The following is a 230,686-nucleotide window of genomic DNA, read 5'->3' on the forward strand; positions in this document are numbered from 1 at the left end:
AACACCGACCTGAAAGACCAAGTCGATTATGGATTCACAGCCGAAGTATCCGGTCGGCGTACTTCGCGAGCATCCCCCAATCAGTCCCCTCTCCCTCTGGGAGAGGGCTAGGGTGAGGGTTCTTAGGGGCCGACCGAGGTATCAGACGTCAAACACCGACCTGAAAGACCAAGTCGATTATGGATTCACAGCCGAAGTATCCGGTCGGCGTACTTCGCGAACATCCCCCAATCAGTCCCCTCTCCCTCTGGGAGAGGGCTAGGGTGAGGGGCTGTTGATTTGATCAGGCGTAGTAGTCGACAGCGCTGCTGCCAATTACGCTGGTGGTTTGCGCAGCGGCTTCAGCAATGGCGGCAGGCGCCAGTTCTTCATCCGCCGAGTCGAGGCGACCACCGGCAGCGCTGGTGCGACCGCCCTGGCCCTGCTGTGCCTGTTCCTGACCTTGCTGGCCCTGCCAGCCACGGCTCTGGTCGGAGACATTGACGTCGACCTGGCCCATGCCCTGTTGGTTGAACATCTCGCGCAGTCGATGCATCTGCCCATCCAGCGCTTCACGCACGCTTGGATGTGCGCTCATGAACGTGACCTGGGTCTGTTGATCCGGAACCATGTTCACGCGGATATCCAGACGCCCCAGCTCGGCCGGCTGCAACTGAATGTCCGCCGCCTTGAGATTGGCGCTCGACAAATACATGACGCGGTTGACCACTTCTTCGGTCCAGCCGCTCTGATGCATGGCGATCGGCTGGTTCACCGGCACGGCATTGGCTGTCTTCGGCGTCGCGGCCTGTGTCAGCGCCGCCAGGCGGTTGGCGAAGTCATCGACACGGGTATCGCTGGTCGCGGTTTTGAGGTCTTTGAGGCCGTCATCGATCAAGCCGCTGAACGCTTTGTCGCCGCCCTGACTGGTGCTGTCCTTGTCGGCCTGCACGTCGAGCATGCTGGCCATGCCGGCAGCAAAATTCTGCGCCGCCGTCAGTTCACCGTCGGCCTGCGCCTGGGCAGGCGTGGCTTTCGGTTGTGCCTGGCTGGCAGCGGAAATGTGCCCGCCCTGCTCCATCGCCATGCGCACGGCCGGCATCGAGTCGAGGGGATCGGCCGACGGGTCGAAATCGCTGTCGACTGCCGGCGCCGGATCTTTGACCAAGCCGGGCAATGCGGCGAGCGCTGGGGTTTCGACTTCAGGCTGGGCGCTGGCGACAACCGCCGGCGCCTGCACCACGGGCGCCGCGACCACTGGCTGCACAGCGGCGACCAAAGCCGGATCGAGCGTCGGGTCAACCGGCGCGGCATCAACCACTGGAGGCTGAGAAGTGTCCGTGCTGTCGTCGCTGCTGGCGGTGGAGTCATCGCTCGCCGCGGTTTTATCGGCAGGCAAGTCGTTGCCGCTATCGGCAACCGCCGGTTGCGCAGCGGCAGACGGATCCTTGCCGATATCCTTTTTGCCGCCGTTGTCAGCGACCTTGTCGCGCGGCGACTTGGGCGAATTGTCAGTGGCTGCAACAGGCTTGCTCGACCCCTGATCGGCGAACACTTTCGCGAAGCTTGAGGCTTTATCCCCGGTATCTACGGCCATGGCCGACGATTTGGCCGAGGCGGCTTGCGCCTTGGCCTGAGCGGCGTTTTGAAGAAGAATGTTGGGGGTCGCAGGCATGAAACGGTCTCCGCTGCACTGGGATCGTAGGTACAGTTAAGGAGATAGCTGCAAGTGCCGGGCCAGTTTTATCCGGCGCTTGAGAAAAGCGCCGGACGGCCGGATTCAGTGCGTGTGCGCGTGGTGTTTTTCGTTTTCGTAAACCGGACGAACATGCTCGAACTCGCCACCGATGTCAGCGACCAGCTGGGCAATTTCCGTCGGACTTCTATCCTTGGACTCGACTTCCAGCTCATGACAAAGCTCAGCCAGCCGAGTTGCGCCCATGTTACTGGCGCTGCCTTTAAAACTATGGGCAACGTCAGACAACAGGCTTGCATCGAGTGTTTTCTGAAGTTCGCCCAAGCGCGCTTCAGAATCCGTCAGGAAGGTATCCAGCAATTCCGGATAGCTATCCTCCATAACATCGCGCAAGGCATCGAGCACTTCGCGATCTACGTGTTTGTCAGTCACTTGTTCACTCCTTGATCAAGAATTGCGCGGATTATGCCTCAACCTCCCAGGAAAACTCCACGCGAGCACTACGACCTTCGTCCGACCAACTGGCGTTGCGCCCCAATTGCCGGACCAGACTGACGCCACGTCCCGACAAACGGACTCCGTCCAGCGGTCGCTCCATGACTCGTGCCACATCAAATCCCTTGCCGCTGTCTTCAACCCGAATCACCAGACAACCGCCCTCGCCTAGTGGCTGTACCTGCAAATGCACGCGCACAAAACCGTCCTGCAATGCCTCCAGCCGATCGTTGCGCTGTTGATAGTAGCGAGCGAAACCCGCCGCATCGCGCTTGAGACTGGAGTCCAGCCCCAGCACGCCGTGCTCGAGCGCATTGGAGTACAACTCGGCGAGCACGCTGTACAAAGCACCACTCTGCGCCCGCAACCCATGCACCTCAAGCAGCAGCTGCAACAGGTATGGCAATGGATTGAAACGCTTGAGCGTTGCGCCACGGAATTCGAAGCTCACCGACCAGTCGAGCGGGCACGACTGGCCGCTGTCGGAATACACGGGTGCCGATGGCTTGACCTGCGCCGGCTCCAGCAGGCTGACCTCGACCATGCTGACGTCATCGCGCGCCTCGCCACGAAAATCGCGCAACGCCTGCTCGATGTCCTCGAACAAGCGGTCCGGCTCGCGATTGGCGGCGAACACCTGCTGCAAACGTTCGACACCGAACAGTTGATCATTGGCATCGCTGGTGTCGATCACACCGTCGGACAACAGGAATACCCGATCACCGGCAGCCATCGGATGCACTTCCGTGCAGTCGTCGAACGCCTGTGGGCTGAGCACCCCCAGCGGCAGGTGACGCGCGGCCAATGGCACGCGCTCGCCCGTGGCAATTCGATGCAGATAGCCGTCGGGCATGCCGCCATTCCACACTTCGACCGAACGGCGCTGAAAACTCAGACACAACAACGTGGCGCAGCAGAACATATCCACCGGCAGGATGCGTTTGAGCTTGGCATTCATCTCGCGCAGGGTTTCCGCCAGACCATAACCCTTGGCGGTCATGCCATAGAACACCTCGGCCAAGGGCATCGCCCCGACCGCTGCCGGCAGGCCATGACCGGTGAAATCCCCCAGCAACACATGCATGTCGCCAGCCGGCGTGTACGCCGCCAGCAGCAGGTCACCGTTGAACAACGCATAGGGCGATTGCAGGTAACGGATATTCGCTGCGCTCAGGCAACCGGAGTGCGCCACCTTGTCGAACACCGCTTTGGCCACGCGTTGTTCGTTGAGCAAGTAATCATGGTGTTTGGCGATCAGGTCGCGCTGTTGCAGCACGGTCGCCTGCAAGCGGCGCAAGCGATCCATCGCCTTGATTTTGGCGGCGAGGATCACCTGGTTGTAGGGCTTCGCCAGAAAGTCGTCACCACCCGCCTCCAGACAACGCGCCAGCGCTTCGCTTTCGGTCAGCGAGGTGAGGAAGATGATCGGCACCAAGGTTTCCCCGGCCAACGCCTTGATCTGCCGCGCCGCTTCGAAGCCGTCCATCACCGGCATCATCGCGTCCATCAGCACCATGTGTGGTGACTGTCGACGGAAGATGTCCACCGCTTCGGCGCCATTGGCCGCCGTCAGGACTTCGTGGCCCTGGCGACGGACGATGGTCGACAGTAGCATACGGTCGGCGGCACTGTCTTCGGCGATCAGGACGGTCAGCGGCTCTTGCACCTGCATGGCCGTCAAGTGATGTCGAAGAGCTTGTCGAAATTGGAGATGGCGAGGATCTTGCGCACGTCGGAGTTGCTGTTGACCACCCGCACATCCGAATCGTCGCCACCGGCGTGATCACGCAGCAAGAGCAGCATGCCCAGTGCGGAGCTATCGAGATAGGTGGCCTCTTTCAGATCGACCACGATGGATTCGGGCTTCTTGGCAAGATGCTCGTAGGACTCACGAAATTCCTGATGGCGACCGAAATCGAACCGCCCCCTGACCGAGATCGTCAGTTTTTGACCATCTTTAGAGACTTCTGTAACGACTGACATTGACTGGCTTCCTTGTCATTGACGAACCTGTACAAGGTTTAGCACCTGCACAGGGTTGCGGCAAGGCGCATCACAGAACCAAATGTGGGAGCGAGCTTGCTCGCGAAGGCGTCGTATCAGTCAACACTTCAGTCAACTGAAAGATTGCTTTCGCGAGCAGGCTCGCTCCCACAGGGTCTCGCGGCGTGGGTTAGAAGGGATTCTGTCGCGGCAAACGCTGCGACAACTCATCAAGCAATTTCTGCTCGCGCTTGTCTTCAAGGCGTTGCGCCTCTTCGCGATAACGCTGCACCAGTTTGCGCAGGCCTTCGACCTTGGCAAACGCCTGTTGCCATTCCTCACGCGCCTTGTCGAGCTTGTTCTGATGCCAGACCAGACTCTGGCGCTGCTGGTCTACAGCGGTGTCGAGCTGCGCCAGAAAGCCCTGAAAACCAAGCAGCCATTGCCCGCTCACGCCCGTACTGCCGCGCACGATCCACTGCTCGGAATAATCCAGACGGAAGGCATTGAGGTCGGCGAGTTTGCTTTCAGCGACTTTCACCTGGCCCTGAAAGTAACCCAGGCGTTGCACGGCGGTTTTCTCGGCCTGTTCGGCCATGTCCACCACGGGTGCCAGACGCGCAGCTCGACTGACGGCGGCCATGAGCGGTTAGCCGCCCGCCGCTGGCGCGAACAGGGTTTCGAGGTAAGCCTGACTTTCGCCCATGTTGATTTTGTCGTTGAGGCCCTGACGCTGGTAGCGCACCAACTGCGGTTGCAGGGAGATCGCCAGGTCGGTTTCGCGGTCGCCACCGGCAACGTAGGCGCCGACGCTGATCAGATCGCGGCTCTGCTGATAGCGCGACCACAGCTGCTTGAAATACTGCGCGCGCTGCATGTGCTCCGGCGAAACCACGGCTGGCATCACCCGGCTGATCGACGCTTCGATGTCGATGGCCGGATAGTGCCCCTCTTCGGCCAAGCGCCGGGACAGCACGATGTGGCCGTCGAGCACGCCTCGCGCCGAGTCGGCAATCGGGTCCTGCTGGTCATCGCCTTCGGACAACACGGTATAGAACGCGGTAATCGAACCCCCGCCCTTCTCCGCGTTACCCGCGCGCTCCACCAGTTTCGGCAACTTGGCGAACACCGATGGCGGATAACCCTTGGTCGCTGGCGGCTCGCCGATGGCCAAAGCGATTTCCCGCTGGGCCTGAGCAAAACGGGTCAGCGAATCCATCAGCAGCAGGACGTTTTTGCCCTTGTCGCGGAAATACTCGGCAATCCGCGTGCAATACATCGCTGCGCGCAGGCGCATCAACGGCGCATCGTCTGCTGGCGAGGCGACGACCACGGAGCGCTTGAGGCCTTCTTCACCGAGGCTGTGCTCGATGAATTCCTTAACTTCGCGACCGCGCTCACCGATCAGGCCAACGACGATAATGTCGGCCTCGGTGAAGCGGGTCATCATGCCCAGCAACACCGATTTACCAACACCGGTACCGGCGAACAGGCCCAGACGCTGGCCACGGCCAACCGTCAGCAAACCGTTGATGCAGCGGATGCCGACGTCCAGCGGCACGCTGATCGGGTCACGGTTGAGCGGGTTGATCGTCGGGCCGTCCATCGGCACCCAGTCTTCGGCTTTCATGCCGCCCTTGCCGTCCAGCGCACGACCGGCGCCGTCGAGCACGCGACCGAGCATGCTCATGCCCATCGGCAAGCGCCCGGTATCAGCCAGTGGCACCACGCGGGCGCCCGGGGCGATGCCGGCGACACTGCCGACCGGCATCAAAAAGACTTTGCTGCCGGAAAAACCCATGACTTCCGCTTCCACCTGCGAGGGGTGATAGCTGTCGTCATTGATTACCAGGCAACGCGTGCCCATGGCGGCGCGCAGGCCTTCGGCTTCGAGGGTGAGGCCGACCATGCGCAGCAGGCGACCTTCAAGAATCGGCGCACCGGCAATCTCGGTGGCCTCAGCGTAAGTGCTCAGGCGCTTGGCGAAACTGGTGCGTTCAAGGCGCATCGGGTTCGTCCGCGAGCGGCTCTTCAGGCGTGGCCGCCGGTTTTACGTCTTCTGCAATGTCCAGGCTCAGATCCGCTTCAGCCGGGTGCAAAGCCTGTTCGTGCAACTGATCGAACAGTTTGGCCATGACCTGAGTGACGCGGGTTTCGATGCTGGCATCGATGCGGCTGTGCTCGGTTTCAACCCGGCAGCCGCCCGGCAGCAGTGACTCATCTTCGACGATGCGCCAGGTTTCCTCATGACGTTCGCGCAGGGCCTTGGCCTGCTCGAAGTCCTGCGGATTGACGTACAGGCGCACATTGTCGACGCCCAGCGGCAACAGTTTGAGCGCATCGCGCATGACGTGTTCGATCTGACTCGAATCGATGGCCAGCTCGCGCTTGATCACCTGTTTGGTGATGTGTTGCACGAGGTCGACCAACGACTTTTCGATTTGCGTGTCTTGCTCGGCGATGGGCTCAAACAGGTTCGCCATCAACTGCTCAAGGCTGGCGAGTTTGGCGCTCAAAGCCACTTCGGCCTCCTGACGGACCTTGAGGGTCGCGCTGTGGAAGCCTTCCTTTTCGCCGATGCCGAAGCCCTCGTTGTAAGCCTCCTGACGGATGCTTTCGAGTTCTTCCAGGGTCAGTGGCTGGACTTCTTCCAGCGGCACTTCTTCCATTTCCGGCGGTTCGGGCTCCGGTTCAGGCTCGGGTTCCGGTTTCGGCGGGTCGAAGCTGGGCATGGCCCAGGATTCGAAACCGCGAACATCGCGGGCACGGATCAGATCCGTCACATCGTCGTCGTGCTTGTCCATGGGCTTAGATCATTTCCTCACCACCTTTGCCACCGAGTACGATCTCGCCGGCTTCGGCCATACGACGGGCAATGGTGAGGATTTCTTTCTGCGCCGTTTCGACGTCGCTGACACGCACCGGGCCTTTGGCCTCGAGGTCGTCGCGCAACAGTTCGGCAGCACGTTTGGACATGTTCTTGAAGATCTTTTCTTTGACGCCTTCGTCCGAGCCCTTGAGGGCCAGCACCAGCACGTCGGAGGAGACTTCGCGCAGCAACGCCTGAATACCACGGTCGTCGACATCGGCGAGGTTGTTGAACACGAACATGAGGTCTTCGATCTGACCGGACAGGTCTTCGTCGACTTCGCGGATCGAGTCCATGAGCTGGCCTTCGATCGAGCTGTCGAGGAAGTTCATGATGTCCGCCGCACGCTTGATGCCACCCAGGGTGGTGCGCGAGGCATTCGAGTTGCCGGAGAACTGCTTCTCGAGAATCTGGTTGAGTTCTTTCAGTGCCGCTGGCTGCACGGTGTTCAACGACGACACGCGCAGGATGATGTCCAGACGCACCTTGTGGTCGAAGTTACCCAGCACTTCACCGGCCTGATCGGGGTCGAGGTAGGCCACCACGATCGCTTGAATCTGCGGGTGTTCGTAGCGGATCACGTCGGCAACGGCGCGCGGCTCCATCCATTTCAGGCTGTCGAGGCCACTGGTGTTGCCACCGAGCAGGATGCGGTCGATCAGGCCGTTGGCCTTGTCTTCACCCAGGGCCTGGGTGAGCATTTTGCGCACGTAGTCGTCGGAACCGACGCCGAGGCTGGTCTGGTCGCCGACGATGTCGACGAACTCGCTCATGACCTGCTCGACCTGTTCGCGATGGACGTTGCCCATCTGCGCCATGGCCACGCCGACGCGCTGAACCTCTTTAGGGCCCATGTGGCGCAGCACTTGCGCGGCATCGGTCGAACCCAGGGACAGCAGCAGAATCGCGGCTTTGTCGACCTTGTTCAGTTTGACGGTTGCGGCTCGGTTATCACTCATCTGCGTTAATCCACTCTTTCACGACCTGAGCCACGCGACCCGGGTCCTCGGCCACCAGACTCTTGATTGCATTCAGTTGCGCGTCATAACCCTCACTTGGGCTCGGCAACAGAATGCTCTGCGGACCACCGAGGCTCACGCGGTCATTGGAAAGTTCGCCGTCCAGGCCGCCCATCCCGCCGAGTTCCACGTCGCTGCCAAGACCGGCCAGCTCCTTGCCTTTGCCGCCGCCGGTGATGTTGTTGAGCACCGGACGCAGCACACCAAACACCAGCACCAGGATGAACAACACCCCCAGCACTTGTTTGACGATGTCCCAGAACCATGGCTGGGAGTAGAACGGAATATCGGCAATCACTTCGCCGCGCTCGGCGGAGAACGGCATGTTGATCACGCTGACGCTGTCGCCACGGCTGGCGTCGAAACCGACGGCGTCCTGGACCAGACGGGTGAAGCGCGCCAATTCGTCGGCGCTCCACGGCGCGCGGGTGGTTTCACCGTTGGCCGCGTTGACCTTGACCTGATCGTCAACCACCACCGACACCGACAGACGATTCAGGCGACCCTGCTGCTGTTTGGTGTGGCTGATGGAACGGTCGAGCTCGAAGTTCTTGGTCGATTGTTGACGCTTGTCGGCCGGGTACGGCGCGAGCATTGGCTGGCCGGTGGCCGGGTCCATGATCTGCTGACCGTTGGCGTCAACCAATGGCTGACCTGGCTGCACCATCGCGGCTGGCGCTGCGGCACCACCGGTGGTTTGCGGCGCCGAGGCAGGCGCTGGCGGCTGGTTGCTCAGGGCACCCGGCACGCCTTGCGGGCCATTGCTGGCAGTGCGTTGTTCGTTGACCGACTGCTCGCTGCGCAACGCCGGTTGATCCGGGTTGAACTGCTCGGCAGTCGACTCGACGGCGTTGAAATCGATATCGGCCGAGACTTCCGCCTTGTAGCGATCGTTGCCCAGTACCGGTTGCAGAATGTTGTGCACGCGCTGGGTGAGCATGCTTTCCATGCGACGGCTGTAATCGAACTGCTTGCCGGCCATGGTCATTTCGGAGTTTTCCGCCTGATCAGAGAGCAAGGTGCCTTTCTGGTCGACGACGGTGATCTGCGATTTGCTCAGCTCGGGAACGGAAGTCGCGACCAGATTGATGATCGCAATCACCTGACCCGGTTCCAGCGAACGACCGGAGTACAGTTCAACCAGAACCGAAGCACTTGGCTTGCGTTCGTCACGCACGAACACCGAACTCTTCGGAATCGCCAGGTGCACGCGGGCACCCTTGACGTTGTTCAGGCTGGAAATGGTCCGCGCCAGTTCACCTTCGAGGCCGCGACGATAGCGCGTGGCTTCCATGAACTGGCTGGTGCCCAGACCCTGTTCCTTGTCGAGGATTTCGAAACCGATATTGCCGTCGCTGGGAGTGACACCAGCAGCAGCGAGTTTCATCCGCGCACGGGACAAGTCATCGGCCTTGACCAGCAAGGCACCGGAGTTCGGTTCGACGTTGTAAGGAATGTCGGCGGCGGCCAGGGTTTCCATGACCTGCTTGGCGTCCATGCCGGCAAGGCTGCCGTACAACGGACGGTAATCCGGCTGCTGCGACCACAGCACCACGGCAAAGCCAATCGCCACGCTCGCAGCCAGGCCGACCAACAGGCCCACCTGACGCAGCATGGTCATCTCGGAGAGGTTTTCCAGGAAGGACAGGCCGAACAGCGGCGGTTTGCCGTCTATCGGGGTGGCCTTGGCCGGAACGTTATCGGCGACTGCTTCTGCCATGACTCAATCTCGTCCTTAAACCGGCATCTGCATGATGTCTTGATAAGCCTGAACCAGCTTGTTGCGCACCTGGGTCAGAGCCTGGAACGACACGCTGGCTTTTTGCGAAGCGATCATCACGTCCGTCAGGTCGACGCCGCTCTTGCCCACTTCAAAGGCATTGGCCAACTGAGTCGACGCGGTCTGGGTATCGCTGACCTTATTGATCGCCTGACCGAGCATGTCGGAAAAGCTGCTGCCCGCCAGTTCAGGGACAGCGGTCGTCGATTTCGGCGCAGACATGGCATCCAGCTTCATGGCCTTCATGTCTGTCATCAACCGATTAAATTCAATACCTTGGCTCATGGTCTACTCTCTTGGGCGGCCCGCAATTTTTTGACACTCACTCGGCGGGTACACAGGTATTAGCAACAAGGGTGCCAGCTCATGGGCACCCCTTCAGAAAAGCGTTTTCAACTTCTTGCGCCACCGCTCAGGTGGCGAACAGATAGCCTTCGACGTCCATCCCCGCATCACGCATTTGCGCCAGTTTGTAGCGCAGGGTGCGCGGGCTGATACCGAGCTTTTCCGCCGCCTCTTTGCGTCGGCCACGCTCGGTGCGCAGGGTATCGATAATCATCTGAAACTCCCGGCGGCGCAGGTCATCGCCGAGCGCACCGGCCGAATCCACTTCGATTTCCACCTCACGAATCACCACCGGCGCAGGCGCTGCAATCGGCAAAGTGGCGAACGTTACGGCACCGGCCAGACAGAAATCCTGCGGTTGAATCAACCCGCCCTGCTGCAAAATCAGCGCGCGCTGAATCGCGTTATCCAGTTCACGTACGTTGCCCGGCCATGGGTAAGCGGTCAGGCACGCTTGCGCTTCGGGCGAGAGTTTCGCCGCCGCGTGCTTCATTTTATTGACGTGTTTGGCCAGCAACCTTTCGGCCAGCGGCAAGATATCGGCAGTGCGCTCGCGAAGTGGACGCCACGCCAGAGGAAAAACCGACAAACGGTAAAAAAGGTCTTCACGGAAACGCCCCGCCGCCACTTCGCCGGCGAGATCGCGGTTGGTGGTGGCGACCACGCGAATGTCGAGGGCGATCGGCTTGCGTGCACCGACGCGCTCGACCTCGCGTTCTTGCAACACGCGCAGCAGCTTGGCTTGCAGGCCGAGGGGCATTTCGGAAATTTCGTCGAGCAGCAGGGTGCCGCCGTCGGCCTGTTCGAACTTGCCTGCCTGCGCGGCGATAGCGCCGGTAAAGGAACCCTTCTCGTGCCCGAACAACGTCGCTTCGAGCATGTTGTCCGGGATCGCCGCACAGTTGATCGCAATGAACGGTTGATTGGCGCGATGGGATTGCTGGTGAATGTAGCGCGCCAGCACTTCTTTACCGGTACCGGATTCGCCCGAAATCAACACGGTGGAATCGCTGCGCGCTACACGCGCCGCCAGCTCCAGCAATTGTGCGCTGGCCGGCTCGACGGCGATCGGCCCCTCGGCCTCGCCGACACTGAGACTGCCCAGCGCATGCCGCGCGACCAGATCCAGCAGCGCCTTGGGTTCGAACGGTTTGACCAGATAGTCCGCAGCGCCCTGGCGCATCGCATCGACCGCGCGCTCGACGGCGCCATGCGCGGTCATTAGCAACACCGGCAATTGCGGCTGGCGAGCACGCAACAGCGAAAGCAATTGATGGCCATCCATGCCGGGCATGTTGACGTCACTGACCACCAGACTGAACGCCTCTCGTGCCACCGCCGTCAGCGCTTCCTCGGCGCAACCGACTGCCAGGTAATCGTGCCCGGCCAACAGCAACGTATCGGCCAGCGCCTCGCGCAACGAGCGGTCATCCTCGACCAGCAAAACCTTGATGCCCATGTCTTTCACTCAGCTCCCTGTACAGCGGAAAACAGCGGCAGGATCACCTGCGCGCACGTGCCGCGCCCTACCCGCGAACGCAGCAGCAATTCTCCCTGATGTGCCCGGGCCACAGCCTTGACCACGGTCAGGCCGAGGCCGGTACCGGTGACTTTGGTGGTAAAAAACGGCTCACCCAGACGCGCCAGAACGGCAGGTTCAATTCCGCCACCACTGTCGCTGACGCTGATGCGCAACGTGTTGTCGCGGGTGTAGCAATGCACCTTCAGGCGCACATCACCGGCGCTGGCCTGAATGGCGTTTTCGATCAGGTTCAACAGCGCGCCGACCAGGGTGTCGCGGTTGCACAGCAACTCCCCGACATGGCTGTCGCACTGCCAGCGGATTGGCAGGTCCTGCACATGAGTCAACGCCGCCGCTTGTAGCGCCTGCATCAAGGCATTGGGCGTCAGGCGATCGGTCAGCGGCAATTCACCGCGAGCGAACACCAGCATGTCGCGGACCTGATGCTCGAGTTCGTGCAGACGCTCTTTAAGGCGGCCGGCGAAACGCTGCTGGGTGGCGACCGGCAATTCCTGCTCAGTCAAATGACTGGCGTAAAGCAAAGCGGCGGACAGCGGCGTGCGGATCTGATGGGCCAGCGAGGCGACCATGCGCCCCAGCGAGGACAAACGCTCGTGGCGCGCCAATTGATCTTGCAGGTGACGGGTTTCTGTCAGGTCGTTGAGCAGCACCAATTGCCCCGGCTCAGCATCCAGCGAGCGGGTGGCAATCGACAGGCGTCGACCGTTTTTCAGGGAAATTTCATGACCGTCGTCTTCACGCGGGGCGAAGCAGCGCGCGATTACCTGACGCCACAACTCGCCTTCAAGCGGCAGGCCAAGCAGTTCGATGGCCGCCGGATTGGCCTCGCGCACCCTGCCGTGACCGTCAATCACGATGACGCCACCGGGCAACAGATCAAGGAGGTTTTGCAGGCGGTTGGCCAAGCGTTCTTTTTCTGCCAGCTCTTGCATGCGCTGGGCGCTGACCACCGCCAGTTCACCCTTGAGCTCGGTCACCCGCGCTTCAAGCATGCTGTAGGAGTCAGTCAGTTGGCTGGACATCTGGCTGAACAGCTCGAAAGCCTGCTCAAGGCCCTGTCGGCTTGCCTGCTCTACGGAGGACGGCTGCCCCTCGGGACTGGAGGCAGAAGACATCTGGGCTTGGGGCATTGTGCTTTCTCGCTTGGCTGACCGTCAGTTAAACGGAACGTTGCGAGGGCTGTAGCAATACCCGTGCCTAAAAAAAAACGCTTATAAATGAAGCGGTTGAAAAACAGGCGTCAATCATCCGCCTGTTCATCACCATCGCGGCGGCTCATGCCGTACTTGCGCATCTTCTCGACCAGGGTGGTACGACGGATACGCAGGCGTTCAGCGGCACGCGCAACGATACCGTTGGCGTCGTCCAGCGCTTGCTGGATCAGGCCCTGTTCCAGACCACCGAGGTAGTCTTTCAGGTCCAGACCTTCTGGCGGCAGCATGGCATTGGCGGAGAAGTCCGGGGTATGGCCGTTGATCGCCACGCGCTCTTCGAGATCGCTGCGCAGGCTGTCGACCATTTGCTCGTCTTCGTCGTCGACGTAGCGGAATTTCTTCGGCAACTCGACCACGCCGATCACCCCGTACGGGTGCATGATCGCCATGCGCTCCACCAGGTTGGCCAGCTCACGGACGTTGCCCGGCCAGCCGTGACGGCACAGCGACATGATCGCCGCCGAGTTGAAGCGAATCGAGCCACGCTTTTCGTGCTCCATGCGCGAAATCAGCTCGTTCATCAGCAATGGGATGTCTTCGACGCGCTCACGCAGCGGCGCCATCTCGATCGGGAACACGTTCAGGCGATAGTAAAGGTCTTCGCGGAAGGTGCCGATCTCGATCATGCTTTCGAGATTCTTGTGGGTCGCGGCGATGATGCGCACGTCGACGCTCTGAGTCTTGTTGCTGCCCACGCGCTCGAAGGTGCGTTCCTGCAAAACGCGCAGCAGCTTGACCTGCATCGGCAGCGGCATGTCACCGATTTCGTCGAGGAACAGCGTACCGCCATTGGCCAGTTCAAAGCGGCCGGCACGGCTGGTGATGGCGCCGGTGAAGGCGCCCTTCTCGTGGCCGAACAGTTCGCTTTCGAGCAGCTCTGCCGGGATCGCCCCGCAGTTGACCGGCACGAATGGCGCATCGCGGCGCTTGGAGTGGTAATGCAGGTTACGCGCAACCACTTCCTTGCCGGTGCCGGACTCGCCGAGGATCAGCACGCTGGCGTCGGTGTCGGCCACTTGTTGCATCATCTGACGCACGTGCTGAATCGCGCGGCTGGTGCCGACGAGGCTGCGGAACAGATTGGGTTCGCGATGACGACCGCGCTCGCGGGCCTGGTCATACATCTCGCGATAGACCTGGGCACGGTGCAGGGAGTCGAGCAGTTTGCTGTAGCTGGGCGGCATTTCCAAAGTCGAAAGCACGCGGCGACGCTGGTCTTCAGGCAAGTCGACGGAAGAATTATCGCCCATCAGCAAAACCGGAAGGAACTCATCCCAGGTTGAGAGTGTCTTTAGCAAGCCCAAAAGCGCACCAGGAGCATTGACGGTCCCGATCAGTACGCAAATGACTTCACGACTAGACGACAAAGAGCCGACTGCCTGCTGCCAGTCATGGCTGCCGCAGGGTAAATTTTCTTCGCCGAGAAAATTTAGAATCACCGCCAGGTCGCGGCGGCGAACGCTATCGTCATCGATCAGCAGAATTTTGGTTTCACGCCACATGCAATAGCAACTTCCCTAGTCAACTCAATGCCCAAAATAAGGGGCAAGCGAGACGCTTGCAGGACACCATGTGCCTGTAGACGCCTGAAATCTGAAAACAGCCACTAGTTAAGTCAAAAAACCGTGCACAGTCAAATTTATGGCGCACATGTCTGGATTAACTGGGGGTTAATTAACCAAACAGATGGTAAACCTTTGCCGCCTTTTGCGCTTGGGTGATCTGCGACATCTCGTTGGCTATCGCCTGCCGCTCACCCATCGCCACCTCAAGAAGCTCTTTGTAGACGTGCAGCAGCTCCTCGAGATTGTTGCGCAACGCGTCCTCATCCAGCGCCGCTTCAGCCATGACGTCTTCCATGCAGGAACGGCAAGCCAGATCCAGCTCGCCAATGGCTTCCCAGTTGCGTTCGGACAAGGCTGTGACCAATGCTTCCCGGGTATCGGCGATTCGCTGCAATACAAGACTCATGACGATCTCCTTAAAACTGGGGGCCTGGTGGAGCGATGCCGTCCCAGCCTTCCTTTACGGTGCGCAGCAGACCGGCCACTTCGTCGAGGATCTTCGGATCACTCTTGATGTTGGCTTCGGCCAGTCGCTTCATCATGTAGATGTAGAGCTGGTTGAGTTCAGCCACTGAATCGGCGCTGTTTTCCAGATCCAGACCTTCACACAAGCCGCCAATGATGCCAACAGCTTTGCTGATAGCCGTGCACTTGGCAGCAATATCCTTGCGCTCAATGGCGCCCTTGGCCTCGGCGATACGCCCCAGACCACCTTCCATCAACATTTGCACCAGACGGTGCGGGCTCGCTTCGGACGTCTGAGCGTGTGCGCCGACTTTCTGGTATTGCCGAAGGGCTAACATCGGATTCATGTTCTACCTCATTGCCACATTGACTCGTATAACCAGTGTATCGCCAACGAATCAGAGAACTTTAGATCAAAAAGACAAAAACCCGGCACACGCCGATAAAGCGTAGCCGGGTTTTTGTCGTGCCTGCCTGTTACTTCGCGGACTGCTGAGCGTTCAGCGAGCTGAAGAACGACGTGATGTTGCTCGCCGTCGCCTTCATCTGGCCTACCAGCAAGTCCATGGCGTTGTACTTGGCAGTCAACGTCTTGGTCAGGTTCTCGACACGCAGGTCCAGCGCCGCCTGCTGGTCGGTCAGGTTTCTGGTGTTTTTAGTGAGAATGGCCATGCGCTGATCAAGCAAACCAGGGCTGCTCAGATTACCCGCCGGAGGCTTGAGATACGGATCAACCGCCTTGTTCATACGCGCCAGCAGACCATTGGTGTCGTTGGTGCCAGTGAACAACTGCTGAACCTGGCCAGTCATGCCTGGCTGCGCCATGGTTTTGGTGAAAGCAGCGGTATCGAACGTCAGGTTACCGGTGTTACGGTCGGTCATCACACCCAACTGCGACAACATCGCCAACGGACCACCAGCCCCTTCCGCCGTCAATTGACCACGAATATCGGCAATCAGCGTGCGCGGCATCGCGTCGCCAGTGAAAGCCGCCTGCACAGTCAGCTTGCCATCGGCATCCGGCGTCGCCTTGGACAGCGTATCGATGGTGGTCTTCAACGTGTTGTAAGCGTCGACGAACGATTGAATCGATGTCTGCAGACCTTTGGTGTTGGCGTCCACGCTGACAACAGTCGGCGTCGCAACGCCACCCACGACAGGGCTGACCGTCGTCAGGTTCAGGGTCAAGCCACTGATTGCACCGGTCACCGTGTTGCTTTTGCTGGTGACTGCAAGACCGTCGATGGTCAGCTTGGCGTTCATCGCGACGCCGTTCACGGCGCCTGAAGCGCCTGCAGCCGGGTTATTGCCCATCGGCTGGGTGCCATCGATTTCCAGACCGGCAATACCGCTGACTTTGAGGTCGGAGCCTTCACCGGTCTTGCTCGAACTGATCACCAGGCGCGAAGCGCCCGAGGCGTCGGTCACAATGTTGGCGGAGATACCGTTCGCACCCTGAGCCTTGTTGATGGCGTCGCGGGTGGTCTGCAAAGTGGAATTGGCAGGAATGTCGACATTGTAATCAGTGCCATTCTGACTGATTTTCAGGGTACCACTCGGAATGGCACTGGCGGTACCGCCGGCGAAAGAGGCGCTGGCGACTTTCGAACCAGTGGCCAATTGACTGACAACGACGTTGTAACTGCCCGTCACTGCGGTGCTGTCGGACGTCGCGCTCAGATTCGTATTGCTCGAAGTCGCGTTGAAACCAGCAAAGGCAGGATTGGTCTTGCTGCCCAGATTGGTCATCGCCGTCTGGAACGCGGTCAATGCACTCTTGAGCGAACCGACGCCGGAAATCTTCAGCGTGTTGGCTTTGGTCGCGGTGTCGATCTGTGTCTGCTTCGGCGCCTTGTCAGCGTTGACCAGCGCAGTGACGATCGCACCGATGTCCAGGCCGGAACCCAGTCCGGAACCCGGTAGAATTGGACTTGCCATGTGCATCTCCCTTCAGATTGTTGCCATTCTTTTGACCGTTACAGGCGTCCTGAGAACAGACAAACATTATTCATGCCAGCTATCAGACTTTGGCGTCGAACAACACGTGGCTTGCATTGGCCAGGCTGTCTGCCAGCTTGAGAGCTTCTGCGGAGGGAATCTGTCGAACGACCTCACCCGTCTCGCTTGCGATCACCTTGACGATGACCTTCCCGGAATGCTCGTCGATCGAGAACTCCAGATTGCGCTTGATCGATTGAACAAACTTCTCGATCTCCTGCACCGCCAGCTTCAACTTGGCGTCGTCCGAATCCTGACTCTTGGCAGCGACCGGCGCTTCAGCCTTGACAACTTTAGGCGTCTCTGACGGTTTGTCAGCGACCGGCGTGACTGGCTTGGGAGCCGGATAAGACTGGTTAAGCTTGACGCTCATGTCCATGCTCATCACCTCCTAACGTAAAAAGGCGAGAGAGCGCGACCAGCGCACCCTCCCGCCCAAACTTGTTCCGAAATTACTGAAGCAGCTTCAGTACAGCGGAAGGCAGTTGGTTGGCTTGAGCCAGAACGGAGGTCGAAGCCTGCTGCAGAGTTTGCTGCTTGGTCAGGTTAGCAGTTTCTGCGGCGAAGTCGGTGTCTTGTACACGACCCTGTGCAGCGGTGGTGTTCTCAACGATGTTCTGCAGGTTGGAGATGGTGCTGGTCAGACGGTTTTGCGAAGCACCCAGGCTCGAACGAGTGCTGTTGATCGTTGCAATTGCAGCGTCGATCGCGGTGATTGCGTTGTCGATGTTGGCAGCAGCGCCCGATACGCTTGCACCGGTCAGAACTACAGTACCGCTACCTACGGACAGGCTGACGGCGTCGAACTTGGAGCTCAGTACCAGGTCGATGTGGTTAGCCGAACCGGTGTTTGCGCCCACTTGCAGGGTCACAGTACCAGCCGAACCGTCCAGCAGGTTTTTGCCGTTCAGGTTGGTCGAAGCAGAGATACGGGTCAGTTCGTCCGACATCTGGGCGAATTCGTCGTTCGTTGCTTTCTGGTCGATGCTGCCGTTGGTACCGGTACGGGCTTTAACAGCCAGTTCACGCATACGCTGCAGAATGTCGGTCGAAGCTTGCAGAGCGCCTTCAGCGGTCTGAGCAACGGAGATACCGTCGTTGGCGTTCTGGATCGCCTGGTTGCCACCACGGATCTGGGAAGTCATACGGGTAGCGATCTGCAGGCCAGCGGCGTCGTCTTTAGCGCTGTTGATTTTCAGGCCGGAAGACAGGCGCTGCATCGAAGTCGACAGAGCGTCGGAAGCGCGGTTCAGGTTTTTCTGAACGTTCAACGACGTGGTGTTGGTGTTTACTGTTAAAGCCATGACGAATTCCTCGTTGGTTGGGTACTGCGGCTTCCGGCCCTGGCAACCGCCGGGTATGGCCTAGAGAACCTTCGTAATAGTTATCGTCGGGTTTGCAGGTTGCTTGAGGGCTTTTTGAAAAAAATTTGCCATCACCCTGCCACTCCCAAAAAAACAAGGGCTTAGCGCGCCCCCACCCACGAAAAAATGACGCCATAAAACTGCCCGCAGCATCAACCCCTGTGCCAGAGCCGTCGGTCCCCCTTCAGCGCTGCGCACTTTCCAGCAATTCAATCAGTTCATACTCGATGAAATCGGCAAGCCCCAACCAATCCTGGCGTTCCTGACACGCCAAAATGTCGGTCAGGACCTGTGTCCACGACTGCTGAACATCCGCACGGGCGAGCGAAACCAAGCGCTGCGCGTCGTCGAATACCTCGACCATGATCAGCGCCGCTTCAACATCACGCCCCAAACGAAACAAGCCGGCGCATTGCCGACATGCGCTGACGCACGTCATTTGCGCACTCATTGCACAAACTCCGGATTGAACTGCGCGCCCACGATCATCGCCCCTGCCCGACTGCTGTTGAAGAAGCTGACCTCTGGGTGCCGCGCGATATAACGCTCCAGCACGCACAGGTAGCCACGAAAATTCAGCTGCGTCCTGACCCGTTCGCCATTGCCGTCATGGACCCAGTGCCGCGCCTGCTCGAGGGCCGGGCCCAGGTCGCCATCGTCCCATCCGGCATGTGTCTTGTTCATCGGGAAGGCAAAGTCGGCGCCGAACAGGGTGATGCGCGTGCCGCCCATTTTCACCGCCAGGTCCACCGCGGGGTGGATCACGCTGCCGCCGGCATGCAATTCGGCCCGAGGGTGCTGATCACGCAACGTGGCGTAGATCGGGCTGGCGGTATAGGCGCCATAGCGCTTGCCCCTCCAGGCCTTCAACACCTGCGGCGAGCTCATCGGCAGGTACACCAGCGGGATGCCGTCGGAGGCCTCGAAAGGCAGATGCCGAAAGCTGATCAACTGATCGATCGTCACCACCAGATCGGGAATGATCCCGTGCTGACGCAACGGCCGATAAGCCGTGTCGACGCAAATGAACAGCGGCCGCTCGGCCTGAGCGCGCACCGCCGCCAGCCGTTCAAAATGGCTTTCCAGGCTCGGTCCGGTGCCGATCACATAGATTTCGCGGCCGCTGCAGGTGCCAAACAGTTGCGCCACGTCATCATCGGCCAGCAGCACCTCCAGGCTATCGCGCAGGCGCTGCTGAATCACTGGCGATTGCGGATCGAACTCGCGATTGTTGAAACTCAGGTGGACCTCGTTGACCAGCCGATCACGAATCTTCGCGCTGAAGTCATCGGCCAGGAGCATTTCGGCGGGCAGCGCAAAAAACGGCGTGTAGATATCCGCATGATCGCCGGCATACATCAGTTCCACTCTGGGGTCTTCAAGCCATTGCCGCTGATCGAGCAATTGCAGAACCAATGCAAACAAGGCGCCGTTGAGGATGTGCACGTACAACCGCTCAAGATCGGCCCGCTCAAGCAACACCGACGGCAAGTCCCCAAGGCCGGTGCCGTAGACGTGCAACCGGGGCTTTTGCGGCAGGCTGGCCGCCTGGACGCGGGCCTCGTGGATACGGTCGTGGCGACTGGTCAGTTGAATCCCGTCCACGCTCAGCGTAGAGCCCAGGCCTTGCACCAGTTCGGCTTGAATGGCCGAACTGTCTTCAGCCACCAATCGTGCAAACAGCGCCGGCCAGCGTTGCTGGATCACCAGGGCGTTGGCTTGGAAAAACTCGCTCATGTCGCCTCACACTCCCTTTCAGGCAAAAAAAATAGCGCTCAAAGGTTAACCTTTGAGCGCTATTTTTGTATCTATAGCTTTTTAAACGGGCTCAAGGACGATAAATAATCGCCGAGCCCCACGACAGACCGACACCGAAACCGCTCAGGGCAATACGCTGCCAGTCGGAATCGAGCACGTGTTTTTCCAGCAGCAACGGAATGCTCGACGACACCGTGTTGCCAGTCTCGACCATGTCCTTGATGAACTTCTCCGGCTCGCCTTCGAAACGTCGCGCCACGGCATCGACAATTGCCGCGCTGCCCTGGTGAATGCAGAACGCGTCAATGTCGTCAGCCTTGAGGCCCGAATCATCGAGCAACTCATGCAGGTGCGCCGGCACTTTCAGCAATGCAAAGTTGAACACCTGACGACCGTTCATGAAGAACACGCCGTCGGTGACTTTCAGGTGCGGAGCGCCGGAGCCGTCAGTGCCGAACTTGGCCTTGCCCAGCGCCCAGCTCGGATCTTCACCCATCCAGGTTGCCGTGGCGGCATCACCGAACAGCATGGTGGTGTTGCGGTCTTCCGGGTCGACGATTTTCGAATACGGGTCAGCGGTGATCAGCAGGCCGTTCTTCAGGCCGGCGGCTTCCATGAAACCCTTGATCGCATAGATGCCGTAGACATAACCGGAGCAGCCCAGGGAAATGTCGAACGCCGCCACATTGGTCGGCAAACCGAGTTTGTCCTGCACGATCGCGGCGGTGTGCGGCAGGCCTTCTTCGTCACCGTTCTGGGTGACGACGATCAGCGCATCAATCGATTCACGCTTCAGGTCCGGGTTACTGGCAAACAGCGCATTGGCCGCTTCCACGCACAGATCGGAAGTTTCTTGTTCAGCGTCTTTGCGCGGCAGGAACGCCGAGCCGATCTTGCCAAGGATGAACTCTTCATCCTTCTCGAATTTTGCACCTTGTGCGTAATTGTCCACGCCGGCTACAGGAACGTAGCTCGCAATGCTTTTTATGCCAATCATTACGGCTTCCCAATAAAAAACAGCCCAAGACCACCGCTCGCAAGGATTTCGAGGGGCGCCGACAAACAGAAAACGGCCGCCACAACGGGCAGCCACGGGGAGCGCAAAGGGCTATCACTGGAATCGAAAACGAGCCAGGCGCCATCTCCCCGATCAATACAATACAGTGAAGATGCGCGTTATGACTCGCAGGTCACGCTATTTTGCCGAATCGGTGCAGATCGGTTTATTCGACCAGTGACCAGTCCAGCGGCGTGCCGCGCTTGATCGGTGCGCGGGCGCGGCGGCCGAGAACCGCGTCGGTGTGCTTGGGCGGCAGACCGAGGCCGGGACGGATAGCGCGCAGATTGTCCCGGGAAAAGGCCTCACCGGCGGCCATGTCGGCGGTGACGTACAGCGAGCGGCGATAGACCAGCGACTTGCGTTCGGCCTCTGTCACGCCGTAATGCACCTGGCCCATGGCTTGCCAGGCGCGTTCGGTTTCCACCACCAGGCTGGCCATTTCCGCCGGCTCCAGAGAGAAACTGGCATCGACGCCACCTGCTGAACGGTCGAGGGTGAAGTGCTTTTCCACCACCGTCGCACCGAGCGCCACGGCGGCCACCGACACGCCTACACCCATCGAATGATCCGACAGCCCCACTTCGCAGCCGAACAATTCGCGCAGATGGGGGATGGTGCTCACGTTGCTGTTGAGCGGCGTGGCCGGGTACGTGCTGGTGCACTTGAGCAGCACCAGATCCTTGCAACCGGCTTCGCGCGCGGCACGCACGGCCTCATCCAGTTCGGCAATGCTGGCCATGCCGGTGGAAATGATCAGTGGTTTGCCAGTCGCCGCCACACGGCGGATCAACGGCAAATCGGTGTTTTCGAAACTGGCGATCTTGTACGCCGGCACGTCGAGACTTTCGAGAAAGTCCACCGCGGAGTCATCGAACGGCGTCGAGAAGGCGAGCATGCCCAGTTCCTTGGCCCTGGCGAAAATCGGCGCGTGCCATTCCCATGGCGTGTGGGCCTTCTCGTACAGATCGTACAGCGACGTACCGGCCCACAGACTGCCCGGATCCTTGATGAAGAATTCGCCTTCAGCCAGATCCAGGGTCATGGTTTCGGCGGTATAGGTTTGCAGCTTCAGCGCATGCGCCCCGGCCTTGGCCGCTGCCTCGACAATTTGCAGGGCGAGGTCCAGTGACTGGTTATGGTTGCCACTCATCTCGGCGATGATGAAGGGTGGCGCGTCGGCGCCGATCAAGCGGTTGCCGATCTTGAAACTAGTCATGCGGATGATCCTTCAAAACACGGGTGAACGCACAGGCACTCTGAGTGAACCCGGCGTCACGAAACACATTCAATGAGGGACGGTTGTCCGGCAACACCTGAGCGGTGATGACCTGCAGTTGCGGCCAGTGCGCGGCAACCAATGCCTCGCCACGGGCCAACAGCGCCCGGCCCCACCCCAGGCCCATCCGCCGTTCGAGCAAGTAGATCGAGACTTCGGCTGCAAACCCGCGCAGGTCATAACGCACAACGCCAACCGCGCCGTCGTCCGCCTCGGCGATAAGCAGCAGGCGCTGTGGATTGCGCAAGCTCGCCGTCAGCCAGTTCAGGTGCTGCGACCAATCGATCACGCCGGTGTCCAGCGACCAGCGCCGTACCGTTTCGGCATTGCGTCCATCGAACAGCAACTGCGCATCGTCCAGGGTCGCTGCGCGCACCTTCAGCACGGCACCGGCCAGTGCCGCCGCGACACGCTCGGCACCGCGTCCATCGACCAGTTGTCGCGAGCGTTCGGCCAGGCTCTGGCGTAAATAATGATTGCCGGTGACAAAGCCGATGGCGTCGCGCAACTGCTCGACACTGACCTGCTCGCGGGCGCCCATGAACACATGCGCGCCGGCTGCCGCCATGACTTCGCCGTTGGCCTGCTGGTTGTTCGACACAGCAATACAGATCGTCGGCAGCCCCATCGCCGCACGCTCCCAACTGGTGCCGCCCCCGGCGCCGATAAACAGATCAGCCTCAGTCATGCGCTGGTAGAAGTCGCTGACAAAACTGTGCAGACGCCAGTGCGGCCGTGTCTCGGCCAGCGCTTGCATCTGCGCCCAGGCCGGATTGTCGGCACCAGCGACGAAGTCCACCTGCAACCCGGTAAAATCGGCCAGCGCGAGCATCGCGTGATGGGTTTGCCGCGCGGCATCGAAACCGCCGAAGTTGACCAATACCCGTTGGGCCCGGTGTTTGATCGCGATGGCCGGGCAACTGAATTCTTCACGCAACATGGCATAGCGTGGGCCGAGCAAAGTGCGGCACCCGTCAGGCAACAGCGGCTGATAATGTTCGTGCAGGCCCGAGAGATTCTGATTGAGCAACAGATCGACGCTGTAGCGTCGCGTGGCAAGATCATCCACTGCCGCAATCCGTGGCGCCCACTGTCGAGCAGCCGTTTGCCAGTGGTGATCGAGGCCGTAGTGGTCGACGATAATCCAGTCAAACTCAGCCTGACCTTCAAGCTGCATGCCCAACGCGTCAATGTCGGCCTGCCACGGCAGCATCGATTCGATGGCTTGCTGCGGGTCTTCAGCGGCATAGCGCTCGGGCAGCGCAAACGTCTCGAAGCCCTCGGCGCGCAAGGCATCCAGGCGATGCCCCGGCAAGCAGCGGCAAGCAAACGCGACGTGGCTGCCCTGCCCGCGCAACACGCGCGCCAGCGTCAGACAGCGGGCAATGTGGCCACTGCCGATGGTGGGCGAAGCGTCGGCACGAATCAAAACTCTCATTGCAACTCTCCACCGGCCTTGAGCGCGGCGTAAAGGTATTCGGCGCGTTTCCAGTCTTCAAGAGTGTCGATGTCCTGCACCAGATGACGGGGCAGAATCACCGGCAGGCTGGCGGGCGAATAGAGCACTTCGCCACGCAACCACGCCTCACTGCGCCCCCAGTAAAACTGGCCGGCGTCCTGAAAGGCTTCGGGCAGGTCCTGGGAGCGGGTCTGGCGAAATTCGGGATACAAAGCGCTCAAGGCGCCCTGTCCATCCAGCGTCAGTGCTCGCTGCACCGGAAAACCAAAACCGCACACGGAGAACGCGAAGGACTTGTCCGGGCGTTGCTCGAGCAACTCGATACCCTGGCGCAGATAACGTGCCTGCAACAGCGGCGCCGTGGCATACACGCAACAGGCGTAATCGAAGGTCGGCAGTTGCTGCAAGGCGTGCACGATCACCGCCGCGGTGCCGGTGAAGTCATCGGCCAGCGCCGCCGGACGCATGAAGGGCACCTGCGCACCGTGCGCTCGCGCCACGTCGGCAATCTCGGCATCGTCGGTGCTGACCACAACCTGATCGAACAACCCGCAATCGATCGCGGTGCGGATCGAACGGACAATCATCGGCACACCGTCGAATGGCAAGAGATTCTTGCGCGCAATGCGTTTGCTGCCACCACGGGCCGGGATAATTGCGACGTTGCTCAAGGGCGTTTTTCCAGCAGAAACCAGGTGATATCGTCCACAGGAAACTGCGGATCGCGGTGATAGACAAAACCATAATCCAGCAGTTGCAGATCGGCATAACGATCGAGCATTTCGCCGGCGAAATCACGCTTGAACAGCTTGCCGCTGTTGCCACGATAAGACACTTCCACCGGCGCCGGATTGTAATACTCGGCGATCAGGATGTAGCGCTGGCTCAACTCATACAACTGCGCATAAGCCGTCGGCAACAGCTCCGGGGCCAGGTGGATCAGCACGCCTTTGCTCAACGTCAGGTCGTAGCGGCGTTCACGCGGAAAATCGAACAGCGAGCCCTGCCAGATGCGGGCAATGCCCAACGTCCGTGCCTGCGCACAGGCGTTGTCGTTGATCTCGACACCGAACAGCTCGCAGCGTGGCAGCAGTTGATGCAACGCCTGCAAATTGTTGCCGGCGCTGGTGCCCAGCTCTAGCAGACTGTCGATACCTGCGGTGCGGCTCAGCGCTTTGGCAAACAAAGCCAGGTTCGCCGCCACCAGCGGTTGCCCGACATTGCGCTCGACGTACCGGTTACCGAAGTCGCCCTGCCAGAACTGTTCCTGCTCACTCAAAGAACGCATTGCAGATACTCATCCGGTGCCACCGCGGCAGTTATTCGGTCAGCCGACGCAATTGCTCGACCACGTAATCCTGTTGTTCATCGCTCAACAGCGGAAACAGCGGCAGGCTGATCGCCTCGGCGTAATACCGCTCGGCTTCGGGGAAATCGCCCTCGGCGAAACCCAGGTCGCGGTAGTAGGGCTGCAAGTGCACAGGAATGTAATGCAGATTCACGCCAATACCGGCACTGCGCAAGCCCTCAAACACCTGACGGTGGCTGAGGCTGATGCGATCGGTCTGCAAACGGATCACATACAGATGCCAAGCCGACTCTGCCTCAGGCTGAAGGCTGGGCAACGTCACCGGCAAATACGCCAGCAGGCGATCGTAACGCGCCGCCAGTTCGCGACGACGGGCGATGAAGTCGTCGAGTTTGCCCAGTTGCGACAAACCCAGCGCAGCCTGCAGATCGGTGATCCGATAATTGAAGCCCAGCTCGATCTGCTCGTAGTACCACGGGCCGTGGCTCGGCTCGCTCATCTGCTGCGGATCGCGGGTCATGCCGTGGCAGCGCAGGCGTTGCAGGCGCCCGGCCAGCTCCGGGCGGTTGGTCAAGACCATACCGCCCTCGGCGCTGGTGATGATCTTCACCGGGTGGAAACTGAACACCGTCATCGCCGCGAATTGGCCACAGCCGACCGGACGCCCGGCATAGGACGCACCGACCGCGTGCGACGCATCTTCGATCACCGTGAAGTTGTAGCGCTCGGCCAGCTCGGCAATCCTGCGCATGTCGCAGCTTTGCCCGGAGAACGCCACCGCCACCAGCACTTTCGGCAAGGTGCCGTCCTGCTCGGCCTGCTCGAGTTTCGCGGCGAGGGCGAAGGCATCGAGGTTCCAGGTCAGCGGATCGATGTCGACGAAATCAACCTCGGCAGCGCAATAACGTCCACAGTTGGCCGAGGCGAGAAAGGTGTTGGGCGTCGTCCACAACCGATCACCCGGCCCCAGGCCTGCCGCCAGGCAAGCAATGTGCAGCGCCGCCGTGGCGTTGCACACCGCGACGGCGAAGTCGGCCTGGCAACGCTCGGCCATCGCCTGCTCGAAACGCTCGATGCTCGGCCCCTGGGTCAGCCAGTCCGACTGCAGCACTTGGACGACGGCATCGATGTCTGCCTGATCGACGCTTTGCCGACCGTAGGGAATCATACCGAGAGCTTCGCGTGCAGGTCGGCGATCTGCCCGACCGAGAGGAAATGCGGATTGGTGTCGGAGCGGTATTCGAAATCTTCGCTCACCGCACGCCCCCGCTCGCCGAGTTTGTCGACGGCAAAATCGACGTCGACACTGGTGAAGCGAATCGATGGCTGGATGGTGTAGTGATCCGCAAACTCGAGGGTCATCCGCGCATCGTCCAGCGGCACCATCAACTCATGGAGCTTTTCACCGGGTCGAATGCCGACGTTCTTGTGCGGCAGATGTTCAGCCATGCCGCGCGCCAGATCGACGATGCGGATCGACGGAATCTTCGGCACGAACACTTCACCGCCGTGCATGCGCGCAAAGCTGTCGAGCACGAACTGCACGCCGTGGTCGAGGGTGATCCAGAACCGCGTCATGCGCTCGTCGGTGATCGGCAACTCCTGCGCGCCGTCGGCGATCAGCTTGTTGAAGAACGGCACTACCGAACCGCGCGAACCCGCTACATTGCCGTAGCGCACCACGGCAAACCGGGTTGGCTGCTCGCCGGCAATGTTGTTGGCGGCGACGAACAACTTGTCCGAGAGCAACTTGGTCGCGCCGTACAGGTTGATCGGGCTGGCTGCCTTGTCGGTGGACAACGCGACGACTTTTTTCACGCCATTGTCGATGGCGGCGGCGATGATGTTCTCCGCGCCATTGACGTTGGTGCGAATGCATTCGGTCGGGTTGTATTCCGCCGCCGGCACTTGCTTTAGTGCGGCGGCATGCACGACGTAGTCGATGCCGCGCATGGCCTGACGCAGGCGATCGGCGTCGCGCACGTCACCGATGAAGTAACGCATGCATGGCGCGTTGAACGTCTGCTGCATTTCATACTGCTTCAGTTCATCACGGGAAAACACCACCACGCGCTTGGGCTGGTATTGCTCCAGCAGGCGGGCGATGAATTTGCGCCCGAACGAGCCGGTGCCGCCGGAGATGAAAATCGATTTACCGTTGAACATGTCTGAATTCCTGTGTCCTGTTCGCCAGGCTTAGCCGAGCAATTGCGCCCAATTGATCGGGGCACTTTCACCCAGGGTAAAACCTTTGCCGGTCAGCGCCAGGTTGGCGTTGTACGCCGGATCCTGGGCGAAGGCCGCGCTCCACTTCTCACGCAATGCCGCCAATGCTTCAGGGGCTTGCGGCAACTCGCCGGTGTGCAAGACCTGAACCAGCGGCGTCCACACGGTGAGGTAGCCGGCCTGCCCGGCCTTGAGACACAGATCGACATCGCTGAAGCCGGCGGCGAAGGTCACGTCGTCCAGGCCACCCAACGCCTCGAACAAGTCCTTGCGCACCATCAGGCAGGCCTTCGACACCGCCGAATAGTTCTGCTCGACCGCCAGGCGCTGCATGTAACCCTCGTTAGCGTGTTTCTCGCCGATGAAGGCCGAAGCCACCCCGTCGTTCAACCCGAGAATCAAACCTGCCTGGGAGATTTTGCCATCGCGGTCCACCAGTTTGGCACCGACGATGCCGACTTCAGGACGCTGGGCGTGATTGAGCAACGACTCGATCCAGTTCGGGTTGACCACTTCACTGTCGGTGGCCAGCAGCACCAGATATTCGCCCTGCGCCTGCTCGCTGGCCGCGTTGCACAGTGCCACTTGATCGAGCGGGCGATCAGCATGCAGTACCCGCACTTTGCCGTTGTGCAGCGTTGCCAACCAGTCGTTGACCTCGGCCGACGAGTTCGGGTTGACCGCAATCAACAGCTCATAGCGGGTGTAACGGGTTCTGAGCAGCACGCCATCCAGGCAGCGTTTCAAGGCTGCAAGATCGTCGCCAGCGGCGACAATCACCGAGACCAGCGGCCGCTCGGCATGACGATAGTCAATCTGCCAGGTGCCTGGCTGCGTCGAAGTGACCTGAGCCTTGTAACCACGATTGCCCAAGTGGCGCAGCAGCGCCTGACGTTCGTGAGGGTTTTCTTCCAGCACCGGCGCCCGGGTGATCAGCAAGGGCTCATCGAGATGGGCCAGACCGTCGAGGCCACCCTCCTCGATGATGCGCAGCAGCACATCCAGCTCCAGCGCCTTGCTGAAATCGGCCTGATAACCGCCGAGCCCTGTCAGCACTTCGCGACGAATCAACCAGTGCCGAGCCATCAGTGACGGAACGCTTTGCAGCAGGTCCAGGTTGAAGCCCGGGCGGAACATATCCACCAGCGCCCCGTTTTCCTGGCGCTGGATTTCATCGGTGGCAACCGCCCGCACACCTGGCGCAGCCATCAGTTCCAGGCCGGCACGCAACAGGCCGGCAGCTGTGAATTCTTCACCCGCCTCAACCAGCAGCAGCCAGTCGCAGGTCGATTGATTAACGCTCTGGTTAAGCTTGTCGACGAAGTTGCCTTGGGTCACTCGCACAAAGTGCAGGGTATTTTGTGCCGTGGTTGCAGCCGGCGGCTCACCCGTGGTGAAAACCACGACCTTGAAGGCTTTGCTGTGGCCTTCGAGCAAGCTGTCCAGAGAGATTTGCAACTTGTCGATGTCGTTGTCCAGATCGAGCAGGAAGATGCCGAACTGCGGACCACCGGCATTCTCTGCCAGGTGACGGGCAATCGCCGCGGCCTGCTCGGTATCCGGCGCACGCGCGGCGAGCCACTCGAGCAGGCGGCCGGTGAGCATTTTGGCGAATGTCGGCTGATGCCCTTCGAGCAACACCGCGTCCAGACGCGCGACCCAATCGCGCAGCACTGGCGCGTCGTCTTCCTCGTCCAGCGGTTGCAATTGCACGAGCAGTTGCTTGATCACCGCGCGATTGAACACGTTGGCGTCGTGCGCCTGCCACAAGCGGTCGAGCACGCTTTCCGGGGTGTCATTGTTGCGTGCCAGCATCAGGCTCTGCTGGCGAGCCCAAATACCTTCCAGCTCTTTGAGCTGAACGCGTCCGGCCGGCATCGCGTGCAACAGAAACTCGAATTGCGTCAGTTGGTCGAAAAACACCTGGTTATAGAAAGGCATTTCCACGTATTGCTTCGGCCCGAACCGACGCTGCGGGCCGGTCTCGATATCGATCCAGGTCGACTCGAAGATCAACTCGGCGGTGAGTGCCCGGTAGGTCCGCAGGCTTTCGGCCAGCGTGGCAAAACTCTTCAGCGCAAACTGTTTGCCCTGCTCTGGATCCTGATGCTGGAGCTGGGTCGGCAACGACGCGAGGAACTCGGCAAACGCTTCGCGCCCGGCCACGTTCTTGCCATCCATATAGGCCAGCGTGTGATAGATCTCGGTGTTGTGATCGGACTGCTCGTAGTTGATTTCGCGCACGACATAAGGGATCGGCAGAATCCGCACCTTGCCGCGGGCCAGCATGTAAAAGGTGTGACCGACTTCCTGCCACTGGAAGATCGTGTCTTGCGGCATGGCCGCGTACCAGTCGCGCAAGATCGCCGTACGCTGCACGGCATAGAACGGCGGCAGGTACTGCTGCATGTAATCGAGCAAGCGCTCCTCGGCCTGATCGGCCGAGTAGTCTTCGCAGACTTTCTTGTCACGGCGGTAGTAATTGACGCTGTTGGCCAATGCCAGATACATCAGGCTGTAGCCATGGCACAGGCTGTAATCAGGGTTGGCATCCATGAATGCCACGGCTTCGTACAGGGCGTCATGCACCAGGAAGTCATCGTCGGCGGCAAACACCATGTAAGGCGTTTGCAACTGCTCGACACCGTAAGCCAGCTTGGCGCGAATACCCCAGTAGCCGAACTGCGGCAAGTGCTGATAATCCACGCGGGTGAATTCCTCAGGGATGCCCTTCAGCGCCACCGCCGATGAATCGAGCACCAGAATTCTGCACGGCAGGCTGCTGTAGAAGCGAATGGCTCTACGCAGAAACGCCGGGCGTTCGTGAGAGATCAGCACAACGGTCAACTGATCGTTGAGTGCCAGATCGGTTCCTGAAATGTTCTTGCCTTGCATATATTCCCCACAAACGGCGCGTCGCCGAAAACCCATCGTTGTTTGTCGATTAACGCACGCGACGCAGATAACCATCCGGCGCGACAGTGATCAGCAATTTGCTGTGGATCGACTGATCGATCTCGAAATCGCCGTTCTCTTCCAGGTAAGCCCACACCGCGGTTTTCGGGTTGTCACCCTTGCCCCACGGACGATCCGGGAAGGCATCGGCCGGCATGTCTTCAACAACGGTGTCCATGACCACGCAATAGCTGCCCACCGACACCAGTGGTGCGTACAGGCGCAGCTCTTCAAGGACGTGCTCGTGGGTGTGGTTGGAGTCCAGCACCACCAGCACTTTTTTGCCCTGCACACGCTCGCGCACTTGATCGACGATGCTGCTATCGATGCTCGAACCCTGGATCATGCTGATGCGTTTGAACATCGGGTGCGCTTCGATGGCTTCGCGGTTGTGCTCGCGGATATCGATGTCGATGCCCAGTACTTCGCCGTGGCCGATCAGTTCCAGGATCGAGGCGTAAAACACCAGCGAACCGCCGTGGGCGATGCCCGTCTCGACGATCACGTCCGGACGCAGGTTCCAGATGATTTCCTGCATCGCGACCATGTCCTGCGGGAACTGAATGATCGGCCGGCCCATCCAGCTGAAGTTGTAGGTGTACTTGTGCTTGGCCGTGGTGCCGACCCAGTCCAGCGACTCGGTTTGCAGGGCCTTGTCGTTCTGCAGGCCTTCGATGTTGGCTTTTACTTCTTCGCGAAACTGTTCATGCGGATTCATTGCAACTCTCCAAAAATTCGGGAAACGGCTTACCTGAACACTCTGGCGTCCGGGTAAGGCACTGCGTTGGTCTTGATGATCCTGGCGGGATTGCCCGCCACGACCGAAAAATCCGGCACATCTTTGGTCACGACCGCACCGGCACCGATGGTCACCCAGCGGCCAATACGCAGGCGCGGCAGGATCGTGGCGTTGGTGCCGATAAAGGTCCCGTCACCGATTTCCACGCAGCCGGCGATACACACGCCCGGCGCCATGAACACCGAGTGGCCGATCTGCCCTTCATGCCCCACGACACTGCCGGCGCTGATGCTGGTGTTGTCGCCCAGGGTCACCTCGGCCTGCATCAGCACGCCTTCCTGCAGATAACTGCCCTGCCCCATCCGAATCATGCTCAGGTCGATACCCGGATGAACGAACTGGCCGAGGCGCGCACCGGCGTCCACCAGCTGACAGGTGGTTTCGTAGCGTAACCGGGTACTGCCGGTGATCAGATTGACGAAGCGCACGTCCTCGCCATTGAGTTCGCCGACTAGCTCGCAACCACCGAGCACCGGCACCCCGTAAAACAGCGTGCCGTGCTTGCGCGGATCGTTGTCGAGGAAGGCGAATTCGACGTTCGGCGTGCTGCGCTTGACGGCGTGCAGCATGCGCACCGCTTCCGGGTTGGCGGCCCCCAGCAGATACATCTTCACGATGCGTGCCTGTGAGCCAGCAGCTCCAGCACCACTTGCACCACACGCTGCTGATCGGCGTCGGTCATGTCGTGATAGCTCGGCAGGTTGAAGGCACGCTCGGGCAAGGCAAACGCCAGCGGCGTGTCGACCGCGTATTCGCTGAACATCGGCAGCGACGACAACGGCCAGAAAAACACCCGGGCGTCGATGTCGGCAGCCTGGAAGGCAGCAATCATTTGCTCGCGGTGGATGCCGGTGTCGGCATCGAACACCACGGTCGGCATCCAGTAGCCATTGCGCGCATGGCCCGGCTCGGGATTGAGCGATACACCCGGTACGCCTTCGAGCGCTCGCGCGTAGTGGGCAAAAATCGCCCGCTTGCGCTCGATCAACTCGTCGATTCGCTCGACCTGGGCGCAGCCGACGGCGGCCTGCAGGTTGCTCATCTTGTATTTGAAACCGACAAACTCCGGCCAGAACTGTTTGGTGCAACCCGCCACACGACCATGGTTGGACAGGGTCAGGACACGCTCATACAAGGCCTTGTCGGAAGTGACGAACATGCCGCCCTCACCGGTGGTCATAGTCTTGGTGCCATGAAACGAAAAAGCACCGAAAGCCCCCAGCGAGCCGGCCGCCTGGCCGCGCCATTGCGAGCCGATGGCTTCCGCCGCGTCTTCGATCACCGGGATGCCGAATTCGCGACCGATGGCGAGCAGTGCGTCCATGTCGCACAGGTTGCCGTACAAATGCACGGCGAGAATCGCCTTGGTGCGCGGGCTGATCGCCTTTCTGACTTGTTGCGGATCCAGGCACCAGCTATCCGCCAGAACATCGACAAATACCGGCGTGGCGCCCAGGTAAGTGATCGGTGCCGCCGACGCGATCCAGTTGGTGTTGGCCAGGATCACTTCATCGCCAGCACCCACGCCCAGGGCGGCCATGCCCATGTGCAGCGCACCGGTGCAGCTGGAGGTGGCGATGGCGTAGGTGGCGCCCAGATGCTCGGCAAAACCGTGCTCGAAACGTGTCAGGTATTCGTAGCAACGCGCGCCCCAGCCGTTCTGCACGGCGTCCAGGGCGTATTGCGCTTCGAGTTCGCCAACGCTGGGTTTGGTGTAATGAATTCTGCTCATTGAATGATCAACTCCGGAACGGCGACGACAAAGCGTGCGCCCCATGCCTTGGCCGCAGACAGTTGCTGCGTCACTTCGCTCAACAGGTTCCACGGCAACACCAGAATGTAGTCCGGCTGCTCCTGGGCAATCCGCGCAGGTGCAACAATCGGAATGCGGCTGCCCGGCAAGTACTTGCCCTGCTTGTGTGGGTTGGCATCGGCCACCCAGGCCAACAGATCCGCTTTGACCCCGGCATAGTTGAGCAAGGTGTTGCCCTTGGCCGCCGCGCCATAACCGACCACGCGTTTGCCGTCAGCCTTGGCCTGTAACAAAAAGCGCAGCAGCTCATGCTTGATGCGTTCAGCGGCGGGCGCGAGGGTCGTGTAGTACTCGGCGGTTTTCACCCCGGCATCGAGTTCGGCCTGCAACTGTTGCTGCACCGCTGGCTGCACCGGGCGACGCTCGCCGTCCTTGCGCTGCACGAACACCCGCAATGACCCGCCGTGGGTGCTCAACTGACTGACGTCGAACACTTCCAGGCCATTGCGTTCGCACAGGGCCTGCACGGCCGTCAGCGACAGGTAGGAATAATGTTCGTGATACAGCGTGTCGAACTGCGCGCCGGCCATCAGCGTCAGCAGTTGCGGGAATTCGAAGGTGGCCACACCGGTTGGCTTGAGCAACGTCGCGAAGCCACCGAGAAAATCATTGATATCCGGCACATGCGCGAGCACGTTGTTGGCGGCCATCAAATCAGCGCCCCAGCCTTCGCTTTGCAACTGCGCGGCGGTGTCGCGACCGAAGAACAACTCACGAATCTGCAGACCTTTCGCGCGCGCCGCTTGTGCGGTGCTGCGCGTCGGCTCGACGCCCAGACACGGAATACCGCGACCGGCCACGTACTGCAGCAGGTAACCGTCGTTGGCGGCGATTTCCACCACGCGGCTGTCGGCAGTCAGGCCAAAGCGCTCGACCATCTCGGCGACATAGCGCTCGGCATGGGCCAGCCAGGTGCTGGAGAACGAACTGAAGTAGGCGTACTCGGCATCGAACAAACTGTCGGCGCTGGTGTAATCCTCGGTCTGGACCAGCCAGCATTGCTGACACACAGCGACCTTCAATGGCACCCATTGCTCGGCCTGTTCCAGGCGCTCGGCATGCACGTAGGCGTTGGACGGTGGCGAGGTGCCGAGGTCGATCAGCGGCAGGCTCAGCGGTGCGGCGCACCCACGGCAGTTCATAGACGCACTCCAGCAAAGTGTTGATCGAGCGCGGGATGGCTGGAATCACGCGCTGACAAATTATTGACAGGCAACGGCCAGGCAATCGCCAGCCGTGGATCGTTCACCGACAGACCGCCCTCGTGCTCCGGCGTGTAATCGGCGCTGTGCAGGTAGAGCAATTCGGCGTCTTCGCTGAGCGTCTGGAAACCGTGGGCGAAACCGGCCGGGATCAACAGGCTGCGGCCATCACCGGCCTTCAGATGCTCGGCGTGCCAGTGCAGAAACGTCGCGGAGTCGGGACGCAGATCCACCGCCACGTCCCACACTTCACCGCGCAGGCAGGTGATCAGTTTGGCTTCCGGGGCGTTGGCATTCTGATAATGCAGACCGCGCACGCTGCCCTTTTCGCGGGTGCAGGAATGGTTGATCTGGCGGATATGAAATTCACGACCGAACGCACTCAGGCTGCCTTCGCAGAACAACCGGGCGAAGTGCCCGCGCTGATCTTCGAAGCGTTTGTGCTGGACGCTGAACAGGCCGGCCAGCGGCAACGCCTTCAGGGAAAACTCGCTCACAGCGCGCCTCGGTACAGGTTCAATTGGCCGAGGGTGACGTTACGCATGTCATCGCCGTTCTGCCATGCCAGATGCCAGTCGAGTGTCTGCGTCAGACATTCCTGCAAGGTCCAGCGCGGTTGCCAGCCGAGTACCTGGCGTGCGCGGCTGCTGTCCAGACGCAGCAGGCCGGCCTCGTGCAATTCGCTTTTTTCGATGCGCAGACCGCGCGCCTGCGGCCAGCGGCTGGCGAGCAATTCGACCACTTCGCCGACGCTGCACATGTCCGCTTCGCCCGGGCCGAAATTCCAGGCACCGGCGTACTCCGGGCCCTCTTCGTAGAGGCCGGCGGCCAGTTGCAGATAACCGGCCAGCGGTTCCAGCGCGTGCTGCCATGGGCGCACGGCTTGCGGATAGCGCAGGGTCACCGGCTCGTCGGCGGTCCAGGCTTTGAGTACGTCGGGAATCAGTCGCTCAGGGGCAAAATCGCCGCCGCCCAAGACGTTGCCGGCACGCGCGGTGGCCAGGGCCAGACCGTGTTCGGCGTACTTGTCGGCCGGGAAGAACGACGCGGCATACGACTGCGCGAGCAACTCACAGCAAGCCTTGCTGCTGCTGTAAGGATCGTGGCCGCCGAGCGCTTCGTCTTCGCGGTAGGGCCACAGCCATTCCTTGTTGGCGTAAACCTTGTCGGTGGTCACCAGCACGCAGGCGCGCACGCAACCGACCTGACGAATCGCTTCGAGCAGGTTCAACGTGCCCATGACGTTGCTGGAGTAAGTACCCAGCGGATCGCGATAGCCTTCGCGCACCAACGGCTGTGCAGCCAGATGCAGAACGATCTCAGGCTCGGTGTCGGCGATGATTTCCAGCAGCGCGCCGAGATCACGCAGATCACCGCGCTGATCATTGATGCCTTCGTGCACACGTGCCAGTTCGAACAGGCTCGGCTCGGTCGACGGATCCAGGGAAAAGCCGCTGACTTGCGCGCCGAGGCTTTGCAGCCACAGGGTCAGCCAACTGCCTTTGAAACCGGTGTGACCGGTGACGAGAACGCGTTTGCCGCGCCAGAAATCCGCACTCAGTCCCATTGCTTCCATGGGGCCTCCCCGCTCTGCCACAGGGCTTCCAGATGGTTCTTGTCGCGCAGGGTGTCCATGGGCTGCCAGAAACCTTCGTGCTGAAACGCCATCAACTCGCCGCGCGCGGCCAGGCCGTCCAGTGGGCCGGACTCCCACGACGTCGAATCGCCTTCGATCAGCGGCAGGACCTTGGGCGACAGCACGAAAAAGCCGCCGTTGATCCAGCCACCGTCGCCGCGTGGTTTCTCGGTGAAACCCAGCACCCGGTCGCCTTCGCGATCCAGCGCGCCGTAGCGGCCCGGCGGCTGTACGGCGGTGACGGTGGCCAGTTTGCCGTGGGTCAGGTGGAAATCGACCAACGCGCTGATGTTCAAATCGGAAACGCCGTCGCCATAGGTGAAGCAGAACGCTTCCTCATTTTTCAGATAGTGCGCGGCTCGCCCCAGGCGGCCACCGGTCATGGTCTCTTCACCGGTATCGATCAGCGTCACGCGCCATGGCTCGCTGTAATTCTGGTGAACGTCCATGCGGTTTTCACGCATGTCGAAGGTCACATCGGAGGTGTGCAGGAAATAGTTGGCGAAGAAGTCCTTGATCGCGTACCCCTTGTAGCCCAGGCAAATCACGAAGTCGTGAATCCCGTGGGCGGAGTACTGCTTCATGATGTGCCAGAGAATTGGCTTGCCGCCAATCTCGATCATCGGCTTGGGCTTGAGGTGCGACTCTTCACTGATGCGCGTGCCCAGACCACCCGCCAAAATAACTGCCTTCATCCTCTCCCCTCTCGTTCGTCACAGGGCTGCGCGTCGCTTTCTTGAGCGTTGCGGCCTTCTGGCTAAACCTTTCTGCCGTTTCGGGCGCGGGGGCAATGACCGCGAGCGCTCGTTTTATGGCGATTTGAGGGGGACTTGCAGGAAACGCGCCAGCTCGACGGGGCGACGCCAGATGTGTCATTCACCATGAACAAAAGGGATGAGTCCTTTGCGGACCCATCCCTTCGTATACGTCACAACAGGCTGAGGGGATCAGCCAAACAGGGCAAACGCATCGCCGCTTGCAGGCAAGTCGTAAACCTGGCCATCGGCGGTCTGGATGTGCTCGAGGGTATTGTTGCCGGCATACCAGCCCGCCAGCTTCACGCCGTTGTCCGGTACGCCGTTGCCGCCGTCATTGGCGCTGTGCAGATAGGCATCGCTGCCGACCCGGGTAACGTTCAACTGGCTGGCATTGGCAATCAGGTTCAGCACCAGCGTATCGTTGAGGCTGGCGCCAGTGTCGACGATGGTGACCAGACCCGAGGCATTCACCACGTAAGTGTCATCACCCTCGCCACCATCGGCAACACCACCGGATGCCTGCTGGCCAACCAGGTTGAGAATCAACCGGTCATCCCCCTCGCCACCGAACAACGAATAAGTACTGCCCTTGCCGGTCAGGACGTCGTTGCCGATGCCGCCGTCGGCGATACCATTGACCACGCTCAGGGTGTCATTGCCCTCCTCACCCAACGCCCGGGTACCCTGATCGTTTTCGGCGCTGACAATGACATCGTCGCCCGCCCCGCCATACAACTGATCGGCCTGCGCCTCATCGGCCACACCTTCGAGACTGAACGGCCCGATGTCGGATACCAGACCACCGTAGATGAAGTCGTTACCCGCACCGCCGACAATCAGGTCGCTGCCCCGTCCACCCTGCAGAGAGTTGTCCATCTCGTTACCGGTCAGGCTGTCGTTGAATTGACTGCCCATCACCCCTTCGATGCCGCTCAGGCGATCATCCTGTGCATCGCCTCCCAGGTTGATGCCGGTCTGCAGATTGACGTCGACGGCCGAGGCACTGGTGAGATACCACACGCTATCAATGCCATCGCCGCCATCGATTGCATCACCGCCACCACCACCGATGAACGTTTCATCGCTGGCAGAACCAATGAAGCTATCAGAGTACTGGCTGCCCTCGATCAGTTCGATCCCGGAATATTCAGGAACCGGATTCAAAGGCTGGCAGGCTGCACCGCTCAGGTCGATCGTCATCGGCATGAAGGCGTATTTGAAACTGAGCAGGTCCTGTCCCTGTCCGCCCTCCAGACCGAAAAACCAAGGCATGCCGCTCGCGTAAAAGGTATCGCCGAAATCACTGCCACGAATGATCTCGATGTTCTGGAAGGTGTCACCGTCAGCGATCCCGGAGAATTCGCCGGTTGCCCAGTTCAATGTCATGGCGACCGTGCTGTCGCCGTAGCTGAGCACATCAATACCGTCGCCACCGTCGAAAGAATCGCCGCGAGCACCGCCAAACAGCACGTCGTTGCCACTGCCGCCGACGATAGTGTTCCAGGTGTCGTTGCCGTAGCCGGTGAAGTCGCCAGTCCCGGTATACGTCAGGTTTTCAACGAACCGGTCCAGGTGCATCACCGACAGATTAGTGAACACCTGATCGGTGCCGCCCCTGTAATCCTCGATTTCTTCAATGACCACACCGGTGCTGTCGATGGTGTAGACGTCGTCACCCATGCCGCCGGCAAACGTCACACCGCCAATGCTCGCGGTAAAGTGATCGGCATTGTGGGTGCCGATGACTTTTTCGACATTGCGCAACGTGTCGCCCACTGCGTTGACACCATCACCGATCGCGATGCTCACCGCACCCGCGGTCTGCAGATAGCTCACTGTGTCCCAGCCATCGGAACCGTCAATGATCATCGACCCTTCGGAGCGATAAATCAGATCATCGAATTTTGAACCTTCAATGGCTTCGATACCGGTAAAGGTGTCCCCGTAGGCACTGGTCAACCCGTCAACGTTGCTCCAGTCCGAGACTCTCACGCCCTCGAGGCTGTCACTGTAGCTGACGGTATCGAAACCCTCGCCGCCCACGAAATGATCCGCGCCGTCGGTGCCCCGCATCCAGTCGTCGCCGGCGCCACCGATGATCTCGTTGTCAGTGCCACTGCCCTCCAGCATTAACCCGGCGCCATCGGTCCCCCTCCGGCAATCCACGTCACTCGCTCCATTCACTGCTGACATTTGCTATTTCCTTGCATTGTTGTTGAACCGGTACCGGCGCGTCAGGCGATCACCCGTCATCGCAGCGAACACCAAAGACTTGCGAATATGTTGATATCGACAGCAAATGATCGAAGCTTGAGGTCCTGCAAAAAATTGTATCGAGATTGATGCAATACGATTTTCGCAGGCAAAAAAACAGGCGACTCGAAAGTCGCCTGTTTTTTTTGGGGAGGTGCTGCGCGAAGCGGTCAGTCCGCCAGCCAGCCATTTTCCCAGTAGCGCAGGTTATCGCCACGCAGCACGTAATCGCGCAGCACCACCTCACGCAACTCGTCGCCCATGCGGTAGCTGGCATCAGGATCGGCCAGGTGCATGCGAATCGCCTGCAACCACTCATCGGTGGTGTTGGTCTTGACCCGCGTACACGGCAGGTAGCCGCGATAGGCTTCGGTGTCAGTGCAGATCACCGGGTAGCCGCAAGCGCCATACTCGAGCAGCCGCAGGTTGCTCTTGCAGTCATTGAAGATGTGGAACTCCAGCGGTGCGAGGGCCAGATCGAGGTTGAGGCTGGCCAGTTTCGCCGGATACACGTCGAGCGGGATCACACCGTGGAACTCATGCATGTACGGACGCAAGTCATCCGGGCACATGCCGAAAAACACCCAGTCGACTTCATTGGCCAGTTCGCGAACCACCTCGGCGATCACCGCCAGGTCGCCGTGGTGGCTGGTGCCACCGCCCCAACCGACCCGTGGTTTCTTCGACGTGCGCCGCTGGCTGCGCAGGTGGCTCCAGAGGTTTTTCGCGAGCATGTTCGGCACCACACGAATGTCGTGGTGCATGTCCGACAACGCATTGGCCAAGGGTTGAGTCGACACGACCACCCGATCACAGAGGCCGATCGCTCGACGCACCATGCGTTCCATGTCCTGCTTGCTCGGCATGTTGCGGATGTGGGCATTGCGATGAGGAACGTCGATGACATAGTCATCCAGTTCAAAAATACGCCGGGCGCTGAAGTACTTCTTCAGCGGCGGAATTTCATCGATGGCGTGCTCCGAGTAGCGGCCCTGCAGCACGATCACGTCGGGGGCCTGACGCTCGATTTCGACGATCGACGGCAAGCCGTAGCAGATGCGCCCCTCGACCCGGTTGGCCGCCTCCAGTTCGATCATCGGCTGGCTCATGCGGTAATGGCCGATGGCAGAAGCGTTGATCGGCACCACCAGCACGTTGGGCAGACTCGACCTGGAAAACGCATTCCAGCCGCTCAGCAGGCCCGGTTCGAGGCTAAAGTTGCTGGCCCCGATACCTTGCAGCGCAAGGTTGACGTTGTAGGCCGGATCGCGCGCAATCTGCGGCAGCCAGCGCTGGTAAAACGCATCCTGCTCGCGCTCGTGCTGTTGCTGCTCTTCGCTCGTTGCCACGGCGACCGGGCGCGTGCCCACCGCCAGCCGGGCATGCGGATTCCACACCACCAGATACCCCTCGCGACCGACCCGCAGGCACAGATCGACGACGTTGTACGCGACCTTCAAGTGCTGCTCGTCGAGCCCCGCGACCTCCTCGAAGACCGACTTGCGAACCATCAGGCAGTCACCGCCGACAGCGCTCAGATCCTGCACCGCCTGCAGCCGGAACATATAGCCCTCCGATTGCATCGGTTGACCAAAGAACGGCAACCCGGCCGGCCCCTGCAAACCGAGAATCAGGCCGGCATGCAACACCCCGCCGTCCGGGTCGTACAACTTGGCGCCGACCACCCCGACTTCGGGGCGCTGCGCATGATTGAGCAATTCGTCGAGCCAGTCGGCTTGCGTGATCACCGCAAAGGCATTGAGCAGCAAGACGTATTCGCCACGCGCCTGACTCACGGCAAAGTTGTGAATGGCGGCGGGATTGTGCTTTTGCGGGTAGCGCAACACACGAATCAGGTCACTGCCCAACTGTTCCATGCCGTCGAGCCAGGTCCGTGCCTCGGCGCTTTCGCTGCCACTGTCGACCAAGAGAATTTCGTACTCGGTGTAAGCGGTCTTTTCCAGCAGCGTTTCGACACACCGCTGCAAGGCTGCCGTCTGATCCTGAGCGACGATGATCACCGACACCAACGGGCGTCGGGCATGGCGATAGTCGACCCGATTGAGCAGCTCACTGCCCTCGCGTCGCGTCTCGTAGGCAATCCCCAAGCGCTGCAGATGCGCATCGAGCACCCGCGGATTCTGTGCCAGAACACCCGGGTCGGTGAGCCATTGGGACAGATCGAATTTCGATTCAAGCAACACTTCGGCGATGTGCCCGATCACTTGAGTGCCATCGCTCTCGACCATGCGCCAGAGCAGGTCGTGAGGCGCCAGTTGTGCAAAGTCAGGCGTCAGGCCGCCCAGTGCCAGCGCCCGCTCGCGCTTGAACGCCAGCGCCCGCCCGACGTAGGGATAGCTGCGCATGAGGTCGAGGTTGAAATCCGGCTTGAACGCAGGCTCTGCCGACTCACCACTGCGCAGACTGCCTTCGTCGCTGTACAGGCAAGTGAACGACCGCGAATGCGCGATACGGTCCGCCATGATCAGCAACGCCGTGGCCACCGGCCGATCACCGGGTTGCAGCAGGTAGAACCAGTCGGCGCCGTCCAGTTGCGGCAGCAAGGTGTTGAGCTGCGCAAGGCCGTCGTCTTGCAGCGGTAGGCGAAACACGCGTCCATCCAGCTCCGCTTCGGCACAGGAGGTGGACAGGACCAGCACCAGTTCCGCCGGGTAATCCTGATTGGCGAGGGCCTCCAGCGTGCGCTCGACACCATCGCGACTGCCTTTGCCATCGATGATGATCGGCACGATCCGCGGCTGGTGCGACCAACTGGCGATGGTTTCCGGCAGCAACTTGCGCTGGCCTTCGGTCAGCACCCGGCACTCCAGCCATTGCGCGTAGAGTTCGCCGAAACTCAGGCTGTCGACGCCGACGCCACACTCCTGACGGCTCTGCCGGGAACCGAGGGTACGGCTCAGCGGCAGCTCTTCCCAAACCCTTGGCGACTCATCCGCCTTTACCAACGGGATATAGCGTACCCAGCCTGGCGCAGGCGCCGACTCACCGCTGCGGACTTTGAGCATTTGCGAAAGCCATTCGCGCTCGACGGCCATCGCGTCCTTCATCGGTTGCTGCGCACTCAGCCGCTCCGGATAAAGACGCTCGGCGCTCAGCACGTTGTTGGACACCGCCAGGTTGCCGCGTCGCAGCAGGCAGACATACAAGGCGAAATCCAGGCTCGCGACGAAGCCGCCGCCCTCCTCGGTCAATGCCGGGAGCAGCTCGGCGACGTCCGCGCGGCGAAACAACGCGTTGCTGAAACCGCCGAGAACGTTGACCGGGAATTTTTCAAAGATCGCCAGTAAATCGTCGCCCTTGAACAGGCCACTGACCGGCGACAGCGAGGTGTTTTCCAGACGCGCAGGCAGGATGATGTCGTTCGCGTCCCAGAGCAGTCGCTGCGCCAGCACCAGGCTGACTTCTGCACGACGCATCTCGTGCGCCTGCTGCTCGATACAGGCGGAATAGAGCAAATCATCGTCACACAGAAACTTGATGAACTCGCCCTGCGCCTGATCCAGGCAGGCTTTCAGATTGCCGACCAGGCCCAACGTGCGCGGGTTACGCACATAGCGCACGGCAACGCCGGTTTGCGCGCTGACATTCGAGACAGTGTTTTCGATCTCGACGCCACGACTGTCATCGCAAACGATGATCTCCAGATGGCCATAGCCCTGGCCGACAGCGCTACGCAAGGCTCGCTCGAAAAAGCGTGGATTGAAGGCGGGAATGACAAGGCTAACGAGAGGGAGTGAATTCACGGCGGGCTCACAGGCGGTACGAGCCCGCTCGGTAAAGCGAGCCCTGGAAACCGCTAAAAAACATTACTTGAAGGATGGAGCAAACGGGCGCTCACGCGCCCGTTAACCGTCAGATCTTGTTGAACAGACCCAACTGGCTGATCTTGCTGAACGCCAACTGCGCGGCTTGCAACATGGTCTGCTGCAGGGTCAGGCGGGTCATGACTTCTGCCGGATCGGAATCGCGGATCGAACCTTGCGTCGTGGTGTTCGCGGTGCTCAGGCTCAGGTTAGTCGCGGTTTGCATTTCCAGCGCTTGGCCACGGGCACCAATGGTGGTGACAGAAGCGCCAATCTGGTTGGTAGCAGCGTCGATGTTGCCGAGACCCGACTCCATGACACCCTGAAACTTCTGCTTGGCAACATCATCACCGTCGATCGGCGTATTCAATGCCGTAATCATCTGGCCCAGCGTGTCGAGCACGTTCTGGGTCTGGTGATTGTTCGGCTGAATCGAGAACTGATCGCCAGCGGCCGGCGTGTTGCCCAGCGCGAAAGTCACGCCCGCAGCGGTCGCGTTGCCGCCAGCCACGGTGCCGGACGACACGGGTTTGCTGTCCGCAGTGACTGGCGCCGCATACAGATCGAACGCCGTGGCGCTGGTGAACTTGAGCACCGCGCCGCCTTGCGGGAAGGCGTTTGTATAGGCCGACTGGTCGGTGATGGTCGAACCGGTAATCACCGCAGTAGACGGGTTACCCGGGCTGCGCGCGGTGGTGAACGAGTCAGGCTGGGTCGACAGCTGGAAGCTGTGCCCGGCAATGACCGCGTCCGGGTTGGTGTCCCCGGCTTTCAGGTTGATGTTCAGCTTCAGGTCGACGCCACGGAAACTGACTGACTGGTTGGTGCCGGTGGTGTTGACGATCGCGCCGTTCTGGCTGGCTTCAGCCGTCACGTCGTTACCCAGCGCATCGGTGATTTGCAGTTGGGTGCTGCTGACGAAGCTGACGGTGTACGGCTGACCACCGGAGAACTTGGAGTTGTAGGTGGCAACATTGCCAACGGTACCGCTGGACAGCACGACACGGCCGTCATCCACTGCAGGAGCCGTCATGTTGGTGCTGGTGCGACCGGTGTTGATGGTCTGCTGAAAGGCATCCCAACCGGTGGTGTTGGTGCCGACCGTCATACCGTCGCCGATGCCCAGGTTGATCGTGGTCTGGTCACCGTTGTAGGTGTAAGTGCCGTCGGCATTCTGCGAGTACGGCGCGGTATCGGTCTTCGAACCGGAGAACATGTAGTTGCCGTTGGCATCCTTGGAGTTCATCAGGCCCAGCACTTGTTGCTGGATCTGACTCAGTTCCGAAGCGTAAGCCTGGCGATCCTTGTCGGTGCGCGTGCCGGTGTTGGCGGCCAGGGCGAGTTCCTTGGCACGCGCCAGTGCGGTGGTGATGGAATCCAGCGTGGACTCCTGCACATTCAACGAATTTGTGGTGGTGTCGACGTTGGTCTTGTACTGATCCAGCATCGCGGCCTGCTGGCCCAGTTGCAGCAAACGACCGGCGCCGATCGGATCATCGGACGCATTGGTGATGCGCTGCAGGCTGCTCGCCTCGCTGGCGGTGGCGACCGCCTTGTTGAAGTTACGCTGATAGTCCGACGCTTGCGTGCCGTAATACTGGGCGGTGGAAATGCGCATGAATTACGACTCCTTAAAGGCTGTTGATCAGCGTGGCGAAAGTTTCCTGCGCAGCTTTGATGATCTGCGAAGACGCTGTGTAGTACTGCTGATATTTGACCAGGTTACCGGTTTCCTCATCCAGGTTGACCCCGGACAGCGAATCGCGCGCGCCTTTGGCGTTATCCAGGATCGCCGAAGTCGCGGCGCTGTCGGACTTGCCTTGGGCGGTCTTGGTACCGACGTTGGTCACCAGCTTGTTGTAGGCGTCAGTCAGGCTGATACCTTTGCTGGCCGAACCGGTGTCGACGGTTTGCGCGGTTTGCAGGGCGACCAGCGATTGCGCGTTGCGGTTGTCCGAAGACGCCGCACCGGTCAGGTTCATGGTGAAGGTTTCGCCTGGCTTCGGCGTGCCGCCAATGGTGGTCTGCACGGAGAAGGTTTTCTGTACGTTCGGCGTAACGCTGGTGTCCAGCACCGGGTTGCCGCTGGCATCGACGATGCCGACCTTCAGGTCCAGCGTGTTCGATTGACCGGGAACGACTGTGCCGCTGCTGATCACGCCGCCCTTGGCATCCACAAAGGAGTAAGACTGGCTGCCGCCGCTGACCGCACCAAACACCAGTTTGACCGGCGTCGAGTTCTTCAGCGCCGCCTGCATGTCAGCCTGGGCCGTCGGGTTGTAGATATCGATCTTGCTGCTGAGTGTCGGCTGAGTGTAAGTGCCCAGACCGGCAGCGCTGGCGACACCGGTCAACGGACCGGCCGCAGCGATTTTCTTCGGATCGGTGAGTACCGTCTGAATGCTCGCCGCCGCATTGCGGGTCGGGGTGATTTTGAAGCTGTCACCGGCGCTCAACGCACCACCCTTCAGCGCAAGGGTGAAGCCGTCGATCACTGGCGGCGGATTGGTGGTGGTGCTGAAGGCGCCCAGGTCGGTGCCGTCGGAACGCTTGACGGTGTAGTCAGTGGCGCTGGTGAACGTCACTTGATAATCGCTGGTGGTCAGCTTGCCGGTGTCCTTGATGGTGACATCGAGGTTACCCGAACCGGTGCTGTTGCCCGACTGCGCGATGCTGCGCGAGCTGATCAGCGCGGCACTGTTGATGTTGTTGAAAATCGCCGCGCCGAAGTCACCGTTTTTGTCGATGCCCTGCGCTTGCTGGCTGTTGACCTGATCAGCGATCACCAGCGCCACTCGGCCCAGCTCGTTGAGTGACGGGTCAAGGACCTCTTTGCGATAGGTCAGCAGGCCGCCGATTTCACCGCCGGTCATCGCCGAGGTGATGTCGATGGTGCTCGAACCGCGATCCATCTGGATGGCCATGCGCGACGGATCGTCTTTGCTCGCGACCATGCTCAGTGTGTTGGTGGTGTTGCCGATTACCAGCGGCTGACCGCTGCCGATGTAGACGTCGAAACTGGTGCCACGCTCGACGACCTGCGCGCCGGTCAGTTCGGACAGCTGGCGTACGGCTTCGTTACGGCTGTCGAGCAGATCGTTTGGCGCACCGCCACTGGTGGAGATTTCGCCGATCTTCTGGTTCAAATTGGCAATCGAGGTGGCCAGCTTGTTCACCTGGGACGTCATGTCGCCCAGGCTGCCGTTGATCGTGGTGTTCTGGTCGTTGAGCTGTTTGGCGATGGTGTTGAAACGACTGGTCAGCGCCTGTGCGCCGGTCAGCACCGATTGACGGGAGGTGTCATCGGTCGCCGAGGTCGAAACGCCCTGCATGGTGGTGAAGAATTTCTGCAGCACGCCGGTCAGGCCGGTGTTGGTGTCCGACAGCATGGAGTCCAGCGGCGTGGCCTGCGCCAGGTAAGCAGCCGATTCGCTGTCGAGCGAAGTAGCGGTGTGCAGCTGGCTTTCCAGGTACGAGTTGTACACCCGGCGCACGTCAGCCAGGGTGGTGCCCGTACCGATGAAAACGGTACCGAATTGCTGCGAGGATTTGGTGCCCTGCACGGTTTGCTGGCGCGAATAACCGGCGGTGTCGACGTTGGCAATGTTGTTGCCTGTCGTAGCCAAAGAGGACTGACTGGCCGACAGTCCCGACATCCCGATATTGAGCAAACTCATGGTTCAGACCTTATACCTTGTGCCTTATAAAGGCGTGGTGGATACACCCGCCGCAGCGTAGTTTTGGAAACTGTTCATCTGCTTGGCTATCTGCGAAATCTTTGTCGCGTAGTTCGGGTCGGTGGCGTAACCGGCCTTTTGCAACTCGCGTACAAACTGTTCTGGGTTATCGGCAGACTTCACGACATCTTGATAGCGATTATTGGTCTGCAGCAAAGTCACCAGATCGTGGAAGCTGTCCTTGTACGAGGCATAGGAACGGAACTCGGCCGTCTCCTTGACCATTGCGCCATCGCGGAACTCACTGGTGATCGCCCGGGCCGAATCGCCCTTCCAGTTGCTGCTCGCCTTGATGCCGAACAGGTTGTGGCTGCTACTACCATCCTGGGCGCGCATGACCGATTTGCCCCAACCGGTTTCCAGCGCAGCCTGTGCCACCAGATAACGCGGATCGACGCCGATGCGGTCGGCCGCTTCCTTGGCCATCGGCAGCATGGTGTTGACGAATTCGTCGGCGGAGCTGAACGCTTTTTTCGCTGGCGCCAACGGAATCTGCGCCATCGCACGACCATAAATCTGCATCTGCCCGCCGGAGGTTTTTTCGTTCTCGGCACGGGCCAGCCAATCGCCGTTGTACAGCGGGCCGGCACCGGTGGTGGCGGCTGTCGTGGCGCGTTGCGGCAATGGATTAGCGGCCGCCGGCGTCGCCGAAGGCACCAGACCTGCGAGCAAACGATCGGCCAGTTTCGGCGGCAAGGCCAGTCGACGCTGGTTGATCAGCGCCATGTCGTTGCGGTGGGAAATATCGGTGTTCGGTGCATTCACCGAACGCGAGGCCCACAGCGGACGCTCACCATTGAGTCGCGACAACGGGCCATTGGTGGCGACGGTGCCGGCGGCAATCGGCGTCACCACGGCAGCGGCCTTGGCCTTGGCTTCTTCCTGCTTGGCGGCGGAGGCGGCCGCAGCCTCGCCCGGCGCCATCGGTTTGTTCTTCGACATCTGCCGCATCAGCACGTCGGCGAGGCCAATACCACCACCCTCACGGGACATGGAAACGGCCAATTGCTGATCGTACATTTCCTGATACTGCTTGGCCGCCGGCGTGTTGAGCGGGTTGTCCTGCCCCAGCGTTTCGGTGGCCGAGCGCATCGACTTGAGCATTTCGCCGAGGAACAGCGATTCGAATTCCTGCGCCACTTTGCGCATGTTCGCATCGCTGTTCTTGTCACCGACCTTGAGCTGGTTCAGGCGATTGAGGTCCGAGTAAGAACCCGAATCGCTGCTGTTGACCAGACCGCTCTTGCGCATATCCATGGTGGTCGGCCTCAGATCACGATCAGGTCGGCTTGCAACGCGCCGGCCTGCTTCAGAGCTTCAAGGATGGCCATCAAGTCACCCGGTGCCGCGCCGACCTGGTTCACCGCCCGCACGATCTCGTCGAGGGTGGTGCCCGGGCCGAATTTGAACATCGGCTTGGCTTCCTGCTCGGCGTTCACCCGCGAGCGCGGCACGACTGCCGTCTGGCCGTTGGACAACGGGCCCGGCTGGCTGACAATCGGGTCTTCGGTGATGGTCACGGTCAGGCTGCCGTGGGTCACGGCGGCTGGCGACACTTTCACGTTCTGGCCGATGACGATGGTGCCGGTACGCGAGTTGATGATGACTTTCGCCACCGCCTGACCCGGATCGACTTCGAGGTTTTCCAGGATCGACAAGTAGTCGACGCGCTGGCTCGGATCGAGCGGCGCGGTGACGCGGATCGAACCACCGTCGATGGCCTGCGCGACACCAGGGCCGAGCATGTCGTTGATCTTGTCGACGATACGTTTGGCGGTGGTGAAGTCGGAACGGTTGAGGTTCAGCGTCAGGCTATTGCCCTGGTTGAAACCGCTCGGCACCGAACGCTCCACCGAAGCACCGCCCGGAATGCGACCGGCCGACGGAACGTTGACGGTGATCTTCGAACCGTCGCGACCTTCAGCATCGAAACCGCCGACCACGAGGTTGCCCTGAGCGACCGCGTAGACGTTGCCGTCGATACCCTTGAGCGGGGTCAGCAACAGGGTGCCGCCACGCAGGCTCTTGGAGTTACCGATCGAGGACACCGTGATATCGACCTGCTGACCCGGCTTGGCGAACGCCGGCAAGTCGGCACTGATCGACACCGCCGCGACGTTCTTCAACTGCACGTTGCCCGATCCCGGCGGCACCTTGATGCCGAACTGCGAGAGCATGTTGTTGAAGGTCTGCAGGGTGAACGGGGTTTGCGTCGTCTGGTCACCGGTGCCGTTAAGCCCGACCACCAGGCCGTAACCGATCAACTGGTTGGAACGCACGCCAGAGATACTGGCGATGTCTTTCAACCGTTCGGCTTGTGCATTGAAGGCCGCCGACATCAACAGCGCGGCCACCATAAGGCTTTTCAGATTCAACGTAGCCACCTAGAAAGGGAACAGCGGGCTGAGGAAGAAACGGTCGAACCAGCCTGGCTGACTCGTATCGGCAAACGCGCCGGTACCCGAGTAGGTGATGCGCGCATCGGCGACCCGAGTCGACGACACAGTGTTGTCCGTGGCGATGTCATCGGCGCGCACCAGGCCGGCAATGCGCACCAGTTCGTCACCGGTATTGAGCGTCAGCCACTTCTCGCCGCGCACGGCGATGATGCCGTTGGGCAGCACGTCAGCGACGGTCACGGTGATCGAGCCGGTCAGGCTGTTGCTCTGCCCCGACTTGGCGTCACCTTTGGTCGAGCGGTCGGCGCTGTAGCCGGCGTTCAGGCTCAGGTCGTTGCCCCCGATCGGATTGTTGGTGGTCAGACTGGAGCCGAACAACGAGGTCAGACCGACCTTGTTATCGCTGTTCTTGTCCATCTGCGAGTTGGCGTTCTTGCTCGCCTGCGTGCGCTCGTTCAGGGTGATGGTGATGATGTCACCGACCCGGAACGCCTTGCGGTCGCTGTACAGGTTCTGCTCGAAACCGGCCTGATAGATCGAGCCATTGTTGGCCGCAGCCGGCAACGGCGTGCGCGGCAACACCGGGGCGTAGTAAGGGTCATTGGGCTTGGGCGTCGGGGCGACGCAGCCCGCGAGCGAGACGACCCCACTCAATGCCAGAACAGATACAAAGCGATTCATGACCCTACCTCACGGTGTTGCAGGCGACCTCATGGCCGCCTCATAGACTTGATTACAGATTCTGCGTTACGAACGAGAGCATCTGGTCGGCGGTGGAGATCACCTTGGAGTTCATCTCGTAAGCGCGCTGAGTGGTGATCATGTTGACCATCTCTTCCACGGTGCTGACGTTGGAGGTTTCCAGGGTGTTCTGCAGGGTGGTACCGAAACCGGCCAGACCTGGAGTGCCGACTTGCGGCGCGCCGGAAGCGGCAGTTTCCAGGAACAGGTTGTTACCCACTGCCTGCAGACCGGCCGGGTTGATGAAGTCGGCGGTTTGCAGGTTGCCGATCACCTGCGACGCGGCGTTGCCGGCGACGGTGATGGACACGGTGCCGTCACGGCCGACGGTGAAGGTCTGGGCATCGTTCGGAATGACGATGGCCGGCTCCAGAGCGAAACCGCTGGCGTTAACGATCTGGCCATTGGAATCGAGGTGGAAGGTACCGTCACGGGTGTAGGACGTGGTGCCGTCCGGCTGCAGAATCTGGAAGAAACCGCGACCGTCGATGGCCATGTCCAGCGGCTGCTCGGTGGTTTGCAGGCTGCCGGCGGTGAAGTTTTTCTGCGTGCCGACGATGCGCACACCGGTACCCAGTTGCAGACCCGACGGCAGTTCGCTGTCCTGGGTCGATTGGGCGCCTGGCTGGCGTTTGATCTGATACAGCAGGTCCTGGAACTCGGCGCGGTCACGTTTGAAACCCGTGGTCGACACGTTCGCCAGGTTGTTGGAAATGGTGGTCAGGTTGGTGTCCTGGGCGGACAGACCGGTTTTGGCAACCCATAGAGCCGGAAGCATTCGATTCTCCTCGTGCGCCTGTTTTACGGCGCGACGTTCTGATAATTAGCTGATCTGCAAGACCCGAGCCATGGCCTGGTCGTCGTCTTTGGCGGTGTTCATCATCTTGACGTGCAACTCGAACTGCTTGGCCAGCGCCAGCACCGAGGTCATCTCTTCGACGGCGTTGACGTTGCTCGACTCAAGGAAGCCCGACACCAGTTTGACGTTGGCATCGGCCGGCGCCGGTTGGCCGTCCTTGGTGTAAATCGAGCCATCGAGACCCTTGTTCATGTTCTTGATGTCCGGGTTGACCAGCTTGATGCGGTCGACTTCGGCCATGACGCGCGGGCCTTCACCCATCGCGCGAATACTGATGGTGCCGTCTTCACCGACTTCGATCTGCTGCTCGGGCGGCACGGCGATCGGACCGCCATTGCCCATGACCGGCATGCCGTTGCCGGCCCGCAGCACGCCGAGGGCGTCGACGTTGAGGCTACCGGTGCGCACGTAGCTTTCGCCGCCATTAGGGTTTTGCACGGCGATGAAACCGTTGCCGGTCACCGCAACGTCGAGGTCACGACCGGTCTGCACCAGCGAGCCCGGGGTGAAATCCGTGGCTGGCCGTTCGCTCATGGCAAACGCACGCGCCGGAAAGCTGTCACCGAACACCGGCATCGAACGCGCCTGCTCCAGGTCGCGCTGAAAACCGTTGGTGGAGATGTTCGCGAGGTTGTTGGCATGCGCCTTTTGCGCCAGTGCATTCTGGCTGGCGCCGGTCATTGCCACATAAAGGTACTTGTCCACACTCTTTCCTCTGCATGCCGGACGTTTGCCGCCCACTGCTGTACTGCTGAGCCATAAGCAATTTGCAGACCAACTTTTTTCTGGCGGGCAAAGACCCGGTAAACAAAGGACTTGAGGGATGGCGAGGGGAAATTTGAAATGTATCGAAGTCGAAAAACCGGCGGTGTTATGCCGGTAGGTGGCAATGTCTGGCGCTGGTGTTGCCTGGACTATCGCTTTCGCGAGCAGGCTCGCTCCCACAGGGGTATGCATTTCAAATGTGGGAGCGAGCCTGCTCGCGAAGAGGCCATCACTACCCACACATGTTTGGGTTACGACTCGGTTTTACCGACTTCATATTCACGCAATTTATTGGCAATCGTGGTGTGCGAAACCCCCAACCGCTTGCCCAATTGCCGACTGCTCGGATGCTCGGAATACAGCCGCTCCAGCACCGCTTTCTCAAAGCGCCCGACGATCTCGTCCAATCCACCTTCCAGCGAGAAATCGCCAAGCGGCTGACGCACGCCATAATCCGGCAAACGAATATGCTCGGCTTTCACCGTGCCGCCATCGCACAGCGAAACCGCCTGGAACAGCACGTTCTCCAGTTGTCGCACGTTGCCAGGCCAGTGGTAATGGCTGAGTCGGTCCATCGCCGCCGGCGCCAGTTTCGGCAGCGGGCAACCGATCTGCCGACTGGCCTGATCGAGGAAGTGCTCGACCAGCGGCGTCAATCCATCAAGGCATTCGCGCAGCGGCGGAATGTGCAACGAAAGCACATTCAAGCGGTGATACAGGTCCTGGCGAAACTCACCGCGTGCGCACAACTCCGACAAGTCGACCTGCGTCGCGCAGATCACCCGCACATCCAGATAAACCTCTTCATCACTGCCGACCCGACGGAAGCAGCCGTCCTGTAAAAAGCGCAGCAGCTTCACTTGAAGGCGCGGGCTCATCTCGCCGACACCGTCAAGAAACAGCGTGCCACCCGCGGTCAATTCCAGCAGTCCGAGTTTGCCTTCGGCGCGAGCACCTTCGAAGGCTCCCGGGCCGTAGCCGAACAGCTCGGTCTCGGCCATCGACTCCGGCAGTCCGGCGCAGTTGAGCGCCATCAACGGCGACTGCCCGCGCGGACTGGCGAGGTGACAGGCGCGCGCGAGCAACTCCTTGCCGGTGCCGGTTTCGCCCTCAATCAATAGCGGCGCATCCAGCGGCGCCATACGCCGTGCTTCACGCACCACGGCGGCCATTACTTTCGAGCTCTGGAAGATGCTGTCGAAGCCGCGCAGCTCCTGTTTGCGCACGTTATAGATGCGCTCGCCAACACGGTCTGCGCGATGCAGCGTCAGCACCGCACCAGCCATCGCTTCGCTGTCGTCGTGCTCCGATTGCAGCGGCGCGATGTCAGCCAGAAAGACGTCGCCCTTGACCTTGACCCGCATGCCGTTGATTCGCGATTTGTTGGCGCGCACCAGTTCCGGCAAGTCGAAATCCTCGGCGTAGCGCGACAGCGGAATGCCCGGCACTTCATCGACCCGCACGCCGAGCAACTGCGCCGCCGCCCGGTTCGCCGCAACGATCGAGCCGCCCATGTCGATCGACAGCACCGGAAACTCCAGTGCGCCGAGCAGCGCATTCAACTCCATGTGCCGACGCTCGCTCGGCATCAGCCCTACCCGTTTGACGCCGAACACCCCGGCAATCGCCTCGAACTTTGGGCGCAACGCCTGGAACTGAATGTTGATCAGGTTCGGACAGTGCAGATAGATCGCGTTGCCATGCTCACCGCCAACCTCACCGCGCGCGACGTTGATGCCGTACGCCACCAGCAGGTTGAGAATGTCGCGCAGGATGCCGATGCGGTTCTGGCAGTGGACTTTGATGCGCATATATAAGGCCCGACAAGATTGGGAGTTGAATACCGACCCTGTGGGAGCGAGCTTGCTCGCGAAGGCGTCAGCACATCCAGCATTGATGTGTCAGACCCAGCGCTTTCGCGAGCAAGCTCGCTCCCACAGGTATTGCGGTGCGCCCGGAGCCATTTTTCTGCCGAGGCACGCAGATTGTTGTCAAGATTATGTGACAGCCACCGGCCTTTTCAAACCCGCGAATCACCGTAAATGCGATATATCCGCCAAAGCGTAACGATTTTTTTACGATTTCCGGCGAATTTTCCTACACGCATCGCGATCAACCTGCTGCAAACCCCATCACTCTCAGGTAATTCTGAGTCCATTGCAGGACATAACAAGAACGAATTCCCCTAGCAGGAGAGCAGCATGAAGCAGACGCAATACGTGGCCCGCGAGCCCGATGCGCAAGGTTTTATCGACTACCCCGCCGAAGAACATGCGGTGTGGAACACGCTGATCACTCGCCAGTTGAAAGTGATCGAAGGGCGTGCGTGCCAGGAATACCTGGACGGTATCGAAAAACTCGGTCTGCCCCACGACCGCATTCCGCAACTCGGCGAGATCAACAAGGTGCTCGGCGAGACCACCGGTTGGCAGGTTGCCCGCGTGCCGGCACTGATCCCCTTCCAGACTTTTTTTGAATTGCTGGCCAGCAAGCAGTTTCCAGTCGCAACCTTTATCCGTACCCGCGAAGAACTGGACTACCTGCAAGAGCCGGACATTTTCCACGAGATCTTTGGTCACTGCCCGCTGCTGACCAACCCGTATTTCGCCGAATTCACCCACACCTACGGCAAACTCGGTTTGCAGGCCACCAAGGAAGAACGCGTTTATCTAGCCCGTCTGTACTGGATGACCATCGAGTTCGGCCTGGTCGACACCCCGCAAGGCAAACGCATCTACGGCGGCGGCATTCTGTCCTCACCAAAAGAAACCGTTTACTCGCTGTCGGACGAGCCGGAGCATCAGGCCTTCGATCCGCTCGAAGCCATGCGCACGCCGTATCGCATCGACATCCTGCAACCGCTGTACTTTGTCCTGCCGAACCTCAAGCGTCTGTTCGACGTGGCCCATGAAGACATCATGGCCATGGTTCGCCAAGGCATGCAGCTGGGTCTGCACGCGCCGAAATTTCCGCCGAAACCAAAAGCCGCGTGAACCGCGATTTTTGCTGACAATTGAGCCTGTCAGTCGCCGCCACTTTGGTTTAGCGTGACGGCATTGACGGCCGAAAAGCTTTAATAAAAAAAACACACTCGATTTCAGGAATACACCATGTCCACTTTGAACCAAGCCCACTGCGAAGCCTGCCACGCCGATGCGCCACAAGTCAGCGACGAAGAACTGCCGATCCTGATCAAGCAGATCCCTGACTGGAACATCGAGGTGCGCGACAGCATCATGCAACTGGAGAAGGTCTTCCTGTTCAAGAACTTCAAACACGCGCTGGCATTCACCAACGCCGTCGGCGAAATCTCCGAGGCCGAAGGTCACCACCCGGGCCTGCTGACCGAGTGGGGCAAAGTCACCGTGACCTGGTGGAGCCACTCGATCAAAGGCCTGCACCGCAACGACTTCATCATGGCCGCGCGCACTGACGAAGTGGCCAAGACTGCAGAAGGACGCAAGTAATGCACTTCGACGCCATCGGCCGGGTACCCGGCGACCCGATCCTCGGCTTGATGGAGGCGTATGCGCAGGACACCAACCCGCGCAAATTCGACCTGGGCGTTGGCGTCTACAAGGACGCCCAGGGCCTGACGCCGATCCCGGAAGCGGTAAAAATCGCCGAAGCGCGACTGGTCGAAAGCCAGGACACCAAGACCTACATCGGTGGTCACGGCAATCCGTTGTTCGGCAAAGTCATCAACGAGTTGGTGCTCGGCGCCGACTCGCCGCTGATCGCCGAACAGCGTGCCGGCGCCACCCAGACCCCGGGCGGCACCGGTGCGCTGCGTCTGGCCGCTGACTTCATCGCGCAGTGCCTGCCGGGCAAGGGCGTATGGCTGAGCAACCCGACCTGGCCGATTCACGAAACCATTTTCGCCGCGGCCGGGGTCAAGGTCAGTCACTACCCGTACGTCGGTAGCGACAACCGCCTCGACGTCGACGCCATGCTCGCCGTACTCAACCAAGTGCCGAACGGTGATGTGGTGCTGCTGCACGCGTGCTGCCACAACCCGACCGGTTTTGACTTGAGCCATGACGACTGGCAGCGCGTACTCGACGTGGTGCGCAGGCGCAATCTGCTGCCACTGATCGACTTTGCCTACCAGGGCTTTGGCGACGGTCTGGAACAGGATGCGTGGTCGACGCGTTTGTTCGCGGCGCAAGTGCCTGAACTGCTGATCACCAGTTCCTGCTCGAAGAACTTCGGCCTCTATCGCGATCGCACCGGTGCGCTGATCGTCTGCGCGAAAAGCGCCGACAAGCTCATCGACATCCGCAGCCAACTGGCCAACATCGCCCGCAACCTGTGGTCGACGCCGCCGGATCACGGCGCTGCGGTGGTCGCGACGATCCTCGCCGATCCAGAGCTGAAAGCGCGCTGGGCTGATGAAGTGGAAGCCATGCGTCTGCGCATTGCGCAACTGCGCAGCGGTCTGGTTGAAGCGCTGGAGCCGCACGGTCTGCGCGAGCGTTTTGCACACATCGGCGTGCAACGCGGGATGTTCTCTTACACCGGCCTGTCGCCGGAGCAAGTGAAGCAACTGCGCGAGCATCACAGCGTGTACATGGTCAGCTCGGGCCGGGCGAACGTCGCCGGCATCGACGCCACGCGCCTTGCCCTGCTGGCCGAGGCCATCGCCAGCGTCTGCAAATAGTTACTGCAACACAAAACCCTGTGGGAGCGAGCCTGCTCGCGAAAGCGGCGTGTCATTCAACGAAAATGTTGCCTGACACACTGCCTTCGCGAGCAGGCTCGCTCCCACATTTGTTTTGTGGTGACCTTCGGGTTTTGCGCCCCCTGCGGCCATCTGTCGCATTAATTTGAATTAAAAGTCTGATTGTCATTTTTCCTGCTGTATCCTGCGCAGGCTTTCAAGAAGCGCGGATCGACCAGATCTATCAACAGACTTAGCGAGGAGCGCAACCATGCACGAGATTCCTAATCTCCCCTTCCCAAGCCTGCACGTACCTGAGCAGACGACCACGCAACAAGCCGGCGCGGGGCAGCCCGAACCGCAAGAAGCCGTTGAGAGCCGCCCGGCCGACAACGAAGAGTAATACCCGTCGTACAGACCGTGTGGAAAGCGCTAACATGCGCTTTCCACACTGCCTGAACCCCGAGCCCGCCATGACCGACGAATTCTCCGAAAGCCAAGCCGCCGTCCTGATCGGCGCGACCGAGAAAATGATCGCGATCTGGAACCGTCTCTCGCCCGAGAAACAAGCCGCCCTGCTCGCCCGATTCGGCACAGAGGAAAACGCCCTCGCCGCGCTGGTCACCACGCAGCTGGTTGCCCCGGACAAACCTTGAACCCGCCGCCGAGCAAATAGTTTTACTTTTCCCGCCCCAGATCCGTCCGCGCCGGTATCATAAGCAGCCTATCTAATCTGCCGCTCCGTGGATCGTTACCCATGTCGTCCTCTATGCCAGAACCCCAGCGCCCCCTGGCGGTTACGCTGCAAGTCGTTTCCATCGTCCTCTTCACCTTTATCGGTTACCTGAACATCGGCATTCCGCTCGCGGTGTTGCCGGGCTACGTCCACAGCGACCTGGGCTTTGGCACGGTGATCGCCGGCCTGGTGATTAGCATGCAATACCTCGCCACCCTGCTCAGCCGCCCGTATGCCGGCAAGATCATCGATAATCAGGGCAGTAAACGTGCGGTGATGATTGGCCTGGCCGGGTGCGGCTTGAGCGGTGTGTTCATGCTGATTTCGGCGTGGACACCGAACCTGCCGATGTTCAGTTTGATCAGTCTGTTGATCGGTCGTCTGGTCTTGGGCAGCGCTGAAAGTCTGGTCGGCTCCGGCTCGATCGGCTGGGGCATCGGCCGGGTCGGCGCAGCCAACACCGCCAAGGTGATTTCCTGGAACGGCATCGCCAGTTATGGCGCCCTGGCGGTCGGTGCACCGTTGGGCGTGTGGCTGGTCGGCCAGTTGGGGTTGTGGAGCATGGGCGTCAGCATCATCCTGCTCGCCGCGCTGGGCCTGCTGCTGGCCTGGCCAAAAACGCCGGCACCGATTGTCGCCGGCGAACGCCTGCCATTCATGCACGTGCTCGGCAAAGTGTTTCCCCACGGTTGCGGTCTGGCGCTGGGCTCAATCGGCTTCGGCACCATCGCCACCTTCATCACCCTGTATTACGCGACCCAGCATTGGGACAACGCCGTGCTGTGCCTGAGCCTGTTCGGCGCCAGCTTCATCGGCGCGCGACTGCTGTTCGGCAACCTGATCAACCGCCTCGGCGGCTTTCGCGTGGCGATTGTCTGTCTGTCGGTGGAAACCCTTGGCCTGCTGCTGTTGTGGCTCGCACCGGACGCGCATTGGGCGCTGGCCGGTGCGGCGTTGAGCGGGTTTGGTTTCTCGCTGGTATTCCCGGCGCTGGGCGTGGAAGCGGTGAATCTGGTGCCCGCCTCAAGCCGTGGCGCAGCCGTTGGCGCTTACTCGCTGTTCATCGATTTGTCGCTGGGGATCACCGGGCCATTGGCCGGTGCGATTGCGGCGGGATTCGGTTTTGCCTCGATTTTCCTGTTTGCCGCCCTCGCCGCGCTGAGTGGATTGGCGCTGAGCGTGTATCTCTACAAACATACGGCGAAGTACCGCGAAGACTAGAAATCCACCTTGCCACGCCCGGCCTTGATGCTGCCGCGCTTGGTTTTCGATTCGAGTCGGCGCTTCTTTGAGCCGAGGGTCGGTTTGGTCGGACGGCGTTTCTTTTCGACTTTGGTCGCGCTGAGAATCAGCTCGACCAGACGCTCCAGCGCATCGGCGCGGTTGGCTTCCTGCGTGCGGTACTGCTGGGCCTTGATGATCAACACGCCGTCGCTGGTGATGCGACTGTCGCGCAGCGCCAGCAGCCGCTCCTTGTAGAACTCGGGCAAGGACGAAGCCGGAATGTCGAAGCGCAGGTGCATGGCGCTGGAGACTTTGTTGACGTTCTGCCCACCGGCGCCTTGCGCGCGGATGGCGGTCAGTTCGATCTCGGCATCCGGCAGATGCACGTTGTTGGAAATCACCAGCATGGAAAAGCGTCCGTAATCAGAACGCGCAGGATACCCCGAAACAGCGCCCAAACCTGCTGAAGATCCACTGATGACCTTCGCCTGTTCGCGATGCGTTCGATGCGATCGACATCGATTTGCCAGAAGTCGATCAGCCGCCCGACTGCGCAACTTCTTGCGCACCTGTCGTCGAAAAAACGCCCGCCAATCGCCTGCAGCCCACGTTACACGGGCCCTGTAGCCGAGTGCGCAAGAAGTTGCGCAGCACTGCGCAACTTCTTGCGCACTTTGAGGCGGTTTCCGCAGTAAAAATCGATTTATCCCGCAGTCATCCGGCGCAACCCCTTGCTGCGTAATGGCCATATAGTGGCTGGCACGGATTTTGATATCAAATCGGCACTAACGCCTGCTGAACGCAGGCAGGAAATACAGGATTGCTCGCCGAGCCAGCCATCCTCGGTCAAAGGAATGACGCAATGAAAGACGCAATTCGCTTGGGCGACTCCACCACTCACGGTGGCAAAGTCCTCGAAGCCTTCTCCCGCACCGACCTCAACGGCAAGCCGATTGCCGGGGTCGGTCACAAGGTCAGCTGCCCGTTGTGCAAAGGGGTTTTCCCGATTGCCGAGGGCAGCAGCACTTACACCGTCGATGGCACACCCATCGCACTGGACGGCATGAAAACCGCCTGCGGCGCCGCGCTGATCGCCAGTGGCCCGAAAGGCGCTGTCGTCAGCTAATTCCGTTTTTTCACTTTGATGCGTACCTCTGAGAGGCGGCTTTTTCTCGCCCGCTCATTGAGGTCTTCAATTTTTGCCCGCAAAGCCCGGACCTTGTCGCCGGGTGAGATGCCGTGATGACCACTGAAACTGCTGTCGCAAAACGTGAGCCCCAAGCCGCCATCGTTCCACTCAATGCCATCGACGTTCAGGACGTCGCCAGCAGTGCGGCGGCTTTCGATGCCTGGCTGCAATCCGCCACCGATGGCGTGGTCACGCTTGATCGAATCAAGAACTACGCCGGTTTCTTGCCGGTGGTCGGCAACATCATGGCTTTGGTCGATGCGCTGAGTGACATCGTCACCCTGTCGGATGCCAAGCAACGCGACTTGCTCACGTGGGCCAGCCTTGGCATCAACCTGATCGGCGTCTTGCCGTTGCCGCCGTCGATGGCTGCGGCGCGCATGACCCTGCGGCCAACGCTGTTTCTGGTGCGTCAGGAGATGAGGGCCAGCGGCAAGTTGTTGCTCAGCACTTCCGTGATCGAGGTGCTGGTCGGTCACCTGAACGCCTCGATCATCGGCACCCTCGATGACTTTGTTGAGCAAGCCAAAGGCAAGTTGCCGGGCATTTTGGCGGACGCTGGCAAGCTCGGCGAACAAATCATCAACGAGATTGCCACCGGTATCGAAACAACGGCCCTTGGCCGGCTGGATGCCAAGGGTGATCTGGAGGAAGCCAGCGCAAGAGCCAGCGTCGGGCGCGGCCAACTGCTCAACGACCCCCTCGCGACGGCCGACAACTTTTTAGCGGCTGCCAACAGCGCCTTGAAAGCGGCAGGCAAAGGGATGGTCAACAGCGTCGCGCAGAACCTGCTGCCGAACGAGCTCCAGAAACAGATCACCACCGAGACCGGCAAACTGCGCGCGATGGGCCCGGAACTGCGCACGCAGTTGAGCAAGCTCGACGATAAAAATGTGCAGAACTCCATCGGCTGGCTGCTGCAGATCCTCTCCAGCGCCGTGACCCTGTGGCGCAAGCGCAATGCCCATGGGCAGAACGCCGCGGTTCATACCGAGAAGACCGGCAAGGCCACCCACACGGCTGCAGAAGGCGAGTTGGGCGCTAACAACAAGCAAGTCCCAGCGAAAAGCGCGCCCAATCCGGAGAAAGGTCCCTGTAAATGCGCCACTGAATTCAGCATCAACTTTGCCCTGGGTTCGGAAAGCCTCAGCCATACCGATTTCAGCCTGCCCGGCCCCTTCCCGATCGAATGGAAGCGCACCTACAACTCACGCCTCGACGCCTACGATCAGAGCGAACTCGGCGCGCGCTGGATCAACGAATTCACCACGCGCTTTGACTGCGTGGACGATGGCCTGACGTTCTACAGCGCCGACGGCCGCGACCACAGCTATCCGTTGCCTAAAGTCGGACTGTTCCACTACGACGCCATCGAAAACATCACTCTGGTCCGCAACAGCGAAGATCAGTTGTTGCTGTGCCGTGGTTTCGAGCGCAAGGAAACCTACGTCCGCCGTGGCCAGCGCTTTGTGCTGAGCAACATTTCGCTGCGCAACGGCGCCGGAGTGATGCTGCATTACGAGCATCGTCACGGCGAACACTCGGTGCTCTCCGACCTGATCACCTATCAGGAAAACGACTACACCAAAGTGCACCTGCACCTCGGCACGATGATCGACGATCACGGCCGGTTTATCGGCCTCTGGCAGATCGTTGACGGCGAACCGCTGCGCCAGCTCTGCGCCTACCAGTACGACGCCTATGGCGACCTGATTCAGGCGCAGGACGAGAACGGCGCCGTCTGGTCGTATCAGTTCGAGCATCACCTGATTACCCGCTACACCGACCGCACCGGGCGCGGCATGAACCTGCAGTGGGACGGTTCAAGCGCCAAGGCCAAAGCCGTGCGCGAATGGGCCGACGACGGCAGTTTCGACACACGTCTGGAATGGGACGAAAACATTCGTCTGACCTACGTCACTGACGCGCTCGGCAACGAAACCTGGCACTACTACGACATCCTTGGCTACACCTACCGCATTCGCTACGCGGACGAGCGTTCGGAATGGTTCTTCCGCGACGAGGCGAAGAATATCGTGCGCCGTGTGAATGCCGACGGCAGCACCGATCGCTACAGCTACGATGAACGCAGCAACCTGCTCGAACACATCCGCGCCGATCACACGGTGATGCATTACGCCTACGATGATCAGGACCTGCTGATCAAGATCAGCGATGCCGAGGGCGGGCAGTGGCAGCGCGCCTATGACGACCAAGGCAACCTGGTCGAAGCGCTCGATCCGCTCGGCAACAAAACCGAATACGCCTACAACAAATCCGGCCAGCCCACCGCGATCAAGGACGCCAGCGGCAACGAAAAGACGTTGGACTACAACGACGCCGGGCAACTGGTGGAGTACGTCGATTGCTCGGGCAAGACCAGCGCCTGGGACTACAACGAACTGGGGCAAATGATCTGCTTCACCGACGCCGCCGGGAACGCCACCGAATACGAATACAAGGCCGGCCAATTGGTGTTGATCAAGCACCCGGACAAGACCGAAGAGCGCTTTGAGCGAGACGCCGAAGGTCGGCTGCTGGCGCACGTCGACGCTCTCGATCGTTGCACCACGTGGAGCTACAGCGCTGCCGGTTTGATCGCTGAACGTGTCGATGCCGCCGAACAAACCTTGCGCTATCGCTGGGACCGTCTCGGACGGTTAACGGCGCTGGAAAACGAAAACGAACAACGTGCGCACTTCCACTACGATCCGGTCGGACGCCTGCTCGAAGAGCGCGGTTTCGATGGGCGCAGCACGCGTTATCAGTACGACCCGCTCACCGGACGCCTCGCCCAATCGATCAATGGCCAACGCGTCATCTCGTTGAGCTTCGACCCGATGGGCCGTTTGACCGAACGTCGCGCCACCTTGGGCGACCAATCGCAAAGCGAGACTTTCGCTTACGATGGCAACGGCAACCTGGTGCTGGCCGACAACGCCGACAGCCGCCTGCAATGGTTCCACGACCCGGCCGGCAATCTGCTGCGCGAGCACCAGCATTACCTCGGCCTGGAAAAGCCCACCGTCGCGATCTGGCAGCACGAGTACGACGTGCTCAACCAACGAGTCGCCAGCGTGCGCCCCGACGGCCACCGCGTCAGCTGGCTGACTTACGGCAGCGGTCACCTGCTCGGCTTGCGCCTCGATGAACACGAACTGATCGGCTACGAACGCGACGACCTGCACCGCGAAGTCGCCCGCCATCAAGGCAACCACCTGCTGCAAACCCAAAGCTGGGACCCGGCCGGCCGTTTGCAGGAACAGTTGCTCGGCCGCAGCGACGACAAATCCACACTGCTCAAACGCGAGTACAGCTACGACGCCGCCGGCCAACTGACCGACATCAACGACAGCCGTCGCGGCCCGCTTGCCTATCGCTACGATCCCGTCGGCCGACTGCTCAGCGCTACCACACGTCAAGGCGTGGAAACCTTCGCCTTCGACCCGGCCGGCAACCTGCTCGACGACAAGGCGACTGAAATTCGCCGCCCACTGGACCTGACCCCTCCGCGCAGCAAACTGGTCGACAACCTGCTGCGCGAATACGCCGGCACGCATTACGACTACGACGAACGCGGCAACCAGATCCAGCGCTGGCACAACGGCCAACGCAGCGACCTACAGTGGGATTTGTTTGATCGACTGGTGCATTTCGAAGACCCGCGCCTGTCCGTCGAATTCGCCTACGACGCACTGGGACGCCGCCTGCACAAAAACTCCCGCGCGCACTACAAACAGCGTCCAGAAGCAGGCTCTCTCTGGAACAGAAACGAGCACGCGCGCAAACAGCGCGAACTCGGCTGCGGCTTCACCTTGTACGGCTGGGATGGCGACAACCTCGCCTGGGAAAGCAGTCCGGCACAGAGCGATGGCGAGCCCGGCCGCACGGTGCACTACGTCTTCGAACCGGGCACTTTTGTCCCTGTGGCACAGGCTATACGGCATGCGCCAATCGATCTGATTGGGCTGCCGGATTACAGCGGTGAATACAGCCTTGATGAAGATCCAGTGTGGAATCACAAGGCAACGGCATTACCGTTTGATGCGTTGGCCTGGTATCAGTGTGATCACCTCGGCACGCCGCAGGAATTGACGGATTCCCAAGGCAACATGGCCTGGACCGCGCAATACAAGGCGTGGGGACAGGTGACGGAGCAGCGCTCGGATTGGGCGCGGCAGCATGGCGTGATGAACCCGATACGGTTCCAGGGGCAGTATCACGATCATGAGACGGGGCTGCATTACAATCGGTATCGGTACTATGATCCGGGGGTTGGGCGGTTTGTTAGTAAGGATCCGATTAGCTACGCGGGGGGACTGAATCTTTATGCTTATGCGCCTAACCCAACAGGCTGGATCGATCCGCTCGGGTTAACTCCATCGTGCTCTCGACGTGTTCAGTTACCAGGAGACCAAACATTTCCTTCAAAGAGAGCGGCACGAAGGGCTGCGATGCGTTCGAAAAATATTCCTACGTCTCAAAGTTATAACTCTAGAACTATCAAGGATCCAGAGGACACTCGTAAAGGTATTCACCCGAGTGAGCGATATAAAGTTGAAGCCCTCACCTCTGGCGGTCGGAAAGCTGGTGGTGAAACACCGATAGGTTCCGTAAAACTACACGACGCAGGGCACGAATTTGAGGATAATGACACTTATGAACTCCCCCATTACCATGGTGTTAAAGGAGAGCATTATTCATATGAGAATCAAAAGTCAAAAGGGTGCCCAAAATGAAAGCTTTAGTTGATACCGGGTCAGTTCTTGCTACTAAAGCTGCTGATTTTCACTTTGATAACTCATGCGACTCATTATGGTATCTGGCTACAGGCTATGATTACGGATCGATCTTTGATTATTTGGCTCCAATTTTCTTTCGATATAATATATATACCGTGCTTGCTGCCGAACTCGATTCAAGTAGCAGTATTGCGAAGAAACTAGGCCTACATAAAAGAGCATTTGGAAAGCTTGGTTTGGCCGCGACGAACAAAAGAAGACATCTCGAATTAAACTTAGACATTGAGGGGAGGCATAATTTCTGCGACCTCTCAACTGTTTCCAGTAGCGAAGAAATAAAAACAATTTTTACTGCTATATACAAAGGATGGAGTGCGTTAATATTTTTGTCAGAGATGGAGCTGGATGAAAATGATAAAAAAGAGGTCCTCAGTGTAATTGCTGAGATTTATGGAGCTTCAGGTACAGACTTCTCTCAAGCTTCCTCATTAAAGTTATTTCATAAAGTGATAGCAGTACTATGTTCGAAAAAATGCATTGTTGTCATGCTAGGTGAAGATCACTCTGACACTCGAGCAATAGTAATCTCTGGCCCTGCCGAACAGATAGTAGAATTTTCAGAGCTTGCGAATAATTTTGCTGAAGCCGACTCCGATCCTACTCCAACACCGTTAACTCGTGAATTTACACTTAAAACTCCTTTTGTGAGAAGGCGTATGTTTTAGATATAAATAAAATCGTAAAAAATTGCATTACTCTCTTCGCGCTCCAATGGTTAATTTGACTATTGTGTACAAGCACAAAGAATCTCTCGTAAAAAGAACAAGTTATTGAAGATTAATTAAACGACGTCTGTCCCTGGTAGAATCGACAACCTTTCATCTGATCATGATCCGGGGTGCCGCCCACCTAAAACCAAGTGTGGCCGATCACAGATAAGAAGTAAGCCAATCACGTATTCAATCCTCGCCACCTATAGGTAGATATGACACTGTCTATGGAACAAGAGTGAGACAGGGAAAAATATAAACTTTAAATCTCTGAAGTGCAAGGATGCAAAATGATTACGTCTGCTGAAGAATTTGTCGCGCTGCGCGATAGTGAAATAAAAGTCGATTATGATCGAGCAGCAATGGAAGAGGCTCCTCTTTCAGTGTGGCGCGAAGTAATTGAAAGATTTCCTGAGTATAGAAGATGGGTGGCTCACAATAAAACAGTACCACTGGAAATTCTTGAAGAGCTATGTGCGTTCGATGCCAGTATCCGACGTTTCGTTGCATCCAAGCGAAAATTATCATTTGCATTGTTCGAGCGACTTTCCCTGGACCCGTGCTCCGTGGTGAGAGGTGCAATAGCTGCAAATAGAAAAACACCTATCGAAATTCTTGAAAAGCTGCTCAATGATGAAAGCGAGAACGTTGCAAGAGTGGCGGAGTGTAATTACAAAGAAAGAAAGCCTTGATTGTGCGAACTTGAAGTAGATCTTGCGGAGCATATAGGGGGTGGATCATATGGTCAAAAAACCAACATACACCGTCTACCCCTAACAAGATCGGCACCCTAACATCTGTTCTTGATCCGCGAGCCGTTCATCTTGAACCAAGTAAAGTGCCTCAGGGTTGATAATCCGCCTGAACTAACACAATATTAGATTACAAAAAGTCCTGACCCATATATGGTTTCTACTGATTTTCATCAGCTTGTTGAGTTGTTCATAGAGGGGTCGGGTAATCTTCAGCCAAGTATTTTTGGGTTGAACAGCTTTTCCGAGTCGGATTTCATAAGCGCCGGTTTTGAATTGATCGGCGATCCGAATGGTTTTCATTCTTTCGAAAAAGCATACGACGTTCCTTATTTTCGTAGAAAAATAACGGTAGTGTTCAAGCAGTATTTTTTTGCGCGTGAGAGTTTGGGGGGAGGTCTTGGTATTGCAGGTGGGGTAAGGCTGACATCGCTTTTGAGAAAACAGCCATTTGCTACATCAATGGGGCATGTCGATACGAATCGTATGGTGTTCTTTTTCTTCGAGGATAAAAGTGATGGGGCACTGATTTTCGATGAAAAAATCGTCATAAGGTTTGACCAGTGGTCCAAGCGCAATTCTTATATGGTTTCAACAGTAGAGTGTGATTTTGATAATGTGCAGTTCAATGAAATAGCAAAGAAAGCAGTTCGCGAAACGTTTGAACCGTCCACTCACGATTCGATGATCAGAGATGCAAAGCAACGAGGCTGCTCACGTGCGTTTAATCGTTTGATTGAAAAACTTTAGGTCGACATGCACATGCGGTAAACCAATAGAGACTCCAGGCCGGGCAGCGCTTGGGGTTGAGGATTGGAGACACCTCTCAGAATCGTGGCATCACAGTACCACCAGAAGTCGACAAACGATTCAGCGCAATGAAAAAATACTGCTATTGCAGGAGAGTGAAATGACTGACCTACATATTAAGGTTGATATATTTTTATCGGAAGATAAACGGTACATCTTCACACGTTGCTGCTTTATTTTTGAGTCGATAACCATTGGCGACTTCGAACAAGTCATCTTAGGGAAAAATCTGATTGGAGCTCTCGAAGATCTAATTTTTCGACTTGAAGAACACACCTCAATTGATTGCGAGCCAGACAAACTGGAGCAAACACTTTCGTCACTTATCAACAGTGATATTAGACACTCCTGCTTGCCTCTCGGAATTGAAGCGTTCGATGGCGACATGGGTGCGTTTTTTAGTGTAGCAGGTGATAGTTATATAGCTTTGAAGCCTTGGGGAAGAAACAATATTTTTAATGAAAAGATGAGCGCCAGCCATTATCTTGACATCATAACATTGAGCAAAAAAATATTAGCAAGCAGAATACACGACCTTCAAACCGACATTAACGAACCATTCGAATAATATAGAACTGTAGAGCCCCACAATTAAATCATGAAAAACCTAAAAAAATTCACTGCTTATGGATCTTCTATCGGAAAACGCAAAAGCATCAAACTGGATGAAATTTCAATTCTCGCAGATCCTGCAACGATAAAAAGCTTAGGATTATTTTTGATCAATGCTGCGTACGAAATGGAGACCAACGAGTTAGAGCACATGCATCTACAAGACATGCTCGGAAATTTTTCGCACAAAAGACATGTTGACGTCATTGTAATCAATCAAAAATCTGTCAAGTCCTTGAAAAAATGAACGCCGATTACTCAGCCTCTGTTATTTGTTATCGGGCAAAATTCGATGATTTCAAAAAAACCTCTAGCAGTCGCATTAGGAATCTCCCTGCGGAAATTAATGACGATTTCGCAGTGCTAGCCTCTGTTGGTAAAAACGGCTCCATCGGGTTCGACAAATCTAAGGAGGGCGCTGCTGCGATTAAATCCCTAATTAGCAATTGCTACTACATCGACATAAATGGAGAGCTTCAGCCACCGTCAAGCAAAGAACTTCACTACATGCCACTTTTTATGTTTAGAGACAAAGATGGGTGGTTCGAGCGCGCAGTGAATGCGCATAGACGATACGAAGTTGACGTCAAAAAACATGAAATAGTATCAAGGCATCGAAGCGTGGAAAAACCGACGCCTCCCGCCTTAACTATTTTCTTGCAGAGCGATAATTTCTCCATAAACCAAGAGACATATAAACTTTTCAAAAACTCCTGCCAATATGTCGCGATCGCTAAAATTTCAGGCGAGTATAGACATGGTGCTTTTGATGTCTTCTCCAGCGATTTAAATTATTTTTTCGACGAATTTTTCAGTATTACTGGCGAGTCAGCGGACTTGATTATGGTCGATAATCCAACTGAACTCCCAATATACTAGTTTACAAAAAAGCCATTACCCAAAATTGCTCCAGAAAGCGGGATCAACAGGCGCACAGAAATACCTTTGCTGCTCCCGCCAATCAAAAAAACATCAATATACCGTTGATTTAAAAAATGAAGAACTTGTAATGAAAGAGTTAAGAAATACACTGTATGGGATAAGGGGCAAGGGCGCGCGCAAGCGGATAATGAAGCTCGCAACTGAATATGACCGACTGGCAATGGGGCATGATACATTCCCTCAAATATGTTTTGACCTGATTATAGAAATACTATCGACCGAAGAGCTTTTCAATAAACCGGGAATGGATGTATTTCTGATGAATATTTCAACGGATACAGAAAGGCTGTCGAAGGAGCGAAAGCAAAAATTGCTGGAGACCATACGAGATAATTACCCAAAATATACTAACTTGGAATTTTGTTGGGTTATGGGAGATATGCTCGCACGTTATTTTGACCGCGCATCTGTAATTAATGTGTTTGATACAACATTTAAAAAATCAACGCATGAGGGGAAGGAAGGCATTGCTCTGGGTTTGGATATAATTGCCAGGCACTCAAAGCGAGATTCGGTCGTCATGAAGAAAATTGAAAAAATCTTAAAACTCTAATTGATATTTTATATGCTGTAGGCGAGGCTCAAGCTAAATCCGGGAAATAGTTATCATGAAAAAGCCCATTAAAATAGGGGCATCTTTCAGAGATAAAGTATCCTGGTACGGCTGGATGTTGACAAACGATTCAGTGCAATGAAAAAAGACCGTTAATGCAGAACGCTGCCTACGCCTGGACGCTCCCAATGCACCCGTTGATCGAACTTCCCGAGACTCTCCACCCACTGTTCCTGGCTGCCGGTTGGCCTGTCACCCATATCGAGCCATTGCCGGATTTCGTCCCGCGCGAGCATCCAGCCGCTGCTCTGCTCGAACAACTGGCCGGCCTGACCGTCGGCACCTGCGGCACAGGCGAAGACTGCGCTACCAGCGATGTAGTGTTTGGCAAGTTTGAGCACATGCATGGAGATGAAGACTTCTTGGCTTGGCAGCAACGCTTGGGCAGCACCTTGGTGAACATCGCCGAAATTCATCATGGCCACGCTGCACTGTTGATGGACGAAAAAGGTCGCTGCTACGCCATGAGTTTCATTCATGACGGGTTCTGGCTGCAGGGCAGAACTTTTGTCGAAGCGATGGAAAAGCTAGTGTTTGGGCGCAAGTGCGGTGAGCAAGTGGCGCTGGCCACACCGGGCGCCGTACCAGTTGTTTAAATCCCTCTGCTTTTAGCAACGGTCTAAAAACGTTTGCTATTTAACATGCCTATTATTCAGTTACTGAAGCCTCACTCCACCTTAAGATAGCTGCTCGCGCGCGCGCCTCTGGACTCTGCACCGAACTCCATCCCTATTTCGAGTATCATCTCCACCTTTGCCCTCAAGACCTCAATGCAGGAAGCATAACCATGACCAACAAAGCAGTTATCGTATTCAGCGGCGGGCAGGACTCCACCACGTGTTTGATCCACGCCCTGACCCACTACGATGAAGTCCACTGCATCACGTTCGACTATGGTCAGCGTCATCACGCGGAAATTGAAGTGGCGCAGCAGCTGTCGAAAAAGCTCGGTGTCACCGTGCATAAAACGCTGGATGTGTCCTTGCTCAATGAACTGGCCATCAGCAGCCTGACCCGCGATAACATTCCGGTGCCGACCGTGAACAGCTCCGGCGAGAGCCTGCCAAGCACCTTCGTTCCGGGGCGGAACATTCTGTTTCTGACCCTGGCTTCTATCTATGCCTATCAAGTCCAGGCCAAAACGGTCATTACCGGTGTCTGTGAAACCGACTTCTCGGGCTATCCCGATTGCCGGGACGAGTTCGTCAAGGCCTTGAATAAAGCCCTTGAATTAGGCATGGATTATAAACTGCAACTGGATACGCCATTGATGTGGCTGAACAAGGCAGAAACCTGGGCCTTGGCTGATTACCACCATCAACTGGATCTGGTTCGCGAAGAAACACTGACTTGCTACAACGGCATCAAGGGCACTGGATGTTCCGATTGCGACGCCTGTAATCTTCGCGCCAAAGGCTTGAATGAGTTCCTGAACAATAAAGTGCAGGTCACTCAACGCTTGAAAGAGAAACTTGGCTTAAAGTAATACTGCAACAACAAGCGCTCACTCAAGCATGCTGAGTGAGCGCCCTTCTCTGCTTACTGCGTCTGCGCACCCGTCAGGTATTTCTTGAACAAAGACCGTGCCCCGTAGGCCGGCAAGATATTAAAGAAGGCAAAACCTACCTTGATTGCGATCTGAACGTAGATCATGCCCAGTATCGCGCTGTTTTCCATCGTCCCGTAAAAGGCGATGTAGCAGAATAGAAAGCTGTCGATGATCACAGCAAACAATGTGCTTAAAAATACTCGCAAAAACAGAAATCTGGAATTTGTGAGTTCTTTAATCTTGCACAACAGGTACGAATTTATATTCTCGGAAACCAGAAACGATACAGAAGACGCTACAAGGACTGCGGACAACTGACTGATAACATCGTTATAAGCGCCATCGAGTTTCCAACCCGGCAGGCCCGGAAGATGGGTAGTGATGGCCAGCAGAATGATAATTGCGGCGTTGCTGATGAACGCGAACAGAATCGCTTTTCGCGCGAGCCTCAGGCCAAACGTTTCGTTGAGCAAGTCAACGATCAGAAACGTCAGCGGATAGAGGAAGGTGCCCGGCGTCACGACAATATCGAAATACTCCAGATAGATCGGTTTTGTCGCAGCAATACTGGTGAAGATGTAAAGCGTGAACAGCATCAGGTTCAGGATGATGTAGATCATCCAGGAACTCTCATGCCGGTCATTGATTTCGTAAGCGGTGAGTGCGCCGCCCTGGGAGTAAAACTTCTTGTAGAGGTTTTTCACTTCGATTTTATTCAGATTATCCATAATCTCACTATTCAACACTTCACTTAGCTTTATTTTAATTATTTTGCCTGTCGCGATGACCATGATGACGGCCAAGCTTTTTCCATTTTCAAAACCCAGCAACTTGTACTTGCTGTTTTCCAACTCAACACTGCAATCCATTAAATCGTTCCTCGATTACATCTCCGATCACGCATACACGATCCGTATCAAAGCTGCCTTCATGGCTTATAGATAACTTCGTTGTGATTTTGTCATACACCAGCTTTTCCCTGTCGCTGGTCGATGCTCCTTTCTGCACGATTAATAGATCGCCGGGTTCATTCAGGCCGCTGATTTCGTTTTCCAAAAGCACGCCAATCAGGTTAAAGGACGCGCCAAAGTAGTAAGTCAATGGATAGATAGTGGCTAACTCGCCAATTCTTTTATCCAGACTTTGCAGCAGCATACTTTCTTTAATCACCGGAACAGCGGCCGGATTCATATTCCCCTGTGGCGAAATACTGCTTTCGATGATTTCCTTTTCTTCAAAATCAATCGTCTCTATTTCTTCGTAAGACACGCCGAAGAAATCAGAAATCTTGCGCACAGTGGACTGCTGGACATTGACCACCTTGCCTTCAAGGATGTTGTAGATGGTCGTTCGGGTCAAACCACTGGAGTTGCACAGGGACAGCTGAGTTTCCCCGCGACTCTTGATCAGGTATTTGATGTTGTTTTTCAGATTCTCCGATCTTTCTCTTCTGTGTATCACATGCTTACCATCCGTTGTTAACTGCAATCAATGTGACGCCCCGAATGATCATTCCGGACATACACAAGTGAGGTAGGAAATTGCAGTTTTATCCCTGTCAGTGCCGCGCGAGATCATAGCACTCTCCCTCCTTGGATTCGGTATAAAAAGTCAGCCTTCCCAGGCTGCCTCCCGCCCACTTGCAAGATCCTTTCAGCCTCTGTACTGACTCGTCAGTTCCTGCTGCCTTTCACCCGGAGCCTGAAAATCGGCACCGGGCAACGCCTGTTTTACACCCGCAGCGACTACAAAAAGAATCATTTTCTTTGAAGAATGTTCATTTTTCTGATTAATTCTGTGGCGTTCCTCAGTGAAAAATTTATGATGCGTCAATCCCGCGTCCCATTCTCGAGAATGAAAGGACGAAAAAACGGGAGGCCTGTACAGGGTTTAGTTTTGCGCGCACAGCGGTCAAAACACGGATTCGCCTGTACAGATCTGGCAAGCACGGACGTGCGCCTATCACGCAAAACCAGGGAAGGAATCAAGCAATGGCAGTCATTACTGAACCGCTCAAGCACCAGGCTGACTTGTTGCGTCGTGGCCTCGCGGGCCTTCGCGCAGAAGATGCCGAACTGGCAGCCATTCTCGAGGCTGAAGTCACGCGTCAACAGCAGACCCTTTCGTTGATCTCATCGTCCTGCGCAGTGCAGCCTCGAACGTTGGTGGCATCCGCTTCGGTGCTGGTCAACGTGACGGCTGAAGGCATGCCGGGCAAGCGCCACAGCGCGGGGTGCGAGAACGTCGAGCTGGTTGAGTCACTGGCCATCCGCAGGGCTCGGCAACTGTTCGCGGCTCAATACGCCAACGTGCAGCCCCACTCGGCGTCGAACGCTGTTTACCAAGTGCTCACCGCTTTGCTAGAGCCGGGCGATACCTTGCTGGGCATGGCAGTGGAACACGGTGGTCATCTGACGCATGGCAGCCTCGCTGCGTTTTCGGGCGCCTACTACAAGGCGATCCAGTACGGCACGACAGCGGACGGCTTGATCGATTACGACAAGGTACGCCTGCTCGCACTCGCCCATCGCCCACGCGTCATCCTCTGCGGCGCCACCGCCTATTCGCGCGTGGTGGACTTCCAGCGGTTTCGCGAAATTGCCGATGAAGCCGGGGCTATTCTGCTCGCCGACATTTCGCATATCGCCGGGCTGGTCGCCACCGGACGACACCCAAGTCCGATCGATGCCGCCCACGTCACCGTCACGTGCACGCACAAGCAACTGGCCGGTCCTCGCGGCGGGCTGATTCTCAGCGGTGCTGATGCGAACACCAAGATTCCCGGTTTGCGGACCACCTTCAGTCGCCTGCTTGAGCAAGCCGTTTATCCGCGAATGCAGGGTGCGCCCGCCGCCAATATGATCGCGGCGAAGGCTGCCGCGCTGGGTTACGCAATGTCCGCAGCATTCGATGCCTGCATGGCGCAGATCCGCAGTACGGCGGATGAAATGGCCAAAGCGTTTCAGGCCAAGGATTATGAAGTGGTCGGCGACTGCAGTGAGAACCATACGGTGCTGGTTCGCTTGCGTGGCGGTATTACCGGCGCCATCGCAGAGGCGGCGCTGGGGCACTGCGGGATCATTGTCAGCAAACATCGCGTACCCGACGATCCCCGCTCGGCACTGGTTACCAGCGGACTGCGTATTGGCACGGGCGCTCTGGCGCAACGCCGGGTCGATGTCCACGGCAGCCGCCAGATCGTCGATTTGATCGTGCGGATTCTGAATACCGTGGCGCCGCTCGGCGAACAGGATTACACCCTGGAGCCCCTGCTCCTTGCGCAGTTTCGCTCAGAGGTCGAAACCCTGTGCAGGGACTATCCTTTCACCGACTATCAATAGCGCCCCAACATTTGCGGCCATAAAAAAACCCGGCACTCAGGCCGGGTTTTGTGTTTCTGCATCAGCGCTTACTTGGCAGCACCTGCCGCGTGCACGGCCTGCTGCGCACCGCGCTTGTTCTTGATCACGTAGCAGACCCACATGAACACGACCCACACCGGAATCGCATACACCGAGATCTGAATGCCCGGGATCAACAGCATCACGCCAAGGATGAACGCAACGAACGCCAGGCAGATGTAGTTGCCGTATGGGTACCACAGCGCCTTGAATAGCGGCGTCTGCTGAGTCTTGTTCATGTGCTGACGGAACTTGAAGTGCGAGAAGCTGATCATCGCCCAGTTAATCACCAGCGTTGCAACCACCAGCGACATCAGCAGTTCTAGCGCGTGTTGCGGGATCAGGTAGTTGAGCAGCACAGCGACCAGCGTCACCGCCGCCGAAGCCAGAATCGAACGCACCGGTACACCGCGCTTGTCGATCTTCGCCAGACCTTTCGGCGCATCACCCTGCTCGGCCATGCCCAGCAGCATGCGGCTGTTGCAGTAGGTGCCGCTGTTGTACACCGACAACGCGGCGGTCAGGACTACAAAGTTGAGGATGTGCGCGGCGGTGTTGCTGCCGAGCATCGAGAACACTTGCACGAACGGGCTGCCGCTGTACGAATCGCCGGACGCGTTGAGGGTTGCCAGCAGGCTGTCCCACGGGGTCAGCGACAGCAGAATCACCAGTGCACCGATGTAGAAAATCAGGATCCGGTAGATCACCTGGTTGATCGCTTTCGGGATCACGGTCTTCGGCTTGTCGGCTTCAGCAGCGGTGAAACCGAGCATTTCCAGACCGCCGAAGGAGAACATGATGATCGCCATGGCCATCACCAGACCGCTCACCCCGTTCGGGAAGAAACCACCGTGCGACCACAGGTTTGTCACCGAAGCCTGCGGGCCACCATTGCCGCTGACCAGCAGGTAGCTGCCCAGCGCAATCATGCCGACAATCGCCACGACCTTGATGATCGCGAACCAGAACTCGGCTTCTCCGAAGACTTTGACGTTGGCCAGGTTGATCGCGTTGATCAACACGAAGAAGGCTGCCGCAGAAACCCAGGTCGGAATGTCCGGGGCCCAGTAGTGGATGTATTTGCCGACCGCGGTCAGCTCCGACATGCCCACCAGAATGTACAGAATCCAGCAGTTCCAGCCCGACAGGAAACCGGCAAAGCCGCCCCAGTATTTGTGCGCGAAATGGCTGAAGGAACCGGCCACCGGCTCTTCGACGATCATCTCGCCGAGCTGGCGCATGATCATGAAGGCGATGAAGCCGCAGATGGCGTAGCCGAGGATCATCGACGGGCCGGCGGATTTCAGTACCCCGGCCGAGCCGAGGAACAATCCGGTACCGATCGCGCCACCGAGGGCGATCAGTTGAATATGGCGATTTTTCAGGCCGCGTTTCAGCTCGCCTGATTGCGAGGGTTGTCCACTCATGAAAAAGGTCTCACGCAAGGTTTGATGATGTTCAGTAGACGTTGCTGCAAGGTTGCGATTTCAGGCAGCCCCGATCAAACCCCAGCGCAGGCACCAGGAGTTCAGCTTATTTACAACGGTCATGCGTCACCTGTTTGTTTTTATCTGTGACGAAATCGAACCCGAAACGCTTGTGGCGCCACGGAGTGAACAAGGCGGATAGCCTTGAGATTTGCGCGATCACGCAGAGGGTCACAGTTAAAACGCGGCGCATTGTACACCGCTAACCCCCTGCTGCCAGACCCCGCTGGATCAGCGTGATGGTTGCCGGGATTGCGTGTGTCCGCCTCGAGACACTCGAGCGGCTGCAAAAATTGAGTCAGGCCTTTGCAGGCCATCGGCGTGGACGAGGAAAAAACCGTCCCACGGAGAGAGGTGGAGATCAGTCACGGCGTTCATTGCGCCTCCTTCTTGTTATGCACCTGCACGACAGGCATGGGGCGCATCTCACCCTGCAAACGGCGCTGAAACAAGCGCGCCAGAGCCTTTTGCAGCCCGCGGTGGTGCAGGCTTCGGCAGCTTTTCCTTACAGCGCTCACGGACGCCGGGGTTCACTCGGTTTCAGCGGCTTTTTCGTAAATATTTCTTTACGAGGCGTAACGCAGAGTTTCCATTTCAGAAAATTCTGTCAGACGTCTGCAAATTGACGGTAGCTGGCTTGCTAAGCAAAACGCCGACTTAGTTTTTTGTTTTTAAATGAGAAAAACTCAACGAAAAAACAGAATAAAAAGTCTATTTAAAAATTAAATGAATAATTTTTTGCATTACAAAAGTCCCTGAACTAGGTTCTTCACGTCTTGCCGGCCACCTCGACCGGCCAGTCACAACCGTGAAAGTCATCTAGGAGATCGACCATGCAAGCACTGGAAAAAGACTTGGATACCGAACTGCAACTGGACGAATGGTTTGAAGCACCGACCCACGAGGCGGCTGTGGAAATGATGCAAGCCGACGCGGTGGTTCCGTTCGGCACGGCGATGTGGCCTCTGTAAGACATCCCCGGGCAGGCACGATCCGGCCGGTCGTGCCTGCCGCTTTCTTCACGGTCAGTCAGGGAGGACTCATGGATAAGCCCCGCGCGATCTCGCATTTCCTTTACTACCTCGAACATCACCCTGCCCTTGCCGGCCTCGACTCGGCGAAGGTATTGCTCGGCCACACGGCTGATTATCAAGCGCTGACCGGCGCCATCGCCGAACAGGCTGGCGATCATCCACGTTTCCAGTTCAGCGCCCGACGACTGGACCTGGAAAGCACCGCAACGCTGACTTCGGCAATCATCGACAGCGATCTATACATTTTCTTCTACGACTCTTCCACCCTGCCCAACCCGCGCCCCGACGGCCCGGAGTTCGTCCGCGCGTTGCAAGGCGTGATGGCGGAAAACTGGAAGAAGTCGCTGCTGTTCAAGGATTACGGCGATTATTTCTACGACACCTTCAGCGTTACCCCGCAGCGCATCGCCGGGCTCAACAGTCACCTGATCCAGCGCATGTCCCAAGCGACCACGTTGAGTTTCAAGGATGACGACGGCTCATGGTTTGAAACGCCGCTGAGCAGCATCAAGAAGTGGACCGACATCAACGGCGTCGGCAACTTCGACCTGGCGCCCGGCGAAATCGCCACGCACAGCGAAAGCATCAACGGCCATGTGAAGTTCAAGGGCACGTTCCTCAGCACCATCCCGTTTGCGCGCAAGTACGGTGTGCTGGAGTCGCCGCTGGAACTGTGGATCGAGAACTCGACCATCAGCCGCATCGCCACTGACGTGCCGGGGCTGGAGCATGATTTCAACAAGTATCTGGATGCGAATCCGTCGAACCGACGCATTGAGGAGCTGGGGATTGGTACTAACGAAGGCGTGAAGGATTTGTATGCGCGCAATGCCGGATTTGAGGAGCGGCATTGTGGGTTGCATCTGGGATTGGGCGGTGGCGCCAAGGGCAGTCATCACCTCGATCTGATCTTTTCGGGCGGGGTGTTGGCGCTGGATGACAAGCCAGTGTTTGACGGACGCTTTGTGTTCTAGCCCAAGATTTCTTTATTGACGCTACCGGCCCTTTCGCGAGCAAGCTCGCTCCCACAGGGGATTTGTGTACGACACAGCTCCAATGTGGGAGCGAGCTTGCTCGCGAAGAGGCCCGGTCAGGCGCTATATACCTTTCATCGGACAAAAAAAAACGCCAACCCTGAGGTTGGCGTTTTTGCTTGAGCTTCAAGCTTGCCGCTAGAAGCTCACAACTGCCTTATTCCGGCTTCTTGCGACCAAACCCCGGACGCTGACCGGAACCGGCCGGTGCGCCGCGGCGCTTGCCCGACGGCTTGTCACCGTCAACCAGCTTGATTCCCGGACGCTTTGGCGCAGGCTTGGCCGGGCGCTTGTTGGTGGTGTCCGCAGGACGATCCGCCACAGGCGTGCCACGACCGGCAGGCGCACCACGCTCGCCACGCTCGCCACGCTCAGTGCGACCGTTGGCCGGACGCGGAGTGCGCTCGCCGTCACGGGCGACTGGCTTGCGACCTGGACGCTCACCTTCGATCTGCGGCTCGCGGCTTGGACGTGGACCGGTCGGCGCACCAGCGGCTGGACGCAGCGTGCGCACGCGCTCGGTCTTGCCCATCGGGCGCGACGATTTGCGCTGCATGCGCTCAAGCTTGTCTTTGCTCTTGGCGTTCAGTTGCGGCATCGCCACCGGCGTCAGGCCGACTTCAGCACTGAGGATGTCGACTTCGTACTGGCTCATTTCGCGCCAGCGGCCCATCGGCAGGTCGGAGTTGAGGAACACCGGACCGAAACGCACGCGCTTCAGACGGCTGACCACCAGACCTTGCGATTCCCACAGACGACGAACTTCACGGTTACGACCTTCCATCACCACGCAGTGGTACCAGTGGTTGAAGCCTTCGCCGCCCGGTGCCTGCTTGATGTCGGTGAACTTGGCCGGGCCGTCTTCCAGCACCACGCCAGCCTTCAGGCGTTCGATCATTTCGTCATCGACTTCACCGCGTACACGCACGGCGTACTCACGGTCCATCTCGTAGGACGGGTGCATCAGGCGGTTGGCCAGTTCACCGTCGGTGGTGAACATCAGCAAACCGGTGGTGTTGATGTCGAGACGACCGATGTTGATCCAGCGACCTTCTTTCGGACGCGGCAGCTTGTCGAACACGGTCGGACGGCCTTCCGGGTCGTCACGGGTGCAGATCTCGCCATCGGGTTTGTTGTACATGATCACGCGGCGTACCGATTCGGCCGCTTCTTCGCGCTTGATCACCTTGCCATCAATGGTGATGGCGTCGTGCATGTCGACGCGCAGACCGAGGGTGGCGTCTTTGCCATTGACCTTGATCCGGCCCTGGCTGATCCAGGATTCCACGTCACGGCGCGAGCCGACGCCGATACGGGCGAGGACTTTCTGCAGCTTTTCGCCTGCTGGGCCGATTTCCTGGTCGTCTTTCTGAATGATGTCGCTCATCTGGGCACCTCCCGGTGTGGTCTGTTCAGGCGCTCTGAATTGGGCGCCTGAAGCATTGAAATCTGGGTTCTCGGCCGAAGGGATCGGCGAAGGGTCGCGAATCATACGCGGATGTGCGCCGTCGCGCATCAGAGACTAGCTGATCGATTGGCAGTTATTTCTTTTTCCGCCGACCGGCGCCACCGAGTTTGATCAGGCGCAGCGCGGCTTCGGCCAGCACAGTGCGCTTGTCGTCCTTGTCGAGTTTCTTCCAGGCTTTGATTTCGCGCTTGCTGCGGCCACAGCCGAGGCAGATGTCGTCGGTGAACTTGCAGAGGCTGATGCACGGGTCTTTGGTGGAACTCATCACTCACTCCGAATATGCACCGTTTCCTGTGGGAGCGAGCCTGCTCGCGAAAGGGCCCTGTCAGTCGACATCATCGTTGTCTGACACACCGCATTCGCGAGCAGGCTCGCTCCCACAGTTGTTCGTAATCAGTCTTCGAATTCGCGGCGTTCGGCTTCGATGGCTTCGGCCAGGGCACGGGCTTCGGCTTCTTCTTCGCTTAGCTCGGGTTCGGGCGCGTGTTGTTCGAGGGCAGCGACGGCGGCCAACAGCTTCTCGCGGGCTTCGGCGACGCCAAGAATGTCCTCTTCCGGTTCGGCTTCTGGCTCGGCTTCAAGTTCAACTTCGATGGTTGGCTCGGCGATCTGCGGCTCAGGCTCAGACTCAGTCTCGGTTTCTGCATCAACCGTCGGCACTTCACCGTCCGCCGCATCGCGCAGCAAGTCGTCGAAGTCGGTCTTGATCCCCTCTTCCATGCTGTCCAGTTCCAACAGCAAGGTGTGGAAACTGGTTTCTTCCTTCTCTTCTTCCGGCTCGGCGCTGGCGTCGGCCAACTCCTGCAAGCCTTGCGGCACCGGCGCGTCGTCGAAATCGAGCACCGGGTCGGTCTCCATCTCGCGCAGTTCGGCCAATGGCGGCAGGTCTTCGAGGTTCTTCAGGTTGAAGTGATCGAGAAACATCTTGGTGGTGGCAAACATCGCCGGTTTGCCCGGCACGTCGCGGTAGCCAACGACGCGGATCCACTCACGTTCCAGCAAGGTTTTGACGATGTTGCTGTTCACCGCGACGCCACGCACGTCTTCGATCTCGCCACGGGTGATCGGCTGGCGGTAGGCGATCAACGCGATGGTTTCCAGCAAGGCACGGGAATAGCGTTGCGGGCGTTCTTCCCAGAGTCGGCCAACCCACGGTGAAAACTTCTCGCGGATCTGCAAGCGATAACCCGACGAGACTTCCTTGAGCTCAAAGGCGCGGCCCTCGCAGGACTTGCCCAGCAGGGTCAGGGCTTTTTTGAAGACCGCAGGCTCCGGCCGTTCGCCTTCTTCAAACAGTTCGAACAGGCGTTCAAGGGATTGCGGCTTTCCCGAAGCCAACAGAAAGGCTTCAAGCAGGGGCGCCAGCTCGCGGGGTTCAGTCAGGTTCATGTTTCGACTCGTTATTCGGCTCGGGCTCGCACGTGGATCGCGGCGAACGGCTCATTCTGCACCAGCTCGACCAAGGATTCCTTGACCAGTTCAAGGATCGCCATAAAGGTCACCACCACACCCAGCCTGCCCTCTTCGGCAGTGAACAGCTCGACGAACGGCACAAAACCGCCGCCCTTGAGCCGTTCCAGCACATCGCTCATGCGCTCGCGGGTGGATAGCGCCTCGCGGCTGACCTGGTGGCTTTCAAACATATCGCCACGGCGCAGCACTTCGGCCATGCACATCAAAATCTCTTCCAGCGCGACATCCGGCAACAGCTTGCGCGCCCGGGCTTCCGGGGCATCGAGCTTGGGCACGATGACGTCGCGGCCAACGCGGCTCAAGCCGTCGATGCCTTCGGCGGCAGCCTTGAAGCGCTCGTACTCCTGCAAGCGGCGGATCAGTTCGGCGCGTGGGTCATCTTCTTCGTCTTCGACGGTTTCCGCACGCGGCAGGAGCATGCGCGACTTGATCTCGGCGAGCATCGCGGCCATCACCAGATACTCGGCAGCGAGTTCCAGGCGCACCGACTGCATCAACTCGACGTAACCCATGTACTGACGGGTGATTTCCGCCACCGGGATGTCGAGGATGTTGATGTTCTGTTTGCGGATCAGGTACAACAGCAGGTCGAGCGGGCCTTCGAAGGCTTCAAGAAAGACTTCCAGCGCATCCGGCGGGATGTACAGGTCGAGCGGCATTTCCATGACCGCCTGGCCATAGACCATGGCAAACGGCAACTCTTGCTGAGCGCCGGCCTGGGGATCGGCAACGGTTTCCACTGCGGACATTCAGGCCTCGACCATGAACGGCGTCGGATCGCCGCAACCGACGCGGACCACTTCCGGGTCATCGCCTGTCAGGTCGATCACGGTAGAGGCTTTGATGCCGCCAAAACCGCCGTCGATGATCAAGTCCACCTGGTGTTCGAGCAATTGACGCATTTCGTACGGATCACTCAACGGATCTTCTTCGCCGGGCATGATCAGCGTCACGCTCATCAGCGGCTCGCCGAGTTCGGCCAGCAGCGCCAACGCAATCGGATGGCTCGGGACGCGCAGGCCGATGGTGCGTTTTTTCGGATGCAGCAACAGGCGCGGCACTTCGCGGGTGGCGTTGAGAATGAAGGTGTACGGCCCCGGTAGATGCGCCTTGAGAATACGGAAGGTGCCGGTGTCGATCTTGGCGTAGTTGCCCAGTTGCGACAGGTCGCTGCAGATCAGCGCGAAGTTGTGCTTTTCATCGAGCTGACGCAGACGGCGCACGCGCTCGATCGCGGTCTTGTCGCCGATCTGGCAGCCGATGGCGTAGGAAGAGTCCGTGGGATAAACCACCACCCCGCCCTTGCGGATGATCTCGACCGCCTGTTTTATCAGGCGCGCTTGTGGGTTTTCCGGATGTATCTGGAAAAATTGACTCACATTTTCTACCTGTTCAGACGGCGGCAATATCTGTGTCATGTTTGAACCGACACCACAGGGGTGGAAGGTCCTCGGGAACCGGCCGGTACTGGCCGATCTCGGACCAGCCGCCAGGGCCATGGAAGTCACTGCCGGCGCTGACCAGCAGACCGAACTCACGGGCAAGGATTGCCAGGCTGCCGACCTGTTCCGCAGGCTGATGGCCATTGACCACCTCGATCGCATGCCCGCCTGCTTGAATATAGTCGGCAATCAGCTTTCGGCGCTTGCTGCGGGTGAAATCGTAGTGCCACGGATGCGCCAGGCTGACCCAGGCATTGGCGGCGCGCAGGGTGCCGACGGTGTCTTCCAGCGTCGGCCAGTGCAATTTGACGTCACCGAGCTTGCCGGCGCCGAGCCACTTGCGAAAGGCCTCGGCGCGATCCTTTACAAAACCTTCACGCACCATCCAGTCGGCGAAATGCGGACGGGCCGGGGCGTTGCCGCTGTCGCCCAGCTCCTGCTGGATTTTGCGCGCGCCGTCGAGGGCACCGGGCATGCCTTTAAGGGCGAGCTTGCGGCTTATTTCTTCCGACCGCAGCCAGCGGCCATCGTGCAATTTGGCGATGGCTTCGACCAACGGCGCGGCATTGACGTCGAAACCGTAGCCCAGCACATGAATGGTCGCGCCGCCCCAGGTGCAGGACAATTCGACGCCGTTGACCAGTTGCAGGCCCAATTCATTGGCGGCCGTACGCGCTTCGGCGAGGCCTTCAAGGGTGTCGTGGTCGGTCAACGCCAGGACTCGCACGCCGTTTTCGAACGCACGCGCAACCAGAACCGCTGGCGCCAGAGCGCCATCGGAGGCCGTGCTATGGCAGTGCAAATCTACATTCACGGAGAGTTGTAACCTCAAATCAGCTGGCGCTATCGCGCGCCCATATGTTTGTTATTATGCCGCCACATCCAGCTTCTGGCTCTCACTGTGAAACAATTCATCGATTTCATCCCGCTTCTGCTGTTTTTCATCGTTTACAAACTTGATCCACGGGTCGTCGACATCGCTGGCCATGAAGTGACTGTAGGCGGTATTTACAGCGCCACGGCGATGCTGATCATCAGTTCCCTGGTGGTGTACGGCGCGTTGTTCATCAAACAGCGCAAGCTGGAAAAGAGCCAATGGCTGACCCTGATTGCCTGCCTGGTGTTCGGTAGCCTGACGCTGGCCTTCCACAGCGAAACCTTCCTCAAGTGGAAAGCGCCGGTGGTCAACTGGCTGTTCGCCCTCGCGTTCATCGGCAGCCACTTCATCGGTGACCGCCTGCTGATCAAACGCATCATGGGCCACGCGCTGACCCTGCCGGATCCGGTCTGGACCCGCCTGAACATCGCCTGGATCGTTTTTTTCCTGTTCTGCGGCGCCGCGAACCTGTTCGTCGCCTTCACCTTCCAAAGCTACTGGGTGGACTTCAAGGTGTTCGGCAGCCTGGGCATGACCGTATTGTTCCTGGTCGCACAGGGCATTTACCTGTCGCGCCACCTGCACGATGCCGATACCCCAACAACACCAAAAACCGAGGACTGACATGCTCTACGCAATCATTGCCACCGACGTCGCCAACTCGCTGGAAGCACGCCTGGCCGCACGCCCTGCGCATCTGGAACGCCTGCAAGCGCTCAAGGGCGAAGGCCGCATCGTATTGGCCGGCCCGCACCCGGCTGTCGACAGCAATGATCCGGGCGCAGCGGGTTTCACCGGCAGCCTGATCGTCGCCGAGTTCGATTCGCTGAGCGCCGCGCAAGCGTGGGCTGATGCTGATCCGTACATCGCTGCTGGCGTGTATGCCAACGTCGTCGTGAAGCCGTTCAAGCAAGTCCTGCCGTAACCCTTTCCCCACGCGATGAACCTTCTCGGTTCATCGCGTTCTCAATCGCTCATTATTCTCGTTTGCCTGCCGACAACCTGCCCAATATCCATTTGGAAGCAGGTGTCGCGATGCGCAAGGGTCCGTTGTGTCTGATGTTGGTCACGTTGTCGATCATGGCGCCCGCCCATGGTGAGGAAACCACCGAAGGCGGCAACTCCACGCCATTGTCGTTAAGTGCCGGCAGCCAGATCACCGAGTTGCAACAGCGCCTCAAGGCCAGTGAGCAGCAGCGGGAAGAACTGAACAAACAACTGCAAAATGCCGACAACGCGCGCGAAAGCGCTCAGCTCGCCCGCTTGCGCCAAGAGAACCAGCGCCTCAAGCTGCAACTCAAGGAAGCCCAGGCCAGCCCGCTGCCGCGTCTGTTGACCGATCAGCAGCAGTGGTTCGTTACGGGGGCGGGAGTAGCGCTATTGGCGCTGCTCTGCGGTATCTTTGCCAGTGGAGCAAGCCGAAAACGTCGGCAATGGCTAAATTGAGTGAGTCATGAGCGAGCTGTTACTGATTGATGATGACCAGGAGTTGTGCGAACTCCTGAGTAGCTGGCTGAGCCAGGAAGGCTTCCAGGTGCGCGCCTGCCACGATGGCCAGAGCGCCCGCAAGGCACTGGCCGAATCGGCCCCGGCGGCGGTGGTGCTGGACGTGATGCTGCCCGACGGCAGCGGTCTGGAACTGCTCAAGCAATTGCGCAACGATCACGCCGATCTGCCAGTGCTGATGCTCTCGGCCCGCGGCGAACCGCTGGACCGTATCCTCGGCCTGGAACTGGGCGCCGACGATTACCTGGCCAAACCGTGCGACCCGCGTGAACTGACCGCCCGCCTGCGCGCGGTATTACGCCGCAGTCACCCGGCTGCGGTGTCGACACAGGTTGAACTGGGCGATCTCAGCTTCAGCCCGGTGCGTGGCGTGGTCAGCATCGATGAGAAAGAACTGACCCTCACCGTTTCCGAAAGCCGTCTGCTCGAAGCCCTGCTCAAGCAGCCCGGCGAGCCGCTGGACAAACAGGAACTGGCGCAGATCGCCCTCGGCCGCAAGCTGACGCTGTATGACCGCAGCCTCGACATGCACGTCAGCAACCTGCGCAAGAAAATCGGCCCGCACCCCGACGGCCGCCCGCGCATCGTCGCCCTGCGCAGCCGCGGTTACTACTACAGCCTGTAAAGCGCTTATTCCTGTGGCGAGGGAGCAAGCTCCCTCGCCACAATTGTTTTGTCAGGCTGATGACGAAGCGTCTTTACCCAAGCTTTACGCAGTGCTGACCGCCGCTGACCTTGATCTCCGTAATCTGAACTCATCCGGAACGTACCGGGAACGAGACAAGGAGATACACCATGCGCAAGACTCTTATCGCTCTGATGTTCGCTGCCGCTCTGCCAACCGTCGCCATGGCCATGCCGCAAGATGGCGGCCCGATGGGTGGCCCGCTCGACGGCCCACGCCACGGCGGTCAGATGTACGGCATGCACGGCAAAGGCCCGTACAGCCAACTCGACCTGTCCCGCGAACAGCGTGAGCAGATCCGCAAGATCATGGGCGAGCAGATGCATGAGCGTAAGCAAGTGGTCGACAAGTACCTGGAAAAACTCTCGCCAGCTGACCAGAAAGCCCTGAAAGACGAAATGGCCGCCAACCACAAGAAAGCCGAGTCCGATGTGCGTGCGGTGCTGAAACCGGATCAACAGAAGAAATTCGACGAGATCCAGAAGAAACAGGCCGAGCGTCGCGCCGAATGGGCCGAGTTCAAGGCGTGGAAAGCGCAACAGCCGCAAAAGGCGCAATAATGATCTGACTTCAGGCCCGACGGCTCACCCCGTCGGGTTTCTTGCTTTCGATCAAATGTGGGAGCGAGCCTGCTCGCGAAAGCAGCGTGTCAGTGAGCTCATTTGTGTCTGATACACCGCTTTCGCGAGCAGGCTCGCTCCCACATTTTAGATTTGTGTTTGATTGAGGATTTTCTGTGCGTTCATTGTTCTGGCGTATTCTCGCGAGCTTCTGGCTGGCCATCGCTCTGGTGGCTGGCCTGTCCATTCTGCTCGGGCACATGCTCAATCAGGACGCGTGGATCCTCAGCCGCCATCCGGGCCTCAACACCCTCGCCAGCGAATGGACGCAATCCTACGAAGCCCAGGGCGAAGAAGCCGCTCAGGACATCCTCGAACAGCGCAAACGCCAATATCACATCGACGTTCAGGTGCTGAACGAATCCGGCGACCCGGTGGTGCGCGGCACCTTCCCGCGTCGCGCCGCTGCCTTCGAAGCGCGGCAAAACAACGATGACCGGCGCCTGCCATGGCGGCGCCTGACCGACGAATTCACCAGTGAGAAAACCGGCGACACTTACCTGTTCATCTACCGTATCCCGCACCCGGAACTCGACGCCTGGCATCGCGAAAGCCTGCTCTGGCCGTTGAGTGCGCTGGGCATCGCGCTGGTGGTATTGACCCTGTTCAGCCTGCTGGTGACCTTCTCCATCACCCGCCCGCTCAGCCGTTTGCGCGGCGCGGTGCATGATCTGGGGCAGACGACCTATCAGCAGAACAGCCTGGCGAAACTGGCCAACCGCCGCGATGAATTCGGCGTGCTGGCCACCGATTTCAACCGCATGGGCGCACGCCTGCAAAGCCTGATCGGCAGCCAGCGTCAGTTGCTCCGCGACGTGTCTCACGAATTGCGTTCACCGTTGGCGCGGTTGCGCATTGCCTTGGCATTGGCAGAACGGGCCAACCCTGAAGAACGCGAAAAACTCTGGCCACGGCTGACCCGCGAATGCGATCGGCTGGAAGCGTTGATCAGTGAAATTCTGGTGTTGGCGCGGGTCGATGCCGACAACGCCAGTGCTGAAGAGGTGGATCTGAATGCCTTGCTCGGCACGTTGCAGAAGGATGCGAAGCTTGGATCGCCCGAGCAAGTTGTGCATCTTGATGTCGAGCCGCAACTGAATCTGAAGGGCTGGCCGACCATGATCGAGCGCGCCGTCGACAACCTGCTGCGCAATGCCCAGCGTTTCAACCCGCAAGGTCAGGCCATTGAAATGCAGGCTTCGCGTCAGGGCGAGAAAATTGTCGTGAGTGTGCGCGATCATGGGCCGGGGGTGCAGGCTGAGTATTTGAGTCAGTTGGGCGAACCGTTTTATCGGGCGCCGGGGCAGACGGCGGCGGGACATGGCTTGGGGCTGGCGATTGCGCGAAGGGCGGCGGAGCGCCATGGCGGGAGTTTGACGCTGGCCAATCATCCGCAGGGTGGGTTTATTGCCAGTCTGGAGTTGCCGTTGGTGCCGGGAGCGGTGGTGCAACCCTGAGAGCCGCCCTCACCCCAGCCCTCTCCCGGAGGGAGAGGGGGCCGACCGCGATGTCTTGCGTCAGACATCGACCTGAAAAACCGAGTCGATTATGGACTCTGAACCCGTAATCAACTCTGTATTCGACTTAACCCGAAATCGATTATGGATTCTGAACACCGTAATCAACCCTGCATTCGACTTAAACCGAAATCGATTATGGATTCTGAACACCGCAATCAACCCTGCATTCGACTTAACCCGAAATCGATTATGGATTCAGCGCAGATCGCTCACGTCGGCGTACCTCTACAGCATCCCCCAATCAGTCCCCTCTCCCTCTGGGAGAGGGCTAGGGTGAGGGGCTTTTGATCTTCAGCCCTTACCCGGCCAGGCGCTGACAAACTCGGCCAGATCAACCTTCTCCGCCACACGCGGCTCTTTCTGCGGCGTCCCGAGGTAGAGAAACGCAATCACCTCTTCACCTTCCGCCAGCCCCAAGCCTTGCGCCACATGCCTGGAATAAGCCAGATCACCGGTGCGCCACACCGCACCAATCCCCTGCGCATACGCCGCCAGCAAAATCCCGTGCGCCGCACAGCCAGCCGCCAACAATTGCTCGGCTTTCGGATACTTGACGTGCTCTTGCAATTTGGCGATGACCACGACCACCAGCGGCGCTCGCAGCGGGCCGTTGCGCGCCTTGTCGATCATTGCTTCGGTGACTTCGCCTGCCTGCTGCTGCGCCGCTTGGGCCAGCAACTCGCCCATTTGCTCGCGCGCCGCGCCTTCGACGGTCAGGAAACGATACGGCTGCAAATGCCCGTGATCCGGCGCGCGCATCGCTGCGCCAAACAGAGCTTCGCGCTGCTCGGCAGTGGGGGCCGGTTCGACCAGTCGTGGAACGGAAACACGGTTGAGCAACGCGTCGAGAGCCTGCATCGGCCACCTCCTGAAAAATATGTGCGGCTATTCTAGCTTTATCTGCCAACAGGATGCCGGTTTACATGCCCTGCCCCACGGGTAGAATGGCGCCCTTCCCACATCAGCCCGAGCGGACTTCATGGCGTTGCCGACCTTACGGATCATTGGTTTCATCATCGGCATCTTCCTGATCACCCTGGCCGTGGCCATGGTCGTGCCCATGGCCACCCTGGTGATTTTCGAACGCACCGGCGATCTGCCGTCGTTCCTCTGGGCGAGCATGATCACCTTCGTCGCCGGCCTCGCGCTGGTGATTCCCGGTCGTCCGGAGCACATTCACCTGCGCCCGCGTGACATGTATCTGCTGACCGTCAGCAGTTGGCTGGTGGTGTGCATTTTCGCCGCGCTGCCGTTTCTGCTGACCCAGCACATCAGCTACACCGATTCGTTTTTCGAAAGCATGTCCGGCATCACCGCGACCGGCTCGACCGTGCTCAACGGTCTGGACACGATGTCACCGGGCATTCTGATGTGGCGCTCGTTGTTGCACTGGATCGGCGGCATCGGCTTTATCGGCATGGCAGTGGCGATTCTGCCGCTGCTGCGCATTGGTGGCATGCGCCTGTTCCAGACCGAATCCTCGGACCGTTCGGAAAAGGTCATGCCGCGCTCGCACATGGTGGCGCGGCTGATCGTTGCCGCGTATGTCGGCATCACCATCCTCGGCAGCCTGGCGTTCTGGTGGGCCGGGATGAGCCCGTTCGACGCGATCAACCATGCGATGTCGGCGATTTCCACCGGCGGGTTCTCGACCTCCGACCAATCCTTGGCCAAGTGGACGCAACCGGCGGTGCACTGGGTGGCGGTGGTCATCATGATTCTCGGCAGCCTGCCGTTCACCCTGTACGTGGCGACGCTGCGCGGCAACCGCAAGGCGCTGATCAAGGATCAACAGGTGCAGGGTTTGCTCGGCATGTTGCTGGTGACCTGGCTGGTGCTCGGCACCTGGTACTGGTGGACGACCAACCTGCATTGGCTGGATGCGCTACGCCACGTGGCGCTGAACGTGACCTCGGTGGTCACCACCACCGGTTTCGCCTTGGGCGACTACAGCCTGTGGGGCAACTTCTCGCTGATGCTGTTCTTCTATCTGGGGTTTGTCGGCGGTTGTTCCGGGTCGACGGCGGGCGGGATCAAGATCTTCCGTTTCCAGGTCGCCTACATCCTGCTCAAGGCCAACCTTAATCAGCTGATTCACCCGCGCGCGGTGATCAAGCAGAAGTACAACGGTCACCGTCTCGACGAAGAGATCGTCCGTTCGATTCTGACTTTTTCGTTCTTCTTTGCCATCACCATCTGCGTGATTGCCCTGCTGCTGTCGCTGCTTGGCGTCGACTGGATGACCGCGCTGACCGGCGCCGCCAGCACCGTGTCCGGCGTCGGCCCGGGGCTGGGCGAAACCATCGGCCCGGCAGGCAACTTCGCCACCCTGCCGGATGCCGCCAAATGGATTCTGTCGTTCGGCATGCTGCTCGGCCGACTGGAGATCATTACGGTGTTTGTGCTGTGTATTCCGGCCTTCTGGCGTCACTGATCGCACTCGGCGCCTGCAACAGCCGCGCCCGGTAATCGCCGGGCGTGGTGTCGAACCAGCGGCGGAACGCGCGAAAGAAGTTGCTCGGGTCGGCGAAACCCAACAGGTAAGCGATTTCCAGCAAGGTCATGCTCGGTTGCGCCAGATACTGTTCGGCCAGTTCGCGGCGAGTGTCATCGAGCAACTGCTGAAAACTCGTACCCTCCTCCTGCAAGCGGCGCTGCAAGGTACGCTGCGATAAATGCAGGGTCTGCGCCACGGTATCGCGTTTCGGCTCCCCTTGCGGCAGCAACCGGCACAACACCTGTCGCGCCTTGTGGGTCACGCGACTCTCCGAGAACCGCGCCAGATACTCCCCGGCAAAGCGGTCGTGCAGCAGCGCCATCGCTTCATTGGCGGTGGGCAGCGGCGCTTCCATGTCGGCGCGTTCGAAGATCAGCGCGTCGTACGGCGCGTTGAACACCAACGGTGCGTGAAAGGCTTGTTTATATGGTTCCAGATCGGCAGGTTGGGCGCCCTGCACCAGCACTTTGACCGGATGCAGCGTGCGTCCGGTCAACCAGCCGCACAGGCCCAGCGCACAGGCCAGTGAGGCTTCGGCGCTTTGCCGGGTCGGCGGCAAGTGATCGCCGTGCACCGTCAGAATCAGCGCGTAACCTTCTTCCAGCAGACGAAAGCTCAGGTCGGCACTTTCGGCGATGATCCGCTGATAGCGCACCAGCCGTTGAAAGCCTTCGGCCAGCGTATTGCTCGACATCAGCGCATAACCGGCGACATGAAACGACGCCGGTCGCACCACTTTGCCCATGTTCAGGCCGATCGCCGGGTTGCCGGACAGCTCGACCGCCCGTTGCCAGAGTCGGGTCATGGAATCTTGCGGGAAACGCGCATCCGGATCATCCAGAGCCGTGTAATCGAGCCCCAGTTGCTTGAACAGAACCCGGCAATCCAGGCCGTCCATCTCCAATGCTTTGACAATCCCCATCGCCCAGCTTGCAGAAGTCGTTCGTTCGCTCATGGCGTTATTCTTTTACATGAGGGGCCGCATGCTACGGCCTGATTTGCGAAGGATACTAAAGTGGCGCCGATTGTCACTGGCCCACGCCAATGATCACTCTAGACTCAAATAAGCTACCCGCAGAACAACTCGTCGCCAGAACAATAACCACAGAGAACGCGGTCGTGGAAAACATCAAGCATTTCAACAGCTTCGCTGAGTTCTATCCGTATTACCTCAGCGAACACAGCAACAGTACCTGTCGTCGCCTGCATTTCATCGGCACGACCCTGGTGATTTTTATTCTCGCGATGACCATCGCCAAGGGCGCCTGGCTGCTGTTATTGGCCTTGCCGCTGGCCGGTTACAGCTTTGCCTGGGTCGGGCACTTCTTTTTTGAAAAGAACCGACCGGCGACTTTCCAGCATCCGCTTTACAGCCTGTTTGGCGACTTCGTCATGTACCGCGACATGATTCTGGGTCGCGTGGCGTTCTGAACACTCACTAGAGGATGGCCGATGAACGCCAATGCCCGCTTCACACACATGCAGGACGGTACGCAGGAGGACTGGGCGATCATTGCTGCGGACTTCAGCGCCTACGCCAAGCAGTTGCCGTCACGGATCCTGACCCACCTGAAACTGCTCGAAGGCGATTTCGGCGGCTTTCCTGTGGATCGCCTGACCCATTCACTACAAACCGCGACCCGCGCCTTTCGTGATGGCCGCGACGAGGAATACGTGGTCTGCGCGTTGTTACATGACATCGGCGACACCTTGGGTTCCTACAACCACCCGGACATTGCCGCGGCAATTCTCAAGCCGTTCGTCAGTGCCGAGAACCTGTGGATGGTCGAGAAGCACGGGGTGTTTCAGGGCTATTACTTTTTCCATCATCTGGGCATGGATCGGCATCTGCGCGAGCAGTTCGCCGGTCATCCGCAGTATCAAGCGACTGCCGAGTTCTGTGCCAAATACGATGCGGCGGCGTTTGATCCTGACTATGACACGCTGCCTTTGAGTTTCTTTGAGCCGATGATGGAAAGACTGTTTGCGCAGCCGAAGAACTCGATCTACAAAGCGGCAATGGAAGAACACACCACGGCCTGAGAACACCACAGCCCATTGTGGGAGCGAGCTTGCTCGCGAATGCGGATTATCAGGCAATACTGCTTTGTCTGATGTACTGCATTCGCGAGCAAGCTCGCTCCCACAAGGGATTTGTGTTGTTCAGGCAAGTTCGGCGACTTTGGCAGCCCTGAGCTCCGCCTCACGTGCCTGCGCATCCGCCAGCCGATACAGCTCGATCGTGCCATCCCAATGCTCGATCAACGCCGTGCACGACTCCACCCAATCGCCGCAATTGAGGTAATCCACCTCGCCCACCTTGCGGATCTCGGCATGGTGAATGTGACCGCAAACGACGCCATGCAACTCACGCTTCACGCATTCATGGGCAATGGCTTCTTCAAAGTCGCTGATGAAACTCACCGCCGTCTTCACCTTGTGTTTCAAGTACGCCGACAGCGACCAGTAACCGTAGCCATAGCGCGCACGCCAATGGTTGAGCCAGCGATTGAGCGTCAGGGTGAATTCGTAGGCGGAGTCGCCAAGGAACGCCAGCCAGCGGTGGTAACGGGTGATCACATCGAACTGATCGCCGTGAATCACCAGCAGATGGCGGCCATCGGCCGTGACGTGCACCGCCTCATCGACCAACTGAATGTTGCCCAGAATCAGCTTCGAATAACGCCGCAGGAACTCATCGTGATTGCCGGTGACGTAAATCACTTCGGTGCCGCGCTTGCTCATGGTCAGCAAACGACGAATCACGTTGGTGTGCGCTTGCGGCCAGTACATGCCGCCGCGCAGTTTCCAGCCGTCGATGATGTCGCCGACCAGGTAAATCTTGTCGGCGTGATAGCCCTTGAGGAACGTCGACAAATGCTCGGCCTGGCAATCCCTTGTGCCCAGGTGCACGTCGGAAATCCACAAGGTACGCACGCGTTGTTTGCGGCTGGGTTTGGCGAGCTCGGCGCTGGTCATGGGCAACCCTCTGCGATGTTTTCGCCAGAGTGCGCCTGCGCGGTTAATCGACCATGACAAGTGTGCGTCAGTCCTGTGACAACGCATCCGGTGTGCGCCGGTGTAGACTGGCGATTACTTCGGAGACGACCTGCCATGCGACCGATCCTTACCCTGCGTCAGTACACCCGCGATTTGATCGTGCACAGCCATGAGCACGCGCAATTGGTGTTTGGCTTGTCCGGCGCGCTGGATTTCGAGGTCGAAGGCTGTGGCAGTCAGGTGCGCCAGCAGAGTTTCGTGGTGATTCCGTCCGGCGCGCATCATGCCTGCGGCAGTCCCGACGGCAGCCGCTGTCTGGTGCTCGATATTCCTGAAGGGCAATGGGTCGCAGATTCACTCGGTGAACATGCCGAGGCCAGTCGCCGCTTGCTTGATCAGCCCGCACGCCTTTCGCTGGACTCTGGGCAAAGCCAGCTGGTCAGCTGGCTGGCGAACAGTCCGGTCAGCGATCCGTTGATCGCTCAGCAAGGCGCAGTGCTGCTGCTGGCCAGCCTCAATCTTGCGCAACCGGCCGAACTCGCCACGCGGCGCCTGCCTTATGCCGCACTGGATGCGCACATCGAGCAAAACGCCGCTTACCCGTTGCAAGTCGCCGATCTGGCGCGAGTCGCCGGTTTATCCAGCGCGCGCCTGCATGCACGGTTCATGGCCGAATGCGGGCAGACGCCGATGGACTACATTCGCAGCCGACGCCTGCATCTGGCGGTGCAACTGCTGCGCGACACCGCGTTGCCGATAGGTGAAATCGCCAATCGCGTCGGTTACAGCTCGCAGAGTGCCTTTTCCGCCGCGGTCCTACGTGAGTTCGGCTCATCACCCGGCCAGCTTCGGCGCGATTCCTACGACAAAAGACGATAGTCTGCCGACAGACTTGCGGGCCGATACGCGGTTCAATGGACCGGTGAATTGAACCTGAAAAAAGGATTGCAATGACTCCGCGTACCGCCCTCGGCGCTCTGCATATTGGCGCTTTGATGTTTGGCCTGACCGGTGTGTTCGGCAAGCTCGCCGCCGCGTCCCCCGCCGTGATCGTCTTCGGTCGCGCGGCTTTTGCCGTGCTCGCCCTGGCGTTTTTTGCACGTTTCGCCAGCCAGCACGGCTGGCAGAAACTTCAAGCCGTGGATTGGCGCCGCCTCGCCCTCAGCGGTGTGTTGCTGGCCGGGCACTGGGTGAGTTTCTTCGTTTCGGTGAAGGTTGCCGGCGTGGCAATCGCAACGTTGGGTTTTGCCAGTTTCCCGGCGTTTACGGTGATCCTTGAAGGGCTGATCTTTCGCGAGCGCATCCGCGCCAACGAGATCATCCTCGTCGTGTTGGTCACGGTCGGTCTGGTGCTGGTGACGCCGGCCTTCGATCTGGCCAGCGGCGCAACCACCGGCCTGCTCTGGGCGGTGTTGTCGGGTCTGCTGTTTTCGTTGCTGTCGCTGACCAATCGCGCCAGCTCCGGGCGGATTCCGGCGGTGCAGGCAGCGTTGTGTCAAAACGTGGTGGTGGCGTTGTGTCTGCTGCCGGTCGCGGCGCCACAACTCAGCGAGGTCCGCGCCTTGGACTGGCTGTGGATCGGCTTGCTCGGGGTGTTCTGCACTGGCGTGGCTCACAGTTTGTTCGTCGCCAGTCTGGCGGTGATCAAGGCACGCACGGCGGCGGTGGTGTTTGCCATGGAGCCGGTTTACGGCATCACCATCGCCTGGCTGCTGTTCAACGAAAACCCGACGCTACGGATGTTGATGGGCGGCGCATTGATCATCATCGCCATCGTCGTGTCCGCGCGGATGTCTGGCAGCGCCGACAAGAAAACCGTTGCCGCCGAAGCCGCGTCTCACTGAGTGCGGTCGTTGTGCCCGAGGTCGCGGTCAGGATCGATCTGATCGCGAACGCGCTGCTTCAGCACCTTGGCCTCGGGAAAACCACCGTCGGCCTTGCGCTCCCAGATCTGCACACCGGCGCAGGTGATGTGAAACACCCCACCGGTGCCCGGCACCAACGAGACTTTGCCGAGGTCGTCGCCGAAGGTGCTGAGCAGTTCCTGTGCCAGCCACGCCGCGCGCAACAGCCACTGGCATTGGGTGCAATAAGTGATGACAACTTCTGCTTTTGCGACAGTCATGTTCGCTGAAACTCCTGAGACAGAGGGCGCCGCTATAATAGCCGGCTTTATCGCTTGCCCCGAGACTCACAATGCGCCGTCTGCTGTTTTGCCTGCTGCTAGGTTTTCTTCCTCTGTTTGTCCACGCCAGTGAGGCGACACGACCGAAAGTCGGTCTGGTGCTGTCCGGCGGCGCCGCGCGTGGGCTGGCGCACATCGGCGTGCTCAAGGCGCTGGAAGAGCAAGGCATCAAGATCGATGCGATCGCCGGCACCAGCATGGGCGCGGTGGTCGGTGGCCTGTACGCCTCGGGTTACAAGATCGATGAGCTGGAAAAACTCGCGCTGAGCATCGACTGGCAAGCCGCGCTGTCCGACGCGCCACCGCGTGAAGACGTGCCGTTTCGGCGCAAGCAGGATGACCGCGACTTCCTGGTCAAACAGAAACTCAGCTTTCGCGACGACGGCAGTCTCGGCCTGCCACTGGGCGTCATTCAGGGGCAGAACCTCGCGTTGTTGCTGGAAAGTCTGCTGGCGCATACCAGTGATACCCGGGATTTCGACAAGTTGCCGATCCCCTTCCGCGCCGTCGCGACCGACATCGCCAACGGCGAAAAAGTGGTGTTCCGCAAAGGCCACCTGCCCCAGGTGATTCGCGCCAGCATGTCGATCCCGGCGGTGTTCGCCCCGGTCGAACTCGACGGCCGACTGCTGGTGGACGGCGGCATGACCGACAACATTCCGCTCGATGTGGCGCGGGAAATGGGCGTCGACGTGGCCATCGTCGTCGATATCGGCACACCGCTGCGCAATCGCAAACAACTGACCACCGTGGTCGACGTGCTGAACCAGTCGATCACCCTGATGACCCGCAGCAACTCCGAAGAACAGCTGGCCGCGCTGAAACCCTCCGATGTGCTGATCCAGCCCGCGCTCGCAGCGTTCGGTGTCACAGATTTCGGCAAGGCGCAGGAAATGATCGACGCCGGTTACCGCGCGACCCGAATCCTCGACGCGCGCCTGGCCACACTCAAACCCGCCGAATCCCGCGACGCCGAACTCGATGCTGCGCGCTCACCGGGGCAGCGCACGCCGATCATCACCGCGATCCGCGTCGAGAACGACTCGAAAGTCGATGATGATGTGATTCGCTATTACATCCGCCAGCACATCGGCGAGCCGCTGGACCTGGCGCGATTGCACTCGGACATGGGCACTTTGTACGGGCTCGATTACTTCGAGCAGGTGCAATACCGCGTGGTGCACAAGGGCGAGGATCACACGTTGGTGATCAGCGCCCGGGGTAAACGTAGCGGCACCGATTACCTGCGGGTCGGCTTGAACCTGTCAGATGACATGCGCGGCGACAGCGCTTTCAACCTCGGCGCCAGTTACCGCATCAACGGCATCAACCGCCTCGGCGCAGAATGGCTGACCCGCGCACAGATTGGCGACAAACAAGAGTTGTACACCGAGTTCTATCAACCGCTGGACGTTGGTTCGCGCTACTTCGTCGCGCCGTATGCATCGTTCGAAGCGCAGAACGTCGACTCGGTGCTCGACAACGATCCGATCGCGCAGTATCGCGTCGAGCGCTACGGTTTCGGTCTCAACTTCGGTCGCCAGATCGGCAACAACGGCGAAGTGCGTTTCGGTGTGGGTGAGGCGTGGGGCAAGGCCGATGTGCGCATTGGCGATCAGGATCTGCCGAGTGAAAACTTCAACGAAGGTTTCTATGCGCTGAAGTATTCGTATGACTCACTGGACAACGTGTACTTCCCTCACGAAGGCAAGGACATCAGTCTGACATTGATGCAATTCGAACCAAGCCTGGGATCGGACACGCGCTACCGGCAGTGGGAATTCAAACTCGACAAAGCCATGAGCCGTGGCCCGGATACGCTGATTCTCGGTGGTCGCTATGGGCGCACGCTCGACGATGCCAACGTGGTCACTTCGAGCTTCCTGCTTGGTGGTGCGCGACAGTTGTCGGGTTTCCGTGAGGATGCCATTTCCGGGCAAAACGTCAGCCTGATGCGTGCGGTGTATTACCGCCGACTGACACCGCGCTCGTACCTGCCGCTGGACTTCCCGTTGTATGCCGGCGCCTCCCTGGAGCGTGGACGGGCGTGGAACAACGACAATGAATTCGACAGCGGCTATATCAACGCGGCCAGCGTGTTTATTGGTTTCGACACGCCGCTGGGGCCGCTGAATTTCAGTTACGGGTTGAATGATGCGAATGAGCAGGCAGTGTATTTGAACCTTGGACAGACCTTCTGATCAGGTCGCCTGACAATCCGCCTTCGCGAGCAGGCTCGCTCCCACAGGGGAACGCATTCCAATTGTAGGAGCGAGCCTGCTCGCGAAGGCGGTATCAGCTCAACCGCAAATCGGATCGGAGGCTTCAGCGAATTCCCGCCAGCAACGTACGCGCCGTTTGCTTCAAAGGTTCATCGCCCTCTTTGAGCAATTCATTGAGCAACGCAATCGCGCTGTCGATGTCACCGTCGTCAATGCACGTCTGAGCCTGTTCGAGCTTTCCGGAATTTTCGTCGTGTACTGGCTCTGGTGTCTGCAAATCCAAAGGTTGCAGCGCCAGTGACGGTTCGGGATCAGCAAATTCATTGAGAAAATCTTCATCCAGTGGCCCTGCTTCCACCTCAGGGATCCACTCAAGTTCAGCGTCGTCGCTGGCTGTTTCCGGCAATTCAAAGTCCTGCGGCAAGACCTGCAAACCGGAACCGAGCGCGGAAGTCTCTGCTGGCGGCTCGGCAGGGGCCGAACGACTGTCTTCCAGATCCCAACTGGAATCCATCGACAACTCGCCCAGGTTCAACTCGAAATCATCTTCAGGGGCCGGTTGTGCAGCGACAACGGGGGCCGCCGCGATGATCGGCGCCACCGCGGCCAACGCTGCGGCCCCGGACAGTTTCGGATGTCGGGCGCGAACCTCCCGCAACGTCTGGGCATCGACGCCCTGTTCGCGCAAATGACTTTCCTGTAGATCGTAGGCGGCGTTATCGCCCTGGCGCCCCAGCACCTCCAGCAATTGCACACCCAGGTCGACGCGCTCCGGTTCCTTGTGCAAGGCATCGCGCAGCAAGCCGACCGCCTCACCAAGCCGTCCGTAAGCCAGATAGATGCCCACCGCTTCAAGCACGTCGCCCGCCGCCGGCTCTTCACGGTGCTCGGCTGAGGCGTGAGCCCTGACAGGCTCGCTGCTTTCGGCCGCATCGACATCGGGATCATTGCGCAGTGGCATCAGCGGCAACGGCTCGTCACTCGGTGTCTGTTGTTGCCGTCGACGGTAAATAAACAGCCCGCCCAATGCGCCCAACACTAACAACAGAGCGCCGAGCACTGGCCAGTTCAAACCCTCTTCCGCGGGCTCTACCGCCGCAGCGACCGGGGCCAGGGTCGGGGCCACTACGGGCGGTGGCGTTGGTTTTTGCAGTTCTGCCAAGCGCGTTTGCAAATCACTGACCTGCTTTTTGCCGTCGGCTATCTGCACATCCTGTGATTGCAGTTTGCTGTTCAGTTCATCGACGGTTTTTTGCAATTGCTGATTCAGCGATACGCTGGCGGCCAATTGCTCGGCCACGGCATCAGCGGCGGCGCTTGTTGCAGGCGCGGGTGCGGATGCAGGTGCGGTCTCGCGTTTGCCTTGGGCAGCCTGCGCTGGCGCGGTTACAGGTTCGACCGTGGGGAATGCAGAGGATTGCGGGCGGGGATCCGGCTCGTCAGTGGCCGGCACGATTCCGGGCGAACCGGGCGGATCGATCAGTACGGTGTACTCGCGCAACAACCGGCCATTGGGCTGATTGAGTTGTACGAGGAAATTCAGAAACGGCTCATTGACCGGTTTATTGGAGGTCACCCGGATCATTTGGCGATTGCCATGCACGATGGGCGTGAACTTCAGGTCATTGAGGAAAAACACCCGCTCGACCCCGGCCTGACCGAACTCATCTGCCGTCGCCAGGCTGACCGAGAGTTCGTTCTGCGTGAGCGCGCCGACATCCACTAAAGCGATGTCGGCCTTGAGCGGCTGATTGAGGGCTGAATGAACAGTGATGTCACCCAGCCCCAGGGCCATCGACCCGGTCGAGTAACTGAATACGCCAGCGACCAACAGCCATTTGGCGCCACCGCGCAGTACCACGTGCCAACTTGCGAGCATGAGCATCCCTTAAATAAGCAAAACCGACTTCTATGCGTTCGCACATCCGGTACGAACACGATATTGCCCAGTAGTTCTTATAGTCTGCTCCGCGCGATCCCTCAAAAAACCGGTGCGCGATAATGCCTCAAGATTTTTCCAGGTTGGCCAGAATGTGCCCGTGAACGCGCATGCACACCTTCAAATCCGCCTCGTCGACGCCCTCGAACAATTCGTGGCGCAGTTGTGTGGCAATGGTTTCGATTTGTTCGATCAACGGCAGGGCCGGCGCGCAGAGCACGATCTTTTTCGCCCGGCGGTCTTCCATCACGGACTGGCGTTGCACCAGGCCCTGGCTTTCCAGACTATCGAGCAAACGGGCAAGGGTCGGGCCTTCGACGCCGACGCTCTGCGCCAGCTCCCGCTGGGTCGGCGCCTCTTCGAAGCGCGCCAGATGCAGCAGCACCAGCCAGCGCGCCTGGGACAAACCCAGGCCGGCCAGCCGGCGGTCCAGTTCAGCACGCCAGCCACGGGACATCTGGGCCAGTTGCATGCCAAAGCGGTGTTGATCGGTTAACGGCATAAAACACTCACGGTTAGACTGAAAAATAAAGAATTTCTAATTATTAGCCAGCTAAGCATGAGCTGCAGTTATAGGCAAGTGGCGGTCTGTACTGAATCGTTACATCTTGAGGCCCCTCACCCTGGCCCTCTCCCAGAGGGAGAGGGGACTGAATGGGGGATGCTTAAGATATTCTGCGACTTGGGAGGGCTTTGCTGAATCCAGAATTGGACGGCCCTCACCCTGGCCCTTTCCCAGAGGGAGAGGGGACTGAATGGGGGATGCTTCAGGATTACGCCGACCTGATCCTGCTTTACCGAATCCATAATCGACTGGTTCTTTCAGGTCGATGTCAAACCTCAGACGCCTCGGTCGGCCCCCTCTCCCTCTGGGAGAGGGCTGGGGTGAGGGTACTCAGGCGAATTACATCTCGAATTCCGACTGCAACGCAGCCCGCACGCAATACAGCACGCCTTCCGGGACCCGACCTGCAAACAACTCGGCGATTTCGGCGACCGACGGCAACTCACCTTCGCCATCCAGGAACGCGTCCTGCACTTCGCCCATCAGCTCTTCAGGCAAGTCCAGCGCCTGCTCGAGGGACAATTGCTGCTTGCCGATGGCCTCGGCGAGCATGGTGTAGACGTTTTTTTCCGAGCACTGCAACTGACCGGCGATCTGCAACGGCGTCATCCCGGCGCGGGCCAATGTGATCAGCTCGTGGCGCAAATCGGCCACCGCTTTCGGTGCCTCGACTTCGCCGCCCAGCACTTCGAGGAACGCCTCGCCATAACGTTCCAGCTTGCGTGCACCGACGCCGCTGACCCGGGCCATTTCCGCCAGCGAAGTCGGTTGACTGCGCAGCATCTCCAGCAGCGTCGAGTCGGGGAAGATGACGTAAGGCGGCACACCGTGTTCTTCGGCGAGTTTGCGCCGCAGGGCGCGCAAGGCTTCCCACTGTTCGCGCTCTTCGCCGCGCACCAATTGGCTGGCCGGGCTCTTGCTGTTGGTCTTGGCGGCGACTTGCGGTTTCAGGTCGCGGCGCAGCTCCAGGCTCACCTCGCCCTTGAGCAGTGGTCGGCAACTGTCGTTCAGCCGCAGGCCGCCGTAACCTTCATGATCGACATCGGCCAAGCCCCGCGCGACCAACTGACGGAACAACGAACGCCATTCGCTTTCGCTCAGTGCTTTGCCCACGCCATACACCGACAAATGCTGATGGCCGAAGCTGCGGACTTTTTCGTTGTCCTTGCCCAGCAACACATCGACCAGATGGCCAACGCCATACCGCTGGCCGGTGCGGAAAATCGCCGACAACGCCTGACGCGCCGGCTCGGTGGCGTCCCAGGTCTGCACGCCATCGACACAGTTGTCGCAATGGCCGCATGGCTCGGGCATGTCTTCGTCGAAATACGCCAGCAAGGTCTGGCGACGGCAGCGGGTTTCTTCGCACAGCGACAGCATGGCGTCGAGCTTGTGCTGCTCCAGACGCTTGTGCCGCTCGTCGCCTTCGGAGTTCTGCAGCATCTGCTTGAGCATCACCACGTCTTGCAGACCGTAGGCCATCCACGCATCCGCCGGCAGGCCGTCACGGCCACCGCGACCGGTTTCCTGGTAATACGCTTCAAGGGATTTCGGCAGATCGAGATGTGCGACAAAGCGTACGTTGGGCTTGTCGATGCCCATGCCGAACGCCACGGTGGCAACCATGATCAGGCCTTCCTCATTGAGGAAGCGCTTCTGGTTGAAGGCACGCAGATCGTTGGGCAGACCGGCGTGATACGGCAGCGCCGGGAAGCCTTGCTCGCTCAGGAACGCTGCGACTTCCTCGACTTTCTTGCGTGACAGGCAATAAACGATGCCGGCATCGCTGCGCCGCTCGGCGAGGAACGCCAGCAACTGCTTGCGCGGCTGCTCTTTGGGCACGATGCGGTAGAAGATATTCGGGCGGTCGAAGCTCGACAGGAAGCGCTCGGCATTTTGCAGGTGCAGGCGCGTGACGATCTCTTCGCGGGTCCGTTTGTCGGCAGTCGCCGTCAGGGCGATACGCGGCACGTCGGGAAACATCTCGGCCAACTGGCCCAGTTGCAGGTATTCCGGACGGAAGTCGTGGCCCCATTGCGATACGCAATGCGCCTCGTCGATGGCGAACAACGCGATGTTCAGCCCTTGCAGGAACGACAGCATGCGCGGCTGCACCAAGCGCTCGGGCGCCAGATACAACATCTTCACTTCGCCACGCTTGATTCGCGTCGCGAGGTCGCGCTGTTGTTCGGCGCTGAGCGTGGAGTTCAACGCAGCGGCGGCGACACCCAGCTCTTCGAGGGTGGCAACCTGGTCGTCCATCAACGCGATCAACGGCGACACCACCACCGCCAGGCCATCGCGCAACAGTGCCGGCACCTGGAAGCACAGGGACTTACCGCCACCGGTAGGCATCAGCACCAGCGCATCACCGCCACTGGCCACGCGCTCAATGATTGCACCCTGACGGCCACGGAAACTGTCGTAGCCGAAGATGTCCTTGAGGACGCGTTGAGCCTGTTCGAGCATAAAAACTCCAGAAATCACAAAAACATCCCTGCAAGGCTGGTTCATGACGGGCAAAGCTGCACCGCAGAATCGTAAGAACGCATTGCATGACAGGCGCAATGCGCGCAGGGAGCGCAAAACGCGGCAGTATACCCGAGCCCTCCCCTGCACAGGGTGCCGCTGATAAGACACAGCTTCACATCGACCCCTGTGGGAGCGAGCCTGCTCGCGAATGCGGTGGGTCAGTCACTATAAAGGCGCCTGACACAGCGCTTTCGCGAGCAGGCTCGCTCCCACAGGGTTTGGATGCCGTCCGTTATTGCGGCAAATCTGCCATGCGGCTGGCTTGAGCGCGCAAGAAGGCCTAGAATTCCCGCATTGTTTATTCCCCAAGGTAGCCCCGTAATGTCCTTCGCTGAGCAATTGACCCGCCTGCAAGTCTTCCTCGACGCCGACGAACTGCATGACGAGGCGCTGGATTACGTGGCCGCTCACGGCTACCTCACCGCCCTGTCGATCTGCTCGGACGTCGTGCCGGATCGTGAGTGGATCGACGCCCTGTTCGCCGAAGAGCCGCACTACAGCGGTGAAGCCCAACGCGAAGAGATCGAAGCCACTTTGATCGGCCTCAAGGCGCACATCGCCCGTCAACTGGCCTCGGATGAAGAATTCGAACTGCCATGCGAACTGGATCTGGGCGACGAGCCGGACGATTCCGAACTGCGCGGCTGGTGCATCGGTTTCATGGAAGGCGTGTTCCTGCGTGAAGCCGCCTGGTTCGAAACCGCCGAAGAAGAAGTCAGCGAAATGTTGCTGCCGATCATGGTCGGTTCGGGCCTGTTCGACGAGCAGCCGGAATTCGAAGACATCGCCAAGGACGCCAACCTGATGGACGACATGATCGTGCAGATCCCGGAAGCCCTGACCGCGCTGTACTTGCTGTGCCAGGCGCCAGACGAAAAACCGGCGATCCTCAAGCCACGTCACCACTAAGATCCGGCCTATGGACAACCCCATAGGCAACCGCCCCCTGATGTTGCGCTACTTCTTGCTGGCCGTCGGCTGGCTCAGCGTGGCATTGGGGGTGATCGGGATTTTCCTGCCCGTTTTGCCCACCACCCCATTTCTCCTGCTCGCAGCGGCGTGTTTCGCCCGCAGCTCTCCGCGCTTTTACAAATGGCTGGTCGAACATCCCCGGCTCGGGCCATGGATCCGCGATTACCTCGATGGCAACGGCATACCGCTCAAGGGCAAGGTCTACGCGATCGGGCTGATGTGGGCGAGCATTCTGTTCTCGTGTTATCTGGTGCCGCTGCCGTGGGCACGGGGGTTCATGCTGACCAGTGCGGTGCTGGTGACGGTTTATATTTTGCGGCAGAAGACTTTGCGCAAATCCTGAGCCTCTTTGCCTTTAAACAATATTGTTTAAAAGACACCTCCAGACACGCCTTTCAGGCTACAAATTCTTGCGCCTTTGCCTACAGCTAAGCCAGAATCCGCCGGCTTGTGCGCCTTGGGGTCGGGTTCTATTGTGGTGCGGTCGCTGAAGAGTCAGCGATCGGGTTTAGCGACCCAAATCTGTAATAGGTGCATCAGCGCTCCATGCTTTGTGGCAGATTCAATGTCTGCAACTTCGCTATGGTGGCTGTATGCGGGAGACCCTCGGGTCTGCCGGGTGCCTATAACCGGTTCGCTAACCTGCGTACAGCCGCCACCTTCCTGTTTAGCGACAGTTCTGGGCGGCTCCACTCTTATAGGAGCTTCACCATGATCAAACCAACACCCAACCCGCCCGAAACCGATCTCGCCTCACCCTACGAATCCCTCGATTCAAAAAAACTCAACGACGCCGCCGAACGCGCCCTCGACCACTATCTCTGCCCACCCGGCTCCACCCCACCACCGCGAAAAACCCGCCGGATGTACGCCGTCACCGCAGACTTCAAAAACGAAGAACTGCTGGCCGATGCCAGCGAGACACTCGCCTCAGCCAGAACCATCGCCCATGACTTCGCCCACCTCATACCCGCGTCGCAGCGCAGGACGTTGTTGGGGATCGCGCAACTGATCATGCTCGGGGAGCTGGCGGTGAATCGGGTGATGGATAATCTGGAGTTGCCGGGTTGATGCAGGCGTGATCAACCGCTGAGTTATTCGGCGTCAGATCTGGCGCTTTCGCGAGCAGGCTCGCTCCCACAGTTAACCGCACTCCAATGTGGGAGCGAGCCTGCTCGCGAAGGGGCCAGAATGAGCAACGCCATACCATCAGACAGAAAAAACCCGCCGCCCCATAACCGGGACGGCGGGTTTTGTCGTTTCAGGCGTCGCTTACACCGTATCCACCTTCAACGAATGATCATTCAACATCCCGCTGATGATCGTCGCCGTGTCATGCCCACCGGCAACCACCCCGCCCGCCCCCGGTGTCACACCGTAGTGGCTAGCCAGGTTGACGCCGGCCAGATCAATCGTCTGGTTCGGCGTGGCGCCGGCCATGGCGCTGACATCGATGCTGGTGAGCACCGAGGCGCCGCTGCCGCTGACGGTGAAGTGCAGGTAGTCATCCAGCGACGCTGTCGTGCCGTTTTCGCCTTGCAGCAGTTGCGACAGGTCGAGCTTGTCGGTGCCGGGGGTGAAGTCGGTGATCAGGTCATGGCCGCTATTGCCCTTGAGCCACTGGAAGGTGTCGGCCCCTGCGCCACCGGTCATGGTGTTGTTGCCCATGCCGCCGATCAGCAGATCGTCACCGCCGCCACCGTTGAGGATGTCGTTGCCCAGACCGCCGTTGATCACGTTGTTATTGTTGTCGCCGGTCAGGGTGTCGTTGAAGTTCGAGCCGATGAGGTTTTCGATGCCGGTCAGGGTATCGGTGCCGGCGCCAAGGGTGTTTTGCGCACCGAGCAGGCCGAGGTTGACGGTTACACCGGCGGTAGCGTGGGCGTAGCTGGCGGTGTCGATACCGGTGCCGCCGTCGAGCAGGTCATTGCCCGGTCCGCTGTAGAGCAAATCATTGCCGGCGCCACCGTGCAGTTCGTTGTTGCCTGAGCCTGCGGTGAGCACGTCGTTGCCGTCGCCACCATTGAGGATGTTGTCGCCGGTGCCGGCCACCAGAATGTCGTCGCCCGAGGTGCCGGTGAGAGTGTGGCCGTCCTGATAGCTGATGGTCACGTTGGCCGTGTCGCTGCCGCCGTGGTTGTCGTTGGCGGTGTAGGTGCCGTGGAAGTCCGGGGTGACGTCGTGGGCCCCGGCGTAGTTGACCGTCATGGTCAGTTGATAGTTTTCTGCGGCGTTGGTGTTGCTGCCGCTGGTGTTGGTGATGTTGGTCACGTGGATCTGGTAGGTGCCGTCGGCGCTGGCGGTGATGGTGCCGCCGTCGGCAATGGTCACGAACGCGCCGCCATTGAGCGAGTACTCCAGGGTGACGTGCCCGGCCGCCAGGTTGTGATCCAGGTTCAGCGTTTCGCCTTGTTTCAGTTTGACGGTGATCAGGTCTTCATCGTTGGCATTGGCGTTGGTCACCGCGCCGAGGTAGCCGCTGATCACCAGTACAGCGGTCATCGCTGCGGTGTTGGCCGCGAACGCATTGCGCACATCGGCCAGGGTCTGGTTGGCGGCGCTGTTGCTGTTGCCATTGAACGTAACGGCGCCGGTGCCGGTGAAGTCCGCGCCCTTCGCCGCCCAACCGGTGTTGAAGGTGGTTGGCGTGGCGTTGAGGGTATCGCCGTTGGGGTCGGTGTCGTTGGCCAGCAACAGCTCGCCCGGCACCACGATGTTGCTCGACAGCACGTTAGTGATGACGTGGTCGTCGACCGCCACCGGCGGCGCGTTGGGGATCACTTTCACGGTCAGTGTCGAGCTGGCGAGGTCGCCGTCGTTGTCGCTGACGGTGAAGCCGATGTTCTCGGTGATCACCACCGCCGTGGTTTTCTGCGAGGTGTAGGTGTAGTCGCCCGTGTCGAGGTTGATCACCAGCGTGCCGCCGTTATTGGTGGCGATGCTCAACGTGTTGTTGACGGTATTGAAGGTGCCGTGATTGGTGCCGCCGCTTGGCGTCAACGAGCCTTGGCCGCTGAGGGCTTTCGGATCGTAGGTGTAAGTGGTGCCGTCGATCACGATGGATTTGATGAAGCCGCCATCGGCGCCGAACGTGCCGCCCTCGCCCAGTAACGAACCGGTGACCGGCGCACCGACCACGGTGCCGGACAGCACCGAGTTGAGTTGATTGAGATCGGTCACCACCACCGCGTTGGTGTTGGTGTGGCTGATGCCGTCATACGCCAGCGGATCGAGGTTGGCGTTGCTCACACCGCTGCCGAGGCCGATCGCGTAGTTCTTGATGTTGTTGGCATCGAGGAAGGCTTTCAGCGTTGCTTCATCGGCGGTGCCGATATCGCCCTCGTTGGGTTTGCCGTCGGAGAAGAAGTAACCGACGTTCTGCGCCCCGGTGAGTTTGCCCGCCGTGTTGAACGCGTTGTACATGGTGGCCACGGCAGCGTCGTAGTTGGTGCCGCCGCCAGCGGTGAGGCCGGCAAGCAGGGTCTTGGCAGTGGCTACATCGACCCACACCGACGTTCTGTCAGTGGCGTTGCTGCTGAAGGTAACGAGCTGGACTTTGACATCGCCGAGGTCGTCGTACTTGTCGAGCAAGGCGCTGATCGCCTGCTTGGCCAGCGCCAGCCGCGACAGGCCTGGCACGCCGGAAGCATCGGCCATACTGCCGGAGATATCGAGCACGATGAGCAGGTTGGAATCGATCTCCACCGCCGCCACCGAACGTTCCGACGCTACCGCTTTGGGTACGTCATCGACGATGTTGACCACAAGGGTGCTGGTGGTGCTGTTGCCCAGTGCGTCAGTGGCTTTGTAGGTGAAACTTTCGCTGAGGGTGTTTGCGCCGTCGTTGGCGCTCGGCGAGGTTTTCGGCGCCGAGGTCAGCGTGTAGGTGTAGGTGCCGTCGGCATTGAGCTGAATCTGCCCATAGCTGCCGGTGGCGCTACCGACCAACGTGTAAGTGATCGCGCCCGTGCCGCCGGTGACTGCACCGACCAGCGTGCCAGTCGCAGTTTCGCCGGTGTTGGTGGGGTCGCTGCCGGTGACCGTACCGGCGGCCAGATCCTGGCCGTCCTTGGTCAGGTCGAGGGCTTTTTCATACACCGTCACGTCCTGATCGACCGACGCTACCAACTTGCTGTCGGCAACGTTGATGGTGATGGTCGTGGTGCTTTCATCGCCGTCGCTGTCGCGGATGGTGTAGGTGAAGGTGTCGGTGGCGCCCGGTGGGCTCACCGAGTTCGGGTTGCTGTGATAGACGGCATTGCCCGCCGCATCGAGGGTCAGGTAACCGAAGTTGCCATTGATATTGCTGTTGAGGCCGCCAATGGCCGACGTCGCGGTGTTGCTGCCGGCGCGCACGCCGACTACTGCCCCACCTGCGGCGGCTCCATCGGCGCCGGTGACGTCATTACCGAGCACGCTGAGGTTGACCGTGCCGCCCTCCGCCACCGAGCCGCTGTCCGCTTTGGCGGTCGGCAAGTCATCGATGATGTTGACGTTGATCTGGCCGCTGGCGGTGCTGCCATCGGTGTCCGTCGCCACCACGTTGAAGTTCTCGGTGAGGCTGTTGGCACCGTTGCCGGTCGGGTGAGCTTCATTGTCGACCAGGGTGTAGCTGTAACTGACGACACCCGTCGCCGGGTTGTAACCGGTGACGGTGAAGGTACTGCCCAACGGCGAAACCACCGATTGCGGGAAGCCTGCGGCGACACCGTTGGTGACCACGGCAATGCCGCCGACGGTCAGGGTTTGCAGGCCATCGAGGGCGGTCACGGTGAAGGTGCCGCTCTGGGTCAGCGCCGGGGTGTCGGGGCTGGTGCCGTCACTGAGGTTTTTTTCGTAGACGGTGAGTTCGCCGCCATTGACGTCGAGGCCGTTAAGCACCACCGGATCGTCGTTGTTGTGAATCTGCAGGACGAGGTTGGCGGTGCTGGTATCGCCGTCAGCATCGGTCAAGGTGTAGGTGAAGGTTTCGGTGCCGTTACCACCGCCGTGCAGGTTTTTGAAGTCGGCATCGTTGGGGTTCAGCGTGTAGGTGTAAGTGCCGTTGGCGTTGAGCACCAGCGTGCCGTAAGTACCGGTGAACGTGCCGGCGGTGATCGGCCCGGCATTCGGTCCGGTCGCCACTACGTCGGCGCCTTGCACATCGTTGGTCAGCACATTGCCGGTCAGGATCAATTGCGTTTCCGAAGCGCTGTTGGCGTTGCTGTCGTTCACGGCTTTCGGCACATCATCGACGATGCTGACGACGATGCTGCTGGTGACGACGTTGCCCAGCGAATCGGTAGCCTGATAGGTGAACGTTTCAGTCAGGGTATTGGCGCCATCGTCGGCATGCGGCGTGGTGCTCGCCGGCGAGGTCAGCGTGTAGGTGTAAGTGCCGTTGGCGTTGAGGACGATCTGTCCGTAGTTGCCGGTGGCGCTGCCAACCAGCGCGTAACTGATCGCACCAACTGCGCCAGTGACCGAGCCGACCAACGTGCCGGACGCGGTTTCGCCAGTGCTGGTCGGGTCGCTGCCGGTGACCGTACCGGGCGCCAGATCTGCGCCGTCCTTGGTCAGGTCGAGGGCTTTCTCATAGACGGTGACGTCGGTGTCGCTGGTCGCGTTCAGTTTGCTGTTGGCGACATCGATGGTGATGGTGGTGGTGCTTTCATCACCGTCGGAATCGCGCACGGTGTAGGTGAACACATCCACCGCGCCCGGGCCGTTCACCGCATTGGGATTGCTGTGGTAGACCGCGTTGCCATTGGCGTCCAGGGTCAGGTAGCCGTAGGTGCCGTTGATGTTGCTGTTGAGGCCGCCGATGGCCGACGTCGAGGTGTCGGCGCCGGCACGCACGCCGACCACCGCGCCAGTCACGGCCGGGCCATCGGCGCCACCGATGTCATTGTCCAGCACATTGCCGCTGACCGTACCGCCCTCCGCCACCGACGCGGCGTCAGGATGAGCGCTGGGCAAATCGTCGACGATGTTGACGTTGATCTGGCCGCTGGCCGTGCTGCCATCGGTGTCGGTGGCGACGACGTTGAAGTTCTCGGTGATGCTGTTGGCACCGTTGGCGTTCGGATGGGTTTCGTTGTCGACCAGGGTGTAGCTGTAACTGACCACGCCGGTGGCGGGGTTGTAACCGGTGATGGTCAACGTGCTGCCGAGCGGCGTCACGGTCGATTGCGGGAAGCCTGCGGCCACGCCACCGGTGACCACGTTGATGCCGCCCACGGTCAGGGTTTGCAGACCATCGAGAGCAGTAACGGTGAAGGTGCCGCTTTGGGTCAGCGCCGGAGTGTCGGGACTGGTGCCGTCGCTGAGATTTTTCTCGTAGACGGTGAGCTCGCCGCCATTCACGTCGAGGCCGTTAAGCACCACCGGATCGTCGTTGTTGTGGATGTTCAGCACCAGGTTGGCGGTGCTGGTATCGCCGTCCGAGTCGGTAATGGTGTAGGCGAAGTTTTCCGTGCCGTTGCCGCCACCGTGCAGGTTTTTGAAGTCGGTGTCGTTGGTGTTGAGGGTGTAGGTGTAAGTGCCGTTGGCATTCAGTACCAAAGTACCGTAAGTGCCAGTGAACGTGCCCGGGGTTACCGGTCCGGTCGGTACGCGATCCGCACCTTGCACGTCGTTGGTCAGGACGTTGCCGGTCAGGGTCAGCAAGGTTTCCGACGCAGTTCCGGTGTTGCTGTCATCCACGGCTTTTGGCAAGTCGTCGACGATGTTCACATCGAGGGTCGCGTTGGCGGTGGTGCCGTTGTCGTCGACCACGGTAACGGCGAATTGCTCAGGCAGGTTGTTAGCGCCGTTGGCGGTTGGATGTGCTTCGTTGTCGACCAGGGTGTAGCTGTAGCTGACCACGCCGGTGGTTGCATTGAACCCGGTGATGGTCAGGGTGCTGCCCAGCGGAGTGGTCACCGATTGCGGGAATCCGGCGGCCACGCCATTGGTGACGACGGCGATGCCACCGACAGTCAGCGTCGTCACGCCATCGAGTGCAGTGATGGTGAACGTGCCGTTCTGCGTCAATGCAGTGGAATCCGGTGTGCTGCCGTCGCTGAGGTTTTTCTCGTAGACGGTGAGTTCGCCACCATTCACGTCGAGACCGTTGATGATCACCGGATCGTCGTTGTTGTGGATCTGCAGAACGAGGTTGGCAGTGCTGGTATCACCGTCCGAGTCGGTGATGGTGTAGGCGAAGGTTTCCGTGCCGTTGCCGCCGCCGTGCAGGTTTTTGAAGTCGGCGTCGTTGGTGTTCAGCGTGTAGGTGTAAGTGCCGTTAGCGTTGAGCACCAGCGTGCCGTAAGTGCCAGTGAAAGTACCGGCAGTGACGGGGCCTGTTGGCACGCGGTCGGCGCCTTGCACGTCGTTGGTCAGGACGTTGCCAGTCAGAGTCAGCAAGGTTTCTGACGCGGTGCCTGAGTTGCTGTCATCCACGGCTTTTGGCAAGTCGTCGACGATGTTCACATCGAGGGTCGCGTTGGCGGTGGTGCCGTTGTCGTCGACCACGGTAACGGCGAATTGCTCAGGCAGGTTGTTCGCGCCGTTGGCGGTGGGATGCGCTTCGTTATCGACCAGGGTGTAGCTGTAGCTGACCACGCCGGTGGTCGCATTGAACCCGGTGATGGTTAGGGTGCTGCCCAGCGGAGTGGTCACCGATTGCGGGAATCCGGCGGCCACGCCATTGGTGACCACGGCGATGCCACCGACAGTCAGCGTCGTCACGCCATCGAGTGCAGTGATGGTGAACGTGCCGTTCTGCGTCAATGCAGTGGAATCCGGTGCGCTGCCGTCGCTGAGATTTTTCTCGTAGACGGTGAGTTCGCCGCCATTCACGTCGAGGCCGCTGATGACCACTGGATCATCGTTGTTGTGGATCTGCAGAACGAGGTTGGCGGTACTGGTATCGCCGTCCGAGTCGGTGATGGTGTAGGCGAAAGTCTCCGTGCCATTGCCGCCGCCGTGCAGGTTTTTGAAGTCTGCATCGTTGGTGTTCAGCGTATAGGTGTAAGTGCCGTTGGCGTTCAACACCAAGGTGCCGTAAGTCCCGGCAAATGTACCCGCGGTGATCGGCCCGGCACTTTCGTTGGTCACCACGCGGTCGGCGCCTTGCACGTCGTTGGTCAGGACGCTACCAGTCAAGGTCAGACTGGTTTCCGAGGCGGTGCCGGCATTGGAGTCATCCACGGCTTTGGGCAAGTCATCGACGATGTTCACGTCCAGCGACGCATTGGCCGTGGAGCCGTTGTCATCGACCACCGTCACGGCGAACTGCTCATTGAGCGTGTTGGCGCCATTGGCCGTCGGGTGCGCGTCGTTGTGATCAAGCGTGTAGCTGTAACTCACGACGCCAGTCGTGGCATTGAAACCGGTAATCGTCAGAGTGCTGCCGAGCGGTGTGGTAATCGATTGCGGGAAGCCTGCCGCTACACCGTTGCTGACAACGGCAATACCGCCAACCGTCAATGTCGTTACGCCGTCCAGCGCAGTGATGGTAAACGTGCCGTTCTGGGTCAGTGCGGTTGCATCTGGTTCACTGCCGGTACCGAGGTTCTTCTCGAAAACCGTCAGCTCGCCGCCTTCGACGTTCAAGCCATTGATGATCACCGGGTCGTCGTTGTTGTGGATCTGCAAAACGAGGTTGGCGGTGCTGGTGTCGCCGTCCGAGTCGGTGATGGTGTAGGCGAAGGTTTCCGTGCCGTTGCCACCACCGTGCAGGTTTTTGAAGTCGGCGTCGTTGGTGTTCAACGTGTAGGTGTAAGTGCCGTTGGCGTTGAGCACCAAGGTGCCGTAAGTACCGGTGAACGTGCCCGCAGTCACCGGCCCGGTCGCCACACGGTCGGCACCCTGCACGTCATTGGTCAGCACATTGCCGGTCAGCGTCAGCAGGGTTTCCGAGGCGGTCGATGTGTTGCTGTCATCCAGCGCTTTGGGCACGTCGTCGGTGATGTTGACGTCCAGCGTGCCGGTCGCGGTGTCGCCATTGCTGTCGCCGGCGATCACGGTGAACTGTTCACTGAGAGTGTTCGCGCCATCACCGGCGGCATGGCTTTCGTTGCCGTTGAGGGTGTAGCTGTAAGTGACCACGCCGGTTGTTGCGTTGAAACCGGTGATGGTCAGGGTGTTGCCCAGTTGTGTGGTGATCGATTGCGGAAAACCGACGGCCACGCCAGCGTTGATCAGGCTGATGCCGCCAACGCTCAGGCTGGTCAAGCCGTCCGGTGCGGTCACGGTGAAACTGCCACTTTGGGTCAGAGCGCCCGGATTGGCGGCAGAGCCGTCCGGCAGATTGGCTTCGTTGAGGGTCAACTCGCCCCCCGGCACGGCCAGGCCAGTGAGGGTCACGATGTTGTTGACCGGTGGCGGCACGATCGGCGCCGGGGTGCCATTGTCGACGACAGCGTTGTGGCGTTCTTCAGGAAACTCGGGAATACCGCCAAACCCGGCCGTCGGGAAACCGATGATCGGGTCGACGCGTCCGCCGACTTCCGTCAGCAGGACAAAACTGTGACCACCGCCCAGCTCACCCGGTGCACCGCCCGGTGCATTCGGGCCGGCGGCAGTGGCTTCAGCGGTTTTGCTCGGGTCGTCACCGGCAGCGATGGCTTTCTGGATTTGCTCGACGTCGGTCAGTTGCGCTTCGCTCGGGGTCACGGCCTCCGCAGCGACCACATGGGCCGCTTGATCGGCCAGCAATTGGCCAGTCATGGTCAGGCTGCTGTCGCGGCCCAAGGTCAGTTCCTGGCCGTTTTGCAGATGAACGGCGACGGCGCCTTCGGCGCCGGTGATCAGTTGATCGCCGGCATACAGGCGATCCCCCTCAACCAGTGCGCGTTTAGTACCGTCAGTTGCCTGAGCGAATACCTGACCTACAACCTTACTGACGATGCCGATGAGCGTTGCCATGTGAAATCCTCCGCTGCCGACCACCGTCGGCACTGGTAAGCGAAGCAGCCCATGGCTCAATCGGGTTGTCGGGGCGACGCTCGCACCCTCGACAGTTCGTTTCGCAGGTGGCTCCTTAAGGAAACTTCAGTGCCATCAAGCACTTCCGCGTCCTGATCAAGGTCGCCCGCCCACTAACGCTACGTAACGGTGGTGAATCACCCGAGTGACAAAAATCTGTCGCTCGTTGACCGCTACGCGTCCCTCCCCTTCAGCAGTACTTCGCCGTATGTCGCAAAGTGAGTGGAACTTTCCTCAAGCCTTTTTGAGCTCCCTAAAGCGCATAAAACAAAGGCTTTCGTCCTGAACAATGTGCCGGTTTTTACAAAGCGCATAAGTTTTTTTCGGCATAAGCCTTATGAAAAATTTTTCTTAGCTACGCTCTAGGATGTTCTTAGCTCTGTTGTTACAAGAGTGAAACGCTTAGACCTAAAAATATCGTCAAATATTTGGCGACAGTAACACACCATCAGGACTCAGGGAGATGCACCCATGCGCGTTCTAACCCCCCTCTGCAGCGCGGTTTTGCTGGCCATGGCTTGCACTTCTCAAGCCCAGGCCATGAACCTCACCGAGGCTATTCAAAGCACCATCGCTACACACCCGGAACTGGCTTCGCGCGTGGACGCGCGCCTGTCGGCTGATGAACAAATCAAAGTCGCCAAGGGCGGCTTCTATCCGTCCGTCGATTTGAACGCCGCGTATGGCCGTGGCTACAGCGACAACACCAACACCCGGGCCTTCGGTAATCACCACACCGAAATCCTCAATTACACCCAGTCGGAGCTGCGCCTGCGGCAGATGCTGTTCGATGGTTTCAACACCGCCAACGAAGTCGAGCGCACCAAAGGCGTGTCAAATTCGCGCGCGTACTACGCGCAAGGCACCGCTCAGGATCTGGCCCTGCGCACCATCGAGGTCTACCTCGAAGTGCTCAAGCGCCGCGAGCTGGTGACGCTGGCGCGCAACAACCTGCAGGCGCACTTGCGCGTCAATGACCAGATCGGCCTGCGCACCGAGCGCGGCGTCGGCAGCACCGCCGACTCGGATCAATCGGTCGCGCGTAAAGCGCTGGCGCAGAACAACCTCGACACCGCCGAAGTCGATCTGTCTGACGCCGAAGCAAACTTCTACAGTGTGGTCGGGCGCATGCCCGATGAGCTGGAAACGCCGGCCTCGACCCGTGGCGAACTGCCGACCGAATTGCGTGAAGCCCAGCAGAGCATGGTCGACAACAACCCGTATCTGAAATCCGCGCAGGCTGACGTGCAGTCGGCCGAGAGCCAGTATGAAGTCGCCAAATCGCCGTTCTACCCGCGCTTCGATGCCGAAGCCGCCGTGGGCGCGAACAACAACGTGCAAGGCGATGAAGGCCACGACAACGAATGGCGCGTAGGTGTGGTGATGAACTACAACCTGTTTCGTGGCGGCAGCGACAAGGCGCGCCTCGCCTCCGACGCGCACCAGATCAATCAGGCGATGGACATCCGCAACAACGCCCTGCGCCAGCTCAACGAGAACATCCGCCTGGCGTGGAACGCCATGGAAAACGCGAAGAAACAGACCCCGACCGCCCGCGAGTACGCCGAAACCACCAAACGCGTACGCGCGGCTTATCAGGACCAGTTCGGCCTTGGCCAACGAACCCTGCTCGACTTGCTCGACAGTGAAAACGAGCTCTACAACGCCAACCGCCGCTACACCGAAATCCGCTACACCGAGGAATATTCGATGTACCGCGTGCTGGCGAACATGGGCCAGTTGCTGAGCAAACAACGAGTGGTGCTGCCGGCGGATGCGATTGCCGCGACCGAAGTGAAAAACGAAGCGCGCTTGCCCGAGTTGAAATAACCCATTGTGGCGAGGGAGCTTGCTCCCGCTGGGTTGCGCAGCGGCCCCAAAGCATCAGGCGGCAATGAAATCCAGGTGAGTGCTGCGCACTCAAGCGGGAGCAAGCTCCCTCGCCACGGGTTATCGGGTAGTCATCAACGGGAGCGATCAATATGACCAGCATGGAACCCGGCCACACCGGGGTCGATCCGCGGCTGAGCTTCGATGATCCGTTACTCGACGGCCTGTTGATCCTCTGCAAACTGCATGGCGCGACGGTCAGTCGGGCCAGCCTGAGTGCCGGGCTGCCGCTGAACAAACAACGCCTGAGTCTCGACCTGTTACCCCGCGCCGCCGCGAGGGCCGGGTTGCAGGCGCGCATTCTGCGCCGTGAACTGAAAGACATCTCGCCGCTCAATCTGCCGCTTCTGTTGCTGCTCAACGACGGCCGCACCGCCGTGTTGCGGCGTTTCGGCGACGACGGCAAAGCGTTGATTCTGCCCAGCGAAGCCGATGGCGGCGAACAATGGATCAGCCGCGAAGAACTCAATGAACACTACAGCGGCCAGGCCTTGTTCGCCCGCCCGCGCCACGAACTCGAAGACCTGCGCTCGCCATTGGTGCCACGGGTCCATGCGTGGTTTCGCGACACCCTGAAGCTGTCGAAATGGTTGTATAGCGACGCGATTCTCGCCAGTTTCCTGATCAACCTGTTAGGCCTGATGGTGCCGCTGTTTGTCATGCAGACCTACGACCGCGTCGTGCCGAATCAGGCCACGTCGACCCTGTGGGTGCTGTCGATCGGCTTGCTGATCGGTACAGGGTTTGAATTGGTTTTGCGGGTGGTGCGCGCACACCTGCTCGACACCGCCGGCAAGAAAACCGATGTGATCCTTTCCGCGACTTTATTCGAGCGCATCACCGGCATGTCGATGAAGGCACGGCCGGCGACCATCGGCGGTTTCGCGCAGAGCATTCATGACTTTCAGGGCCTGCGCGAATTCCTCACGGCAGTGACGCTGACCAGCCTGATCGACCTGCCATTCGTGGTGCTGATGTTGGTAGTTATCGGCCTGCTCGGCGGCTGGCTGGTGGTGATTCCGCTGCTGGCGTTTCCGATCACCATCCTCTTCGCGATGATCATTCAGGTCCGCCTGCGTGACACCGTGCAAAAGAGCCTGAGTCTCGGCGCTGAACGGCAGGCCGTGCTGATCGAAACCCTCGGCGGTCTGGAAACCCTCAAGGCCTGCAGCGCCGAAAGTGAGCGCCAGCACAAATGGGAAAGCACCCACGGCGCCCTCACCCGTCTCGACAGCCACGCGCGTAATTTGTCGGCGCTGGCCACCAACGGCACGCTGTTCATTCAGCAGTTTTCCGGGATGGCGACGATCGTTGCCGGGGTCTACAGCATCATCGCCGGCAACCTCAGCGTCGGTGCGCTGGTCGCCAGTTATATGCTCGGCAGCCGCGTGCTCGCGCCGCTGGGGCAGATTGCCGGGCTGATCACCCGCTATCAGCAAGCGCAACTGACCATGAAAAGCACCGATGCGCTGATGGCTCTGCCGCAGGAACGCGACGGCAAACAACGGCCGCTGGAACGCACGCAACTGCAAGGCGCGCTGGACGTCAGCGGCGTGACCTTTCATTACAACGGCCAGAATGCGCCGGCGCTGAGCAATGTCAGCTTCAGCCTGAAACCCGGTGAGCGGGTCGGCATCATCGGTCGCAGCGGTTCGGGCAAAAGTACGTTGGCGCGATTGGTCATGGGCTTCTACGAACCCGAAGAAGGCCAACTGTTGCTCGACGGCCTCGACCTGCGCCAACTCGACGTCGCCGATCTGCGTCAGCAAATCGGTTATGTCGCCCACGACCTGCCGCTGCTCGCCGGCAGCCTGCGCGACAACCTCACCCTTGGCGCACGCTACATCAGCGATTCACGCATGCTCGAAGTGGCCGAACTGACCGGCGTCACCGAACTCGCTCGCCAGCACCCGCAAGGCTTCGATCGTCCGGTGGGCGAGCGCGGGCAATTGCTCTCCGGCGGTCAACGTCAGGCAGTTTTGCTGGCGCGATCGCTGCTGCTCGATCCACCGATCATGCTGCTCGACGAACCCACCAGCGCCATGGACAACAGCAGCGAGGACTTGCTGCGGCAGAAGCTGCACGGCTGGGTACAAGGCAAGACGCTGCTGCTGGTCACCCACCGTACCTCGATGTTGAGTCTGGTGGACCGGTTGCTGGTGCTGGATAACGGCCGGGTCGTCGCTGACGGCCCGAAAGAAGCGGTCATCGATGCACTGCGCAAGGGCCGTGTCGGCTCGGCGGCGGTCTAGGAGTTGTCCCATGTCTGCTTCCTCCGATAGCAAAGAACGCGGCTACTTCGACAGTTTCGGCAAAAGCGCCGAAGCCGAATTCATGCCGGAAACCGCCGGCGCGTCCTTGCAGGATTCGCCGCGCTGGTCGCGGATCACCGTGTGGCTGGCGGCGGCGCTGCTGATCAGCGCGGTGGTCTGGGCCAAGTTCGCCGTGCTCGAAGAAGTGACCATGGGCGAAGGCAAGGCGATTCCGTCGAGCAAGATTCAGGTGATCCAGAACCTTGAGGGCGGGATCGTCACCGAGATTTTCGTCCGTGAAGGCCAGATGGTGAACAAGGGTGACACCCTGCTGCGCCTGGATGACACGCGGTTTCTGTCGAACAAGGGTGAGAGCGAAGCCGATCGTTATGCGCTGACCGCGCAGGTCGAGCGGCTGTCGGCGGAAGCCGAGGGCCGGCCGTTCAAGCTCTCTGACGAAGTCATCGCCAAGGCGCCGCAAGTCGCCGAAGACGAACGTTCACTGTACGACCAGCGCCAACGGCGGCTGGCCAGTGAACAGCGCACCCTCAGCGAACAACTGCGGCAGAAGACTCAGGAACTGGCGGAGTTTCGTTCCAAGCAAGGCCAGTTCAGTTCCAGCCTGGCGCTGTTGCAGCAAGAGATGAACATGTCTGAGCCGCTGGTGAAAACCGGCGCGGTGTCCCCCGTGGAGATCCTGCGCCTTAAACGCAGTGCCGTGGAAATTCGTGGCTCTTTGAACGCCACGACTTTGGCGATTCCCCGCGCCGAATCGGCGATTGCCGAGATCCGCAGCAAGATCGACGAATCCGAACAAACCTTCCGCTCCGAGGCCGCCAAAGAGCTGAATGAGAAACGCACCGACCTGTCGAAAATCACCGCCTCCAGCATCGCCATCGACGACCGTGTCAGCCGTACTACCGTGACTTCGCCAGTGCATGGCGTGATCAAGCAATTAAAGGTCAACACCATCGGCGGCGTGGTCCAGCCGGGCAGCGACATGGTCGAAATCGTGCCGCTGGAAGACAACCTGCTGATCGAGGCCAAGGTGCGCCCGCAGGATGTTGCTTTCCTGCATCCGGGCCAGAAAGCCATGGTCAAGTTCAGCGCCTACGACTACACGATTTACGGCGGGCTGAGCGCCAAGCTTGAGTTGATCGGCGCGGACACGATTACCGATGACAAGGGCAACAGCTTCTATCTGATTCAGGTGCGTACCGATAAAAACCATTTGGGCGGCGATGTGAAACCGCTGCTGATCATTCCGGGGATGGTGGCGACGGTGGACATTATTACCGGGGAGAAGAGCGTGCTGGATTACCTGCTTAAACCAGTGCTTAAAGCCCGGACTGAGGCGATGCGTGAGCGCTAGTCATTGTTGAGATTTGCGGTGATTGATCTGGCGCCTTCGCGAGCAAGCTCGCTCCCACACTTTGGAATGCACTCCCCTGTGGGAGCGAGCTTGCTCGCGAAGAAGCCGGCACTATCAACGCCTATCTATCGCCATGATTACGCTGGAAGGTCTCCTCCCCCATCGCCGCAATCTGCCCCTCGATCAACGCCTCGAACGGCTTGAGCAACGGCTCGAATGACGCCGGCGCCTCCAGCGTTTGCAACGCCTGCACAATCGCCTCAATCGTCGACAACGCCCCCGGCCCCGGCGCCTTGCGCAAGCGATAGCGCGACACGCCGCCCTCGGCCAGCGTCACCCGTGGCAACGCCGCCAGCAGCGGATTGAGGTGCAACATCTTGCGCGCCTTGCGCCACGTGCCATCCGGCACCACCAGCAACAGGGGTTCATCGGGCTCGCCGTAAGCTTGCATCGGTTGCGCATCATCAGCGGGAAACAACAACCGCGCCCGATACCCGGGCCGGTTCAACAGCGCCGGCAAATCCTCGAACACCTCACCAACGATCAGCTCGGCATTGGTCAAGCCGAGTGCCGCCAGGCGCGCAGTATTCAACGCATGATTGACCTCGCTCGGATGCTGTAACAGCAAGACCCGCGTGCGGCTGGCGAGGCTCGGGATCAACGGGCACAGGCAATGGGTTTGGGGGCGCAGGCAGCGCGGGCATTGCGGTCTGGACATACTTCTTTTTCCTACAAGCTATGCCTGATTGAGCTGAGCTTTGAGCAAATCGCGGAAGGTCTGAATCAGCGGTTCACGGCTGCGGCCGCGGCGCATGATCATCGAAAACGGCGCCTGATAGCCGAAGGTCGCCGGCAGCAACACGCGCAAATCACCCTTGTCAGCCCAGGCCTGAGCGTAGTGCTCCGGCAAGTAGCCGATGTAGGCGCCGGACAGCACCAGAATCAGCTGCGCCTCCATGCTTTCCACCGTCGCGGCGCTGTGTTTGAAACCGTGGCGGGCGAGTTCAGCCTGACTCCAGTAACCGCGTCCGACCATACGTTGCTGGGTGATGACTTGCTCGGGGATGCGCCGCTCGTTGAACAACGGATGCCGGCTACTGCAATACAACCAGTGTTGTTCGCGGTACAGCGGCATGTAGATCAGACCGCTCATGCGCGTGGAAAACGCACCGATGGCCAGATCGAGGCGGTTGTCCTGCACGCCAAGTTGCAGTTCGTACGGGCTCATCACCGACAGATGCAAATGCACCGCCGGGTGTTCCTGACTATAGGCGCCGATGGCTTCGGCGAATGGCAGGGCCTTGTCGCTGACGGTAGAGTCGATCACGCCGAGGTTGAGCGTGCCGCGCAGTTCGCCCTTGAGCGCGGCGGCGTATTGCTCGAAACCTTCGAGTTCGGCGAGCAGGCGCAGGGTTTCCTGATGGAACAGCTCGCCCTTGCTGGTCAGACTGAACCCGCCGCGCCCGCGATGACACAGCACCAGGCCGAGCGCGGCCTCGAGCTGGCTCATGTAGGTGCTGATCGCCGAGGTCGACAGGTTGAGTTCCTGCTGGGCGTTGGCGAAACCCTGATGGCGCACGACGCTGACGAAGATGCGTAACAGTTTCAGGTCGGGTAAAGCGTTGGCCATGTCTACTCCGGGCTTTAGAGATGTGTTGCCTGATAAAACTTTCCCTCACCCCAGCCCTCTCCCTGAGGGAGAGGGAGCCTACCGAGCTGTTATGAGGATTTACGCCGACCTGCGATATCGAGTCGAACTCAGGATTCGAAAGCAATAGAGATCAGCTCCCTCTCCTGGGGGAGAGGGCTGGGGTGAGGGCAACGATCTCCTGTCGATCACACGACCCGAACCCGACAAAGTCTAATCGCCCCTCGCCCATTAGTTTAGAAAAATCTGAACTAAGTTTTTGCCCGTAGCGATTCTTTCCCCTCACTACATTTCGCATCATCGGCCCCACAGCGGCGTCCGAACCTGTGCTCAACGGCGCGCCGATATAAATAAAACAAAGACGATGAGGCCTTACCCGTGGACAAGATTCTTCACCAACCACTGGGCGGCAACGAAATGCCGCGCTTCGGCGGCATCGCCACCATGCTCCGACTTCCCCATGTACCGACCGCTGCCGGCCTGGACGCTGCTTTCGTAGGCGTGCCACTGGACATCGGTACTTCGCTGCGCCCCGGCACCCGCTTCGGGCCACGCGACATCCGCACCGAATCGGTGATGATCCGCCCGTACAACATGGCCACCGGCGCTGCGCCGTTCGATTCGCTGTCGGTCGCCGACATCGGTGACGTGGCGATCAATACCTTCAACCTGCTCGACGCCGTGCGCATCATCGAAGAAGCCTACGACAACATCCTCGAGCACAACGTGATCCCGATGACTTTGGGTGGCGACCACACCATCACCCTGCCGATCCTGCGGGCGATTCATAAAAAGCACGGCAAGGTCGGTCTGGTGCACATCGATGCCCACGCTGACGTCAACGATCACATGTTCGGCGAGAAGATCGCCCACGGTACGACCTTCCGTCGCGCCGTCGAAGAAGGTCTTCTGGACTGTGACCGCGTGGTGCAAATTGGTCTGCGTGCGCAGGGTTACACCGCTGATGACTTCAACTGGAGCCGCGATCAGGGCTTCCGCGTAGTTCAAGCCGAAGAGTGCTGGCACAAGTCGCTGGCACCGCTGATGGCCGAAGTGCGCGAGAAAGTCGGCGGCGGTCCGGTGTACCTGAGCTTCGACATCGACGGCATCGATCCGGCCTGGGCCCCTGGCACCGGCACCCCGGAAATCGGTGGTCTGACGACCATTCAGGCAATTGAGATCGTTCGCGGCTGCCAAGGCCTCGACCTGATCGGTTGCGATCTGGTAGAAGTCTCGCCCGCTTATGACACCACCGGCAACACCTCGCTGCTGGCCGCCAACCTGCTGTACGAAATGCTCTGCGTACTGCCTGGCGTGGTCCATCGCTGAGGGTCGGGTCATGAACGAACGTGATCAGGTTTTGCAAGCGGCCGCCGATCTGGTGGCCGCCTTCGCCCGTAACGATCGCGAGGCTTACTTCGGCGCGTTCAGCGCCGATGCAAGTTTCGTCTTCTACACCCTCGAACAGCCGCTGCTGTCGCGCGATGCCTATCAGGCCTTGTGGGACAGCTGGCGCGCCGAGGATGGCTTCGAGGTGCTTGCGTGCACCTCGAGCAACGCCTTCGTCAGCCTGCAAGGTGACGTGGCGATTTTCATCCATGACGTGGCCACCGAGCTGCGCATGCAAGGGGAGCAACACTTCAGCCAGGAGCGCGAGACGATTGTTTTCAAGAAACAAGCGTCGAGCCTAGAACAACAAGGCCATTGGCTGGCCTGCCACGAACATTTGTCCGCAATGCCGGAAGGGCTGCCATCCCCTTAGCCAAGACAGGTGACGCTCACGCACGATGAGCGCGCCTTTATGATCGGAGCAGATCATGAATAACAACAACAACGACCAAAGCCTTACGCAGATTGAAACCCACGGGGTCGAACAGATCCCGGACCACGAACGCAGCGCAGGCCCGACGGACTTGTTCCGGATGATCTTCGGTGGTTCGAATACCTTTGCCACCGCCGTGCTCGGCAGTTTCCCGGTGCTGTTCGGTCTGTCTTTTCAGGCCGGCGTCTGGGCGATTGTGTCGGGCGTGCTGCTGGGCTCGCTGATCCTCGCACCGATGGGCCTGTTCGGCCCGCTCAACGGCACCAACAATGCCGTGTCGTCCGGTGCGCACTTCGGCGTGCACGGGCGCATCGTCGGTTCGTTCCTGTCGCTGTTGACCGCTATCGCGTTTTTCTCGCTCTCGGTGTGGAGTTCGGGCGATGCGCTGATCGGCGGTGCGAAACGCCTGATCGGTCTGCCGGAAACCGACCTGACTTTGGGCCTGGCCTACGGTCTGTTCGCGATTCTGGTGCTGACCGTGTGCATCTACGGCTTCCGCTTTCTGCTGTGGGTGAACAAGATCGCGGTGTGGAGCGCCAGCCTGTTGTTCCTGCTGGGCATCTTCGCCTTCGCCGGTCCTTTCGATGTGAACTACGCCGGTACGGTGAATCTCGGTCAGCCGGGCTTCTGGGCCGCGTTCATCGGCGCCGCGCTGGTGGCGATGAGCAACCCGATTTCCTTCGGCGCGTTCCTCGGCGACTGGTCGCGCTACATCCCGCGTGACACTTCCAAGCAACGCATCATGGCGGCGGTGGTGCTGTCGCAGATCGCCACGTTCATCCCGTTCCTGTTCGGCCTGACTACCGCGACCATCGTCGCGATCAAAGCGCCGGACTACATCGCGGCGAACAACTATGTCGGCGGTTTGCTGGCGGTATCGCCGAGCTGGTTCTTCCTGCCGGTGTGCCTGATTGCGGTGATCGGCGGCATGTCCACCGGCACCACCTCGCTGTATGGCACCGGGCTGGACATGTCCAGCGTGTTCCCACGCGTGCTGTCGCGGGTGAAAGCGACGCTGCTGATCGGTGTGCTGTCGATTGCCTTCATCTTCATCGGCCGGTTTGCCGCGAACCTGGTGCAGAGCGTGTCGACCTTCGCCGTGCTGATCATCACCTGCACCACGCCATGGATGGTGATCATGATCATCGGTCTGTTGGTGCGTCGCGGCTTCTACTGCCCGGATGACCTGCAAGTGTTCACGCGCGGCGAACAGGGCGGACGCTACTGGTTCAGCCACGGCTGGAACTGGCGCGGTCTGGGTGCATGGATCCCGAGCGCGGCGGTTGGCTTGTGCTTCGTGAATTTGCCGGGGCAGTTCGTTGGCCCGCTGGGTGAAATGGCCGGCGGCATCGACATCAGTTTGCCGGTGACCCTGGGCCTGGCTTCGGTGGTGTACCTGACGCTGCTGAGCCTGTTCCCGGAGCCGCGCGAAGTGTTCGGCCCGACGGATGCCCGTAGCCAGGGCGCGAAGTCGCCGGTTAAAGCAGCAATGCGCCAAGCCGCCTGAGTAAACGCCTATCCCCTGTGGGAGCGAGCTTGCTCGCGAAAGCGATCTATCAGTCACATCACTTTTGAATGTGCCGCCGCCTTCGCGAGCAAGCTCGCTCCCACAGTGAGATTCGAATTCAGCCTCACATAAAAAAGACAATCGGAGACACGCCATCATGGCTTTGGATTTATTCGTCGTCCTCATCTACGCCGCCGGCATGCTCTTGCTCGGCTACTTCGGCATGCGCAAGGCCAAGACCAACGAGGACTTTCTCGTCGCCGGTCGTAACCTCGGCCCAAGCCTGTACATGGGCACCATGGCCGCGACCGTGCTCGGTGGTGCGTCCACCGTCGGCACCGTGCGTCTGGGCTACGTGCATGGCATTTCCGGTTTCTGGCTGTGCGCGGCCCTCGGTTGCGGCATCGTTGCGCTGAACCTGTTCCTCGCCAAACCGCTGCTGAAACTGAAGATCTACACCGTTACCCAAGTCCTGGAAAAACGCTACAACCCGATGGCCCGCTCGGCGAGCGCGGCGATCATGCTGGCCTACGCGCTGATGATCGGCGTGACCTCGATCCTCGCCATCGGCACCGTGCTGCAAGTGCTGTTCGGCCTGCCGTTCTGGGTCTCGGTGCTGCTTGGCGGCGGTGTGGTAGTGATCTACTCGGCAATCGGCGGCATGTGGTCGCTGACCCTGACCGACATCGTCCAGTTCATCATCAAGACCGTGGGCCTGATGTTCATCCTGTTGCCGATCTGCCTGTACCGCGTCGGCGGTTGGGACGAACTGGTGCTGAAACTGCCGGCGACTGCCTTCAGCTTCACCACCATCGGCTGGGACACGATCATCACCTACTTCATGATCTACTTCTTCGGCATCCTGATCGGTCAGGACATCTGGCAACGGGTGTTCACCGTCAAGACCGCGAAAGTCGCGCAATACGCCGGCAGCATCGCCGGCATCTACTGCATCGTCTACGGTCTGGCCTGCGCGCTGATCGGCATGGCTGCGCACGTGCTGATCCCGGATCTGGACAACGTCAACAACGCCTTCGCCGCCATCGTCAAACTGTCGCTGCCGGACGGCATCCGTGGTCTGGTGATCGCTGCGGCACTTGCAGCCATGATGTCCACCGCCAGCGCCGGCCTGCTCGCCGCCGCCACCACCCTGACTGAAGACCTGCTGCCGAAACTGCGTGGCGGCAAACAGTCGAGCCTGGCGATCAACCGCCTGTTTACCCTGCTCACCGGCATCGTTGTGCTGGGTATCGCACTGGTGGTGAACGATGTGATCAGCGCCTTGACCCTCGCTTACAACCTGTTGGTGGGCGGCATGCTGATCCCGCTGATGGGTGCGATCTTCTGGAAACGCGCGACCACCGCCGGCGCCATCGCCAGCATGGGCCTGGGTTTCGCCACCGCGCTGCTGTTCATGTTCAAGGACGGTCTGGATGCGAACACACCGATCTACTACAGCCTGGCTGTGGGTCTGGTGAGTTTTGTGGTGGTCAGCCTGGTCTCCCCTCGCCCGGCAACCGTGGCGAGTGCGATCTAAGCTCTGATGTAACGACTTGATGCTTTCTTCGACGGGTGTGGCGTCGGTTGCCACACCCGTTTTTTTCGTCTGGAGAAAAGTGAATATGAAGATCGTTTCTCGCGATCAGTGGTTCGAAGTACAGAGTTTGAGTGACGGCATTAAGCTGATTCATGAACCGTATATTCGGCCGTTTTACCGCTGCAACTTGTGGCATGTGCAGGGGCGCGACAAAGATTTGCTGCTGGACAGCGGTTCAGGTCTGGTGAGCTTGCGTGAGCAGTTGCCGTGGCTTACCGAGCGGCCGCTGGTGGCAGTGGCCAGTCATTGCCACTTCGACCATATCGCCGGGCATCATGAATTTGCTGAACGGCTGGTGCACCCCGCCGAGGCTGACATTCTGGCGGCGCCGGATGGCGAGAACGATTTGAGCCGCGCCTTCGTCGGCGACGACATGTTTGAAGCGCACCCGGATTGCCCGTTGTGCTACGCCGAATACCGGGTCAAAGCCGCGCCGGCCACCGGGTTTGTCGAGGACGGCGATGTGCTCGATCTGGGCAATCGCACGCTGCAAGTGCTGCACACGCCGGGGCATTCGCCGGGCGGCATCAGCCTGTACGAGGCGGCGACTGAAACCCTGTTCAGCGGCGACATCATCTACGACGGGCCGCTGATCGAAGACGCCTACCATTCCAATCTGCAGGATTACGCCAGCAGTCTGCGGCGTTTGCAGGCGTTGCCGATCCGCACGGTGCATGGCGGCCACTTCGGCAGTTTTTCCGGGGCACATTTGCGCTCGATGGTTGACGAATGGTTGCGCGGGCACGCCTGAGGCCTGCTTCACTCAAGCACAACAACGATTAGAAAGATCTGCCATGAGAAGAGCTGCCGTACGTGCCGCCGTGCACCGGTTCATCCGCCGCTTGCTGGAAAACCGCGAATTCAACGACAACACCAGCCTGGTGCAGTTGGGCCTGGAGAAAGCCGATATCGAAGATCTGATCTTTCATCTGGAAGATGAATTCGGACTGACGGCGTTCACCGCCGAAGAAGACCGCATGCTCAAGACCGCGAGGACCGCGAATGACTTGAGCCGGTTTTTGCTTGAGATAGGCCGCCATTAAAAGCAAAAGATCGCAGCCTTCGCCAACTCCTACATTAATCCGTGTAGGAGTTGCCGAAGGCTGCGATCTCTTGATCTTGAATCCTTGATCTCGGATCGGGGGCGTTACCGGCGCCGTTGTTGACGGCGGCGCTGCTCGTCATCGGTGCGGATCGGCACAGGTTGCAGAGGCGGTTCGATCAAGCCGAGGGCAACACCCAAATCGTGCAGCCAGTTTTGAATTTTCTCTTTCATCGTCATGCCCCCTTCAGGGTGGTGCTGAGCGGCCGGAATTCTGAGGCCGCTTCGCACTGATAATAGTCCGAAGTCCTACGCAATGCTCGGCCAAATCCGCAATGATCTGTTACTGAATTGAACAGAATTCGCCGCCATTGGTTCAGGCTGTTTCTCGGGTTTCGATCTGAGCCGCAGGATAGACAGCCTGCTGCACCTCAATCCAGGCATTGAGGTTGGCGCCGACCATGCCCTTGCGCCACATGAGCCACGTTGTCGCACCCACGAATGGCTCGGCCAACGGGTGCGCGGCGACGCTCTCACGCCCCGGCAGACTGGCCAGCATCGACTCCGACATCAGCGCCACACCACTGCCGGCGATCACGCAGGCGAGCATGCCCTGATAGGACTCGATCTCCATCGCCCGCCCCATCGTCGCGTGGTAGTGCGAAAACCACGCTTCCAGGCGCATGCGGTAGGAACACCCCCGGCGAAAGGTAAACACCGAACGCCCTTCGACATCCCGGGCGCCACGCACCGGCGGATGATCCATTTCAGTGATCAACACCAGGCGCTCCTCGCACAACGGCACGCCGTCGAGCCCGGCCAGTTCCAGTGGACCATCGACCAACGCGGCATCCAGACGTCCGGTGAGCAAACCCTCCAGCAACTCCCCGCTCGGCGCCGACTGCACTTGCAGATTCACCGCCGGATATTGCTTGTGATACTGCGCCAGCAGCGCCGGCAAATGGATCGCCGCCGTGCTGTACATGGTGCCGAGGACAAAGTCGCCGGCCGGTTTGCCGCCCATCACCGCGGCACTGGCTTGGTCGCGCAGGGCGAAGAGTTTGCCGGTGTAGTCCAGCAAGACTTTTCCCGCAGGCGACAGTTGCAAACGCTGACGCTCTCGGACGAAAAGCTCTACACCCAGTTGCTCTTCCAGTTGTTTGAGCCGGGTCGACAGATTCGACGGCACCCGATGCAGGCGTTCGGCGGCGCGGGTGATCGAACCTTCCTCGGCCACCGCCTGAAAGATCCTTAGCTGACTGAACTCCACAAGCCTTCTCCAGAACAGAACAAGTTCCTCACTATTATTCAATTTTAAAGAAAGTCAATCAGTCCTAGCCTGAACGGTCATTGCAGCCCTCACGGAATTCGCACCATGTCGCCACTCATTCGCTTATCCGCCTGCTTCGTGGCCTTGATGATGGCCATGGGCATCGGGCGTTTCGCCCTCACGCCACAAATGCCACACCTGCTCAGCGAAGGGCAGATCGACCTGACCGCCGCCGGTCTGATTGCGGCGGCCAACTACCTCGGTTATCTGCTCGGCGCGGTGGATGCGATGTTTGCGCATCGTCCGCAGCAAGTTCAGCGGCGCCTGCACGGCGGTTTGTGGTTGTGCGTGCTGCTGACGCTGGCGTCGTTCTGGGCCAATGGGTTCTGGTCGCATTTGCTGCTGCGCTTCGGCACGGGTGTAGCGAGCGCGTGGGTGTTGGTGATGATCACGTCGTTGAGTCAACCGCTGGCAGCGGCAGCGGGCCGTCCGCGCTTGGGCGCTCTGGTATTTGCCGGGCCGGGGCTGGGGATTTTTCTGACGGGGTTATTGGCGCTGGTCTCACATCTGCTGCAGCAGACGTCCGCGACGTTGTGGCTGATTTATGCCGCGGCTGCGCTGGTGATGATGTTGGGCGTGTGGCGACTGCTGCCGCAGTCGGTTGCGGCGAAAACGGTTGCTGTGGAGGCTGCCAGTTCATCAAATCGCGGCATTGGTCGTCTGGCGGTGATCTACGCCCTGTATGGCATCGGCTACATCATCCCGGCGACTTTTCTCGCGCAAATGGCCAACGCGCAGTTTCACGGGCAATGGCAGGCCGATCTGTTCTGGCCTTGTTTCGGACTTGGCGCAGCGCTCGGCGTGTTGCTGGTGAGCCTGCGCCGCCACGATCCGCAAACCACAAGGCATTGGTTGATGGCGACGCTGTGGCTGCAGGCGGCCGGTGTGTTTGCCTGCTTGCTGGGCAGCGGACTCGGCCTGGGATTGGGCGTGCTCCTCTGCGGCACACCGTTCCTGGCCTGCATGCAACTGGTGATGCAGCGCTCGCGGGAACTGGCCCCTCACGCCACCCAACGCAACGCCGGGATGCTCACCGCCTGCTTTGCCGTCGGCCAACTCAGCGGCCCGTTGCTGGCCGCGTTGAGCAGCCATTTCAGCGGCGGTTTGCAGCCGGCGCTGGTGATCGCCGGCTGCGGTTTGCTGATTGCCGGCGGTCTGACGATGCACTCACCTAGCGCTGGCCGAGCGCTTTGCGCAAACGCCGACGCAGCCACTGCTCGGCGCTGACAAAGGTGATGCCGAGCAACACCAGCACCGCGCCGATGATGAAGTTCAGGCTCAACTGTTCGCCGAGCAGAATCACCCCGAAGGTCACGCCGAACAGTGGTGTCATGAACGAGAACACCGCCAGATTGGCCGCCAGATAACGGCGCAACAGCCAGAACCAGATCAGGTAGCTGAAGAACGACACCACCAGGCCCTGGAACAACACGCTGGCGACCGCCACGGGGGTCAGGCTGACGTGAGTGATCTGGCCGCTGAACAGCGCGATCAGCAGCAGGCCGAGAAAACCGACGATCAACTGATAGAACAGCGTCAGTGTCACCGGCGCTTCCGACAGCCGCGAGGCGCGCACCACCACCGTGGTCGCGCCCCAGCAGGCGCCAGCCAACACGCCAAAGGCATCGCCGAGCAGCATCCGGCGGTCGAGGTTGTCCCACGACACACCGCCGGCGAAGGCAATCGCAATGCCAATGAACGCGAGCAGAATACCCAGCCATTGCAACGGCCGCAGACGCTCACTGGCCAGCAGGAAATGCACGCCCAACGCGGTGAAAATCGGCGCGGTGTAGAGGAACACCGACATGTGCGCTGCGGTGGTCAGCTGCAAACCTTCGGCGATGAAGAAGAACTCCAGACCGAACAGCGCACCCGCCAGCAGACCGCCGCGCCAGGTGTTGCCGACCTGATCCCAGCCGCCCTTCCAGCAGATCAGCAAACCCACCAACAGTGCGGAAATCCCCGAGCGCGCCGCCGCTTGCATCACCGGTGCAATGTCCGGCGCCGCCCATTTGATCATCACTTGCTGCACGCCCCAGATCAGGCAGAGGCCGATCATCACTTGCAGGGCAAAACTGTCGGCGTTACGCCGCTCGATACTCACCGCAACACCTCGAACACACACAACATGGCAGGCCATCCAATGGTCAGATAACAGTGCCGAGGATTATCAATGAGTCGGGCGGAAAAAACCGTCTGGAAAAGACATTTAGTTCTTCAGTGGCGGCAGTGGTGAATGGCTGTCGGCTGCGCCGCCATTCGCGAGCAGGCTCGCTCCCACTTTGGAATGCGTTCCCCTGTGGAAGCGAGCCTGCTCGCGAAGAGGCCGGCATTGCTTCCCTACCTATCGGATCAGACCTTGCCAAACCGCCTCGCCAACAAAAACCCGACGGTACACGCCACAGCCGTGGCAAACGTCCCCCACGCCCAATCCATCAGCGTCACCTGCACCGACCAGCCGCGCAACGTCGCCCAGTTGGTCAGGTCATACGTGCCATACGCCACCAGCCCCAACATCGCGCCACGCTTCGCCGCCCACTGCCAGGTCGCAGCAGGCATCACCACAAACACCACACAGCCGAAAACATACAGGCAATAAAAAACCGCTGCGGGAACCAGCAGCGGTTTTTCGAGCATCAGCGAACCGAGCAGTTCGCGATAGGTCGGCGCCATCAACAGGCCAAGCCAGAGGCCATCGAGCAACAAAAACATCACCAGCGTAGCAACATAGCCAATCAGCGCTTTGTTCATCGACCCGACCTCATGTGTGTCCCATGCAAGATGGGCCACCCAAGGCTCAGGTTAGTTCAATGCGATCAGCGTGGATGACGATCTTGCCTTCCTTGTACAGCGCACCGATGGCCTTCTTGAAGTTGCCTTTGCTGACGCCGAACAGGCTGCTGATCAACGCCGGATCGCTCTTGTCGCTGACCGGCAGCGTGCCGCTGTTGTCGCGCAACTTGGCGAGGATCTTCGAGTTCAGGCTGCTCGCCGCTTCCTGGCCAACCGGTTGCAGGCTCAGGGCGATCTTGCCGTCGGCACGGATTTCCTTGACGTAGCCCTTCTCGCTCATGCCGGCGCGCATGAACTTGAAGATTTCGTTCTTGTGAATCAGCCCCCAGTGCTTGTTGTTGATGATCGCCTTGAAGCCCATGTCGGTGGCTTCGGCAACCAGCAGATCAACTTCCTGGCCCTGGCTGTAGTTGGCCGGGGTCTTGTCGAGGTAACGATCCAGACGCGCAGTGGCGGTGATGCGACGGGTGTGTTTGTCGAGATAGACATGCACCACGCAGTATTCGCCGGCAGTCATCTGGCGCTTTTCTTCGGAATACGGCAGCAACAGATCCTTCGGCAGCCCCCAATCGAGAAACACACCGATGCTGTTGACTTCAACGACTTTCAGACTGGCAAACTCGCCGACCTGAACTTTCGGTTTTTCCGTGGTAGCGAGAAGTTTGTCTTCGCTGTCCAGATAAACAAAAACGTTGAGCCAATCTTCATCTTCGCTGGGAATATCTTTCGGAATATAACGGTTGGGCAAAAGAATTTCGCCGTCAGCACCGCCGTCCAGATATAAACCGAAGTTAGTGTGTTTAACCACTTGCAAACTGTTGTAACGCCCGACTAAAGCCATTTCCAGAACCCTCATTGCGTGGGCGGCATTCTACCCGTTTTTGTGCTGGCCGTCGGGCGGCAGATCCGCACGGCCGGGAAAATCTGCGCGCGGCCCTGATTTACCTTGGTCGCCGGCGCACAAGCTGCCGCTCGTCAGTCCGGCATGGCCAGCGCGCAGGCCACATCATTGTGCCGCAGCACCTGAATGTTCTTATTTAAAACAGCGGGTTAGACGGTTATTTCAATTATTGAAGCGACATTAATGCAGTACTGCGCTTGGTTATTCCGGGGGATATTTACCAAGCAATTGTCAAGTTATTCCTGTACGATGCCTGGCCGAGTTACTTTTCTACAGGTTAATGGCCGCCATGCGTGTAAAAGCATCCACCAGCAAAGCAAAGCCAGCTCCAGCCGTTGAAACCAGCGAATCGATCAACGATCAGATCGCAGCGTTCCTCAAGTCCGGCGGCGAGATCCAGCAAATTGCCAAAGGCGTCAGTGGCCAGACGTTCGGCCCGTCCAAGCAGATCAGCCTGGGCAAGAAGTAACACCCGGTTTTACACCCGTCCAGAGGCGCTTTGAGCTTCGAAGCGTCTGGACTGGCACCGCGTAATCCCCCTCCGCTTTAAACAAAACACCTATCAAATTTTCAGAAATCGACGAACGGCCATCAATGCCGATCATTCGCCGGTATCCTTGCACGCGTCTAGATCAAGCGTTTCAGCAGGCCCGCCCTCCTGCGCTCGCTGTTCATGGAGTGACGCATGCGCAAATCATCCTGTTTATTACTCGTAGGCCTGCTGGCCAGTGCGACCGCGCACGCGCAGATTTTCCAGCGCGAACTCGGCGACTTCGACCTCAAACTCGGCACCACGCCCACGCGCAGCATGGCCCAGGGCCTGGTCAAACCAGCCGCCATCGGCTCATTCCACGGCGGCCTCGATCTGAGCCACGACAGCGGCCTCTATGTCGGCCAGTACGCACCGAGCATGGGCATCACGCCGGGGAAAAATCTCGAGATCGACTCCTACGTCGGCTTTAAACAACCCTTCGATCAGACCCTCGGCTACGAAGTCGGCATGATCCATTACAGCTATCCCAAAGTAGACACCCTCGACAGCCAGGAGCTGTTCGGTGGCCTGACCCTGCTCGGCAGTCGCTTCGGCGTCGCCTTCAGCAACGACCCGGATAAACAGAACAACACCTTGTTTGCCGATCTGGGTGGCAACCAGCCGTTCGGCATCGGCGTCAGCATGAAATACACCACCCATCAACTGAACACGCCAGCGGCGGTGGACGGTGGTTATGTCAGCAGTTTTACCGATTGGTCAGTGAAACTGTCGCGGCCATTCATGGGTGTCGACCTTGACCTGATCTACAGCAACTCCAGTCTCAGCGGCAGCGATTGCTCGGCCTATTCCGGGCACAACAGCCAATGCGACGGCCTCGTCACCCTCAAGGCTGCACGCGCGTTCTATTGATCGGCTGAACTGCCGCGCGCATCCTGCATCACATAAGAATCAGACTTTCGAAGCCAGGCCATCGCAAGGATTTGCCCATGTCTCGCTGGTTCAAACACATCGCAGCCCTCCTGATATTCACCCTCGCCCTTGGCGCCTGCAGTCGCGTCGGCCTGGCCTATCGCAATCTCGACGTGATCATTCCGTGGACGCTCAGCGACTATCTGGACATGAACGGCGAACAAAAGGACTGGTTCAACGAACGGCTCAAGGAGCACTTGAACTGGCATTGCACCACGCAATTGCCGGGTTATCTGGACTGGCTTGATCGTTTACAGAACATGGTCGAGACCAATCAGATCACCGATGCTGCGTTGCAGGCGCGCACCGTCGAGGCCAAGCAGGCGATTGCCGAAACGGCAAAAGAAATCACGCCTTCGGCCATCGAGTTGTTGCAAGGTCTGGATGACAAGCAAGTGGCCGAGATGAATGACGCGTTTGCCAAGGATCTGCGCAAACGTCAGCAGGAGTACCTCAAACCCCCGCTTGATCAACAAATTGCCGAGCGTGGCGCGCGGATGGTCAAACGTCTGAACGACTGGCTGGGCCCCTTGAGTGCCACTCAAGAGCAGCGGGTAATGGCGTGGTCGACCGCGCTGGGCGATCAGTACACTCAGTGGATTGCCAACCGGGCCCATTGGCAGAAGCAGTTCAGTGCCGCCGTCGCCCAACGCAAAAGTCCTGAATTCCCACAGAGAATCGAGACGCTTCTGGTCAATCGCGAGAGTTTATGGACAGCGGATTACCGCAAGGCCTTCGCCGATACTGAAGCGCAGGGGCGTTCGCTGGCGGTGGATTTGATGGCCGAAAGTACACCGCAGCAGCGTCAGCGGCTGTTGAAGAAGATCGAGGGTGTACGCAAAGACTTCAACGACCTTAAATGCCTGAAGGCCACGCAAAAGCCCTGAATACAAAGAAATTAAATGTGGGAGCGAGCCTGCTCGCGAATGCCGTGTGTCAGTCGCTTTATATGTCACTGACAGACCGTATTCGCGAGCAGGCTCGCTCCCACATGGTGATCTCTATGGACTCAGGCGATCTGCGCTTTAGACGCCACTTCGTCAAACGTCGCCTCAGCCAGCGCATCTTCCTGCTCATCCAGCACCTGACGCGGATGATCGTTGCCGGGAATGCTGCTGTCGATCAGGCTCAGCAGGCTGGACCCGCGTGGCGTCAGGACAAAATTGTTTCCGGTGCTGCCCTCTTCATCCGGACGCGGTGCGATGTAGCCGCGCAACAGCAGCAACCTTTCATAGTCGCAGGCCAGCGTTTTCAGGTGATCAAGGTTCTCGATCGGCTCGCCCGCGCTGGCTTTTGCCGCCGCATAGTCTTCGGCGTAGGCCCGAGGGGCAAAACTGTGGCCGGCACTGTTCTGCACTTCGTGCAGCAAGCGTTCAATCAAATCCCAGTTATAAGTCGTCATCCTGATACAACCTCCGGTGCGCGTGATTTATGGCGCGTTCATAGGTTGTGACCGGAGTAGCCCGCCGCCGTTCAGCCGCATTTGCCGCGCCGACCGACCGGCGGTCTGTCGATTTCCCGCAGGGTTAAACGACTAGTCTGAAACAGACGGTTTCAACCCCGCAGGAGAAATCATCATGAACGTTGAGAATCATCCGGTGGTATCGCGCGAAGAATGGCTCGCCGCCCGCAAGCAACATCTCGCCGACGAAAAAGCTTTCACCAAAGAGCGCGATCGCCTCAGCGCCAAACGTCGCGAGCTGCCGTGGGTAAAAGTTGATAAGGACTACCACTTCCAGGGTCCGAACGGTGAATTGAAACTCGCTGATCTGTTCGGTAAACACAGCCAGTTAGTGGTTTACCACTTCATGTTTGCCAAGGATTGGGAGGAAGGTTGCCAGGGTTGCTCGTTCCTCAGCGACCATATCGATGGCGCCAACCAGCATCTCGCCCATCACGATATCGCCGTAGTGGCTGTTTCTCATGCGCCGTTCAACGAGTTCCAGGACTTTAAACGGCGAATGGGCTGGAAGTTTGATTGGGTGTCGTCAGAAGGTTGCGACTTCAACTACGACTTCGGTGTTTGCGCTCGGGCAGAAGATGTCGCTGCTGGAAACGCTACGTACAACTACGAAAAGACTGACAGCGCCGAAGAAGAAATGCCGGGGCTGAGCGTGTTCTATCGGGATGCAAACGGCGACATATTCCACACCTACTCCACCTATGCCCGCGGCCTCGACATGTTGGTCGGCGCCTACAACTACCTCGACCTCACGCCCAAGGGCAGGAATGAAGACGAGATCATGGAGTGGGTGCGGCATCATGATCGGTATGAAGGAGCGAAAAAATCCAGTTGCTGCCACGGAAATTGAACCCCCTTGTGGGAGCAAGCTTGCTCCCACAGTTTCTGAACTTTTCCCTGGCTGATGGCCTCAACCCATTAACTGCCTTAACCGGAACTGAGGCCTGCCCCCATGAAAACCCTGATCAAGCTCACTCTCGCCGCCACTCTCGCCTGCGCCCTGCCCGTCTGGGCCTGCACGCCGGAAGAAGCCACTGCCAAGCGCGAACAGTTGGCCAAGGAGGTCGCCAAGCTCACCGAGCAGAATCCGGCCAAGGCCAAGGAGATCAATGCCGAATTGCAGAAGATGGATCTGGGCACGGCCAGTAAGGATTTGCCGGATAAATGCCAATTGATTGATCAGCGCTTGAAAGAACTGGATACCGCCGAGAAAAAAGCCGACAGCTAACAGCAAAAAAATGCAGCCTGCGATAGCTCCTCAATCCTTGGAGCTGCCGAAGGCTGCGATCTTTTATCCATGAAAATGCATTAATGCATTTATTTATTTGCATTAACGCATATCCGTGACTAGGGTTACATCGAGCAACGAGATCGGAACCGGTCATCGAAGATGGCAACCGTTGAACACCGATCGCTCGACAACAGCGAAACACCACACAAGCTGGACGCTTGTTTTCACTCATGGAGGATTGAAAAATGTTAACCACACAAGCAACGCAATTCACCGGCGAATCACTGCCAAGGTGCCTGGCCGGTCACCTGCTTGACCCGCAACTTGCCGAGGTTGAAGCCGCTGGACAGCTCAGCGCCCTCGCCGCTGGCAGCCTCAACTTCAACATGCAGAAACAGACTCAGACCAACTGGTGCTGGGCGGCCGTTTCCGCCTCGGTCGGCAACTATTACGGCACCGGCAACTGGACTCAGTGCGGCGTCGCCAGCACCCAGCTCGACCGCAACTGCTGCAATCAGCCAGGGCCGTGCAACGTCTATGGCTATCTGGATTCGGCGCTGCAAACCACCCGCAGCTACAACGGCATGAATCAGGGTTCGCTGCAGATGTCGGCCATTCAGAACCAGATCAGCATGGGCCGCCCGGTCGGCTTGCGCTGCGCCTGGTACGGCGGCGGTGCGCATTTCCTGACGATCTACGGCACCAACGGCGATTACGTATTGGTCGCAGACTCGATCTACGGCTATTCGACCCGCGCGCTGAACGCATTCCCCCGTGCCTACAACGGCGGCGGCAACTGGACTCACACCTACTTCACGGTAAAAAACTAGGAGGGCGACATCATGCAACTGACTTATCCAAAGGCGCCTTCCAACGGCGTACAGACTCTGCGTCCGGCACTGCAAGCGGCGCTGCAAACCCACGGCTTTGGCGCCAATCGCCAGTTCGCCAACGCGGCACCTGCGAAGATCAGCCTCAGCGAGGCCTATCGCGGCTATTCGCTGAATCTGGAGGACCTGAGTCACGGCAAAGGCCTGAAAGATGCCCGCCTCGGCGACTGGCATTACCTGGTGTTTGCCGACGGCGTGACGATTGCCGATGCGCAATTGGCCGAGGTGCGCGGGCATGTCGAGTTCGCCTCGCTGAACCATGGCGATCACGCCGCCGCTACGGTGGGCGCGCTGAAACTGGCAGAGCAGGCACCGCAACTTCAGGGCAAGACCGTTGAGTTACGCGTGTTGTTTGTCTCAGCCCTGCACGTTGTCGCGATCTGGCTGCATGCCGAGGGTGAAGATGTACTGATCCCGATCGAGCCTACGCCGAAAGAACTGGCGACCACCCGGTTGTACAGCGAGGCAACACTGCTCGCCGCACTGAAACCGGCGGCTGATCAGGCCAAGCGGCGCTTTGACGCCGACACCAGTGGCCAACTCGGCAACTGATGGAGGAAAAAAAACCCGGACACTGTCCGGGTTTTTTCTGTGCGCCTGAAAAAGCTTACTCAGCCGCAGGCTCTGCTGGCTTGCGGCGCTTGAGCGGCGCCATGCCATCGCTGCTCACCAACGAGTCCGGCTTCGGACGGTTGGCGCTCTTGCGCTTGGTCGGCGTCTTGGCGGCGGTTTTTTTCTTGTCGCCCTTGGCGTCGGTCTTTTTCTTCTTCACGCCAACGGCTTTGCCCGAAGCCTTGACCTTTTTCGGTCCACCGTAGGTGCCTTTGACTTCCTTGATGGTGCGGCGCTCGAAGCTCTGCTTCAGGTAGCGCTCGATGCTCGACATCAGGTTCCAGTCGCCGTGGCAGATCAGCGAGATCGCCAGACCGTCGTTACCGGCACGACCGGTACGACCGATGCGGTGCACGTATTCGTCGCCGCTGCGTGGCATGTCGAAGTTGATCACCAGATCCAGACCATCAACGTCCAGACCACGGGCCGCGACGTCGGTGGCCACGAGAATCTTCACGCCGCCCTGCTTCAGACGGTCGATCGCCAGTTTGCGATCCTTCTGGTCTTTCTCGCCGTGCAGCACGAATGCTTTGTATTCCTGAGCCACGAGCCGACCGTAGATGCGGTCGGCCATGGCGCGGGTGTTGGTGAAGACGATGGCCTTCTGATAGGTCTCGTTGGCCAGCAGCCAGTTCACAATCTGCTCTTTGTGCTGGTTGTGGTCGGCAGTGATGATCTGCTGACGGGTGGTCGAGTTCAGCTGGCTGACCGCGTTGAGCTGCAAATGTTCAGGGTTGTTCAGCACCTTGGCGATCATCTCGCGCAGGCCGGAACCGCCGGTGGTGGCGGAGAACAGCATGGTCTGCTGACGGTTCGGGCATTCGTCGACCAGTCGCTGGACGTCTTCGGAGAAACCCATGTCGAGCATGCGGTCGGCTTCGTCGAGCACCAGCACTTCGACTTCTTTCAAGTCGAGGTTGCCGGCGTTGAGTTGCTCGATCATCCGGCCCGGGGTGCCGATGAGGATGTCCGGCACTTTGCGCAGCATCGCGGCCTGCACCTTGAAGTCTTCACCGCCGGTGATCAGGCCGGACTTGATGAAAGTGAACTGCGAAAAGCGTTCAACTTCCTTCAGCGTCTGCTGGGCCAGCTCGCGGGTCGGCAGCAGGATCAGCGTCTTGATGCTGACGCGAACCTTGGCCGGGCCGATCAGGCGATTGAGGATTGGCAGAACGAAAGCGGCGGTCTTGCCGCTACCGGTTTGCGCCGTCACCCGCAGATCACGCCCTTGGAGCGCCAGCGGGATGGCCGCGGCTTGCACAGGCGTTGGCTCGACAAATTTCAGCTCGGCCACAGCTTTAAGCAGGCGTTCGTGCAGGGCGAATTGGGAAAACACGGGTGCTACCTCGAAGATATGCAAAAAAACAGCTGCATAGGTTACCGGTTTCGAGCGCTCAGGCCGAGTTTCTTTATACAAACGGACGTAATCAGTGGCTTTTTTGTTGCTCGATTTGTCTCCAACGGTAATACACAGCGTCTTAAATGCTCTAATCGCCCATCGCGTCCTACAGAAGAATCGTTACTCATATGGATTTCAAACAGCTCTGGCTCAACGCCCAGGACCTCTGGGGCACCCTCGAACAGCATCCACTCTTGCAGGCCGGCCTCGCGCTGACCGTGTTGCTAGTGATCGCGCTGGTACTCGGACGAGTGGCGCGCTATCTGATCCTGCACGCCAGCCGCATGCTCGGTCGCCAACCGGCGTTGCACTGGATCAACGACTTTCGACACAACAAGGTGTTTCAGCGTCTGGCGCAGATGACGCCATCGCTGGTGATCCAGTTCGGCCTGCATCTGGTGCCGGAACTGAGCAAAACCGCCATGACCTTTCTTGGCAACGTGGCGCTGTCGTTCACCATTCTGTTCCTGCTGCTCTCGGTCAGCGCCCTGCTCAATGCCCTGCTCGACATCTACGCACGCACCGAACATGCGCGCACACGTTCGATCAAAGGCTATGTGCAACTGGCGAAAATGGTCTTGTACGTGTTCGGCGCGATCATCATCGTCGCCACGTTGATCGACCGCTCGCCGCTGTTGCTGCTGTCCGGTCTGGGTGCGATGTCGGCGGTGATTCTGTTGGTCTACAAGGACACGCTGCTGTCGTTCGTTGCCAGCGTGCAACTGACCAGCAACGACATGTTGCGCGTCGGTGACTGGATCGAAATGCCGCAGGTCGGCGCCGATGGCGACGTGGTCGACATCACGCTGCACACGGTCAAGGTGCAGAATTTCGACAAGACCATCGTCTCGATCCCGACCTGGCGGCTGATGTCCGAGTCGTTCAAGAACTGGCGCGGCATGCAGCAATCCGGCGGGCGACGGATCAAGCGCAGCCTGTTCATCGACGCCAGCGGCGTGCGCTTCATCCGTGATGACGAGGAAGAAAAACTCACCCAGGTGCACTTGCTCACCGACTACATGAGCCGCAAAAAAGCCGAACTCAAGGCGTGGAACGAGGCACAGGGCAATGTCGCGGCGATGTCGGCCAACCGCCGGCGCATGACCAACATCGGCACGTTCCGCGCCTATGCGCTGGCGTATCTGAAGAGCCATCCGGAGATTCAGCCGAACATGACCTGCATGGTCCGGCAGATGCAGACCACGGCGCAGGGTATTCCGCTGGAGATCTACTGCTTCACCCGCACCACGGCGTGGGCGGATTACGAGCGGATTCAGGGGGATATTTTTGATTATCTGCTGGCGGTGTTGCCGGAGTTTGGGCTGAGTCTGTATCAGCAGCCGAGTGGTGGGGATTTGCGGTCGGGGTTGTTGCCGGCGGTGCTCGGCGCGGCCAGCATCCCCGAGCCGCAGAAACACCTGATGTAACCCAAAGATCAAATGTGGGAGCGAGCCTGCTCGCGAATGCAATGTGTCAGTCGACCCATACTTATCTGACCCAACGCCTTCGCGAGCAGGCTCGCTCCCACAGGGGTTATGCAGCGACCGGTTTTTTTCGGATGCCCAGTCGGCTGATCCATACGGCGGCAAGGATGACGCTGCCACCCAGGAACAACCGCCCCAGTTCCTCATGCTGATTCCAGATCAGCAGATTCAGCAGCAACCCCACCGGCACGTGCAGATTGTTCATCACCGCCAGCGTGCCGCCGTTGACCATGCACGCGCCCTTGTTCCACCAGTACATGCCCAGCGCGGTCGACACCAGACCGAGAAACAGCAACACGCCCCACTGCAGCGGCGCTTCAGGCAGAAAGTTGGCTTTGCCGAACATCAGGAATGCAGGCAACACCACCGCCAGTGCGCCGAGGTAGAAGAAGCCAAAACGCCGGTAATGCGGCAGGTCGCTCGGGTGTTTCGCCACCAGATGCTTGTACATCACCTGACCTGCGGCGTAGGTGAAGTTGGCCAGTTGCAGCAGCAGGAAGCCCATGAAAAAGTCCGGACTGATGCTGTCAAAGCGAATTACCGCTGCCCCGCCCACTGCGACCAGCGCCGCGATCAGCGCCCATGGATTGAAGCGGCGGTTCAGCGCATCTTCGATCAGCGTCACGTGCAGTGGCGTGAGGATGGTGAACAGCAACACCTCCGGCACCGTCAGCACGCGAAAGCTCAGGTACAGGCAAACGTAGGTCACGCCGAACTGCAGCGCGCCAATCACCAGCATGCCGCGCGTGAACGCAGGTTCCACCGAGCGCCAGCGAGTCAGCGGAATGAACACTAGCCCGGCCAGCACCACGCGCACCAGCACCGCAAAGTAACTGTCGACATGACCGGCGAGGTATTCGCCGATCAGACTGAAGGAAAACGCCTGGATCAGCGTGACAAAAAGTAGATAGCCCATGCTCGCCTCGAAATCGAATGGCGGCGACGATAGCGGTTTTCTGGTCTCACTGCGAATAGCCGGAAACACAAAATCCCCCCTGTGGGAGCGAGCCTGCTCGCGAAGGCAGAGTGTCAGACGGCAGATTCTTGTCTGATACACCGCTTTCGCGAGCAGGCTCGCTCCCACAAGGAGTTTTGTGTTGTTCATCAAATCGTGGGCAAAAAAAAGCCCGATCTCGCTAAAGCGTTCAATCGGGCGACAGCACTCAGGAGCAACAAGTGCAAAGGGAGGTTCGATGCGCGTAGAGCCTTGAAGGGGTTGCGCCAGGTCACTTAAACAATCGGCGATTATCTGGCGATTAACATATCAAGCGACCTGGGCCAGTTTGGCCTTCGCCTGGTTGAGGCCTTTCTCCTGGAAGTCGCCCCCCAGGTTCATGCCTTCGGCGTGGATGAACGTCACGTCGTGGATGCCGATGAAACCCATCACCTGACGCAAGTACGGTTCCTGATGGTCGGCCGGGCCGCCGGCGTAGATGCCGCCGCGAGCGGTGAGCACGTAGGCACGTTTGCCGCTGAGCAAACCTTGCGGGCCGGTTTCGGTGTACTTGAAGGTCACGCCGGCACGCAGCACGTGGTCGAGCCAGGCCTTGAGGGTGCTCGGGATGGCGAAGTTGTACATCGGCGCGGCCATCACCAGTACGTCGGCGGCGAGCAATTCATCGGTCAGTTCATTGGAGCGATCCAGCGACGCTTGTTCGCTGTCGTTGCGCTGCTCGGCGGGTTTCATCCAGCCGCCCAGCAGGTTGCTGTCCAGGTGTGGCACCGGGCTCACGGCGAGGTCACGTACGGTGATCTGATCCGCCGGGTGCGCCGCTTTCCACTGACTGATGAAGGTCTGGGTCAGTTGACGGGATACCGAGTCTTGCTGGCGGGCGCTGCTTTCGATGATCAGAACGCGGGACATGTTGTGTAGCCTCCATCCGAGAATGTTGTAGGTCGATGGAGTGAAGGTTAAACAGAGTCGAATCGATGAAAAAGCGCAAATAATTGCTGCAAAGTATCGAATAATTCGTTTAGATGCACCTAACCCCTGTGGGAGCGAGCCTGCTCGCGAAGGCGGTGTATTAGTCAGAGAAAATGTCGGCTGACACTACGCCTTCGCGAGCAGGCTCGCTCCCACGGGTAAATACGGTGTTATTTCGGGACGCAGCTCAGTTTGATGCGCAGCTTGATGATCTCGCGGGTGAACTTGGCCGTGGCGTTTTTGTGTTTGCCGGCCGGTACATCGATCGTGCGGGTGCGCGGTGCTTCCGGGCCATTGCTGAACACCGCTTTGCACGTCGCGTCGACATCACCGTAGTTGGCCACCCGAATCGAGCCGATGTCGTTATCGGTGTCGAAGGTCTCGTAATCGATCTTCATGCCGTTGAGGTCTTTCTGCACATCGATCGGGTAAGCAAAAGCAGTCAGCGGAAGCAGCGCCAGCACCACACAACAGAATTTTTTCATTCGGCAGTCTCCATGAGGGACGGCCAGCTTAGGACAAGAGGAGCTATTGATGAAAGCGCCCCGCGTGACCCTGGATCAATGGCGAACATTGCAGGCCGTGGTCGACCACGGCGGATTCGCCCAGGCCGCCGAGGCCCTGCACCGTTCGCAATCGTCGGTGAGTTACACCGTCGCCCGCATGCAGGACCAACTCGGCGTGCCGTTGCTGCGCATCGACGGGCGCAAAGCCGTGCTCACCGAAGCCGGCGGCGTGTTGCTGCGCCGTTCGCGGCAACTGGTGAAACAGGCCAGCCAACTGGAAGACCTCGCCCACCACATGGAACAAGGTTGGGAAGCCGAAGTGCGGCTGGTAGTTGATGCCGCCTATCCGAGCGCGCGAATCGTCCGCGCATTGACCGCGTTCATGCCGCAGAGTCGTGGTTGCCGCGTGCGTCTGCGTGAAGAAGTATTGTCGGGTGTTGAAGAGGTACTGCTCGAAGGCGTGGCCGATCTGGCCATCACCGGCCTGAGCATTCCCGGTTACCTCGGTGCAGAGCTAAGTGATGTCGAGTTCGTCGCCGTCGCCCACCCCGATCACCCGCTGCATCGGCTCAACCGCGAGCTGAGTTTCCAGGACCTGGAAACCCAGATGCAAGTGGTGATCCGCGACTCCGGCCGCCAACAACCGCGCGATGTCGGCTGGCTCGGCGCCGAGCAGCGCTGGACCGTCGGCAGCCTCGCCACTGCCGCGACCTTCGTCAGCAGCGGTCTGGGTTTTGCCTGGCTGCCACGGCACATGATCGAACGGGAATTGAAGGAAGGTACGCTCAAGCTGCTACCGTTGGATCAGGGAGGCAGTCGCAACCCGAGCTTCTATCTGTACTCGAACAAGGACAAACCCCTGGGCCCGGCCACGCAAATCCTCATCGAACTGCTGCGTACCTTCGACACTTTGCCGCTGGACGCACCGTTCGCCGCCCCTGAACAAGCCTGACACGGAGTTCACCGATGGCCTGGTTCGAGCACGAAGGTTGCAACCTGCACTACGAGGAATATGGCCACGGCACGCCGTTGCTGCTGGTTCACGGGCTCGGCTCGAGCACGCTGGACTGGGAAATGCAGATCCCGGCACTGGCCGCACATTACCGGGTGATCGTCCCCGATGTTCGCGGCCACGGACGCTCGGACAAACCGCGCGAGCGCTACAGCATCGCCGGTTTCAGCGCTGACATGCTCGCGCTGATCGAGCATCTGAACCTCGGCCCGGTGCACTACATCGGGCTGTCGATGGGCGGCATGATCGGTTTCCAGTTCGGTGTCGATCACCCTCACTTGCTCAAAAGCCTGACCATCGTTAACAGTGCACCCGAGGTCAAACTGCGCAGCCGCGACGACTACTGGCAGTGGTTCAAACGCTGGAGCCTGATGCGTGTGCTCAGCCTCGCGACCATTGGCAAAGCCCTCGGCGGCAAACTTTTCCCCAAACCCGAACAGGCCGATCTGCGGCAGAAGATGGCCGAACGCTGGGCAAAAAACGACAAACGTGCTTATCTCGCCAGCTTCGATGCGATTGTTGGCTGGGGGGTTCAGGAACGACTTTCCCGAGTGACCTGTCCAACCCTCATCGTCAGCGCCGACCGTGATTACACACCCGTCGCGCTGAAAGAAACCTATGTAAAACTGCTGCCGGATGCGCGGCTGGTGGTGATCGCCGATTCGCGCCACGCCACCCCGCTTGATCAACCCGAACGCTTCAATCAAACGCTGCTGGAGTTTCTCGCCGCAGCCGATATTCAATCTCAGGATCACTGACCCATGCTGAAAAAACTCGCCCTCGCCGCTGGTACGGTGCTGTTTGCCGCCAACCTGATGGCTGCCACGCCAGCCAAAGCACCGCACGTGCTGCTGGACACTACCAACGGCCAGATCGAAATCGAACTGGACCCGGTCAAGGCGCCGATCAGTACCAAGAACTTTATCGATTACGTCAACAGCGGTTTCTACACCAACACCATTTTCCACCGCGTGATCCCGGGCTTCATGGCTCAGGGCGGCGGTTTCACACCGCAGATGCAACAAAAAGAAACCAAGGCGCCAATCAAGAACGAAGCCAGCAATGGTCTGCATAACGTTCGTGGCACCCTGTCGATGGCACGTACTTCCGATCCAAACTCGGCCACCAGCCAGTTCTTCATCAACGTGAAGGACAACGACTTCCTCGACCCGGGCCGTGACGCTGGTTACGCGGTGTTCGCCAAAGTGGTCAAAGGCATGGACGTGGTCGACATCATCGTCAACTCGCCGACCACCACCAAAAGCGGCATGCAAAACGTGCCTTCCGACCCTGTGATCATCAAGTCGGCCAAAGTCATCGACTAAGCTGTACAGGGCGTATCGAGCGGCGTGACTTCAACTTCACGCCGCTCACACCGATAAAAGGAGAGCCCGTATTCCGGGCGGTTATCTGATGCTCTATCGCCGTTTCGAACAACTGATCGACATATTCCGTGAAGCCCCGACGGCGTCTCCGCCGGACCGCGTTCTGCCCTTCTATACCTATTACCTCAAGCAGGTCTGGCCGAGTTTTGTCGCCCTGCTGGTCGTCGGCCTGTTCGCCGCGCTGATCGAAGTGGCGCTGTTCAGTTACCTGAGCCGCATCATCGACCTGGCCCAAGGCACACCCAACCCGAATTTCTTCAGCGACCACGCCCTCGAACTGACGTGGATGCTGGTGGTTGCCCTCGTCCTGCGGCCGATCTTTTTCGGCCTGCACGACTTGCTGGTACATCAGACCCTGAGCCCGGGGATGACCAGCATGATCCGCTGGCAAAACCACAGCTACGTGCTCAAACAGAGCCTGAATTTCTTCCAGAACGACTTCGCCGGGCGCATCGCCCAACGCATCATGCAGACCGGTAACTCGCTGCGTGACTCGGCGGTGCAAGCAGTGGATGCGCTGTGGCACGTGGTGATTTATGCGATCAGCTCGCTGGTGCTGTTCGCCGAGGCCGACTGGCGCCTGATGATCCCGCTGTTGACGTGGATCGTCGCCTACATCGGCGCGCTGTATTACTTCGTACCGCGCGTGAAAGACCGCTCGGTGGAGGCTTCTGACGCGCGCTCGAAACTGATGGGCCGCATCGTCGACGGCTACACCAACATCGCCACGCTGAAGCTGTTCGCCCACACCAACTTCGAACAGCATTACGCCAAGGAAGCCATCGAAGAACAGACCGTCAAAGCGCAGATGGCCGGCCGCGTCGTCACCAGCATGGACGTGGTGATCACCGCCATGAACGGCTTGCTGATCGTCGGCACCACGGCGTTGGCCCTGTGGTTGTGGACACAGTCGTTGATCACTGTCGGTGCGATTGCCTTGGCCACCGGTCTGGTGATTCGCATCGTCAACATGTCCGGCTGGATCATGTGGGTGGTCACCGGCATCTTCGAAAACATCGGCATGGTTCAGGACGGTCTGCGTACCATCTCGCAACCGGTCAGCGTCACCGACCATGAGCAGGCCAAACCGCTGGACGTGGCCCGTGGCGAAGTGCGTTTCGAGCACGTGGATTTTCACTACGGCAAGAAGCGCGGCATCATCGGCGACCTCAATCTGACCATCAAACCTGGCGAGAAAATCGGTTTGATCGGGCCGTCCGGTGCCGGCAAATCGACCCTGGTCAACCTGCTCCTGCGCCTGTACGACGTCGAGGGTGGGCGGATCGTAATCGACGGCCAGAACATCGCCGAAGTCGGCCAGGAAAGCCTGCGCGCACGCATCGGCATGATCACCCAGGACACCTCGCTACTGCACCGTTCGATCCGTGACAACTTGCTGTACGGCAAACCGGATGCGACCGACGCAGAGTTGTGGGACGCGGTGCACAAGGCCCGCGCCGATGAGTTCATTCCGCTGCTGTCGGACGCTGAGGGCCGCACAGGTTTCGATGCGCATGTTGGCGAGCGCGGGGTGAAATTGTCCGGTGGCCAACGTCAGCGCATCGCGATTGCGCGGGTGCTGCTCAAGGACGCGCCGATCCTGATCATGGACGAAGCGACCTCGGCACTGGACTCGGAAGTCGAAGCGGCGATTCAGGAAAGTCTGGAAACCCTGATGCAGGGCAAAACCGTGATCGCGATTGCCCACCGTCTCTCGACCATTGCCCGCATGGACCGGCTGGTAGTACTGGAGAACGGCAAGATTGCCGAGAGTGGCACCCATGCTGAATTGCTCGCCCATCGCGGGTTGTATGCGCGGCTATGGGCGCACCAGACCGGGGGGTTTGTCGGCATCGACTGATGCACTGGATTTCCCTGTGGGAGCGAGCTTGCTCGCGAAAGCGTCGTGTCAGTCGACACTTGCGTTGCTGATCCACCGCTTTCGCGAGCAAGCTCGCTCGCACAATGGACATGCAACAGCTCACAAAACCGCCACAGCCCTTTAACCACGGGCGCTGGCGGTTTTTTGTGCTTAGTGGATATCCACCAAAAGCCTGCTGTACTCAGCCAAGGTTCCGGAACGGAGCCTGTCGTAAGTCTGCAAGGACGCACAACTCGATGCAGTCTCGATAGCAGGGCTATCAAGGACGCCTCTCATGTCTCTGTTCAAACGTTCAGTCACTGAGTTGTTGGGTACGTTCTGGTTGGTATTGGGTGGTTGCGGCAGCGCGGTGATTGCCGCGTCTACACCGTTGGGAATCGGCGTGCTGGGGGTGGCCCTGGCGTTTGGTCTGACGGTGCTGACCATGGCGTTTGCCATTGGCCACATCAGCGGATGTCATCTCAACCCGGCCGTGTCGGTCGGTCTGTTCGTCGGCGGTCGGTTTCCGGCCAAGGAGTTACCCGCCTACATCATCGCGCAGGTGCTCGGCGCGATTCTCGCGGCGGCGCTGATCGCCCACATCGCCAGCGGCAAGGAAGGTTTCGACATCGCCGCCGGCCTTGCCTCCAACGGTTATGGCGAGCATTCGCCGGGCAAGTATTCGATGGCGGCAGGCTTTGTCTGTGAAGTGGTGATGACCGGGATGTTTGTGATCATCATCCTCGGTGCCACCGATAAGCGCGCGCCTCCCGGGCTGGCTCCGATCGCCATCGGTCTGGGGCTGACGCTGATCCACCTGATCTCGATTCCGGTGACCAACACCTCGGTGAATCCAGCACGCAGTACCGGCCCGGCGCTGATGGTCGGCGGCTGGGCGATCGCGCAGTTGTGGATGTTCTGGGTCGCGCCACTGATTGGCGCGGTGGTCGGTGGCGGGATTTATCGCTGGTTGGGCAAGGAAGACTAGCCAAGGCATACACACATCAAATGTGGGAGCGAGCTTGCTCGCGAAAGCGGTGTGTCAGCTGATATCAATGTCACTGAAACACCGCTTTCGCGAGCAAGCTCGCTCCCACAGGGATCTAGGCTTGGCGGTAGGGCAACGCTGTTTTTGCTTCTTCGGCGTAGGCGAGGATGCCGGCGTGTTCCTGCTGCAGGAAATCTTTCACCGCCGCTTTCAGTCCCGGATGCCGCAGGTAATGCCACGAATGGGTGATCACCGGTTCAAAGCCACGAATCAGCTTGTGCTCGCCCTGAGCGCCAGCGTCGAAACGCTGATAACCCTGCGCAATCGCGTAATCCATACCCTGATAAAAACAGGTTTCAAAATGCAGGCGATCGAACTCGGCCAGACAGCCCCAATAGCGCCCGTAGAAACTGTCGCCGCCAACCAGACTGAAGGCCATCGCCACCGGCCGTGAGCCCTGTTTCGCCAGCACTACGCGGATCGCCTCGGGCATGCGCTCGGCCAACAGACTGAAAAACTCGCGCGTCAGGTACGGCGTTTGCCGGCGCACGGCATAGGTATTGGCGTAGCAGGCGTAAACAAAATCCCATTGCGCCTCATCCAGCTCACGCCCCTCCAGCCATTCAAACTCAAAGCCCTGCCCCGCCACTTGCTCGCGCTCCTTGCGCATCTGTTTGCGCTTGCGCGAACTGAGCACGTCGAGGAAATCCTGAAAGTCGCGATAACCTCGATTCTGCCAGTGATATTGACAGCCAATGCGCTGCAGCCAGCCCGGCTGTTCAGCCATCGCTGCGTCGGTAAAGGGGTCGGTGAAATTGATGTGCGCGCTGGAAAGTCCTTCGATTTCCAGATAACCAGGCAGGCTCTTGAGCAGTTCAAAACCGTCTTCGACATTGGCCGCCAACAAGCGCGGGCCGCTGACCGGACTGAACGGCACGGCGGTCAACAGCTTGGGGTAATAATCGATGCCGGCGCGAGCACAGGCGTCGGCCCAGCCGTGATCGAACACGTACTCGCCGTAGGAATGCCACTTGCGATAACTGGGTAACGCGGCGATCAGGCGATCATCTTCGATGTGCAGCAAATGTTCCGCCTGCCAACCCGTGTGGGGGCCGACGCTGCCGCTGTCTTCCAGCGCACTGAGAAAGGCATGGCGCAGAAATGGCTGGCTTTGCGGCACCAGCGCATCCCAGGAGGCCGAAGCGATTTGCGACAGGTTTTGCAGGCGTTGCAACGGCATCGACACACTCTCCACAACAGGACTTCAGCGCTCGGCGAGTATCGCTGATTGTGCGCCATTGCACACCCGCAATCGGCCGACAGCGCTCTAGATCAATAGTTCAGGGCGAATCGATATCGTCATCAACCTGCCATCACTGTGCCACTGCTCTGTCATAAACCATCGCGATACTGGCGCCTGTTTTTAGAGCGCCGGGTTCTACCCGGACACTGTTTTCCGACGTTCAAATCGTCGGTTGTGCCCAGGATGGTTCAGCCATCCCCTCTCATCTTCGGAGATTGCTATGCGTCTTGCTTCCACGAAAACTGCGGCGGCCCTGTGCGGTGGCTTGTTGCTGGCCATGAGTGTTCCGGCCAGTGCTGCAGTCGACGCCAAACTGCTCGACATGCTCAAGGCTAACGGTTCCATTTCCCAGGCGCAGTACATCGAACTGCAAACTGAACTGGCCAAGGATCAGAAGTCTCAGCAAATCGCGCAGCAGGCGCAGCAAGAGACCAACGAACAAGTCGCCGCCGTTGCGAAGAAAACCAACGAACAAAGCGTCTTCGACCAGAAACTGGCCTGGGCTGCGAAGACCCAGTTCAAGGGCGACGTGCGTATCCGTCAGGAAACCATCAAGATCGATGGCGAACCGAACAACGGCGGCCGCGACAAGGATCGTCAGCGCATCCGTGCCCGTCTGGGCGCCTACACCGAGATCAACCCGCAAGTCGACACCGGCATCCGTATCGCCACCGGCGGCGGCGACGATGCCCGTTCGACCAACCAGGACCAGGACAACTACTTCGACAAGAAGCAGATCTGGCTCGACCTGGGCTACATCGACTACCACCCGGACCAGATCAAGAACCTGCACATCATTGGCGGCAAGATGCTCCAGCCGTGGGTCAGCATGGGCGACGTGATCTGGGACAGCGACATCAACCCGGAAGGTCTGGCCGTTACCTACAAATACCCGTTGGGCAGCAGCGCCGAACTGTTCGGCAGCCTGGGTAACTACAACCTCAAGGACAACGTTGACGGCGATGGCGTGCAATTCCGTCACGACCTGCGTCTGACCGCTGGCCAGTTGGGTAGCCGCTTCAACATCACCGACAACCTGAAAGTCACCCTGGGCGGCAGCGTCTACGCCTACCAGAACGACGAAGACAGCCGCTGCACCGGTACTTCCACACCGTGCGCGCTGGCGGTCAACGGCAACTCGGCCAACAACGAATTCCGTCTGTATGAAGGGTTCAGCCAGGTCGACATCGGCGGCCTGCCAATGCCACTGTCGTTCTACGGTCAGTACGTGAAGAACAACGATGCCGTGACCGATCAGGACACCGCATGGCTGTTGGGCGCCAAGTCGAAAGTCTTCGGCCTGAACCTCGATTACAACTATCGTGACGTGCAGCGCAACGCCGTGGTCGGCGCCTTCACCGACTCCGACTTCGCCAACGGCACCACTGGTTCGCGCGGTCACAAGTTCAAGGTCGGTTACGACATCGACAAGAACTTCGCCATCGGCGCTACGTACTTCCTGACCAAGGCCGACTTCGCCAGCCGTACTCAACGTGACGCTGACGCCAACACCCTGCAGCTGGATGCAGAAGCCAAGTTCTAAGAAAACAGCTACAGGCTTCGAACGACAAGCTGCAAGTCACCGCTCCCCTTGCGACTTGCCGATCGAAGCTGATTTTCCTGCAGCTCGGTGTAGCAACAGCGATCCCCATCATCCGTTCGCTGGCGCTGCACCGGGCTGTGTTTTTTCAAGGGCTATCGTCCCGCCGTTGCGCCGCCAGGCGTTCAGCCAAGGCATCCACCCCCTCTTCCGGTTTCTCCGGCATCGCCTTCAAGGTGGCCTGCATCAAACGCATCTGACGCATGAAACGCCGACAGTTCGGGCAGAACATCAGGTGATGACGCACCATCAGCTTTTCACGAAAGCTCAATTGGCCATCGAGATAATCGCTGGAGCGCGCCACTTGTTCCTTACAGGTCAGCATTCCCCGGTCTCCTCAAAATGCTCCACGGTCGCGAAGACTTTCAGCCGCGCACGATGCAGCAGCACACGGACATTGGAGAGTGAGATCTCCAGAAGATTACAGATCTCTTCCAGCTCCAGCCCCTGGCGTTCACGCAACAGCAAAACGCTACTTTGCAGTTCCGACAGGTTCAGCAGGGTGTGCTCCAGACAGTCGCGCAACTCGCCTTCGGTCAGCAGCGCTTCCGGGGTGTCCTGGTGCCAGGCGAACGGGGCGACCAGCCAATGGCCGTCACCGGGAGAAAAGCGCTCGTCGTCGATGGTGCCATGGGGCGAAGGCAGGTCATCCATCAACACTTCGCGGCGATTGTGTTTGTAACGGCTTTTGGCGGAGTTGGCCGTGATGGTCAACAGCCAGGTCTTGAGACTGGAACGACCTTCGAAACCAGCGATGTGGCGCACCACGGAAAGCCAGGCGTCCTGCACCACTTCTTCGACATGACGCTGGCCGACAATTGCATAGGCCACGGCGCGCATGGCGCTCTGATACGTCGTCACCAGTTCCTTGAAAGCCTGTTGCTCACCTGCCAGCAGGCGCGCAAGCAGTTGGGTGTCGTCAGCCGCCATCCAAAAATCTCCTTGTGCCGATTCCGAAAATGATAGCGGCAGGTTTTCACCTGCCGCCATTTCCGAAAAATTACAGCGTTTGAGCCGATTCGGATGTAGGAAAGGTCGGCGCGATCAAGAGGAAATTAAACCTCTTTTCAACGCTTGCGCAGAATCACGCTGCCGATCGAATAGCCTGCACCGAACGAACTCAAGACAGCCAGCGAACCGGCAGCCAGATCGTCCTGATACTTGTGGAAAGCAATCACCGAACCGGCGGAGCTGGTGTTGGCGTAAGTGTCGAGAATCACCGGGGCTTCTTCTTCGGTGGCTTCGCGGCCCAACAGTTTGCGCACGATCAAGTGGTTCATGCTGAGGTTGGCCTGGTGCAGCCAGAAGCGCTTCACATCGCCGACGTTGAGTTGGTTCTCTTGCAGGTGTTCGCCAATCAGCTCGGCAACCATCGGGCAGACATCCTTGAACACCTTGCGGCCTTCCTGCACGAACAGCTTGTCGCGGGCACCGACACCCTCTTCCGCCGCGCGGTTGAGGAAACCGAAGTTGTTGCGGATGTTGTTGGAGAACTTGGTCAGCAGCTTGGTGCTGACCACGTCGAACTGGTGCTCGGACGTCGCGGTGTCAGCGCGCTCGATGATCACCGCAGTCGCGGCGTCGCCGAAGATGAAGTGGCTGTCGCGGTCACGGAAGTTCAGGTGCCCGGTGCAGACTTCCGGGTTGACCATCAGGATCGCCCGGGCCTGGCCCAACTGCACGCTGTTGGCGGCGGCCTGAATGCCGAAAGTCGCCGATGAGCAGGCCACGTTCATGTCGAAACCGAAGCCCTGAATGCCCAGTGCTTCCTGGACTTCGATGGCGATGGCCGGGTAGGCACGTTGCAGGTTGGAGCAGGCAACGATAACGCCGTCGATGTCGGCGGCGGTTTTGCCGGCACGCTGCAAGGCTTGCTCGGCAGCGCCAATGGCCATCTGGCAAAGCACCGACCACTCGTCGTTGGAACGCTCCGGCAGGCGCGGGGCCATGCGCAGTGGATCGAGAATGCCGTCCTTGTCCATGACAAAGCGACTCTTGATGCCCGAGGCTTTTTCGATGAAGGCAGCGCTGGATTCGGTCAGGGCCTGGACTTCGCCGCTGGCAATGGCCTCGGCGTTGTCGGCGTTGAACTGGGCGACGTAGGTATTGAAAGACTGCACCAGCTCTTCGTTGGAGATGCTGTTGGCCGGGGTGTACAGGCCGGTGCCGCTGATGACGACGTTATGCATGGTCGTTTCTCTAATCTGTTCAGGCAGAAAGTGCTGGAACCGTCGTACCAACACACAAAGGGTCTATTCCCGTCCGGGGGACGCAAACCTGGCATCGCTTTATTCCGTCTCGCACCACGGCCGAAGGCTCTGGGTGGCGAAACCGGCGTTTATGGTCGCGAAGTTTGCCATAAACGCAGGCTTTTGGCGCCTTTCTCAAGCACAACCAAAATCCCAATGTGGGAGCGAGCCTGCTCGCGAAGGCGGTGTATCAGTCACAGGGACAGTGTCTGATATTCCGTTTTCGCGAGCAGGCTCGCTCCCACAGGGGATTGCGTATGCCTCTAGGTCAGGGTTCGACCTGGGTCCACTGCTTGTTCAGGCGTTTGTCGGAGATCGGCACTTTGGTGCCCAACTGCTGGGCGAACAGCGATACCCGGTATTCCTCCAGCCACCAGCGATACAGCTCAAGCTGCGGATCGCGTTTGCCTTCCTGCGCATGTTTGGCGGCGCGGGTCTGGTATTGCGCCCAAAGGCCGGCGAGTTCGCCGCTCCAGACGCGATCCTTCTGCACCTGCGCGCCAAGTTTTTCGAAACGCTGCTCGACCGCTTTCAGGTAACGCGGCAGCTCTTTGAGCCACTGCATCGGCGTCTCACGGACAAACCCCGGGTAAACCAGATTGTTGATCTGCTGCTTGATGTCGTTCAGCGCCACCGCCTGAGCGAGGTCGATCTTGCCTTTGAAGCGTTTCTGCAAACCGTGCCACAGCTTGAGAATCTCCAGGGTCAAGCGCGCCACGCGCTCGGCATGCTCGGTCCAACTGCCGCGTTTGCGCTCGGCCAGTGCCGCCAGCCCGGCGCCGTCGCGCGGCAACGGGTCTTCGCCTTCCAGAATGCAGCTGTCGAGGCTGGCCAGCAGAATGTCTTCGACCAGCGCATCAACCCGGCCCAGCTCGCGATAGAGCAGGCCCAGTTCGGTCTGCCCCGGCAACTTGCCACGGAGGAACCTGGCCGGCTCGGCCAGTTGCTGCATCAACAGACGCTGCAAGGCGCGACGATGCTGGAACTCAGCCTCGGCCGGGGTCGAGAAGCGCCCTTCCTTGACCGTACCGCCCTCTTCGACCAGCGCCGGATACACGGTCATCGACAGCCCGGCAATCTTCTGCTGAGTCTTTTGCGCCACCGGTGCAAAGACTTTCGCCTCCACCGGTTGCTGACTTTTCGCACTCTGCGGCACTGCCAACGCAGCCTGACTGGCTTCGGCAAACCGCGCAGTCAATTCGGCAAGGTCACGTCCTTCGCCGAGGAACTTGCCCTGGCCGTCGACGATCTCCAGGTTCATCCGCAGATGCCCTTCAACCCCTTGCTCTGCCTCCGCCCACGCCTCTTCGCTGACCCGCGCGCCGGTCATGCGCAACAGTTCGCGGCCCAGTGCTTGCGGCAACGATCCTTCGGCAAAGGTCATGCGTTGCAAGGCAGCCTTGATGAAGTCCGGCACCGGCACGAAATTCTTGCGCAAGGCTTTCGGCAGGTTGCGCACGAGGGCGATGCACTTGGCCTCGATCAGCCCCGGCACCAGCCATTCCAGGCGTTCCGGCGGCAGCATCGGCAGCAGTGGCGCCGGTACACGCAGGGTCACGCCGTCGCGCGGGTGATTGGGCTCGAAATGATAAGTCAGCGCCAGTTCCAGATCGCCGATGTGCAACGTGTCCGGGTAATCGCGCGCGGTGACTTCACTGGCCTCGCGGGCCAGCACGTCCTCTTCGCGCATGATCAACAGTTGCGGGTTCTTCTGGCTGTTGATGCGGTACCAACTGTCGAAGGTCGCGGTCTGGTGAATCTCCGCCGGCAGCCGCGCATCGTAGAACGCGTACAGGGTTTCTTCGTCGGCGAGAATGTCGCGACGGCGGGCCTTGGCCTCGAGTTCGTCGAGCTGTTCCAGCAGTTGCTGGTTGGCGGTCAGGCACTTGGCTTTTGACTGAATCTCGCCGCGCACCAGGCCTTCGCGGATGAACAGCTCGCGGGAAACAACCGGGTCCACCGGGCCGTAATGCACCGGTCGGCGGCCGACCACGATCAGCCCGAACAGGGTGATCTGTTCGAACGCCACGACTTGACCGCGCTTTTTTTCCCAGTGCGGTTCGAAGTGGTTTTTCTTGATCAGGTGCCCGGCCAGCGGTTCGATCCAGTCGGCGTCGATCTTGGCGACCATGCGCGCATAAAGCTTGGTGGTTTCCACCAGTTCGGCGGTCATCAGCCATTGCGGACGCTTCTTGCCGATGCCCGACGAAGGGTGAATCCAGAAGCGTCGCTGACGCGCGCCGAGGTAATCGCCGTCCTCGGTTTTCTGACCGATCTGGCTGAGCAGACCGACCAGCACGGCTTTGTGCAGTTTCGGGTAATCGGCCGGCTCTTTGTTCAGGCTCAACTGCATGTCGCGGCAGATCAGGCTCAACTGGCGATGGGAATCGCGCCATTCGCGCAGGCGCAGATAGTTGAGGAAGTTCTTGCGGCACCAGTTGCGTAACGGACTGGCCGTCAATGCCTGGCGCTGCTCTTCAAAACCACGCCAAAGATTCACTAAACCGGCGAAATCGGAGTCGGTGTCTTTCCACTGCGCGTGCGCCTGATCGGCTGCTTGCTGACGCTCCGGCGGCCGCTCGCGCGGATCCTGAATCGACATGGCACTGGCGACAATCAGCACTTCCTGCAAGCTGCCGAGCTTGGCCGCTTCGAGCAACATGCGACCCATGCGCGGATCTACCGGCAAGCGCGCCAACTGGCGACCGAGCGGCGTCAGCTGGCTGTTGCGATCGACTGCCGAGAGTTCTTGCAGCAGATTGAAACCGTCGCTGATCGCCTTGCCGTCCGGCGGCTCGATAAACGGGAACGCGGTGATTTCGCCAAGGCGCAGATGCAGCATCTGCAAAATGACCGCGGCAAGGTTGGTGCGCAGAATTTCCGGATCGGTGAATTCCGGACGACCGAGGAAATCTTCTTCGCTGTACAAGCGAATGCAGATGCCCGGCTCGACCCGGCCGCAGCGACCTTTACGCTGATTGGCGCTGGCCTGGGAAATCGCCTCGATCGGCAAGCGCTGGACCTTGGCGCGGTAGCTGTAGCGGCTGATCCGCGCGGTGCCGCTGTCGATCACATAACGGATGCCCGGCACGGTCAGCGAGGTCTCGGCGACGTTGGTCGCCAGCACTACACGACGGCCCGGGTGCGACTGGAAAATCCGTTGCTGTTCGGCCGGCGACAGGCGTGCGTACAGCGGCAGGATTTCGGTGTGTTTGAGCTGGGCCTTGCGCAGCATGTCAGCGGCGTCGCGGATCTCCCGCTCGCCGGGCAAGAACACCAGCACGTCGCCGGGACTGCGGCGTTCGCTGCGCTCGTAGGCGGCAATTTCGTCGAGGGTGGCGAGGATCGCCTGATCCACCGTCAGGTCATCCTCGACGCGGTTGCCCTCTTCGTCCTGCTCCAACGTCAGCGGGCGATACCAGGTGTCCACCGGGAAGGTACGGCCGGAGACTTCAACAATCGGCGCATCGTCGAAATGCTTGGAGAAACGCTCCAGATCGATGGTTGCCGAGGTGATGATGACTTTCAGGTCCGGGCGACGCGGCAGCAGGGTTTTCAGGTAACCGAGCAGGAAATCGATGTTGAGGCTGCGTTCGTGGGCCTCGTCGACGATGATCGTGTCGTAGCGTTCCAGATAGCGGTCATTCTGGGTTTCCGCGAGCAGGATGCCGTCGGTCATCAGTTTGATCAGCGTATTGGAATCGCTTTGATCTTCGAAGCGCACCTGATAGCCGACCAGCGACCCGAGCGGCGTGCCGAGTTCTTCGGCGACCCGGCTGGCGACGCTGCGTGCTGCGATCCGGCGCGGCTGGGTGTGACCGATCAAACCATGCTGGCCGCGACCGATTTCCAGACAGATTTTCGGCAACTGGGTGGTTTTACCCGAACCGGTTTCGCCGGCGATGATCAAGACCTGATGCTTTTCCAACGCCTTCTTGATCTCATCGCGTTTGGCCGCGATCGGCAAACTGTCGTCGTAACGAATCACCGGCAGGCTGGCACGGCGCGCCAGCACCTGATCACAGGACGCCTGCATGCGCGTCACCCACTGGGCCAGTTTGGCCTCGTCGGGTTTCTTGCGCAGCTCAAGCAACTGCCGCCGCAGCCGGTGACGGTCGGCGAGCATGGCGTGATCGAGGTTTTTCAGCAGTTTGTCGATGGAGGGCGATTCGTCGGTCATCGGGTAGGCAATTCGGTCGTCTATTTATGCAGGGGGCGGATTGTCGCAGATTTGGCGGATTTGTGGCGTGTCAGGGGGATTGCTGCCCCTCACCCTAGCCCTCTCCCAAGGAGAGGGGACCGACCGAATCAACTTTGCCAGCTTCACCGACCTGAACGCGCATTACCGAATCCATAATCGCCAACCCTTTCAGGTCGGCGTTTGACTTGAGACACCTCGGTCGGCCCCTTCTCCCTCTGGGAGAGGGGGCCGATTGGGGGATGCTGAACATGTTCAGCGACCTGAAACTGCTTTACCGAATCCATAATCGCCAAGGCATTTCAGGTCGGCGTTTGACTCAAGACACCTCGGTCAGCTCCCTCTCCCTCCGGGCGGTCCGACGTTTCGGGAGGGCTGGGGTGAGGGTGTTTTTTTAAAAGAGCTACTCGTTATCGAGGCCTTTGCGCCGATACGGGAAGACGTCAATGATTTTCCCCGCCCGAATCGCCTCCTGCAGGCTCTTCCAGTAATCGGCGTTATACAACTCGCCATGCAACTGATCGAACAACTTGCGCTGCCCCGAATCAGCAAACAAAAACGGTGGGAACTCCTCGGGAAACACGTCCAGCGGCCCGATCGAATACCACGGTTCAGAAGCCATTTCGTCCTCCGGCGTGCGCGGCGCGGGGATGTGGCGGAAGTTGGCTTCGGTCAGGAAGCAGATTTCGTCGTAGTCATAAAACACCACCCGCCCATGCCGGGTGACGCCGAAGTTCTTCAACAGCATGTCACCGGGAAAGATATTCGCCGCCGCCAGTTGCTTGATGGCCAGGCCGTAATCTTCCAGTGCCTCACGCACCTGGGCATCGTTGGCGTTTTCCAGATAGAGGTTGAGCGGGGTCATCCGCCGCTCGGTCCAGCAGTGGCGGATCAGCACGGTTTCGCCCTCCACCGAGACCGTCGACGGCGCCACCTCTAACAGCTCGTCAAGGCACGCCGGATCGAACTTGCTCAGTGGAAAACGGAAGTCGGCGAATTCCTGGGTGTCGGCCATGCGCCCTACCCGGTCGACGCTTTTCACCAATCGGTACTTCTCGATCACCGTGGCGCGGTCGACGTTTTTCGACGGCGAAAAACGGTCCTTGATGATTTTGAACACGGTGTTGAAACCCGGCAGGGTAAACACGCTCATGACCATGCCGCGCACACCCGGCGCCATGATGAACTGGTCGTCAGTGTTGGCCAGGTGATTGATCAGTGCGCGGTAGAACTCGGATTTACCGTGCTTGTAGAAACCGATCGAGGTGTACAGCTCGGCGATATGCTTGCCCGGCAGGATGCGCCGCAAAAAGCCGATGAACTCCGCTGGCACCGGCACGTCGACCATGAAGTACGAACGGGTGAACGAGAAGATGATCGACACGTCGGCTTCGTCGGTGATCAACGCGTCGATCTGGATCCCGCGCCCTTCGCGGTGCAACAGCGGGATCACCAGCGGCCACTGTTCGTCGCGGGTGTAGATGCGCCCGACCAGATACGCGCCTTTGTTGCGGTAGAGCACCGAGGAAAACAGTTCGACGCTCAGCTCCGGATCCTTGCACACCCAGTCCGGCAGATTCTCGCGCAGTTGCGCTTCGAGCCGCAGCAGATCGCCGGGCAAATCGGCGTAATCCTCGCTGAAACGGTAGTCGGCAAAAATGCTCGCGAGCATCCCCGACAACTGCCCTTGCGGCTTGTACGTGCGGGTCTGCGCGGCGCGGGCACGGCGCAGGCTCGGACGGGTGGTGTGGATGAACATGCAGCCGTCGCTGATCAGGTCGTGGCTGAACAGCCCGCAGAAAATCGAGTTGTACCAGGTCTCGGACAGCTCATCGTCGAAGCGCAGGTCGATGACGCTGATGTAGGCGCTTTTCACCAGCGGCCAGCAGCTGACATTCATCAGCGTTTCATCGTCGAAGTATTCGCGCAGGCGGGCGATGGTTTCGCCAACCTTTTCTTCGTAGAGGTTGATCCGCGCCGCCGACGCGGTTTGCGTCTCCTGCCAGCGCGCCTGCTCGAAACGTTCCCGGGCGCCGTCGGTAATCCGCCGGAAATGCTCGCGATAATCGTCAAAGCCATCGAGGATCATGCGGGCGATGTCGGTGGCTGGCCATTGCTGCGGCATAGATAAGACCTCGGCGTGCGTGGGAAATCTGTGCCTGAGCTTAGCCACGCAAGCGTGTGCGCGTGAAGTGCAATTTCTGCCAAATCAGCGCCAGGCTGGTACGGCGACACAGTTTTTTGCAAAGTTTTTTTAATCGACCGTTCGGTCAATTAAACGCCTTGACGGTCTGCCCGGCCAATCTGCGCCAGCCCACGGTTTCTCTGGCTCTCGGATCCAATCCTGTCTCTACCTCTCTACTGCGCCGCTTCGCTGCGGTTGTTCATTCCTGTCCGGTCAACGCTGAAACATCGTCCGGATTGGTCTTACCAAAATAGTGGCACTTTGATATACAGCCCGCCATCACCCTCCTCACAACAAGATCCTCGCCGACGAGGACAACCTCTTCCTCAAAGATCAAGGAGCACATTGATGTCTATCCGGAATCTGCGCATAGGTTTGCGCGCCAGTTTGAGTTTTGCCGTTTTGGCCAGTCTGCTGGTGGTGGTCGGCCTGTTCGGTCTGGGCCAGATGAAGACGCTGCGCGAGAGTGCAGCGGTGATCGAAGAATCGTGGATGCCGAGCATCGAAAGCATTCATGACGCGGCGGCCAATATTGCCAGCATCCGTCTCGAATCCCTGCGCCTGATCGCCAACACCGAGCCTGCGGTACGCGACCGAAGCAAAGGCATCCTCAAGGCGCAACGCGAGGAGTTGCTCAAACGCCTCAACGACCACAAAACCTTGATTGCCAATGATCAGGAACAGGCAATGCTCGACGGCTTGAGTGTGGCCGTCGGCAAATACCTGGGCATTCTCGACCAGATCGTCAGCCAGATTGACGCCGGTCATAACGAACAGGCTGCCGCCCGTTTGAACAATGAACTGGCCCCGCAAGGCGCGGTGCTGGACAAGACGCTGGAGCAAATGATCAGCCTCAATCAACAAGGTGCAGATGCTGCCGCCGAGTCCGCGGCAGCGATGTATCAACGGGCGCTGTGGATCGTCGCGACGATCATCGTGGTCGCCCTGATTGCCACCCTGTTATTGGCCTGGTTACTGACGCGCAGCATCACCACCCCGATCAATCAGGCCCTGAATGTGGCCCGGCGCATTGCCGCCGGAGACCTCAGCGGCCAGATTACCCACTCCGGTAAAGATGAGGCCGCGCAGCTACTCGAGGCCTTGGCCGAGATGCAGGGCAATCTGCGCTCGACCATTCGCGGCATCAGCGAATCGGCACAGCAATTGGCGTCCGCTGCCGAGGAAATGAGTTCGGTGATGGAGCAAAGCACTCGCGGCCTGCAACAGCAGAACGACCAGATCGAACAAGCGGCCACGGCAGTCACCGAGATGAGTACGGCGGTGGACGAAGTCGCCGCCAACGCGGTGTCCAGCGCCGAGGCGTCCGCCGCTTCCAATGAAGACAGCAAGCACGGGCATGTGCAGGTCAGCGAGACCATCAGTTCGATTCAGGAACTGGTCAGCGCTGTGCTGGGTGCTTCCGGGCAAGCCGAAGGTCTGGCCACTCAGGCGCAAGACATCAGCAAAGTGCTCGAAGTGATTCGCGGGATTGCCGGGCAAACCAACCTGCTGGCACTCAACGCGGCCATCGAAGCGGCCCGCGCCGGTGAGGCCGGGCGCGGCTTTGCAGTGGTGGCCGATGAAGTGCGTTCGCTGGCACAACGCACGCAGAACTCCACCGAAGAAATCGAGCTGATGATCAGCAGCATCCAGCAAGGCACCGGCGCCACCGTTGGCGCGTTACAAAGCAGTGCCGAGCAGGCCGGACAAACCCTGCGCCGGGCCAACAGCGCGGGTCAGGCACTGGAGAAAATCACTGCATCGATTTCGCAGATCAACCAGCGCAATCTGGTGATCGCCAGCGCAGCCGAGCAACAGGCGCTGGTCGCTCGCGAGGTCGATCAGAATCTGGTGACCATCCGCGACCTCTCAACGCAGACCGCCGCCGGAGCGACGCAAACTTCGGCGGCGAGCCAGGAACTGTCGCGTCTGGCGGTCGACCTCAACGGTCTGGTCACGCGCTTTGTCATCTAGGTAAAAGTTGAATGCCCGAATAGCGGTTGCCATCGTCAGGGCACTCGGCAACACTCTCGTCCCGATCAAGGAAGGAGACCCGCCGTGAGCCCTGTCGATATTTTCCGTATGTTGTCGCTGGCGGCCATTTGGGGCGCGAGTTTTCTGTTCATGCGCATTATTGCGCCGGTGGTCGGCACGATTCCGACGGCTTTTTTCCGCGTATCGATCGCCGCTGTCGGCCTGCTGGTGATTCTTGGGTTGATGCGTATCAGCTGGGATTTCAAGGGCAAGCTGAAAACCGTGATGCTGCTGGGGGTGATCAACTCGGGAATTCCGGCGACGCTGTATTCGGTCGCGGCGCAGGTGCTGCCAGCCGGTTATTCGGCGATCTTCAACGCCACCACGCCGTTGATGGGTGTGTTGATTGGCGGCCTGTTTTTCAGTGAAAGGCTCACCGCGGCAAAACTGGCCGGGGTGTTCCTTGGCTTGTTCGGCGTTGGCGTACTGACCCGCGCCGGTCCCGTGGCATTTGACATGCAACTGTTGATGGGCGCCCTTGCCTGCCTGCTGGCAACCACTTGTTATGGTTTTGCCGGATTCCTCGCGCGGCGCTGGCTGGATCAGGCGGGTGGGCTGGACAGTCGTTTGTCGGCGTTGGGCAGCATGCTCGGCGCCACATTGTTCTTGTTGCCGCTGTTCGGCTATAGCGTGATCACCGCGCCACCGGCGAGCTGGGGTGGCTGGAATGTCTGGCTGTCGCTGCTCGGCCTGGGCCTGGGGTGCACGGCGTTTGCGTACATCATTTATTTCCGCCTGCTGAGTTCGATCGGCCCGGTGAAATCGATGACCGTGACCTTCATGATTCCGCCGTTCGGCGTGTTGTGGGGGGCATTGCTGCTGGATGAGCCGTTGTCGATGGCGCACGTGTATGGCGGGGTGTTGATTGCGTTGGCGTTGTGGCTGGTGTTGAAGCCTGCGGTGGTGAAGCCTTCGCAGGTGACCGCCCGCTAGACTTCTGGTGCTTCTGAAATGGCTATCGCGAGCAGGCTCACTTCTACAGGGGAATGCATTCCAATGTGGGAGCGAGTTTGCTCGCGAAGGCTATGTAACAGTCACTACTCAGCGGTTTTACGGAACACAAACGCCAGACCGACGATGATCAACAGCATCCCCAGCACACTCAATGTCGCCAGGCGATTGCCGAAAAACAGATAGTCCATCACCGCCGTCACCGCCGGCACCAGGTAGAACAGACTGGTAACATTCACCAGATTGCCCCGCGCGATCAGCCGATACAGCAACAGCGTCGCCAGCACCGACACCACCAGTCCCATCCACAACACCGGCACGATGAAGCCTGCGTTGTTTTCGAAGTGAAATGGCTGGAACGGCACAAAAATCCCGCACAACAACAGCCCGGCCAGGTACTGCACCGGCAATGTGCCGAGGGGATTGTCGGTGATGCGCTTCTGCATGATCGAACCCAGCGTCATGCTCGCCAGCGCCAGCAGACCAAACAGCATCCCCGCCCAGGACATTCCGGCCAGACCGATGCCTTGGTAAACCACCATGATCAGCCCCGCCAGCCCCAGGGCCAGACCGAACATCCGGCTGGCGGAACGCTGCCGCTCCATCAAGACCACGGTGAGAATCGGCTGCACACCCATGATGGTCGCCATCACGCCCGGGGTGACTTTGGTGTTCAGCGCCAGCAGATAGAAAATCTGATACGCCCCCAACAACACCACACCCGTAGCAATCGCAAACAGCATCGGTTTGCCACCCTTGGGCAACTTCAGCTTGAGCAACGGCGCCAACAGCATCAGCCCACACAGGGCAATCGCGAAGCGAATCAGCAGAAAGGCAAACGGCGAAGCGTGGGCCAAACCCCATTTGGAGAAGATCGCCCCGCTGCTCCACAGCAGAACGAACAGGCTCGTCGACGTCGCCGCGAGCGCGGATTTTTTCGAAAGGACAAACATGAATACCACCTGTAGTCAGGCAAATAGCCAACTCAGCCGAAGCTGAAATTCAGTAGGTTTTTCTGGCGGGCGGCAGGACTCAGCAGACAGTGCTGATCAGCCCGAAACGCCAACGCCCGGCGGTGATACGACTGCGCACACCGGCGTGCTACTGACAGGTGGGGGGTAATGACTGATCTGCTTGGGCTGCTGATTCCCGCACGGCACGACGCCAGCGTTGACCGCTGAATCGACTACCGCGTTGATGAGGGATGCAGGCATTGGCGCAGATCTTTTTTGAAGGGTTGGAAGGTGAGCCATGGGGTTCACGAGCGCCGACTATAACCAGCGTGGGACATGGATTGCAATGATTTGGACAAAGGGCCAGCAGGGACAGTTGGCTGCAAGGTGAATAGGCTGGATCGCAATTGCGACACCCCACCATGGAGGACAAGGAATGCACGGGATCACATGCCAAGGGAACGAACGTATTTGCGCTACCAAGTGTATAAATCACAGGCCAGGAAACAGGCTGGGGTTACTTTCGCAAAGCTGCACAAAGACTTGTTGCAGCAAGGGATAGTGGATGTTGATCACTCCAGAGTTCGTTTCGAAGCAATCGATGCTCAAGCGCTGAGTGCCTATGAACAATGGTTCGATCCTCATTTCTCTTGGCAAGATGTAGTCAGGTGGAAGGCCAAAGAACCACTTAGCTTCGATTTGGCAATCTGGTTTGATCAGGAGTTATGCGGACTTTGCTTTGCAAACCCTAACCAGAGCCGGTTGCGAGTGAAAATTGTGCGTCTGGAAGGAAAGCCCGATAACGATCACCCTCTCAAAAGCCGAGTTGCGACATTTGCCTTGACTGCCGTGACTCACTTCGCGCGAATCATCGGCAGTACCCAAATTGAAATTCAGGAACCTCTCCCTGGAGTGATTTCCCTGTACCGGCAACTGGGTTTTGAATTCGATTCGGAGGGTAGGCTTGTGAAGCTGATTTGGTAAGACTAGTATCGAGCAACTGCTCATTTAATGATCAACGCCGGAGGCACCATGAAGGCTGCCGTTGAAAAAAAGGCGCCAGGCGCCAGATCGATAAAAGCTGATAGAAAACGCTCTTCTGGAAAGTTGTCTGAACGGGAGTTGCACCGAATCAGAGAAGCATTGGTGAATCCAGCCGCAGAAGAGCCAGGAGGCGTCCTCGCTGGCGCCTCGTTCACCTTCTCTTCATAAAAAACCGCTCACAAGGAGCGGTTTTTTATTACAACATCCCGCCTCAGCCAAACAGCCAATACCCCAACAACGTCAACACCACCACCGCCAGCACCGGTCGCATCACCCGGTAGGCTTTCGGATGACGGCGTTTCCACTGTTTGACCACACCACTGAACTTGTCGCTGAAGTTCTTGCTCCAGGCGTAGGCCTGGTTGATCCCGCCGACGCGCTCATCATCGAGGTTCTGCGGTGCGGTCGCACGGCCGAGCCAGGCGCTGATCGAGCGGTTGATGCGGGTCATCAGGCGATTGCTCAGTGGACGCTCGACGTCGCAGAACAGAATTACGCGGGTCTTCTCGGTTTCGTTCTTGACCCAGTGCACATAGGTCTCATCGAACATCACGTCTTCACCGTCGCGCCAGGCGTAAACCTGACCGTCGACGAAGATCCGGCAATCGTCGGAGTTCGGCGTCGACAAACCGAGGTGATAACGCAGCGAGCCGGCGAACGGATCGCGGTGCGGGTTCAAGTGGCTACCGCCCGGCAGCAGCGCAAACATCGCGCCTTTGACGTTGGGAATCGCACTGACCAGGGCCACGGTTTTCGGGCACAGGGCTTCGGCCGATGGCAGCGGTTTGTCGTACCACTTGAGGTAGAAACGCTTCCAGCCCTTCTTGAAGAACGAGCCAAAACCGGCGTCGTTGTTCTTTTCCGCCGCGCGAATATAGCCCTCGTCGAACAGGTGCATGGCTTCGTCGCGAATGGTTTCCCAGTTATCGCGCAACACGTCCAGTTCCGGGAATTTGCTGCGATCCAGGTACGGCTTGGACGGCACGCTGGAAAACAGGTACATCAAGGCGTTGTACGGAGCGAACAGCGCCGAGTGGTTGACGAACTGACGCAGAACCGGCAAACGCGCCTTGCCGCGCAAATGCACATAGAGTGTGCTGCCCAAAAAGAGCAGCAGCACAAACGCCTTGGCGGCAAACGAAAAGGTCATCAACAACTCCTTGAATAAAGACAACGCTGCGCAATGCCCTTTACCCGGCATGGCAGCCGGCCATGATAAACACTACCGGCTCCGGGCAAAACCCGCCTTACACAAGATTCAGTGTTAAGAATTGCGCAACAAAGCACTTATTAGCATAAGGTTCCTGAACCCTGGCTGATCTGAATCAACAGGGTTACTGCTGATTCTCCTGTTCAGTGAACAGATCGCTGAACAACATGCTCGACAGATAGCGCTCACCGGAGTCCGGCAAAATCACCACGATGGTCTTGCCCTGCATTTCCGGCGTCTCCGCCAGGCGCACCGCCACGGCCATCGCTGCTCCGCAGGAGATGCCGCACAAAATCCCTTCTTCCTGCATCAGACGCAGCGCCATCGCCTTGGACTCTTCGTCGGTGACCTGCTCGACCCGGTCAACCATCGACAGATCAAGGTTCTTTGGTACAAACCCGGCGCCGATGCCCTGAATCTTGTGCGGGCTCGGCTTGATCTCCTCACCGGCCAGCGCCTGGGTGATCACCGGCGAAGACATGGGCTCCACCGCCACCGACAAAATCGGTTTGCCTTGCGTGTTCTTGATATACCGCGAGACGCCGGTGATGGTTCCACCGGTGCCGACGCCGGCGACCAATACATCGACAGCACCGTCGGTGTCGTTCCAGATCTCCGGACCGGTGGTCTTTTCATGGATGGCCGGGTTGGCCGGGTTATCGAACTGTGCCGGCATGAAATATTTGTCGGCATCGCTGGCGACGATTTCGGCCGCTTTCTCGATCGCGCCCTTCATGCCTTTGGCCGGTTCGGTCAGCACCAGTTCGGCGCCCAGTGCCTTGAGGACTTTGCGGCGCTCGATGCTCATCGAGGCTGGCATGGTCAGCATCAATTTGTAACCACGCGCGGCAGCCACGAAGGCCAGACCGATGCCGGTGTTACCCGAGGTCGGCTCGACAATGGTCATGCCAGGCTTGAGTTTGCCGCTGCTTTCGGCGTCCCAGATCATGTTGGCGCCAATCCGGCACTTGACCGAGTAACCAGGGTTGCGCCCTTCGATCTTGGCCAGAATGGTCACGCCACGCGGCGCGATGCGGTTGATCTGCACCAGCGGCGTGTTACCGATGGAATGGGCGTTGTCAGCGAAAATACGGCTCATGGCTGGGTCCTTATGCAGCATTGAATTCAGCGCCCAAGGTATGCCTGTTGCCCTTCACAGTCCAGTCAGGGCGAACGTCTGCAACCGTCAGTAGTCAATCGCTTTACATCGTTCGGGAATTGCCACCATGAAGCGTCGTTACAGCTGGCCCTTGTGGACTTTTGCAGGAATCGTCGTGCTGCTGATCGCGTTGCACATCGCCCTGCCTTACATGGTGCGCGACTACCTGAACGGCAAACTGGCGGACATGGGTGACTATCGTGGCCAGATCACTGATGTCGATCTGGCCCTGTGGCGCGGCGCCTACAAGATCAACGGGCTGAAGATCGTCAAGGTCGACGGCAAAGTACCGGTGCCATTCGTCAACGCACCGCTGATCGATCTGGCGGTCAGTTGGCATTCGCTGTGGTACGACCATGCTGTTGTAGCGCAGGTCAAATTCGTCAAACCTGAAGTCAACTTCGTCGATGGCGGGGCCAACAAGCAGAATTCCCAGACCGGTCAAGGCACAGACTGGCGCGCGCAATTGGGCAAGTTGCTGCCGATCACCCTCGACGAAGTGCAAATTCATGAGGGCAAGATCAGTTTCCGCAATTTCAATTCGAAACCGCCGGTCAACATGAACGCCACGAACGTTGAGGCCAGCATTTACAACCTGACCAATGTGGTCGACAAGCAGGGCAAGCGTGATGCCCGTTTCGAGGGCAAAGCCCTGCTGCTCGGCCACGCTCCGCTGGAAACCACCGCCGCGTTCGACCCGCTGAGCAACTTCGAAGACTTCGAATTCCGCCTGCGCGCCAAAGACATCGAACTCAAGAGCATGAACGACTTCGCCTCGGCCTACGGCAAGTTCGACTTCAATGCCGGCCACGGTGATGTGGTGATCGAAGCCCAAGCCAAAAAAGCCCAGGTCAACGGCTACATCAAACCGCTGCTGCGCGACGTCGAAGTGTTCAACTGGCAGCAGGACGTGGAAAACAAGAACAAGAGCATCTTCCGCTCGGTCTGGGAAGCACTGGTGGGCGGCACAGAAACCGTGCTGAAGAACCAGGCGAAAAACCAGTTCGCCACCAAGGTCGAACTCAGCGGTAATGTGCATCAGCAAAATATCAGCGCGTTCGAAGCGTTTTTGCAGATATTGCGTAATGGCTTTATTCAGGCATTCAATGCCCGGTATGAGCGGCCGAAGCCGGATGCGGGTTAGACGCTATATCGGAAAAAAGATCCATATACAGAGTGTCTGCACCCATCTGAATATCCGGATCAGGCCATTCAACGGCCATGAGCCGAGACTGAGTCAACATGTGACGCCCCATTCAGAGACTGAATAAGCCGTCTGCGTTCACAGTCGACCGGCCTGCGCGTTATAGTCGGGCATCCGATTATTTCGCCCCCGCCCTGCCCCGTCAGGTCGGCGTTACCGTTCGAGGATTAGCAGATGAAGTTCGAAGGCACCCAGGCCTACGTCGCCACCGATGACCTGAAGCTGGCGGTCAACGCCGCCATCACCCTGGAGCGGCCGCTGCTGGTCAAGGGCGAGCCGGGCACCGGCAAAACCATGCTCGCCGAGCAACTGGCCGAATCGTTCAATGCCAAGCTGATCACCTGGCACATCAAATCCACCACCAAGGCCCACCAGGGCTTGTACGAGTACGACGCGGTCAGCCGCTTGCGCGACTCGCAACTGGGCACTGAAAAAGTCCACGACGTGCGCAACTACCTGAAGAAAGGCAAGCTCTGGGAGGCTTTCGAGTCCGAAGAGCGGGTCATTTTGCTGATCGACGAGATCGACAAGGCCGATATCGAGTTCCCCAACGACTTGCTGCAAGAACTCGACAAGATGGAGTTCTACGTTTACGAGATCGACGAGACCATCAAGGCCAAGAAGCGCCCGATCATCATCATTACCTCCAACAACGAGAAAGAGCTGCCGGACGCCTTTCTGCGCCGCTGCTTCTTCCACTACATCGCTTTCCCGGATCGCCCGACCCTGCAGAAAATCGTCGACGTGCATTACCCGGACATCAAGAAGGATCTGGTCAGCGAAGCGCTGGACGTGTTCTTCGACGTGCGCAAGGTGCCGGGCCTGAAAAAGAAGCCGTCGACTTCGGAACTGGTCGATTGGCTGAAGCTGCTGATGGCCGACAATATTGGCGAAGCGGTGCTGCGCGAACGCGATCCGACCAAGGCTATTCCGCCACTGGCCGGTGCTCTGGTGAAGAACGAACAGGACGTGCAACTGCTTGAGCGTCTGGCGTTCATGAGCCGTCGCGGTTCTCGCTAAGAGGCTGATGCCATGTTGCTCAACCTGTTCAATGAAATGCGTGCAGCCAAGGTGCCGGTGTCGGTGCGCGAACTGCTCGACCTGATCAACGCGCTGAAACAGCGCGTGACCTTCGCCGACATGGACGAGTTCTATTACTTGTCGCGGGCGATTCTGGTGAAGGACGAGCGTCATTTCGACAAATTCGACCGTGCGTTCGGCGCCTACTTCAATGGCCTCGAAAAGCTCGACGATCACTTACAGGCGCTGATACCCGAAGACTGGCTGCGCAAGGAATTCGAGCGTTCGCTGAGCGACGAAGAACGCGCGCAAATCCAGTCCCTCGGTGGGCTGGACAAGCTGATCGAAGAGTTCAAGAAGCGTCTGGAAGAACAGAAGGAGCGCCATGCCGGCGGCAACAAGTGGATCGGCACCGGTGGCACCAGCCCGTTCGGTTCCGGCGGCTTCAACCCGGAAGGCATTCGGGTGGGCGATGCCGGCAAGCGTCAGGGCAAAGCGGTAAAAGTCTGGGATCAGCGCGAGTACAAGAACCTCGACGACTCGGTGGAACTGGGCACGCGCAACATCAAGGTTGCCCTGCGTCGTCTGCGTAAATTCGCTCGCCAGGGCGCGGCGGAAGAACTCGATATCGACGGCACCATCGATCACACCGCCAAAGACGCGGGCCTGCTGAACATTCAGATGCGCCCGGAGCGGCGCAATACGGTGAAGCTGTTGTTGCTGTTCGACATCGGCGGTTCGATGGACGCGCACGTGAAGATCTGCGAGGAGTTGTTCTCGGCCTGCAAGACCGAGTTCAAGCATCTGGAGTACTTCTACTTCCACAACTTCGTTTATGAGTCGGTGTGGAAGAACAACATGCGCCGCACTTCCGAGCGCACTTCAACCCAGGATCTGCTGCACAAGTACGGCGCTGACTATAAGGTGATTTTCATTGGCGACGCCGCGATGGCGCCTTATGAAATCACCCAGGCCGGCGGCAGTGTCGAGCACTGGAACGAAGAGCCGGGGTATGTGTGGATGCAGCGCTTCATGGAGAAGTACAAGAAACTCATCTGGATCAACCCGTATCCGAAAGATACCTGGGGCTATACCTCATCGACCAATATCGTGCGCGATCTGATCGAGGATCAGATGTATCCGTTGACGTTGCGCGGGCTTGAGGAAGGGATGCGGTTTTTGTCCAAATAATCTGTGTTGCCAGTGATGGCCCCTTCGCGAGCAGGCTCGCTCCCACATTGGAATGCGTTCCCCTGTGGGAGCGAGCCTGCTCGCGAAGCTTTTAACAATTTTTGAAGCGCTGCAGATACTCGACATGCTCACGGTGCGCGACGTCCTGCATCACCGGCCGCAATCGCACCTGCGCCCCCGGCACACACTGTGCCAACCGCGCCAACGCCAACGGCGTCAACGCGCCCAATCGCGGATAACCACCAATTGTCTGCCGGTCATTGAGTAACACAATCGGCTGGCCGTCCGGCGGCACTTGCACCGCGCCCAATGGAATCCCCTCGGAAATCATCGACTGGCCCTGATACTCCAGCGCCTTGCCGAGCAAACGAATGCCCATGCGATCTGCGCGACTGTCCAGGGTCCAGGCGCTGTTGAATGCATCGAACAGACTCTGCCCGCTGAACTGACCGATCTGTGCGCCGAGCACCAGATCCAGTGGTGCAGTCGATTTCAAATCCGGCCGTAACGCCGATGGCACTTCCCGGACCAATAGCGATTCACCGTGATAACTCAGCGTCGATCCCTTGGCCAACGGCAAGCCCATGCCATTGAGCCCACCGAGCTCTTCACGTACCACAGTTGCGCGACTACCCAACACCTTCGGTGCATCAAAACCGCCGGGCGCTGCCAGATAAGCCCGGGCACCGAGCAACGGTTGCGTGAACAGCAACTTCTGTCCTTTACCCAACTTGAAACTGCGCCACGGCACCAGCGGCTGACCATCAATCTGCGCCCCAAGATCAGCTCCGGCCAGCGCCAGCAAACAATCCTCTGCAGCGACGACGGCAAACCCGCCGAGGGTGATTTCGATCACCGCTGCATCGAGGTTATTGCCGAGCAACCAGTTGGCCCAGCTCATCGAACACCAATCCGCCGCACCGCCCTGGGTGACGCCCAGGTGCCGCACGCCAAACCGTCCCGCGTCCTGCAACAGGCACAACGGGGTACTGGCCTCAATCGTCAGTCGGCTCATGCCTGCGCCTCCAATGGCGTGTCATCGCCGCCCAGATTGATGAATTCAGCGTGACTGACCGCTTCGAATCGCACCGTGTCGCCGGGTTGCATCAGGCTGTAGCCATCGCGATGACGGTCGAACAATTTCGCTGGCGTGCGACCGATCAGGTTCCAGCCGCCGGGGGACACGACCGGGTAGGCCGCCGTTTGCCGTTCGGCAATCCCGACGCTGCCCGCCGCGACTTTCTTGCGCGGCGTGTTGAGGCGAGGCGCGGCAAGCACTTCTTCGACCAAACCCATAAACGCGAAACCCGGCGCGAAACCGAGGGCAAATACCTGATATTCGCGGCCACTGTGGCGACGGACCACCTCCTCCACGGCGAGACCGCTGCGCTCGGCGAGCAGGTTCAATTCTGGGCCAACGCTAAGGTCATACCAGACCGGCAAGACATGACATTGGCCGCCGGTTCGCGCATTCGGCGACAGGTCGATCAATGCTTCGGCGATCAATTCGCGCGCCTGATTCGGGTTCAGCGACGTCAAATCGTAATGCACCATCAGCGTCGTATAGGACGGCACCAGATCGATCAGTTGCGCGCCGAATGCGGCACGCAAGCGCTCACTGGCGGCGAGCATCCACGGCATGTTGGCTTCGGCGATTTCATCGAACAGACGCAGCATCAGGCAATCCAGTGCCACCACTTCAATCCTTGGGTTCATGGTGCACTCTGCTGATTCAAGGCCTCACGAATGCGCTGCACGGCGGCCACCGAACTGGCGTTGTCGCCATGTACGCAAAGCGTGTTGGCGTGCAGCCGCAAGGCGCTGCCGTCGCTGGCGCTGAGGTTGTCGCCCCGGGCGATGGTCAGGGCTTGCTCGATGATCTTTTCGGGGTCGTGATGCACGGCGCCCGGCAGTTGTCGTGAGACCAGTTTGCCGGCGCTGTCGTAAGCGCGGTCAGCGAAGGCTTCGAACCACAACGTCACGCCGTACTCATCGCCAATCTGCTGCGCAGCGGCGTTGTCGCGAGTGGCCATCAGCATCAGCGGCAGGCTGCGGTCGTAAGCGGCCACCGCTTGGATCACCGCACGCAGTTGCGCCGGATTGGCCATCATGTCGTTGTACATCGCGCCGTGAGGTTTGACGTAACTGACGCGCCCGCCCTGGGCTTTGCAAATACCGTCGAGCGCGCCGATCTGGTAATGCAGGATGTCTTGCAGCTCTTGCGCCGAATACGCCATGGAGCGGCGGCCAAAACCGGCCAGATCCTGATAGGCCGGGTGTGCGCCAATCTGCACGCCGTGGCTCAGGGCCAGGCTGACGGTTTTGCGCATGATGCTCGGGTCACCGGCGTGGAAACCACAGGCCACGTTGGCGCAATCGATGAAGGGCATGACCTCGGCATCCAGACCCATGGTCCAGCTGCCGAAGCTCTCGCCAATGTCGCAATTCAATAGCAGGCGGCTCACGGTGAACACTCCTGTAGGTGCTTGTCTTTTTATCTGTAGGACTGTGCTGCGCAGGTTATCAGTTACTGCGCATCGAGTTGCTTGCCACGGGTTTCCGGCAGGCTCAACGCCGCGATGATCACTACGCCGTAGGACACCGCCGCAAACGCGCCAATGCCTACGCTCAACGGTACTTTCTGGCTAAGCAGACCGATCAGCAGCGGAAACAAAGCCGCCAGCGCCCGACCGATGTTGTAGCAAAAGCCCTGCCCCGAACCGCGAATCCGCGTGGGGAACAGCTCAGTCAGAAACGCGCCCATGCCGCTGAAAATCCCCGAAGCGAAGAAGCCCAGCGGGAAGCCCAGCCACAGCATCACACCGTTACTCACCGGCAGCTGCGTATAGAGCAGAACGATGGTGAACGAGCCGACCGCGAACAGGATGAAGTTCTTTTTCCGCCCCAGCAGATCGGTCAGATAAGCGCTGATCACATAGCCGACGTAGGAACCGACAATCACCATCGCCAGATAACCGCCCGTACCGAGCACGCTCAAGCCGCGCTCGTTTTTCAGAAAGGTCGGCAGCCAGGAAGTGATCGCGTAATAACCACCGAGGGCGCCAGTGGTCAGCAGTGAAGCGCGCAACGTGGTGAAGAGCATGCCGGGGGCGAAAATCTCGTAGAACTTCGACTGAGTCTCCGGCGTTTGTTGGGCTTTAGCCTCGCGATAGATTTCCGGATCTTTCACCAGTCGACGGACGAAAATCACAAAAATCGCCGGCACGATGCCAAGGATGAACAGTGCGCGCCAAGCGTCTTCCGGCGGCAACACCGAGAACAGCAGCGCATACAGGATCGCCGTCAGCCCCCACCCCAACGCCCAACCCGATTGCACCATGCCTACTGCTTTGCCGCGATCCTTGGCACGAATCACCTCGCCGATCAGCACCGCGCCGGCGGTCCACTCGCCGCCGAAACCGAAACCCATCAAGGTGCGGGCGATCAGCAGTTGTTCGTAGTTCTGCGCGAAGCCGCAAAGGAAGGTGAAGAAGGCGAACCACAGCACGGTGAGTTGCAGGGTGCGCACGCGACCGATGCGGTCAGAGAGAATCCCGGCAACCCAGCCGCCAATCGCCGAAGCGATCAATGTGCTGGTATGAATCAGCCCCGCTTCGCCGGTGGTGATGCCCCACATCGCGATCAGCGTCGGTACAACGAAGCTGAGCATTTGCGTGTCCATACCGTCCAGACCGTAGCCGATCTTGCAGCTCCAGAACGTGCGACGCTCCTGTTGGTTGATGTTGCGATACCAGTCGAACGGCCCCGGACGCGCCGTTGCCTTGGGTACTTCTAGGGTGTCGGGAGCACGCATGGCTTATCTCCGCAGGTTTTTTATTGGTCTTGTTCGTAGCCCCGACGACGCCTATCGTGGGAACCGGATGCGTCGATTTTTCGTCGCGCAGCCCTGCTGCGTCCAACGAATAAAAACCCGCCTTAGCCATAAGAAAAATTTGTCACCCGAGCCTTGCCCATGAACCTGAAGTTTCTCGAGACCTTTGTCTGGGTCGCCCGACTGAAGAGTTTTCGCCTGACCGCCGACAAGCTGTTCACCACTCAGGCGTCGATTTCCAGCCGCATCGCAGTGCTTGAGGGCGAGTTGGGGGTGAAGCTGTTTCTGCGTGATTCACGCGGCGTCAGCCTGACGCCTGAAGGCTTGAAAGTGCTGGACTACGCCGAGCAGATGCTCGACACCATGTCGGCGCTCAAGCAATCGATCGAGACTCGCTCGAGCAAGGTCGGCCGCGTGCGCATTGGTGTGATGGACACGGTGATCCACACTTGGCTCAGCCCTTTGGTCGCGCAGATGACCGACCTGTATCCACGAGTGGAAATCGAACTGGTGGCGGATACCTCGCTGAACCTCTGCGATCAGCTGCAAAAAGGTTTCCTCGACATCGTTCTGCAAACCGACCTGATCCGCCATGAAAGTGTGCGCAGTGTGGAACTGGCCAGCCATCCGCTGGGCTGGATCGTTGCGAGCAATTCGATCTACAACCGCGACTATGCCGACCTCGCCGAACTGGCGCAGGAACGGATCATCACCTACTCGAAAAACTCCCGGCCGCATCAGGACCTTGTGGCGTTGATGCAGGCCAATGGCGTGCTGACGCCGCGGCTCAATTGCGTGAATTCGGTGTCGGCAATCACGCGGTTGTTGCGCGATGGATTCGGGATTGGTGTGCTGCCGCCAGTGCTGGTGGCTGAGGAATTGGCGCGGGGCGAATTGACCTTGCTCGACATCGATCAACGACCGCCGAACTTGCAGGTGGTGGTGTCGTGGCGAGTGGGGGTTGAGTGGGTCGAGGAGATTGTGACGCTGTGTCAGCAGGTGTTGGCGGGGTATGCGCACAAGGTGGGCAAGGACTACATCGCTTTAAGTTGATCGTTCCTACGCTCTGCGTGGGAGCGTGGGAACGATCAAGTTTTAGAGGCCGCGCACGTCGCGGTCTTCGATCGGTCGGCTCTGGCGCAGGCGGCGGCCACCGAGCACGACCCAGTCGATCAAGCGGAACAGGCACTCAATGCCGAACGACAGCAGCAACGCGCCGCTCATGCCCCAGATCATCGCTTCCGGGGTCAGCAGAATCTGGTAGCTGTAACCGTTCCAGGTTTCCTTGCGAATGTCCGGATCCGCCGCCAACACCACTTGCAGGAAGCGGATGTACCACGGGCCTTGCATCGCCTGGTACTGCTTGTCCAGCGCGATCTGACGGCTGAGCAAGGTGCTCAGGCTGTCGGCATCGCTGCGAAACACCGGGTCCTCGCTGGCGCGATAATGCGCAACCAGCGCCTGCATATCGCCCTTGAAAAACTGCTCGGCAGTGCCCTGAAAACCGCGCAGACCGGTCTGCGCCTCGATCAGATGCGCCTCGACCCGATTCGCGTAATCGTTGATGAAACCCGGCACCTGGACACCGATCAACAGGCCCGCCGCAAACAACACCAGCCGTACATAACTGAGCAACATCGGGGTAGATCCTTATTCGGTCTTGCCTTGGCTTACGCATTCACCGCGTCGCCACAGGCTCCATTGGCCCGGTTCGTAGCGGGTCCAGGTTTCGTTTTCGGTCAAAGGCTCGGTGGCGATCACCGTGACCACGTCGTTGGGCGTGGTTTCCGCCTGGAAATCGACGATCACGTCGACATCCTTCAGGCGCGCCGGGCCGAACGGTGCGCGTCGGGTGATCTGTGCGAGTTTGGTCGAGCAATAGCAGAACAGCCAGTCGCCATCGCTGAGCAGGCAATTGAACACGCCTTTGCTGCGGTATTCAGCGCACGCGGCGACCAGATCCGGCAACAGTTCTTCTATATCGACCGGCTCCGGGAATGCTGCACGTACGCGATTGAGCAAATCGCAGAATGCCGCCTCGCTGTCGGTATCGCCGACCGGGCGGTAGAAACTTTTGATCGGGGTGAAATCGGCGAGCTGACCGTTGTGCGCGAAGCACCAGTTGCGCCCCCACAGTTCGCGGACGAACGGGTGGGTGTTGGACAGGCAGACCTTGCCGACGTTGGCCTGGCGGATGTGGCCGATGACCACTTCGCTTTTGATCGGATAACGCTGCACCAGATTGGCGACTTCCGATTCACAACTCGCCGCCGGGTCCTGAAACAGACGCAAGCCGCGGCCTTCATAAAAGGCGATGCCCCAGCCGTCTCGGTGCGGGCCGGTGCGGCCGCCGCGCTGCATCAGGCCAGTGAAGCTGAACACGATATCGGTCGGCACGTTGGCACTCATGCCCAGTAATTCACACATGTGCGGACTCTCGGGTTACAGGCGCGGCTCGACCCGCATGCGCTGCGGATTGTTCGGCAGAGGTGGACGGCCATAACGGTCATCGCCGGCACCGCCAAACGGTTGATCGTCATCGCGATCATCGGCGCGAGCGGCGGCCTTGGCGGCTTCAGCCTGCTCACGACGCGCGCGCGAAGCACGTTCGATCGGGAAGCGGATCAGCACGAAAATCAGGTAGATGCCGAAAGCGATCATGCCGTACATGAACAGATCGGAGATCGCCCGCCAGGCGTTGTTGCCGACCTTGAAGGCCAGGTCCAGTGCAGTGATCGCGATGGACGGCGCAACCTTGGCTTTCACCGGGTCAATGATGGTCGGGCTGAACAGCAACACTGCCATCAGTACACGCAGTGGTTCGCGCAACCAGCGCCACATCCAGGTGGTCAGGCGCATCCATACCAACAGGCAGCCCACAGCGGCAAAGGCGTAGAGGCCCCAGGCGATCAGATAGTCGTTCTCGGTCATGGTGTCCATGGCAAGGCAGGCAAAGAGGCGCTTATAGTAACGACTTTTCGCCCGTCCGGCTTGTCCCAATACCAGACGGCCAGCAGCAAACCCTGTGGGAGCGAGCTTGCTCGCGAAAGCGGTGGGTCAGTGAAACAAATGTCATCTGACACGACGCCTTCGCGAGCAAGCTCGCTCCCACATGGGTCTGCAGCGGTTTCAAGATCCGCGAAAACCTTTATTCCGAACATTGTCCGAGAGCCTTCCATGCCCCAACCCGCCAACGTCAGCAGTGCCCCGATTGCCCACAAGGCGCCCGGTGCCGACCCGTATGCCTGGCTACAGGAGCGCGACACCGACGCGGTGCTCGATTACCTCAAGGCCGAAAACGCCTACCAGGAAGCGCAAACTGCCGATCAGACCGAGTTGCGCGAAACCCTGTTCGAAGAGATCAAGGGCCGAATCCTCGAAACCGACCTGTCCCTGCCCTCGCCCTGGGGCCCGTATCTGTATTACACCCGCACCACGGCGGGTGACGAATACGCCCGGCACTACCGCTGCCCACGCCCGGCAGACGACAGCCTGACCCTCGACGAAAGCCGCGAGCAACTGCTGCTCGACCCGAATGAGCTGGCCAACGGCGGATTCTTCTCGCTCGGTGCGTTCAGCATCAGCCCGGATCACCAGCGCCTGGCCTACAGCGTCGACGCCTCGGGTGATGAGATTTACACGCTGTTCGTCAAGGAACTGGCCAACGACAAGGTCAGCGAGCTGGAATTCGCAGACTGCGACGGCAGCATGACTTGGGCCAACGACAGCCTGACCCTGTTTTTCGGCGTACTCGACGACACCCACCGCCCACACAAACTGTTGCGTTATCGCCTCGACGGCACCGCTGCCGAGGAAGTTTTCCACGAGCCGGACGGGCGTTTCTTCCTGCATTGCTACCGTTCCAGTTCCGAGCAGCAACTGCTGCTGTCACTGGGCAGCAAGACCACCAGCGAAGTCTGGGTGCTCGACGCCAATCAGCCGCACCAGCCGTTCACCTGCCTGGCGCCACGGGTCGAAGATCACGAATACGACGTCGACCACGGCCTGCTCGATGGCGTGTGGACGTGGTTTATCCGCAGCAACCGTGACGGCATCAACTACGCCCTGTATCAGGCCCCGGACACCGGCACGGCGCCGACTGAAGCCGAATGGCAGAACCTGATCCCCCACAGCGATACGGTGATGCTCGATGGCGTCAGCCTCAACACCGAGGCGATGACCCTGAGCCTGCGCGAAGGTGGCCTGCCGATCATCGAGGTTCACCCGCATGGCCTGGCGCCTTATCGCGTGCAACTGCCGGATGCGGCCTACAGCCTCTATGTACAAAACAGCCTGGAGTTCGAAAGCGACCGCATTCGTCTGCGCTACGAGGCGTTGAATCGCCCGGCACAGGTGCGCCAGTTGATCTTGGCGAGCGGCGAACAAACCGTTTTGAAAGAAACCCCGGTGCTCGGCCCGTTCGACGCCGACGCCTACGTCAGCCAACGTCTGTGGGCAACGGCGCCGGACGGTACGCAAGTGCCGATCAGTCTGGTGATGAAGCGCGAAATGGTTGGCAAAGCGGTGCCGCTGTATCTGTACGGTTACGGCGCCTACGGCTCCAGCCTTGATCCGTGGTTCTCCCACGCCCGCCTGAGTCTGCTGGATCGCGGCATGGCCTTCGCCATCGCCCACGTACGCGGCGGCGGTGAACTGGGCGAAGCCTGGTATCGCGCCGGCAAGCAGGAACACAAGCACAACACTTTCAGCGACTTCATTGCCTGCGCCGAATTCCTGATCCTCAACGGCATTACCACGGCCGAACAACTGGCGATCAGCGGCGGCAGCGCCGGTGGTTTGCTGATCGGCGCGGTGCTCAACCAGCGCCCGGATCTGTTCGGCGTGGCAATTGCCGAAGTGCCGTTTGTCGATGTGCTCAACACCATGCTCGACCCGGATCTGCCGCTGACCGTCACCGAATACGACGAGTGGGGCAATCCTGAAGAGCCAGACATTTACGAGCGGATCAAGGCTTACGCGCCGTACGAAAACGTCAGCGCGCAGGATTATCCGGCGACGCTGGTGATCGCCGGCTACAACGACAGCCGCGTGCAATATTGGGAAGCGGCCAAGTGGGTGGCGAAGTTGCGCGCCACCAAGACTGACGACAATGTGCTGCTGCTCAAGACTGAACTGGGCGCCGGCCATGGCGGGATGAGCGGGCGTTATCAGGGATTACGTGACGTAGCGCTCGAATACGCATTTGTTTTCAAGGTTCTGGGCCTGGCCTGAGGAACTCCGTCGGTCACTTGGGTCTTAATTGCAGACCCAAGAGGCCGATACTCCCAAGATCCCTTTGTGGGAGCGAGCCTGCTCGCGAAGGCGTTCGGTCATCGACATCATCGGTGACTGACACTTCGCTTTCGCGAGCAGGCTCGCTCCCACAGGGGTGGTGTACCGCCTTGAAAATGTGAAAACAAAAAGACCGTGACGACATGTCAGAACCGACCTTCCTGAACAACGAAATCCGCGACTGGCTGATGGACTGCGGCCTGTTCGATCAATTGCAACTGGCCGACTTTGCGGCCGCTTCCGGCTATTTCAGCATCAGCACCGTGGCTGAAGGCGAGGCGATTTTCCGTGAGGGCGATGCCGGCAGTTTCATGTGCATCCTCCACACCGGCCAGGTCGCCGTGCAGAAAACCGGGCCCGAGGGTCAGGTCATCACCATGGCCACCCTGCGCAGCGGGCGGGCGTTCGGCGAAATGGCCGTGCTCGATGGCGAACGACGCTCGGCAACGTGCGTAGCGGCGACGAACTGTCAGCTATTGAACCTGGGCAAGGACTCGCTGGAAAAAATGCTCAACGACGCACCGAAGATCGCCGCGAAGATCATTCGCGCCCTCGCCGTCTCGCTGTCGAAACGCCTGCGCATGGCCGACGGCCAACTGGCGGCGCAGCAGGTCTAACCGCCGGGGGATTTGCTCTTGGTGCCGGTCGGTTCGATGCCCGGCACCGGTTGATCCTTGCTCGGCGGGCTGGGCATTTCGATCGGCACCAGCGGCGGGCTGCCACTGCCGGCGCCGGACTTGGGAATGTTGATCGGCGTGATCTGCGGATACGGCGTCGGTGTCGCGGTGCCGGGCGAGCCGGGTTGCGGCGCCGGGCTGACCGGAATGGTCTGCTGCGCCTGCACCGCAGTAATCGAGAGCGCGGCCAGGGCAATGACCGTTAGAATGGTGCGCTTCATCAAGGGCTCCGTTTGGCCTTAGTCTGTGCTCAGGCTACTCCCAACGGGCCTGCTTGCCTTCCCCCTTGTAGAGATTTCCATGAAACGTTTCGTTCTGCTCGACACCACCCCGATCCCCGAAAGTGGCGGTGCCCTGTGCCTGTTCGAGTATGGCGAGGATTTCGTCATCAAGATTCAGGGCGGCGACGGCGGACAACTGATGAACACGCGCATGCATGGCTCCGAAGATGCGCTGGCCGAAATTCCGTGCCGCAAGGTCGCCGGCCGGCCTGATTCGCGGGTGCTGATCGGCGGTTTGGGCATGGGTTTCACCCTCGCCTCGGCGCTCAAACATCTGGGCAAAACCGCTGAAGTGGTGGTCGCTGAACTGGTGCCTGGCGTGGTCGAGTGGAACCGTGGCCCGCTCGGCGAAAAGTCCGGTCGTCCGCTGCTCGATCCGCGCACAGTGATTCGTCAGGAAGACGTGGCCAAGGTGCTGCAAAGCGAGCCGAATGGCTTCGACGCGATCATGCTCGACGTCGACAACGGCCCCGAAGGCCTGACACAGAAGGCCAACAGCTGGTTGTATTCAGCCGCTGGCCTGAATGCCTGCGCCAAGGCTTTGCGCCCCAAAGGCGTGCTCGCCGTGTGGTCGGCCAGCGCCGATCGGCTGTTTTCCGACAAATTGAAGAAGGCCGGTTTCAAGGCCGAAGAAGTCCAGGTTTTCGCACACGGCAACAAGGGCACGCGCCACACGATCTGGATTGCCGAGAAGCTCAAGGGCTGAGCTAAACTCTGCGTATAACCGTCATTAGTCTTTTTACAAAGGTGAACCCATGAGTTCGTCCACCCCAACCAACACGTCGAAGCTGGATCGCATCCTCGCCGACAACCAGCGCGACAAGGAAATGGGCTACCGCGACAAGGCCCTGAAGATGTACCCGCACGTCTGTGGGCGCTGCACCCGTGAGTTTTCCGGCAAGCGCCTGAGCGAACTGACCGTGCACCACCGCGACCACAACCACGACAACAACCCGCAGGACGGCTCGAACTGGGAATTGTTGTGCCTGTACTGCCACGACAACGAACACTCGCGGTATACCGATCAGCAGTATTTCAGCGAAGGCTCGCTGAGCACGCCGAAGATTGCCAAGGCGACGCACAACCCGTTTGCCGCACTGGCCGGTCTCATGAAAAAAGAAGATTAAAGTTCTTCATTGGCCTGACTGGCCCCTTCGCGAGCAAGCTCGCTCCCACACTGGATCGGTGTCGTACACAAAACCACTGTGGGAGCGAGCTTGCTCGCGAAGGCGGCCGTTCTGGCACCGCCAATCCATCATCTGACCACAACCGCCCAATCCCCGTATAATCGCGCTCTTTTTCCCGAAGGCACCCCGCTCGTGGCAGACAAACGGTACAGCTGCATTGGTTTGTATAACCCCAAATCACCGGAGAACGTCGGTTCGGTGATGCGCGCCGCAGGCTGCTATGGCGTGGCGTCGGTGTTCTACACCGGCAAGCGTTATGAACGCGCCGCCGACTTCGTCACCGACACCAAACGCGTGCACTACGACATCCCGCTGATCGGCATCGACGATCTGAAAAAGATCCTCCCGCTCAACTGCGTGCCCGTCGCCGTGGAACTGGTCGAGGGCGCCCGCCCGCTGCCGGAATACACTCACCCGGATCGCGCCCTGTACATCTTCGGCCCCGAAGACGGCTCGCTGGATAAAGAGATCCGCGACTGGTGCGAAGACGTCGTGTATATCCCGACCACCGGTTGCATGAACCTCGCCGCCACGGTCAACGTCGTGCTCTACGACCGCATGGCCAAGGGCTTGAACACCCGCTCCGGGCCAAAATTCCGCTGAAGCGTCGCACATTGGATGGAACGAGCTGACCGTCTGCACAGTCAGCTTGTTTATCCATTACTCATTGCCTGGAGAAAGATCATGACCGAGCTCAAACGCGTCGAACGTATCGAATCCACCCCGTTCCAGAGCCATCCCGAGCAGAACGTCGAAGGCTGGGAGCGCATCGGCTCGTTGGCCGGTGGCGTGATCATGGTCGGCAAAGGCCTGCGCCGTGGCGGTGTGTTCGGTTTGATTCAGGTGGCGATTGGCGGCGTGGCGATGGCGCGCGGGATTACCGGGCACAGTTCGGTGAAGAGCCTGTTTGAGAAAAGTCGTCAGGACATGAATAACGTGCGGGCCAAGATCGAGCGGGCCGGGGAAGAATTGAGCAAGTTGAAGGCGAATGCCGAGGCGGCGACCAAAACCGCTACGGTGACTGGCAATGATTCGGTGAAATCGCCGAAAGCAGGGGTTTGATCCGGCATCTTCGCTGAGTCGACAGGCCCCTTCGCGAGCAGGCTCGCTCCCACAGTTTGAAATGCATTCCCCCTGTGGGAGTGAGCCTGCTCGCGATGGCGGTATTACTGAAGTAACGCGGTATCAAGGACCTTGGAGGATTCGCCAAGCACGCTCTCGGCCAGTTGCACAAACGCCTTGGTGCTCACCGTCCCAAGATGCATCGCCCCACGCAACACGTCATCCAGCGAGCGCTTGTTGCGCGTCTTCAAACGAATCTCGCGATCCAGTTCCTGCAACACCACCACCGCTTTCGCTACCTGCGCCGGGCTGATCTGTTCGCCGCGCAACGTCGTGACTTTCTGGCTGTCCCTGGCCAGTTTCGCCTGCAAACCCTGATAACGCTCATCGCTCATGCCACCGGCACGGCGCACCAGCTCAATGGCGTAATACTCGGCAAAGCCTTCGCTGATCCAGTCGCTGCGTTGCTCGTCGTTGATCCGCCCGAACACTTGGGCCAGCTCCCGCACCAACGCGCTGCTGCCGCTCTCGCTGACCAGCGGCAATCGCGTGCTTAGATAAATCGACTCATGCGCGCCGAGACTGCCGCGCCACATTGGATCGTTGGCGCCGACGATCAACAGCTTGCTCGGATGCCGTGGGTAAACCGCCTGCACCTGCGGCCAGACGAAGGTCAGCATCGTCAGCACATCCATCCGGTGCATGCCCTGCCCTTGCGGCGAAGCCACGGTGACTTCGGTTTCGCCCAGGCGCGTGCGGCGACTGCCGAGGTGGCCGGCGAGCATCCAGCCAGTCGGGCGGTCGAACAGTCGCGAGGGGTTATCGATGCGGAATTTGTTTTTGCCGATGCGCGGCCACGCGGTCTCTACGCTTTTCCAGCCCTCAGGCAGTTCGAATTGCAGACGCGCGACCAGCTCGGTGCCGTCCTGTTGATCGAGTTTCGCCGGGGGTACCAGTTCATCGCCGCGCATCAGCGCCCAGTTCGGGGTCATGCGCGTGTCAAAGCTGCCGTTCTTGCGTCCGTGGCTGATGCGTACGCGGTAGGTCAGGCTGGCTTTGTCGCTGGTCGGCCGCCACACGCCACGGGCCTGCTTGCCCGGCGTCAGCAGCCACTGGCCGTCAGCCTTGAAGTCGCTGTAATGGCTGCCATCGCCAAGGTCGAAATCGAGGCTGCGCACCGCCTCGCCTTTGTCCAGGGTCAGGCGTACTTCGGCCTGATCACTCTGCGGCAACAGACGCACGTGATAATCCAGATCGACTTTCTTCGCCGCCCAGACCGGCGCGCTCAGTGCCAGCAGCGCGATCATCAACGCCCGCTGCAATCCGACAGCCATACACACTCCTTGGTAAAGCTTGATTGCGCCGGGATCAGCCTGCGCGGAAAATCAGGTGATCTTCCCAGTCATCCTCCGGCACGCTGCCTTCGGCGAGCATGCGCCCGGACTGGGAAATCCTTTCGTGGTGCACTGCATCGCGGTCACCGCTGACCAGATGGTGCCACGACGGCAAATCCTTGCCTTCGCTGACCAGGCGATAACCGCAGGTCGGCGGCAGCCATTTGAATTCTTCGGCCTGGCCCGGCGTGAGCTGGATGCAGTCCGGGACAAATTTGAGGCGATTCGGGTAATCGCTGCACTGACAGGTTTTCAGGTCCAGCAGTTTGCAGGCGATGCGCGTGTAGTAAACGCTGTTGTCCTCTTCATCTTCGAGTTTTTGCAGGCAGCACAAACCACAGCCGTCGCACAGCGATTCCCATTCCTCATGATCCAGTTGATCGAGGGTTTTGCGTATCCAGAACGGTTCGACTTTGGCGACCATGGCTCAAGCATCAACATCAGGTGGTGAAAAGGCCGCCAGTCTAGTGCTCAAGGCCTTGTGGGCCAAGCGTTGGCGACTGCCGGTTGTGCGGGACTTGTCAGTTTTTGTGGCGGCGCGTAGCTTTGCCAGTCGCAAGGAGCCTTGCCCGCAAGCCATTAACGCTCGACCGCGTTGCATTGTGGTGAACCCTCAGGCTCGGAAAACCCCATCGTTCAGCGCAACTGATCCCGCCGGGTTTTCATTCAAATCCCCTGACTCAAACGTAGCAAGGAATCTCTTGATGAGTGCCAACCCTCGCGTTGCCGATTACGCCATTCACCCGCAATTCACCGACCGCTGGTCGCCGCGCGCCTTTACCGGTGAAGCGATCCCGGAAGAAACCTTGCTGAGCTTCTTCGAAGCGGCACGCTGGGCGCCATCGGCGTACAACTCGCAGCCTTGGCGCTTTCTGTACGCGCGTCGCGATACGCCAAACTGGGAGCGTTATCTGGGGCTGCTCAACGAATTCAACCGCAGCTGGGCGCAGCATGCCTCGGCGCTGGTGATCGTGATGTCGAAAACCACCTTCACCGCACCGGGCGCGACGGAAGAAACGCCAGCGTTGTGGCACACGTTTGATACCGGTTCGGCGTGGGGCCATCTGGCGCTGCAAGCGAGCCTCAGCGGCTGGCACACCCACGGCATGGCCGGGTTCGATCAGGAGCTGACGCGCAAGGAGCTGAATATTCCCGAGGGTTATGCGCTGCACGCGGCGGTGGCTGTCGGCAAGCTCGGTGACAAGGCAACGCTGGCGGAATATCTGCAAGCGCGCGAAGAGCCAAGCCCGCGCCGTCCGCTGAACGAACTGGCGGCCGAAGGCGACTTCACCCTCTAAAAACCCGCACAAAAACAAAGTGGGAGCGAGCCTGCTCGCGAAAGCGGTGGGTCAGACAACGATGATGTTGGCTGACACTCCCCCTTCGCGAGCAGGCTCGCTCCCACATTTTATTCGGCGAACATTCAATACCCGCGATTGAAATCCACTTCCCCGCGCAACGCCTCGCTCGCCTGATACGCCTTCAGGTTCTCGACAAACAACTGCACCATCAGCGCCGGCGACGTCGGCGCCGAGCTGTGCCCGGTCAGCAGCAAGCCCCACGCGGTCCAGAACGGATGCCGTTGCGGCAGTGGTTCCTGACGGCAAACATCGATCACAGCCCCCGCCAGATGCCCTTCCTTCAACGCTTCCACCAGATCGGCATCGACCACCGCAACCCCGCGCCCGGCATTGATGAACAACCCGGTCGGCTTGAATTGCTTGAACAGCGCCGCATCGTAGATATCGTGGGTGTGTTCAGTGTTCGGCAGCAGATTGACCACGTAATCCACCTCGCCCACCAGCCGTGGCAGATCAGCCATCGAACCGACCTCGACAAACGGCGCCTGTTCGCGAGCGGTGCTGGCGATGCCGTACAACTCCATGCCGAATGGCAGCAGGAACTGCGCCACGCTCTGACCGATGTCACCGGTGCCGACGATCAGCACTTTGCGCCCGACCAGGCTCTGGCCGCTGCGGTTGTCCCACTTGCGTTCGACCTGGCTGACCAGTCGCGCGAGCACTTCACGCTCGTGACCGAGGATGTACGTCAGCACGTACTCGGCCATCACTTGACCGAAAATCCCCACCGCACGGGTCAAGCGATAATCACGGCGCAAACCGTCCGCGAGCAACGGCGTGATGCCGGCCCAGGTCGATTGCAGCCACTGTGGTTGATGGCCCTGGCGCAGCAGGGTTGCCAGCAGGTCCGGCTGACCCAGCCACACCGGGCAATCGGCAGCCTGACGGGCCAGCTCGGCGGAATCGCCGCTGGTCAGTACTTCAAGCTCGGGCGCTGCCTGACGCAGCAGCCGGGCGTATATCGCGTGGTCGTGTTCAGCAATCAGAACGCGCATCTTCAAACCTTTCGCAAACCGTGCAGACGGCCGCCGGAGTTCAGACGGCCATCGCGGTAAAAACAGTTCCAGGGTTAACCGAGGCCCAGAACAGGGCCTCGCAGATCAGACCGGGTCGTTGCGTCGCAGCAACTCTTCGGGCAAGTGCTCAATGTACTCGTCCTCGGCCGGCGGCATCTGCAGGTGATAGCCCTGCTTGTCGAGGTTTTCCAACACCACGACGATGTCCTCGCTGGCCAGTTTGCGCTCGGGCGTCAACACCAGACTGAAGGCAAATATGGCTTTGCCGAAAGCCGCCATCAGGCCCTCGGGCACGCGTTCCAGCTCATCGCTCTTGAGCACATAGAGATACATGCCCTTGCGCTTCGAGCTTTGGTAAATAGAGCAAATACGTTTCAAGGCTGTTCTCCGGCGGTGGCCAGGCTGTCGAGCAGCTTCTGGCCCATGAGTTCGCGGCGCCAGCCACGCAACGACTCAGGCAATTGGTAAGGACCCTCGGGGAAGCCGCTTTTGACCAGGGCTTCGAGGGTTTTCTTGCGCAGCATCAGTTCCGGGGCGATGCCCAGACGCTCGGCCTCAGCCTGGCCCAATGCGCGCAATTGTTTGATCAACGCAGCCGCTTCGATCGGCAATGGCTCCGCTACAGCAGGCGGCCATTGATCAGGCCCCACACTGCCAGAGCGCTTGATCAGATCAAGCAGAAATTGGCCGTCCTGACGCACGGTACGCGGGTGCATGTCTTCGATTTTACCCAGCGCGGCGAGGTTGTCCGGTTGCGTGCGGGCCAACGGCCACAGCGAATGCTCACGGACGATGCGGTTGCGCGGCAGATCGCGGGCACGCGCTTCTTTTTCACGCCAGGCGCACAGCTCGCGCAGTACCGCCAGTTGCGCGCGGGACAGTTTCCACGCCAGTTTGGCTTCGCGATAGACCTCGTAAGGGTCGGTTTCGCGGCGCAGGTTGGCGACCAGTTCGGCACCGTCCTCCAGCACCCAGGCGAATTTGTCGTCAGACAGCTTCGGCCGCAGCTGTACGAAAACCTCTGCCAGATGCACAGCATCTTCGGCGGCGTAGCTGATCTGTGTGTCGGACAACGGGCGCTGCAACCAGTCGGAGCGGGTTTCGCCCTTCGGCAGTTCGATACCGAGCACTTCCTGCACCAGTCGCGAATAGCCCATCGAGAACCCGAGGTTCAGGTAAGCGGCGGCCAGTTGCGTGTCGAACATCGGCGCCGGCAGGCTGCCGGTCAGGCGCAACAGCACTTCGAGGTCTTCGCTGCACGCATGCAGGACTTTGAGCACCGCCGGGTTTTCCAGCAGCGCGGCCAGCGGTTGCCAGGCGTTGATGGTCAGCGGATCGATCAGGTAGGCGCGTTTGCCGTCGCCAACCTGCAACAGGCCGGCAATCGGGTAGAAGGTGTCGACCCGCATGAATTCGGTGTCGAGGGCAACGAACGGCAGCTGCTGCCACTCGGCGCAAAACTGCGCGAGGCTTTCGTTGTCGCGAATCCAGTGAATATCGATGGCCACACGGCTCTCCCTTGAAGAATGGCGCGCAGTATATATCGCCACTGGCGATTTACGCGCCTGCGAAGGGCAAGAGCTGTAACGAAATGTCCTGCCAAAGAGCAAGAATAGTCTGACAGAGGAAACAGGCAGGCCCGTCGCGTCAGAACGACGGACCCGATTGCACTCATTCCTTCGCGAGCACGCCGTCGATCACCGCGCCACGGCAACCGGCAAACATGTCCAGATCCGGTTGATAGACCTTGCTCTTGACCTCCAGCAGGCCAAGCATCGAGTGGAACAGGTTGTCCTGGCTCAGCGGTTTGTCCCGACTCATCTGCAAACAATGCGTGTCGACCGAATAGGCCTTTTGGTAGTTGTCGGAGAACCACGCCAGCATCGCCACGTGTTTCTGTTGTTCCGGCGCCAACAGGTAAGGCGTGCCGTGCAGGAACAAGTTGTATTCGCCCAACGACTCGCCATGGTCCGACAGATACAACATGGCGGTATCGACTTTATCCTGGTTGCTGCGCAGTACATCGATCAGGCTCGACAGCACGTGGTCGGTATACACCAAGGTGTTGTCGTAGCCGTTGACGATACTTTCGCGGCTGCAATTGTTCAGTGCATTACTTTCACACACCGGGGTGAAGTGCTCGTATTCCTTCGGATACCGCTTGAAGTATTCCGGACCGTGACTGCCCATCTGGTGCAGAACCAGCACCGTGTCTTTATCCAGGTGATCGATAAAGCTTTGCAGGCCTTGCAGAAGGATTTCGTCGCGGCATTCGCTGTTGGCGCACAGCGCCGGGTCTTTCAGGTTGCTGACATCTTGCAGGGTGACGCGGTCGCAGGTGCCTTTGCAGCCGGACTGGTTGTCGCGCCAGATCACGTCGATACCGGCCCGCTTGAGCACGTCGAGCAGGCCTTCTTCATTCTTTGCCTTGCTCGCGTCGTAATCCTTGCGGCCCATATTGGAGAACATGCACGGCACCGAAACAGCGGTTTCCGTGCCGCACGAATGCACGTCGGTAAAGGCGATCAGTCCAGCTTCCTTGTCCAGCTTCGGCGTAGTGTCGCGGCCATAACCAAGAATGCCGAAGTTCTCCGCCCGGGCGCTCTCACCCACGACTAACACGGTCAGGGATTTACGCGGCTGAAGCTTCACGTCCGGATTACGCGCAGCGTCTTCGCCAATCTTGATAAACGGTTGCTGCGCCGACACCACTTGCTCACGCAGGTAACCGGCCGAAGCGCCGATGTAGTTACTCGGCACCAGCATCAAGCGAATTTCGTGGTGGTTGCGAAACAGCGAAGACAAACCTTGGTAGTTGGCCAGTGCCACGCCGCCAATCACTGCCGCCGAGGCGACACTGACCATAACTTTGCTGAGTAACTCACGGTGCCAGCGACGGTAGTTGACCGGAACTCGCCACAACAACCAGGACGGTAAAACACCCAACAACAGAATATAAATGAACAACTTCAAAGACAGCAGATCACGCACTTCCGTAACATTGGTTTCGGCAAAGTTACGAAACATGCCGGCATCTATCATGACGCCATACTGACTCATGAAATAAGCCACGCCGGCGCTGATCAGAAATATCAGCGTCAACAGCGGTTTGAGTAAAGGGCGAAAAGCCAGTGCCGTCAGCACAATGTTGAACGCTGCAAGGATCATCACCCCGAAGGCCAAGCGCATGGCGATGCCCTTGCCATCGGCAGCGGTGATCTCAAAGAGATGCTGCCAGAGGACAAAATTGCAGCCGATTAAAAGAAAGGCGCTGGCAATCAACGTCACCCATTCCGGGCGCACGGCTTTTAACTTCAACATAGAAAGGGGCAATTCCTGAAAAGAAGAGCCTCGGCCAATGACAAATGATTCAAATGTGAAAATTTCATTAACTAAGGCATGACAAACTTTAAGCAGGCAACCATCAATTTTTTGTGAAAAAGACGCCAACGATTAGTTGGCTTTTGGCAATACCTTGAAACTTGCGAAGTATTTGAGAATGGTTCAGCTTTTATTCAGAAAAACAGAGTTTCTGTTTCCTGTGGGAGCGAGCCTGCTCGCGAAGAGGCCGCCACAGTCAATATTGTTGGTGATGGACACTGCGCTTTCGCAAGCAGGCTCCCACAAGGGATTGCTGAGGTATCGAGTTTTTAAATACTGCTGCGGATTTTCTGGTTTGCCCAATACACGCGGCCCCGCGCCTAATCGTCAGCCCCACGCTCACAGGTCTGATGATGGAAACCGTCCGCGCCAACGCTCGCCCCGCTGTCTGGTTGATGCTCGCCATCATCCTCGTCGCGCTCAATTTGCGTCCGTCGATGGCGGCGGTCGGCCCCTTGTTGTCGGCGATTCGCGGTGACATCCCGTTGAGTTTCAGCCTCGCTTCACTGCTGACGATGCTGCCGGTGATGGCCATGGGGCTGGCGATGTTTTTCGGCCTCAGCATCAGCCAACGTCTGGGCGCACAGCGCACCGTGCTGTGGTCATTGCTGATCATTGCTCTGGCTACGCTGTCGCGGCTGTTTGTCGAATCCGCAGCCCAACTGATCGCCAGCGCCGTGTTGGCGGGCATCGGCATTGCGTTGATTCAGGCGTTGATGCCCGGGCTGATCAAATCGCGCTTCGCCGACAACGTCGCGCTGTGCATGGGCTTGTACGTCACGTCGATCATGGGCGGCGCGGCGCTTGCGGCCTCATTCGCACCGCTGGTGATGATGCAAACCGGCAGTTGGCGCATTGGTTTGGCCCTGTGGGCAAGCCTGGCCTTGCTCGCGCTGGTGGTCTGGTGGTCGCAACGCCGCCACCTACCTTCCTCGGTGGCAGCGGCCAGCAGGAAAGATTCGTTCTTCGCCAATTCCCGCGCCTGGTTACTCGCCATCTTCTTTGGTTTGGGAACAGCGTCCTACACCTGTGTGCTCGCCTGGCTCGCCCCGTACTACGTGGAAAAAGGCTGGAGTGAACAAAACGCCGGACTGTTATTGGGTTTTCTCACGGCCATGGAGGTGCTTTCCGGTTTGGTGGTTCCAGCGATCGCCAACCGCAGCCGTGATCGGCGGGTCGTGCTGATGGTCCTGCTCGGACTGATCATCGCCGGTTTTTGCGGGCTGATTCTCGGCCCGCCCTCTCTCAGCCTGCTGTGGCCGTGCTTGTTGGGTCTGGGTATTGGCGGGTTGTTTCCGATGAGCCTGATTGTCTCCCTCGATCACCTCGACAACCCGCAACGCGCCGGGGGGCTCACTGCATTTGTGCAGGGCATCGGCTACCTGATTGCCGGGCTCTCGCCATTGCTGGCAGGAATTGTCCGCGACCAGTTGGGCAGTTTCGAATGGGCCTGGTGGTCGTTGACCGCGGTGATGGTGATCATGCTGCTGATGGTGCTGCGCTTCGATCCCCGGCATTACGCACGACACTTTCCCTGATCAGGCTAGAGGCCTCTGGCCATGTTTTAGCGCTTTGAACGTTAACGTCGTGTTGCTAAAACTTTCTGTCCCACAACTGACCGTGAAATGTCCTACAGGGGTTTCTCCTGGCACCATCGTTCCGTTAGGATCGTTCGCACACGTTTGCGCGGATTCAGCGCATGGAGCACAGCGAGACAGAACGGATGCTGAACAGTAACTTGCTTCGAAAGCTCGACATGCAGGATCTCATGGTGTTTATCGCCGTGTATGAGCAGAGCAGCGTCACCGATGTGTCAGAAACGCTGTTTGTCAGTCAGTCCACCGTCAGTTATTGCCTGAAAAAACTGCGCACCAGTTTCGAAGACGAACTGTTCATCAATACCCGCACCGGCATGCGCCCCACCTACAAGGCCAGCAGCATGTACGGCCATGTGCAGAAAATCCTTGAAAGCATCAACCTGTGCCACGCCGGCGCCGCCGCATTCGATCCGACGCAACAAGCGGTCACCTTCAACATCTGCGCCCCGGAATATTTCGAACAACTGATCCTGCCGCGATTGTTGAAGCGCTTCGACTTCGATGACTTGCCGGTGATGGTCAACATGCACAAGTTTGAAACCGACGTGCCGGCCGACGAGTTGCGCGATGGCAGCCTCGACCTGGTGATCAGTTTCGGCCCCAACTTCCATCGCCATCACACCGACCTCAAGTCAAAGATGCTGTTGGAAGATGATCTGGTCTGTGTGTTCGACAAGCGCGCCACGCCGCTGGAGCCGCGCCTGAGTCTGCAAGCCTTTACCGAGCGACGGCATGTGTTTCCGACGCCGTGGACATCGACCACCAACATGGTCGATGGCTGGCTCGCGCGGCAGGCGCAGAAGCGCCAGATCGTTGCGCGCTCGAACAGTTACAGCGCGGCGCTGAAAATGATCACCGGCACCGACTTCATCCTCACCCTGCCCCGCCGCATCCAGCGATTGCTGACCAACGAAGCAGTGTTCAATCACTGTGAGGCGCCGAACGGCTTGCCGGGGTTCACCCTCGACATGCAATGGAGCCAGAGCGTCGATCAGGACAGCGCCAACGTCTGGCTGCGCGAGCAAGTGATCAAGGTGTGCAACGAACTGGAAGCGGCCTGAGCCTTAGACGCCAATAGCGGTTTTGCTGTAGGACTCGCGATCGATGTCGACCAGTTCGACACATAACTGCACTTCCAGGCCGGTCGGCCATTCGCACAGATCCTGCAACACTGCCAGCAGGCTTTGCGACAGCTGCTTTTTGACCTCCGGCGAACGACCGCTGAGCAGCGCGAGTTTCACATAGACAAAGGCGCGCTCAGCCATGGCAGTACCAACCTTGAAGGTCTCGACTTTCACCGCACGACTCTTGATATCGAACTCTGCCGCAAACTGACCGGAGCCCACCAACGTGTTGTTGAGGCGGATCAACGCGACGTCAGCGTTCAACTGCGGCAGGTTGGCGGTGTATTCCATGTGCAGGTGTGGCATCGGGATTGCTCCGGTCAGTCGGCAGAAAGGTCGTACATATAGCACAGCTCTGCCCTACCCTCCTGCGGACTTTCACATATCACTGTGGGATGCTCATCAGGCTGGGGTCAGTGGTCGCTCACTCATGAATTGTTCCAGCCTGGAGCGTAACCAGCGCTCCGCCGGATCGCTATCCACATGGCTGAGCCAGACCATCGACAGATCCAGCGTCGGCGTCTTGAACGGGAACGGTTCCTTGAACAGCAATCCGGAAGTGGCCATCGCCGCCGCCGTGTAATCCGGCAGACTGGCAATCAGGTCGGTGCCGGCCAGCAGTGCCGGCAGTGCGCTGTATTGCGGCACCGACAGCACCACCTGGCGCGTGCGACCGAGTTCAGCCAGCCATTCATCGGCAAAACCACTGACGTTCGCTGTGTGCGAAACCAGTACATGCGGGCGCGCGCAATATTCATCGAGGGTCAGCGGCGTATCGCTGGCGTCGGCGCGCAGAATGCTCGGCTGAATGTGCCGCAACAACTTGCGCTTGGCATTGGCCGGCAGACCACGGGTCTGGCTGATACCGACCGTGATGTCGCCGGCAGCGAGCAGATCGGGAATGCGCCAGTAATCGACATGTTGCACCACGAACACCACGTTCGGCGCCTCTTGCCGCAGCGCTCTTAGCAGCGGCGGCAGCAGGCCGAACTCGACGTCATCGGACAGGCCGATACGGAAGGTCATGGTGCTGACGGCCGGATCGAAATCGCGGGTCAGGCTCAACGCCACCGAGAGTGAATCCAGCGCAGGCTTGAGGTGACGAAAGATATCTTCGGCGCGGGCCGTTGGTTCCATGCGATGGCCGACGCGGATGAACAGCGGATCGTTGAGCATCGTACGCAGACGATTGAGCGCCGAGCTGATGGTCGGCTGGCCGAGAAACAGCTTCTCGGCCGCACGGGTCACGTTGCGTTCCAGCATCAAGGTCTCGAACACCACCATCAGGTTGATGTCGGCCTTGCGTAATTCATTGCGATTCATCCCTTGCTCCCCGATCCCCAGAACTGCTGGCAGTGTAGAAAGACCGTGTGGCCGGCGTCCATCGCCACGATGGAGCAGTTCACTGGCAAACGCTTCGAGAGCGCTATGCTGCCCCTTTCAGAAACATCCACCAACGATTGGAAACAAATGTCCAATAGCCAAAAAACGCGCCTGCGCTAGGCTTGCGTCGATGCGCCACACAGGCTGGCGCACACGTCTATCGCATGGAGCGAACTGAATGTATTTCGAGATTTACAGGCAATCCAGAGGCACCCCGAGCACCGGCAAAGGGCAATGGCGCTGGAGGCTGCGCGCAGGCAATCACGAGACCATCGCCAGTGGCGAGTCTTACGTGAACAAGGCTGATTGCTTGCATGTGATCGAATTGATCAAGGCTGTGCAGGGGGAGACGCCGGTCAAGGAGATTTAACCGCATGGGTCGAGAAGAGGCTGCTTCCTGCAGCCTTTTCTTTTTTGATGAAACGATTTGATCGATATGGATCCTGATGACTAGAGAAAGCCCCACAGGCAAGGCTTGTGGGGCTTCTTAGACCGTGGACTGGAACGACGCCCGCAGCGTTGCATGGTTATCTACCAAGTACGAGAGGGTCAGGCATGGGCTTCCCGATCAAGAACATCCGCCACCCACTGATTGATACTTTTTCGAGCCAATTGCGCTTTTACCGCAACGGTTGCATGCAGAGCAGGCGCCAAGCGCAGGCTAAGATTTCCGGAATAAGGTTTCTGGGGGGCACGACCGAGCTTTGCGCAGGTATCCAGATAATCGGTCACAGCCTCCTCAAATGCAGCTCGAAGCTCACTGACTGACTCACCATGGAATCCGACTACATCCTTGATTCCAGCGATGTGACCAACAAACAGGCCGTCTTCGTCACTGTATTCAATTCGGGCAGCATACCCGTTGTAATTCATCACGTTCACGGAATGACTCCTGCCTGTTCAAGGAAAGCCCGAGCATCACGAACCTGGATGAGGACGGTGAAAAGTAGCAACGACACCGTGTAGTTCAAACCGTACACGCGAGCCATTGCCTTCTACAGCTTTTGCGCCTACCGCACTGAACAAAGACTCTATACGTGCCCATTCCAGCGTAGCGGAAGTCGGTCTTGAAAATATGGCCTTGAGAGTGCCAAGCTGTCTATTGTTCATAGTATTACATCATGATACCGCGCAGGAAATTGGCAGCCGCGATCAATATCGCTGATGCGTGAAGCGCCTCCTCCAGCACATGCGGAAACGCCGCTTATCCAACAATGGAAAGCGGCGTCGTGGTGTCTGGATTTAAAGTCTCTTCGGCACGGATATCAGGATAAGCCAGTCAATCGAGGCAGGGCTGTAGGCGAAATCCGAGACTCGCGTGCGAATGGGCATCTGCTGCGATATTGATGAGTCATCCCCTCATGGGCGTAAGGGCAGAAAAAAGACTTCGATGCTAAATTGCTCTCACTCATCAGAAACAAAAAAGCCCCGTAGCTTTTCAGCAACGGGGCTTTTTCTATGTAATGGCGGAGAGATAGGGATTCGAACCCCTTCTAGGATCACTAGAGACCGCTTCAGGACGTAAAATACGGGCTACCATGCTCAGCTATCTGGTCCTTTGCGGCCTACTGTGGCCTCTGATCTGCCCTAAATATGCCCTAAACCGCGTCCAGTAATCACCCGTCACCTTCCCTTCCTACCAAGGCCCGCTTTCGGCCGAGGCTATGTAGAAACGTTTTTGAGCGCGACATGCCCTCAAAATCGGACTCGAAATCGCACCGCGACGCGAAATCTACGGCTGCTGACGTGCCGATACATTTCATATCTCACGCAGACGCGCGCACTTCAAATTTAGAGAAGTGTTTTTCAAACACTCTGGGCCAGGAGCGGAAGCTCCCTCAGTTAACTCCAAACTTTCATCGCGATTCCAAGCATAAGTCGAGATGTAATCCCTCGATACTTTCGACAACATTTGCCCAGAGCTTTTGTCTCCCGTCCCCCGTGAATTTCTGATTGCCCGCTTGCGCTTGGAAAATTCACGTCCGTGCATCAGCGCGAAACAGTCTCATTGGAAGGTAAACAACATGATTAAAATTGTTCAGCGCGCATCAACGCGGATGTTACAGAGCATCTGGCCATCGAACCGGTTCGCTGCTGAGTCAAAGAGTCTCTCCCCCCCATTTCTAGCCATTTCTTGCTATCATTGATAATGACTCCCGAGAGGACAGGGTTTTTTACCAATTAGGGGGAACTGAATGGGCGTTATACGGCATCATGACGGCGGAAAAGTTGACATCTTCGGTCTCAATTATGATCTGGGAGTAAAACTAACGACCCGGACAAAACTTCTTGATTTTGGCCGTACAGATCAAATTGTGATTCATGGCGACCACCTGATTAACTTCAAACGCGATTCGCACCATTCTTTGGTTTTCTTTCGTGAAGGAGAAAACCTCAACGGAGAAGCGCGCTTGGATGGGAAAAGAGTTTCCCATCGCGGTCGATTAAAAGGAAAAATCGACGTTCTGCCTGCTGGAGCCGAGTTCAGCGCAGATTATATTGGCGACATCTTCAATGCGACTGTCCTAAGCATTGACCCTGGCTTAGCTGATATGCTACCAAGCTCTGCAGGGGTGTTGGATTTCACCCCCCAAACACAATTAAACGACAACTTTCTGCAAATGATATGCGATCAATTCACTCAGGCGAGCGACTCACTCTTGCAGGAGTCATTGCTGATGACATTGCTCGTCTACTTATCACGTACATCGCTCGAACCGCAAACATCGACTGGACTCAGTATTTATAAAAAAAGATTGCTGACCGATTATGTCGAAGAGCATCTCCAAGACTCTATTTCAATCAAAAATATGTCGGAAGTAGTGGCGATCAGTACATTTCATTTCTCACGCCTATTCAAGGCTTCATTCGGCCTCACCCCTTATAAATACATACTGACTCGTCGAGTGGAGCGAGCTAAAATACTGCTGAGCCATACCACAGACAGAATAGAGGTTATTGGATTCAAGTGCGGGTTCAATGGTGGAAGCCAATTTAGCCAGACATTTTCAAAATTGACCAAAATGAGTCCCTCTGCTTACCGCAAAGGTACAAGTTGAAACACATGCCAACTTTACGAGCGCACAATGCACCTCCATCATTTCGCAACAGTTATTCGATGCGAACATCACCAATAGTCTAATCACATTTTAATGACCCTTCGTACCGACGCTTAATAATTTGCATCTTGCTTGGCGAGTCCACTAAAACCGCGCCCACCTTCAAACAAGCTACCGCGCGGTAGTCTTCGTCGCTATTAATTCCGATTGCCAAAACGTTTAACTTTCCTTTGGATTGAAAGCATTCAATCGACTTGTGCGTCCATGGTTTACTATTTATTACTGAGCGGGCCTTGCCTAACGTGAATTTTTCTACCAGCTCAAACTCACGCCGATATTCAAACGCTACCCAACTTCCGGGTAGCGGCACTGGATCACAGCGTTCTGCAAGGGCGACGTTCGCCAAACGATCACGCGTTTTATCTCTGGATTCAAATAACCGTGCTTTGGGGTACCGAAGGAAAGCGTCCTGATAGGCCGCATCGGTGGAGTAAATCAGTACTCGGTTCCAAGCGTGATTTTCTTCCAGAATCTTTGCGACAGCCGTAACCTGGGGAACGACCGGCAGAGCTTTCATGTCCAGAATAATCGGTGTGCTGGCTGGAATCATATTTAACGCTTGCTGCAATGACGGTAATAGTACCGCTTTAGCACGATAGGGATAAACCCGCTGACCAGCCTCGTCTGTGCGCTTGAAGTGCCACCCGGAGTTGAGCTTCTGCAACTTTCCCCATGTGTGCTCCGCCACGGTTCCCTGCCCTTGTGTATTGGCACTCAATTCGGCCGGCCGATACAACACGGGAACACCGTCGCTACTAAGTTGCACGGTAAGCCAAAGCATGTCTACGTGATTACGCAGCGCATTATCTATGGCAAGCAGAGTATTTTCTGGAAAATCTGCCGCACCGCCTCGATGGGCTACGATCATTGGCGAATGTGCGACCCTCGATTTTGATTCGGAATGGAATGAGCAACCACTCACCTGAAAGATTACAACTGACAATACCAAAGAAAATCGGGCGCAAACTGGTTCAAAATATTTCATAACGTAGATCCACACTTGATAGCTTTCGCTACGTCAGCAAAAAATCGGGCACATCCTGAAGCAGGATGGCCCGATTTTCAAAGGTTACAATGGGTCAGAAGTTCATGCGCCACTGAGCAACCACACCTTGGTTCTTTGTGTTATCGCCCAGAACTCCAGTATATGAAAGACCAACGCTCTGGTCACGACTGATACCTACATCAACTCCACCTTCAAGCGCTAGGCTGTTCCGATCCATGGCACCGCCATAGGTAGTAAAAGAGTTTCCACCGGAGACGAATTCCTGCTGCGTGCTGATATCCAATTCGCCAAAGGTGTGAAGCATACCCACGTTAACTCGGGGAGTAACGCTCATGCCATTATTCAGCTTTCCAAGATAAGCGAAACGCCCGCCAACAGTGGTAGTGGCGTTCTTCTGATGTTCCGAACTCACTTCCAAAGCTGCAGCGCCACCTTTCTCCTTGAATGAATCGCGATTGTAGGATTGATAGCCAACATTCACGTAAGGTTCAGCAAGAAATTTGTTACGGGAGAACTGATAAGCCAACTCAGTAAATGCTTGGTAGCTGTCGGCGTTATAGTTAGCTTTTGGCGCATCCGTAAAGCCATTGAAGTTAACTTTACGTTTGCTATCGCCATCATGCCCGCTGTAAGCGATACTAAAACGTGCCACCACCGGGCCATGCTGATGCATGGCATAAGCACCAATGTGATAGCTGTTTACTACCCCGGACAACTGGCTTCCCGCATCAAGATCCATGCGTGAGTACCCCCCCACCACGCCAAGGCGCCATTCAGGGTTCATCGCCCAGTCTGCCCCCATCAATCCACCAGCAGTGTTCTGCTCAAGATCAGCACTACCTTTGTCGCCATCAAAATGGCCATGGCTGCCCAGGATCTGAAACCAGACCCTTCCTTTTGCGTCCAAACCACTAGAAGCAGCACCACGCCCAGACATTCCAGAGCTCACCAGGAGTGGACCATTTTCCTGAAGAATCGATGATTGCAAGCTGTTGTCGAAACTTCCAAGCTGATTCATAGCGCTTAACATGGCAGATGAAATCTGGTGGGTGCTGGCTGTCACTGCGCGGGTAACCGTTGAGTTAGCAGAACCCGCAAGTTGCTCCAATGCAGATGCGGCCACAGAAGCATCTGCAGTGACCAAATGCTTGTACAGTTCCGGTGTTTTTACTTCATTGATGGTGCTGGCAACACTTACCGCGCTTTTGCTTCTACCCATCGATTCAAATGAAACATCGTTGCGCTGAAGCGTCAAACCTACAGTATTCTCCGTGTAACTCAAATTTGGAGACAGGAACACAAGATTGCTCGCTACGTCGTTGAAACGACCTTGAATACCGTCCTCCGAACTCAAGATCGTGTAGAAAGTCTCTGGCGAATAGTCTCCAGCACCCGCGACAACATTGACGTTACCGCCGTTTATCTGAATGCTGCTAGCGTCAATACGATCAGCATTACCCAGACCGTCTACCTTAACGGTGTAAAAAGATCCTGCATCAAATGTCAGGCCGCCGTTCAGAGTCCGGACGCCATTCGAATCTATGCTGCCATTGGCTTTAACCGTGGTGTTACCCAGTTTGCCGTTACCGGTAATCCCACCACCGGAGTTAATAATGAAGGTGGAGTTTGAAAGGTCCCCATCGACGATGAGTTCGCCCTGGTTTACGCTGACGGTACCTGTCAAGCCACTCCCATCACCTGTAAACGCCCAAGTGCCCTCACCTTCTTTAGCCAGATTTAGCGCCTGGCCGCCACCGTCCGTCAACTTGCCACCAAAGGCGGAACTACCTAACACGCTCGTATCAATTACAAGGGTACTTGGACCGGATGCATCACCATTCAGAACAGTCCCTCTCCCAGTAAGCGCTCCTACTGTGGCATTCTGACCATTAAGCGCCATTGTTGTGCCAACATCTGAAAGTTGAAGAGTGAGTTGGGGCCGTTCTAGATCCACTCCCCTAAGAGAAATACTACCAGAATCTCTGAATACTTGGACGCCACCACTAATAGCGTTCTTTGCAAGTATATTTAATTTAGAATTACCTGCCATGTACTGCGTACCGCCGCTGATCGCATTTTCAGCAGACAAATTTAACACGCTGTCGTCTTTGAAAACTTGCTCACCACCATTTAATGCTTTCTCGGCGGAGGCATTGAGGACAGAGTTATCATAAAATCTCTGAGAACCGCCACTTATACCACCCTGCGCGGCAACATTGAGAGAACTGTCATCTCTGATTGCTTGGACACCACCACCAATCGCATTCTTCGACAATACATTTAACGTAGAATTATCAGTAATATACTGTGTACCACCGCTGACTGCATTTTCCGCTGCCAAATTTAGCGTACTGTCGCCGTGAAAAAGTTGCTCACCGCCATTTAAAGCTTTATCTGCAGATGCATTAAGAACAGCGTTCTCAGTAAACTCCTGAAGCCCGCCACTTATCGCACCTTGCGCAGTTGCATTAAGAGAACTATTACCAGCGAAGTACTGGATACCCTTAGTCAGGGCATTGGAAGCAGAGGCATTTAAAACAGAACTATCATAGAAATTCTGATGCGCGTCGCCGATGGCATTGGAGGCCAACACGTTCAGCACACTGGAATTTTTGAACTCCGCCATACCACCCGTAATGGAGTTAGCTGTAAGAAGATTAATTTCCGATTGGTCAGATGCTATTTGACGTCCAGAGCTTATTGCGCCTTCTGCGTTGACGTTTAGTTTAGAATTATCAAATAGCTCCTGGTGACCTCCAGCAATCGCATTGGAAGCCAACGCATTTAGAACACTATCGTTCTTAAATACTTGAAATCCATCAGTGATTGAATTCTTCTCGCGAAGGTTTACTGTTGACTGGCCATTCGCGGTCAGGGTTCCACCGCTGATTGCCCCCTCTGTCGTCGCATCTAGAGTTGCATTCCCAGCAAGATCCACATAACTTAGGCCAACTGGAACACCATTAACAGTAGGGGGATTTTTGACGTAATAATCGGAGAGTGCTTTATGAACAGCGTCATCCGACGCATCGATTTTCATCCCCCCCCAGAAAGCCACCGGACGCCAACTCGCCGGCACCTCTGACGAAGCATAAGATTGTGGCGCGGACTCCCGATGACTCGAGGCTGCGCGGTCAATATAGTTGTTGAAATCGCTTGCATAGGATTGTGGCATTACAGCTTGCGCAAGCAAGGTATACATAAAAGGAATATATAATTTACGCATTGGTAAGTCCTGTATCTTTATCGTGCCCTGAGCGGCCAAAAGGTTTATAACCATCGATAAAATTTAAAGAAAGAAACAAAAGTTATCCGCCAACGCTGCCTCACACCGATAAAAATCGGACGCACTCGAGCCCGCAAGACAATCTAAGTCTCCAAAGAATATTTTTACGAGCAAAACAGATCTCAAACACATATCTCTAGAATAGAGCCACGCATAATTTGCCGCTCTATCTAAAAATTCAAGCGAGCGTCAAAACACTCAAATACAAAAACCGTTTAACCAGAGAAGCACTGTTGGCTTTATTCTCGAAATTAATGTTTTCTGCGCCATTCATTCTCAAAGCAACCCGCTTCGCAGAACAACACCCGAGCGAAGAAATCATTCTGCATTACATGCGGGGAGTGCCGCCGAAAAATCTGCTTAGCGCTTTTTAAACTTTTGCGTTCAGAAACACTTAACGAAGAATTATTACACTCTAAACTAGTCCATGGCGCCTAGCCATTTCAGAAAGGTGCACTACCGAGCGAACCCCCAACTTCTCTATTATTCGCGACTTATAAGTACTTACTGTTTTATTACTCAAGCCTAGCTGTTCAGAAACCTGCAGATTGCTTGCACCTCCTGCTAGTCGGATCAGCACGTCAAACTCTCGAATTGACAACCGTTGTAGCAAAACCAATTCTGTTAGTTTTTGATGGCTCCGGATATTATGCATGGTTTCAAGCTGGGGAAAGTAGTTGTAGCCGGAACTCATTGTTTTAATGGCCGCAAACAGATCCGATAATGGCTGCTTCTTGCAGAGATAGCCGGATGCTCCGACTTTCTTGCAAGACTCTGCAAAAGCTTCGCCTGAGCAAGACGAGAGCACCAATACTTTCGACTTTAAACACTCAGCCACAATCCGCGACAACACTTTCGGCATAGTGGCGTCAAGTACAATTAGATCTGGGCGATGATCGAGCGCTGAGCGAAGTGCATCTGCCTGATTGGAAACTTCTGCAACCACTTCATAAGACGCTTGATGTAACAGTGTGCTTAATGCCATCCGAATTAGCGGACTCTCATCCACAATCATCGCCGTGCGCACTCCCCCTCCAAAACTAATATTTTCCATCATTGGATTTCTTCTCGGTAAGAAGCTCCCATAAGCACCCCCCTATTAGACAAATCCAAACCAGACCGAACCAAAACGCGTCTTCCGACGCCAGTACAAACGCCCCGCCCATTAGCAACTCGCTCTATCGACCGACACCGAACAGATCAACTTTATTCACTCCAGCAATTCAACTTCGACATATATTAAATATTCTTTAACATTTATCCCTCCCCTAAAACTGCTCTTTCTTTATGAAAATTGCTTTTCTGTAGGAAAAATCGCTATGAATTCGTAAAACTCGGTTTCACATGCTATTTCAGAGTGATCTACGCTTCAGGCTTAAAGGTTCTGATCTGATTAAGCGGACTGTCCGTAGGAATGTCGTGCTGAGGTTCGGTGTTCTTAAAACAGTGCAGAGAATGCGGTGGGTTCCCAGTTCATGATCACCAGCTCACCACTGACTTCGGCTTTTCCCTGACGCTGATTGGTGTTGCTGTAGCGGATATCCAGTGTCTCGAAGTGGAACCCTTCGAACACGCGGCGGATGTCTGGATGGTCATTGATACTGACCATCACTTTGCCTTTGCAGCGGCGCATGAAATCGGCCATCCGTTCGTAGTTCTCGAACGGGAAGTCCACTCCATAGCCGGCGGTCTGCCAGTAAGGTGGATCCATGTAATGGAAGGTGTGGGCACGGTCGTAGCGTTCAGCGCATTCAAGCCAGGGGAGATTTTCGACGTAGGTGCCGGACAGGCGCTGCCACGCGGCCGAGAGGTTTTCCTCGATGCGCAGCAGGTTGATGGCCGGTGCGGTAGTTGCCGTGCCGAATGTCTGGCCCGATACCTTGCCGGCAAAGGCATGGTGCTGCAGGTAGAAGAATCGGGCGGCGCGCTGGATGTCGGTGAGGGTTTCGGGGCGGGTCATCTTCTGCCACTCGAACACCTGCCGCGAGCTGAGTGCCCATTTGAATTGGCGCACAAACTCTTCGAGGTGGTTCTGCACGACGCGGTAAAGCGTAACCAGGTCGCCGTTGATGTCGTTCAGGACTTCGACCGGCGATGGCTGGGGCTTCATGAAGTAGAGCGCGGCACCGCCGGCAAAGACTTCAACGTAGCATTCATGTGGCGGAAAAAGCGGAATGAGGCGGTCGGCCAGGCGGCGTTTGCCGCCCATCCAAGGGATGATTGGAGAAGACATAAAAAGCAAGACCTTTACTGTATGGATAAACAGGTGCTAGGCTCGCCGCGCTTTGTGCACGGAGCAAGAGCCTTGGCTGGACTTGCAGGGACCATCTGCAGGGACGGCGGTCGATCCGGATGTTGACGCATCCAGACCGGCCGCTCTTTTTTACTTTGGTGTTGAGACTTCTTTGGCGTATGCCTGACAGGCCGCGAGGGCGATTAGCCCCCGGTCGCCGTCATCGGTGACGTCGATAATTCGTTGAGCATGCGCCGGGTCAAGTTCGGCTCTTGTGGGGCCATGAACCACGCCGCCGGTGGCGGTGGTGGCTGACAGCGATCCGTTGCCGGCGCCGGTGGTGGCGTCGAGTAGGACTGACAGGCGCAGATCAGAAGTGGCAAGGCGGTCGCGCAGGCGACCTTGATCACGTTGGACATCGCGCAAGGCTCACTAAGCTGGTGAACCGTCCGCTAACACAGTCCCGCGGGTTTCCGACCCCGTACCCTCCGAATAACCCCAGGGTCCCCGGCGGTTTCAGGCTGGTCCGCTGCCATTCGGCGGGACATCGCACACGCCAAGCCGCTTGGCAGCCCAGCGTTCGTACAAGCCGATGGCAACATCTGCACCGGCCATTGCCGTGAGACAACCCAAGGCGCCCGCCGTCCAGAGCGACATGCCCGCCGCGATCATCAGCATCATTGCCGAGACTCCGCAGACAATGCAGGCACCGGATCGAAGCGCAAGCCGAAGCAAGGCTTGGCTCCGAAGACAGTGAACGACATTTTCACTGTCGTTCGCGGAGTCTGGGCCGACGCATTCGGTGACGGAATACTGAAAGCCAACCCGCTCGACCGAATCAGCAACGTCGGGGCAGACGTCGACCTTGAGCATGCTGACCCCTTCAGTCGCACAGAGATCGAGTTGATCGGAAAAGCGGACCCCGGCCGGCGAGCTGATGCCCGAATGATTGAGTTCAACTGCTGGGCCGGTCTGTCTCTGTCCGAGCTTATCGGACTGGCTGTTGAAGACGTCGACCTCCAAGCCGGCCTAGTGCACATCCGGCGGGCACTGGTCGTAGGAGAATTCAAAGTGCCTAAAGAACGCTCAAGGGTACGAGTCGTTGAGCTGATAGACCCTGCCCTCAAACTTATGCGGGAGATTGTGGCCGCTGCAAAGGATGCACAAGCCGAAGAGATCACGGTTATTCAACGCGACAACATCACTTCCAAGAAAATGAAAGTGAGGTTCCTTTTCCGCAGTTCAACAAGCGGCCTGCTATGGAGCGGGAAGACAATAAGCAACTGGTTTACCGCTCATTTGGAAAAAGCAGGTATCCGCCACCGAGGTGCCAACCAGGCCCGCCATACGTTCGCTAGCCAAGCACTGTCTAGCTACGTTCCAATTGAGTGGGTAGCCCGTCAATTAGGCCATAGCGACACAACAATGGTACGTAAGCACTATGGGCGATGGATCTCAAAAGACACCAAGAGCATGTCAGGCATCGTTTCCAAAATGATGGGGTTCAATCAAGTGACAATTGAGTCGTCGTCAATCCCTATCGACAAATAATCCGTCTTTTGCTCGATCAATTGAGTTCGTATATCAGCAAGGCGGATCGCGTGAAACCAAGCGTCGACCCCTTCATAAAAAACCAACGCCATACATTTCCGCGCCGCCAACCAGAAAGTCTTATCATTTGGCGGCGTTTCTTTTTGCACCACACCTACATTATCAAAAAGCTTAATAAAACATGCAGCCATCTTTTTAATATGAGCGGCCTCATGTATCACTTCTCTTTGTAAATATAGGTATTCAACATCATCAAAGAAGTGTTCTATACGCGCTTTATCCTTCAAAAAATAAGATTTATTTATCACTGTTTGAACATTGGCAACAAACTGCCACAGTATGTCTATCTCGCTGAACTTCGGATCATCGAATTTGCAATGCTCCACATCGTAACGGCGGGTTTCGAGTGGCTCCGGGTCCAACATCCTTATACTATCGCCTTCCCAACCGCCATCCTCAGTTGTCGTCTTACACTTGCTCCATCCTGGCAAGCGGTCGTACCACTGAGACCGAGCATCCATTCTCGCTTTCTGCGCAGCCCACAACATGAAGTCAACAACCTGCAGACCGGGCTCTAATTTGTCCGATACCTCAAAGGTAACCTTCGGATAGTACTTAACGATAAACGGCGACACATATGCGTTGCGCGCCAGATCAAACCAAAGATCCGGCCACCACTTCGTCAGTAAAGCTCCAACATTTAGACCACCTCGCTGCTCAAATACGAATGTCAATTCCGTAGTGCGAGAAAACAAGCCCACGACAGCCAGCTTAGAGGCAAGGTCATACAAATCTTCTTTTGATGAGAAAGAGTGCTTTGTTGTGTGGAACACATGAGATCTAAAGTCGCCTTTCACGTGCTTAGAGATCGCTTTGCATAAATGAGAGTGAGCATTTTTACTATCATCAGCCGCGTGAAAAAACGAACGCTGCAACGTTCGATCATCCATAGGCGTCTGCACAGAATCAAGCCGATCAGGATCATTCCGGAGATTCTCCAGCGCTTCATCTACGACAGCTTGCTCAATCCTACTGGGCGTGATCAGGCAAGCATATCCACTGAATCGACCTTCTCCGAACTCTGTTTCATCCAGATATACAAACATTCGTGCTTCCCTATCGAATAGCCTTCGGCCGAATGGCTGCCAAAGGATACGACCGAACACACTACGACGGAACCTCACATCACGGCCAGCGACAGCTTACTGCGGCCCAACGCCAAGAGAGAATGCCCTAAAACTGCCCTAATCCTAACCCCTGAAACGAAAAAAACCCCGTAATCATCAATGATTACGGGGGTTTCGTCTTGTTCAATAATGGCGGAGAGATAGGGATTCGAACCCTAGGTACCGGTGAAGGTACAACGGATTTCGAATCCGTCCCATTCGGCCACTCTGGCATCTCTCCAACGGCGCGCATCATAACAACACTTTTACCGAAAGCAAACCCTCTTTCGAAATTTTCTTCGTGCTATCAGATGCTTGCGTCGATTAAAGCGGTACGCCCAGACGATTGGCGACTTCTTCGTAGGCTTCGATGACGTCACCGAGGCCCTGACGGAAGCGGTCTTTGTCCATCTTCTTCTTGGTGTCCTTGTCCCACAGACGGCAGCCGTCCGGGCTGAACTCGTCACCGAGGACGATGGAGCCGTCGCTGAACACGCCGAATTCAAGCTTGAAGTCGACCAGCAGCAGGCCGGCGTCGTCGAACAGCTTGGTCAGCACTTCGTTGACCTTGAGCGACAGTTCTTTCATGCGAACCAGTTGCTCGGCGGTGCCCCAACCGAATGCCACGACGTGGGATTCGTTGATGAACGGGTCGCCCTTGGCGTCGTCCTTGAGGAACAGTTCGAAGGTGTAAGGGTTGAGCTTCAGGCCTTCTTCAACGCCCAGACGCTTGACCAGGCTGCCGGCAGCGTAGTTGCGCACGACGCACTCGACCGGGATCATGTCGAGCTTCTTGACCAGAACTTCGTTGTCGGCCAGCAGTTTGTCGAATTGGGTCGGAATGCCGGCCGCTTCGAGTTTCTGCATGATGAAGGCGTTGAACTTGTTGTTGACCATGCCTTTGCGGTCGAGCTGCTCGATACGCTTGCCGTCGAACGCCGAGGTGTCGTTGCGAAACAGCAGGATCAAGCGGTCAGCGTCGTCGGTCTTGTAAACCGATTTGGCTTTGCCGCGGTAGAGTTCTTCACGTTTTTCCATGATGGGCTCCGCTTGCTAAGTAGATGGGCTAGGCGATGTGGCGCCAGTCGAGCCCTGAATCTTGATCGGCCAGTTGCAGCCAGTCCGGGTCGCACCCGAGAGTGTCGACAAAACATTGCCGGGCCAGTTGCGGCAGGTTGTTCTTGCTGCTCAGGTGGGCCAGGACCAGATGTTGCAAGCCCTGCCAGCCTAACTCGGACACCAGGAATGCCGCCTGATGGTTGTTCAAATGCCCCAGCTCGCCGCCCACCCGCTGCTTGAGAAAGTACGGGTAATGACCGCGGGCCAGCATGTCGCGACAATGGTTGGACTCGATCATCAACGCATCGAGGTCCCGATAACCGTCCAGCACCCGCTCGCAGTAGGAACCCAGGTCGGTCAGCAGGCCAAAGCGCCGCTGTTCCTGATCACTGAAGACGTACTGGGTCGGCTCCTGCGCATCGTGGGCCACGGCAATGACCCCGATGTTCAGAGCACCGATCTGCAGTTGCTCGCCGCCGGCCAGAAAGCCTGCGGGTTCAATCGGTTTGCGCATCCCGCGCAGTGTGCCGCGACTGAGGTAGACCGGTAGATTGTAGCGCCGAGACAGCAAACCCACGCCATGCACGTGGTCGGCATGTTCGTGGGTCACGAGTATCGCGCTCAGTTGCGCCGGATTTACACCCAGGCGCAACAGGCGTTTTTCGGTTTCCCGCAGGGAAAAACCACAATCCACCAGCACATACGTATCAGCACTGGCGATCAGCGTGCCGTTCCCTTGGCTACCGCTGCCGAGAACGGCAAAACGCATGGTTGATCAGCCCAGGTTGTCCTGAATCACGCTCAACACTTTGCGTGCCACTTCAGCCGGCGCGACAGTGTTGATGTTTTTCTCGACGGTGACCTGAATGTTCTCGCCAACCTTGCTCAGGCGAACCTGATAACGCTCGGCACGGGCTTCAACTTCTTCCTTGCTCGGCGCACTGCCGAACAGGCTGCTGAAGAAACCAGGCTTGTCGTCTTTCTTCTCGGCTTTTTCAGCCAGGTTGATGTAGTACAGGCCGAGGCTGCGGTTGATGTCTTCAACGCGCCACTCGCCTTGTTCCAGTGCACGGCCAACGCTCGACCAGGCACGGTCCAGATCGGTACCGACGTTCAACACCGGGTTACCACTGCCGTCTTCGCTGAGGCTGACACGGCTTGGCGTATCGAAATCACGCGAGGCCAGCATCGACACCGAACCACCCTTCTCGGAGATACGGCTCATGCTCGCGAGCATGTCGTCGACCAAGGCTGCGTCCAGGCCAGTGTTGACCGAACGGTTGGTGAAAGCCACGTCGGCAGTGCTGCCGGCAGGACGCTCGGCACTGACCACGTAGATTTCACTGGTGTTGCGCTGCACACCCGGCTCGATACGTACACGCACACGGGCTTCGCTGTCGCTGGCGATACCGGCTGCGCTCAGGCGTTTGGCCATGGCTGCAGACAGTTCGTCGGAATGCTGCCAGGTGGTGGTGAATTCGCCGGTTTGCGGGCGCTGTTCATCCAGGCGGAAACCGTTGTCCTGGAAGAACTGCACCGCCACTGGCCAGACTTCGGCCGGTGGATGCTGGGCCACGACCCAACGCGAATCACCGCTCTTCTGCAGCGAGTAATCGCTGGCATCGGCAACGGCCGACAGCGGCTGAGGACGCGGCACAATGTATTCGCCCTTGGCGGTATCATCAGCAACGTTACGCGGGATCGGCAACAGCGGATCCAGACGCTTGGAAGTGCTGACATCCGGCGGCAGTTGCATCGGTGCAGTCTGTTGCGCTTGCAGGTAATCGCTACCACGGTCGCGGAAATAACCTTCCGGCCCCCAGACCCATCCACAGCCACTGGTGCTGGAGATAATCAAGGCAAGTGCGGAAAGTCCGGCCATTCGCTTCATGCGTTGTACTTCCTCAATTAAACCAGGACGCTGCATTGGCGCAGGGCCGAGCGCAGCGTTTCATGACAAGGTGTGCTCAGCCAGGTCAGTGGCAGGCGGATGCCTTCGTGCATCAGGCCCATTTCAACCAAAGCCCACTTCACCGGAATCGGGTTGGCTTCGATGAACAGGTCTTTGTGCAGCGGCATCAGTTTTTCGTTGATCGCCCGCGCGGTGTCGGCGTCGCCGTTCAGCGCGGCCTCGCACAGGTCGGCCATTTCGCGCGGCGCGACGTTGGCAGTCACCGAGATGTTGCCTTTACCGCCCAGCAGGATCAGTTCGACCGCGGTCGGATCATCGCCGGACAGCACGATGAAATCCTTGCTCACACCATCGATGATCGCTTTGGCGCGTTTCAGGTCGCCGGTGGCTTCCTTGATGCCGATGATGTTCGGCACGGTGGACAGGCGAATCACGGTCTCGGCCTGCATGTCGCAAGAGGTGCGGCCAGGAACGTTGTACAGAATCTGTGGAATGTCGACCGCTTCAGCGATGTGCTTGAAGTGCTGGTACAAGCCTTCCTGCGTCGGCTTGTTGTAGTACGGAACCACCAGCAGGCAGGCATCGGCGCCGGCTTCTTTGGCGTTGCGGGTCAGCTCGACGGCTTCGCGGGTCGAGTTGGCGCCAGTGCCGGCGATGACCGGAATGCGCCCGGCAACCTGTTTGACCACGGCTTTGATGACGGCGATGTGTTCTTCTACATCAAGGGTTGCCGACTCGCCGGTAGTACCGACCGCGACAATGGCATGGGTGCCGTTCTTGAGATGGAAGTCCACGAGTTTGCTGAGGCTGTCCCAGTCAAGACGCCCTTGTGCATCCATGGGAGTGACCAGTGCCACCATACTGCCCGCAATCATGAAACCGCTCCTGCCGGAAAAAGAGAGCGGTAATGGTACTGGCGCCAAGATGCTTGCACAAGCGAAGTACTGCGCTGCCGCCATTCCCCTTGGCGCCGCTTTTCGCTACCCTTCAGACTTTGATCGGTACTGATCAGCTTGTACGCCGGGTTCCAGCCTCTCTTTACGGCCTCCCAGACCCCGTTCCTGCGTCGCATCGACGCGCTCCCGCTATAGTGGAGCGAGCCGCGAGCGCTTACCGGGTCTTTTTATATGGACAGCCAGAACAGGCACCCCCGGCCACCAACGCGCGTAAACCTACCGACCGCTCATCGCTTTAGGAATGCTGCATGTCCACCCCCACAGTTCGCGAACAATTCCTTGTCATCAGTGCCCTCGGCGCCAACCCCATGGAGCTGACTAACGTCCTGTGCCGCGCCAGCCATGAAAATCGCTGCGCCGTCGTCACTTCCCGCCTGACTCGCCATGGCGAATGCAGCGCGCTGATCCTCGAGATCTCCGGCAGTTGGGACGCCCTCGCCCGCCTGGAAGGCAGCCTGTCGGGCCTCGCCAAGAAGCACGCTTTCACCGTCAATGTGGTGCGCAGCGCGGCGCTGGAAAACCGCCCGCAGGCGCTGCCATACGTGGCTTACGTCAGTTCGGCGTATCGCCCGGACATCATCAATGAGCTGTGCCAGTTTTTCATGGATCACAACGTTGAACTGGAAAACCTGACCTGCGATACGTATCAGGCGCCACAAACCGGCGGCACCATGCTCAACGCCACGTTCACCGTGACCCTGCCGGCCGGCACCCAGATCAGCTGGCTGCGTGACCAGTTCCTCGACTTCGCCGATGCGATGAACCTGGATGCACTGATCGAGCCTTGGCGCCCACAGAACCCAATGTAAGGAAGCTTTCATGGCCGTTGTTATCGACCAACCGGTTGCGGATTTCGAAGCACCTGCCACCAGCGGACAGACTGTCAGCTTGTCTGGATTGAAGGGCAAGCAAGTGGTGATTTACTTCTACCCGAAGGACAGCACCCCGGGCTGCACCACTGAAGGTCAGGGCTTTCGTGATCAGTACGCCGCGTTCCAGGCAGCCAATACCGAGATTTTCGGTATCTCCCGCGACAGCCTGAAGTCTCACGAGAACTTCAAGTGCAAGCAGGAATTTCCGTTTGAGCTGATCAGCGACAAGGACGAAGCCGTCTGCCAGCTGTTCGACGTGATCAAGTTGAAGAAGCTGTATGGCAAGGAATACCTGGGCGTTGATCGCAGCACCTTCCTGATTGATAAGGACGGTGTGTTGCGTCAGGAATGGCGTGGCGTGAAGGTGCCGGGGCATGTGGATGCGGTTTTGGCTGCTGCTCAGGATTTGAATAAAGCCTGATGGTTTTGCGTCGCCCTCATTGACGCCTTCGCGAGCAAGCTCGCTCCCACCTTGGATCTGTGGTGCTCACAAGTCCAATGTGGGAGCGAGCCTGTTCGCGAATAGCCTCTCTAAATTATTCGGATCAACCGCTACAGCAGCGGCGCCACCGCCGGTTCCTGCCGCGGCCACGCATCCAGCACAGCCTTGAACAACGTCGCCAGCGGGATCGCAAAGAACACTCCCCAGAATCCCCACAACCCGCCAAACAACAGCACCGCGCAGATAATGGCGACCGGGTGCAGGTTGACCGCCTCCGAGAACAGCAACGGCACCAGCACGTTGCCATCCAGTGTCTGAATGATTCCGTAGACCGCCATCAGATAGATGAACTGATCGCTCCAGCCCCACTGGAACAATGCGATCAGCAACACCGGCACGGTCACCACCACCGCGCCCACGTACGGCACTACCACCGACACGCCGACCAGCAACGCCAGCAGCGCCGCATAGTTGAGCCCCAGGGCGACAAACGCGATGTAGGTCACGCCGCCACAAATTACGATTTCAATGACCTTGCCGCGAATGTAGTTGGCGATCTGCCGGTTCATCTCCTGCGCAACCCGGGTGATCAGCGCGCGCTCACGCGGCAGATAACCCCGCACCCACTCGCCAATCATGGCCCGGTCCTTGAGGAAGAAGAACACCAGAATCGGCACCAACACCAGATAGATCATGATGTTGACCAACAGCGGCAGACTCGACAGCGAGAATGTCAGCGCCCATTGGCCGAACTTGCCGATCTCGCCACGTGCGGCCTCAATCGCCTGCAACACCTGCTCGTCTGAAACCAGATGCGGATAGCGTTCTGGCAGCAACAGCAGCAGCGATTGCCACTTGGCGAGCATGCCCGGCAGTTCGTTGAACAGCGTGATCAGCTGATGCCAAAGCAGCGGCAGCACCACGACGATAAACAGCATCAGCACGCCCATGAACAGGGCGAACACCAAGCCCACCGCCGCGCCTCCCGGCACGCGCAGACGCTCGAGCGTCACCACCAGGCCCTGCATCAGATAAGCCAGCACCATCCCGGCCAACACCGGCGCGAGCATACCGCCCAACGTGAGTACAGCCGTGAAGGCGAGAAACAGCAGCACCGCCAGCACCACCGCTTCTTCGTCGGAGAAATAGCGCTGAATCCAGTCGCGTAACACTTTGAACATCAATAATCCTTAGGTCTTTTACGCGGTTGGTTTCAGGCCTTTTTCAACCAGTAACGGTAAACGCCTGCTTCGTCTTCTTCGCGCAGCAGCGTATGACCGGCCAATTTGGCGAAGGTGCGAAAGTCGCGCTGCGAGCCAGCATCCGTGGCGATCACCTTGAGGACGGCGCCACTTTGGAGTTTGTTGAGTTCCATTTTTGCCTTGAGCAACGGCAACGGACAATTCAGGCCACTGGCGTCCAGTTCCACGTCATGGGCTACAGCGTCAGTCATTGCGTCACTCCGGATCAGGTCTGTCGAGCTGCCTAGAATATCTGGTCGCAAGCCCGGTGTCCGGCTACAGTAAGGTCTTTGTCTTCTAAGGCTTTGTGCATGACTTTTCTGCGCCCTACCCTGCTGACGCTCGCTTGCCTGCTCGCCTCACCAGGCTTTGCCGACGATCTGCCGTCACTCGGCGACGCCAGTTCTGCCATTGTCTCGCCGCAACAGGAATATCAGCTTGGTCGCGCATGGCTGGCGATGTTGCGCAGTCAGGTCTCACAACTCAACGATCCGCAGCTCAAGGACTACGTCGAATCCAGCGTCTACAAGCTGGTGGAGACCAGCCAGGTGACGGACCGACGCCTTGAATTCATTCTGATCAACAGCCCGCAGCTCAACGCCTTCGCGGCGCCGGGCGGTGTGGTCGGGGTCAACGGTGGCCTGTTTCTCAACGCACAGACCGAGGGCGAATACGCTTCGGTTCTCGCCCACGAATTGGCGCACTTGTCGCAACGCCACTTCGCGCGTGGCGTCGAAGCTTCGCAGCGAATGCAGGTGCCAATGATGGCCGCGCTGCTGGCCGGTATTGTCATTGCGGCGGCCGGTGGCGGTGACGCCGGGATCGCGACCATCGCCGGCACGCAGGCAGCGGCGATTCAGTCACAGCGCACCTTCTCCCGGCAGAACGAACAGGAAGCCGACCGCATCGGCATTCTCAATCTGGAGAAGGCCGGTTACGACCCACGCTCGATGCCGACCATGTTCGAACGCTTGATGCGCCAGTATCGCTTCGACGCCAAACCGCCGGAATTCCTGCTGACTCACCCGGTGACCGAATCGCGTATTGCCGACACCCGCAACCGTGCCGAACAAGCCAAACCGGGCGGCATCGAAGACTCCAAGCGTTACCAACTGATCCGCGCCCGCGTGCAATTGATCTACGAAGAAACCCCGGGCCTGGGCGCCAAGCGTTTCCGCGCGCAACTGGATGAAAACCCGCAAAACGACGTGGCGCGCTACGGCCTGGCGATCGCACAGATCAAGGGTGGTCAGTTGAATGAGGCGCGCGAAAACCTCAAGCAACTGCTGGCGACCTCGCCAAACGAAATTATCTACAACCTTGCCCAGGTCGATCTGGACATCACCAATAATCGCCTGCCGGATGCGCAATCGCGGGTTGATCGGATGCTCGCGCAATATCCGGGCAACTATCCGCTGAATCAGGTTCGGGTAGATTTGCTACTGAAACAGAATCGCGCTGCCGATGCCGAGAAGGCACTGGAAGGTCTACTCAAGTCTCGCCCGGATGATCCGGACGTGTGGTACCAGGTTGCCGAAACCCGCGGGCTGTCGGGCAATATCATCGGCTTGCATCAGGCGCGTGCCGAGTATTTCGCACTGGTGGGTGATTATCGTCAGGCGATCCAGCAGCTCGATTTTGCCAAGCGCAAGGCTGGCAGCAACTTCCCGCTGTCGTCGCGTATCGATGCACGTCAGCGCGAGCTGATGGAGCAGGAACGCATGATCAAGGACATGATGGGCTGATCGATTCCCGTCCGGACAAAAGCTTCAGGCATAAAAAAACCGCCTCTTTCGAGGCGGTTTGTTTTTTACCTTGGCGCTGGATTATTCAGCCAGTTTGAAGGTGATGAAGCTGGCGCGACCTTGACGCAGAACGCGCATCGACACCGAACGATTCTTCGGCAGAGCCTTGGCAATCTCGCCGAACTCCTTGGTGGAGCCAATCGCCTGGTTGTTCAGGTGAGTGATCACGTCACCTGGTTGCAGACCGATCAACGCGGCAGGACCGTCCTGCACTTCCTTGATCACCACACCACCTTTGAGGTCGTAGGTTTTCTTCTGCTCGGCAGTCAGTTCGCCCACCGACACACCGAGGCGATTGCTGGTGCTTTCAGCGCCGGACTTCGGCAGAGCATCCAGCTCTTTGTCTTCGTCAGGGATCGCGCCGACGGTCAGTTCGACATTCTTGCGCTTGCCTTCACGAATCACTTCCAGATTGGCTTTCGCGCCAGCTTTCAGTGCGCCGACCAGATGCGGCAGGTCAGCAGACATGACGATCGGCTGGCCGTTCATGCTCAGGATCACGTCGCCGACTTGCAGGCCACCCTTGGCTGCCGGGCCATCATCCTGGATCTGTGCAACCAGCGCGCCGGCCGGTTTCTCCAGACCGAACGACTCGGCCAGATCCTTGTTCACTTCCTGAATGACTACGCCCAACCAGCCACGGCTGACTTTGCCACCGCTCTTCAACTGGTTGGAAACGTCCATCGCCACGTCGATAGGAATCGCGAACGACACGCCCATGAAGCCACCGGAACGGGTGTAGATCTGCGAGTTGATGCCGACCACTTCACCGTTCAGGTTGAACAGCGGGCCACCGGAGTTGCCCGGGTTGATTGGCACGTCGGTCTGAATGAACGGCACGTAGTTTTCATTCGGCAGGCTACGGCCCACGGCGCTGACGATGCCTTGAGTCACGGTGTGGTCGAAGCCGAACGGCGAACCAATCGCGACCACCCACTGGCCGGCCTTCAGGTCCTGGGATTTGCCGAGCTTGAGCACTGGCAGATCCTTGCCTTCGATTTTCAGCAGCGCCACGTCGGAACGTGGATCGGTGCCGATCAGCTTGGCTTTCATTTCACTGCGATCGGCCAGGCGGACGAGGATTTCGTCGGCATCGGCAATCACGTGGTTGTTGGTGAGGATGTAGCCATCCGGAGAGATGATGAAGCCCGAACCCAGCGACTGCGCTTCACGCTGACGACCGCCGCCGCCCGGCGAACGCTGCTGAGGCGGCATGCCACGCTCGAAGAACTCGCGCAACATCGGCGGCAAGCCTTCCAGATCAGGCATCTGCTGGTTCACTTTGCGATCCGGCAGTTTCTGCGTGGTACTGATGTTCACCACCGCTGGCGAAGCTTGTTCGACCAACTGGGTGAAATCAGGCAGATCGGCCGCTTGCGCAGCAGGGATCGCCTGACCAAGCAGCAGCACAGTGGCGAAGATGGAGAGATAAGACTTCAAGCTAGGTATCGACATACAGCTCCCGTTACGACGAGCAGGGTTAAGCGATATGGAGCAAGGAACACCGGAAACCACAGACCGGTATTTTTGTTCCGGCAACAACAAACAAGGCCAGAGCCGTGAGGCTCTGACCTATAAAAAACTTTCAGGTGTTTTGCAAATGAAAATGCTCAGCAAACATTTCTACGTCTCGACGACGGAGTGGGAATGACTGAAATCAGCTCACTGCTTGCTGGTTGCAGCGCCATCATTGTTACGCATCGACAAAGCAATTCGTTCGGCGGTGCCAATCGGAATCTCGCCAACCACTGTGACCATCATTTCGCCCTGCGGCGTAGTCAGGCGACGGGAAACGGCAACGGTCGGACCCAATTGCGTGCGGGTATCGGTGACCGTAGCGCCATTCAATGGCTCAAGGAAAACCGAGAACCGCGCCAGACCGTCGTCATATAACAGACTGTTGACCTGGGTCTTGGTTTCCGGATCCTTGTGCGAAGTGCTGCTCGTCAACTCGAAGCCCGGCGGCAGCCAGTCCGAATGCCAGACCTGGGCAGTCTTCACGGCAGAAGCCTTGTCGCTGTCGAGTGTAATCGCCTTGCAGTCGGCGTCGGCTTGCAAGTCTTTATCTGAGGGAACTTCGTTGGTGTCGAGACTGGTGAACTGGAATCGCTCCAGCAACTGCCCCTTGTCGTTCAATAACAACGACTTCAGCGGCAGGCCGGTTTGCTTGTCCAGGTGCAGCTCAAAACCGTAGCGATGCTGATCGCGAGGCGTCAGCGATACAATCACTGCGTCCCGCCCAGCCACGCGCGATTTGCCAATGACGGCAAGGTCATACCAGTTCTTCAGCTTTTGCGGATCAAGAGGTCGAGCGGCGGAGTTTGGAGAATCTCCCAGCCCCGCAATCAGGGTGCCGCTGACGCATTGAGTATGTCCATCAATGCGTACGACTTCCTGTGCCGAGCCGTCGAGCTGGAGTAACCGCTCGCGGACCTGGCCATTCTGGACGCGATGCCAGATGTTGTGGGTAGAAAAGCTACCGTTACGCTCGTAAACGAATGTGCCGTGGAAGCTTTGCTGCTGCTCGGCCTGGCCCAGACGGGTCAACCAGTCCTGGGCCTCATCAGCATGGGCTGGAACAATGAACCAGCCACTGAGCAGAAGCGAAAGTAGAGGTATGGCGCGCATGATCCTCCTTAACGGTTTTCCAGGCTTGCAGCACGTGCGTAAGGCAATGCGCTTTCAGTACCTTTCAGTGCAGCCTGTTGAGCGTGCTGACGCAGGTAGCCTGGCAGACGCTGATCGTGCCAGCCTGGTTGACCTTGCAATACGCCGTTGGCCATCGGGCCAGTAGCTTCCGAACTCTCACTATAGCCTGCCAGAACAGCCGGACCTTTGACCTGTGGGGTGGCCAGGGTTGGCTGATTGGATTGCTGAGCCAGTTCGACGCCAGCGATTTCGTCCTGGTTGTACAGGCGCACACCAGCAAGAACGGCAACAGTCACCGAGGCTGCAACAGCCAGACGGCCGAGGTTGCGCCATGGGCTGCGAGATACTTTGGCCGGAGCCGTTTCGTCTTCCAGTGCAGCAGATACTGCCGCAGCGATGTCCAGACGTGGCAGCAGCAAATCCTTGTGCATGGCTGCCCGAGCGATCTGGTAACGAGCCCAGGTCTCACGGGTATCTACATCGTCCAGTGCATTGAGCACTCGACGCAATTCCAGTTCGTCCGCTTCGTTATCCATCACTGCGGACAGCGATTCCTGCAGGGCTTCACGACTCATGGCGTTCCTCTCTTGGCTGTCGCCGCTGTCTCAGTTTTCCTGCAACAACGGCTGCAGGGCTTTATCGATGGCCTCCCGGGCGCGGAAAATCCGGGAGCGCACGGTACCCACCGGACACTGCATGACGCTCGCAATGTCCTCGTAACTCAGACCATCGAATTCACGTAAAGTTAACGCCGTACGCAAATCCTCTGGCAGTTGCTGAATGGTTCGATGGACGGTGCCTTCGATCTCATCCCGCAGCAGTGCACGTTCTGGTGATTCGAGATCCTTGAGGCCGTGATCGCCATCGTAGAACTCTGCATCCTCGGAACTTACATCGCTATCCGGCGGCCGACGGCCGCGTGAAACCAGATAATTCTTCGCCGTGTTAATGGCAATACGGTACAGCCACGTATAAAACGCACTGTCGCCGCGAAAGTTTCCAAGTGCTCGATACGCCTTGATAAAGGCTTCCTGAGCCACGTCCTGGGCTTCATGGGTGTCGTGCACGAAACGCACGATCAACCCGAGAATCTTGTGCTGATACTTCAGCACCAACAGATCGAAAGCTCGCTTGTCGCCGCGTTGAACGCGCTCGACCAGCTGCTGATCCTCTTCCTGGGTTAGCATGAACACTCCTCGATAAGCCCGAAGGAGACTTGCATAACTAAACGACCAGACTTGCAAACATAGACTCGGGCTTTTCGCAAAAGTTCTCCCCCTCCAGGCAAGTTTCCTGCGGGCTCTGATTTGGCACGCACGAAAAACGCAGCGCGGGATAAACCGGCTGCGCGAATAATCTTGTCATCGGTTTCGCCGGCAGGAATCCAACCGCAGATTCCGCACTGAAGCCGACACTGTCCCTTATTTCTGGCACCGACTATTGATCTTGGGCCTTTGGCAAAAGTTCCAATTATTTATAGCCGTCGCCACCCGACATTGGGCAACCCTGTGCTGAAAAAGCGTGTTTCAACGCCGATACAGTCGTCTTTTCGCAAACCCTGCGAAAAAATCTTCCGACGAAGCACCCGGTTTTTTCCGTCACAGTAGTTTCACAATGCCATATGGGCTCGGCTATTGTGCCGCCCCACCCCTCTATATACTAGTGGGCTGTGTGGCTGTCTTGACTCGCCGATCCAGCTGTCTTGCGCCACCCCCGACCCGGGTCGCTTTGAGCGGAATCCTGTAATGAGCCAACAATTCCAACATGATGTTCTGGTCATAGGCAGCGGTGCTGCCGGTTTGAGTCTCGCGCTGACCCTTCCAGGTCATTTGCGCATTGCCGTATTGAGCAAAGGCGATCTCGCCAACGGTTCGACATTCTGGGCCCAGGGTGGCGTCGCCGCCGTGCTGGACGATACCGATACTGTCGAATCCCACGTCGATGACACCCTGAATGCCGGCGGTGGCCTGTGCCATGAAGACGCCGTGCGCTTCACCGTCGAGCACAGCCGCGAAGCCATTCAGTGGCTGATCGACCAAGGCGTGCCGTTCACCCGCGACGAACAATCGGGGACTGAAGACGGCGGTTTCGAATTTCACCTGACCCGCGAAGGCGGCCACAGCCATCGGCGCATCATCCACGCTGCAGACGCCACCGGCGCGGCGATTTTCAAAACCTTGCTGGCCCAGGCCAAAGAACGCTCCAACATCGAACTGCTGGAACAACGCGTTGCCGTCGATCTGATTACCGAACGACGTCTGGGCCTGGACGGCGATCGCTGCCTCGGCGCCTACGTGCTCAACCGTGCCACTGGCGAAGTCGACACCTACGGCGCACGCTTCGTGATCCTCGCCTCGGGCGGCGCCGCCAAGGTCTACCTCTATACCAGCAACCCCGATGGCGCCTGCGGTGATGGCATCGCCATGGCCTGGCGCTCCGGTTGCCGGGTGGCGAACCTGGAATTCAACCAGTTCCACCCGACCTGCCTGTATCACCCGCAGGCCAAGAGTTTCCTGATCACCGAAGCCCTGCGCGGCGAAGGCGCGCATTTGAAGTTGCCCAATGGCGAGCGCTTCATGTATCGCTTCGACAAACGCGCCGAACTGGCCCCGCGCGATATCGTCGCCCGGGCCATCGACCATGAAATGAAGCGCTTGGGCGTCGACTGCGTCTATCTCGACATCAGCCACAAACCCGAATCTTTCATCAAGTCTCACTTCCCGACAGTTTATGAGCGCTGCCTCGGCTTCGGCATCGATATCACCAAGCAACCGATTCCGGTCGTACCAGCGGCGCATTACACCTGCGGCGGCGTGATGGTCGACCAGAATGGCCGCACCGATGTCACCGGGCTGTACGCCATCGGCGAAACCAGTTTCACCGGCCTGCACGGCGCCAACCGCATGGCCAGTAACTCGTTGCTCGAATGCTTCGTCTATGCGCGCTCGGCGGCGGCGGACATTCTCGCGCAACTGGATGATGTCGCTGCGCCAAACGCCCTGCCCGCGTGGGACGCCAGCCAGGTGACCGATTCGGACGAAGACGTGATCATCGCGCACAACTGGGATGAGCTGCGGCGGTTCATGTGGGACTACGTCGGCATTGTGCGTACCAACAAACGTCTGCAACGGGCGCAGCACCGCGTGCGTCTGCTGCTGGATGAGATCGACGAGTTCTACAGCAACTATAAAGTCAGCCGCGACCTGATCGAGTTGCGTAACCTGGCGCAAGTGGCCGAGTTGATGATCTGCTCAGCCATGGAACGCAAGGAAAGTCGCGGCCTGCATTACACCCTCGACTATCCGGACATGCTGCCCGAAGCGCTCGACACTATTCTGGTGCCGCCCACCTACGTCGGCTGAACTTGAGCCGTACTCGCAGGCGTCGGTGCAAGTCCGCCGCCTGCGAGTCCCGTGGCACGCAGATCGATCTGAGCCGCCACTCCCCGCGCAACCTGAACCTCAGCACCACGATCAGCGGTAACGCGAGGCTGTCCGGGCGCAGCTGCACCGCTTGCCAGCCATTGGCTTGATTCCACAACTGCCAGCCATCGGCATCGCGGCGCAGTCCACAAAAAGCCTGGGGATGATTCAGCAAAATCTGCCTTGGCAACACCCAAAACCCATGCAGCAGGCAAGCGAAAGCCCCGAGCAGACTGGCCCAGAGTGGAATCGAAAGCAGAACCAAAGAGCCCAGTGCGAACGCCTGGGCCAACAGATACGCCGCCAGCAACTGCCGTGAGGCATGCCAGCGGCATTCGAACGTGTTACTTGGGCTGGACACGGTCCAGGATCATGCGAACCATGCGCTGCAGCTCTGGATCTTCAGACTCGCTGCGCTCCATGAACCAACCGAACATGTCCTGATCCTCGCACATCAGCAAACGGACATACAGATCGCGATCCACCTGATTCAGAGTCGCGTAGACCTCTTTCACGAATGGCACCAGCAATACGTCAAGCTCGAGCATGCCGCGACGGCTGTGCCAAAACAGGCGGTTCAGTTCAACTTGTTCGACCATGGAGCCCTCCTCAAATTTGCCGGCAAGTATACAGCCCCGAGGCGGGTCGCACAGTCGGCTTTGGTCGGGCACCATCGATCCTTTATCAACTACCCATTTCAACAACGCGCCCTTATGATGTGCCCCAGTCTATTTACCCTGCGATGACCCATGGCCGATTCTGCTTTTTTCTGCACCCTGTCTCATGAAGGCGTTCTCGCGGTTCGCGGCGCGGATGCCGGAAAATTCCTGCAAGGCCAGTTGACCTGCAACCTCAATTACCTGAGCGACAGCCGCGCCAGCCTCGGCGCGCGTTGCACGCAGAAAGGCCGGATGCAGTCGAGTTTCCGCATTCTGCTCGAAGGTGACGGCGTGGTTCTGGCGATGGCCAGCGAGCTGCTGGAACCTCAATTGGCGGATCTGAAAAAATACGCCGTGTTTTCCAAATCCAAACTGACTGATGAAAGCGCCGCCTGGGTGCGTTTTGGACTGGTGCAGGGCGATGCGGCCTTGAGTTGCCTCGGCCTTGACTTGCCGGTAGATACCGACAGCGTCGTACGCCACGAGGGCCTGATCGCCATTCGCGTCTCGCCGGATCGCGCCGAACTCTGGGTGCCAGCTGATCAGGCAGAGGCCATCAAGACCAGACTGGCTGTAACGCTGCCTGAAGGCGAGCTGAATCAATGGCTGCTGGGCCAGATCCGCTCCGGTATCGGCCAGGTCATGCCGAGCACCCGCGAGCTGTTCATCCCGCAGATGCTCAACCTGCAAGCCGTTGGCGGCGTGAGTTTCAAGAAAGGCTGCTACACCGGCCAGGAAATCGTCGCGCGCATGCAATACCTGGGCAAACTCAAGCGTCGTCTGTATCGCTTGAGCCTGGACGCCGCTGATTTGCCGGAGCCTGGCACGCAACTGTTCGCGCCAAGCCACAACAGCGCCATCGGCGAAGTGGTGCTGGCCGCCAAGGCCGGGCAAAACATTGAACTCCTGGCGGTGCTGCAGGCCGAAGCAGCCGAAGCCGGTGATTTGCATGTGGGCACCCTCGAGGGTCCCGCACTGCATCTGCTCGACCTGCCTTACGAACTGGATCGCGACCGCGAAATCCAGCGCTGATCGCAGCATTTGTTGCAACACCCTAGAGAGTTTAAATGAGCGAACTGGCGGAAAAAGTCCAACAGGATTTGGTTGAGGCCATCGATAACGATGACCTGGTTCTGCCCACGTTGCCGGAGGTGGCCCTGCAAATTCGCAAGGCCGCTGAAGACCCGGAAATCAGCGTCAGCGACCTGAGCAAAGTGATCGGCCGGGACACGGCGCTGTCGGCGCGCCTGATCAAAGTGGTCAACAGCCCCCTGCTGCGCGCCGCGCAGGAAGTCACCGACCTGCACACCGCCATCACCCGACTGGGCATCAACTACAGCAGCAACCTGGCGATCGGTCTGGTAATGGAGCAGATCTTCCACGCCCGCTCCGAGGTGGTCGAACAGAAAATGCGCGAAGTCTGGCGCAAGAGTCTGGAAATCGCCGGGGTCAGTTATGCGCTGTGCCGCCGCTACACCCAACTCAAACCTGATCAAGCGGCCCTCGGCGGGCTGGTGCATCAGATCGGCGTGCTGCCAATTCTGACCTACGCCGAGGACCACTACGAACTGCTCTCGGACCCGGTCAGCCTTAACCACGTGATCGATCACATTCATCCGTTGCTGGGCGACAAGTTGCTGCGCGTCTGGGAGTTTCCGGAGCGGTTGGTGGAGTTGCCGGGGCGCTATCAGGACTTCAAGCGCGACTCGACGGCCATCGATTATGTCGATTTGGTGCAAGTGGCCAGTCTGTATTGCCACAAGGACACTGATCATCCGTTTGCGCGGATCGATCCGCTGAGTGTGCCGGCGTTCAGGAAGCTTGGGATCGATCAGGAAAACAAAGCGCTGTGCGAAGATCTGGAAGAATCGCGGACGATGTTTTACTGATTCGAGACCGAGGCGCGCCCTTCGCGAGCAAGCTCGCTCCCACAATGAAATGCATTCCCCTGTGGGAGCACAGCTGATTCACACATTGAAATGCATTCCCCCTGTGGGAGCGAGCCTGCTCGCGAAGAGGCCTGCAAGAACACCGCAAAATCACCCGGCAATAAAACTGACCCGCACCTTCAACCCCGCCTGCTCGCCATCATGCAGACTGATCTGCGCCAGATGCGCCCGGCAGATCTCGCCGACAATCGCCAGGCCCAAGCCAGAACCTGCGACCTGCTGATTGCGCCGGTAAAACCGCTCGAACACCCGATCACGCTCTTCCAGCGGAATCCCCGGCCCGTCATCTTCGACTTCCAGCACCGCCGGCGCCGTCACCCGCAAAATCACATTACCGCCCGGTGGCGTGTGGGCCAACGCGTTGTCCACCAGATTGCTCAGCAATTCGTTGAGCAACGTCGGCTCACCGCGCAGCCACACCGGCTCATCCGCCTCCAGCGCCAGCGCAACCCCGCGCTTGTGCGCCAGCGGCGCCATGGCCATGCCCAATTCACGGGCCAACTGACTCAAATCGAGCAACTGTGCGCCCCCCTCGGCAATCGCCCGCGCACCGTTTTCGACGCGTGCCAGCGACAGCAACTGATTGGCCAGATGGGTCAGGCGATCGGTGCTCTGCGCCGAGGATTCCAGCGTTGAACGCCAGATCTCGGCATCGTTCGAGCGCAGGCCCAGTTCAAGCCGCGCCTTGAGTGCCGCCAACGGCGTGCGCAATTCATGCGCGGCATCGGCAATGAACTGCGCTTGCCGCTCAAACTGGCCACGCAAGCGCTCGGTGAAGTGGTTAAGCCCACGCACCAGCGGCCACAGTTCATGCTGCACTTCCACCAATGGCAGCGGGCGCAAGTCGTCGGGCTGACGCTCTTCCACCGCTGTACGCAAGCGCTCCAATGGGCGCAATGCCGCACTGACCGCAAACCACACCAGCAACAACGCGCCGATCGCCAACATGCCCAAACGCAGCAACGTGTCGGCCGCCAGACTACGGGCCATGCTGACGCGTGCCTCGTCGGTTTCCGCCACGCGGATTTCCGCCATACCGTTCATGTTCGGTTCGGTCACCGCTTTGAGCAGACTGACGACGCGCACGTTCTGGCCGTTGTAGGTCGCATTGTAGAAGCGCGCCAACGCCGGATAACTGTCAGTACGCGGCGTACCGGGTGGCGGGCCGGGAAGATTTTCGTAACCGGAAATCAGCTTCTGATGGATATCGTTGACCTGGTAGTAAATTCGCCCGGCACTGTCGTAGGCGAAGGTGTCCAGCGCCACGTAAGGCACGTCGGCGCTGAGGCTGCCATCGCGTTGCGACAGGCCCGCCGCGATGGTCCGGGCCGAGGCCAGCAACGTGCGATCGTACGCCGTGTCCGCCGCTTCGCGACCATTCCAGTACGCGCTCAAACCACTGGCGAGCATCAACACCACCAGCAGCAATGCGAGGTTCCACAGCAAGCGCCAGCGCAGGCTGCTGGGCTTATGCATCGCGGCTTTCCAGCAGGTAACCGAGGCCACGGAATGTCACGATGGCCACCGGTTGGCCGTCGAGTTTCTTGCGTAAACGGTGCACATAGATCTCGATGGCATCGGGGCTGGCCTCTTCATCCAGACCAAACACCTGCGCGGCTAATTGCTCCTTGCTCATCACCCGCCCCGGTCGGGCGATCAGCGCTTCCAGCACCGCTTGCTCGCGCGAAGTCAGCGTCAGCAATTCTTCGCCAAGGGTGAAGCGCCGGGTGTCAAGGTCATAGGCCAGCACGCCACAACGCTGCTGGCGTTCGCCGCCAAGCACGCTGCGCCGCAGCAAGGCTTTGACCCGCGCTTCCAGCTCAGTCAGTTCGAACGGTTTGGCGAGGTAATCGTCAGCACCCAGATTGAGGCCGTGGACGCGATCCTTCACGTCGCTGCGCGCAGTCAGCATCAACACCGGCAGGTTTTTTCCGCGTGCGCGCAAACGCGCGAGCACTTCGAAACCGTCCATGCGCGGCAGGCCGACATCGAGGATCGCCACCGCATATTCCTCGCTGCTCAAGGCCAGATCGGCGGCCACGCCATCGTGCAACACATCCACGGTAAGACCGGTGCTCTTGAGCGCCTGAGCGACACTTTCGGCCAGTTGCAGATGGTCTTCGACGAGCAGAACACGCATGGATTTTTACCTCGTTCAGGGATGGCCGGCGCCACGCTTTGCCGCGGAGTTTACAGCCGCAACCGCCGCTGTGAAGCCCGAAAACCGTGAAAGTCAGCTGAAAGGTTAGTGAAAGGTTAGCCGGTTAGAGTCGGCCCACGGACAGTCCCGACTGCCGTCGCTGCTGCCACACAGCGCTACGAAAAACGCCACGAAGCGTTTTCGACCAATAAGAACAATAAACGGAGTACACCCGCATGCCGTCCATGCAGCCTCAGGCATTCACGCCTGTTCGCCCTTCCCGTTTCAGCCACACCGCCCTCGCCAGTGCCGCCGCCCTTGCCGGTTTTTCGCCGCTGAGTTTTGCCGACTTCATCGAAGACAGCAGCGCCACCTTCGAAACCCGCAACATGTATTTCAACCGCGACTTTCGCGATGGCACCAGCGCGCAGCAATCCAAGCGTGACGAGTGGGCTCAGGGTTTCATGCTCAATCTGCAATCGGGTTACACCGACGGCACCGTGGGGTTCGGTGTCGATGCGTTGGGCATGCTTGGGGTAAAACTGGATTCGAGCCCGGACCGCACCGGCACCGGCCTGCTGCCGACCCACGACGATGGGCGCGCGGCGGACGAGTACTCGAAAGTCGGCCTGACCGGCAAAGTAAAAATCTCCGCCACCGAACTTAAAATCGGCAGCCTGATTCCTGAATTGCCGATCCTCAAGCCGAACGACGGGCGCATCCTGCCGCAGACGTTTGAAGGTGGTTTGCTGACCTCCAAGGAAATCAAGAACCTGACCTTCACCGGTGGCCGACTGGAGAAAGCCAAGGATCGCGACAGCACTGATTTCGAGGACATCGCCCTCAACAACAAGAACAGCCGTTTCGCTGGCACCGCTGCCGGCAAGCACTTCGATTTTGGCGGCGTGGATTACAAGTTCACCGACAAGATCACCGGCAGTTACCACTTTGCCCAACTCGACGAAGTCTACAACCAGCACTTCTTCGGCCTGGTGGCCTCACGTCCGATGGGCCCGGGCACGTTTGCCACTGACCTGCGTTTTGCCGTCAGCGATGATCAGGGTGCGGCCCGTGGCGGCGAGATCGACAACCGCTCGCTCAACGGTCTGGTCAGCTACGCGCTGAGCGGGCACAAGTTCAGCGCCGGTTATCAACACATGTCCGGCGACAGCGCCTTCCCGTATGTCGATGGCAGCGACCCTTACCTGGTCAACTTCGTGCAGATCAACGACTTCGCCGGTGCTGAAGAGCGCTCCTGGCAGGCTCGCTACGACTTTGACTTCGCCAAGCTCGGCATTCCAGGCCTGAGCTTCATGAGCCGCTACTTGAGCGGTGACAACATCAAGCTCAAGAACGGCGAAGAAGGCAAAGAGTGGGAGCGCAACACCGAGATCAAATATGTAGTACAAAGCGGCGCCTTGAAGGACGTCGCCGTGCGTTTGCGCAATGCCACTTACCGCTCCAATTACTCGGCTCGCGATGCAGACGAAGTGCGTTTGCTGGTGAGCTACAGCGTTGCACTTTGGTAAATGCCCGTAAGTGAAAAACACGTCGAATAACAACAATGCCCGTGGAGAATCGAATGAACCTGTCACTGCGTAAAGTTGCACTGGCCGCCAGTTGCATCCTGTTTGCCGGCCAACTGATGGCCGAACCGAAACGTCCGGAATGTATCGCCCCGGCCTCCCCCGGCGGTGGTTTCGACCTGACCTGCAAACTGGTGCAGAGCGCGCTGGTCAACCAGAAACTGCTGAGCAAACCGATGCGCGTGACTTACATGCCCGGCGGCGTCGGCGCAGTGGCGTACAACGCCGTGGTCGCACAACGTCCGGCGGATGCCGGCACGCTGGTGGCTTGGTCCAGCGGTTCGCTGTTGAACCTGGCCCAGGGCAAGTTCGGGCGTTTCGATGAGACCAACGTGCGCTGGCTGGCAGCGGTTGGCACCAGCTACGGCGCCATCGCGGTGAAAAGCGATTCGCCCTACAAGACCCTCGACGATCTCGTGCAGGCGCTGAAAAAAGATCCAAGCTCGGTGGTGATCGGTTCCGGCGGCACCGTCGGCAGCCAGGACTGGATGCAAACTGCACTGATCGCCAAGGCGGCCGGGATCAACCCGCGCGACCTGCGTTACGTCGCCCTCGAAGGTGGCGGCGAAATCGCCACCGCCCTGCTCGGCGGTCACATCCAGGTCGGCAGTACCGACATCTCCGACTCCATGCCGCACATCCAGAGCGGTGACATGCGCCTGCTCGCGGTGTTCGCCGACAAGCGCCTCGACGAGCCGGAAATGAAAGATATCCCGACCGCTCGCGAGCAAGGCTACGACATCGTCTGGCCAGTGGTGCGCGGCTTCTACCTGGGGCCAAAAGTCAGCGACGAAGACTACGCCTGGTGGAAAGACTCGTTCGACAAACTGCTGGCCTCCGACGAATTCGCCAAGCTGCGCGACCAGCGTGAACTGTTCCCGTTCGCCATGACCGGCCCGGAACTGGATACCTACGTGAAGAAGCAAGTCGCGGACTACAAAGTGCTGGCCAAAGAGTTCGGCCTGATCCAGTGATCGCCTCTGTCTAGCGGCTGCGTTCCCGGTTGCGGGAGCGCGGCCCAGGAGCTCCCATGCTTATTCAACGCATTTTCGCCTCAGTGCTGTTGCTGGTTTGCGCCGGTCTGGCACTGATGGCGTGGCCGTACCAAGCGGCTTTTTCCTACGAACCGGTCGGCCCACGCGCCTTTCCTTTGCTGATGCTCGGCCTGATGGGCGCGGCGCTGCTGTACATGGTGTTCCGCCCGGCGCCGATCAAACACAGTGAAGACGAGCCGCCACTGGATCGTGAAACCCTGACCAAGATCGCCATTTGCGTCGCACTGCTGCTGGTGTTCGCCGGTCTGTTCGAACCGCTGGGTTTCATCCTCAGCAGCATCCTCATCGGCATTCCGATGGCGCGCCTGTATGGCGGTCGCTGGTTGCCGAGCGTGGTGGTGACCACGCTGATGGCCATCGGTCTGTACCTGCTGTTCGACCGTGTGATGGACGTTCCGCTGCCCCTTGGCCTGCTCGACGTGCTGGAGAACTGATATGGATACCCTCGGTTATTTGGGTCAAGGCTTCGGCGTCGCGCTGAGCCCGTACAACCTGGTCACCGCTCTGTGCGGCACGCTGATCGGCACCGTCGTTGGCCTGCTGCCTGGACTCGGGCCGATCAACGGCGTGGCCTTGCTGATTCCGATCGCTTTCGCCCTTGGTCTGCCACCGGAGTCGGCGTTGATCCTGCTCGCGGCGGTGTATCTGGGCTGCGAATACGGCGGGCGGATCAGCTCGATCCTGCTGAACATTCCGGGCGAAGCATCGACCGTGATGACCACGCTCGACGGTTACCCGATGGCCCGCAAAGGTCTGGCCGGTGTGGCGCTGTCGTTGTCGGCGTGGAGTTCGTTCATCGGTGCATTCATCGCCACTTGCGGCATGGTGCTGTTCGCGCCGCTGCTGGCGAAATGGGCGATTGCCTTCGGCCCGGCGGAATACTTCGTGCTGATGGTGTTTGCGATTGTCTGTCTCGGCGGCATGGCCGGCGATCGACCGTTGAAGACGTTTATCGCGGCGTTGATCGGCCTGTTCCTGTCGAGCGTCGGCATTGACGCCAACAGTGGCGTGTACCGCTTTACCGGCGACAACATTCACCTGACTGACGGCATCCAGTTCGTCGTGCTGGTGCTGGGCCTGTTCTCGGTCAGCGAGATTCTGTTGTTGCTGGAGAAAACCCATCGCGGCCAGGAAGCGGTGAAAGCCACCGGGCGGATGATGTTCAATTTCAAGGAAGCGTCCTCGGTGTTCGTGGTGAACATTCGTTGCGGCCTCCTCGGTTTCATCATGGGCGTGTTGCCGGGTGCCGGCGCGACGCTGGCCAGTGCCGTGGCCTACATGACCGAAAAACGCATCGCCGGTGCCAGCGGCAAATTCGGAGAGGGTGATGCCCGTGGCCTCGCCGCGCCGGAAACCGCTATTGGCGCTTCGGCCTGTGGCGCACTGGTGCCGATGCTGACGCTGGGCGTGCCAGGCTCGGGCACTACGGCAGTGATGATCGGCGCGCTGTCGCTGTACAACATCACCCCGGGCCCGCTGCTGTTCCAGCAACAACCGGACATCGTCTGGGGCCTGATCGCGTCGTTGTTCATCGCCAACATCATGCTGGTGATCCTCAACATCCCGATGATCCGCATCTTCACCCGCATCCTTGCCGTGCCGAACTGGGCACTGGTGCCGGTGATCGCGATCATCACCGGGATCGGCGTTTACGCAGTGCACGCCACCACGTTCGACCTGTTCCTGATGGTCGGCATCGGCATCTTCGGCTACATCCTGCGCAAGCTCGACTTCCCGTTGTCGCCGGTACTGCTGGGCTTCATCCTCGGTGGCTTGATGGAGCAGAACCTGCGTCGCGCGCTGTCGATTTCCAACGGTGCGCTGGAAATCCTCTGGTCGAGCCCGATCACTTTCGGTGTCTGGGTGCTGACCGCGATCATGCTGCTGATGCCACTGTTGCGCATCTGGCGCAAACGTTCGGTCGCGCGTCGCGCCATCGCCGATGTTTGATCGCGCCTCACTGAAATCCTGGTGGGGAACCCCGCTGGTCGGTCTGCTTGGCGGTTACCTCGCCAGCCAGATCGGCTGGCCACTGCCGTGGATGGTCGGCTCGTTGCTGGCGATCATCCTCGTGCGCTGCCTGACACCTTGGCAATTGACCGAAATCCCTGGCGGCCGCAAGTGCGGCCAGTGGATCGTTGGTATCGGCATCGGCCTGCACTTCACCCCGGTGGTGATGGAGCAGGTGCTCAGTCATTTCGGTTTGATCTTCTTCGGCGCGCTGGTCACCAGTGTCTCGGCGGTGGTCGGCGTGTGGTTGATGCGCCGTACCGGTGAGGATCGCGCCACGGCGTTTTTCTCAAGCATGCCCGGTGGTTCCGGCGAGATGGTCAACCTCGGCGCACGTAACGGCGCGATGCTCAGCCACGTCGCAGCGGGGCAGAGTTTGCGCGTACTGGTGGTGGTGTTGTGCGTGCCGGCGGCGTTCAAGTATTTGCTCGGCGACGGCAACCCGATTTCCCACGCTGGCAGCGTCGATTGGCGCTGGCTGGCGATTCTGTTTCCGGCGGGCGGTTTGCTCGCGTGGCTCTGGCAGCGTTTGCGCCAACCCAATCCGTGGTTGTTCGGGCCGTTGCTGGTGAGTGCGGCGGTGAGCATTGGCTGGGATTTGCACATTGGTTTGCCCAATGGCGGCAGTCAGATTGGCCAGTGGCTGATTGGCAGTGGTTTGGGTTGTCACTTCAACCGGCAGTTCTTCCGCCGCGCGCCTTCATTCATGGGGCGGACGTTGATTGGCACGGCGTTGACCATGTTGATCGCGACGCTAGCAGCGTTGGGGTTGAGTGCGCTGACCCATCTGGATCTGCGTTCGCTGACCTTGGGCATGATGCCCGGCGGGATTGCCGAGATGAGTCTGACGGCGGAGACCCTGCAACTGTCGGTGCCGCTGGTGACGGCGATGCAGGTGATGCGGTTGCTGTTGGTGCTGTTTCTCGCGGAGCCGTTGTTCAAGTACTGGAATCGTAATCCGGAGTAAGACCGCGTCGCCCTTTTCGCGAGCAGGCTCGCTCCCACAGGGTTTTGAGGTGTGCACACAATCTGTGGCAACCACAAGAACCTGTGGGAGCGAGCCTGCTCGCGAAGGGGCCCGCTCAGCCAACCGATCAAATCGGCGGCAGACGCCACTCGATCGGCGTCTCGCCATTCTGCTCAAGAAACTTGTTGGTCCGGCCAAAGTGTCCGCAACCCAAGAACCCGCGATACGCCGATAGAGGCGACGGATGCACCGACGTCAGCACCAGGTGCTTGGTCGCATCGATCAGCTTCTGCTTGCTCTGCGCATGCGCGCCCCAGAGCATGAACACCAGATGCGGCTGGCGCTCGCTGACCAGTTCAATGATCCGATCAGTGAAAAACTGCCAGCCCTTGTCCTTGTGCGCATTGGCGTTGGCGCGCTCGACGGTCATGGTGGTGTTGATCATCAACACGCCCTGATCGGCCCAGCTCTGCAGGTAACCGTGATTGGGAATGTCGATGTTCAGGTCGCGCTTCAACTCTTTATAGATGTTGACCAGCGACGGCGGTGCCGGCACGCCCGGTTGCACCGAGAAGCACAGACCGTGGGCCTGGCCCGGGCCGTGGTATGGGTCCTGGCCGAGGATCACCACTTTCACTTTATCCAGCGGCGTCGAATTCAAGGCATTGAAAATCATCGGTCCCGGCGGATAGATTTCCTTGCCGGCCGCCCGCTCCTGCTGCAGAAACTGGCGCAACTCTGCCATGTAAGGCTGGTCGAACTCAGCACGCAGTGCCTCCTTCCAGCTCGGTTCGAGTTTGATACGGTCGTCAGCAGTCATGGTCATACCCGGCAAAAACAATGGGGCGAACCCTAGGAAAGCCGACCACGCTTGTCAATTGATCTGACGCATATCCGACACTTTCCCCCACAACGATCATACTGATCGTTCAAATTCCCGATCGAGGTCACGATGAATCTGCACTTCGAAGAACTCACCGGCACCGACGGCGCCCGCATCGGTATCGCCAGCCTGGATGCTGAAAAGTCGCTGAATGCGCTGTCCTTGCCGATGATCAACGCCCTCAGCGACAAGTTGAACGCCTGGGCCAAGGATCCACAAATCGTCTGTGTGCTGCTGCGCGGTAACGGCGCCAAGGCCTTCTGCGCCGGCGGCGAGGTGCGCAGCCTGGTCGAGGCCTGTCGCGCC

General features: G+C 58.9%; 214 protein-coding genes, 1 tRNA gene and 1 pseudogene (1 of these 216 cut by a window edge). 91 read left to right on the forward strand and 125 right to left on the reverse strand.

From position 1 onward, the window contains the following. Nucleotides 1–283: 283 nt before the first annotated feature. The 45 genes from A8O26_RS20140 to A8O26_RS20360 all read right to left on the reverse strand — a co-directional run bounded on the left by A8O26_RS20140 (nt 284) and on the right by A8O26_RS20360 (nt 52,955). On the reverse strand, nt 284–1,654 hold the full coding sequence (locus A8O26_RS20140) for a flagellar hook-length control protein FliK (RefSeq protein WP_064119529.1): 1,371 nt from the start codon (nt 1,652–1,654) through the stop codon (nt 284–286). Nucleotides 1,655–1,759: 105 nt separating this feature from the next. Further along, the gene (locus A8O26_RS29495) at nt 1,760–2,107 is read right to left on the reverse strand and encodes an Hpt domain-containing protein (RefSeq protein WP_081265226.1); all 348 of its coding nucleotides are present in this window, start codon (nt 2,105–2,107) and stop codon (nt 1,760–1,762) included. A gap of 31 nt (nt 2,108–2,138) precedes the next feature. Continuing rightward, a complete protein-coding gene (locus A8O26_RS20150) occupies nt 2,139–3,842 on the reverse strand; it encodes an ATP-binding SpoIIE family protein phosphatase (RefSeq protein ID WP_064119531.1) in 1,704 nt (567 codons plus the stop codon). A 5-nt stretch (nt 3,843–3,847) separates the two neighbouring features. Beyond that, nucleotides 3,848–4,153, reverse strand: coding sequence for an STAS domain-containing protein (locus A8O26_RS20155; RefSeq protein WP_064119532.1), 306 nt, complete (start codon nt 4,151–4,153; stop codon nt 3,848–3,850). 190 nt (nt 4,154–4,343) lie between these two features. Continuing rightward, a complete protein-coding gene (fliJ, locus tag A8O26_RS20160) occupies nt 4,344–4,796 on the reverse strand; it encodes a flagellar export protein FliJ (protein WP_064119533.1) in 453 nt (150 codons plus the stop codon). Nucleotides 4,797–4,802: 6 nt separating this feature from the next. Then, complete coding sequence (gene fliI, locus A8O26_RS20165; RefSeq protein WP_064119534.1) at nt 4,803–6,161, reverse strand: flagellar protein export ATPase FliI; 1,359 nt, start codon at nt 6,159–6,161, stop codon at nt 4,803–4,805. Next, nucleotides 6,151–6,957, reverse strand: coding sequence for a flagellar assembly protein FliH (gene fliH / locus A8O26_RS20170; protein ID WP_064119535.1), 807 nt, complete (start codon nt 6,955–6,957; stop codon nt 6,151–6,153). The genes fliI and fliH overlap by 11 nt, the downstream gene beginning before the upstream one ends. 4 nt (nt 6,958–6,961) lie before the next feature. Then, a complete protein-coding gene (gene fliG / locus A8O26_RS20175) occupies nt 6,962–7,981 on the reverse strand; it encodes a flagellar motor switch protein FliG (RefSeq protein WP_007920042.1) in 1,020 nt (339 codons plus the stop codon). Then, nucleotides 7,974–9,761, reverse strand: coding sequence for a flagellar basal-body MS-ring/collar protein FliF (fliF, locus tag A8O26_RS20180; RefSeq protein ID WP_064119536.1), 1,788 nt, complete (start codon nt 9,759–9,761; stop codon nt 7,974–7,976). The genes fliG and fliF overlap by 8 nt, the downstream gene beginning before the upstream one ends. A gap of 15 nt (nt 9,762–9,776) precedes the next feature. Next, nucleotides 9,777–10,106 (reverse strand): flagellar hook-basal body complex protein FliE, encoded by a 330-nt coding sequence (gene fliE / locus A8O26_RS20185; RefSeq protein WP_064119537.1) that lies wholly within the window; start codon nt 10,104–10,106, stop codon nt 9,777–9,779. Nucleotides 10,107–10,233: 127 nt separating this feature from the next. Beyond that, nucleotides 10,234–11,625, reverse strand: a complete 1,392-nt coding sequence (locus A8O26_RS20190) for a sigma-54-dependent transcriptional regulator (protein ID WP_064119801.1) — start codon at nt 11,623–11,625, stop codon at nt 10,234–10,236. Nucleotides 11,626–11,630: 5 nt separating this feature from the next. Continuing rightward, the gene (locus tag A8O26_RS20195; RefSeq protein ID WP_064119538.1) at nt 11,631–12,839 is read right to left on the reverse strand and encodes an ATP-binding protein; all 1,209 of its coding nucleotides are present in this window, start codon (nt 12,837–12,839) and stop codon (nt 11,631–11,633) included. 110 nt (nt 12,840–12,949) lie between these two features. Next, on the reverse strand, nt 12,950–14,425 hold the full coding sequence (locus A8O26_RS20200; RefSeq protein ID WP_064119539.1) for a sigma-54 dependent transcriptional regulator: 1,476 nt from the start codon (nt 14,423–14,425) through the stop codon (nt 12,950–12,952). A gap of 172 nt (nt 14,426–14,597) precedes the next feature. Further along, the gene (locus tag A8O26_RS20205) at nt 14,598–14,894 is read right to left on the reverse strand and encodes a hypothetical protein (protein ID WP_064119540.1); all 297 of its coding nucleotides are present in this window, start codon (nt 14,892–14,894) and stop codon (nt 14,598–14,600) included. Nucleotides 14,895–14,904: 10 nt separating this feature from the next. Further along, on the reverse strand, nt 14,905–15,300 hold the full coding sequence (gene fliS, locus A8O26_RS20210; protein WP_064119541.1) for a flagellar export chaperone FliS: 396 nt from the start codon (nt 15,298–15,300) through the stop codon (nt 14,905–14,907). Between the two features lie 130 nt (nt 15,301–15,430). Continuing rightward, nucleotides 15,431–16,891: a flagellar filament capping protein FliD gene (gene fliD, locus A8O26_RS20215; RefSeq protein WP_064119542.1), complete on the reverse strand. Its 1,461-nt coding sequence runs from the start codon at nt 16,889–16,891 to the stop codon at nt 15,431–15,433. An 82-nt stretch (nt 16,892–16,973) separates the two neighbouring features. After that, the gene (locus A8O26_RS20220) at nt 16,974–17,330 is read right to left on the reverse strand and encodes a flagellar protein FlaG (protein WP_064119543.1); all 357 of its coding nucleotides are present in this window, start codon (nt 17,328–17,330) and stop codon (nt 16,974–16,976) included. Nucleotides 17,331–17,403: 73 nt separating this feature from the next. Then, nucleotides 17,404–18,255: a flagellin domain-containing protein gene (locus A8O26_RS20225; RefSeq protein WP_016984295.1), complete on the reverse strand. Its 852-nt coding sequence runs from the start codon at nt 18,253–18,255 to the stop codon at nt 17,404–17,406. 244 nt (nt 18,256–18,499) lie between these two features. Next, on the reverse strand, nt 18,500–18,766 hold the full coding sequence (locus A8O26_RS20230) for a hypothetical protein (RefSeq protein ID WP_064119544.1): 267 nt from the start codon (nt 18,764–18,766) through the stop codon (nt 18,500–18,502). Further along, nucleotides 18,763–20,052, reverse strand: coding sequence for a motility associated factor glycosyltransferase family protein (locus A8O26_RS20235; protein WP_064119545.1), 1,290 nt, complete (start codon nt 20,050–20,052; stop codon nt 18,763–18,765). The genes A8O26_RS20230 and A8O26_RS20235 overlap by 4 nt, the downstream gene beginning before the upstream one ends. A 91-nt stretch (nt 20,053–20,143) precedes the next feature. Continuing rightward, nucleotides 20,144–21,070, reverse strand: a complete 927-nt coding sequence (locus A8O26_RS20240) for a ketoacyl-ACP synthase III (protein WP_064119546.1) — start codon at nt 21,068–21,070, stop codon at nt 20,144–20,146. A gap of 226 nt (nt 21,071–21,296) precedes the next feature. Then, nucleotides 21,297–22,349, reverse strand: coding sequence for a pseudaminic acid synthase (gene pseI, locus A8O26_RS20245; RefSeq protein WP_064119547.1), 1,053 nt, complete (start codon nt 22,347–22,349; stop codon nt 21,297–21,299). Beyond that, entirely contained in the window at nt 22,342–23,847 is a 1,506-nt protein-coding gene (pseG, locus tag A8O26_RS20250) for a UDP-2,4-diacetamido-2,4,6-trideoxy-beta-L-altropyranose hydrolase (protein ID WP_064119548.1), read from the reverse strand. Before pseG ends, pseI begins: the two co-directional genes overlap by 8 nt. Beyond that, a complete protein-coding gene (gene pseF / locus A8O26_RS20255; protein ID WP_064119549.1) occupies nt 23,844–24,539 on the reverse strand; it encodes a pseudaminic acid cytidylyltransferase in 696 nt (231 codons plus the stop codon). Before pseF ends, pseG begins: the two co-directional genes overlap by 4 nt. Beyond that, nucleotides 24,536–25,156, reverse strand: coding sequence for a pseudaminic acid biosynthesis-associated methylase (locus tag A8O26_RS20260; RefSeq protein WP_064119550.1), 621 nt, complete (start codon nt 25,154–25,156; stop codon nt 24,536–24,538). Before A8O26_RS20260 ends, pseF begins: the two co-directional genes overlap by 4 nt. A gap of 31 nt (nt 25,157–25,187) precedes the next feature. Then, nucleotides 25,188–26,345, reverse strand: coding sequence for a UDP-4-amino-4,6-dideoxy-N-acetyl-beta-L-altrosamine transaminase (pseC, locus tag A8O26_RS20265; RefSeq protein ID WP_064119551.1), 1,158 nt, complete (start codon nt 26,343–26,345; stop codon nt 25,188–25,190). After that, nucleotides 26,342–27,343 (reverse strand): UDP-N-acetylglucosamine 4,6-dehydratase (inverting), encoded by a 1,002-nt coding sequence (gene pseB, locus A8O26_RS20270; RefSeq protein ID WP_064119552.1) that lies wholly within the window; start codon nt 27,341–27,343, stop codon nt 26,342–26,344. Before pseB ends, pseC begins: the two co-directional genes overlap by 4 nt. A gap of 30 nt (nt 27,344–27,373) precedes the next feature. Continuing rightward, the gene (locus A8O26_RS20275) at nt 27,374–30,298 is read right to left on the reverse strand and encodes a TIGR00180 family glycosyltransferase (protein WP_064119553.1); all 2,925 of its coding nucleotides are present in this window, start codon (nt 30,296–30,298) and stop codon (nt 27,374–27,376) included. Nucleotides 30,299–30,347: 49 nt separating this feature from the next. Next, complete coding sequence (locus A8O26_RS20280; RefSeq protein ID WP_064119554.1) at nt 30,348–31,076, reverse strand: cephalosporin hydroxylase family protein; 729 nt, start codon at nt 31,074–31,076, stop codon at nt 30,348–30,350. Between the two features lie 29 nt (nt 31,077–31,105). Then, the gene (locus A8O26_RS20285) at nt 31,106–31,771 is read right to left on the reverse strand and encodes an acetyltransferase (RefSeq protein ID WP_064119555.1); all 666 of its coding nucleotides are present in this window, start codon (nt 31,769–31,771) and stop codon (nt 31,106–31,108) included. Continuing rightward, on the reverse strand, nt 31,768–32,889 hold the full coding sequence (locus A8O26_RS20290) for a DegT/DnrJ/EryC1/StrS family aminotransferase (protein ID WP_064119556.1): 1,122 nt from the start codon (nt 32,887–32,889) through the stop codon (nt 31,768–31,770). The genes A8O26_RS20285 and A8O26_RS20290 overlap by 4 nt, the downstream gene beginning before the upstream one ends. Then, nucleotides 32,886–34,112, reverse strand: a complete 1,227-nt coding sequence (locus A8O26_RS20295) for a class I SAM-dependent methyltransferase (RefSeq protein WP_064119557.1) — start codon at nt 34,110–34,112, stop codon at nt 32,886–32,888. The genes A8O26_RS20290 and A8O26_RS20295 overlap by 4 nt, the downstream gene beginning before the upstream one ends. Continuing rightward, entirely contained in the window at nt 34,109–34,669 is a 561-nt protein-coding gene (locus A8O26_RS20300) for a dTDP-4-dehydrorhamnose 3,5-epimerase family protein (protein ID WP_064119558.1), read from the reverse strand. The genes A8O26_RS20295 and A8O26_RS20300 overlap by 4 nt, the downstream gene beginning before the upstream one ends. Then, complete coding sequence (rfbG, locus tag A8O26_RS20305) at nt 34,666–35,748, reverse strand: CDP-glucose 4,6-dehydratase (RefSeq protein WP_064119559.1); 1,083 nt, start codon at nt 35,746–35,748, stop codon at nt 34,666–34,668. The genes A8O26_RS20300 and rfbG overlap by 4 nt, the downstream gene beginning before the upstream one ends. Further along, the gene (rfbF, locus tag A8O26_RS20310; protein ID WP_064119560.1) at nt 35,730–36,503 is read right to left on the reverse strand and encodes a glucose-1-phosphate cytidylyltransferase; all 774 of its coding nucleotides are present in this window, start codon (nt 36,501–36,503) and stop codon (nt 35,730–35,732) included. Before rfbF ends, rfbG begins: the two co-directional genes overlap by 19 nt. A 252-nt stretch (nt 36,504–36,755) precedes the next feature. After that, the gene (locus A8O26_RS20315) at nt 36,756–38,759 is read right to left on the reverse strand and encodes a calcium-binding protein (RefSeq protein WP_155740671.1); all 2,004 of its coding nucleotides are present in this window, start codon (nt 38,757–38,759) and stop codon (nt 36,756–36,758) included. Between the two features lie 230 nt (nt 38,760–38,989). Further along, a complete protein-coding gene (locus tag A8O26_RS20320; protein ID WP_064119562.1) occupies nt 38,990–42,583 on the reverse strand; it encodes a glycosyltransferase in 3,594 nt (1,197 codons plus the stop codon). Between the two features lie 109 nt (nt 42,584–42,692). Beyond that, a complete protein-coding gene (locus A8O26_RS20325) occupies nt 42,693–44,261 on the reverse strand; it encodes a flagellar hook-associated protein 3 (RefSeq protein ID WP_064119563.1) in 1,569 nt (522 codons plus the stop codon). A 13-nt stretch (nt 44,262–44,274) separates the two neighbouring features. After that, complete coding sequence (gene flgK / locus A8O26_RS20330) at nt 44,275–46,320, reverse strand: flagellar hook-associated protein FlgK (protein ID WP_064119564.1); 2,046 nt, start codon at nt 46,318–46,320, stop codon at nt 44,275–44,277. Between the two features lie 24 nt (nt 46,321–46,344). Further along, on the reverse strand, nt 46,345–47,637 hold the full coding sequence (flgJ, locus tag A8O26_RS20335) for a flagellar assembly peptidoglycan hydrolase FlgJ (protein ID WP_064119565.1): 1,293 nt from the start codon (nt 47,635–47,637) through the stop codon (nt 46,345–46,347). Between the two features lie 11 nt (nt 47,638–47,648). Beyond that, entirely contained in the window at nt 47,649–48,737 is a 1,089-nt protein-coding gene (locus A8O26_RS20340; protein ID WP_064119566.1) for a flagellar basal body P-ring protein FlgI, read from the reverse strand. A 27-nt stretch (nt 48,738–48,764) separates the two neighbouring features. Beyond that, nucleotides 48,765–49,460 (reverse strand): flagellar basal body L-ring protein FlgH, encoded by a 696-nt coding sequence (gene flgH / locus A8O26_RS20345; RefSeq protein WP_038363773.1) that lies wholly within the window; start codon nt 49,458–49,460, stop codon nt 48,765–48,767. A 52-nt stretch (nt 49,461–49,512) separates the two neighbouring features. After that, a complete protein-coding gene (gene flgG / locus A8O26_RS20350) occupies nt 49,513–50,298 on the reverse strand; it encodes a flagellar basal-body rod protein FlgG (RefSeq protein WP_007920118.1) in 786 nt (261 codons plus the stop codon). Nucleotides 50,299–50,343: 45 nt separating this feature from the next. After that, the gene (locus tag A8O26_RS20355) at nt 50,344–51,084 is read right to left on the reverse strand and encodes a flagellar basal body rod protein FlgF (RefSeq protein ID WP_064119567.1); all 741 of its coding nucleotides are present in this window, start codon (nt 51,082–51,084) and stop codon (nt 50,344–50,346) included. Between the two features lie 311 nt (nt 51,085–51,395). Further along, entirely contained in the window at nt 51,396–52,955 is a 1,560-nt protein-coding gene (locus tag A8O26_RS20360; RefSeq protein ID WP_064119568.1) for a sigma-54-dependent transcriptional regulator, read from the reverse strand. 390 nt (nt 52,956–53,345) lie between these two features. Between A8O26_RS20360 and phhA the strand changes: the two genes are divergently transcribed. The 6 genes from phhA (at nt 53,346) to A8O26_RS20385 (ending at nt 57,761) form a co-directional block, all read left to right on the forward strand. After that, nucleotides 53,346–54,137, forward strand: a complete 792-nt coding sequence (gene phhA / locus A8O26_RS20365; RefSeq protein WP_007920123.1) for a phenylalanine 4-monooxygenase — start codon at nt 53,346–53,348, stop codon at nt 54,135–54,137. A gap of 117 nt (nt 54,138–54,254) precedes the next feature. Continuing rightward, nucleotides 54,255–54,611 carry a 4a-hydroxytetrahydrobiopterin dehydratase gene (locus tag A8O26_RS20370; protein ID WP_064119569.1) on the forward strand — a complete coding sequence of 119 codons (357 nt, stop codon included), beginning with the start codon at nt 54,255–54,257 and terminating at the stop codon, nt 54,609–54,611. Then, the gene (locus A8O26_RS20375; RefSeq protein WP_064119570.1) at nt 54,611–55,804 is read left to right on the forward strand and encodes an amino acid aminotransferase; all 1,194 of its coding nucleotides are present in this window, start codon (nt 54,611–54,613) and stop codon (nt 55,802–55,804) included. The genes A8O26_RS20370 and A8O26_RS20375 overlap by 1 nt, the downstream gene beginning before the upstream one ends. A gap of 271 nt (nt 55,805–56,075) precedes the next feature. Next, a complete protein-coding gene (locus A8O26_RS30460; protein ID WP_256583563.1) occupies nt 56,076–56,207 on the forward strand; it encodes a hypothetical protein in 132 nt (43 codons plus the stop codon). Between the two features lie 70 nt (nt 56,208–56,277). After that, the gene (locus tag A8O26_RS20380) at nt 56,278–56,460 is read left to right on the forward strand and encodes a hypothetical protein (RefSeq protein WP_064119571.1); all 183 of its coding nucleotides are present in this window, start codon (nt 56,278–56,280) and stop codon (nt 56,458–56,460) included. A 113-nt stretch (nt 56,461–56,573) separates the two neighbouring features. Beyond that, the gene (locus A8O26_RS20385; protein ID WP_172828191.1) at nt 56,574–57,761 is read left to right on the forward strand and encodes an MFS transporter; all 1,188 of its coding nucleotides are present in this window, start codon (nt 56,574–56,576) and stop codon (nt 57,759–57,761) included. Here A8O26_RS20385 and arfB read toward each other — a convergent pair. Then, on the reverse strand, nt 57,758–58,171 hold the full coding sequence (gene arfB / locus A8O26_RS20390) for an alternative ribosome rescue aminoacyl-tRNA hydrolase ArfB (RefSeq protein WP_007920134.1): 414 nt from the start codon (nt 58,169–58,171) through the stop codon (nt 57,758–57,760). The genes A8O26_RS20385 and arfB overlap by 4 nt on opposite strands. Before the next feature lie 455 nt (nt 58,172–58,626). Here arfB and A8O26_RS20395 point away from each other — a divergent pair, with 455 nt between their 5' ends. The 11 genes from A8O26_RS20395 to queC all read left to right on the forward strand — a co-directional run bounded on the left by A8O26_RS20395 (nt 58,627) and on the right by queC (nt 69,680). Further along, nucleotides 58,627–58,890, forward strand: a complete 264-nt coding sequence (locus tag A8O26_RS20395; RefSeq protein ID WP_007920142.1) for a PAAR domain-containing protein — start codon at nt 58,627–58,629, stop codon at nt 58,888–58,890. A gap of 116 nt (nt 58,891–59,006) precedes the next feature. Then, the gene (locus A8O26_RS20400; protein WP_253756967.1) at nt 59,007–63,692 is read left to right on the forward strand and encodes an RHS repeat-associated core domain-containing protein; all 4,686 of its coding nucleotides are present in this window, start codon (nt 59,007–59,009) and stop codon (nt 63,690–63,692) included. Beyond that, nucleotides 63,689–64,420, forward strand: a complete 732-nt coding sequence (locus A8O26_RS29820) for a hypothetical protein (RefSeq protein ID WP_155740672.1) — start codon at nt 63,689–63,691, stop codon at nt 64,418–64,420. The genes A8O26_RS20400 and A8O26_RS29820 overlap by 4 nt, the downstream gene beginning before the upstream one ends. A gap of 335 nt (nt 64,421–64,755) precedes the next feature. Further along, nucleotides 64,756–65,157 carry a hypothetical protein gene (locus tag A8O26_RS29500; protein WP_081265227.1) on the forward strand — a complete coding sequence of 134 codons (402 nt, stop codon included), beginning with the start codon at nt 64,756–64,758 and terminating at the stop codon, nt 65,155–65,157. A gap of 213 nt (nt 65,158–65,370) precedes the next feature. Further along, nucleotides 65,371–65,967, forward strand: coding sequence for a hypothetical protein (locus A8O26_RS20405; RefSeq protein ID WP_064119573.1), 597 nt, complete (start codon nt 65,371–65,373; stop codon nt 65,965–65,967). Nucleotides 65,968–66,127: 160 nt separating this feature from the next. Beyond that, nucleotides 66,128–66,595 (forward strand): hypothetical protein, encoded by a 468-nt coding sequence (locus tag A8O26_RS20410; RefSeq protein WP_064119574.1) that lies wholly within the window; start codon nt 66,128–66,130, stop codon nt 66,593–66,595. A gap of 30 nt (nt 66,596–66,625) precedes the next feature. Further along, nucleotides 66,626–66,886: an Imm32 family immunity protein gene (locus A8O26_RS20415; protein ID WP_064119575.1), complete on the forward strand. Its 261-nt coding sequence runs from the start codon at nt 66,626–66,628 to the stop codon at nt 66,884–66,886. Next, entirely contained in the window at nt 66,883–67,518 is a 636-nt protein-coding gene (locus tag A8O26_RS20420; RefSeq protein WP_064119576.1) for a hypothetical protein, read from the forward strand. The genes A8O26_RS20415 and A8O26_RS20420 overlap by 4 nt, the downstream gene beginning before the upstream one ends. A 130-nt stretch (nt 67,519–67,648) precedes the next feature. Further along, on the forward strand, nt 67,649–68,134 hold the full coding sequence (locus tag A8O26_RS20425; protein ID WP_064119577.1) for a hypothetical protein: 486 nt from the start codon (nt 67,649–67,651) through the stop codon (nt 68,132–68,134). A gap of 188 nt (nt 68,135–68,322) precedes the next feature. After that, entirely contained in the window at nt 68,323–68,790 is a 468-nt protein-coding gene (locus A8O26_RS20430) for an SUKH-3 domain-containing protein (protein WP_064119578.1), read from the forward strand. Nucleotides 68,791–68,981: 191 nt separating this feature from the next. Then, complete coding sequence (queC, locus tag A8O26_RS20435; RefSeq protein ID WP_007919656.1) at nt 68,982–69,680, forward strand: 7-cyano-7-deazaguanine synthase QueC; 699 nt, start codon at nt 68,982–68,984, stop codon at nt 69,678–69,680. Between the two features lie 53 nt (nt 69,681–69,733). Here queC and A8O26_RS20440 read toward each other — a convergent pair whose 3' ends face one another. From A8O26_RS20440 to A8O26_RS29825, 3 genes are all read right to left on the reverse strand, one after another. Next, nucleotides 69,734–70,612: a queuosine precursor transporter gene (locus A8O26_RS20440; RefSeq protein WP_064119579.1), complete on the reverse strand. Its 879-nt coding sequence runs from the start codon at nt 70,610–70,612 to the stop codon at nt 69,734–69,736. Beyond that, entirely contained in the window at nt 70,596–71,201 is a 606-nt protein-coding gene (locus A8O26_RS20445) for a helix-turn-helix transcriptional regulator (RefSeq protein WP_064119802.1), read from the reverse strand. Before A8O26_RS20445 ends, A8O26_RS20440 begins: the two co-directional genes overlap by 17 nt. 195 nt (nt 71,202–71,396) lie before the next feature. Then, nucleotides 71,397–71,576 (reverse strand): hypothetical protein, encoded by a 180-nt coding sequence (locus tag A8O26_RS29825; RefSeq protein ID WP_155740673.1) that lies wholly within the window; start codon nt 71,574–71,576, stop codon nt 71,397–71,399. 158 nt (nt 71,577–71,734) lie between these two features. Between A8O26_RS29825 and glyA the strand changes: the two genes are divergently transcribed. Further along, a complete protein-coding gene (glyA, locus tag A8O26_RS20450; protein ID WP_064119580.1) occupies nt 71,735–73,084 on the forward strand; it encodes a serine hydroxymethyltransferase in 1,350 nt (449 codons plus the stop codon). Between the two features lie 68 nt (nt 73,085–73,152). On the opposite strand, the gene A8O26_RS20455 is transcribed toward glyA, so the two are convergent. Continuing rightward, on the reverse strand, nt 73,153–74,571 hold the full coding sequence (locus A8O26_RS20455; protein WP_034153251.1) for an amino acid permease: 1,419 nt from the start codon (nt 74,569–74,571) through the stop codon (nt 73,153–73,155). An 893-nt stretch (nt 74,572–75,464) separates the two neighbouring features. Here A8O26_RS20455 and A8O26_RS29975 point away from each other — a divergent pair. Then, nucleotides 75,465–75,602 carry a hypothetical protein gene (locus A8O26_RS29975; RefSeq protein ID WP_003222780.1) on the forward strand — a complete coding sequence of 46 codons (138 nt, stop codon included), beginning with the start codon at nt 75,465–75,467 and terminating at the stop codon, nt 75,600–75,602. Nucleotides 75,603–75,673: 71 nt separating this feature from the next. Next, nucleotides 75,674–76,639 carry a hypothetical protein gene (locus A8O26_RS20460; protein WP_064119581.1) on the forward strand — a complete coding sequence of 322 codons (966 nt, stop codon included), beginning with the start codon at nt 75,674–75,676 and terminating at the stop codon, nt 76,637–76,639. A gap of 217 nt (nt 76,640–76,856) precedes the next feature. Here A8O26_RS20460 and rluB read toward each other — a convergent pair whose 3' ends face one another. The 6 genes from rluB to A8O26_RS20490 all read right to left on the reverse strand — a co-directional run bounded on the left by rluB (nt 76,857) and on the right by A8O26_RS20490 (nt 81,896). Next, nucleotides 76,857–78,086 carry a 23S rRNA pseudouridine(2605) synthase RluB gene (gene rluB, locus A8O26_RS20465; RefSeq protein WP_064119582.1) on the reverse strand — a complete coding sequence of 410 codons (1,230 nt, stop codon included), beginning with the start codon at nt 78,084–78,086 and terminating at the stop codon, nt 76,857–76,859. A gap of 154 nt (nt 78,087–78,240) precedes the next feature. Beyond that, on the reverse strand, nt 78,241–78,432 hold the full coding sequence (locus A8O26_RS20470) for a DUF1289 domain-containing protein (RefSeq protein WP_007919669.1): 192 nt from the start codon (nt 78,430–78,432) through the stop codon (nt 78,241–78,243). Between the two features lie 128 nt (nt 78,433–78,560). After that, entirely contained in the window at nt 78,561–79,556 is a 996-nt protein-coding gene (gene scpB / locus A8O26_RS20475; RefSeq protein ID WP_064119583.1) for an SMC-Scp complex subunit ScpB, read from the reverse strand. A gap of 11 nt (nt 79,557–79,567) precedes the next feature. After that, nucleotides 79,568–80,266, reverse strand: coding sequence for a segregation and condensation protein A (locus A8O26_RS20480; protein ID WP_172828192.1), 699 nt, complete (start codon nt 80,264–80,266; stop codon nt 79,568–79,570). Nucleotides 80,267–80,389: 123 nt separating this feature from the next. Beyond that, the gene (locus tag A8O26_RS20485; protein ID WP_155740674.1) at nt 80,390–81,019 is read right to left on the reverse strand and encodes an L-threonylcarbamoyladenylate synthase; all 630 of its coding nucleotides are present in this window, start codon (nt 81,017–81,019) and stop codon (nt 80,390–80,392) included. A 13-nt stretch (nt 81,020–81,032) separates the two neighbouring features. Beyond that, entirely contained in the window at nt 81,033–81,896 is an 864-nt protein-coding gene (locus tag A8O26_RS20490; RefSeq protein ID WP_064119585.1) for a PHP domain-containing protein, read from the reverse strand. An 87-nt stretch (nt 81,897–81,983) separates the two neighbouring features. On the opposite strand from A8O26_RS20490, the gene A8O26_RS20495 reads away from it, so the two are divergent. From A8O26_RS20495 to A8O26_RS20520, 6 genes are all read left to right on the forward strand, one after another. Next, complete coding sequence (locus A8O26_RS20495) at nt 81,984–82,583, forward strand: septation protein A (protein WP_064119586.1); 600 nt, start codon at nt 81,984–81,986, stop codon at nt 82,581–82,583. A 1-nt stretch (nt 82,584) separates the two neighbouring features. After that, on the forward strand, nt 82,585–82,884 hold the full coding sequence (locus tag A8O26_RS20500; RefSeq protein WP_007919677.1) for a YciI family protein: 300 nt from the start codon (nt 82,585–82,587) through the stop codon (nt 82,882–82,884). Nucleotides 82,885–82,994: 110 nt separating this feature from the next. Then, entirely contained in the window at nt 82,995–83,405 is a 411-nt protein-coding gene (locus A8O26_RS20505; RefSeq protein ID WP_064119587.1) for a hypothetical protein, read from the forward strand. Between the two features lie 7 nt (nt 83,406–83,412). After that, on the forward strand, nt 83,413–84,090 hold the full coding sequence (locus A8O26_RS20510; protein WP_064119588.1) for a response regulator transcription factor: 678 nt from the start codon (nt 83,413–83,415) through the stop codon (nt 84,088–84,090). Nucleotides 84,091–84,260: 170 nt separating this feature from the next. Then, nucleotides 84,261–84,710 (forward strand): Spy/CpxP family protein refolding chaperone, encoded by a 450-nt coding sequence (locus A8O26_RS20515; RefSeq protein ID WP_064119589.1) that lies wholly within the window; start codon nt 84,261–84,263, stop codon nt 84,708–84,710. 176 nt (nt 84,711–84,886) lie between these two features. Beyond that, nucleotides 84,887–86,227: a sensor histidine kinase gene (locus A8O26_RS20520; protein WP_064119590.1), complete on the forward strand. Its 1,341-nt coding sequence runs from the start codon at nt 84,887–84,889 to the stop codon at nt 86,225–86,227. Nucleotides 86,228–86,581: 354 nt separating this feature from the next. Here A8O26_RS20520 and A8O26_RS20525 read toward each other — a convergent pair whose 3' ends face one another. Then, entirely contained in the window at nt 86,582–87,148 is a 567-nt protein-coding gene (locus tag A8O26_RS20525) for an NAD(P)H nitroreductase (RefSeq protein WP_064119591.1), read from the reverse strand. Nucleotides 87,149–87,269: 121 nt separating this feature from the next. On the opposite strand from A8O26_RS20525, the gene A8O26_RS20530 reads away from it, so the two are divergent. Then, the gene (locus A8O26_RS20530) at nt 87,270–88,724 is read left to right on the forward strand and encodes a TrkH family potassium uptake protein (RefSeq protein WP_064119592.1); all 1,455 of its coding nucleotides are present in this window, start codon (nt 87,270–87,272) and stop codon (nt 88,722–88,724) included. Here A8O26_RS20530 and A8O26_RS20535 read toward each other — a convergent pair. Further along, complete coding sequence (locus A8O26_RS20535; RefSeq protein WP_216637713.1) at nt 88,681–89,742, reverse strand: AraC family transcriptional regulator; 1,062 nt, start codon at nt 89,740–89,742, stop codon at nt 88,681–88,683. The two genes, A8O26_RS20530 and A8O26_RS20535, sit on opposite strands and share 44 nt — an antisense overlap. Nucleotides 89,743–89,906: 164 nt before the next feature. On the opposite strand from A8O26_RS20535, the gene A8O26_RS20540 reads away from it, so the two are divergent. Further along, entirely contained in the window at nt 89,907–90,218 is a 312-nt protein-coding gene (locus tag A8O26_RS20540; RefSeq protein ID WP_064119594.1) for a DUF962 domain-containing protein, read from the forward strand. A 21-nt stretch (nt 90,219–90,239) separates the two neighbouring features. Continuing rightward, nucleotides 90,240–90,830, forward strand: coding sequence for an HD domain-containing protein (locus A8O26_RS20545; protein WP_064119595.1), 591 nt, complete (start codon nt 90,240–90,242; stop codon nt 90,828–90,830). A 120-nt stretch (nt 90,831–90,950) separates the two neighbouring features. Here A8O26_RS20545 and A8O26_RS20550 read toward each other — a convergent pair whose 3' ends face one another. Beyond that, entirely contained in the window at nt 90,951–91,766 is an 816-nt protein-coding gene (locus A8O26_RS20550; RefSeq protein ID WP_064119596.1) for a UDP-2,3-diacylglucosamine diphosphatase, read from the reverse strand. Between the two features lie 135 nt (nt 91,767–91,901). On the opposite strand from A8O26_RS20550, the gene A8O26_RS20555 reads away from it, so the two are divergent. Next, nucleotides 91,902–92,666 (forward strand): AraC family transcriptional regulator, encoded by a 765-nt coding sequence (locus A8O26_RS20555; protein WP_064119597.1) that lies wholly within the window; start codon nt 91,902–91,904, stop codon nt 92,664–92,666. Nucleotides 92,667–92,737: 71 nt separating this feature from the next. Then, nucleotides 92,738–93,631: a DMT family transporter gene (locus A8O26_RS20560; RefSeq protein ID WP_064119598.1), complete on the forward strand. Its 894-nt coding sequence runs from the start codon at nt 92,738–92,740 to the stop codon at nt 93,629–93,631. Here A8O26_RS20560 and A8O26_RS20565 read toward each other — a convergent pair. After that, nucleotides 93,625–93,912 carry a SelT/SelW/SelH family protein gene (locus tag A8O26_RS20565; protein ID WP_064119599.1) on the reverse strand — a complete coding sequence of 96 codons (288 nt, stop codon included), beginning with the start codon at nt 93,910–93,912 and terminating at the stop codon, nt 93,625–93,627. The genes A8O26_RS20560 and A8O26_RS20565 overlap by 7 nt on opposite strands. 71 nt (nt 93,913–93,983) lie before the next feature. On the opposite strand from A8O26_RS20565, the gene A8O26_RS20570 reads away from it, so the two are divergent. Further along, nucleotides 93,984–96,173, forward strand: a complete 2,190-nt coding sequence (locus A8O26_RS20570) for a patatin-like phospholipase family protein (protein ID WP_064119600.1) — start codon at nt 93,984–93,986, stop codon at nt 96,171–96,173. 124 nt (nt 96,174–96,297) lie between these two features. Here the strand turns inward: A8O26_RS20570 and A8O26_RS20575 are convergent, their stop codons facing one another. The 3 genes from A8O26_RS20575 to recQ form a co-directional block, all read right to left on the reverse strand. Beyond that, the gene (locus A8O26_RS20575; RefSeq protein ID WP_064119601.1) at nt 96,298–98,073 is read right to left on the reverse strand and encodes a FimV/HubP family polar landmark protein; all 1,776 of its coding nucleotides are present in this window, start codon (nt 98,071–98,073) and stop codon (nt 96,298–96,300) included. Nucleotides 98,074–98,200: 127 nt separating this feature from the next. After that, nucleotides 98,201–98,635, reverse strand: coding sequence for a MarR family transcriptional regulator (locus A8O26_RS20580; protein ID WP_007919713.1), 435 nt, complete (start codon nt 98,633–98,635; stop codon nt 98,201–98,203). A 402-nt stretch (nt 98,636–99,037) separates the two neighbouring features. Beyond that, nucleotides 99,038–101,167, reverse strand: coding sequence for a DNA helicase RecQ (gene recQ, locus A8O26_RS20585; RefSeq protein WP_064119602.1), 2,130 nt, complete (start codon nt 101,165–101,167; stop codon nt 99,038–99,040). Between the two features lie 384 nt (nt 101,168–101,551). Here recQ and A8O26_RS20590 point away from each other — a divergent pair, with 384 nt between their 5' ends. The 3 genes from A8O26_RS20590 (at nt 101,552) to A8O26_RS20600 (ending at nt 103,273) form a co-directional block, all read left to right on the forward strand. Further along, on the forward strand, nt 101,552–102,139 hold the full coding sequence (locus A8O26_RS20590; protein ID WP_064119603.1) for a YecA family protein: 588 nt from the start codon (nt 101,552–101,554) through the stop codon (nt 102,137–102,139). A 10-nt stretch (nt 102,140–102,149) separates the two neighbouring features. After that, complete coding sequence (locus A8O26_RS20595) at nt 102,150–102,545, forward strand: YbaN family protein (protein ID WP_064119604.1); 396 nt, start codon at nt 102,150–102,152, stop codon at nt 102,543–102,545. Between the two features lie 368 nt (nt 102,546–102,913). Next, a complete protein-coding gene (locus A8O26_RS20600) occupies nt 102,914–103,273 on the forward strand; it encodes a DUF6124 family protein (RefSeq protein ID WP_064119605.1) in 360 nt (119 codons plus the stop codon). Between the two features lie 201 nt (nt 103,274–103,474). Here A8O26_RS20600 and A8O26_RS20605 read toward each other — a convergent pair whose 3' ends face one another. After that, on the reverse strand, nt 103,475–112,093 hold the full coding sequence (locus A8O26_RS20605) for a retention module-containing protein (protein WP_064119606.1): 8,619 nt from the start codon (nt 112,091–112,093) through the stop codon (nt 103,475–103,477). Nucleotides 112,094–112,624: 531 nt separating this feature from the next. Here A8O26_RS20605 and A8O26_RS20610 point away from each other — a divergent pair. The 3 genes from A8O26_RS20610 (at nt 112,625) to A8O26_RS20620 (ending at nt 117,667) form a co-directional block, all read left to right on the forward strand. After that, entirely contained in the window at nt 112,625–113,983 is a 1,359-nt protein-coding gene (locus A8O26_RS20610; RefSeq protein WP_064119607.1) for a TolC family outer membrane protein, read from the forward strand. A gap of 152 nt (nt 113,984–114,135) precedes the next feature. Next, nucleotides 114,136–116,295, forward strand: a complete 2,160-nt coding sequence (locus A8O26_RS20615; RefSeq protein WP_064119608.1) for a type I secretion system permease/ATPase — start codon at nt 114,136–114,138, stop codon at nt 116,293–116,295. 10 nt (nt 116,296–116,305) lie between these two features. Next, a complete protein-coding gene (locus tag A8O26_RS20620; protein ID WP_064119609.1) occupies nt 116,306–117,667 on the forward strand; it encodes an HlyD family type I secretion periplasmic adaptor subunit in 1,362 nt (453 codons plus the stop codon). Between the two features lie 121 nt (nt 117,668–117,788). Here the strand turns inward: A8O26_RS20620 and A8O26_RS20625 are convergent, their stop codons facing one another. Together A8O26_RS20625 and A8O26_RS20630 are read right to left on the reverse strand one after the other, a co-directional pair. Next, nucleotides 117,789–118,385: a tRNA-uridine aminocarboxypropyltransferase gene (locus A8O26_RS20625; protein ID WP_064119610.1), complete on the reverse strand. Its 597-nt coding sequence runs from the start codon at nt 118,383–118,385 to the stop codon at nt 117,789–117,791. Nucleotides 118,386–118,403: 18 nt separating this feature from the next. Continuing rightward, nucleotides 118,404–119,297, reverse strand: a complete 894-nt coding sequence (locus tag A8O26_RS20630; RefSeq protein WP_007914510.1) for a LysR family transcriptional regulator — start codon at nt 119,295–119,297, stop codon at nt 118,404–118,406. A 396-nt stretch (nt 119,298–119,693) separates the two neighbouring features. Between A8O26_RS20630 and speB the strand changes: the two genes are divergently transcribed. From speB to A8O26_RS20660, 6 genes are all read left to right on the forward strand, one after another. Continuing rightward, nucleotides 119,694–120,644 (forward strand): agmatinase, encoded by a 951-nt coding sequence (speB, locus tag A8O26_RS20635; RefSeq protein WP_003222717.1) that lies wholly within the window; start codon nt 119,694–119,696, stop codon nt 120,642–120,644. 10 nt (nt 120,645–120,654) lie between these two features. Next, entirely contained in the window at nt 120,655–121,077 is a 423-nt protein-coding gene (locus tag A8O26_RS20640; protein ID WP_064119611.1) for a YybH family protein, read from the forward strand. Nucleotides 121,078–121,132: 55 nt separating this feature from the next. After that, nucleotides 121,133–122,644 (forward strand): purine-cytosine permease family protein, encoded by a 1,512-nt coding sequence (locus A8O26_RS20645; protein ID WP_064119612.1) that lies wholly within the window; start codon nt 121,133–121,135, stop codon nt 122,642–122,644. 157 nt (nt 122,645–122,801) lie between these two features. Further along, nucleotides 122,802–124,181, forward strand: a complete 1,380-nt coding sequence (locus A8O26_RS20650) for a sodium:solute symporter (RefSeq protein ID WP_064119613.1) — start codon at nt 122,802–122,804, stop codon at nt 124,179–124,181. Between the two features lie 85 nt (nt 124,182–124,266). Then, entirely contained in the window at nt 124,267–124,992 is a 726-nt protein-coding gene (locus tag A8O26_RS20655) for an MBL fold metallo-hydrolase (protein ID WP_064119614.1), read from the forward strand. A gap of 43 nt (nt 124,993–125,035) precedes the next feature. Then, complete coding sequence (locus A8O26_RS20660) at nt 125,036–125,284, forward strand: hypothetical protein (protein WP_064119615.1); 249 nt, start codon at nt 125,036–125,038, stop codon at nt 125,282–125,284. A gap of 104 nt (nt 125,285–125,388) precedes the next feature. Here A8O26_RS20660 and A8O26_RS30465 read toward each other — a convergent pair whose 3' ends face one another. After that, complete coding sequence (locus A8O26_RS30465; RefSeq protein WP_007914492.1) at nt 125,389–125,517, reverse strand: PA1414 family protein; 129 nt, start codon at nt 125,515–125,517, stop codon at nt 125,389–125,391. Between the two features lie 142 nt (nt 125,518–125,659). Next, the gene (ptrR, locus tag A8O26_RS20665; protein ID WP_064119616.1) at nt 125,660–126,553 is read right to left on the reverse strand and encodes a putrescine utilization regulator PtrR; all 894 of its coding nucleotides are present in this window, start codon (nt 126,551–126,553) and stop codon (nt 125,660–125,662) included. A 105-nt stretch (nt 126,554–126,658) separates the two neighbouring features. Here ptrR and A8O26_RS20670 point away from each other — a divergent pair, with 105 nt between their 5' ends. After that, nucleotides 126,659–127,840, forward strand: coding sequence for an MFS transporter (locus A8O26_RS20670; protein ID WP_064119617.1), 1,182 nt, complete (start codon nt 126,659–126,661; stop codon nt 127,838–127,840). Here A8O26_RS20670 and A8O26_RS20675 read toward each other — a convergent pair. The 3 genes from A8O26_RS20675 to A8O26_RS20685 all read right to left on the reverse strand — a co-directional run bounded on the left by A8O26_RS20675 (nt 127,785) and on the right by A8O26_RS20685 (nt 130,247). Next, entirely contained in the window at nt 127,785–128,717 is a 933-nt protein-coding gene (locus A8O26_RS20675; RefSeq protein WP_064119618.1) for a DMT family transporter, read from the reverse strand. The genes A8O26_RS20670 and A8O26_RS20675 overlap by 56 nt on opposite strands. 248 nt (nt 128,718–128,965) lie before the next feature. Next, on the reverse strand, nt 128,966–129,364 hold the full coding sequence (locus tag A8O26_RS20680; protein ID WP_064119619.1) for a DUF2177 family protein: 399 nt from the start codon (nt 129,362–129,364) through the stop codon (nt 128,966–128,968). Nucleotides 129,365–129,410: 46 nt separating this feature from the next. Then, nucleotides 129,411–130,247: a CvfB family protein gene (locus A8O26_RS20685; protein WP_064119620.1), complete on the reverse strand. Its 837-nt coding sequence runs from the start codon at nt 130,245–130,247 to the stop codon at nt 129,411–129,413. A gap of 340 nt (nt 130,248–130,587) precedes the next feature. Between A8O26_RS20685 and A8O26_RS20690 the strand changes: the two genes are divergently transcribed. The 3 genes from A8O26_RS20690 (at nt 130,588) to A8O26_RS20700 (ending at nt 132,656) form a co-directional block, all read left to right on the forward strand. Then, nucleotides 130,588–130,776: a hypothetical protein gene (locus A8O26_RS20690; protein ID WP_016985943.1), complete on the forward strand. Its 189-nt coding sequence runs from the start codon at nt 130,588–130,590 to the stop codon at nt 130,774–130,776. Between the two features lie 216 nt (nt 130,777–130,992). Then, entirely contained in the window at nt 130,993–131,709 is a 717-nt protein-coding gene (locus A8O26_RS20695; protein WP_064119621.1) for a TorF family putative porin, read from the forward strand. A 77-nt stretch (nt 131,710–131,786) separates the two neighbouring features. Then, a complete protein-coding gene (locus tag A8O26_RS20700) occupies nt 131,787–132,656 on the forward strand; it encodes a DUF6279 family lipoprotein (RefSeq protein WP_064119622.1) in 870 nt (289 codons plus the stop codon). Between the two features lie 122 nt (nt 132,657–132,778). On the opposite strand, the gene A8O26_RS20705 is transcribed toward A8O26_RS20700, so the two are convergent. Beyond that, entirely contained in the window at nt 132,779–133,171 is a 393-nt protein-coding gene (locus A8O26_RS20705; RefSeq protein WP_007914475.1) for a hypothetical protein, read from the reverse strand. 175 nt (nt 133,172–133,346) lie between these two features. On the opposite strand from A8O26_RS20705, the gene A8O26_RS20710 reads away from it, so the two are divergent. From A8O26_RS20710 to A8O26_RS20725, 4 genes are all read left to right on the forward strand, one after another. After that, nucleotides 133,347–134,081 (forward strand): DUF899 domain-containing protein, encoded by a 735-nt coding sequence (locus A8O26_RS20710; RefSeq protein WP_064119623.1) that lies wholly within the window; start codon nt 133,347–133,349, stop codon nt 134,079–134,081. Between the two features lie 102 nt (nt 134,082–134,183). After that, entirely contained in the window at nt 134,184–134,459 is a 276-nt protein-coding gene (locus A8O26_RS20715; RefSeq protein WP_064119624.1) for a hypothetical protein, read from the forward strand. A 248-nt stretch (nt 134,460–134,707) separates the two neighbouring features. Beyond that, entirely contained in the window at nt 134,708–135,292 is a 585-nt protein-coding gene (locus A8O26_RS20720) for a papain-like cysteine protease family protein (protein ID WP_064119625.1), read from the forward strand. A 12-nt stretch (nt 135,293–135,304) separates the two neighbouring features. Then, nucleotides 135,305–135,904 carry a hypothetical protein gene (locus A8O26_RS20725; protein ID WP_064119626.1) on the forward strand — a complete coding sequence of 200 codons (600 nt, stop codon included), beginning with the start codon at nt 135,305–135,307 and terminating at the stop codon, nt 135,902–135,904. A 55-nt stretch (nt 135,905–135,959) separates the two neighbouring features. Here A8O26_RS20725 and A8O26_RS20730 read toward each other — a convergent pair whose 3' ends face one another. After that, nucleotides 135,960–137,300: a DEAD/DEAH box helicase gene (locus A8O26_RS20730; RefSeq protein ID WP_064119627.1), complete on the reverse strand. Its 1,341-nt coding sequence runs from the start codon at nt 137,298–137,300 to the stop codon at nt 135,960–135,962. Nucleotides 137,301–137,491: 191 nt separating this feature from the next. Between A8O26_RS20730 and A8O26_RS20735 the strand changes: the two genes are divergently transcribed. Further along, on the forward strand, nt 137,492–138,790 hold the full coding sequence (locus tag A8O26_RS20735; protein ID WP_064119628.1) for a mechanosensitive ion channel family protein: 1,299 nt from the start codon (nt 137,492–137,494) through the stop codon (nt 138,788–138,790). Nucleotides 138,791–138,896: 106 nt separating this feature from the next. On the opposite strand, the gene A8O26_RS20740 is transcribed toward A8O26_RS20735, so the two are convergent. From A8O26_RS20740 to A8O26_RS20750, 3 genes are all read right to left on the reverse strand, one after another. Then, the gene (locus A8O26_RS20740) at nt 138,897–139,763 is read right to left on the reverse strand and encodes a carboxylate/amino acid/amine transporter (protein WP_064119629.1); all 867 of its coding nucleotides are present in this window, start codon (nt 139,761–139,763) and stop codon (nt 138,897–138,899) included. A gap of 348 nt (nt 139,764–140,111) precedes the next feature. Continuing rightward, nucleotides 140,112–140,711, reverse strand: coding sequence for an FMN-dependent NADH-azoreductase (locus tag A8O26_RS20745; RefSeq protein ID WP_064119630.1), 600 nt, complete (start codon nt 140,709–140,711; stop codon nt 140,112–140,114). Nucleotides 140,712–140,941: 230 nt separating this feature from the next. Next, a complete protein-coding gene (locus A8O26_RS20750; protein ID WP_064119631.1) occupies nt 140,942–141,256 on the reverse strand; it encodes a hypothetical protein in 315 nt (104 codons plus the stop codon). A gap of 49 nt (nt 141,257–141,305) precedes the next feature. Between A8O26_RS20750 and A8O26_RS20755 the strand changes: the two genes are divergently transcribed. The 5 genes from A8O26_RS20755 (at nt 141,306) to aqpZ (ending at nt 146,523) form a co-directional block, all read left to right on the forward strand. Further along, nucleotides 141,306–142,229 carry a LysR family transcriptional regulator gene (locus A8O26_RS20755; RefSeq protein WP_064119632.1) on the forward strand — a complete coding sequence of 308 codons (924 nt, stop codon included), beginning with the start codon at nt 141,306–141,308 and terminating at the stop codon, nt 142,227–142,229. A 14-nt stretch (nt 142,230–142,243) separates the two neighbouring features. Continuing rightward, on the forward strand, nt 142,244–143,047 hold the full coding sequence (locus tag A8O26_RS20760; protein WP_064119633.1) for an alpha/beta fold hydrolase: 804 nt from the start codon (nt 142,244–142,246) through the stop codon (nt 143,045–143,047). Between the two features lie 3 nt (nt 143,048–143,050). Continuing rightward, entirely contained in the window at nt 143,051–143,614 is a 564-nt protein-coding gene (locus A8O26_RS20765; RefSeq protein ID WP_064119634.1) for a peptidylprolyl isomerase, read from the forward strand. An 88-nt stretch (nt 143,615–143,702) separates the two neighbouring features. Beyond that, nucleotides 143,703–145,535, forward strand: a complete 1,833-nt coding sequence (locus tag A8O26_RS20770; RefSeq protein WP_064119635.1) for an ABC transporter ATP-binding protein — start codon at nt 143,703–143,705, stop codon at nt 145,533–145,535. Between the two features lie 295 nt (nt 145,536–145,830). Beyond that, entirely contained in the window at nt 145,831–146,523 is a 693-nt protein-coding gene (gene aqpZ / locus A8O26_RS20775) for an aquaporin Z (protein ID WP_064119636.1), read from the forward strand. A 115-nt stretch (nt 146,524–146,638) separates the two neighbouring features. On the opposite strand, the gene A8O26_RS20780 is transcribed toward aqpZ, so the two are convergent. Continuing rightward, a complete protein-coding gene (locus tag A8O26_RS20780) occupies nt 146,639–147,763 on the reverse strand; it encodes a GNAT family N-acetyltransferase (protein WP_064119637.1) in 1,125 nt (374 codons plus the stop codon). A gap of 283 nt (nt 147,764–148,046) precedes the next feature. Between A8O26_RS20780 and A8O26_RS20785 the strand changes: the two genes are divergently transcribed. Further along, nucleotides 148,047–149,369: a putative porin gene (locus A8O26_RS20785; RefSeq protein WP_064119638.1), complete on the forward strand. Its 1,323-nt coding sequence runs from the start codon at nt 148,047–148,049 to the stop codon at nt 149,367–149,369. 145 nt (nt 149,370–149,514) lie between these two features. On the opposite strand, the gene A8O26_RS20790 is transcribed toward A8O26_RS20785, so the two are convergent. From A8O26_RS20790 to aceK, 5 genes are all read right to left on the reverse strand, one after another. Continuing rightward, the gene (locus A8O26_RS20790) at nt 149,515–149,751 is read right to left on the reverse strand and encodes an anti-sigma factor family protein (RefSeq protein ID WP_064119639.1); all 237 of its coding nucleotides are present in this window, start codon (nt 149,749–149,751) and stop codon (nt 149,515–149,517) included. Then, nucleotides 149,745–150,356, reverse strand: a complete 612-nt coding sequence (locus A8O26_RS20795) for an RNA polymerase sigma factor (protein ID WP_064119640.1) — start codon at nt 150,354–150,356, stop codon at nt 149,745–149,747. The genes A8O26_RS20790 and A8O26_RS20795 overlap by 7 nt, the downstream gene beginning before the upstream one ends. A 137-nt stretch (nt 150,357–150,493) precedes the next feature. Next, on the reverse strand, nt 150,494–151,615 hold the full coding sequence (locus tag A8O26_RS20800; protein ID WP_064119641.1) for a beta-ketoacyl-ACP synthase III: 1,122 nt from the start codon (nt 151,613–151,615) through the stop codon (nt 150,494–150,496). Nucleotides 151,616–151,943: 328 nt separating this feature from the next. Beyond that, nucleotides 151,944–155,855, reverse strand: coding sequence for an ATP-dependent RNA helicase HrpA (gene hrpA / locus A8O26_RS20805; protein WP_064119642.1), 3,912 nt, complete (start codon nt 155,853–155,855; stop codon nt 151,944–151,946). A 421-nt stretch (nt 155,856–156,276) separates the two neighbouring features. Next, complete coding sequence (gene aceK, locus A8O26_RS20810; protein ID WP_064119643.1) at nt 156,277–157,998, reverse strand: bifunctional isocitrate dehydrogenase kinase/phosphatase; 1,722 nt, start codon at nt 157,996–157,998, stop codon at nt 156,277–156,279. A 408-nt stretch (nt 157,999–158,406) separates the two neighbouring features. On the opposite strand from aceK, the gene A8O26_RS20815 reads away from it, so the two are divergent. Both A8O26_RS20815 and A8O26_RS20820 read left to right on the forward strand, forming a co-directional pair. Further along, nucleotides 158,407–160,032, forward strand: coding sequence for a methyl-accepting chemotaxis protein (locus A8O26_RS20815; protein WP_064119644.1), 1,626 nt, complete (start codon nt 158,407–158,409; stop codon nt 160,030–160,032). A gap of 84 nt (nt 160,033–160,116) precedes the next feature. Then, nucleotides 160,117–161,025 (forward strand): DMT family transporter, encoded by a 909-nt coding sequence (locus tag A8O26_RS20820; protein ID WP_064119645.1) that lies wholly within the window; start codon nt 160,117–160,119, stop codon nt 161,023–161,025. A 104-nt stretch (nt 161,026–161,129) separates the two neighbouring features. Here the strand turns inward: A8O26_RS20820 and A8O26_RS20825 are convergent, their stop codons facing one another. Beyond that, nucleotides 161,130–161,996, reverse strand: coding sequence for a DMT family transporter (locus A8O26_RS20825; protein ID WP_064119646.1), 867 nt, complete (start codon nt 161,994–161,996; stop codon nt 161,130–161,132). Nucleotides 161,997–162,446: 450 nt separating this feature from the next. On the opposite strand from A8O26_RS20825, the gene A8O26_RS20830 reads away from it, so the two are divergent. Then, a complete protein-coding gene (locus A8O26_RS20830; protein WP_064119647.1) occupies nt 162,447–162,980 on the forward strand; it encodes a hypothetical protein in 534 nt (177 codons plus the stop codon). 271 nt (nt 162,981–163,251) lie between these two features. Here the strand turns inward: A8O26_RS20830 and A8O26_RS20835 are convergent, their stop codons facing one another. Both A8O26_RS20835 and cysK read right to left on the reverse strand, forming a co-directional pair. After that, nucleotides 163,252–164,190, reverse strand: a complete 939-nt coding sequence (locus tag A8O26_RS20835; RefSeq protein ID WP_064119648.1) for an aspartyl/asparaginyl beta-hydroxylase domain-containing protein — start codon at nt 164,188–164,190, stop codon at nt 163,252–163,254. A gap of 184 nt (nt 164,191–164,374) precedes the next feature. Continuing rightward, nucleotides 164,375–165,349 carry a cysteine synthase A gene (cysK, locus tag A8O26_RS20840; protein WP_064119649.1) on the reverse strand — a complete coding sequence of 325 codons (975 nt, stop codon included), beginning with the start codon at nt 165,347–165,349 and terminating at the stop codon, nt 164,375–164,377. Between the two features lie 127 nt (nt 165,350–165,476). Here cysK and A8O26_RS20845 point away from each other — a divergent pair, with 127 nt between their 5' ends. The 3 genes from A8O26_RS20845 to A8O26_RS20855 all read left to right on the forward strand — a co-directional run bounded on the left by A8O26_RS20845 (nt 165,477) and on the right by A8O26_RS20855 (nt 168,824). Beyond that, nucleotides 165,477–166,553 carry a DUF748 domain-containing protein gene (locus A8O26_RS20845; protein WP_064119650.1) on the forward strand — a complete coding sequence of 359 codons (1,077 nt, stop codon included), beginning with the start codon at nt 165,477–165,479 and terminating at the stop codon, nt 166,551–166,553. Between the two features lie 234 nt (nt 166,554–166,787). Continuing rightward, complete coding sequence (locus A8O26_RS20850) at nt 166,788–167,633, forward strand: AAA family ATPase (RefSeq protein WP_064119651.1); 846 nt, start codon at nt 166,788–166,790, stop codon at nt 167,631–167,633. Nucleotides 167,634–167,645: 12 nt separating this feature from the next. After that, on the forward strand, nt 167,646–168,824 hold the full coding sequence (locus tag A8O26_RS20855) for a vWA domain-containing protein (protein WP_007911295.1): 1,179 nt from the start codon (nt 167,646–167,648) through the stop codon (nt 168,822–168,824). A gap of 91 nt (nt 168,825–168,915) precedes the next feature. On the opposite strand, the gene A8O26_RS20860 is transcribed toward A8O26_RS20855, so the two are convergent. From A8O26_RS20860 to A8O26_RS20875, 4 genes are all read right to left on the reverse strand, one after another. After that, nucleotides 168,916–169,839, reverse strand: a complete 924-nt coding sequence (locus A8O26_RS20860) for a biotin-dependent carboxyltransferase family protein (protein ID WP_064119652.1) — start codon at nt 169,837–169,839, stop codon at nt 168,916–168,918. Beyond that, nucleotides 169,836–170,540: a 5-oxoprolinase subunit PxpB gene (gene pxpB / locus A8O26_RS20865; RefSeq protein WP_064119653.1), complete on the reverse strand. Its 705-nt coding sequence runs from the start codon at nt 170,538–170,540 to the stop codon at nt 169,836–169,838. The genes A8O26_RS20860 and pxpB overlap by 4 nt, the downstream gene beginning before the upstream one ends. Beyond that, complete coding sequence (locus tag A8O26_RS20870) at nt 170,537–171,289, reverse strand: 5-oxoprolinase subunit PxpA (protein WP_064119654.1); 753 nt, start codon at nt 171,287–171,289, stop codon at nt 170,537–170,539. Before A8O26_RS20870 ends, pxpB begins: the two co-directional genes overlap by 4 nt. 62 nt (nt 171,290–171,351) lie before the next feature. After that, on the reverse strand, nt 171,352–172,638 hold the full coding sequence (locus A8O26_RS20875) for an MFS transporter (RefSeq protein WP_064119655.1): 1,287 nt from the start codon (nt 172,636–172,638) through the stop codon (nt 171,352–171,354). Nucleotides 172,639–172,797: 159 nt separating this feature from the next. Between A8O26_RS20875 and A8O26_RS20880 the strand changes: the two genes are divergently transcribed. Next, nucleotides 172,798–173,709 carry a LysR family transcriptional regulator gene (locus A8O26_RS20880; RefSeq protein WP_064119656.1) on the forward strand — a complete coding sequence of 304 codons (912 nt, stop codon included), beginning with the start codon at nt 172,798–172,800 and terminating at the stop codon, nt 173,707–173,709. A gap of 42 nt (nt 173,710–173,751) precedes the next feature. Here A8O26_RS20880 and A8O26_RS20885 read toward each other — a convergent pair whose 3' ends face one another. Genes A8O26_RS20885 through A8O26_RS20895 form a run of 3 tightly spaced genes read right to left on the reverse strand, consistent with a single transcriptional unit; the run spans nt 173,752 to nt 175,596 of the window. Further along, nucleotides 173,752–174,294, reverse strand: coding sequence for a DUF2937 family protein (locus tag A8O26_RS20885; RefSeq protein WP_064119657.1), 543 nt, complete (start codon nt 174,292–174,294; stop codon nt 173,752–173,754). Between the two features lie 12 nt (nt 174,295–174,306). Then, the gene (locus A8O26_RS20890) at nt 174,307–175,083 is read right to left on the reverse strand and encodes a class II glutamine amidotransferase (RefSeq protein ID WP_007911322.1); all 777 of its coding nucleotides are present in this window, start codon (nt 175,081–175,083) and stop codon (nt 174,307–174,309) included. A gap of 15 nt (nt 175,084–175,098) precedes the next feature. After that, nucleotides 175,099–175,596, reverse strand: coding sequence for a hypothetical protein (locus A8O26_RS20895; protein ID WP_064119658.1), 498 nt, complete (start codon nt 175,594–175,596; stop codon nt 175,099–175,101). 237 nt (nt 175,597–175,833) lie between these two features. Between A8O26_RS20895 and A8O26_RS20900 the strand changes: the two genes are divergently transcribed. Next, complete coding sequence (locus A8O26_RS20900; RefSeq protein WP_064119659.1) at nt 175,834–177,888, forward strand: S9 family peptidase; 2,055 nt, start codon at nt 175,834–175,836, stop codon at nt 177,886–177,888. Nucleotides 177,889–178,091: 203 nt separating this feature from the next. Next, nucleotides 178,092–178,565, forward strand: coding sequence for a cyclic nucleotide-binding domain-containing protein (locus tag A8O26_RS20905; RefSeq protein ID WP_064119660.1), 474 nt, complete (start codon nt 178,092–178,094; stop codon nt 178,563–178,565). Here A8O26_RS20905 and A8O26_RS20910 read toward each other — a convergent pair. Beyond that, nucleotides 178,562–178,846: a hypothetical protein gene (locus tag A8O26_RS20910; RefSeq protein ID WP_064119661.1), complete on the reverse strand. Its 285-nt coding sequence runs from the start codon at nt 178,844–178,846 to the stop codon at nt 178,562–178,564. The two genes, A8O26_RS20905 and A8O26_RS20910, sit on opposite strands and share 4 nt — an antisense overlap. Before the next feature lie 79 nt (nt 178,847–178,925). Here A8O26_RS20910 and A8O26_RS20915 point away from each other — a divergent pair, with 79 nt between their 5' ends. The 4 genes from A8O26_RS20915 (at nt 178,926) to A8O26_RS20930 (ending at nt 181,155) form a co-directional block, all read left to right on the forward strand. Continuing rightward, entirely contained in the window at nt 178,926–179,612 is a 687-nt protein-coding gene (locus tag A8O26_RS20915) for a spermidine synthase (protein WP_007911335.1), read from the forward strand. A gap of 49 nt (nt 179,613–179,661) precedes the next feature. Continuing rightward, nucleotides 179,662–180,033: a YajD family HNH nuclease gene (locus tag A8O26_RS20920; RefSeq protein WP_007911336.1), complete on the forward strand. Its 372-nt coding sequence runs from the start codon at nt 179,662–179,664 to the stop codon at nt 180,031–180,033. Between the two features lie 192 nt (nt 180,034–180,225). Continuing rightward, nucleotides 180,226–180,696 carry an RNA methyltransferase gene (locus A8O26_RS20925; RefSeq protein WP_007911337.1) on the forward strand — a complete coding sequence of 157 codons (471 nt, stop codon included), beginning with the start codon at nt 180,226–180,228 and terminating at the stop codon, nt 180,694–180,696. An 81-nt stretch (nt 180,697–180,777) separates the two neighbouring features. Continuing rightward, nucleotides 180,778–181,155, forward strand: a complete 378-nt coding sequence (locus tag A8O26_RS20930) for a YgaP family membrane protein (RefSeq protein ID WP_064119662.1) — start codon at nt 180,778–180,780, stop codon at nt 181,153–181,155. Nucleotides 181,156–181,259: 104 nt separating this feature from the next. On the opposite strand, the gene A8O26_RS20935 is transcribed toward A8O26_RS20930, so the two are convergent. Both A8O26_RS20935 and A8O26_RS20940 read right to left on the reverse strand, forming a co-directional pair. Then, nucleotides 181,260–182,489, reverse strand: a complete 1,230-nt coding sequence (locus A8O26_RS20935; protein WP_064119663.1) for a hypothetical protein — start codon at nt 182,487–182,489, stop codon at nt 181,260–181,262. Nucleotides 182,490–182,523: 34 nt separating this feature from the next. Further along, the gene (locus A8O26_RS20940) at nt 182,524–182,973 is read right to left on the reverse strand and encodes a YcgN family cysteine cluster protein (protein ID WP_064119664.1); all 450 of its coding nucleotides are present in this window, start codon (nt 182,971–182,973) and stop codon (nt 182,524–182,526) included. 280 nt (nt 182,974–183,253) lie between these two features. Between A8O26_RS20940 and A8O26_RS20945 the strand changes: the two genes are divergently transcribed. Continuing rightward, on the forward strand, nt 183,254–183,847 hold the full coding sequence (locus tag A8O26_RS20945; protein WP_064119665.1) for a nitroreductase family protein: 594 nt from the start codon (nt 183,254–183,256) through the stop codon (nt 183,845–183,847). Between the two features lie 125 nt (nt 183,848–183,972). On the opposite strand, the gene A8O26_RS20950 is transcribed toward A8O26_RS20945, so the two are convergent. The 4 genes from A8O26_RS20950 to A8O26_RS20965 form a co-directional block, all read right to left on the reverse strand. Then, nucleotides 183,973–184,905, reverse strand: a complete 933-nt coding sequence (locus A8O26_RS20950) for a D-2-hydroxyacid dehydrogenase (RefSeq protein ID WP_064119666.1) — start codon at nt 184,903–184,905, stop codon at nt 183,973–183,975. 105 nt (nt 184,906–185,010) lie between these two features. Further along, on the reverse strand, nt 185,011–185,304 hold the full coding sequence (locus A8O26_RS20955) for a YcgL domain-containing protein (protein ID WP_064119667.1): 294 nt from the start codon (nt 185,302–185,304) through the stop codon (nt 185,011–185,013). Continuing rightward, on the reverse strand, nt 185,301–186,434 hold the full coding sequence (gene rnd, locus A8O26_RS20960) for a ribonuclease D (RefSeq protein ID WP_064119668.1): 1,134 nt from the start codon (nt 186,432–186,434) through the stop codon (nt 185,301–185,303). Before rnd ends, A8O26_RS20955 begins: the two co-directional genes overlap by 4 nt. 163 nt (nt 186,435–186,597) lie before the next feature. After that, nucleotides 186,598–188,247 (reverse strand): phosphoethanolamine transferase, encoded by a 1,650-nt coding sequence (locus A8O26_RS20965; protein WP_064119669.1) that lies wholly within the window; start codon nt 188,245–188,247, stop codon nt 186,598–186,600. 413 nt (nt 188,248–188,660) lie between these two features. Here A8O26_RS20965 and A8O26_RS20970 point away from each other — a divergent pair, with 413 nt between their 5' ends. Both A8O26_RS20970 and A8O26_RS20975 read left to right on the forward strand, forming a co-directional pair. After that, nucleotides 188,661–189,845 carry a cyanate transporter gene (locus tag A8O26_RS20970; protein ID WP_064119670.1) on the forward strand — a complete coding sequence of 395 codons (1,185 nt, stop codon included), beginning with the start codon at nt 188,661–188,663 and terminating at the stop codon, nt 189,843–189,845. A gap of 185 nt (nt 189,846–190,030) precedes the next feature. Next, entirely contained in the window at nt 190,031–190,966 is a 936-nt protein-coding gene (locus A8O26_RS20975; protein WP_064119671.1) for a LysR family transcriptional regulator, read from the forward strand. Nucleotides 190,967–190,969: 3 nt separating this feature from the next. Here the strand turns inward: A8O26_RS20975 and A8O26_RS20980 are convergent, their stop codons facing one another. Both A8O26_RS20980 and A8O26_RS20985 read right to left on the reverse strand, forming a co-directional pair. Beyond that, a complete protein-coding gene (locus A8O26_RS20980; RefSeq protein ID WP_064119672.1) occupies nt 190,970–191,335 on the reverse strand; it encodes a 5-carboxymethyl-2-hydroxymuconate Delta-isomerase in 366 nt (121 codons plus the stop codon). Nucleotides 191,336–191,431: 96 nt separating this feature from the next. Then, nucleotides 191,432–192,352: a LysR substrate-binding domain-containing protein gene (locus A8O26_RS20985; protein ID WP_064119673.1), complete on the reverse strand. Its 921-nt coding sequence runs from the start codon at nt 192,350–192,352 to the stop codon at nt 191,432–191,434. Nucleotides 192,353–192,590: 238 nt separating this feature from the next. Here A8O26_RS20985 and A8O26_RS20990 point away from each other — a divergent pair, with 238 nt between their 5' ends. Continuing rightward, nucleotides 192,591–192,782, forward strand: coding sequence for a YegP family protein (locus A8O26_RS20990; RefSeq protein ID WP_064119674.1), 192 nt, complete (start codon nt 192,591–192,593; stop codon nt 192,780–192,782). Nucleotides 192,783–192,961: 179 nt separating this feature from the next. Here A8O26_RS20990 and A8O26_RS20995 read toward each other — a convergent pair whose 3' ends face one another. Then, nucleotides 192,962–193,294, reverse strand: coding sequence for a type II toxin-antitoxin system HicB family antitoxin (locus A8O26_RS20995; protein WP_064119675.1), 333 nt, complete (start codon nt 193,292–193,294; stop codon nt 192,962–192,964). Between the two features lie 1,313 nt (nt 193,295–194,607). On the opposite strand from A8O26_RS20995, the gene A8O26_RS21000 reads away from it, so the two are divergent. Next, nucleotides 194,608–195,471, forward strand: coding sequence for a helix-turn-helix domain-containing protein (locus tag A8O26_RS21000; protein ID WP_064119676.1), 864 nt, complete (start codon nt 194,608–194,610; stop codon nt 195,469–195,471). A 79-nt stretch (nt 195,472–195,550) separates the two neighbouring features. On the opposite strand, the gene A8O26_RS21005 is transcribed toward A8O26_RS21000, so the two are convergent. The 6 genes and pseudogenes from A8O26_RS21005 to A8O26_RS30325 all read right to left on the reverse strand — a co-directional run bounded on the left by A8O26_RS21005 (nt 195,551) and on the right by A8O26_RS30325 (nt 202,929). Then, entirely contained in the window at nt 195,551–196,516 is a 966-nt protein-coding gene (locus A8O26_RS21005) for a glycerophosphodiester phosphodiesterase family protein (RefSeq protein WP_155740675.1), read from the reverse strand. Nucleotides 196,517–196,610: 94 nt separating this feature from the next. Next, nucleotides 196,611–199,763 carry an autotransporter outer membrane beta-barrel domain-containing protein gene (locus A8O26_RS21010; protein ID WP_172828184.1) on the reverse strand — a complete coding sequence of 1,051 codons (3,153 nt, stop codon included), beginning with the start codon at nt 199,761–199,763 and terminating at the stop codon, nt 196,611–196,613. Between the two features lie 475 nt (nt 199,764–200,238). Further along, complete coding sequence (locus A8O26_RS21015) at nt 200,239–200,877, reverse strand: response regulator transcription factor (protein ID WP_216637714.1); 639 nt, start codon at nt 200,875–200,877, stop codon at nt 200,239–200,241. Between the two features lie 384 nt (nt 200,878–201,261). Then, the gene (locus A8O26_RS21020) at nt 201,262–202,056 is read right to left on the reverse strand and encodes a DNA adenine methylase (protein ID WP_064119678.1); all 795 of its coding nucleotides are present in this window, start codon (nt 202,054–202,056) and stop codon (nt 201,262–201,264) included. A 150-nt stretch (nt 202,057–202,206) separates the two neighbouring features. Next, nucleotides 202,207–202,485 (reverse strand): annotated as a pseudogene (locus A8O26_RS21025) (lysis protein); the annotation flags it as partial. A gap of 87 nt (nt 202,486–202,572) precedes the next feature. Beyond that, nucleotides 202,573–202,929, reverse strand: coding sequence for a phage holin family protein (locus tag A8O26_RS30325; protein WP_253756971.1), 357 nt, complete (start codon nt 202,927–202,929; stop codon nt 202,573–202,575). A gap of 30 nt (nt 202,930–202,959) precedes the next feature. On the opposite strand from A8O26_RS30325, the gene A8O26_RS21035 reads away from it, so the two are divergent. Then, nucleotides 202,960–203,607 (forward strand): site-specific integrase, encoded by a 648-nt coding sequence (locus A8O26_RS21035; RefSeq protein ID WP_437339887.1) that lies wholly within the window; start codon nt 202,960–202,962, stop codon nt 203,605–203,607. Here the strand turns inward: A8O26_RS21035 and A8O26_RS21040 are convergent. From A8O26_RS21040 to dapA, 6 genes are all read right to left on the reverse strand, one after another. Then, nucleotides 203,565–204,713 (reverse strand): hypothetical protein, encoded by a 1,149-nt coding sequence (locus A8O26_RS21040; RefSeq protein WP_064119680.1) that lies wholly within the window; start codon nt 204,711–204,713, stop codon nt 203,565–203,567. The two genes, A8O26_RS21035 and A8O26_RS21040, sit on opposite strands and share 43 nt — an antisense overlap. Before the next feature lie 211 nt (nt 204,714–204,924). Next, nucleotides 204,925–205,014, reverse strand: a tRNA-Ser gene (locus A8O26_RS21045). 83 nt (nt 205,015–205,097) lie between these two features. Beyond that, nucleotides 205,098–205,811 (reverse strand): phosphoribosylaminoimidazolesuccinocarboxamide synthase, encoded by a 714-nt coding sequence (purC, locus tag A8O26_RS21050; RefSeq protein WP_008077821.1) that lies wholly within the window; start codon nt 205,809–205,811, stop codon nt 205,098–205,100. Nucleotides 205,812–205,839: 28 nt separating this feature from the next. After that, on the reverse strand, nt 205,840–206,601 hold the full coding sequence (locus A8O26_RS21055) for an MBL fold metallo-hydrolase (protein ID WP_008077820.1): 762 nt from the start codon (nt 206,599–206,601) through the stop codon (nt 205,840–205,842). A 6-nt stretch (nt 206,602–206,607) separates the two neighbouring features. Further along, nucleotides 206,608–207,723, reverse strand: coding sequence for an outer membrane protein assembly factor BamC (gene bamC, locus A8O26_RS21060; protein WP_064119681.1), 1,116 nt, complete (start codon nt 207,721–207,723; stop codon nt 206,608–206,610). A gap of 17 nt (nt 207,724–207,740) precedes the next feature. Next, a complete protein-coding gene (dapA, locus tag A8O26_RS21065) occupies nt 207,741–208,619 on the reverse strand; it encodes a 4-hydroxy-tetrahydrodipicolinate synthase (protein WP_064119682.1) in 879 nt (292 codons plus the stop codon). 329 nt (nt 208,620–208,948) lie between these two features. On the opposite strand from dapA, the gene A8O26_RS21070 reads away from it, so the two are divergent. Together A8O26_RS21070 and A8O26_RS21075 are read left to right on the forward strand one after the other, a co-directional pair. After that, on the forward strand, nt 208,949–209,509 hold the full coding sequence (locus A8O26_RS21070) for a glycine cleavage system protein R (RefSeq protein ID WP_016984694.1): 561 nt from the start codon (nt 208,949–208,951) through the stop codon (nt 209,507–209,509). 10 nt (nt 209,510–209,519) lie between these two features. After that, on the forward strand, nt 209,520–209,993 hold the full coding sequence (locus A8O26_RS21075; RefSeq protein ID WP_064119683.1) for a peroxiredoxin: 474 nt from the start codon (nt 209,520–209,522) through the stop codon (nt 209,991–209,993). A gap of 131 nt (nt 209,994–210,124) precedes the next feature. On the opposite strand, the gene A8O26_RS21080 is transcribed toward A8O26_RS21075, so the two are convergent. Together A8O26_RS21080 and A8O26_RS21085 are read right to left on the reverse strand one after the other, a co-directional pair. Then, a complete protein-coding gene (locus tag A8O26_RS21080; protein ID WP_064119684.1) occupies nt 210,125–211,195 on the reverse strand; it encodes an AI-2E family transporter in 1,071 nt (356 codons plus the stop codon). A 32-nt stretch (nt 211,196–211,227) separates the two neighbouring features. Further along, entirely contained in the window at nt 211,228–211,467 is a 240-nt protein-coding gene (locus A8O26_RS21085) for a sulfurtransferase TusA family protein (RefSeq protein WP_007911399.1), read from the reverse strand. Between the two features lie 99 nt (nt 211,468–211,566). On the opposite strand from A8O26_RS21085, the gene A8O26_RS21090 reads away from it, so the two are divergent. Then, the gene (locus A8O26_RS21090; RefSeq protein ID WP_064119685.1) at nt 211,567–213,000 is read left to right on the forward strand and encodes a M48 family metalloprotease; all 1,434 of its coding nucleotides are present in this window, start codon (nt 211,567–211,569) and stop codon (nt 212,998–213,000) included. Nucleotides 213,001–213,081: 81 nt separating this feature from the next. Here A8O26_RS21090 and A8O26_RS21095 read toward each other — a convergent pair whose 3' ends face one another. Beyond that, complete coding sequence (locus A8O26_RS21095) at nt 213,082–214,515, reverse strand: DegQ family serine endoprotease (RefSeq protein WP_064119686.1); 1,434 nt, start codon at nt 214,513–214,515, stop codon at nt 213,082–213,084. 34 nt (nt 214,516–214,549) lie between these two features. On the opposite strand from A8O26_RS21095, the gene A8O26_RS29980 reads away from it, so the two are divergent. Continuing rightward, the gene (locus A8O26_RS29980; protein WP_172828185.1) at nt 214,550–214,711 is read left to right on the forward strand and encodes a hypothetical protein; all 162 of its coding nucleotides are present in this window, start codon (nt 214,550–214,552) and stop codon (nt 214,709–214,711) included. An 11-nt stretch (nt 214,712–214,722) separates the two neighbouring features. Here the strand turns inward: A8O26_RS29980 and A8O26_RS21100 are convergent, their stop codons facing one another. Genes A8O26_RS21100 through rpoE form a run of 3 tightly spaced genes read right to left on the reverse strand, consistent with a single transcriptional unit; the run spans nt 214,723 to nt 216,896 of the window. After that, nucleotides 214,723–215,688, reverse strand: a complete 966-nt coding sequence (locus A8O26_RS21100; RefSeq protein WP_064119687.1) for a MucB/RseB C-terminal domain-containing protein — start codon at nt 215,686–215,688, stop codon at nt 214,723–214,725. Between the two features lie 8 nt (nt 215,689–215,696). After that, complete coding sequence (locus A8O26_RS21105; RefSeq protein WP_034153146.1) at nt 215,697–216,284, reverse strand: sigma-E factor negative regulatory protein; 588 nt, start codon at nt 216,282–216,284, stop codon at nt 215,697–215,699. Between the two features lie 30 nt (nt 216,285–216,314). Further along, nucleotides 216,315–216,896 (reverse strand): RNA polymerase sigma factor RpoE, encoded by a 582-nt coding sequence (gene rpoE / locus A8O26_RS21110; RefSeq protein WP_003172477.1) that lies wholly within the window; start codon nt 216,894–216,896, stop codon nt 216,315–216,317. A 558-nt stretch (nt 216,897–217,454) separates the two neighbouring features. On the opposite strand from rpoE, the gene nadB reads away from it, so the two are divergent. Further along, nucleotides 217,455–219,071 (forward strand): L-aspartate oxidase, encoded by a 1,617-nt coding sequence (gene nadB / locus A8O26_RS21115; protein WP_064119688.1) that lies wholly within the window; start codon nt 217,455–217,457, stop codon nt 219,069–219,071. Here nadB and A8O26_RS29515 read toward each other — a convergent pair. Further along, nucleotides 219,040–219,492, reverse strand: a complete 453-nt coding sequence (locus A8O26_RS29515) for a protein YgfX (protein WP_081265231.1) — start codon at nt 219,490–219,492, stop codon at nt 219,040–219,042. The two genes, nadB and A8O26_RS29515, sit on opposite strands and share 32 nt — an antisense overlap. Continuing rightward, nucleotides 219,476–219,730 (reverse strand): succinate dehydrogenase assembly factor 2, encoded by a 255-nt coding sequence (locus A8O26_RS21120; RefSeq protein WP_064119689.1) that lies wholly within the window; start codon nt 219,728–219,730, stop codon nt 219,476–219,478. The genes A8O26_RS29515 and A8O26_RS21120 overlap by 17 nt, the downstream gene beginning before the upstream one ends. 150 nt (nt 219,731–219,880) lie before the next feature. On the opposite strand from A8O26_RS21120, the gene ygfZ reads away from it, so the two are divergent. Then, complete coding sequence (gene ygfZ / locus A8O26_RS21125) at nt 219,881–220,822, forward strand: CAF17-like 4Fe-4S cluster assembly/insertion protein YgfZ (RefSeq protein WP_064119690.1); 942 nt, start codon at nt 219,881–219,883, stop codon at nt 220,820–220,822. Nucleotides 220,823–220,857: 35 nt separating this feature from the next. Next, nucleotides 220,858–221,679 (forward strand): HDOD domain-containing protein, encoded by an 822-nt coding sequence (locus tag A8O26_RS21130; RefSeq protein ID WP_064119691.1) that lies wholly within the window; start codon nt 220,858–220,860, stop codon nt 221,677–221,679. A 150-nt stretch (nt 221,680–221,829) separates the two neighbouring features. Here A8O26_RS21130 and A8O26_RS21135 read toward each other — a convergent pair whose 3' ends face one another. Beyond that, nucleotides 221,830–223,215, reverse strand: coding sequence for a sensor histidine kinase (locus tag A8O26_RS21135; RefSeq protein ID WP_064119692.1), 1,386 nt, complete (start codon nt 223,213–223,215; stop codon nt 221,830–221,832). After that, on the reverse strand, nt 223,208–223,879 hold the full coding sequence (locus A8O26_RS21140) for a response regulator (protein WP_007898613.1): 672 nt from the start codon (nt 223,877–223,879) through the stop codon (nt 223,208–223,210). The genes A8O26_RS21135 and A8O26_RS21140 overlap by 8 nt, the downstream gene beginning before the upstream one ends. Before the next feature lie 236 nt (nt 223,880–224,115). Between A8O26_RS21140 and A8O26_RS21145 the strand changes: the two genes are divergently transcribed. From A8O26_RS21145 to A8O26_RS21165, 5 genes are read left to right on the forward strand one after another with little or no spacing between them, the layout of a single operon-like run. Next, a complete protein-coding gene (locus A8O26_RS21145) occupies nt 224,116–225,408 on the forward strand; it encodes an OprD family porin (protein ID WP_064119693.1) in 1,293 nt (430 codons plus the stop codon). Between the two features lie 53 nt (nt 225,409–225,461). After that, on the forward strand, nt 225,462–226,439 hold the full coding sequence (locus tag A8O26_RS21150; protein WP_034153137.1) for a Bug family tripartite tricarboxylate transporter substrate binding protein: 978 nt from the start codon (nt 225,462–225,464) through the stop codon (nt 226,437–226,439). A 56-nt stretch (nt 226,440–226,495) separates the two neighbouring features. Beyond that, nucleotides 226,496–226,954: a tripartite tricarboxylate transporter TctB family protein gene (locus tag A8O26_RS21155; protein ID WP_064119694.1), complete on the forward strand. Its 459-nt coding sequence runs from the start codon at nt 226,496–226,498 to the stop codon at nt 226,952–226,954. Nucleotide 226,955: 1 nt separating this feature from the next. Next, entirely contained in the window at nt 226,956–228,470 is a 1,515-nt protein-coding gene (locus A8O26_RS21160; RefSeq protein WP_064119695.1) for a tripartite tricarboxylate transporter permease, read from the forward strand. Then, the gene (locus A8O26_RS21165; RefSeq protein WP_064119696.1) at nt 228,463–229,497 is read left to right on the forward strand and encodes an AbrB family transcriptional regulator; all 1,035 of its coding nucleotides are present in this window, start codon (nt 228,463–228,465) and stop codon (nt 229,495–229,497) included. Before A8O26_RS21160 ends, A8O26_RS21165 begins: the two co-directional genes overlap by 8 nt. Before the next feature lie 127 nt (nt 229,498–229,624). Here A8O26_RS21165 and ung read toward each other — a convergent pair whose 3' ends face one another. Further along, nucleotides 229,625–230,317, reverse strand: a complete 693-nt coding sequence (ung, locus tag A8O26_RS21170) for a uracil-DNA glycosylase (RefSeq protein WP_064119805.1) — start codon at nt 230,315–230,317, stop codon at nt 229,625–229,627. Between the two features lie 132 nt (nt 230,318–230,449). Here ung and A8O26_RS21175 point away from each other — a divergent pair, with 132 nt between their 5' ends. After that, nucleotides 230,450–230,686: the start of an enoyl-CoA hydratase/isomerase family protein gene (locus A8O26_RS21175; protein WP_064119697.1), read on the forward strand. Its footprint extends 876 nt past the window's final position; 237 of the gene's 1,113 nt are visible here — the first part of the coding sequence; it begins with the start codon at nt 230,450–230,452; the stop codon falls past the right edge of the window.

The sequence above is a fragment of the Pseudomonas fluorescens genome, from assembly GCF_001648775.1.
In the GTDB taxonomy this organism is placed as follows: Bacteria; Pseudomonadota; Gammaproteobacteria; order Pseudomonadales; family Pseudomonadaceae; genus Aquipseudomonas; species Aquipseudomonas fluorescens_M.

Bases quoted from the DNA above. Each gene is read 5' to 3' on its own strand.
- A8O26_RS20140 (WP_064119529.1), bottom strand. From the start codon at position 1,654: ATGCCTGCGACCCCCAACATTCTTCTTCAAAACGCCGCTCAGGCCAAG.
- A8O26_RS20150 (WP_064119531.1), bottom strand. From the start codon at position 3,842: ATGCAGGTGCAAGAGCCGCTGACCGTCCTGATCGCCGAAGACAGTGCC.
- A8O26_RS20155 (WP_064119532.1), bottom strand. From the start codon at position 4,153: ATGTCAGTCGTTACAGAAGTCTCTAAAGATGGTCAAAAACTGACGATC.
- fliJ (WP_064119533.1), bottom strand. From the start codon at position 4,796: ATGGCCGCCGTCAGTCGAGCTGCGCGTCTGGCACCCGTGGTGGACATG.
- fliI (WP_064119534.1), bottom strand. From the start codon at position 6,161: ATGCGCCTTGAACGCACCAGTTTCGCCAAGCGCCTGAGCACTTACGCT.
- fliH (WP_064119535.1), bottom strand. From the start codon at position 6,957: ATGGACAAGCACGACGACGATGTGACGGATCTGATCCGTGCCCGCGAT.
- fliG (WP_007920042.1), bottom strand. From the start codon at position 7,981: ATGAGTGATAACCGAGCCGCAACCGTCAAACTGAACAAGGTCGACAAA.
- fliF (WP_064119536.1), bottom strand. From the start codon at position 9,761: ATGGCAGAAGCAGTCGCCGATAACGTTCCGGCCAAGGCCACCCCGATA.
- fliE (WP_064119537.1), bottom strand. From the start codon at position 10,106: ATGAGCCAAGGTATTGAATTTAATCGGTTGATGACAGACATGAAGGCC.
- A8O26_RS20190 (WP_064119801.1), bottom strand. From the start codon at position 11,625: ATGGGCATCAAGGTTTTGCTGGTCGAGGATGACCGCTCGTTGCGCGAG.
- A8O26_RS20195 (WP_064119538.1), bottom strand. From the start codon at position 12,839: ATGCCCCAAGCCCAGATGTCTTCTGCCTCCAGTCCCGAGGGGCAGCCG.
- A8O26_RS20200 (WP_064119539.1), bottom strand. From the start codon at position 14,425: ATGTGGCGTGAAACCAAAATTCTGCTGATCGATGACGATAGCGTTCGC.
- A8O26_RS20205 (WP_064119540.1), bottom strand. From the start codon at position 14,894: ATGAGTCTTGTATTGCAGCGAATCGCCGATACCCGGGAAGCATTGGTC.
- fliS (WP_064119541.1), bottom strand. From the start codon at position 15,300: ATGAATCCGATGTTAGCCCTTCGGCAATACCAGAAAGTCGGCGCACAC.
- fliD (WP_064119542.1), bottom strand. From the start codon at position 16,891: ATGGCAAGTCCAATTCTACCGGGTTCCGGACTGGGTTCCGGCCTGGAC.
- A8O26_RS20220 (WP_064119543.1), bottom strand. From the start codon at position 17,330: ATGGACATGAGCGTCAAGCTTAACCAGTCTTATCCGGCTCCCAAGCCA.
- A8O26_RS20225 (WP_016984295.1), bottom strand. From the start codon at position 18,255: ATGGCTTTAACAGTAAACACCAACACCACGTCGTTGAACGTTCAGAAA.
- A8O26_RS20230 (WP_064119544.1), bottom strand. From the start codon at position 18,766: ATGAGTGCGCAAATGACGTGCGTCAGCGCATGTCGGCAATGCGCCGGC.
- A8O26_RS20235 (WP_064119545.1), bottom strand. From the start codon at position 20,052: ATGAGCGAGTTTTTCCAAGCCAACGCCCTGGTGATCCAGCAACGCTGG.
- A8O26_RS20240 (WP_064119546.1), bottom strand. From the start codon at position 21,070: ATGATTGGCATAAAAAGCATTGCGAGCTACGTTCCTGTAGCCGGCGTG.
- pseI (WP_064119547.1), bottom strand. From the start codon at position 22,349: ATGACTAGTTTCAAGATCGGCAACCGCTTGATCGGCGCCGACGCGCCA.
- pseG (WP_064119548.1), bottom strand. From the start codon at position 23,847: ATGAGAGTTTTGATTCGTGCCGACGCTTCGCCCACCATCGGCAGTGGC.
- A8O26_RS20260 (WP_064119550.1), bottom strand. From the start codon at position 25,156: ATGCGTTCTTTGAGTGAGCAGGAACAGTTCTGGCAGGGCGACTTCGGT.
- pseC (WP_064119551.1), bottom strand. From the start codon at position 26,345: ATGATTCCCTACGGTCGGCAAAGCGTCGATCAGGCAGACATCGATGCC.
- pseB (WP_064119552.1), bottom strand. From the start codon at position 27,343: ATGTTCAACGGTAAATCGATTTTCATCTCCGGCGGCACCGGCTCGTTC.
- A8O26_RS20275 (WP_064119553.1), bottom strand. From the start codon at position 30,298: ATGCAAGGCAAGAACATTTCAGGAACCGATCTGGCACTCAACGATCAG.
- A8O26_RS20280 (WP_064119554.1), bottom strand. From the start codon at position 31,076: ATGAATCCGCATGAACAGTTTCGCGAAGAAGTAAAAGCCAACATCGAA.
- A8O26_RS20290 (WP_064119556.1), bottom strand. From the start codon at position 32,889: ATGAGCAGAATTCATTACACCAAACCCAGCGTTGGCGAACTCGAAGCG.
- A8O26_RS20295 (WP_064119557.1), bottom strand. From the start codon at position 34,112: ATGAACTGCCGTGGGTGCGCCGCACCGCTGAGCCTGCCGCTGATCGAC.
- rfbG (WP_064119559.1), bottom strand. From the start codon at position 35,748: ATGGAAGCAATGGGACTGAGTGCGGATTTCTGGCGCGGCAAACGCGTT.
- rfbF (WP_064119560.1), bottom strand. From the start codon at position 36,503: ATGAAGGCAGTTATTTTGGCGGGTGGTCTGGGCACGCGCATCAGTGAA.
- A8O26_RS20315 (WP_155740671.1), bottom strand. From the start codon at position 38,759: ATGTCAGCAGTGAATGGAGCGAGTGACGTGGATTGCCGGAGGGGGACC.
- A8O26_RS20325 (WP_064119563.1), bottom strand. From the start codon at position 44,261: ATGCGCATTTCCACCGCCCAGTATTACGGCACGCAAGCGTCGGACTAT.
- flgK (WP_064119564.1), bottom strand. From the start codon at position 46,320: ATGAGTTTGCTCAATATCGGGATGTCGGGACTGTCGGCCAGTCAGTCC.
- flgJ (WP_064119565.1), bottom strand. From the start codon at position 47,637: ATGGATATGCGCAAGAGCGGTCTGGTCAACAGCAGCGATTCGGGTTCT.
- A8O26_RS20340 (WP_064119566.1), bottom strand. From the start codon at position 48,737: ATGGTGGCCGCGCTGTTGATGTCGGCGGCCTTCAATGCACAAGCCGAA.
- flgH (WP_038363773.1), bottom strand. From the start codon at position 49,460: ATGAATCGCTTTGTATCTGTTCTGGCATTGAGTGGGGTCGTCTCGCTC.
- flgG (WP_007920118.1), bottom strand. From the start codon at position 50,298: ATGCTTCCGGCTCTATGGGTTGCCAAAACCGGTCTGTCCGCCCAGGAC.
- A8O26_RS20360 (WP_064119568.1), bottom strand. From the start codon at position 52,955: ATGCGCATCAAAGTCCACTGCCAGAACCGCATCGGCATCCTGCGCGAC.
- phhA (WP_007920123.1), top strand. From the start codon at position 53,346: ATGAAGCAGACGCAATACGTGGCCCGCGAGCCCGATGCGCAAGGTTTT.
- A8O26_RS20370 (WP_064119569.1), top strand. From the start codon at position 54,255: ATGTCCACTTTGAACCAAGCCCACTGCGAAGCCTGCCACGCCGATGCG.
- A8O26_RS20375 (WP_064119570.1), top strand. From the start codon at position 54,611: ATGCACTTCGACGCCATCGGCCGGGTACCCGGCGACCCGATCCTCGGC.
- A8O26_RS30460 (WP_256583563.1), top strand. From the start codon at position 56,076: ATGCACGAGATTCCTAATCTCCCCTTCCCAAGCCTGCACGTACCTGAG.
- A8O26_RS20380 (WP_064119571.1), top strand. From the start codon at position 56,278: ATGACCGACGAATTCTCCGAAAGCCAAGCCGCCGTCCTGATCGGCGCG.
- A8O26_RS20385 (WP_172828191.1), top strand. From the start codon at position 56,574: ATGCCAGAACCCCAGCGCCCCCTGGCGGTTACGCTGCAAGTCGTTTCC.
- arfB (WP_007920134.1), bottom strand. From the start codon at position 58,171: ATGCTGGTGATTTCCAACAACGTGCATCTGCCGGATGCCGAGATCGAA.
- A8O26_RS20395 (WP_007920142.1), top strand. From the start codon at position 58,627: ATGAAAGACGCAATTCGCTTGGGCGACTCCACCACTCACGGTGGCAAA.
- A8O26_RS20400 (WP_253756967.1), top strand. From the start codon at position 59,007: ATGACCACTGAAACTGCTGTCGCAAAACGTGAGCCCCAAGCCGCCATC.
- A8O26_RS29820 (WP_155740672.1), top strand. From the start codon at position 63,689: ATGAAAGCTTTAGTTGATACCGGGTCAGTTCTTGCTACTAAAGCTGCT.
- A8O26_RS29500 (WP_081265227.1), top strand. From the start codon at position 64,756: ATGATTACGTCTGCTGAAGAATTTGTCGCGCTGCGCGATAGTGAAATA.
- A8O26_RS20405 (WP_064119573.1), top strand. From the start codon at position 65,371: ATGGTTTCTACTGATTTTCATCAGCTTGTTGAGTTGTTCATAGAGGGG.
- A8O26_RS20410 (WP_064119574.1), top strand. From the start codon at position 66,128: ATGACTGACCTACATATTAAGGTTGATATATTTTTATCGGAAGATAAA.
- A8O26_RS20415 (WP_064119575.1), top strand. From the start codon at position 66,626: ATGAAAAACCTAAAAAAATTCACTGCTTATGGATCTTCTATCGGAAAA.
- A8O26_RS20420 (WP_064119576.1), top strand. From the start codon at position 66,883: ATGAACGCCGATTACTCAGCCTCTGTTATTTGTTATCGGGCAAAATTC.
- A8O26_RS20425 (WP_064119577.1), top strand. From the start codon at position 67,649: ATGAAAGAGTTAAGAAATACACTGTATGGGATAAGGGGCAAGGGCGCG.
- A8O26_RS20430 (WP_064119578.1), top strand. From the start codon at position 68,323: ATGCACCCGTTGATCGAACTTCCCGAGACTCTCCACCCACTGTTCCTG.
- queC (WP_007919656.1), top strand. From the start codon at position 68,982: ATGACCAACAAAGCAGTTATCGTATTCAGCGGCGGGCAGGACTCCACC.
- A8O26_RS20440 (WP_064119579.1), bottom strand. From the start codon at position 70,612: ATGGATTGCAGTGTTGAGTTGGAAAACAGCAAGTACAAGTTGCTGGGT.
- glyA (WP_064119580.1), top strand. From the start codon at position 71,735: ATGGCAGTCATTACTGAACCGCTCAAGCACCAGGCTGACTTGTTGCGT.
- A8O26_RS20455 (WP_034153251.1), bottom strand. From the start codon at position 74,571: ATGAGTGGACAACCCTCGCAATCAGGCGAGCTGAAACGCGGCCTGAAA.
- A8O26_RS29975 (WP_003222780.1), top strand. From the start codon at position 75,465: ATGCAAGCACTGGAAAAAGACTTGGATACCGAACTGCAACTGGACGAA.
- A8O26_RS20460 (WP_064119581.1), top strand. From the start codon at position 75,674: ATGGATAAGCCCCGCGCGATCTCGCATTTCCTTTACTACCTCGAACAT.
- rluB (WP_064119582.1), bottom strand. From the start codon at position 78,086: ATGAGCGACATCATTCAGAAAGACGACCAGGAAATCGGCCCAGCAGGC.
- A8O26_RS20470 (WP_007919669.1), bottom strand. From the start codon at position 78,432: ATGAGTTCCACCAAAGACCCGTGCATCAGCCTCTGCAAGTTCACCGAC.
- scpB (WP_064119583.1), bottom strand. From the start codon at position 79,556: ATGAACCTGACTGAACCCCGCGAGCTGGCGCCCCTGCTTGAAGCCTTT.
- A8O26_RS20500 (WP_007919677.1), top strand. From the start codon at position 82,585: ATGCTCTACGCAATCATTGCCACCGACGTCGCCAACTCGCTGGAAGCA.
- A8O26_RS20505 (WP_064119587.1), top strand. From the start codon at position 82,995: ATGCGCAAGGGTCCGTTGTGTCTGATGTTGGTCACGTTGTCGATCATG.
- A8O26_RS20510 (WP_064119588.1), top strand. From the start codon at position 83,413: ATGAGCGAGCTGTTACTGATTGATGATGACCAGGAGTTGTGCGAACTC.
- A8O26_RS20515 (WP_064119589.1), top strand. From the start codon at position 84,261: ATGCGCAAGACTCTTATCGCTCTGATGTTCGCTGCCGCTCTGCCAACC.
- A8O26_RS20525 (WP_064119591.1), bottom strand. From the start codon at position 87,148: ATGCAGGCTCTCGACGCGTTGCTCAACCGTGTTTCCGTTCCACGACTG.
- A8O26_RS20530 (WP_064119592.1), top strand. From the start codon at position 87,270: ATGGCGTTGCCGACCTTACGGATCATTGGTTTCATCATCGGCATCTTC.
- A8O26_RS20535 (WP_216637713.1), bottom strand. From the start codon at position 89,742: ATGAGCGAACGAACGACTTCTGCAAGCTGGGCGATGGGGATTGTCAAA.
- A8O26_RS20545 (WP_064119595.1), top strand. From the start codon at position 90,240: ATGAACGCCAATGCCCGCTTCACACACATGCAGGACGGTACGCAGGAG.
- A8O26_RS20550 (WP_064119596.1), bottom strand. From the start codon at position 91,766: ATGACCAGCGCCGAGCTCGCCAAACCCAGCCGCAAACAACGCGTGCGT.
- A8O26_RS20555 (WP_064119597.1), top strand. From the start codon at position 91,902: ATGCGACCGATCCTTACCCTGCGTCAGTACACCCGCGATTTGATCGTG.
- A8O26_RS20560 (WP_064119598.1), top strand. From the start codon at position 92,738: ATGACTCCGCGTACCGCCCTCGGCGCTCTGCATATTGGCGCTTTGATG.
- A8O26_RS20565 (WP_064119599.1), bottom strand. From the start codon at position 93,912: ATGACTGTCGCAAAAGCAGAAGTTGTCATCACTTATTGCACCCAATGC.
- A8O26_RS20570 (WP_064119600.1), top strand. From the start codon at position 93,984: ATGCGCCGTCTGCTGTTTTGCCTGCTGCTAGGTTTTCTTCCTCTGTTT.
- A8O26_RS20575 (WP_064119601.1), bottom strand. From the start codon at position 98,073: ATGCTCGCAAGTTGGCACGTGGTACTGCGCGGTGGCGCCAAATGGCTG.
- A8O26_RS20580 (WP_007919713.1), bottom strand. From the start codon at position 98,635: ATGCCGTTAACCGATCAACACCGCTTTGGCATGCAACTGGCCCAGATG.
- recQ (WP_064119602.1), bottom strand. From the start codon at position 101,167: ATGCTCGAACAGGCTCAACGCGTCCTCAAGGACATCTTCGGCTACGAC.
- A8O26_RS20590 (WP_064119603.1), top strand. From the start codon at position 101,552: ATGTCCTTCGCTGAGCAATTGACCCGCCTGCAAGTCTTCCTCGACGCC.
- A8O26_RS20595 (WP_064119604.1), top strand. From the start codon at position 102,150: ATGGACAACCCCATAGGCAACCGCCCCCTGATGTTGCGCTACTTCTTG.
- A8O26_RS20600 (WP_064119605.1), top strand. From the start codon at position 102,914: ATGATCAAACCAACACCCAACCCGCCCGAAACCGATCTCGCCTCACCC.
- A8O26_RS20605 (WP_064119606.1), bottom strand. From the start codon at position 112,093: ATGGCAACGCTCATCGGCATCGTCAGTAAGGTTGTAGGTCAGGTATTC.
- A8O26_RS20610 (WP_064119607.1), top strand. From the start codon at position 112,625: ATGCGCGTTCTAACCCCCCTCTGCAGCGCGGTTTTGCTGGCCATGGCT.
- A8O26_RS20615 (WP_064119608.1), top strand. From the start codon at position 114,136: ATGACCAGCATGGAACCCGGCCACACCGGGGTCGATCCGCGGCTGAGC.
- A8O26_RS20620 (WP_064119609.1), top strand. From the start codon at position 116,306: ATGTCTGCTTCCTCCGATAGCAAAGAACGCGGCTACTTCGACAGTTTC.
- A8O26_RS20625 (WP_064119610.1), bottom strand. From the start codon at position 118,385: ATGTCCAGACCGCAATGCCCGCGCTGCCTGCGCCCCCAAACCCATTGC.
- A8O26_RS20630 (WP_007914510.1), bottom strand. From the start codon at position 119,297: ATGGCCAACGCTTTACCCGACCTGAAACTGTTACGCATCTTCGTCAGC.
- A8O26_RS20640 (WP_064119611.1), top strand. From the start codon at position 120,655: ATGAACGAACGTGATCAGGTTTTGCAAGCGGCCGCCGATCTGGTGGCC.
- A8O26_RS20645 (WP_064119612.1), top strand. From the start codon at position 121,133: ATGAATAACAACAACAACGACCAAAGCCTTACGCAGATTGAAACCCAC.
- A8O26_RS20650 (WP_064119613.1), top strand. From the start codon at position 122,802: ATGGCTTTGGATTTATTCGTCGTCCTCATCTACGCCGCCGGCATGCTC.
- A8O26_RS20655 (WP_064119614.1), top strand. From the start codon at position 124,267: ATGAAGATCGTTTCTCGCGATCAGTGGTTCGAAGTACAGAGTTTGAGT.
- A8O26_RS20660 (WP_064119615.1), top strand. From the start codon at position 125,036: ATGAGAAGAGCTGCCGTACGTGCCGCCGTGCACCGGTTCATCCGCCGC.
- A8O26_RS30465 (WP_007914492.1), bottom strand. From the start codon at position 125,517: ATGAAAGAGAAAATTCAAAACTGGCTGCACGATTTGGGTGTTGCCCTC.
- A8O26_RS20670 (WP_064119617.1), top strand. From the start codon at position 126,659: ATGTCGCCACTCATTCGCTTATCCGCCTGCTTCGTGGCCTTGATGATG.
- A8O26_RS20680 (WP_064119619.1), bottom strand. From the start codon at position 129,364: ATGAACAAAGCGCTGATTGGCTATGTTGCTACGCTGGTGATGTTTTTG.
- A8O26_RS20685 (WP_064119620.1), bottom strand. From the start codon at position 130,247: ATGGCTTTAGTCGGGCGTTACAACAGTTTGCAAGTGGTTAAACACACT.
- A8O26_RS20690 (WP_016985943.1), top strand. From the start codon at position 130,588: ATGGCCGCCATGCGTGTAAAAGCATCCACCAGCAAAGCAAAGCCAGCT.
- A8O26_RS20695 (WP_064119621.1), top strand. From the start codon at position 130,993: ATGCGCAAATCATCCTGTTTATTACTCGTAGGCCTGCTGGCCAGTGCG.
- A8O26_RS20700 (WP_064119622.1), top strand. From the start codon at position 131,787: ATGTCTCGCTGGTTCAAACACATCGCAGCCCTCCTGATATTCACCCTC.
- A8O26_RS20705 (WP_007914475.1), bottom strand. From the start codon at position 133,171: ATGACGACTTATAACTGGGATTTGATTGAACGCTTGCTGCACGAAGTG.
- A8O26_RS20710 (WP_064119623.1), top strand. From the start codon at position 133,347: ATGAACGTTGAGAATCATCCGGTGGTATCGCGCGAAGAATGGCTCGCC.
- A8O26_RS20715 (WP_064119624.1), top strand. From the start codon at position 134,184: ATGAAAACCCTGATCAAGCTCACTCTCGCCGCCACTCTCGCCTGCGCC.
- A8O26_RS20720 (WP_064119625.1), top strand. From the start codon at position 134,708: ATGTTAACCACACAAGCAACGCAATTCACCGGCGAATCACTGCCAAGG.
- A8O26_RS20725 (WP_064119626.1), top strand. From the start codon at position 135,305: ATGCAACTGACTTATCCAAAGGCGCCTTCCAACGGCGTACAGACTCTG.
- A8O26_RS20735 (WP_064119628.1), top strand. From the start codon at position 137,492: ATGGATTTCAAACAGCTCTGGCTCAACGCCCAGGACCTCTGGGGCACC.
- A8O26_RS20740 (WP_064119629.1), bottom strand. From the start codon at position 139,763: ATGGGCTATCTACTTTTTGTCACGCTGATCCAGGCGTTTTCCTTCAGT.
- A8O26_RS20745 (WP_064119630.1), bottom strand. From the start codon at position 140,711: ATGTCCCGCGTTCTGATCATCGAAAGCAGCGCCCGCCAGCAAGACTCG.
- A8O26_RS20750 (WP_064119631.1), bottom strand. From the start codon at position 141,256: ATGAAAAAATTCTGTTGTGTGGTGCTGGCGCTGCTTCCGCTGACTGCT.
- A8O26_RS20755 (WP_064119632.1), top strand. From the start codon at position 141,306: ATGAAAGCGCCCCGCGTGACCCTGGATCAATGGCGAACATTGCAGGCC.
- A8O26_RS20760 (WP_064119633.1), top strand. From the start codon at position 142,244: ATGGCCTGGTTCGAGCACGAAGGTTGCAACCTGCACTACGAGGAATAT.
- A8O26_RS20765 (WP_064119634.1), top strand. From the start codon at position 143,051: ATGCTGAAAAAACTCGCCCTCGCCGCTGGTACGGTGCTGTTTGCCGCC.
- A8O26_RS20770 (WP_064119635.1), top strand. From the start codon at position 143,703: ATGCTCTATCGCCGTTTCGAACAACTGATCGACATATTCCGTGAAGCC.
- aqpZ (WP_064119636.1), top strand. From the start codon at position 145,831: ATGTCTCTGTTCAAACGTTCAGTCACTGAGTTGTTGGGTACGTTCTGG.
- A8O26_RS20780 (WP_064119637.1), bottom strand. From the start codon at position 147,763: ATGCCGTTGCAACGCCTGCAAAACCTGTCGCAAATCGCTTCGGCCTCC.
- A8O26_RS20785 (WP_064119638.1), top strand. From the start codon at position 148,047: ATGCGTCTTGCTTCCACGAAAACTGCGGCGGCCCTGTGCGGTGGCTTG.
- A8O26_RS20790 (WP_064119639.1), bottom strand. From the start codon at position 149,751: ATGCTGACCTGTAAGGAACAAGTGGCGCGCTCCAGCGATTATCTCGAT.
- A8O26_RS20795 (WP_064119640.1), bottom strand. From the start codon at position 150,356: ATGGCGGCTGACGACACCCAACTGCTTGCGCGCCTGCTGGCAGGTGAG.
- A8O26_RS20800 (WP_064119641.1), bottom strand. From the start codon at position 151,615: ATGCATAACGTCGTCATCAGCGGCACCGGCCTGTACACCCCGGCCAAC.
- hrpA (WP_064119642.1), bottom strand. From the start codon at position 155,855: ATGACCGACGAATCGCCCTCCATCGACAAACTGCTGAAAAACCTCGAT.
- aceK (WP_064119643.1), bottom strand. From the start codon at position 157,998: ATGCCGCAGCAATGGCCAGCCACCGACATCGCCCGCATGATCCTCGAT.
- A8O26_RS20815 (WP_064119644.1), top strand. From the start codon at position 158,407: ATGTCTATCCGGAATCTGCGCATAGGTTTGCGCGCCAGTTTGAGTTTT.
- A8O26_RS20825 (WP_064119646.1), bottom strand. From the start codon at position 161,996: ATGTTTGTCCTTTCGAAAAAATCCGCGCTCGCGGCGACGTCGACGAGC.
- A8O26_RS20830 (WP_064119647.1), top strand. From the start codon at position 162,447: ATGCCAAGGGAACGAACGTATTTGCGCTACCAAGTGTATAAATCACAG.
- A8O26_RS20835 (WP_064119648.1), bottom strand. From the start codon at position 164,190: ATGACCTTTTCGTTTGCCGCCAAGGCGTTTGTGCTGCTGCTCTTTTTG.
- cysK (WP_064119649.1), bottom strand. From the start codon at position 165,349: ATGAGCCGTATTTTCGCTGACAACGCCCATTCCATCGGTAACACGCCG.
- A8O26_RS20845 (WP_064119650.1), top strand. From the start codon at position 165,477: ATGAAGCGTCGTTACAGCTGGCCCTTGTGGACTTTTGCAGGAATCGTC.
- A8O26_RS20850 (WP_064119651.1), top strand. From the start codon at position 166,788: ATGAAGTTCGAAGGCACCCAGGCCTACGTCGCCACCGATGACCTGAAG.
- A8O26_RS20855 (WP_007911295.1), top strand. From the start codon at position 167,646: ATGTTGCTCAACCTGTTCAATGAAATGCGTGCAGCCAAGGTGCCGGTG.
- A8O26_RS20860 (WP_064119652.1), bottom strand. From the start codon at position 169,839: ATGAGCCGACTGACGATTGAGGCCAGTACCCCGTTGTGCCTGTTGCAG.
- pxpB (WP_064119653.1), bottom strand. From the start codon at position 170,540: ATGAACCCAAGGATTGAAGTGGTGGCACTGGATTGCCTGATGCTGCGT.
- A8O26_RS20875 (WP_064119655.1), bottom strand. From the start codon at position 172,638: ATGCGTGCTCCCGACACCCTAGAAGTACCCAAGGCAACGGCGCGTCCG.
- A8O26_RS20880 (WP_064119656.1), top strand. From the start codon at position 172,798: ATGAACCTGAAGTTTCTCGAGACCTTTGTCTGGGTCGCCCGACTGAAG.
- A8O26_RS20885 (WP_064119657.1), bottom strand. From the start codon at position 174,294: ATGTTGCTCAGTTATGTACGGCTGGTGTTGTTTGCGGCGGGCCTGTTG.
- A8O26_RS20890 (WP_007911322.1), bottom strand. From the start codon at position 175,083: ATGTGTGAATTACTGGGCATGAGTGCCAACGTGCCGACCGATATCGTG.
- A8O26_RS20895 (WP_064119658.1), bottom strand. From the start codon at position 175,596: ATGGACACCATGACCGAGAACGACTATCTGATCGCCTGGGGCCTCTAC.
- A8O26_RS20900 (WP_064119659.1), top strand. From the start codon at position 175,834: ATGCCCCAACCCGCCAACGTCAGCAGTGCCCCGATTGCCCACAAGGCG.
- A8O26_RS20905 (WP_064119660.1), top strand. From the start codon at position 178,092: ATGTCAGAACCGACCTTCCTGAACAACGAAATCCGCGACTGGCTGATG.
- A8O26_RS20910 (WP_064119661.1), bottom strand. From the start codon at position 178,846: ATGAAGCGCACCATTCTAACGGTCATTGCCCTGGCCGCGCTCTCGATT.
- A8O26_RS20915 (WP_007911335.1), top strand. From the start codon at position 178,926: ATGAAACGTTTCGTTCTGCTCGACACCACCCCGATCCCCGAAAGTGGC.
- A8O26_RS20920 (WP_007911336.1), top strand. From the start codon at position 179,662: ATGAGTTCGTCCACCCCAACCAACACGTCGAAGCTGGATCGCATCCTC.
- A8O26_RS20930 (WP_064119662.1), top strand. From the start codon at position 180,778: ATGACCGAGCTCAAACGCGTCGAACGTATCGAATCCACCCCGTTCCAG.
- A8O26_RS20935 (WP_064119663.1), bottom strand. From the start codon at position 182,489: ATGGCTGTCGGATTGCAGCGGGCGTTGATGATCGCGCTGCTGGCACTG.
- A8O26_RS20940 (WP_064119664.1), bottom strand. From the start codon at position 182,973: ATGGTCGCCAAAGTCGAACCGTTCTGGATACGCAAAACCCTCGATCAA.
- A8O26_RS20945 (WP_064119665.1), top strand. From the start codon at position 183,254: ATGAGTGCCAACCCTCGCGTTGCCGATTACGCCATTCACCCGCAATTC.
- A8O26_RS20950 (WP_064119666.1), bottom strand. From the start codon at position 184,905: ATGCGCGTTCTGATTGCTGAACACGACCACGCGATATACGCCCGGCTG.
- A8O26_RS20965 (WP_064119669.1), bottom strand. From the start codon at position 188,247: ATGTTGAAGTTAAAAGCCGTGCGCCCGGAATGGGTGACGTTGATTGCC.
- A8O26_RS20970 (WP_064119670.1), top strand. From the start codon at position 188,661: ATGGAAACCGTCCGCGCCAACGCTCGCCCCGCTGTCTGGTTGATGCTC.
- A8O26_RS20975 (WP_064119671.1), top strand. From the start codon at position 190,031: ATGCTGAACAGTAACTTGCTTCGAAAGCTCGACATGCAGGATCTCATG.
- A8O26_RS20980 (WP_064119672.1), bottom strand. From the start codon at position 191,335: ATGCCACACCTGCACATGGAATACACCGCCAACCTGCCGCAGTTGAAC.
- A8O26_RS20985 (WP_064119673.1), bottom strand. From the start codon at position 192,352: ATGAATCGCAATGAATTACGCAAGGCCGACATCAACCTGATGGTGGTG.
- A8O26_RS20990 (WP_064119674.1), top strand. From the start codon at position 192,591: ATGTATTTCGAGATTTACAGGCAATCCAGAGGCACCCCGAGCACCGGC.
- A8O26_RS21000 (WP_064119676.1), top strand. From the start codon at position 194,608: ATGGGCGTTATACGGCATCATGACGGCGGAAAAGTTGACATCTTCGGT.
- A8O26_RS21005 (WP_155740675.1), bottom strand. From the start codon at position 196,516: ATGAAATATTTTGAACCAGTTTGCGCCCGATTTTCTTTGGTATTGTCA.
- A8O26_RS21010 (WP_172828184.1), bottom strand. From the start codon at position 199,763: ATGCGTAAATTATATATTCCTTTTATGTATACCTTGCTTGCGCAAGCT.
- A8O26_RS21015 (WP_216637714.1), bottom strand. From the start codon at position 200,877: ATGGAAAATATTAGTTTTGGAGGGGGAGTGCGCACGGCGATGATTGTG.
- A8O26_RS21020 (WP_064119678.1), bottom strand. From the start codon at position 202,056: ATGTCTTCTCCAATCATCCCTTGGATGGGCGGCAAACGCCGCCTGGCC.
- A8O26_RS30325 (WP_253756971.1), bottom strand. From the start codon at position 202,929: ATGCTCAAGGTCGACGTCTGCCCCGACGTTGCTGATTCGGTCGAGCGG.
- A8O26_RS21040 (WP_064119680.1), bottom strand. From the start codon at position 204,713: ATGTTTGTATATCTGGATGAAACAGAGTTCGGAGAAGGTCGATTCAGT.
- purC (WP_008077821.1), bottom strand. From the start codon at position 205,811: ATGGAAAAACGTGAAGAACTCTACCGCGGCAAAGCCAAATCGGTTTAC.
- A8O26_RS21055 (WP_008077820.1), bottom strand. From the start codon at position 206,601: ATGCGTTTTGCCGTTCTCGGCAGCGGTAGCCAAGGGAACGGCACGCTG.
- bamC (WP_064119681.1), bottom strand. From the start codon at position 207,723: ATGAAGCGAATGGCCGGACTTTCCGCACTTGCCTTGATTATCTCCAGC.
- dapA (WP_064119682.1), bottom strand. From the start codon at position 208,619: ATGATTGCGGGCAGTATGGTGGCACTGGTCACTCCCATGGATGCACAA.
- A8O26_RS21070 (WP_016984694.1), top strand. From the start codon at position 208,949: ATGTCCACCCCCACAGTTCGCGAACAATTCCTTGTCATCAGTGCCCTC.
- A8O26_RS21075 (WP_064119683.1), top strand. From the start codon at position 209,520: ATGGCCGTTGTTATCGACCAACCGGTTGCGGATTTCGAAGCACCTGCC.
- A8O26_RS21080 (WP_064119684.1), bottom strand. From the start codon at position 211,195: ATGTTCAAAGTGTTACGCGACTGGATTCAGCGCTATTTCTCCGACGAA.
- A8O26_RS21085 (WP_007911399.1), bottom strand. From the start codon at position 211,467: ATGACTGACGCTGTAGCCCATGACGTGGAACTGGACGCCAGTGGCCTG.
- A8O26_RS21090 (WP_064119685.1), top strand. From the start codon at position 211,567: ATGACTTTTCTGCGCCCTACCCTGCTGACGCTCGCTTGCCTGCTCGCC.
- A8O26_RS21095 (WP_064119686.1), bottom strand. From the start codon at position 214,515: ATGTCGATACCTAGCTTGAAGTCTTATCTCTCCATCTTCGCCACTGTG.
- A8O26_RS29980 (WP_172828185.1), top strand. From the start codon at position 214,550: ATGGAGCAAGGAACACCGGAAACCACAGACCGGTATTTTTGTTCCGGC.
- A8O26_RS21100 (WP_064119687.1), bottom strand. From the start codon at position 215,688: ATGCGCGCCATACCTCTACTTTCGCTTCTGCTCAGTGGCTGGTTCATT.
- A8O26_RS21105 (WP_034153146.1), bottom strand. From the start codon at position 216,284: ATGAGTCGTGAAGCCCTGCAGGAATCGCTGTCCGCAGTGATGGATAAC.
- rpoE (WP_003172477.1), bottom strand. From the start codon at position 216,896: ATGCTAACCCAGGAAGAGGATCAGCAGCTGGTCGAGCGCGTTCAACGC.
- nadB (WP_064119688.1), top strand. From the start codon at position 217,455: ATGAGCCAACAATTCCAACATGATGTTCTGGTCATAGGCAGCGGTGCT.
- A8O26_RS21120 (WP_064119689.1), bottom strand. From the start codon at position 219,730: ATGGTCGAACAAGTTGAACTGAACCGCCTGTTTTGGCACAGCCGTCGC.
- ygfZ (WP_064119690.1), top strand. From the start codon at position 219,881: ATGGCCGATTCTGCTTTTTTCTGCACCCTGTCTCATGAAGGCGTTCTC.
- A8O26_RS21130 (WP_064119691.1), top strand. From the start codon at position 220,858: ATGAGCGAACTGGCGGAAAAAGTCCAACAGGATTTGGTTGAGGCCATC.
- A8O26_RS21135 (WP_064119692.1), bottom strand. From the start codon at position 223,215: ATGCATAAGCCCAGCAGCCTGCGCTGGCGCTTGCTGTGGAACCTCGCA.
- A8O26_RS21140 (WP_007898613.1), bottom strand. From the start codon at position 223,879: ATGCGTGTTCTGCTCGTCGAAGACCATCTGCAACTGGCCGAAAGTGTC.
- A8O26_RS21145 (WP_064119693.1), top strand. From the start codon at position 224,116: ATGCCGTCCATGCAGCCTCAGGCATTCACGCCTGTTCGCCCTTCCCGT.
- A8O26_RS21150 (WP_034153137.1), top strand. From the start codon at position 225,462: ATGAACCTGTCACTGCGTAAAGTTGCACTGGCCGCCAGTTGCATCCTG.
- A8O26_RS21155 (WP_064119694.1), top strand. From the start codon at position 226,496: ATGCTTATTCAACGCATTTTCGCCTCAGTGCTGTTGCTGGTTTGCGCC.
- A8O26_RS21160 (WP_064119695.1), top strand. From the start codon at position 226,956: ATGGATACCCTCGGTTATTTGGGTCAAGGCTTCGGCGTCGCGCTGAGC.
- A8O26_RS21165 (WP_064119696.1), top strand. From the start codon at position 228,463: ATGTTTGATCGCGCCTCACTGAAATCCTGGTGGGGAACCCCGCTGGTC.
- ung (WP_064119805.1), bottom strand. From the start codon at position 230,317: ATGACTGCTGACGACCGTATCAAACTCGAACCGAGCTGGAAGGAGGCA.